Source organism: Streptomyces sp. NBC_01433, from assembly GCF_026340105.1.
Taxonomy (GTDB): Bacteria; Actinomycetota; Actinomycetes; order Streptomycetales; family Streptomycetaceae; genus Streptomyces.
The window spans coordinates 4,637,042-4,867,727 of sequence record NZ_JAPEPM010000001.1 but is presented as its reverse complement, the minus strand read 5'-3'; the positions used below and the strand labels follow the sequence as shown (position 1 = coordinate 4,867,727).

Annotated in this window: 192 protein-coding genes, 1 pseudogene and 2 riboswitches (2 of these 195 cut by a window edge); of the genes and pseudogenes, 88 read left to right on the top strand and 105 right to left on the bottom strand. The window is 70.6% G+C overall.

Translation table 11 applies throughout. The features are described from left to right. Nucleotides 1–1,395: the 5' portion of a Na+/H+ antiporter gene (locus tag OG413_RS21895; RefSeq protein WP_266807994.1), read on the bottom strand. 192 nt of this gene lie to the left of the window's left edge; only the first 1,395 of its 1,587 coding nucleotides appear in the window; it begins with the start codon at nt 1,393–1,395; its stop codon lies off the left edge, out of view. 240 nt (nt 1,396–1,635) lie between these two features. On the opposite strand from OG413_RS21895, the gene OG413_RS21890 reads away from it, so the two are divergent. Next, a complete protein-coding gene (locus tag OG413_RS21890; RefSeq protein ID WP_266807992.1) occupies nt 1,636–3,957 on the top strand; it encodes a glycoside hydrolase family 95-like protein in 2,322 nt (773 codons plus the stop codon). Nucleotides 3,958–3,972: 15 nt separating this feature from the next. On the opposite strand, the gene OG413_RS21885 is transcribed toward OG413_RS21890, so the two are convergent. From OG413_RS21885 to OG413_RS21870, 4 genes are read right to left on the bottom strand one after another with little or no spacing between them, the layout of a single operon-like run. Beyond that, on the bottom strand, nt 3,973–4,449 hold the full coding sequence (locus tag OG413_RS21885) for a GNAT family N-acetyltransferase (RefSeq protein ID WP_266807990.1): 477 nt from the start codon (nt 4,447–4,449) through the stop codon (nt 3,973–3,975). Then, nucleotides 4,446–5,387 (bottom strand): RluA family pseudouridine synthase, encoded by a 942-nt coding sequence (locus OG413_RS21880; protein ID WP_073725281.1) that lies wholly within the window; start codon nt 5,385–5,387, stop codon nt 4,446–4,448. The genes OG413_RS21885 and OG413_RS21880 overlap by 4 nt, the downstream gene beginning before the upstream one ends. A 23-nt stretch (nt 5,388–5,410) precedes the next feature. Beyond that, nucleotides 5,411–6,061, bottom strand: coding sequence for a signal peptidase II (gene lspA / locus OG413_RS21875; protein WP_266807988.1), 651 nt, complete (start codon nt 6,059–6,061; stop codon nt 5,411–5,413). Between the two features lie 58 nt (nt 6,062–6,119). Then, nucleotides 6,120–6,893, bottom strand: a complete 774-nt coding sequence (locus OG413_RS21870) for a TraR/DksA C4-type zinc finger protein (RefSeq protein ID WP_266807987.1) — start codon at nt 6,891–6,893, stop codon at nt 6,120–6,122. Nucleotides 6,894–7,430: 537 nt separating this feature from the next. On the opposite strand from OG413_RS21870, the gene ileS reads away from it, so the two are divergent. Beyond that, nucleotides 7,431–10,580 carry an isoleucine--tRNA ligase gene (gene ileS, locus OG413_RS21865; protein ID WP_266807985.1) on the top strand — a complete coding sequence of 1,050 codons (3,150 nt, stop codon included), beginning with the start codon at nt 7,431–7,433 and terminating at the stop codon, nt 10,578–10,580. A gap of 621 nt (nt 10,581–11,201) precedes the next feature. Here ileS and OG413_RS21860 read toward each other — a convergent pair. From OG413_RS21860 to rsmH, 17 genes are all read right to left on the bottom strand, one after another. Further along, on the bottom strand, nt 11,202–12,350 hold the full coding sequence (locus OG413_RS21860) for a DivIVA domain-containing protein (RefSeq protein ID WP_266807983.1): 1,149 nt from the start codon (nt 12,348–12,350) through the stop codon (nt 11,202–11,204). A gap of 49 nt (nt 12,351–12,399) precedes the next feature. Further along, a complete protein-coding gene (locus tag OG413_RS21855) occupies nt 12,400–12,684 on the bottom strand; it encodes a YggT family protein (RefSeq protein ID WP_073725276.1) in 285 nt (94 codons plus the stop codon). 89 nt (nt 12,685–12,773) lie between these two features. Then, nucleotides 12,774–13,397: a cell division protein SepF gene (locus OG413_RS21850; protein ID WP_266807981.1), complete on the bottom strand. Its 624-nt coding sequence runs from the start codon at nt 13,395–13,397 to the stop codon at nt 12,774–12,776. Between the two features lie 125 nt (nt 13,398–13,522). After that, complete coding sequence (locus OG413_RS21845; RefSeq protein WP_266807979.1) at nt 13,523–14,242, bottom strand: YggS family pyridoxal phosphate-dependent enzyme; 720 nt, start codon at nt 14,240–14,242, stop codon at nt 13,523–13,525. A gap of 6 nt (nt 14,243–14,248) precedes the next feature. Continuing rightward, on the bottom strand, nt 14,249–15,007 hold the full coding sequence (pgeF, locus tag OG413_RS21840; RefSeq protein WP_266807977.1) for a peptidoglycan editing factor PgeF: 759 nt from the start codon (nt 15,005–15,007) through the stop codon (nt 14,249–14,251). Further along, a complete protein-coding gene (gene ftsZ, locus OG413_RS21835; protein WP_266807975.1) occupies nt 15,004–16,218 on the bottom strand; it encodes a cell division protein FtsZ in 1,215 nt (404 codons plus the stop codon). Before ftsZ ends, pgeF begins: the two co-directional genes overlap by 4 nt. A 276-nt stretch (nt 16,219–16,494) precedes the next feature. Then, complete coding sequence (locus OG413_RS21830) at nt 16,495–17,289, bottom strand: cell division protein FtsQ/DivIB (RefSeq protein WP_266807973.1); 795 nt, start codon at nt 17,287–17,289, stop codon at nt 16,495–16,497. A gap of 49 nt (nt 17,290–17,338) precedes the next feature. Further along, nucleotides 17,339–18,433, bottom strand: coding sequence for an undecaprenyldiphospho-muramoylpentapeptide beta-N-acetylglucosaminyltransferase (murG, locus tag OG413_RS21825; RefSeq protein ID WP_073725270.1), 1,095 nt, complete (start codon nt 18,431–18,433; stop codon nt 17,339–17,341). Between the two features lie 6 nt (nt 18,434–18,439). Then, the gene (gene ftsW / locus OG413_RS21820; protein ID WP_266807970.1) at nt 18,440–19,897 is read right to left on the bottom strand and encodes a putative lipid II flippase FtsW; all 1,458 of its coding nucleotides are present in this window, start codon (nt 19,895–19,897) and stop codon (nt 18,440–18,442) included. Between the two features lie 116 nt (nt 19,898–20,013). Then, entirely contained in the window at nt 20,014–21,456 is a 1,443-nt protein-coding gene (gene murD, locus OG413_RS21815; protein ID WP_266807968.1) for a UDP-N-acetylmuramoyl-L-alanine--D-glutamate ligase, read from the bottom strand. After that, a complete protein-coding gene (gene mraY, locus OG413_RS21810; protein WP_073725268.1) occupies nt 21,438–22,508 on the bottom strand; it encodes a phospho-N-acetylmuramoyl-pentapeptide-transferase in 1,071 nt (356 codons plus the stop codon). Before mraY ends, murD begins: the two co-directional genes overlap by 19 nt. Then, the gene (gene murF / locus OG413_RS21805) at nt 22,505–23,926 is read right to left on the bottom strand and encodes a UDP-N-acetylmuramoyl-tripeptide--D-alanyl-D-alanine ligase (protein WP_266807966.1); all 1,422 of its coding nucleotides are present in this window, start codon (nt 23,924–23,926) and stop codon (nt 22,505–22,507) included. Before murF ends, mraY begins: the two co-directional genes overlap by 4 nt. Before the next feature lie 4 nt (nt 23,927–23,930). Then, entirely contained in the window at nt 23,931–25,523 is a 1,593-nt protein-coding gene (locus tag OG413_RS21800; protein WP_266810287.1) for a UDP-N-acetylmuramoyl-L-alanyl-D-glutamate--2,6-diaminopimelate ligase, read from the bottom strand. Nucleotides 25,524–25,707: 184 nt separating this feature from the next. Next, complete coding sequence (locus OG413_RS21795; RefSeq protein ID WP_266807964.1) at nt 25,708–27,714, bottom strand: penicillin-binding protein 2; 2,007 nt, start codon at nt 27,712–27,714, stop codon at nt 25,708–25,710. Between the two features lie 4 nt (nt 27,715–27,718). Then, nucleotides 27,719–28,369, bottom strand: coding sequence for a septum formation initiator family protein (locus tag OG413_RS21790; protein WP_266807962.1), 651 nt, complete (start codon nt 28,367–28,369; stop codon nt 27,719–27,721). Then, entirely contained in the window at nt 28,366–28,530 is a 165-nt protein-coding gene (locus tag OG413_RS21785) for a hypothetical protein (RefSeq protein ID WP_266807961.1), read from the bottom strand. Before OG413_RS21785 ends, OG413_RS21790 begins: the two co-directional genes overlap by 4 nt. Next, nucleotides 28,527–29,492, bottom strand: a complete 966-nt coding sequence (gene rsmH, locus OG413_RS21780; RefSeq protein ID WP_266807949.1) for a 16S rRNA (cytosine(1402)-N(4))-methyltransferase RsmH — start codon at nt 29,490–29,492, stop codon at nt 28,527–28,529. Before rsmH ends, OG413_RS21785 begins: the two co-directional genes overlap by 4 nt. Before the next feature lie 419 nt (nt 29,493–29,911). Here rsmH and OG413_RS21775 point away from each other — a divergent pair, with 419 nt between their 5' ends. The 4 genes from OG413_RS21775 to OG413_RS21760 all read left to right on the top strand — a co-directional run bounded on the left by OG413_RS21775 (nt 29,912) and on the right by OG413_RS21760 (nt 35,550). Continuing rightward, the gene (locus OG413_RS21775; RefSeq protein ID WP_266807947.1) at nt 29,912–30,475 is read left to right on the top strand and encodes a carbonic anhydrase; all 564 of its coding nucleotides are present in this window, start codon (nt 29,912–29,914) and stop codon (nt 30,473–30,475) included. A 232-nt stretch (nt 30,476–30,707) separates the two neighbouring features. Next, nucleotides 30,708–31,760 carry a MoxR family ATPase gene (locus tag OG413_RS21770; protein WP_266807946.1) on the top strand — a complete coding sequence of 351 codons (1,053 nt, stop codon included), beginning with the start codon at nt 30,708–30,710 and terminating at the stop codon, nt 31,758–31,760. Further along, the gene (locus OG413_RS21765) at nt 31,760–33,133 is read left to right on the top strand and encodes a DUF58 domain-containing protein (RefSeq protein WP_266807944.1); all 1,374 of its coding nucleotides are present in this window, start codon (nt 31,760–31,762) and stop codon (nt 33,131–33,133) included. Before OG413_RS21770 ends, OG413_RS21765 begins: the two co-directional genes overlap by 1 nt. Continuing rightward, nucleotides 33,130–35,550, top strand: a complete 2,421-nt coding sequence (locus OG413_RS21760) for a transglutaminaseTgpA domain-containing protein (protein WP_266807942.1) — start codon at nt 33,130–33,132, stop codon at nt 35,548–35,550. The genes OG413_RS21765 and OG413_RS21760 overlap by 4 nt, the downstream gene beginning before the upstream one ends. 243 nt (nt 35,551–35,793) lie before the next feature. Here the strand turns inward: OG413_RS21760 and OG413_RS21755 are convergent, their stop codons facing one another. The 3 genes from OG413_RS21755 to OG413_RS21745 all read right to left on the bottom strand — a co-directional run bounded on the left by OG413_RS21755 (nt 35,794) and on the right by OG413_RS21745 (nt 37,890). Beyond that, nucleotides 35,794–36,198: a DUF3040 domain-containing protein gene (locus tag OG413_RS21755; RefSeq protein ID WP_266807940.1), complete on the bottom strand. Its 405-nt coding sequence runs from the start codon at nt 36,196–36,198 to the stop codon at nt 35,794–35,796. 302 nt (nt 36,199–36,500) lie between these two features. After that, nucleotides 36,501–37,259 carry a methyltransferase gene (locus tag OG413_RS21750; protein ID WP_266807938.1) on the bottom strand — a complete coding sequence of 253 codons (759 nt, stop codon included), beginning with the start codon at nt 37,257–37,259 and terminating at the stop codon, nt 36,501–36,503. A gap of 103 nt (nt 37,260–37,362) precedes the next feature. Beyond that, nucleotides 37,363–37,890 (bottom strand): SAV_6107 family HEPN domain-containing protein, encoded by a 528-nt coding sequence (locus OG413_RS21745; protein WP_266807937.1) that lies wholly within the window; start codon nt 37,888–37,890, stop codon nt 37,363–37,365. A 329-nt stretch (nt 37,891–38,219) separates the two neighbouring features. On the opposite strand from OG413_RS21745, the gene OG413_RS21740 reads away from it, so the two are divergent. The 5 genes from OG413_RS21740 to OG413_RS21720 all read left to right on the top strand — a co-directional run bounded on the left by OG413_RS21740 (nt 38,220) and on the right by OG413_RS21720 (nt 44,271). After that, nucleotides 38,220–38,963 (top strand): ATP-binding cassette domain-containing protein, encoded by a 744-nt coding sequence (locus tag OG413_RS21740; protein ID WP_266807935.1) that lies wholly within the window; start codon nt 38,220–38,222, stop codon nt 38,961–38,963. Further along, a complete protein-coding gene (locus OG413_RS21735; RefSeq protein ID WP_266807933.1) occupies nt 38,935–41,025 on the top strand; it encodes a YhgE/Pip domain-containing protein in 2,091 nt (696 codons plus the stop codon). Before OG413_RS21740 ends, OG413_RS21735 begins: the two co-directional genes overlap by 29 nt. Before the next feature lie 29 nt (nt 41,026–41,054). Beyond that, the gene (locus OG413_RS21730) at nt 41,055–41,666 is read left to right on the top strand and encodes a TetR/AcrR family transcriptional regulator (RefSeq protein WP_266807932.1); all 612 of its coding nucleotides are present in this window, start codon (nt 41,055–41,057) and stop codon (nt 41,664–41,666) included. Between the two features lie 438 nt (nt 41,667–42,104). Further along, nucleotides 42,105–42,722: a DUF4126 domain-containing protein gene (locus OG413_RS21725; RefSeq protein ID WP_266807930.1), complete on the top strand. Its 618-nt coding sequence runs from the start codon at nt 42,105–42,107 to the stop codon at nt 42,720–42,722. A gap of 31 nt (nt 42,723–42,753) precedes the next feature. Further along, nucleotides 42,754–44,271 carry an NAD(P)/FAD-dependent oxidoreductase gene (locus OG413_RS21720; protein WP_266807928.1) on the top strand — a complete coding sequence of 506 codons (1,518 nt, stop codon included), beginning with the start codon at nt 42,754–42,756 and terminating at the stop codon, nt 44,269–44,271. 99 nt (nt 44,272–44,370) lie between these two features. Here OG413_RS21720 and OG413_RS21715 read toward each other — a convergent pair whose 3' ends face one another. The 6 genes from OG413_RS21715 to OG413_RS21690 all read right to left on the bottom strand — a co-directional run bounded on the left by OG413_RS21715 (nt 44,371) and on the right by OG413_RS21690 (nt 49,211). Next, nucleotides 44,371–45,303: a hypothetical protein gene (locus OG413_RS21715; protein WP_266807926.1), complete on the bottom strand. Its 933-nt coding sequence runs from the start codon at nt 45,301–45,303 to the stop codon at nt 44,371–44,373. Nucleotides 45,304–45,353: 50 nt separating this feature from the next. Beyond that, nucleotides 45,354–46,271 (bottom strand): methylenetetrahydrofolate reductase [NAD(P)H], encoded by a 918-nt coding sequence (gene metF, locus OG413_RS21710; RefSeq protein ID WP_266807924.1) that lies wholly within the window; start codon nt 46,269–46,271, stop codon nt 45,354–45,356. A 163-nt stretch (nt 46,272–46,434) separates the two neighbouring features. After that, nucleotides 46,435–47,085 (bottom strand): thiamine phosphate synthase, encoded by a 651-nt coding sequence (gene thiE, locus OG413_RS21705; RefSeq protein ID WP_266807922.1) that lies wholly within the window; start codon nt 47,083–47,085, stop codon nt 46,435–46,437. 76 nt (nt 47,086–47,161) lie between these two features. Then, complete coding sequence (locus OG413_RS21700; protein WP_266807920.1) at nt 47,162–47,527, bottom strand: Rv2175c family DNA-binding protein; 366 nt, start codon at nt 47,525–47,527, stop codon at nt 47,162–47,164. 69 nt (nt 47,528–47,596) lie between these two features. Continuing rightward, complete coding sequence (locus OG413_RS21695) at nt 47,597–48,841, bottom strand: NAD(P)/FAD-dependent oxidoreductase (RefSeq protein WP_266807918.1); 1,245 nt, start codon at nt 48,839–48,841, stop codon at nt 47,597–47,599. A gap of 28 nt (nt 48,842–48,869) precedes the next feature. Beyond that, on the bottom strand, nt 48,870–49,211 hold the full coding sequence (locus OG413_RS21690; RefSeq protein ID WP_266807916.1) for a hypothetical protein: 342 nt from the start codon (nt 49,209–49,211) through the stop codon (nt 48,870–48,872). A 51-nt stretch (nt 49,212–49,262) separates the two neighbouring features. After that, nucleotides 49,263–49,375: riboswitch (TPP riboswitch) on the top strand. On the opposite strand from OG413_RS21690, the gene thiO reads away from it, so the two are divergent. From thiO to OG413_RS21665, 5 genes are all read left to right on the top strand, one after another. After that, nucleotides 49,373–50,560, top strand: coding sequence for a glycine oxidase ThiO (gene thiO / locus OG413_RS21685; protein ID WP_266807914.1), 1,188 nt, complete (start codon nt 49,373–49,375; stop codon nt 50,558–50,560). (Overlaps the previous riboswitch by 3 nt.) A gap of 140 nt (nt 50,561–50,700) precedes the next feature. Next, complete coding sequence (gene thiS / locus OG413_RS21680) at nt 50,701–50,889, top strand: sulfur carrier protein ThiS (RefSeq protein WP_266810286.1); 189 nt, start codon at nt 50,701–50,703, stop codon at nt 50,887–50,889. Nucleotides 50,890–50,891: 2 nt separating this feature from the next. After that, the gene (locus tag OG413_RS21675; protein ID WP_266807912.1) at nt 50,892–51,695 is read left to right on the top strand and encodes a thiazole synthase; all 804 of its coding nucleotides are present in this window, start codon (nt 50,892–50,894) and stop codon (nt 51,693–51,695) included. 115 nt (nt 51,696–51,810) lie between these two features. Further along, nucleotides 51,811–53,733: a Stk1 family PASTA domain-containing Ser/Thr kinase gene (gene pknB, locus OG413_RS21670; RefSeq protein WP_266807910.1), complete on the top strand. Its 1,923-nt coding sequence runs from the start codon at nt 51,811–51,813 to the stop codon at nt 53,731–53,733. Between the two features lie 6 nt (nt 53,734–53,739). After that, nucleotides 53,740–54,603: a deoxyribonuclease IV gene (locus tag OG413_RS21665; protein WP_266807908.1), complete on the top strand. Its 864-nt coding sequence runs from the start codon at nt 53,740–53,742 to the stop codon at nt 54,601–54,603. An 85-nt stretch (nt 54,604–54,688) separates the two neighbouring features. Here OG413_RS21665 and OG413_RS21660 read toward each other — a convergent pair whose 3' ends face one another. Then, the gene (locus OG413_RS21660) at nt 54,689–55,321 is read right to left on the bottom strand and encodes a sulfite oxidase-like oxidoreductase (RefSeq protein ID WP_266807906.1); all 633 of its coding nucleotides are present in this window, start codon (nt 55,319–55,321) and stop codon (nt 54,689–54,691) included. Nucleotides 55,322–55,475: 154 nt separating this feature from the next. Here OG413_RS21660 and bfr point away from each other — a divergent pair, with 154 nt between their 5' ends. After that, the gene (bfr, locus tag OG413_RS21655) at nt 55,476–55,955 is read left to right on the top strand and encodes a bacterioferritin (RefSeq protein WP_007451289.1); all 480 of its coding nucleotides are present in this window, start codon (nt 55,476–55,478) and stop codon (nt 55,953–55,955) included. A gap of 68 nt (nt 55,956–56,023) precedes the next feature. Here the strand turns inward: bfr and OG413_RS21650 are convergent, their stop codons facing one another. Then, nucleotides 56,024–56,320, bottom strand: coding sequence for a bacterioferritin-associated ferredoxin (locus tag OG413_RS21650; RefSeq protein WP_266810285.1), 297 nt, complete (start codon nt 56,318–56,320; stop codon nt 56,024–56,026). A 164-nt stretch (nt 56,321–56,484) separates the two neighbouring features. After that, entirely contained in the window at nt 56,485–57,831 is a 1,347-nt protein-coding gene (locus OG413_RS21645; RefSeq protein ID WP_266810284.1) for a class II 3-deoxy-7-phosphoheptulonate synthase, read from the bottom strand. Nucleotides 57,832–57,934: 103 nt separating this feature from the next. Between OG413_RS21645 and OG413_RS47135 the strand changes: the two genes are divergently transcribed. Continuing rightward, nucleotides 57,935–58,003, top strand: a complete 69-nt coding sequence (locus tag OG413_RS47135; protein WP_351863589.1) for a trp operon leader peptide — start codon at nt 57,935–57,937, stop codon at nt 58,001–58,003. 96 nt (nt 58,004–58,099) lie between these two features. Then, the gene (locus OG413_RS21640; RefSeq protein ID WP_266807904.1) at nt 58,100–59,986 is read left to right on the top strand and encodes an anthranilate synthase family protein; all 1,887 of its coding nucleotides are present in this window, start codon (nt 58,100–58,102) and stop codon (nt 59,984–59,986) included. A gap of 75 nt (nt 59,987–60,061) precedes the next feature. On the opposite strand, the gene OG413_RS21635 is transcribed toward OG413_RS21640, so the two are convergent. From OG413_RS21635 to OG413_RS21620, 4 genes are all read right to left on the bottom strand, one after another. Next, nucleotides 60,062–61,066 (bottom strand): 2-hydroxyacid dehydrogenase, encoded by a 1,005-nt coding sequence (locus OG413_RS21635; RefSeq protein WP_266807902.1) that lies wholly within the window; start codon nt 61,064–61,066, stop codon nt 60,062–60,064. Between the two features lie 115 nt (nt 61,067–61,181). Then, nucleotides 61,182–61,874 carry a response regulator transcription factor gene (locus tag OG413_RS21630; RefSeq protein ID WP_266807900.1) on the bottom strand — a complete coding sequence of 231 codons (693 nt, stop codon included), beginning with the start codon at nt 61,872–61,874 and terminating at the stop codon, nt 61,182–61,184. Next, complete coding sequence (locus tag OG413_RS21625) at nt 61,871–63,097, bottom strand: MacS family sensor histidine kinase (protein WP_266807898.1); 1,227 nt, start codon at nt 63,095–63,097, stop codon at nt 61,871–61,873. The genes OG413_RS21630 and OG413_RS21625 overlap by 4 nt, the downstream gene beginning before the upstream one ends. A 31-nt stretch (nt 63,098–63,128) precedes the next feature. After that, the gene (locus tag OG413_RS21620; protein WP_266810283.1) at nt 63,129–63,884 is read right to left on the bottom strand and encodes a 1-acyl-sn-glycerol-3-phosphate acyltransferase; all 756 of its coding nucleotides are present in this window, start codon (nt 63,882–63,884) and stop codon (nt 63,129–63,131) included. A 222-nt stretch (nt 63,885–64,106) separates the two neighbouring features. Here OG413_RS21620 and OG413_RS21615 point away from each other — a divergent pair, with 222 nt between their 5' ends. Both OG413_RS21615 and OG413_RS21610 read left to right on the top strand, forming a co-directional pair. Continuing rightward, the gene (locus OG413_RS21615; protein WP_266807896.1) at nt 64,107–64,886 is read left to right on the top strand and encodes a carboxylesterase; all 780 of its coding nucleotides are present in this window, start codon (nt 64,107–64,109) and stop codon (nt 64,884–64,886) included. Continuing rightward, on the top strand, nt 64,879–65,568 hold the full coding sequence (locus OG413_RS21610; protein WP_266807894.1) for a hypothetical protein: 690 nt from the start codon (nt 64,879–64,881) through the stop codon (nt 65,566–65,568). Before OG413_RS21615 ends, OG413_RS21610 begins: the two co-directional genes overlap by 8 nt. A 19-nt stretch (nt 65,569–65,587) precedes the next feature. Here OG413_RS21610 and OG413_RS21605 read toward each other — a convergent pair whose 3' ends face one another. From OG413_RS21605 to OG413_RS21580, 6 genes are all read right to left on the bottom strand, one after another. Next, the gene (locus OG413_RS21605; RefSeq protein WP_266807892.1) at nt 65,588–66,364 is read right to left on the bottom strand and encodes an endonuclease/exonuclease/phosphatase family protein; all 777 of its coding nucleotides are present in this window, start codon (nt 66,362–66,364) and stop codon (nt 65,588–65,590) included. A gap of 102 nt (nt 66,365–66,466) precedes the next feature. Beyond that, entirely contained in the window at nt 66,467–67,408 is a 942-nt protein-coding gene (locus OG413_RS21600) for an ROK family glucokinase (RefSeq protein WP_266807890.1), read from the bottom strand. Nucleotides 67,409–67,534: 126 nt separating this feature from the next. Continuing rightward, complete coding sequence (locus tag OG413_RS21595) at nt 67,535–68,014, bottom strand: DUF5304 domain-containing protein (RefSeq protein ID WP_266807889.1); 480 nt, start codon at nt 68,012–68,014, stop codon at nt 67,535–67,537. An 83-nt stretch (nt 68,015–68,097) separates the two neighbouring features. Next, nucleotides 68,098–69,297, bottom strand: a complete 1,200-nt coding sequence (locus OG413_RS21590; RefSeq protein ID WP_266807887.1) for an ArsA family ATPase — start codon at nt 69,295–69,297, stop codon at nt 68,098–68,100. A gap of 4 nt (nt 69,298–69,301) precedes the next feature. Further along, nucleotides 69,302–69,751, bottom strand: coding sequence for an SRPBCC family protein (locus tag OG413_RS21585; RefSeq protein WP_266807885.1), 450 nt, complete (start codon nt 69,749–69,751; stop codon nt 69,302–69,304). Between the two features lie 128 nt (nt 69,752–69,879). Continuing rightward, the gene (locus tag OG413_RS21580; protein ID WP_266807884.1) at nt 69,880–70,689 is read right to left on the bottom strand and encodes a metallophosphoesterase; all 810 of its coding nucleotides are present in this window, start codon (nt 70,687–70,689) and stop codon (nt 69,880–69,882) included. 279 nt (nt 70,690–70,968) lie between these two features. Between OG413_RS21580 and OG413_RS21575 the strand changes: the two genes are divergently transcribed. Next, on the top strand, nt 70,969–72,765 hold the full coding sequence (locus tag OG413_RS21575; protein ID WP_266807883.1) for a long-chain fatty acid--CoA ligase: 1,797 nt from the start codon (nt 70,969–70,971) through the stop codon (nt 72,763–72,765). A 116-nt stretch (nt 72,766–72,881) separates the two neighbouring features. Here OG413_RS21575 and OG413_RS21570 read toward each other — a convergent pair whose 3' ends face one another. Further along, complete coding sequence (locus OG413_RS21570; RefSeq protein ID WP_266807881.1) at nt 72,882–74,024, bottom strand: glycosyltransferase family 4 protein; 1,143 nt, start codon at nt 74,022–74,024, stop codon at nt 72,882–72,884. A 149-nt stretch (nt 74,025–74,173) separates the two neighbouring features. Between OG413_RS21570 and OG413_RS21565 the strand changes: the two genes are divergently transcribed. Beyond that, nucleotides 74,174–75,460: a glycosyltransferase family 87 protein gene (locus OG413_RS21565; protein ID WP_266807879.1), complete on the top strand. Its 1,287-nt coding sequence runs from the start codon at nt 74,174–74,176 to the stop codon at nt 75,458–75,460. Here OG413_RS21565 and OG413_RS21560 read toward each other — a convergent pair. The 5 genes from OG413_RS21560 to OG413_RS21540 form a co-directional block, all read right to left on the bottom strand. Beyond that, nucleotides 75,436–76,617, bottom strand: a complete 1,182-nt coding sequence (locus OG413_RS21560; protein WP_266810282.1) for a hypothetical protein — start codon at nt 76,615–76,617, stop codon at nt 75,436–75,438. The two genes, OG413_RS21565 and OG413_RS21560, sit on opposite strands and share 25 nt — an antisense overlap. Nucleotides 76,618–76,711: 94 nt before the next feature. Further along, entirely contained in the window at nt 76,712–77,743 is a 1,032-nt protein-coding gene (locus OG413_RS21555) for a C40 family peptidase (RefSeq protein ID WP_266807877.1), read from the bottom strand. Nucleotides 77,744–77,978: 235 nt separating this feature from the next. Then, on the bottom strand, nt 77,979–79,007 hold the full coding sequence (locus tag OG413_RS21550; protein WP_266807875.1) for a C40 family peptidase: 1,029 nt from the start codon (nt 79,005–79,007) through the stop codon (nt 77,979–77,981). A gap of 341 nt (nt 79,008–79,348) precedes the next feature. Further along, complete coding sequence (locus OG413_RS21545) at nt 79,349–80,710, bottom strand: NYN domain-containing protein (protein WP_266807873.1); 1,362 nt, start codon at nt 80,708–80,710, stop codon at nt 79,349–79,351. 37 nt (nt 80,711–80,747) lie between these two features. Then, a complete protein-coding gene (locus OG413_RS21540) occupies nt 80,748–80,990 on the bottom strand; it encodes a hypothetical protein (RefSeq protein WP_018104398.1) in 243 nt (80 codons plus the stop codon). A gap of 198 nt (nt 80,991–81,188) precedes the next feature. Here OG413_RS21540 and OG413_RS21535 point away from each other — a divergent pair, with 198 nt between their 5' ends. Further along, complete coding sequence (locus tag OG413_RS21535) at nt 81,189–81,941, top strand: rhomboid family intramembrane serine protease (RefSeq protein ID WP_266807871.1); 753 nt, start codon at nt 81,189–81,191, stop codon at nt 81,939–81,941. Next, a complete protein-coding gene (locus OG413_RS21530; RefSeq protein ID WP_007451244.1) occupies nt 81,938–82,219 on the top strand; it encodes an Lrp/AsnC family transcriptional regulator in 282 nt (93 codons plus the stop codon). Before OG413_RS21535 ends, OG413_RS21530 begins: the two co-directional genes overlap by 4 nt. Nucleotides 82,220–82,282: 63 nt before the next feature. Here the strand turns inward: OG413_RS21530 and OG413_RS21525 are convergent, their stop codons facing one another. The 6 genes from OG413_RS21525 to OG413_RS21500 all read right to left on the bottom strand — a co-directional run bounded on the left by OG413_RS21525 (nt 82,283) and on the right by OG413_RS21500 (nt 89,391). Beyond that, nucleotides 82,283–83,659 (bottom strand): aminotransferase class V-fold PLP-dependent enzyme, encoded by a 1,377-nt coding sequence (locus tag OG413_RS21525; protein ID WP_266807869.1) that lies wholly within the window; start codon nt 83,657–83,659, stop codon nt 82,283–82,285. Between the two features lie 172 nt (nt 83,660–83,831). Beyond that, nucleotides 83,832–83,949: riboswitch (SAM riboswitch) on the bottom strand. Nucleotides 83,950–84,047: 98 nt separating this feature from the next. Next, complete coding sequence (gene trpD, locus OG413_RS21520) at nt 84,048–85,112, bottom strand: anthranilate phosphoribosyltransferase (RefSeq protein WP_266807868.1); 1,065 nt, start codon at nt 85,110–85,112, stop codon at nt 84,048–84,050. 122 nt (nt 85,113–85,234) lie between these two features. After that, a complete protein-coding gene (locus tag OG413_RS21515) occupies nt 85,235–86,860 on the bottom strand; it encodes a ubiquinol-cytochrome c reductase cytochrome b subunit (RefSeq protein ID WP_266807866.1) in 1,626 nt (541 codons plus the stop codon). Next, nucleotides 86,857–87,909, bottom strand: coding sequence for a ubiquinol-cytochrome c reductase iron-sulfur subunit (locus OG413_RS21510; RefSeq protein ID WP_266807864.1), 1,053 nt, complete (start codon nt 87,907–87,909; stop codon nt 86,857–86,859). The genes OG413_RS21515 and OG413_RS21510 overlap by 4 nt, the downstream gene beginning before the upstream one ends. Further along, nucleotides 87,906–88,715 carry a c-type cytochrome gene (locus OG413_RS21505; RefSeq protein ID WP_266807863.1) on the bottom strand — a complete coding sequence of 270 codons (810 nt, stop codon included), beginning with the start codon at nt 88,713–88,715 and terminating at the stop codon, nt 87,906–87,908. Before OG413_RS21505 ends, OG413_RS21510 begins: the two co-directional genes overlap by 4 nt. Nucleotides 88,716–88,770: 55 nt before the next feature. Then, on the bottom strand, nt 88,771–89,391 hold the full coding sequence (locus OG413_RS21500) for a heme-copper oxidase subunit III (protein ID WP_266807862.1): 621 nt from the start codon (nt 89,389–89,391) through the stop codon (nt 88,771–88,773). A gap of 187 nt (nt 89,392–89,578) precedes the next feature. Between OG413_RS21500 and OG413_RS21495 the strand changes: the two genes are divergently transcribed. Continuing rightward, nucleotides 89,579–89,980 (top strand): hypothetical protein, encoded by a 402-nt coding sequence (locus OG413_RS21495; protein WP_266807860.1) that lies wholly within the window; start codon nt 89,579–89,581, stop codon nt 89,978–89,980. 57 nt (nt 89,981–90,037) lie between these two features. Here the strand turns inward: OG413_RS21495 and OG413_RS21490 are convergent, their stop codons facing one another. The 4 genes from OG413_RS21490 to coxB all read right to left on the bottom strand — a co-directional run bounded on the left by OG413_RS21490 (nt 90,038) and on the right by coxB (nt 94,517). Continuing rightward, complete coding sequence (locus tag OG413_RS21490; RefSeq protein ID WP_266807858.1) at nt 90,038–91,291, bottom strand: Ig-like domain-containing protein; 1,254 nt, start codon at nt 91,289–91,291, stop codon at nt 90,038–90,040. Between the two features lie 129 nt (nt 91,292–91,420). Beyond that, the gene (locus OG413_RS21485) at nt 91,421–91,819 is read right to left on the bottom strand and encodes a cytochrome c oxidase subunit 4 (RefSeq protein WP_266807856.1); all 399 of its coding nucleotides are present in this window, start codon (nt 91,817–91,819) and stop codon (nt 91,421–91,423) included. Continuing rightward, complete coding sequence (ctaD, locus tag OG413_RS21480; protein ID WP_073725175.1) at nt 91,816–93,552, bottom strand: cytochrome c oxidase subunit I; 1,737 nt, start codon at nt 93,550–93,552, stop codon at nt 91,816–91,818. Before ctaD ends, OG413_RS21485 begins: the two co-directional genes overlap by 4 nt. After that, nucleotides 93,549–94,517: a cytochrome c oxidase subunit II gene (coxB, locus tag OG413_RS21475; protein WP_266807855.1), complete on the bottom strand. Its 969-nt coding sequence runs from the start codon at nt 94,515–94,517 to the stop codon at nt 93,549–93,551. The genes ctaD and coxB overlap by 4 nt, the downstream gene beginning before the upstream one ends. A gap of 271 nt (nt 94,518–94,788) precedes the next feature. Between coxB and OG413_RS21470 the strand changes: the two genes are divergently transcribed. Then, nucleotides 94,789–96,186, top strand: coding sequence for a cysteine desulfurase/sulfurtransferase TusA family protein (locus OG413_RS21470; RefSeq protein ID WP_266807854.1), 1,398 nt, complete (start codon nt 94,789–94,791; stop codon nt 96,184–96,186). Here the strand turns inward: OG413_RS21470 and OG413_RS21465 are convergent, their stop codons facing one another. Then, nucleotides 96,187–97,161, bottom strand: a complete 975-nt coding sequence (locus OG413_RS21465) for a carbohydrate kinase family protein (protein WP_266807853.1) — start codon at nt 97,159–97,161, stop codon at nt 96,187–96,189. It lies immediately after the preceding gene. A gap of 159 nt (nt 97,162–97,320) precedes the next feature. Here OG413_RS21465 and OG413_RS21460 point away from each other — a divergent pair, with 159 nt between their 5' ends. After that, the gene (locus OG413_RS21460; RefSeq protein ID WP_266807851.1) at nt 97,321–97,518 is read left to right on the top strand and encodes a hypothetical protein; all 198 of its coding nucleotides are present in this window, start codon (nt 97,321–97,323) and stop codon (nt 97,516–97,518) included. 196 nt (nt 97,519–97,714) lie between these two features. Beyond that, nucleotides 97,715–99,181: a hypothetical protein gene (locus OG413_RS21455; RefSeq protein WP_266807850.1), complete on the top strand. Its 1,467-nt coding sequence runs from the start codon at nt 97,715–97,717 to the stop codon at nt 99,179–99,181. 102 nt (nt 99,182–99,283) lie between these two features. Here OG413_RS21455 and OG413_RS21450 read toward each other — a convergent pair whose 3' ends face one another. Further along, a complete protein-coding gene (locus tag OG413_RS21450) occupies nt 99,284–99,640 on the bottom strand; it encodes an iron-sulfur cluster assembly accessory protein (protein ID WP_266807848.1) in 357 nt (118 codons plus the stop codon). A gap of 222 nt (nt 99,641–99,862) precedes the next feature. On the opposite strand from OG413_RS21450, the gene nadA reads away from it, so the two are divergent. Both nadA and OG413_RS21440 read left to right on the top strand, forming a co-directional pair. Beyond that, on the top strand, nt 99,863–101,050 hold the full coding sequence (gene nadA, locus OG413_RS21445; RefSeq protein WP_266807846.1) for a quinolinate synthase NadA: 1,188 nt from the start codon (nt 99,863–99,865) through the stop codon (nt 101,048–101,050). Between the two features lie 213 nt (nt 101,051–101,263). Further along, nucleotides 101,264–102,271: a hypothetical protein gene (locus OG413_RS21440; RefSeq protein WP_266807844.1), complete on the top strand. Its 1,008-nt coding sequence runs from the start codon at nt 101,264–101,266 to the stop codon at nt 102,269–102,271. 124 nt (nt 102,272–102,395) lie between these two features. Here OG413_RS21440 and OG413_RS21435 read toward each other — a convergent pair whose 3' ends face one another. From OG413_RS21435 to OG413_RS21415, 5 genes are all read right to left on the bottom strand, one after another. Beyond that, nucleotides 102,396–105,545: an efflux RND transporter permease subunit gene (locus tag OG413_RS21435; protein WP_266807842.1), complete on the bottom strand. Its 3,150-nt coding sequence runs from the start codon at nt 105,543–105,545 to the stop codon at nt 102,396–102,398. Nucleotides 105,546–105,788: 243 nt separating this feature from the next. Next, entirely contained in the window at nt 105,789–106,478 is a 690-nt protein-coding gene (locus tag OG413_RS21430) for a response regulator transcription factor (protein WP_266807840.1), read from the bottom strand. Then, nucleotides 106,475–107,755 carry a sensor histidine kinase gene (locus OG413_RS21425; RefSeq protein ID WP_266807838.1) on the bottom strand — a complete coding sequence of 427 codons (1,281 nt, stop codon included), beginning with the start codon at nt 107,753–107,755 and terminating at the stop codon, nt 106,475–106,477. The genes OG413_RS21430 and OG413_RS21425 overlap by 4 nt, the downstream gene beginning before the upstream one ends. 177 nt (nt 107,756–107,932) lie before the next feature. After that, nucleotides 107,933–108,211 carry a hypothetical protein gene (locus OG413_RS21420; RefSeq protein WP_266807836.1) on the bottom strand — a complete coding sequence of 93 codons (279 nt, stop codon included), beginning with the start codon at nt 108,209–108,211 and terminating at the stop codon, nt 107,933–107,935. Nucleotides 108,212–108,221: 10 nt separating this feature from the next. After that, entirely contained in the window at nt 108,222–109,004 is a 783-nt protein-coding gene (locus OG413_RS21415) for a PspA/IM30 family protein (protein ID WP_073725485.1), read from the bottom strand. 296 nt (nt 109,005–109,300) lie between these two features. Between OG413_RS21415 and OG413_RS21410 the strand changes: the two genes are divergently transcribed. The 3 genes from OG413_RS21410 (at nt 109,301) to OG413_RS21400 (ending at nt 111,906) form a co-directional block, all read left to right on the top strand. Then, nucleotides 109,301–109,885 (top strand): DUF3043 domain-containing protein, encoded by a 585-nt coding sequence (locus tag OG413_RS21410; protein WP_266807833.1) that lies wholly within the window; start codon nt 109,301–109,303, stop codon nt 109,883–109,885. Between the two features lie 59 nt (nt 109,886–109,944). After that, nucleotides 109,945–110,679 (top strand): bifunctional 2-polyprenyl-6-hydroxyphenol methylase/3-demethylubiquinol 3-O-methyltransferase UbiG, encoded by a 735-nt coding sequence (locus OG413_RS21405; protein ID WP_266810280.1) that lies wholly within the window; start codon nt 109,945–109,947, stop codon nt 110,677–110,679. 135 nt (nt 110,680–110,814) lie between these two features. After that, nucleotides 110,815–111,906: a S1C family serine protease gene (locus tag OG413_RS21400; RefSeq protein ID WP_266807831.1), complete on the top strand. Its 1,092-nt coding sequence runs from the start codon at nt 110,815–110,817 to the stop codon at nt 111,904–111,906. 258 nt (nt 111,907–112,164) lie between these two features. Here OG413_RS21400 and OG413_RS21395 read toward each other — a convergent pair. Next, nucleotides 112,165–112,365 (bottom strand): annotated as a pseudogene (locus tag OG413_RS21395) (hypothetical protein); the annotation flags it as partial. A 78-nt stretch (nt 112,366–112,443) separates the two neighbouring features. On the opposite strand from OG413_RS21395, the gene OG413_RS21390 reads away from it, so the two are divergent. From OG413_RS21390 to OG413_RS21375, 4 genes are all read left to right on the top strand, one after another. After that, nucleotides 112,444–113,646 (top strand): bifunctional adenosylcobinamide kinase/adenosylcobinamide-phosphate guanylyltransferase, encoded by a 1,203-nt coding sequence (locus OG413_RS21390; RefSeq protein ID WP_266807829.1) that lies wholly within the window; start codon nt 112,444–112,446, stop codon nt 113,644–113,646. A 108-nt stretch (nt 113,647–113,754) separates the two neighbouring features. Beyond that, nucleotides 113,755–114,918 carry a nicotinate-nucleotide--dimethylbenzimidazole phosphoribosyltransferase gene (cobT, locus tag OG413_RS21385; RefSeq protein ID WP_266807827.1) on the top strand — a complete coding sequence of 388 codons (1,164 nt, stop codon included), beginning with the start codon at nt 113,755–113,757 and terminating at the stop codon, nt 114,916–114,918. Between the two features lie 122 nt (nt 114,919–115,040). Next, on the top strand, nt 115,041–116,876 hold the full coding sequence (locus OG413_RS21380) for a phosphatidylglycerol lysyltransferase domain-containing protein (protein ID WP_266807825.1): 1,836 nt from the start codon (nt 115,041–115,043) through the stop codon (nt 116,874–116,876). After that, complete coding sequence (locus tag OG413_RS21375; protein ID WP_266807823.1) at nt 116,873–117,595, top strand: hypothetical protein; 723 nt, start codon at nt 116,873–116,875, stop codon at nt 117,593–117,595. The genes OG413_RS21380 and OG413_RS21375 overlap by 4 nt, the downstream gene beginning before the upstream one ends. On the opposite strand, the gene OG413_RS21370 is transcribed toward OG413_RS21375, so the two are convergent. Further along, a complete protein-coding gene (locus tag OG413_RS21370; protein WP_266807821.1) occupies nt 117,535–118,299 on the bottom strand; it encodes a hypothetical protein in 765 nt (254 codons plus the stop codon). The two genes, OG413_RS21375 and OG413_RS21370, sit on opposite strands and share 61 nt — an antisense overlap. An 88-nt stretch (nt 118,300–118,387) precedes the next feature. Here OG413_RS21370 and OG413_RS21365 point away from each other — a divergent pair, with 88 nt between their 5' ends. Then, nucleotides 118,388–119,170, top strand: coding sequence for an adenosylcobinamide-GDP ribazoletransferase (locus OG413_RS21365; RefSeq protein WP_266807819.1), 783 nt, complete (start codon nt 118,388–118,390; stop codon nt 119,168–119,170). A 73-nt stretch (nt 119,171–119,243) separates the two neighbouring features. Here OG413_RS21365 and OG413_RS21360 read toward each other — a convergent pair whose 3' ends face one another. After that, nucleotides 119,244–120,083, bottom strand: coding sequence for an endo alpha-1,4 polygalactosaminidase (locus OG413_RS21360; protein ID WP_266807818.1), 840 nt, complete (start codon nt 120,081–120,083; stop codon nt 119,244–119,246). 321 nt (nt 120,084–120,404) lie between these two features. Between OG413_RS21360 and OG413_RS21355 the strand changes: the two genes are divergently transcribed. From OG413_RS21355 to OG413_RS21325, 7 genes are all read left to right on the top strand, one after another. After that, nucleotides 120,405–121,946, top strand: a complete 1,542-nt coding sequence (locus OG413_RS21355) for a leucyl aminopeptidase (RefSeq protein ID WP_266807816.1) — start codon at nt 120,405–120,407, stop codon at nt 121,944–121,946. A 326-nt stretch (nt 121,947–122,272) separates the two neighbouring features. Next, entirely contained in the window at nt 122,273–123,661 is a 1,389-nt protein-coding gene (gene lpdA, locus OG413_RS21350) for a dihydrolipoyl dehydrogenase (protein ID WP_266807814.1), read from the top strand. 61 nt (nt 123,662–123,722) lie between these two features. Further along, nucleotides 123,723–125,528 (top strand): 2-oxoglutarate dehydrogenase, E2 component, dihydrolipoamide succinyltransferase, encoded by a 1,806-nt coding sequence (sucB, locus tag OG413_RS21345; RefSeq protein WP_266807813.1) that lies wholly within the window; start codon nt 123,723–123,725, stop codon nt 125,526–125,528. Nucleotides 125,529–125,673: 145 nt separating this feature from the next. After that, nucleotides 125,674–126,297 carry a GntR family transcriptional regulator gene (locus OG413_RS21340; protein WP_073725126.1) on the top strand — a complete coding sequence of 208 codons (624 nt, stop codon included), beginning with the start codon at nt 125,674–125,676 and terminating at the stop codon, nt 126,295–126,297. 257 nt (nt 126,298–126,554) lie between these two features. Next, on the top strand, nt 126,555–129,224 hold the full coding sequence (gene aceE, locus OG413_RS21335; RefSeq protein ID WP_266807811.1) for a pyruvate dehydrogenase (acetyl-transferring), homodimeric type: 2,670 nt from the start codon (nt 126,555–126,557) through the stop codon (nt 129,222–129,224). Nucleotides 129,225–129,341: 117 nt separating this feature from the next. After that, nucleotides 129,342–130,316 (top strand): YafY family protein, encoded by a 975-nt coding sequence (locus tag OG413_RS21330; RefSeq protein WP_266807809.1) that lies wholly within the window; start codon nt 129,342–129,344, stop codon nt 130,314–130,316. A 62-nt stretch (nt 130,317–130,378) separates the two neighbouring features. Further along, nucleotides 130,379–130,900, top strand: a complete 522-nt coding sequence (locus OG413_RS21325) for a DUF4240 domain-containing protein (protein ID WP_266810278.1) — start codon at nt 130,379–130,381, stop codon at nt 130,898–130,900. A 148-nt stretch (nt 130,901–131,048) separates the two neighbouring features. Here the strand turns inward: OG413_RS21325 and OG413_RS21320 are convergent, their stop codons facing one another. Beyond that, nucleotides 131,049–131,819 (bottom strand): SDR family NAD(P)-dependent oxidoreductase, encoded by a 771-nt coding sequence (locus OG413_RS21320; protein ID WP_266807807.1) that lies wholly within the window; start codon nt 131,817–131,819, stop codon nt 131,049–131,051. A 203-nt stretch (nt 131,820–132,022) separates the two neighbouring features. On the opposite strand from OG413_RS21320, the gene OG413_RS21315 reads away from it, so the two are divergent. Further along, nucleotides 132,023–132,652, top strand: a complete 630-nt coding sequence (locus OG413_RS21315) for a TetR family transcriptional regulator (protein ID WP_266807805.1) — start codon at nt 132,023–132,025, stop codon at nt 132,650–132,652. Here the strand turns inward: OG413_RS21315 and OG413_RS21310 are convergent. After that, a complete protein-coding gene (locus OG413_RS21310) occupies nt 132,642–133,235 on the bottom strand; it encodes a GNAT family N-acetyltransferase (RefSeq protein ID WP_266807803.1) in 594 nt (197 codons plus the stop codon). The genes OG413_RS21315 and OG413_RS21310 overlap by 11 nt on opposite strands. A gap of 54 nt (nt 133,236–133,289) precedes the next feature. On the opposite strand from OG413_RS21310, the gene OG413_RS21305 reads away from it, so the two are divergent. Together OG413_RS21305 and OG413_RS21300 are read left to right on the top strand one after the other, a co-directional pair. After that, nucleotides 133,290–134,189, top strand: coding sequence for a TIGR01777 family oxidoreductase (locus OG413_RS21305; RefSeq protein WP_266807801.1), 900 nt, complete (start codon nt 133,290–133,292; stop codon nt 134,187–134,189). A gap of 177 nt (nt 134,190–134,366) precedes the next feature. Next, entirely contained in the window at nt 134,367–135,722 is a 1,356-nt protein-coding gene (locus OG413_RS21300) for an NAD(P)/FAD-dependent oxidoreductase (protein WP_266807799.1), read from the top strand. A 107-nt stretch (nt 135,723–135,829) separates the two neighbouring features. On the opposite strand, the gene OG413_RS21295 is transcribed toward OG413_RS21300, so the two are convergent. Next, entirely contained in the window at nt 135,830–137,470 is a 1,641-nt protein-coding gene (locus OG413_RS21295; protein WP_266807797.1) for a regulator, read from the bottom strand. A 266-nt stretch (nt 137,471–137,736) separates the two neighbouring features. Here OG413_RS21295 and lipB point away from each other — a divergent pair, with 266 nt between their 5' ends. From lipB to OG413_RS21275, 4 genes are all read left to right on the top strand, one after another. Next, a complete protein-coding gene (lipB, locus tag OG413_RS21290) occupies nt 137,737–138,546 on the top strand; it encodes a lipoyl(octanoyl) transferase LipB (RefSeq protein WP_266807796.1) in 810 nt (269 codons plus the stop codon). Nucleotides 138,547–138,669: 123 nt separating this feature from the next. After that, nucleotides 138,670–139,647 (top strand): lipoyl synthase, encoded by a 978-nt coding sequence (gene lipA, locus OG413_RS21285; RefSeq protein ID WP_266807795.1) that lies wholly within the window; start codon nt 138,670–138,672, stop codon nt 139,645–139,647. Nucleotides 139,648–139,916: 269 nt separating this feature from the next. Further along, complete coding sequence (locus OG413_RS21280) at nt 139,917–140,117, top strand: hypothetical protein (RefSeq protein WP_266807794.1); 201 nt, start codon at nt 139,917–139,919, stop codon at nt 140,115–140,117. A gap of 19 nt (nt 140,118–140,136) precedes the next feature. After that, complete coding sequence (locus OG413_RS21275; protein WP_266807792.1) at nt 140,137–140,844, top strand: DUF4191 domain-containing protein; 708 nt, start codon at nt 140,137–140,139, stop codon at nt 140,842–140,844. A 134-nt stretch (nt 140,845–140,978) separates the two neighbouring features. On the opposite strand, the gene OG413_RS21270 is transcribed toward OG413_RS21275, so the two are convergent. After that, a complete protein-coding gene (locus tag OG413_RS21270; protein WP_266810277.1) occupies nt 140,979–141,386 on the bottom strand; it encodes an RDD family protein in 408 nt (135 codons plus the stop codon). A 281-nt stretch (nt 141,387–141,667) separates the two neighbouring features. On the opposite strand from OG413_RS21270, the gene glnA (OG413_RS21265) reads away from it, so the two are divergent. Next, nucleotides 141,668–143,077, top strand: a complete 1,410-nt coding sequence (gene glnA / locus OG413_RS21265) for a type I glutamate--ammonia ligase (RefSeq protein ID WP_266807789.1) — start codon at nt 141,668–141,670, stop codon at nt 143,075–143,077. Nucleotides 143,078–143,864: 787 nt separating this feature from the next. Next, on the top strand, nt 143,865–146,867 hold the full coding sequence (locus tag OG413_RS21260) for a hypothetical protein (RefSeq protein ID WP_266807787.1): 3,003 nt from the start codon (nt 143,865–143,867) through the stop codon (nt 146,865–146,867). A 36-nt stretch (nt 146,868–146,903) separates the two neighbouring features. On the opposite strand, the gene OG413_RS21255 is transcribed toward OG413_RS21260, so the two are convergent. The 4 genes from OG413_RS21255 to OG413_RS21240 are packed head-to-tail and all read right to left on the bottom strand — an operon-like array spanning nt 146,904 to nt 155,911. Further along, nucleotides 146,904–149,654 (bottom strand): DUF3962 domain-containing protein, encoded by a 2,751-nt coding sequence (locus OG413_RS21255; protein ID WP_266807785.1) that lies wholly within the window; start codon nt 149,652–149,654, stop codon nt 146,904–146,906. Then, nucleotides 149,642–153,184 carry a hypothetical protein gene (locus OG413_RS21250; protein WP_266807783.1) on the bottom strand — a complete coding sequence of 1,181 codons (3,543 nt, stop codon included), beginning with the start codon at nt 153,182–153,184 and terminating at the stop codon, nt 149,642–149,644. Before OG413_RS21250 ends, OG413_RS21255 begins: the two co-directional genes overlap by 13 nt. After that, nucleotides 153,177–154,313, bottom strand: coding sequence for a hypothetical protein (locus OG413_RS21245; protein WP_266807781.1), 1,137 nt, complete (start codon nt 154,311–154,313; stop codon nt 153,177–153,179). The genes OG413_RS21250 and OG413_RS21245 overlap by 8 nt, the downstream gene beginning before the upstream one ends. Next, nucleotides 154,310–155,911 (bottom strand): PD-(D/E)XK nuclease family protein, encoded by a 1,602-nt coding sequence (locus tag OG413_RS21240; protein ID WP_266807779.1) that lies wholly within the window; start codon nt 155,909–155,911, stop codon nt 154,310–154,312. Before OG413_RS21240 ends, OG413_RS21245 begins: the two co-directional genes overlap by 4 nt. 83 nt (nt 155,912–155,994) lie before the next feature. Here OG413_RS21240 and OG413_RS21235 point away from each other — a divergent pair, with 83 nt between their 5' ends. Further along, entirely contained in the window at nt 155,995–156,897 is a 903-nt protein-coding gene (locus OG413_RS21235; RefSeq protein WP_266810275.1) for a serine/threonine-protein kinase, read from the top strand. A 48-nt stretch (nt 156,898–156,945) separates the two neighbouring features. On the opposite strand, the gene OG413_RS21230 is transcribed toward OG413_RS21235, so the two are convergent. After that, nucleotides 156,946–159,762 carry a tetratricopeptide repeat protein gene (locus OG413_RS21230; RefSeq protein WP_266807777.1) on the bottom strand — a complete coding sequence of 939 codons (2,817 nt, stop codon included), beginning with the start codon at nt 159,760–159,762 and terminating at the stop codon, nt 156,946–156,948. 228 nt (nt 159,763–159,990) lie between these two features. Here OG413_RS21230 and OG413_RS21225 point away from each other — a divergent pair, with 228 nt between their 5' ends. The 3 genes from OG413_RS21225 to OG413_RS21215 all read left to right on the top strand — a co-directional run bounded on the left by OG413_RS21225 (nt 159,991) and on the right by OG413_RS21215 (nt 161,465). Further along, the gene (locus OG413_RS21225) at nt 159,991–160,143 is read left to right on the top strand and encodes a hypothetical protein (RefSeq protein ID WP_266807775.1); all 153 of its coding nucleotides are present in this window, start codon (nt 159,991–159,993) and stop codon (nt 160,141–160,143) included. Between the two features lie 282 nt (nt 160,144–160,425). After that, the gene (locus OG413_RS21220) at nt 160,426–161,187 is read left to right on the top strand and encodes a hypothetical protein (protein WP_266807773.1); all 762 of its coding nucleotides are present in this window, start codon (nt 160,426–160,428) and stop codon (nt 161,185–161,187) included. Beyond that, the gene (locus tag OG413_RS21215; RefSeq protein WP_266807771.1) at nt 161,184–161,465 is read left to right on the top strand and encodes a helix-turn-helix domain-containing protein; all 282 of its coding nucleotides are present in this window, start codon (nt 161,184–161,186) and stop codon (nt 161,463–161,465) included. The genes OG413_RS21220 and OG413_RS21215 overlap by 4 nt, the downstream gene beginning before the upstream one ends. An 89-nt stretch (nt 161,466–161,554) precedes the next feature. On the opposite strand, the gene OG413_RS21210 is transcribed toward OG413_RS21215, so the two are convergent. Together OG413_RS21210 and OG413_RS21205 are read right to left on the bottom strand one after the other, a co-directional pair. After that, a complete protein-coding gene (locus OG413_RS21210; RefSeq protein WP_266807769.1) occupies nt 161,555–162,040 on the bottom strand; it encodes a hypothetical protein in 486 nt (161 codons plus the stop codon). Nucleotides 162,041–162,162: 122 nt separating this feature from the next. After that, nucleotides 162,163–162,468: a hypothetical protein gene (locus OG413_RS21205; protein ID WP_266807767.1), complete on the bottom strand. Its 306-nt coding sequence runs from the start codon at nt 162,466–162,468 to the stop codon at nt 162,163–162,165. A 119-nt stretch (nt 162,469–162,587) separates the two neighbouring features. Between OG413_RS21205 and OG413_RS21200 the strand changes: the two genes are divergently transcribed. Next, on the top strand, nt 162,588–162,947 hold the full coding sequence (locus tag OG413_RS21200; RefSeq protein WP_266807765.1) for an arsenate reductase family protein: 360 nt from the start codon (nt 162,588–162,590) through the stop codon (nt 162,945–162,947). Next, nucleotides 162,944–163,177 (top strand): hypothetical protein, encoded by a 234-nt coding sequence (locus OG413_RS21195; protein ID WP_266807763.1) that lies wholly within the window; start codon nt 162,944–162,946, stop codon nt 163,175–163,177. The genes OG413_RS21200 and OG413_RS21195 overlap by 4 nt, the downstream gene beginning before the upstream one ends. 17 nt (nt 163,178–163,194) lie before the next feature. Here OG413_RS21195 and OG413_RS21190 read toward each other — a convergent pair whose 3' ends face one another. Then, complete coding sequence (locus OG413_RS21190; RefSeq protein ID WP_266807761.1) at nt 163,195–163,692, bottom strand: carboxymuconolactone decarboxylase family protein; 498 nt, start codon at nt 163,690–163,692, stop codon at nt 163,195–163,197. A gap of 47 nt (nt 163,693–163,739) precedes the next feature. On the opposite strand from OG413_RS21190, the gene OG413_RS21185 reads away from it, so the two are divergent. From OG413_RS21185 to OG413_RS21175, 3 genes are all read left to right on the top strand, one after another. Continuing rightward, on the top strand, nt 163,740–165,158 hold the full coding sequence (locus tag OG413_RS21185) for a PLP-dependent aminotransferase family protein (protein WP_266807759.1): 1,419 nt from the start codon (nt 163,740–163,742) through the stop codon (nt 165,156–165,158). A gap of 275 nt (nt 165,159–165,433) precedes the next feature. Next, nucleotides 165,434–166,546 carry an acyltransferase gene (locus OG413_RS21180; protein ID WP_323137884.1) on the top strand — a complete coding sequence of 371 codons (1,113 nt, stop codon included), beginning with the start codon at nt 165,434–165,436 and terminating at the stop codon, nt 166,544–166,546. A 59-nt stretch (nt 166,547–166,605) separates the two neighbouring features. Continuing rightward, nucleotides 166,606–167,823 (top strand): cytochrome P450, encoded by a 1,218-nt coding sequence (locus OG413_RS21175; RefSeq protein WP_266807756.1) that lies wholly within the window; start codon nt 166,606–166,608, stop codon nt 167,821–167,823. Between the two features lie 45 nt (nt 167,824–167,868). Here the strand turns inward: OG413_RS21175 and OG413_RS21170 are convergent, their stop codons facing one another. After that, nucleotides 167,869–168,789 (bottom strand): Gfo/Idh/MocA family protein, encoded by a 921-nt coding sequence (locus tag OG413_RS21170; RefSeq protein WP_266807755.1) that lies wholly within the window; start codon nt 168,787–168,789, stop codon nt 167,869–167,871. A 197-nt stretch (nt 168,790–168,986) separates the two neighbouring features. Between OG413_RS21170 and OG413_RS21165 the strand changes: the two genes are divergently transcribed. The 5 genes from OG413_RS21165 to OG413_RS21145 all read left to right on the top strand — a co-directional run bounded on the left by OG413_RS21165 (nt 168,987) and on the right by OG413_RS21145 (nt 174,952). Further along, nucleotides 168,987–170,567 (top strand): hypothetical protein, encoded by a 1,581-nt coding sequence (locus tag OG413_RS21165; protein ID WP_266807753.1) that lies wholly within the window; start codon nt 168,987–168,989, stop codon nt 170,565–170,567. Further along, a complete protein-coding gene (locus OG413_RS21160) occupies nt 170,564–171,682 on the top strand; it encodes a hypothetical protein (RefSeq protein WP_266807751.1) in 1,119 nt (372 codons plus the stop codon). The genes OG413_RS21165 and OG413_RS21160 overlap by 4 nt, the downstream gene beginning before the upstream one ends. Before the next feature lie 162 nt (nt 171,683–171,844). Continuing rightward, on the top strand, nt 171,845–172,879 hold the full coding sequence (gene glnII, locus OG413_RS21155; protein WP_266807749.1) for a glutamine synthetase: 1,035 nt from the start codon (nt 171,845–171,847) through the stop codon (nt 172,877–172,879). Nucleotides 172,880–172,991: 112 nt separating this feature from the next. Further along, on the top strand, nt 172,992–173,900 hold the full coding sequence (locus OG413_RS21150; RefSeq protein WP_266807747.1) for a hypothetical protein: 909 nt from the start codon (nt 172,992–172,994) through the stop codon (nt 173,898–173,900). A gap of 368 nt (nt 173,901–174,268) precedes the next feature. Continuing rightward, nucleotides 174,269–174,952 carry a winged helix-turn-helix domain-containing protein gene (locus tag OG413_RS21145; protein ID WP_266807746.1) on the top strand — a complete coding sequence of 228 codons (684 nt, stop codon included), beginning with the start codon at nt 174,269–174,271 and terminating at the stop codon, nt 174,950–174,952. A gap of 88 nt (nt 174,953–175,040) precedes the next feature. On the opposite strand, the gene OG413_RS21140 is transcribed toward OG413_RS21145, so the two are convergent. Then, nucleotides 175,041–177,185: an MMPL family transporter gene (locus tag OG413_RS21140; RefSeq protein ID WP_266807745.1), complete on the bottom strand. Its 2,145-nt coding sequence runs from the start codon at nt 177,183–177,185 to the stop codon at nt 175,041–175,043. A gap of 235 nt (nt 177,186–177,420) precedes the next feature. Here OG413_RS21140 and OG413_RS21135 point away from each other — a divergent pair, with 235 nt between their 5' ends. Beyond that, nucleotides 177,421–178,689, top strand: coding sequence for a sensor histidine kinase (locus OG413_RS21135; protein WP_266807743.1), 1,269 nt, complete (start codon nt 177,421–177,423; stop codon nt 178,687–178,689). Next, nucleotides 178,674–179,327 carry a response regulator transcription factor gene (locus OG413_RS21130; protein WP_073725064.1) on the top strand — a complete coding sequence of 218 codons (654 nt, stop codon included), beginning with the start codon at nt 178,674–178,676 and terminating at the stop codon, nt 179,325–179,327. The genes OG413_RS21135 and OG413_RS21130 overlap by 16 nt, the downstream gene beginning before the upstream one ends. Here OG413_RS21130 and OG413_RS21125 read toward each other — a convergent pair. Together OG413_RS21125 and OG413_RS21120 are read right to left on the bottom strand one after the other, a co-directional pair. Beyond that, a complete protein-coding gene (locus OG413_RS21125; protein ID WP_266807741.1) occupies nt 179,303–181,087 on the bottom strand; it encodes an alpha-L-fucosidase in 1,785 nt (594 codons plus the stop codon). The two genes, OG413_RS21130 and OG413_RS21125, sit on opposite strands and share 25 nt — an antisense overlap. Before the next feature lie 165 nt (nt 181,088–181,252). Further along, nucleotides 181,253–181,999, bottom strand: a complete 747-nt coding sequence (locus OG413_RS21120) for a class I SAM-dependent methyltransferase (RefSeq protein ID WP_266807739.1) — start codon at nt 181,997–181,999, stop codon at nt 181,253–181,255. Between the two features lie 124 nt (nt 182,000–182,123). Between OG413_RS21120 and OG413_RS21115 the strand changes: the two genes are divergently transcribed. From OG413_RS21115 to OG413_RS21105, 3 genes are all read left to right on the top strand, one after another. Then, nucleotides 182,124–183,029 carry a metal-dependent hydrolase gene (locus OG413_RS21115; RefSeq protein WP_266807738.1) on the top strand — a complete coding sequence of 302 codons (906 nt, stop codon included), beginning with the start codon at nt 182,124–182,126 and terminating at the stop codon, nt 183,027–183,029. A 3-nt stretch (nt 183,030–183,032) separates the two neighbouring features. Further along, entirely contained in the window at nt 183,033–184,109 is a 1,077-nt protein-coding gene (locus OG413_RS21110; protein ID WP_266807737.1) for a PDR/VanB family oxidoreductase, read from the top strand. 61 nt (nt 184,110–184,170) lie between these two features. Next, entirely contained in the window at nt 184,171–184,911 is a 741-nt protein-coding gene (locus OG413_RS21105) for a TetR/AcrR family transcriptional regulator (protein WP_266807736.1), read from the top strand. Nucleotides 184,912–184,924: 13 nt separating this feature from the next. Here OG413_RS21105 and OG413_RS21100 read toward each other — a convergent pair whose 3' ends face one another. The 9 genes from OG413_RS21100 to OG413_RS21060 all read right to left on the bottom strand — a co-directional run bounded on the left by OG413_RS21100 (nt 184,925) and on the right by OG413_RS21060 (nt 201,416). Then, the gene (locus OG413_RS21100; protein WP_266807734.1) at nt 184,925–185,275 is read right to left on the bottom strand and encodes a 5-carboxymethyl-2-hydroxymuconate Delta-isomerase; all 351 of its coding nucleotides are present in this window, start codon (nt 185,273–185,275) and stop codon (nt 184,925–184,927) included. A 196-nt stretch (nt 185,276–185,471) separates the two neighbouring features. Further along, nucleotides 185,472–187,505 carry a regulator gene (locus tag OG413_RS21095; RefSeq protein ID WP_266807732.1) on the bottom strand — a complete coding sequence of 678 codons (2,034 nt, stop codon included), beginning with the start codon at nt 187,503–187,505 and terminating at the stop codon, nt 185,472–185,474. Between the two features lie 217 nt (nt 187,506–187,722). Further along, complete coding sequence (gene pulA, locus OG413_RS21090) at nt 187,723–193,038, bottom strand: pullulanase-type alpha-1,6-glucosidase (protein WP_266807730.1); 5,316 nt, start codon at nt 193,036–193,038, stop codon at nt 187,723–187,725. A gap of 117 nt (nt 193,039–193,155) precedes the next feature. After that, complete coding sequence (locus OG413_RS21085; RefSeq protein ID WP_266807728.1) at nt 193,156–194,880, bottom strand: carbohydrate-binding module family 20 domain-containing protein; 1,725 nt, start codon at nt 194,878–194,880, stop codon at nt 193,156–193,158. 500 nt (nt 194,881–195,380) lie between these two features. After that, a complete protein-coding gene (locus OG413_RS21080) occupies nt 195,381–196,442 on the bottom strand; it encodes a LacI family DNA-binding transcriptional regulator (protein WP_266807726.1) in 1,062 nt (353 codons plus the stop codon). Further along, nucleotides 196,427–198,103: a glycoside hydrolase family 13 protein gene (locus OG413_RS21075; RefSeq protein ID WP_266807724.1), complete on the bottom strand. Its 1,677-nt coding sequence runs from the start codon at nt 198,101–198,103 to the stop codon at nt 196,427–196,429. Before OG413_RS21075 ends, OG413_RS21080 begins: the two co-directional genes overlap by 16 nt. A gap of 133 nt (nt 198,104–198,236) precedes the next feature. Continuing rightward, nucleotides 198,237–199,112: a sugar ABC transporter permease gene (locus tag OG413_RS21070; RefSeq protein ID WP_266807723.1), complete on the bottom strand. Its 876-nt coding sequence runs from the start codon at nt 199,110–199,112 to the stop codon at nt 198,237–198,239. Beyond that, nucleotides 199,109–200,125, bottom strand: coding sequence for a carbohydrate ABC transporter permease (locus tag OG413_RS21065; protein ID WP_266807721.1), 1,017 nt, complete (start codon nt 200,123–200,125; stop codon nt 199,109–199,111). Before OG413_RS21065 ends, OG413_RS21070 begins: the two co-directional genes overlap by 4 nt. Before the next feature lie 19 nt (nt 200,126–200,144). Further along, a complete protein-coding gene (locus tag OG413_RS21060) occupies nt 200,145–201,416 on the bottom strand; it encodes an extracellular solute-binding protein (RefSeq protein ID WP_266807720.1) in 1,272 nt (423 codons plus the stop codon). Between the two features lie 370 nt (nt 201,417–201,786). On the opposite strand from OG413_RS21060, the gene OG413_RS21055 reads away from it, so the two are divergent. Together OG413_RS21055 and OG413_RS21050 are read left to right on the top strand one after the other, a co-directional pair. Continuing rightward, nucleotides 201,787–202,830, top strand: a complete 1,044-nt coding sequence (locus tag OG413_RS21055) for a LacI family DNA-binding transcriptional regulator (RefSeq protein ID WP_266807718.1) — start codon at nt 201,787–201,789, stop codon at nt 202,828–202,830. Between the two features lie 98 nt (nt 202,831–202,928). Further along, nucleotides 202,929–203,858, top strand: coding sequence for a phosphatase PAP2 family protein (locus OG413_RS21050; protein WP_266807717.1), 930 nt, complete (start codon nt 202,929–202,931; stop codon nt 203,856–203,858). A gap of 128 nt (nt 203,859–203,986) precedes the next feature. Here OG413_RS21050 and OG413_RS21045 read toward each other — a convergent pair whose 3' ends face one another. Beyond that, entirely contained in the window at nt 203,987–206,980 is a 2,994-nt protein-coding gene (locus OG413_RS21045; RefSeq protein ID WP_266807716.1) for a bifunctional [glutamine synthetase] adenylyltransferase/[glutamine synthetase]-adenylyl-L-tyrosine phosphorylase, read from the bottom strand. A 122-nt stretch (nt 206,981–207,102) separates the two neighbouring features. Between OG413_RS21045 and OG413_RS21040 the strand changes: the two genes are divergently transcribed. After that, nucleotides 207,103–207,618 carry a pyridoxamine 5'-phosphate oxidase family protein gene (locus OG413_RS21040; RefSeq protein WP_266807715.1) on the top strand — a complete coding sequence of 172 codons (516 nt, stop codon included), beginning with the start codon at nt 207,103–207,105 and terminating at the stop codon, nt 207,616–207,618. 96 nt (nt 207,619–207,714) lie between these two features. On the opposite strand, the gene OG413_RS21035 is transcribed toward OG413_RS21040, so the two are convergent. The 3 genes from OG413_RS21035 to OG413_RS21025 form a co-directional block, all read right to left on the bottom strand. After that, nucleotides 207,715–208,503 carry a putative protein N(5)-glutamine methyltransferase gene (locus tag OG413_RS21035; RefSeq protein WP_266807714.1) on the bottom strand — a complete coding sequence of 263 codons (789 nt, stop codon included), beginning with the start codon at nt 208,501–208,503 and terminating at the stop codon, nt 207,715–207,717. 285 nt (nt 208,504–208,788) lie between these two features. After that, nucleotides 208,789–209,004 (bottom strand): hypothetical protein, encoded by a 216-nt coding sequence (locus tag OG413_RS21030; protein ID WP_266807712.1) that lies wholly within the window; start codon nt 209,002–209,004, stop codon nt 208,789–208,791. Between the two features lie 180 nt (nt 209,005–209,184). Then, nucleotides 209,185–210,684 (bottom strand): MDR family MFS transporter, encoded by a 1,500-nt coding sequence (locus OG413_RS21025; protein ID WP_266810273.1) that lies wholly within the window; start codon nt 210,682–210,684, stop codon nt 209,185–209,187. A 147-nt stretch (nt 210,685–210,831) separates the two neighbouring features. Here OG413_RS21025 and OG413_RS21020 point away from each other — a divergent pair, with 147 nt between their 5' ends. Next, the gene (locus tag OG413_RS21020; protein WP_266807710.1) at nt 210,832–211,422 is read left to right on the top strand and encodes a TetR family transcriptional regulator; all 591 of its coding nucleotides are present in this window, start codon (nt 210,832–210,834) and stop codon (nt 211,420–211,422) included. Nucleotides 211,423–211,475: 53 nt separating this feature from the next. On the opposite strand, the gene OG413_RS21015 is transcribed toward OG413_RS21020, so the two are convergent. Next, nucleotides 211,476–211,685 carry a hypothetical protein gene (locus OG413_RS21015; protein ID WP_266807708.1) on the bottom strand — a complete coding sequence of 70 codons (210 nt, stop codon included), beginning with the start codon at nt 211,683–211,685 and terminating at the stop codon, nt 211,476–211,478. Nucleotides 211,686–212,700: 1,015 nt separating this feature from the next. Between OG413_RS21015 and OG413_RS21010 the strand changes: the two genes are divergently transcribed. Together OG413_RS21010 and OG413_RS21005 are read left to right on the top strand one after the other, a co-directional pair. Beyond that, on the top strand, nt 212,701–214,800 hold the full coding sequence (locus OG413_RS21010; protein WP_266807706.1) for a hypothetical protein: 2,100 nt from the start codon (nt 212,701–212,703) through the stop codon (nt 214,798–214,800). A gap of 13 nt (nt 214,801–214,813) precedes the next feature. Further along, the gene (locus OG413_RS21005; RefSeq protein WP_266807704.1) at nt 214,814–215,335 is read left to right on the top strand and encodes a hypothetical protein; all 522 of its coding nucleotides are present in this window, start codon (nt 214,814–214,816) and stop codon (nt 215,333–215,335) included. A 130-nt stretch (nt 215,336–215,465) separates the two neighbouring features. On the opposite strand, the gene glnA (OG413_RS21000) is transcribed toward OG413_RS21005, so the two are convergent. Next, nucleotides 215,466–216,827, bottom strand: a complete 1,362-nt coding sequence (gene glnA / locus OG413_RS21000; RefSeq protein WP_073725027.1) for a type I glutamate--ammonia ligase — start codon at nt 216,825–216,827, stop codon at nt 215,466–215,468. A gap of 243 nt (nt 216,828–217,070) precedes the next feature. Between glnA (OG413_RS21000) and OG413_RS20995 the strand changes: the two genes are divergently transcribed. The 6 genes from OG413_RS20995 to OG413_RS20970 all read left to right on the top strand — a co-directional run bounded on the left by OG413_RS20995 (nt 217,071) and on the right by OG413_RS20970 (nt 223,219). After that, nucleotides 217,071–217,751 (top strand): DUF3105 domain-containing protein, encoded by a 681-nt coding sequence (locus OG413_RS20995; protein ID WP_266807702.1) that lies wholly within the window; start codon nt 217,071–217,073, stop codon nt 217,749–217,751. Next, nucleotides 217,748–218,464 carry a DUF305 domain-containing protein gene (locus tag OG413_RS20990; RefSeq protein WP_266807700.1) on the top strand — a complete coding sequence of 239 codons (717 nt, stop codon included), beginning with the start codon at nt 217,748–217,750 and terminating at the stop codon, nt 218,462–218,464. Before OG413_RS20995 ends, OG413_RS20990 begins: the two co-directional genes overlap by 4 nt. Before the next feature lie 140 nt (nt 218,465–218,604). Then, nucleotides 218,605–219,030, top strand: coding sequence for a CBS domain-containing protein (locus OG413_RS20985; protein WP_266807698.1), 426 nt, complete (start codon nt 218,605–218,607; stop codon nt 219,028–219,030). Between the two features lie 103 nt (nt 219,031–219,133). Further along, the gene (locus tag OG413_RS20980; RefSeq protein ID WP_266807696.1) at nt 219,134–219,712 is read left to right on the top strand and encodes a hypothetical protein; all 579 of its coding nucleotides are present in this window, start codon (nt 219,134–219,136) and stop codon (nt 219,710–219,712) included. A gap of 64 nt (nt 219,713–219,776) precedes the next feature. After that, nucleotides 219,777–221,384 carry a multicopper oxidase family protein gene (locus OG413_RS20975; RefSeq protein ID WP_266807694.1) on the top strand — a complete coding sequence of 536 codons (1,608 nt, stop codon included), beginning with the start codon at nt 219,777–219,779 and terminating at the stop codon, nt 221,382–221,384. Between the two features lie 80 nt (nt 221,385–221,464). Next, nucleotides 221,465–223,219 carry an NAD+ synthase gene (locus tag OG413_RS20970; protein WP_266807693.1) on the top strand — a complete coding sequence of 585 codons (1,755 nt, stop codon included), beginning with the start codon at nt 221,465–221,467 and terminating at the stop codon, nt 223,217–223,219. Nucleotides 223,220–223,311: 92 nt separating this feature from the next. On the opposite strand, the gene OG413_RS20965 is transcribed toward OG413_RS20970, so the two are convergent. From OG413_RS20965 to OG413_RS20950, 4 genes are all read right to left on the bottom strand, one after another. Then, nucleotides 223,312–224,550: an MFS transporter gene (locus OG413_RS20965; RefSeq protein WP_266807692.1), complete on the bottom strand. Its 1,239-nt coding sequence runs from the start codon at nt 224,548–224,550 to the stop codon at nt 223,312–223,314. A gap of 286 nt (nt 224,551–224,836) precedes the next feature. Further along, on the bottom strand, nt 224,837–225,859 hold the full coding sequence (locus OG413_RS20960; protein WP_266807691.1) for an endonuclease/exonuclease/phosphatase family protein: 1,023 nt from the start codon (nt 225,857–225,859) through the stop codon (nt 224,837–224,839). 191 nt (nt 225,860–226,050) lie between these two features. Then, nucleotides 226,051–226,773, bottom strand: coding sequence for a TetR/AcrR family transcriptional regulator C-terminal ligand-binding domain-containing protein (locus OG413_RS20955; RefSeq protein WP_266807690.1), 723 nt, complete (start codon nt 226,771–226,773; stop codon nt 226,051–226,053). A gap of 162 nt (nt 226,774–226,935) precedes the next feature. Beyond that, complete coding sequence (locus OG413_RS20950; protein WP_266807688.1) at nt 226,936–228,561, bottom strand: DHA2 family efflux MFS transporter permease subunit; 1,626 nt, start codon at nt 228,559–228,561, stop codon at nt 226,936–226,938. Nucleotides 228,562–228,732: 171 nt separating this feature from the next. Between OG413_RS20950 and panB the strand changes: the two genes are divergently transcribed. Both panB and OG413_RS20940 read left to right on the top strand, forming a co-directional pair. Further along, nucleotides 228,733–229,620 carry a 3-methyl-2-oxobutanoate hydroxymethyltransferase gene (gene panB, locus OG413_RS20945; RefSeq protein WP_266807686.1) on the top strand — a complete coding sequence of 296 codons (888 nt, stop codon included), beginning with the start codon at nt 228,733–228,735 and terminating at the stop codon, nt 229,618–229,620. A gap of 120 nt (nt 229,621–229,740) precedes the next feature. Then, nucleotides 229,741–230,686, top strand: partial view of an ATP-binding cassette domain-containing protein gene (locus OG413_RS20940; protein ID WP_266807684.1) — the 5' portion only. Its footprint extends 68 nt past the window's final position; the window shows 946 of its 1,014 coding nt (coding positions 1–946); its start codon is at nt 229,741–229,743; its stop codon lies off the right edge, out of view.

Below are 230,686 nucleotides of genomic sequence, written 5' to 3'. Positions count from 1 at the left end.
CGGGCTGATCCGCGCCCCGATGTCGTACGCCGCGCGCTGCAGCCGCTCGATGACGTCCTCCGGGAAGTCCTCGACCTCCTGGATCTCCTTGAGCCGGTGTTTGGCGGCTTTGGCGGCGCGGATCGCGAGGTCCCGTTCCAGGGCCTCCTCGGCGTCCGTGTCGGCGCGCACGCCTAGCTTGCGCACCAGCCAGGGCAGCGTGAGCCCCTGGAAGACGAGGGTCGCCATGATGACGGCGAACGCGATGAAGATGATCTCGTCACGGCCGGGGAACGGCTTCCCGTCGTCCGTCTCCAGCGGGATCGCCAGCGCCAGCGCGACCGAGGCCACCCCGCGCATCCCGGCCCACCACATGACGACGGTCTCCCGCCAGCTGGTGGGGATCTCCTCGCTGACGTCCCGCCGTTTGTGCAGCCGCTTGGCGAGCCAGGTCGCGGGCAGCAGCCACAGCAGCCGTACGCCGACGACCACCACGACGATCGCGAGGCCCCAGCCCACCATCTCCAGTTCGCGCCCGTCGGCCGTGCCGAAGACGCTGTGGAGTTCGAGGCCGATCAGCCCGAAGGCGACACCGGTGACGAGGGTGTCGACGATCTCCCAGAAGGTATGTCCGGTGAGGCGTCCGAGGACGTCGTCGGCGTCCGCGGTGTGCTCGGCGAGGAAGAGTGCCGTGGTCAGGACCGCGAGCACGCCCGACCCCATCAGCTCCTCCGCGAGGACGTAACTCACGAACGGCACGAGCAGGGAGAGGCCGACCTGAAGAGTGGCGTCCCCCAGGATGCCCATCAGTTTGATGGTGAGCCAGCCGAGCGCGAGCCCGACGACCACCGCGACGACGGCGGACAGGATGAGCAGTCCGATGGCCTCGGGCAGCGAGAAGGTCCCGCTCACCGCGGCGGCGATCGCCACGTGGTAGAGCACGATCGCGGTCACATCGTTGAACAGCCCCTCGCCCTCCAGGATCGAGACCAGCCTGCGCGGCAGTCCGACCGAGCCCGCGACGGCCGTCGCGGCGACCGGGTCGGGCGGGGCGACGAGCGCGCCGAGGGCGACCGCGGCGGCGATGGGCAGCCCGGGGACGATCGAGTTGGCGACCGCGGCGACCGCTGCCGTGGTGACGAAGACCAGCGCCACGGCCAGCAGAAAGATCGGTCGTCTGTTGGCGGCGAACTGCCGCCAGGAGGTGCGCTGCACGGCGGCGTAGAGCAGCGGCGGCAACAGCGCGGGAAGGATGATCTCCGGCGGGATGTCGACATTCGGTACGAAGCTGGTGAACGCCATCGCGATCCCGGCGAGCGTCATCAGCACCGGCGCCGGGAGGCCCAGCCGCTCCCCCAACGGCACCGTGACCACGGCTCCGAGCAGGAGCAGGAGCAGCAGTGCCATTTGGTCCACGATGTGCCTTCCGGGGCGTGCGAAGTCGAGCGGTGATCGGTCGATCGGGGCTTCCACCCTGCCATGCAATGCCTGCAAATCAGGCAACACCCCCCTCCGTCCGCCCTCTTGGCGCCGCATTCCTCCGATGTCTTTGCCGTCGCACCTCTTCCGCCGACCTGCCGAGGGGGGCAGTATGCGGCGGGCACGGTTCAGGCACGCGAACCACCGACACGTATATGACCGGCAGGAGAGGCCCACATGACCGAGTTCTCCCGAAGGCGTTTCGTCTCCACCACGGCCGCCGGAACCACCGCCCTCTGGCTCGCCGGCTCCCCTACGGCCTGGGCGTCCCCGCCCGCCGACGCGGCCGGCCCGGCCTCCTGGGACCCGTACGAGAACACCGTCCGTGCGGCGGCCATGACCTGGCGACGGCTCCCCACGGGCTGGCAGGAGGCCCCGTTCCTGGCCAACGGCTATCTGGGCGCCCAGTTGTACGCGGGCGCGACCCCGAACACCCTGAAGCTGATGCTGAGCCACAGTCAGGTACAGGACCAGCGCGGGCAGTGGCGCGGCGGCATCGGCTACTCCCGGCTCCCCGTCGGGTACTTCACGCTCACGCTCGCCGGAGAGATCACGGCCGTCGACTGGACGCTCGACCTGTACGACGCGGAGCTGCGCGGCACCGTCACCACCACCCGCGGCAGCCTCGCGTTCTGCGCCCTCATCCACAACGACACCGGTGCGCTGCTGCTCTCCACCCGGCCGACGGCGGGCGAGGAGGCCGCCGCCTGGACCTTCCAGTGGCTGCCCGCCGCCACCACACGTACCAGCGGCAGGCCCGCGGACTACACCCCCAACCCCGCCCCGCGGGTGGGCGACGGCTTCGTCGAGCAGCCGCTGCTCGCGGGCGGCGGCTGGAGCACCGCGTGGCGCGAGCGCCGCGAGGGCACCGGACGGCTGCTCGCCGCGCACCTCGTGTACCGCTTCCCCGGCAAGGCGGCCGAGGCGACCGCGGCCGCGCTACGGGCCGTGGACCGCACCCTCGCCACCGACCCGGACCGGCTGGTGGACCGCCACCGCGACTGGTGGCACGCCTACTACCGGCGCAGCTTCCTGTCCGTACCGGACAAGCGGCTGCAGAGTTTCTACGTCACCCAGCTCTACAAGCTCGCCTCGGCGACCCGCGCCCGGGGTCCGGTCATCTCCGAATGGGGCCCCTGGTTCCCGGAGGTCGGGAACAACTGGACCGCGGTCTGGTGGAACCTCAACGTCCAGATCGGCATGGCACCGGTCCACGGCTCCAACCACCCCGAACTCGACTCGGTGACCCACGCCCTGCGCCGCTTCGAGCACAACCTGCCCGCCTCCGTCCCGGCCGCGTACCGCGACGGGGAGAGCTACGCCCTCGGCCACCCCTCCGACTGGCGGCTGCGCGCGGGCGACACCTACGACGTCGGGATACCGGGCTCGGACCGGATCTCCGACAACTTCGGGAACCTCACCTGGGCCCTGCACCACGTCTGGCTGGCCTACCGGCACTCGATGGACCCGGCCGTCCTGCGCGACGTGGTGTATCCGATCCTCGCGAAGGCGATCACGTTCTACGCCCACTTCCTGCGCGAGGGCTCCGACGGCCGGCTGCATCTGCTCACCACCCGCTCCCCCGAGTACGCCGACGCCGCGGACTGCACGTACGACCTCTCGCTCATCCGCTGGGGCGTGCGCACGCTCATCGGATCGGCGGAGCTGCTGCGCCACGACGACCCCCGGCTGGGGCACTGGCGGGACATCGACCGGCGTCTCACCCCGTACGCCGAGGACCCGGCGGCCGGAGTCATGATCGGCAAGGACGTGCCGCTCGCCGCGTCGCACCGCCACCACTCCCATCTGCTCTGGCTCCACCCCCTGCGCGAGCGGAACTGGGACCGCGCGCCGGACCGCGCCGTCATGCGGCGCAGCATGGACCACTGGGTGTCCATGCGGGAGCTGTGGCACGGGTACAGCTACGCCACGGCGTCGTCCATGTACTCCGTGATGGACGAGCCGGAGAAGGCGCTCGACTTCCTGACCTTCTTCACCGACCTGAACGTGGCCGCCGACTGCGCGATGACGGTGAACACGATGTACCGGGAGGGGCGCAACCTCGCCCTGGAGAGCCCGCTGTCCGCCGCCCAGTCGATGCTCGACATGGTGGTGCAGGGACACGACGGGGTGGTGAAGGTCTTTCCGTCCCTCTCGCGGCGGTGGGCGGACGCGTCGATCGCCTCACTGCGCACCCAGGGCGCGTTCCTGGTGGACGCGGACCGCTCGGGCGGTCTCACCCGCTGGGTACGGGTGCGCAGCGAGGCGGGCGCGCCGCTGACGCTGGAGCACTCGGTGAAGGGCGAGATCGACGTACGGGACGGGCGCGGGCATCCCGTGCGCCGACGGGAGACCGGCCCCGGCCGGATCACGCTGGACGTGCCGCGCGGGGGCACCGTGCTGATCACCCCGCGCGGTGCGCGCCGTCCGGAGACCGGTCCGCGCGAGGTGCCGTCGAACGGCGCGTGGACACGCTGGGGGCTGCCGGACTCGGACTGAGGTACGGAGGTCCGCTCAGAGCGTGCGGCGCATCGCCCGGTGGGCGATGCCCGCGTCCGGGAACTCGGGGCCGTAGGCCACATACCCGAGCCGCTCGTAGAAACCGAGGGCATGGGTCTGGGCGTGCAGATCGACGGCGCCCAGGCCCAGCGTGCGCGCCTCGTCCTCGATGGCGCGCACCAGTGCGGCGCCGACGCCGAGCCCGCGCGCCGTCCGGGTCACGGCGAGCCTGCCCAGCGCGCCGACCGTGAGGTCACCGCCGGTCCGGTCCGCCGCGGCGGCGCCGTGCAGCAGCCGTCCCGTACCGAGCGCCGAGCCGTCCGCCGCGCGGGCGAGGACATGTACCGCACCTGCGTCGTGGGCGTCGTACTCGATCTCCTCGGGCACCTGCTGCTCACCGACGAAGACGTCCTTGCGGACCTGGAAGCAGGCCGCCAGATCGCCGTCGTCGAGAGCCCTGCGGGTGGTGTACGGGGCGGGCCCGGTGGTCACTCGCTCTCCGCCACGATCGTGTCGAGGGCCTGCTGGAGGTCGTCCGGGTAGCCGCTGGAGAACTCCACCCAGCTGCCGTCGGAGGGGTGCTCGAAACCGAGGCGCACGGCGTGCAGCCACTGCCGGGTCAGGCCGAGGCGCTTGGCCAGGGTCGGGTCGGCACCGTAGGTGAGGTCCCCGACGCAGGGGTGGCGGTGGGCCGACATGTGCACCCGGATCTGGTGCGTGCGGCCCGTCTCCAGCTTGATGTCGAGCAGGCTCGCGGACCGGTACGCCTCGATCAGGTCGTAGTGCGTGATGGACGGCTTGCCCTCGGCCGTGACCGCCCACTTGTAGTCGTGGTTGGGGTGGCGGCCGATGGGGGCGTCGATGGTGCCGCTCATCGGGTCCGGGTGGCCCTGCACGAGGGCGTGGTACTTCTTCTCGACGACCCGGTCGCGGAACTGGGCCTTGAGCAGGGTGTAGGCGCGCTCCGACTTGGCGACGACCATCAGCCCCGAGGTGCCGACGTCCAGGCGGTGCACGATGCCCTGGCGCTCGGCGGCACCGGAGGTCGAGATCCGGTATCCGGCCGCCGCGAGGCCGCCGATGACCGTGGTCCCGGTCCAGCCGGGGCTCGGGTGGGCGGCGACGCCGACCGGCTTCACGATCACGACGATGTCGTCGTCGTCGTGCACGATCTCCATGCCCTCGACGGGCTCGGCGACGATCTGGACCGGAGCGGGTGCCTGCGGCATCTCCACTTCCAGCCAGGCGCCACCGTGCACCCGCTCGGACTTCCCGGCCACCGCACCGTCCACCTGGACCTTCCCGGCGGCGGCCAGCTCTGCGGCCTTGGTGCGGGAGAAACCGAACATCCGGGAGATGGCGGCGTCGACACGCTCGCCTTCCAGGCCATCGGGTACGGGCAGGGTGCGGATCTCGGGATGCGTACTCACCTGTCGAGTATGCCTTGCGCCTGCTAGTCCTTGTGCACGGTGCCGTCGGGGTCAAGCCCCTTGAAGGAAAGGATCACGATCAGGATGCCGCCGCAGACGATCGCGGAGTCGGCGAGGTTGAAGACCGCGAAGTGCGCGGGGGCGATGAAGTCGACCACCGCGCCCTTGAACACGCCGGGCGCACGGAAGATGCGGTCGGTGAGATTGCCGAGCGCACCGCCGAGCAGCAGTCCCAGCGCGATGGCCCACGGCAGGCTGTAGAGCTTGCGGGCGAGCCGGGCGATGACGACGATCACACCGGCGGCGATCACGGTGAAGATCACCGTGAACGCCTCGCCGATCCCGAACGCGGCACCCGCGTTCCGGATCGCGTTGAACTTCAGCCAGTCGCCGAAGATCTCGATGGGCTCCTGGTGCTCCAGCTTCGCGACCACGATCATCTTGGTGGTCAGGTCCAGCAGATAGGCGACGACGGCCACGGCGAAGAGGACCAGGATCTTCCGCTTGCCCCTGTCCTGGGCCGTGCTGCCGCTCCCGCCGGAGCCGTCGCCCTCGACGGTGCTCTCGGCCGAGCCCACGACCGTGCCGTCGGCGGCCTTCGGGGGCTCGACCCCGTCGGCCCCCCCTGCATCAGGGATATCCGGCGTACCGATGATGCGCTCCGCCTCTGCCACGTGAGTCCCTCAACCTAGGTGCCTGACTGAGGACGAGGGTACGACACACCCCGGCGGATCAGCCGCGTCGCTCCTGCTTCTGTTTGTCCTCCACGCACAGGGTGGCCCGGGGAAATGCCTGCATCCGTGCCTTCCCGATCGGTTTGCCGCAGATCTCGCAGAGTCCGTACGTCCCCGCCTCCAGCCGGGCCAGGGCCCGCTCGGTCTGCTCCAGCATCTCCTGCGCGTTGGCGGCGAGCGACAGCTCGTGCTCGCGGGTGATGTTCTTCGTTCCGGTGTCCGCCTCGTCGTCGCCCGCGCCGTCGCCGGAGTCCCGCATCAGTCCGGCCAGCGCGGCCCCCGATGCCTCCAGCTCGCTCCGCAGCCGCATGACCTCGCTGGTCAGCTCCGTGCGCGCCTCGGTGACCTCCTCGGGCGTCCAGGGGTCCTCCCCGGGCCGTACCGCCAGCTCGCCGGGCGCGGTCGCAGCGGCCGCGCGGGCCTGCGGCACCGCCGCCGCCCCCTTTCCGGCAGCTGTGGTCCGACCCGCGCTCTTCTTGGCTACCACCGTGGTGGCTCCCGTCTGCTCGGCGGCCTGGGCCGCCCCCATGGCCGCCGCTGCGGCCTTCTTCGAAGCCTTCTTGACCGCGCTCTTCTTCGCCGGCGCCTTCCTGGCCGCCGTCTTCTTCCCCGCCGCCGCCCCGGCCGCGGTCTTCTTCGCCGCCGCCTTCTTCGCCGGGGCCTTCTTCGCGGCCGTCTTCTTCGCCGCCGCCTTCTTGGCCGGTGGCGTCCTGGCGGCCTCCTTCTCGGCCACGGTCTCCACGGTCTCTTTCGCCGTCTTCTTCGCCACCATGGCCGCGGCCCCTTCACATATTGTGATCTTGCACGCGAATCGTGCTGGGACGATAAATCGACCCCAGCTCCGCGGCAACGGGGCACGCCGCCGTTCGCCCCTCCCTGTGCCCGGGTCGTGGCGCGCTTGCCTCCGTTGTGCCCAGCTCCCCGCCCGGTAATCCGCCCCCGCCACGGGCCGGAAAGTCCGTCCGCCCCCCTCTGGCCATTCGGGTCATACCCGGGGCCGCGGTTGAACCGGTCGGCCGTCGCCCGTACGGGCCCGTACACTGGCCTCAGCGAGAGGCATGGATGGGACGAGTAGCGTCGTACGCAGCCAGCAGCGACCCGGGGACGGTGGAAGCCCGGGGGGCGAGCGCGTCGTGAAGATCACCCGGAGCCGTCGGAAGAACGCCGCAAGGCCAGTAGACCCGGCATCGCGACCCCAATGAGGGGGCCAAGGGCACACGCCCGGGGCCAAGGAGGGTGGTACCGCGGGAGCGACATGCTCTCGTCCCTCCGACGGAAGTGGAAAACGTCCGCCGGAGGAAGCCCGCACATGACATCGCCGCAGTACCGCCAGGTACCCGCCCAGATCGACCTGCCCGCGCTGGAGCACGCCGTGCTCGACTTCTGGCAGGACAGCAAGATCTTCGCCAAGAGCCTCGAACAGTCCGAGGGCCGCCCGGAGTGGGTCTTCTACGAGGGCCCGCCCACCGCCAACGGCATGCCCGGCGCGCACCACATCGAGGCCCGCGTCTTCAAGGACGTCTTCCCCCGCTTCCGCACCATGCAGGGCTACCACGTCGGCCGCAAGGCCGGCTGGGACTGCCACGGCCTGCCGGTCGAGCTCGCGGTCGAGAAGGAGCTGGGCTTCAACGGCAAGAACGACATCGAGGCGTACGGCATCGCCGAGTTCAACGCCAAGTGCCGCGAATCCGTGACCCGGCACACCGACGCCTTCGCCGAGCTGACGACCCGGATGGGGTACTGGGTCGACCTGGACGACGCGTACCGCACGATGGACCCCGAGTACATCGACTCCGTGTGGTGGTCGCTGAAGGAGATCTTCAACAAGGACCTGCTGGTCCAGGACCACCGGGTCGCCCCCTGGTGCCCGCGCTGCGGCACCGGGCTCTCCGACCACGAGCTGGCGCAGGGCTACGAGACGGTCGTCGACCCGTCGGTCTTCGTACGCTTCCCGCTGACGAGCGGCCCGCTGGCCGGCGATGCCGCGCTCCTGGTCTGGACGACCACGCCCTGGACCCTGGTCTCCAACACCGCCGTCGCCGTACACCCCGAGGTCACCTACGTCGTCGCGACGAACGGCGAGGAGAAGCTCGTCGTCGCGCGGCCCCTGCTGGAGAAGGCCCTCGGCGAGGGCTGGGAGACCACCGGCGAGTCGTTCACCGGCGCCGAGATGGAGCGCTGGACCTACGAGCGCCCGTTCACCCTGGTCGACTTCCCGGCCGAGGCCCACTACGTCGTCAACGCCGACTACGTGACGACCGAGGACGGTACGGGTCTGGTCCACCAGTCCCCCGCCTTCGGCGCCGACGACCTCGTCGTCTGCCGCTCCTACGGCCTCCCGGTCGTGAACCCGGTCCGCCCCGACGGAACCTTCGAGGAAGACCTGCCGCTGATCGGCGGCGTCTTCTTCAAGAAGGCCGACGAAGCGCTCACCGAGGACCTGGCCGCCCGCGGCAAGCTGTTCCGCCACGTCCCGTACGAGCACAGCTACCCGCACTGCTGGCGCTGCCACACCGCGCTGCTCTACTACGCGCAGCCGTCCTGGTACATCCGTACGACCGCGATCAAGGACCGGCTCCTCGAAGAGAACGAGAACACCAACTGGTTCCCCGAGTCGGTCAAGAACGGCCGCTTCGGCGACTGGCTGAACAACAACGTCGACTGGGCGCTGTCCCGCAACCGCTACTGGGGCACACCGCTGCCCATCTGGCGCTGCGAGGACAACCACCTCACCTGTGTCGGCTCGCGCGCCGAGCTCGGTGAGCTGACCGGCACCGACCGGACGGACCTGGACCCGCACCGTCCGTTCATCGACGAGATCACGTTCACCTGCTCGCACGAGAACTGCCAGCTGGAGGCGTACCGCGTCCCCGAGGTCATCGACGCCTGGTACGACGCGGGTTCGATGCCGTTCGCGCAGTGGGGCTACCCGTACAAGAACAAGGAGATCTTCGAGAACCGCTACCCGGCGCAGTTCATCTCGGAGGCCATCGACCAGACCCGCGGCTGGTTCTACACGCTCATGGCCGTGGGCACGCTGGTCTTCGACAAGTCGTCGTACGAGAACGTGGTGTGCCTCGGCCACATCCTCGCCGAGGACGGCCGCAAGATGTCCAAGCACCTGGGCAACATCCTCCAGCCCATCCCGCTGATGGACCAGCACGGCGCCGACGCGGTGCGCTGGTTCATGGCGGCGGGCGGCTCCCCGTGGGCGGCGCGGCGCGTGGGCCACGACACCATCCAGGAGGTCGTCCGCAAGACCCTCCTCACGTACTGGAACACGGTCGCCTTCCAGGCCCTGTACGCCCGTACGTCGAACTGGGCCCCCTCCGCGGCCGACCCGGCACCGGCGGACCGCACGGTCCTGGACCGCTGGCTGCTCAGCGAACTCCACGCGCTGGTGGACCAGGTCACCCAGGCGCTGGACGGTTACGACACCCAGCGCGCCGGCAAGCTGCTCTCCGCCTTCGTGGACGACCTGTCCAACTGGTACGTCCGCCGCTCGCGCCGCCGCTTCTGGCAGGGCGACAAGGCTGCGCTGCGCACGCTGCACGAGGTCATCGAGACGGTGACCCGGCTGATGGCCCCGCTGACCCCGTTCATCACCGAGCGGGTCTGGCAGGACCTGATCGCGCCGGTCAGCCCGGACGCCCCGGAATCGGTGCACCTCTCCACCTGGCCGAAGCCGGACCTGGCGGCGATCGACCCCGCGCTCTCCACACAGATGGCCCTGGTGCGCCGCCTGGTGGAGCTGGGCCGGGCCACGCGCGCCGAGTCGGGCGTCAAGACCCGCCAGCCGCTGTCCCGCGCGCTGGTCGGCGCCTCCGGCTTCGAGACGCTCTCCCCCGAGCTCCGCGCCCAGATCACCGAGGAACTGAACGTCACCTCGCTGGCCTCCCTCTCGGACGTCGGCGGCTCGCTCGTCGACACAACGGCGAAGGCCAACTTCCGCGCCCTGGGCAAGCGGTTCGGCAAGGGCGTCCAGGCGGTGGCCAAGGCCGTCGCCGACACGGACGCGGCCGCGCTCTCCCTGGCCCTGCGCGAGGGTACGGCATCGGTCGAGGTGGACGGCGAGACGGTCACCCTCTCCCCCGACGAGGTGATCATCACCGAGACACCGCGCGAGGGCTGGTCGGTGGCCTCCGACTCGGGCGCCACGGTCGCCCTGGACCTGGAGATCACCCCGGAACTGCGACGCGCGGGCCTCGCCCGTGACGCGATCCGCCTGATCCAGGAGGCCCGCAAGAACAGCGGCCTGGACGTGGCGGACCGGATCGCGGTGCGCTGGACGTCCACGTCCCCCGCCACGGTGGAGGCCCTGACCGAGCACGCGCCCCTGATCCAGGACGAGGTCCTGGCCCTGGACTACGCACAGGCCGAGGCGGACGACACGTACGGCACCCCGTTCGAGGACGAGGGCCTGTCCCTCACATTCCGCCTCCGCAAGACGGAGCAGTAACCCAAGCTCCCCCACCCACCCCAAGGGCCCGCCCGGACCACACCCGGCCGGGCCCTTCCCCATGCCCACCACCCCTTGAGAACACCCCGCAAGCCCACCCCACCCGACCTCCCGAGCCAGCCCGGCACCTCCCCAACCCGCCTGGCACCTGAGGCCACATCTCAAGCCCACTCGCCCCTCAACTCCCGGACCCACCCCGCACTTCCCCAGCCCGCCCGGCCTCCCGAGCCTGCCCGGCGATTGAGGGCACATTTCAGCCCGTCCGGCGATCGAGGCCGCATCTCAAGCTCACTCAACCCCTCACCCCCCGACCCACCCCGCCCTCCCGAGCCCGCCTCACACCTCCCCAACCCACCCCGCCCCAACCCACCCGGCCTCCCCAGCCCGCCCGGCGATTGAGGGCGCTTTTCTAGCCCGTCCGGCGATTGAGGACCGGGGCCGGGGGCAGCGCCCCAGTTTCGGGAAGGGGCGAGTAGGGGAACCAAGCCCGCCGCAGGCGCCCCACCCGCACCCCCAGCCCCGCACACCCACCCGCCCACGACAAAGGGCCGGGCCCCAGGGAAACCCCAGGACCCGACCCTTCGCCTGCCGACGGCTACGCGCTCAGCGAGCGCAAACCGCTCAGTTGTCGTCCTCGTCGATCAGGAACCCACGCATCGGCGAAGGCGCCTGCTGCATCGGCTGCGGCGCCTGCGGCCGCACCGGCGCCATCGGCTGCGTCATCGCGGGCGACATCTGCTGCTGGCCACCGTACGAAGGCGCACCGCCCATGGACGCGTTGGCGCCCATCTGCTGGCTGCTGTGCCCGACGTGGTTGCCGCCCCCCATGGGGTGACCCATGGCTCCCGCACCGGCCGGAGCCAGCGAAGGCGACGGCGGCAGCGAAGCGGTCGCCGGGGTCCGCGGCGGAGCCAGCGAGTCGTCGGCCTGGGTCTCCAACTGACGCAGCTGGCTCTCCAGGTAGGACTTCAGACGGGTCCGGTACTCGCGCTCGAAGCCCCGCAGGTCCTCGACCTTGCGCTCCAGCGTCGCGCGGGCCGACTCCAGCGAGCCCATCGCCACGCGGTGCTTCTCCTGCGCGTCCCGCTCCAGCGCGTCGGCCTTGGCACGCGCGTCGCGCTCCAGGCCCTCGGCACGGCTGCGCGCCTCGCCGACGATCTTGTTGGCCTCGGAACGGGCCTCCGCGATCGCCTGGTCGGCGGTCTGCTGTGCGAGCGAGAGGACACGGGCGGCACTGTCGCCACCGGGGCCCTGACCGGGCTGCTGCATCTGCGGCTGCTGCTGCTGTTGCATCTGCTGCATCTGCTGCTGCTGGGCATGACCGCCCATGGGGCCGCCCATCGGGCCACCCATGGGACCGCCCTGCATCGGTCCGGGGCCGTGCGGGCCCTGCGGACCGGGACCGTGGCCACCCTGGGGGCCATGGCCACTGGGACCGGCGGGCAGCTGCGGCGCGCCACCGGGCAGCTGGGGCGGACCCATCTGCGGGGGCTGCTGCTGCACCGGCGGACCGGATATGGCGGCGGGAACGGGCGCACCGGGCCGGTCCTGCGGCTCCGGCTTGCGCATGCCCTGCTGCTGCTGGTTCTGCGCGGCGGCACGCGTCGCGGCGGCCAGCTTGGCGCGCAGGTCCTCGTTCTCACGGAGCAGACGGGTCAGCTCCGATTCGACCTCGTCGAGGAAGGCATCGACCTCGTCCTCGTCATAGCCTTCTCGGAGGCGGACGGTCGTGAACTGCTTGTTCCGCACGTCCTCGGGGGTCAGCGGCATCTCTTCTTCACCTCTACGTAGTCGTCGGCAGTCGGCAAGACCGTATCGCTCACAACCTGACCACAACTCTGATCAGGATGTAGACGATGATCATCAGAACGAAGAAGGACAGGTCGAGTGCCACGCCCCCGAGACGCAGCGGCGGAATGAACCGCCGCAGGAGCTTGAGCGGTGGATCGGTGACAGTGTAAGTGGCCTCAAGAACGACCACCATCGCCTTGCCGGGTTGCCATGAACGTGCGAACTGGAAGACATAGTCCATGACCAGCCGGAAGATCAGCACGATGAGGAAACACATCAGCGCGATATAGACCACATCCCGTGCGACGCCCATTCCCGCGCTTCCCTCTCCCCTGGCTCTCGTAACTCCGGCCTCCCGGCCGGCACCGGCCTCTCGGCCGGGTTGTTCCCGGTGTCGTGTTCTCAGCTCTGGTTGAAGAATCCGCCCTCTGCGATACGGGCCTTGTCCTCCGCCGTGACATCGACGTTAGCAGGCGACAACAGGAACACCTTCTGCGTCACGCGCTCAATGCTGCCATGGAGACCGAAGACGAGTCCTGCGGCAAAGTCGACAAGTCGCTTCGCATCCGTGTCGTCCATCTCCGTGAGATTCATGATCACCGGAGTGCCCTCACGGAAGTGTTCCCCGATGGTACGGGCCTCGTTGTAGGTCCTGGGGTGAAGCGTGGTGATGCGGTAAGGCTCCCGCTCGGACACGACCTTGGGCATGATCACCGGTGCGTTCTTCTCCATGTTCGGGCGTTCAGGTGTGATGGACGCCACGGGGGCGATTCGGGCGGGTCGTCCGCTTTCTGCGGGGAGCTGAACCGGCTCGCGCTGCGCGGGTGGTTGCACCACTCGCACCGGTTCGTCCCGTTCGCGCTCGCGCTCCCGATCCACCTGATGCGCGGGCTGATGCCGCCGCCGGTCCCGCTCGGGCTCCGGCTCGGGTTCGAATTCATCGTCGGGGTCGAACCCCGGACCGTCGTACCCATCGTCCTCCACGAGGCCGAGGTAGACCGCCATCTTGCGCATCGCGCCGGCCATGCTCTGAGTCCTCCGCTCTGTGGTGGATCGGCATTCGTCACCAAGTGCCCGCGATCCACTGTGGCCTGCCCGTTCGGAGCGGGAATGACCATATTTTCTGCTGTGGTCCGACTTGCTTCGCGACGTTACCCGAGCCTGGGTCGGACTCCGAGTACCGCCGTACCGACGCGTACATGTGTCGCTCCGGCCGCTACGGCATCCTCAAGGTCCGCACTCATCCCCGCGGAGACCATGGTGGCAGCCGGACGGTCGGAGCGCAGGCGGGACGCGAATTCCATCAGCCGGTCGAATGCGGCCCGTTGCCGCCCCGCGTACGGGCCGGCGAGGGGTGCGACCGTCATCAGACCGCCGAGCCGGAGCCCCGGCGCGGCGTCCACCGCGGCGGCCAACTCCTCGATCGCGTCCGGCGCGACACCGCCGCGCTCACCCCGTTCGCCACTGTCCGCGTCCAGGGCGACCTGGATGAGGCAGTCGAGTTCACGCTCGCCGCGCACCACGGCAGCGGACAGCGCTGTGACCAACTTGGTACGGTCCACCGACTGCACGACATCGGCATAACTGGCCACAGAACGAACCTTGTTCGTCTGCAATTGTCCGACAAAGTGCCATGTCAGCGACAGATCCGCACAAGCAGCGGCTTTGGGCGCCGCGTCCTGGTCGCGATTCTCCGCGACATGACGCACACCGAGTTCATGCAAGATCCGCACATCGCTCGCGGGATAGGTCTTCGTGACCACAATGAGGGTCACTTCTTCCCTTTTACGACCGGCTGTTGCACAAGCGGAAGCAATACGTTCCTCCACCTGTGCCAGATTTTCGGCTAGTTGAGCCCTACGTTCCGTCATGCCCTATCAGTCCAACCAGACATATCCGGCGAGCCGCCCCGTGGTGCGGTCGCGGCGGTACGAGAAATGGTCGCCCGATTCCAGGGTGCAGAACGGCGAGCTGTGCCGGTCGCTCACGCCGAGGGCGTCGAGCTGGGCGTGCACTCCGGCGGTGACATCCACGGCCGGTGTTCCCCAACTGGTCTCGGACCAGGAGGCGGGAACGGTCTCCGCGACCTCCGCCCGCATCCCCTCGGGGACTTCGTAGCACCGCCCGCACACGGCCGGGCCGGTGTGCGCGGTGATACGGGAGGGTTCGGCGCCGAGGCCGATCATGGCCTCGATCGCGGCCGGTACGACTCCGGCGACCAGACCCGGCCGCCCCGCGTGCGCCGCCGCGACGACTCCGGCGACCGGGTCGGCGAGCAGAACGGGCGTGCAGTCGGCGGTGAGGACGGCGAGCGGGACTCCGCGACGGGCGGTCACCACCGCGTCCACGGCCGGGATTTCCGGGGTCTCGCCCCAGGGCCCGTCCACCACGGCCACGTCCCGCCCGTGCACCTGGTTCATCCAGACGACCTGCGCCGGGTCGAGACCGAGGTGACGGGCGGCGCGCTCGCGGTTCGCGCGTACGGCGGCGGGGTCGTCTCCGACCGCGCCGCCGAGGTTGAGCTCCTCGTACGGAGCGGCGCTCACTCCGCCCCACCTGTCGGTGAAGGCGAAGTGCGCGCGACCCGCGGAGGCCACCGCGTGAACCGCGGGTACTGCGTGACGCTGACCTATCACTTCAAGAAATCCGGTACATCCAGCTCTTCGGCCTGGGTGTCCTGGTAGGGACGGGCCGGCGGGACGTGCGGAGCCGAGACCGGCGGAAGCTGGCTCTCGCTCGACACCGGGGTGGACTCGGCCTGGGCCGGGGCCTCCTCGCGCAGCGGCAGGGATCCCAGACCGCCGGTCTGGCGCACGGGCTCGGCGGCCCGTACCGGCGTGGCCGGCTCCTCGCGCTTGCTGGAGTTGGCCCCCAGGACGTTCTCGCGACGGGCCGGCGGCTGTCCGCCGTCGAAGCCCGCGGCGATCACGGTGACCCGCACCTCGTCGCCCAACGCGTCGTCGATGACGGCGCCGAAGATGATGTTCGCCTCGGGGTGCGCCGCCTCGCTCACCAGCTGGGCGGCCTCGTTGATCTCGAAGAGACCGAGGTCGCTGCCGCCGGAGATGGAGAGCAGGACACCACGGGCGCCGTCGATGGACGCCTCCAGGAGCGGCGAGGAGATCGCCATCTCCGCGGCGGCCACCGCGCGGTCGTCCCCGCGGGCCGAGCCGATCCCCATGAGCGCCGATCCGGCCTCGGACATGACCGACTTGACGTCGGCGAAGTCGAGGTTGATCAGGCCCGGGGTGGTGATGAGGTCGGTGATGCCCTGGACACCCGAGAGCAGTACCTGGTCGGCCGACTTGAACGCGTCGAGCACACTGACCTGGCGGTCCGAGATGGACAGCAGTCGGTCATTGGGAATGACGATGAGGGTGTCGACCTCTTCGCGGAGTTCGGCGATGCCGTCCTCCGCCTGGTTCGCGCGTCGCCGGCCCTCGAATGTGAACGGGCGGGTGACCACGCCGATCGTCAGGGCGCCGAGCGAGCGCGCGATGTTGGCGACGACGGGTGCGCCGCCGGTGCCGGTGCCGCCGCCTTCTCCGGCGGTGACGAAGACCATGTCGGCCCCCTTGAGGACCTCCTCGATCTCCTCACGGTGGTCCTCTGCCGCCTTGCGACCGACGGCCGGGTTTGCCCCGGCGCCGAGGCCACGGGTGAGTTCACGGCCGACGTCGAGCTTGACGTCGGCGTCGCTCATCAACAGGGCTTGCGCATCAGTGTTGATCGCGATGAACTCGACGCCCTTGAGACCGACCTCGATCATTCGGTTGATGGCATTGACACCACCGCCGCCGACACCGATGACCTTGATGACTGCGAGGTAGTTCTGCGGTGCTGCCACGTCGAAGGCCTCTCGCCTCGAGTTACGTGTCGCCGCTTCACGGGATTCCCGTGGCGACGACGGATGCCGATGGGGACGGTCCGAACGCCGACCCAAACCCTAACGTTGAAGTTTAGGGTTACCAGTGTGTCTGCTTCTTGGACTCTTCCGAACAGGACACTAAGTCGACAAGTGGCGCACGTTCAACGAACACGCCGAACCTCCCGTTTTTCTTTTCACCCTATGTGATCACCCGTGTCGCTGACCAACCAGGGTGCTGGCCAGGCCAAATGTGCGTCAACTCGCCGAAACCGCAGGGGCGGTGGGCGCGCTCACGTCGAAGTGCCCCGCTTTGGGAGAGGCTTTCATGAGAGCGGCGAGGACTCTCGCCTTCACCGCGCCCTCTTCGCCACTGCCCCAGGCCACCACGCGCCCCCGGGTCAGCTCCAAGGAGATCGAGTCGTACGAGGTGACCCGTACGACCTTGGTGTCCCTGGAAACGTTCCCCGGAAGATCGCCCGCGACCCGGACCGCTTCCCGCAACAGTCGGTCACTGCCGAAGCGGCGCAGACTCGCTGACTGATCAGGTGTCAATTTCAGCAGAGGTACGCCCCGGGGCGCTTTGTCCACCGTCGCGAAGCGCACGCCTTTCGCGTCCACTTCAATGAACTTTGCGCCCTTTTCCACCAACAGGACCGGCTTTCGTTCGGTCACTTTAAGGCCGATGCCGTGCGGCCATGACCGTACGACATCCACTCTGTCGATACGAGACAACTTCTGGCGCAACCTGTTTTCCATGGCCCCCGTGTCCACGGAAATCAGCGGCGCCCCGATCGGCACCGCCGCCGCCCGCTCCACCTCGGCACGGGTCAGCACGCCGACGCCGGTGGTGCTCACGCGCTCCACCCGCAGCCAGGACGATCCGTAGAGCACCCAGACGACGCCCGCGGTGAGCAGCGCCACCGCGACGGCGATCAGGATCAGCAGTGTACGGCGGCTCGGCCGGCGCCTCTCGGTGCCGATGTGCGGCGGGCGGGCCGGGGTGTCCGCCCGCTTGCCCGCACCGCGCTGGGCGGTCGTCCCTCCGGCCACGCTCGCTCCTTCACCGGACCCGGGGCGCGCGCCCCGGGTCCGCACCGCCTCACGCCTGGCGGCGTGCGGCAATCGCTTCGTACACCATGCCGACGAGCAGGTCGTCGGCGTCACGCCGGCCGAACTCCGCCGCGGCGCGCGACATCTCGTACAGCCGGTGCGGATCGGACAGCACCGGAAGGACGTTGCCCTGCACCCACTCGGGGGTGAGCGCCGCGTCGTCCACCAGCAGGCCGCCGCCCGCGTTGACCACCGGCTGGGCGTTGAGCCGCTGTTCGCCGTTGCCGATCGGCAGCGGGACGTAGGCGGCGGGAAGCCCGACGGCGGAGAGTTCAGCGACGGTCATCGCGCCCGCGCGGCAGAGCATCATGTCGGCCGCGGCGTACGCGAGGTCCATCCGGCTCACATACGGTACCGGGATATAGGGCGGCATTCCGGGCATGTTGTCGATGCGCGGCAATTCGTTCTTCGGGCCGACCACGTGGAGGATCTGGATTCCGGAGCGCTGGAGCAGCGGCGCGACGCGCTGGACCACCTCGTTGAGGTGCCGGGCGCCCTGCGAGCCGCCGGAGACCAGCAGCGTCGGCAGGTTGGGGTCCAGGCCGAAGGCGGCGCGCGCCTCGGGGCGGACCCGGGCGCGGTCCAGGGTGGCGATGGTGCGGCGCAGCGGGATGCCGATGTAGCGGGCGCCGCGCAGCTTGCTGTCCGGGGTGGAGACGGCGACCCCGTGCGCGTACCGCGAACCGATCTTGTTGGCCAGGCCCGGACGCGCGTTGGCCTCGTGGACGACGATCGGCACTCCGGCGCGTTTGGCCGCGAGGTAGCCGGGCAGGGCGACGTAGCCGCCGAAGCCGACCACGCAGTCCGCCTTGGTGCGCTCCAGGATCTGCTCGGCGGCCTTGATCGTGCCGCGCAGCCGTCCCGGGACGGTGATCAGTTCGGGCGTGGGTTTGCGCGGCAGCGGTACGGCCGGGATCAGCGCCAGTTCGTACCCCCGCTCGGGTACGAGCCTGGTCTCAAGTCCGCGTTCCGTACCGAGGGCAGTGATTCCCACGGTCGGGTCCTGCCTGCGCAGGGCGTCTGCGAGGGCAAGCGCGGGCTCGATGTGGCCGGCGGTCCCCCCACCGGCGAGTACGACATGCACCGAAATTCACCGCTCTCCGGACGGACGCTTCTTGACGCGCCGTCTCATCGTCTTCCATCTCACCCCGGGCCTCCGCATGGCCAGGGCCGCCTTCGTGGCGGGATCATCTCGCGCGAAGGCAATCATCAGCCCGACAGCGAACATGGTCGGCAGCAGAGCCGACCCTCCGTAGGAGAACAGCGGGAGCGGGACCCCGGCGATCGGCAACAGGCCGAGCACCGCACCGATGTTGATCACGGCCTGCGCCGTGATCCAGGTGGTCACACCTCCCGCGGCGTACCTCACGAAGGGGTCCTCCGTGCGTCCGGCCACGCGGATACCCGCATAGCCTAGAGCCGCGAACAGGGCGAGCACCGACAGCGTCCCCGCCAACCCCAGTTCCTCACCGGTGATCGCGAAGATGAAGTCGGTGTGTGGTTCGGGCAGTTGACCCCATTTTTCCACACTCGCCCCCAGCCCGGAACCGAACCATCCGCCGGATGCCAGGGCGTAGATTCCGTGTACGGCCTGCCAGCAGGAGGCGTCCGGGCCGGGATCGCTGAACGCCGTGCATTCGAGCCGGGCCATCCGGTTCGGGCTGGTCTTGATCAGCAGGAATCCGATGACCCCGGCGAAGGCGAGTACCCCCGCGAACAGCCGGGTCGGCGCACCGGCCAGCCAGAGCAGGCCGAACAGGATCGCGGTGAGAATGATCGCAGTTCCCATGTCGCCGCCGAGCATGATCAGCCCGAGCAGCATGAAGGCGACCGGGACGACCGGGACGAGCATGTGCTTCCACTGTGTCAGCAGCCGCTTGTCCTGTTTGCGGGCCAGCAGGTCGGCGCCCCACAGGATGAGCGCGAGCTTGCCGAACTCACTGGGCTGGAGCTGGAAGGGGCCGCCGAGATAGATCCAGTTCTGGTTGCCGTTGACCGACATCCCTATCCCCGGCACCTGGACCAGCACCATCAGGAAGACCGTGCCCATGAGCAGCGGGTAGGCGAGCGCCCGGTGGAGCTTCACGGGCATCTTCGCGGCGATCAGCATCAGTCCGGCACCGATGACCGCGGCGAGGAACTGCTTGCGGAAGAAGTAGGTGGCGGGCCGGTCGATGTCCAGCGCCTTGATCATCGAGGCGGAGTAGACCATCACGAGCCCGAGCACGGTGATCAGGAGGCTGGAGCCGAGGATCAGGTAGTACGCGGTCAGGGGCCGGTCCCAGGCCCGGCGTGCCTGCTCGTACAGTCGGCGCGGACCGCCGCCGCGCGGTGTCCTGGTGCCTCCGGAGCCACGGCCGCCGCCGCGGGGCGCCGGGGGCCGCCGGGAGCCGGTGGCCAGCCGCCCGCGCAGGGCGAGGCCCAGGGGCGGCGGGGCGCCCGCAGGGGCGGGCGGAGCAAGGAGGCGCGGGGTGAGCGCCCGGCTGAGCGCCCCGCTCGCGCGGGCGCGGTCCGGTCCGCGCGCGGCGGAACTCTCGTCGGCCGGCATTGTCGCTGTCCCCTCCACTGCTCGTGCCCGGGGCTGGTGGCGGGCCCGGGAGCCTGCGGCGGTGCCGCGGGCGGCCCGGTGGCACCGGGACACCCGTGGCGCGGCGGCCGGGCCCGTCAGTCGCGCTCGTCGGCGAGTGCGCGGACCGCGTCCGCGAACGCCTCGCCCCGCTTGTTGTAGTTGGCGAACATGTCCATCGAGGCGCAGGCCGGTGCCAGCAGTACGGTGTCGCCCGGCCGGGCGAGCCGTGCCGCTTCCCGGACCGCCTCGGACATCGCCCCAGTGTCGGTCCGGTCGAGGTCGACCACCGGTACCTCGGGGGCGTGTCGCGTCAGGGCTTCGCGGATCAGCGCCCGGTCGGCGCCCATCAGCACGACCCCGCGCAGGTGCTTGGCGGCACCGGTCACCAGCTCGTCGAACGTGGCGCCCTTGGCGAGGCCCCCGGCGATCCAGACGACCGGGTCGTAGGCCGCGAGGGAGGCTTCGGCGGCGTGGGTGTTGGTGGCCTTGGAATCGTCGACGTACACGACGTCCCCGACATCCGCCACGTGCTCGATGCGGTGGGCGTCCGGGCGGAAGGCCCGCAAACCGTCGCGGACCGCCGCGGGCTCGACGCCGAAGGCGCGGGCCAGCGCGGCGGCGGCGAGGGCGTTGGCGATGTTGTGCGGGGCGGGCGGGTTGACGTCGCCGACCTCCGCGAGTTCCTGGGCCTGCTTCTGCCGGTTCGCCACGAAGGCGCGGTCGACGAGGATGCCGTCGACCACGCCGAGCTGCGAGGGACCGGGGGCGCCGAGGGTGAAGCCGATGGCACGGCAGCCCTCCTCGACGTCGGCCTCGCGCACCAGGTCCTCGGTGGCCGGGTCGGCGACGTTGTAGACGCAGGCGACGGTGTTGCCCTCGTAGATCCGGCCCTTGTCGGCGGTGTACGCCTCCATCGAGCCGTGCCAGTCGAGGTGGTCCGGGGCCAGGTTGAGCACGGCCGCGGAGTGGGCGCGTACCGAGGGCGCCCAGTGCAGCTGGTAGCTGGAGAGCTCGACGGCGAGTACGTCGTACGTCTCCTCGCCGAGCACCGCGTCCAGCAGCGAGACGCCGATGTTGCCGACGGCCGCGGTGCGCAGCCCGGCCGCTTCGAGGATCGAGGCGAGCATCCGTACGGTGGTGGTCTTGCCGTTGGTGCCGGTGACCGCGAGCCAGGGGGCCGGCTCCCCGCCGTTCAGTCCGCGCAGCCGCCAGGCGAGTTCGACGTCGCCCCAGATGGGGACGCCCGCCTCGGCGGCTGCCAGGAAGAGCGGCTTGTCCGGCTTCCAGCCGGGGGCGGTCACGACGAGCTCGGTGGACTCGGGCAGGGTCGCGCCGTCGCCGAGGCGCACGGTGATGCCGTGCGCCTCCAGTTCGGCCGCCTGGGTACGGCCGCGCTCGTCGTCGCCGTCGTTGACGACGGTGACGAGCGCTCCGAGGCGGTGCAGGGCACGGGCCGCGGGGATACCGCTGACGCCGAGTCCGGCGACCGTGACGCGCTTGCCCTGCCAGTCCACGTCGCTCACTTCTTGGCTGCCCATCCCGCGTAGAAGAGGCCGAGGCCGACGATCACGCACATGCCCTGGATGATCCAGAAGCGGACCACGACAAGGACTTCGGACCACCCCTTGAGTTCGAAGTGGTGCTGGAGCGGTGCCATCCGGAAGACCCGCTTGCCGGTCATCTTGAACGAACCGACCTGGATGACCACGGACATGGTGATCATCACGAAGAGGCCACCGAGGATGGCCATCAGGAACTCCGTACGGGAGCAGATCGCGAGCCCGGCCAGCGCGCCGCCGAGGGCGAGCGAACCGGTGTCACCCATGAAGATCTTGGCGGGCGAGGTGTTCCACCACAGGAAGCCGAAACAGGAGCCCATGAGGGCTGAGGCCACCACGGCGAGGTCGAGCGGGTCGCGTACCTGGAAGCAGGCGCTGGGGTTGGTCAGGGTGTCCGCGTTGGCGCAGGACTCCTGGAACTGCCAGAGGCCGATGAAGGTGTAGGCACCGAAGACCATCACCGAGGCACCGGTGGCCAGGCCGTCCAGACCGTCCGTCAGGTTCACGCCGTTGGACATCGCCAGGATCATGAACAGCGCCCAGACACAGAACATCACCGGGCCGATCGACCAGCCGAAGTCCTCGACGAACGAGAGCCGGGTGGAGGCGGGGGTGTTGCCGCTGGAGTCGGCGAACTGGAGCGAGAGCACCGCGAAGGCGACACCGACGATCAGCTGGCCCGCCAGCTTCGCCTTGGCCCGCAGACCCAGCGAACGCTGCTTGACGATCTTGATGTAGTCGTCGAGGAAGCCGACGAGCCCCATCCCGGCCATCAGGAACAGCACGAGGACGCCGGAGAAGCGCATGTCCTCGCCCGTGATCACCTTCGCCAGGACGTACGCGATGATCGTCGCCAGGATGAAGGCGATGCCGCCCATGGTGGGCGTGCCCTTCTTGCTGCCATGCGTGCGCGGGCCGTCGTCCCGGATGAACTGCCCGTATCCCTTGCGGGCCAGGAGCTTGATCAGCAGCGGGGTACCGACCAGGGTCAGAAAGAGCCCTATGGCCCCCGCGAAGAGGATCTGCCTCATCGGCCGGCGACCTCGCCCTCGGTCGAGTTCTCCAGCAGTGCCAGGGCGACCTTCTCCAGGCCGACCGACCGGGACGCCTTCACCAGCACGACGTCTCCCGGGCGCAGTTCACTGCGCAACAGGTCGACGGCCGCCTGTGCGTCGGACACGTGCACCGACTCCTCACCCCACGAACCCTCGTTATATGCGCCCAGTTGCAGCCAGGAGGCTTCTCTTCCTCCGACAGCGACGAGCTTGCTGACGTTGAGCCGAACGGCGAGCCGTCCGACCGCGTCGTGCTCGGCGAGCGACGCCTCGCCGAGCTCGGCCATCGGACCGAGCACCGCCCAGGTGCGCCCCCCTCCGGCCTGTCGGGCCTTGCCCATGGCAGCCAGCGCACGCAGTGCGGCTCTCATGGATTCGGGGTTCGCGTTGTAGGCGTCATTGACGACCGTCACACCGTCCGGACGCTCGGTGACCTCCATGCGCCAGCGGGAGAGGGTGCCCGCTTCGGAGAGCGCCTCGGCGATCTCAGTCACGGACATGCCCAACTCATGGGCGACGGCGGCCGCGGCGAGCGCGTTCGACACGTGGTGCTCACCGTACAGGCGCAAGGTCACGTCGCTGCACCCGGTGGGTGTGTGGAGCTCGAAAGCGGGACGGCCGTCCTCGGTCAGCCTGACCTTCTCGCCCCGTACGTCCGCATCCGGGGCCTCTCCGAAGAGGAGGACACGGGCTTTTGTACGGGAGGCCATGGCGCGCACGAGGGGGTCGTCCGCGTTGAGGACGGCGACGCCCTCCTCGGGGAGGACCTCGACCAGTTCGCCCTTGGCCTGCGCGATGGCCTCCCGGCTGCCGAACTCGCCGATGTGGGCGGTGCCGACGTTGAGGACCAGACCGATCCTCGGCGGGGTCAGGTCGGCGAGGTAGCGGATGTGGCCGACGCCTCGGGCACCCATTTCGAGGACCAGGTGCCGGGTCTCCGCGGTGGCGCGCAGCGCGGTGAGCGGCAGGCCGATCTCGTTGTTGAAGGAGCCCGGCGTCCAGACTGTGGGGGCCTTGCGCGCCAGGATCTGGGCGATCAGGTCCTTGGTGGAGGTCTTGCCCGCGGAGCCGGTGAGGGCGACGACGGCGGTGCCGAGGCGTTCCACGACGGCACGTGCGAGGGTGCCGAGCGCGGCTTCGACATCGTCCACGACGATCGCCGGAACACCGACGGGGCGGGCGGCGAGCACTGCTGCCGCGCCCGCCTCGACGGCGCGCTGCGCGTAGTCGTGGCCGTCGGCCTGCTCCCCGGCGAACGCGGCGAACAGACTGCCGTGCTCCACCTCTCGGGAGTCGATGACGACGGGGCCGACGACGACGACTGCCTGATCCGGTATGTCGTGCGGCTGCCCGCCGACGATTTCGGCGATCTCGGCGAGGGAAAGGGTGATCACTGGGTCATCCCTGACTGTTGTTCTCGTGGTGAGGGGCTCGGTCCGTGACGCTCGGGGGTGCGTCGTCGGCGCGTCCGCGCCCCAGGGACCGTTCGATGGCTGCGCGCAGGACCAGGCGGTCGTCGAAGGGGCGTACCACCCCGTGGATGTCCTGGCCCTGTTCATGTCCCTTGCCCGCGACGAGGACGGTGTCGCCGGGCTCGGCGCGGGCGACCGCGGCGGCGATGGCCGCGGCGCGGTCGGCGTCGACCAGGACGTCACCGCGCTCGTGGACGGGCACCTCGGCGGCGCCCGAGAGCATCGCGGCGAGGATCGCGAGGGGGTCCTCGGAACGGGGGTTGTCCGAGGTCAGTACGGCCGTGTCGGCGAGGCGGGCCGCCGCGGCGCCCATCGGGCCGCGCTTGGTCATGTCGCGGTCACCGCCGCAGCCGAGCACGATGTGCACCCTGCCCTCTGTGACCTTCTGCAGCGAGCGCAGGACCGATTCGACGGCGTCGGTCTTGTGGGCGTAGTCGACGACCGCGAGGTAGGGCTGTCCCGCGTCCACCCGCTCCAGCCGTCCCGGGACGCCGGGGACGGCCGCGATGCCGTCGGCGGCGGTCTGCGGGTCGACGCCCGCGACGGCCAGGGTGACGATCGCGGCGAGGGTGTTGGCGACGTTGAACGGGCCCGGCAGCGGGGCCTTGGCGGCGATCCGCTCGCCCTTGGGGCCGACCGCCGTGAAGGTGCTGTCCTGCGGGCCGACTTCGACGTCCTCGGCGTGCCAGTCGGCGTCCGGGTGACCCTCGGCGGAGAAGGTGACGACCGGTACGGTCGCCTCCGTGATCAGCCTGCGGCCGTACTCGTCGTCGAAGTTCACGACTCCCCGCCGGCTGCGCCGCGGGGTGAACAGCTGCGCCTTGGCCTGGAAGTAGTCCTCCATGCCGGTGTGGAACTCCATGTGTTCCGGGCTGAGGTTGTTGAAGACGGCGACGTCGAAGACACAGCCGTCGACCCGTCCGAGGACCAGGGCGTGGCTGGAGACCTCCATGGCGACCGCCTCGACGCCGCGTTCGCGCATGACGGCGAACAGGGCCTGGAGGTCGGTGGCTTCGGGCGTGGTGCGCTCGGACTTGATGCGCTCGTCGCCGATCCGCATCTCGACGGTGCCGATCAGCCCGGTGCTGCGTCCGGCGCCGCGCAGTCCGCCTTCGACCAGATACGCGGTGGTGGTCTTGCCGGACGTTCCGGTGATGCCGATCTGGAGCAGGCCGACGCCCGGCCGCCCGTAGATCTCGGCGGCGAGCTCGCCCATCCGGCCGCGCGGGTCCTCGGTGACCAGCACCGGGAGTCCGGTGGCGGCGGCGCGCTCGGCGCCCGCCGGGTCGGTGAGGACCGCGGTGGCACCGAGGCCGGCGGCCTGGGCGGCGAAGTCGGCGCCGTGGAAGCGGGCGCCGGGCAGGGCCGCGTACACATCGCCCGGCCGTACCGCCCGCGAGTCATGGGTGATGCCCGTGACCTCGCCGGTTCGCGGTGCTTCGACCTGGAGCCGGGCTGCCAGCTCGCCGAGGGAAGTGGGCCGGAGCCGGTCCGGTCGGGGCGCTCCCGGATAGGTCACAGGCGCGTCCTTCTGGATGGTTTGGGACTGATCAGCGTGGGGCACGGCGGTGAGCGTACCGGGCTGACCCGGCCTCTCGCGAAGCGAGGGACCCGGGTTGCGGTAGTTCTCGTTCCGGTTCCCGGGATCGGGGGTGATCGTTGTCACTGGGGCTTCCCTCGGGGCGTGCTCGCGCACCCCCTTGTCACTCGCCGGGCTTGAAGGACACCGGCAGCCGGGCGGGCTCGCTGCCGGACGGTGGGGTCTGGAGCGTCTTCAGCGCGAACTCCATGACCTGCTTGTAGATCGGTCCACAGATCTGGCCGCCGAAGTAGCTGCCACTGGTCGGGTTCTGGATCGCGCAGTAGACGGTGATCTGCGGATTGTCGGCGGGCGCGAATCCCGCGAAGGAGGCCGTGTAGCCCTTGTAGACGCCGCGTACCGGGTCGACGCGGTTGGCCGTACCGGTCTTGCCCGCGACCCGGTAGCCGGGGATCTTGGCCTTGGTCCCGGTACCTTCCTCGTCGCCGACGACGGACTCCAGCATGGACGCCAGCGTCTTGGCGGTCTTCGTGCTGACCACCCGGCTCTTCTCGGGGGCCGGGACCGCGGTGTAGCGGCCGTCGGAGCCCTTGGTGCCGCGTACGAGGCTGGGGGCGACCCGGACCCCGTCGTTGGCGATCGTGGAGTAGACCGACGCGGCCTGTACGGCGTTGAGCGAGAGCCCCTGCCCGAACGGGATCGTGTACTGCTGCGAGGTCGACCAGTCCTGCGGCTCGGCCAGGATGCCGGGCGACTCGCCGGGGTAGTCGAGCCCGGTCTTGCTGCCGAGCCCGAACTTGCGCAGGTACGAGTGCAGGACCTTGTTGGACTCGGGCTGGGTCTTGCCGAGCTGACCGGTGGCCAGGATGGTGCCGATGTTGCTGGACTTGGCCAGTACGCCGTTGAGTGTCAGGTACCAGGTGGGGTGGTCGATGTCGTCCTTGAAGAGCCGGTCGCCGCGGTGCAGCCGGTTGGGGACGGTGACGTGCGTGCCGGGCGTGGCGGCGCCCTCCTCCAGCACGGCGGCCATGGACATGACCTTGCTGGTGGAGCCGGGTTCGTACACGTCCTGAAGGGCCGCGTTGCCCAGGGCGGCCCCGTTGACCTGCGAGAGGTCGTTCGGGTCGTAGCCGGGGGCGTTGGCCATGGCCAGCAGTTCGCCGGTCCTCGTGTTCTGCACGATGACATAGCCGCGGTCGGCCTTGGACTTCTTGACCTGGTCGGCGATGGCCCGCTGGGCGGCCCACTGGATGTCCCGGTCGATGGTCAGCTCGATGTCGGAGCCGGACACGGCCGGGATCTCCCGGGCGCCCGCGGTGGGCACCCTGCGGCCGCCGGACTGGGCGTACCTAATCTTGCCGTCCTCGCCCGCGAGCTGTTTGTTCAGCTGCGATTCGAGTCCGCCGCCGCCCTTGCCGTCGGCGCTGACGAATCCCAGTATCCCGGCGGCGAGGTCGCCGTTGGGGTAGACCCGCTTGGTGGTCGGCTCCTGGAGGACACCGGCGAGCACGTTGGCCCCCGGGCCGCCGTTGGCCTTGTCCTTGGCTGCCTTCTCGGCGAAGACCGACTTGAGGTCCTTGATCTGCTTCCAGACCTGCGGGGTCTGCCGCCGGGCCAGGACGGTGTAGCGGCTCTTGGGCGTCGACAGCTTCTTGGTCAGCTCCTCGACGTCCTTGTCGAGGATGGGCGCGAGGAGGGCCGCCGCCTGCTGCGGTGCGTCGGCGGCCTTGCTGTCCTCGGGCGTGAACATCTTGGGGTCGGCGGTGATGTCGTGCGCGTCCACGCTGGTGGCCAGGGCGATGCCCCTGCGGTCGGTGATCTCGCCGCGCTCGGCGGCCACCGTGTACTCCAGGTAGCGATTCTCGTCGGCCTTGGCCGCGTACGCACTGGCGTCGACGGCCTGGACCTGGAGCAGCCGGGCCACGAAGACCAGCATGACGACCGTCAGGCCGAGGCCGACCAGGCGCAGCCGGGGGCGGGGACTGCCCAGACGCAGCGAGCGCCCGGCGCGGTTGCGAGCCGTCCTGTTGCCCGGCCGCCGGGGAGCGGGGCGCGGGCGTCCGGCCTCGGGGCGCGCGGTGGACCGGGAGCGGCCGGAGCCGCCCGCTCCGTTGCCGCGCGGGCGCGGGGGGCCGGGTACGCGGCGGCGCGGCGGTTCCTTGGGCGGCACTGCGTCACCTGCCGGGGCTCGTCGGGGGCGGGGTCGCCGCGGTGCGCGGCGGCGCGGTCTCTGCTGCGGGGCCGCCGGGCTCGGCGGGCGCCTCGCGGGTTGTTCCGGCGGCACCGCTCGCCGGGCCCGCGGGGGCTTCGGGGGCGGCGGGCGTGGGACCGGCGGCCTGCGCGGAGGCGTCGGCTGTGGGCGTGGCGCTCGGTGACGCGCCGTCGGAGGGGGCGGCCGGGACGGTGGGCTCGCTGGTCTCGGGCTCCGGCTCCGGCTCCGGGGTGGGGGACGGCTCGGCGGTGACCTCCGCGGGCACCCCGCGGACCGTGCCGTCCGGGTCGAGGAAGGCCGGGCTGCCGCCGGGCACCATGCCGAGTTCCCGGGCGCGGCGCTCCAGCGCGTCGGGCTGGGAGTAGCCGTCGACGTCACGCTGGAGGGCCTGCTGCTCGTCGGTGAGGTCGGTGGTCTGTTTCTTGAGCTCGCTCAGCCTGAACGATCCTTCGTTCAGCGCGGAGTTCAGCAGGAGAAGGCCGATGAGTCCGCCGCCCAGGAGCAGGACGACCAGCAGGACGAAGGGGGTGCGGGCCGCGTTGCTGGGCCCCGACGGCATCAGCCGGGCGAGCCGTCCGGCCCGCCCTTTCAACTGCGCGGCCGGCTTGCTCACCGCATCACCCCTGCCGCCTCGGCCGCCGGGCCGGTCACAGCACCGGTCGCCACCTCGGCCGCCATACCGTTCACCGCGCCGGTCACAGCACGGGCCGCCCAGTCGGTCACAGCACGGGGCACGGCACCGGTCACCGCCTCCGACGCTCCGGGAGCACTCATCGCTCCTCCTCGCGGATGCGCTGGGCGCCGCGCAGCCGGGCGGGGGCGGCGCGCCGGTTCTCGGCGACCTCTTCCTCGGTGGGCAGCTCCGCGCCTCGGGTGAGCAGCTTCAGCCGGGGCTGGTAGCGCTCGGGGACGACGGGCAGCCCGGGGGGTGCCGTGTTGGCGGCGCCCGCCGCGAAGACCTGCTTGACCAGCCGGTCCTCCAGCGAGTGGTAGGACAGGACGGCGATGCGGCCACCGACCGCGAGACTCCGCACGGCGGCCGGGATGGCCCGCTCCAGGACGGTGAGTTCGCCGTTGACCTCGATGCGCAGGGCCTGGAAGGTGCGCTTGGCCGGGTTTCCCCCGGTGCGCTTGGCGGCCTGCGGCAGGGAGTCGCGGATCAGCTCGACGAGCCTGGCGCTGTTGCTGAACGGCTCCTTCTCGCGCTCGCGCACAACGGCGGAGACGATCCGCTTGGCCTGCTTCTCCTCGCCGTACGCGCGCAGGATCCGGACGAGTTCGCCCGGCGGATAGGTGTTGAGCACCTCGGCGGCGCCGATGCCGGTCGTCTGGTCCATGCGCATGTCGAGCGGGGCGTCCTGGGCGTACGCGAATCCGCGGTCGGCCTCGTCCAGTTGCATCGAGGAGACACCGAGGTCGAACAGAACGCCCTGGACCTTGGGGATGCCCAGCCGGGCGAGCACCTCGGGAAGCTCGTCGTAGACGGCGTGCACCAAAGTGGCCCGGTCGCCGTACGGGGCGAGCCGTTCGCCCGAGAGCCGCAGCGCTTCCTTGTCCCGGTCCAGGGCGATCAGCCGGGCGGTGGGGAAGGCTGCGAGCAGGGCCTCGCTGTGGCCACCGAGGCCGAGGGTGCAGTCGACGACCACCGGCGCCCCGGTGCCCGGGGTTTCCAGAGCCGGGGCCAACAGGTCCAGGCACCGCTGGAGCATCACCGGGACATGTCGGGTCTGGCTCAAAGCGCCCTCTCAGGCTCAGTCCCGTGCGGCAGCGCGTGCGTCCTGGTCCCCGCCCGCCCTGAAGGGGAGGTCCGCCGACGCCGGGGAAGGGGCGTCGGCCGACCAAGAGCGGGAGAGGGCCGGGCCGCACGTAACACCGCACAGCACGGGGAAAAACGGAATGTGCGATATCTATGGAATGCGCGTTATGTGCGGGGTGTGTCGGTAACTTCGCGTCACTTTAGTCCACCCTGCCATTCGATCGATTCCCGATCAACGAACCGGGCAGCGCGTCGGCCCGACGCCCTCGCACCCCGGAGCTCACCCGACCGGGTGCATCTCTGTGAGGCTTGTGGGTTACCTCACAACAAGCCTCGTTGACGTTCTTTGTCCACTCTCACAGCAGGCTTCGTCCAGCTGGGAGGGCTAACGTCATCTTCATGTCGACTTCCGCGCACTCCCCCGCCGAACCCGTGACGACCGCCCCTGGCGCGGCCAGTTCCGGCAGCACCGTCACCGACCGCCTGGTCGAGGCGAATGCCCGGTACGCGGACGAGTTCAGCGACCCGGGCATGGACGCACGGCCGGTGCTGCACGTCGCCGTGGTCGCCTGCATGGACGCCCGCCTCGACCTGCACGACGCGCTCGGCCTCGAACTCGGCGACTGCCACACCATCCGCAACGCGGGCGGCGTGGTCACCGACGACGTGATCCGCTCGCTCACCATCAGCCAGCGGGCACTCGGCACCCGCAGCGTCATACTCATCCACCACACCAACTGCGGCCTGGAATCGCTCACCGAGGGCTTCCGGCAGGAGCTGGAGCACGAGGTCGGCCAGCGGCCGGTCTGGGCGGTGGAGGCCTACACGGACGCCGACCAGGACGTACGCCAGTCGATGCAGCGCGTACGCACGTCGCCGTTCCTCCTGCACACCGACGACATCCGCGGCTTCGTCTTCGACGTCACCACCGGCCTGCTGCGCGAGATCCTTCCCGCTTCCTGACCCGCCCCCGCCCCCGCCCCACCCCTCCTCCGGCGGCATCAGGACACCGAAACCCCAGCAACAGCCGACATATCGCACCCACTTATCCACAGGCGAGTGACACGAAGCGGTAACGGCAACAAGAATGCGGGGGTGGCATCTCCCCGGGTCCTCCGGCGCGGTGTCCGCATTTCGGGGTGGGCCGGGGCACCAATGCGCGCCGGCCCATGCACAAAGGGCCGAGGAGGGCCGGGTGACGACCTATGACGATCGAGCGAGCCTCACAGATCTGACCACCACAGCGGAGCGGGTGCGCAGGTCGGTGGAGGGTGTGATCGAGGGCAAGCCTGAGGTCGTACGGCTTTCGCTGACCGTGCTGCTCGCGGAAGGACATCTCCTCATCGAGGATGTCCCCGGGGTCGGCAAGACCATGCTGGCCAAGGCGCTGGCGCGGTCCATCGACTGCTCGGTGCGGCGCATTCAGTTCACACCGGATCTCCTGCCTTCGGACATCACCGGTGTGTCCATCTTCGATCAGCAGCGGCGGGACTTCGAGTTCAAACCGGGCGCCATCTTCGCCCAGATCGTGATCGGCGACGAGATCAACCGCGCCTCGCCGAAGACCCAGTCCGCGCTGCTGGAGTCGATGGAGGAGCGCCAGGTCACCATCGACGGACAGACGTACGAGCTGCCCAACCCGTTCATGGTGGTGGCCACCCAGAACCCGGTGGAGATGGAGGGCACCTACCCGCTGCCCGAAGCCCAGCGCGACCGCTTCATGGCCCGGGTCTCGATCGGTTACCCCAGCCCGGAGGCCGAGCTGCAGATGCTCGACGTGCACGGCGACGTCTCACCGCTGGACGACCTCCAGCCGGTGGCGCACGCCCACGACATCGTGAAGCTGATCGACGCGGTGCGCACGGTCCATGTCGCCGATTCCGTCCGCAGGTACGCGGTGGAGCTGGTCGGGGCCACCCGCAACCACCCGGATCTCAGACTCGGGGCCTCGCCGCGCGCGACCCTGCATCTGCTGCGCGCCTCGAAGGCCTCCGCCGCCCTCAGCGGGCGCGACTACGCGCTGCCGGACGATGTGCAGGCGCTCGCCACAGCGGTCCTCGCGCACCGCCTGCTGCCCACCGCGCAGGCCCAGCTGAACCGCCGCACGGCCGAACAGGTGGTGCTGGAGATCCTTCAGCGCACACCCGTGCCGACCTCGGCCGGTGGCACCGCGGCCGACGTGCGGTCCCAGCACCTGCCGGGCCGCCCGGCGTACGGCCAGCAGCAGCCCGGCGCACGGCGGCTGTGATGGCGGCCGGGGAGCCCGGTGCCGTGGAGGACGGCGACGACAAGGGCGGTCTGCGGGCGGCCCTGGGCGGGCTGACCACCCGGGGACGGTCCTTCCTCGCCGCCGGTGTGGCCGCCGCGGTCTGCGCCTATGTGCTGGGCCAGGGCGACCTGCTGCGGGTCGGGCTGCTGCTCGCCGTGCTGCCGCTGCTGTGTGTGACGGTCCTCTACCGCACCCGCTACCGGGTCGCGGGCAGCCGACGGCTGTCGCCGTCCCGGGTGCCCGCCGGTTCCGAGGCGCGGGTGCACCTGCGGATGGACAATGTGTCCCGGCTGCCCACCGGGCTCCTGATGCTCCAGGACCGGGTGCCGTACGTGCTGGGGCCGAGGCCCCGATTCGTACTGGACCGGGTGGAGGCGGGCGGCCGTCGCGAGGTGTCCTACAAGGTCAGGTCCGACCTGCGCGGGCGCTACCCGCTGGGCCCGCTGCAACTGCGGCTCAGCGACCCCTTCGGCATGTGCGAGCTGACCCGCTCGTTCAGTGCGTACGACACCCTGATCGTGATCCCGCGTACCGAGCCGCTGCCGACGCTGCGGCTCGCGGGCGAGGCTTCGGGGTACGGCGACGGGCGGCAGCGCTCGCTGGCCCTGGCCGGGGAGGACGATGTCATTCCGCGCGGCTACCGGCACGGCGACGATCTGCGCCGGGTCCACTGGCGTTCCACCGCGCGCTACGGCGAGCTGATGGTGCGGCGCGAGGAACAGCCGCGGCGGGCCCGGTGCACGGTGCTGCTGGACACCCGGCGGATCGGCTATCAGGGGGCGGGGCCCGACTCGGCCTTCGAGTGGGCGGTGTCGGGCGCGGCGTCCGCGCTGGTGCACATGCTGGAGCGGGGCTTCGCGGTACGGCTGCTGACGGACGACGGGAATGCGGTACCGGGTGAGAGTTCCGACGGGTTCGCCGGTTCGACCCAGGAGTCCGCGGACTCGGCCGGCCTGATGCTGGACACCCTCGCGGTCGTCGACCAGTCCGACGGCGGCGGGCTGTCGCGTGCGTACGACGTGCTGCGCGGCGGAAACGAAGGGCTGCTGATCGCCTTCTTCGGCGATCTCGACGAGGAACAGACGGCGGTGGCGGCCCGGATGCGGCAGCGCAGCGGCGCGGCCGTCGCCTTCGTCCTGGACAGCGGGGGCTGGGTGCACGGCGGGGACGGGCAGGGCGCGAGCGCCGCCGACGAGCGGCTGCGGCTGCTGCGCGAGGCGGGCTGGATCGCGGTGCCGGTGCCCGCCGGGGCGGAACTCGCCCGGCTGTGGCAGCAGGCGGGTCAGCTGCCCGACGGCACCCAGAGCGCCGGGAGCGGCGGTTCGACAGGTTTTTCGGGGGGATGGTCATGAGCGGGCGGACCCGGCTGGCGCTGTGCGCCTTTGCGGCGACGCTGATGGCGGCGGGCGCTCTGCTGCCACTGGTGGAGTCGGCGGGGTGGCTGTTGCAGGCGGTGGTCCTGCTCGCGATCCAGGGCGGGGCGGGCGCGCTCGCCCGCCGGGTGACGCCGGCCAGGTCGCTGACCGTGGCCGCTCAGGCGCTGGTCACGCTGTTGGTACTGACCGTGGTGTTCGCCAGGGACCACGCGCTCTTCGGTGTCCTGCCCGGACCGGAGGCGGTCGAGCGGCTCGGGGCACTGCTCACGGCGGGCGCCGACGATGTCGGTACGTACTCCATTCCGGCACCGACGACGGACGGCATCCGGCTGCTGCTGATCGGCGGTGTGCTGCTGATCGGGCTCGCGGTGGACGCTCTCGCGGTGACCTTCCGCAGCGCGGCCCCGGCCGGGCTGCCGCTGCTCGCGCTGTACTCGGTCGCCGCCGGGCTGGCCGACGGCGCGGCGGGCTGGCTGTGGTTCCTGCTCGCCGCCTGCGGCTATCTGCTGCTCCTGCTGGCCGAGGGCCGGGACCGGCTGTCCCAGTGGGGGCGGGTCTTCGGCGGCGTCGCCCGGTCCTCGGACGGTCTGGCCGGGCTCACCGCTTCCGGCAGCGGGGCGACGGCCCCGGTCCGCACCGGGCGGCGCATCGGCGCCGTGGCACTGGGGATCGCCCTGGTCGTCCCCGCGGCCCTGCCCGCTCTCGACGGCGGCCTGCTGGGCGGTACGGGCAACGGGAACGGCAAGGGCAGCGGCGGCGGCACCATCTCCGCGGTGAATCCGCTGGTCTCGCTGCAGAACAACCTCAACCAGCCGGAGAACCGGGAGGTGATGACGTATCGCACCAACTCCGGGAACCCCCAGGACCTGTATCTGCGGATCCTGGCCCTGGACCAGTTCAACGGAAGCGAGTGGCGGTCCTCGACCCGCCGGCTCAAGGATGTGCCCGAGCGCCTCCCCGATCCCACCGGGCTGAATCCGGACGTCGCCGTGACCGAGATCAGGACGAACATCGCGGCGTCGCGCTCGTACCGGCAGACCTATCTGCCGCTCCCCTACCCCGTGACCGAGGTCAAGGTCGGCGGGCGCTGGCGGTACGAGCCCGAGGGCCGCACCCTCGTCGGCGACGACGGCCAGACGACGCGTGGCGCGCGCTACGAGGTCGGCAGCCTGGTGGTCGAACCGACCGCGGCACAGCTCGCCACGGCGGGCCCGCCGCCGGAGGCGCTGGCACGGGAGTACACCCGGCTGCCCGGCTCGCTGCCGGACGTGGTGGCCGAGACGGCCCGGAAGGTCACGCAGGGCTCGGCCAACGACTACGAACGAGCCGTGAAGCTGCAGGACTGGTTCTCCTCCTCGGGCGGCTTCATCTACGACACGACGGTCACCTCGGGGACCGGATCGGCGGCGATCGGCCGGTTCCTCAAGGACAAGCAGGGCTTCTGCGTCCACTTCTCGTTCACGATGGCCGCGATGGCCCGGACGCTGGGCATCCCGGCCCGGGTCGCGGTGGGCTTCACGCCGGGCACCGTCCAGGCAGACGGGGCGTCCTCGGTCGGGCTGCGGGACGCGCACGCCTGGCCCGAGCTGTATTTCGAGGGTGTGGGCTGGACCCGGTTCGAGCCGACACCGACGCGGGGCACCACCCCGGCGTACACCCGGCCCGACGCCCCCTCTGGCGACGCGGCCAATCCGGTGCAGCCGTCCACGAGCGCCTCCGCCGTGCCGAGCACCGCGCCGTCCGCCTCGGAGAGCTGCCCGGCGCAGATGCGCCGCCAGGGTGAGTGCGGTTCCTCAGCGGCTCCGGGCGCGGTGGGCCCCACGGATCCGAGGACGCCCGCGGGCACGGTGACCCTGATCGTTCTCGGCGCGGTGCTGGTGCTGGTACTGCCTCTGCTGCCGCTGCTCTGGCGGGTCCGTGCCCGGACCCGGAGGCTGAGCTCGTCCGAGGGACGCACGCCCGCGGATGCCAGGGCCAGAATCCTGGCGGCCTGGCGGGAGATCAACGATTCGGCGTGGGACCACGGCATCGTGCCGGACGAGTCGCTGACCCCGCGCAAGGCCGCGGCGCGCATCGTGCGGCTGGGCCGGCTCGACTCCACCGCGGCTGCCGCGGTGCACCGGGTCGCGGGGGCCGTGGAGCAGGTGCTCTACGCGCCGCGGCCCCGGCCGGCCGCCGGTCTCACCGAGGACGCCCTCTTGGTACGGGCGGCTCTGCGGGCCTCCGTGGGCCGCGCCGCACGGCTCCGCGCGACGGTCGCGCCCCGCTCGGCCGTCCGGGTGGTGTGGGCGATCACGGAGCGCCGTGCGGCGTTCGCCCAGCGCTGGGCGAACCGTCCGGGGCGTGGCCGCTGGACCCGCCGACCGCGCAGGCCCTCGCGCCAGCCCGGCTGACCGGGAGCCTCCGGCAACGGGCCGGGCCCGCCCCTCGCGGACGGACCCGGCCCACCGCCACGCGCGCCTCGGCCGGGGCCCCGGCCCCGCTCGCCGCACCCCAGCGGGCGCTGATCGCCGAGCAGTGCCGGGAAGCGGGATGGGTGAGGGGCGGCCGCAGAAATGCGGCCGCCCCTCACCCATCAGTGTCCAGCGTTAAGTTCTCAGCCCGATTCCGGAACGACTTCCGGGAATCGGGAGTGTCTATTGGCCCTGTTCGTCGCGGCGGCGCTGCCACCGTTGCTCGATGCGGTTCATCATCGACCGGCGCTGCCGGGGCTGTCGGCGGGTGCCGCTGCCCCCGCTCCCTGCGGCCTCCGGCTGTTGTTCGCCGGGTTTGGGTGCTTTGCGCCACCCGGTGACCGCGAGCACGGCGCAGCCCAGCATGACGAGGAACCCCACCACGCTGACCCAGATCTGCTGTGCGACCATTCCGGCCATGAGGAGCGCGATACCCACCAGAAAGCCAGCGACCGCCTGGTAGACCCGTCGTCGGGTGTACGTACGCAGCCCGCTTCCCTCAAGCGCTGTAGCGAACTTGGGATCTTCGGCGTACAGCGCTCGCTCCATCTGCTCGAGCATTCGCTGCTCGTGCTCCGAGAGCGGCACGGAGTCCTCCTCGTCGTCGGCCGCGGGGGCGACCGGTATGCGGCCCTTCCAGGATAGGCAGGGATTCGCCCCCGTGAAACCCGCCCTCTAGCGTTTAGCCACTCCGGACCGCCATGTCGGCTCGGCTGCTGAGGCGTAGATTCCCCGACATCCGATCCGTCATGCCGGATGGTGTCACCCGATCATACGGGGCCGGAGCGCCGTACGGGGGTCCTGGGCAGTACTCCGTCTGCGGCTGCGTTGCTGATCAGCCACGCTCCGCTCGCTCCGCGGCCATGCGCAGGCAGCGACCGCGCCACCCCTCAGGCGCGCTTCTCGCCCAGAACGTGCAGCTGGGTCGCGACCGAGTGGAAGGCCGGCAGCTCGGCCACCGCGGCCTCCAGCTTGAGGAGCGCTTCCATGGCGCCCGGCTCGGTGTCCACCAGGACGCCCGGCACGAGGTCGGCGAAGACCCGTACGCCGTGCACGGCCCCGACCTCCAGGCCCGCGCCGGAGACCAGGCCGGAGAGCTGCTCGGCGGTGAACCGGCGGGGCACCGGGTCGCCCTCGCCCCAGCGGCCGGCCGGGTCGCCGAGCGCCTGCCGGGCCTCGGTGAAGTGCCCGGCGAGCGCCCTGGCCAGGACGGCCCCGCCGAGCCCGGCGGCCAGCAGGCTGAGCGCGCCGGACGGACGGAGCGCGTCGACCGCGTTCCGTACTCCCTCGGCGGGCTCGTCCACGTACTCCAGGACACCGTGGCAGAGCACCGCGTCGAAGCCTCCGCGCTCCACCACGTCGAACAGTCCGAGGATGTCGCCCTGGACTCCCCGGACGCGGTCGGCGACCCCGGCCTCGGCGGCGCGGCGCTCCAGCGCGAAGAGCGCGTTGGGGCTGGGGTCGACGACCGTGACCCGGTGGCCGAGCCGGGCGACGGGCACCGCGAAGTTCCCGGTGCCGCCGCCGGTGTCCAGGACGTCCAGGTCGTCCCTGCCGGTCGCCTTGACCTGGCGGTCGAGAGCGTCCTTGAGGACCTCCCAGACCACGGCGGTACGGAGGGAGGCGCGGGGGCGCAGCTGGTCCGACACGACAGATGACTCCTCGGCACGGTGCCGCCGCTGACGGCGGAGCGTGAACAGTGCAGGTGACTACAGGTGCTCTCCACCCTATTGCCTCGCACCGCCGTCCCGGTCACCTCTCGTCGGGCCGCTCCTTCCTGGGTTGCGGGAGCACCGGCTGGAGCACCAGCAGGCGTTCGACCAGGCGCAGGAACATCGCCGCGTCGCGCAGCAGATCATCGGCGTCACGGGTACCGGCCGCGCCCGGCATACCGGCCTCCGCCCGTGCCCGGCGGAGGGCTCCGGAGGCGAACAGCGCGCTCCACTCCGTGAGTTCGGGGGCTATCTCCGGGAGGACTTCCCACGCACTGCGGATGCGCTCCCGGCGGCGCTTGTTCGTTTCGGGGCGGCCTCGGGCGGCGAGCACGGCGGCAGCCGTACGCAGCGCGGCGAGGTGGGCGGTGGCATACCGCTCGTTCGGCACGTCGAGAACGGCGGCCTCGTCGAGGCCGGCACGGGCCTTGGCGAGCAGATCGAGAGCGGCCGGCGGCGCCGTGGTGCGGCGCGGTACAGGGTGGACATCGCTTGCCGGACCGGTCAGTGAGGGGGCAGGGCTGACTGCGCGGCGCCGCGGGGCGGCGGCTGCGGACGAGCTGGCCATGACGAACCTCCTGCTGTCGTCGTGTGACGGCTCCGTGGCCGTATGTATCCATCGTGACGGACCCCACTGACAATTCCGCCGAACCCACCTCCGACCTGGGCGTTCTCACCGAAGGCTCACCGAGGACTCACCGAGGACCTCCCCAGGATCTACCGAAGGCCCACCGAAGAAGGCAGTCGCCGGCCGGTGGGCTCGGGCGTCGGGCGGGCCCGCGCACAGCCCGCCGGGCAGCGCGCTTTTGCGTTCGAGCGCAGGTTCGGGCTAACTTTTTGCACTGACCGGTCAGTTCAAGAGAATCGTTCGAGCATCAGAGGATCAGGGGAGGGCCTGTGGACAGCCCGCACGGCGCAGCTGTCGGCGCCGAGGACTTCGGACTCAAGGGACCGCGCGGCTGGGCCTTCCGGGGGGTGGACCTCACCGCCGCCCCCGGAGCGCTCGTCGCGATCGAGGGACCGTCCGGCTCGGGCCGCACCTGCCTGCTGCTCGCGCTCACCGGCCGGATGCGCCCCTCCGAGGGCCACGCGGAGACCGGCGGCCTGAGCCTGCCCGCCAAGGCGGCCGCCGTACGCAGGATCAGCGCCCTGGGACCGGTCCCAGGAGTCAGCGAGCTCGACCCCGCCTTCACCGTCGCCGAACATCTGCGGGAACGGGCCCTGCTCCAGCGCCGCTACGGCGGTTCGCTGCGCGCCCTGCTCCGCCCGCGCGCCGAGCGGGCCGCCGCGGCGCGGGCCCGGATCGACGAGGCGCTGGACGCCGCCGGACTCGATCCCGCCGCCCTGCCCAAGGCCGAGCGGACCTCCGTACGGGATCTGGAGCGGCTCGAAGCACTGCGGCTGTCCGTCGCCCTGGCGCTGATCGGCCGACCCCGGCTGCTCGCCGTCGACGACACCGATCTCAAGCTGTCCGACGCCGAACGCGCCGAGGCATGGGACCTGCTGCGTTCGATCGCCGCTGGCGGAACGACGGTGCTCGCCGTGTGCAGCGAGGCCCCCGAGGACGCGCTCGTCGTGCGTACCGGCACCACCACCGAGGAGAGGACGGCCGATGCGTTCGCCGAAACTGGCCGCGCTTGAACTGAAGCGGTTCGGCAGGGGGAAGCTGCCGGCGGCCGCGCTGGTGGCCCTTCTGCTGCTGCCTCTGCTGTACGGAGCCCTGTACCTCTGCTCGTTCTGGGATCCTTACGGGCGCCTCGACAAGCTGCCCGTCGCCCTGGTCAACAACGACAAGGGGGCGAGTGCCGCGGGCAAGCGCATCGCGGCGGGTGACGAGATCACCGGCAAGCTGCGGGACTCCGAGATCTTCCAGTGGCACGAGGTCAGCTCCGCCGAGGCCCACAAGGGCGTCGAGGACGGGACGTACTACCTCTCGCTGACCATGCCGTCCGACTTCAGCAGCAGGATCGCTTCGAGCAGCGGGGACTCCCCCGAGACCGGCGCCCTCCAGGTACGGACGAACGACGCCAACAACTACATCGTCGGGCAGATCTCCCGGTCGGTGTTCTCCGAGGTGCGCACCGCCGCCTCCACGAACGCCTCGCGGGGCTTCCTGGACCGGATCTTCATCAACTTCTCCGACCTCCACGGTCAGACCGAGAAGGCCGCCAAGGGTGCCGACGACCTCAAGGGCGGCATCTCCCAGGCCAAGAAGGGCTCCAAGGACCTCGCGGACGGCCTCAAGGACTCCAAGGCGGGCAGCAAGCGGCTGTCCGACGGGATCGTCACGCTCAGCCAGGGCGCGAGCGACCTCGAAGCGGGCTCCCGGCAGGTCGCCGACGGCACCCAGGCGCTCGCCGACAAGGTCAACGGCATCGCCGGCGACGTCCGCCCGTTCCTGAAGGACAACGGGAAGGCGATCGGCGACACGGCCCGGCTGGTCGCCGACTCCTCGCAGACCGTACGGGACAACCTCGACCTGCTCGTGGAGGCAGCCCCCACCGCGGCCGGCGCCGCCCACACGGCCTCCGACGACCTCGCCGAGGTCTATCGCACCCGGTGCGAGGAGCAGCCTCTCCCCGACGACCCCACGGTCTGCCCGCCGCTGGAGCGGGCCAGGACCGCGGCGGCCGATGTCGCGAAGGTCGCCGACGACGTGAACGCACTGGTCACCCATCAGAACGGGGACCTCAAGAAGCTGCGCGGGCAGCTGGCCACCCTTCAGGAGCAGGCCGACGCGCTCGCGAAGCGCTCGCCGGCCCTGGACACGGACCTGAAGTCCGCCGTCGCGAAGATCAACGCGCTCAACACCGGTGCCCACAAGGTCGCCACGGGCGCCGACGCGCTGCACACCGGACTGGGCACGGCCAAGACCGGATCCGCCGATCTGGACACCGGTGTCGGCAAGCTCAAGACGGGCGCGGACAACCTGGACGGCGGGCTGTTCCGGCTCGGCGACGGGTCGGCGACGCTCGCCCAGGGGCTGAACGACGGCGTCGGCAAGATCCCGGACTACGACAAGAAGGACCGCGACGCGCGTACGGGCGTCATGGCCGACCCCGTGCAGCTGGCCTCCAAGTCGCTGCACGCGGCCCCGAACTACGGCACCGGTTTCGCCCCGTACTTCATCCCGCTCTCCCTCTGGGTCGGCGCGATGGTGGCGTACATGCTGATCCAGCCGCTCAACCGACGGGCGCTCGCCGCCGGAGCCTCCGCCTGGCGGATCGCCCTCGCCGGCTGGCTTCCGGTCGCCGCGATCGGCGTGCTCCAGGTCGCCGCGCTGATGTCCGTCCTGCACTGGGGCCTCGGCCTGCGGATGGCGCACGCGGCCGGGACGATCGGCTTCCTGGCCCTGGTGACCTGCTGCTTCGCCTCGATCGTGCAGTGGCTGAACGCCCGCTTCGGCGCGGCGGGGCGGATCCTCGTCCTGGCGGTGCTGATGCTCCAGCTCACCTCGGCGGGCGGGACGTACCCCGTCGAGACCAGCCCCGGCTTCTTCGGCGCGATCCACCCGTACCTGCCGATGAGTTACGTCGTCGACGCGCTGCGCAGGCTGATCACCGGCGGCGGTCTCGGCCCGGTGTGGCAGGGCTGCGCGGTCCTGCTGGCCTTCACCGCGGGCGCGCTGGCCCTGACCGCCCTCTCCGCGCGCCGCAAGCAGGTGTGGACCCTGGACCGGCTGCATCCGGAGCTGAGCCTGTGAGCACGCCGGGACCTGTGAGAATCGACCGTATGGAAAGCAGTAGCACCACGCGCCGCCAGGCCACCCGGCAGAAGCTCTACGAGGCGGCGGTCACCCTCATCGCGGAGAAGGGCTTCTCCGCGACCACCGTGGACGAGATCGCCGAGCGCGCCGGGGTCGCCAAGGGCACGGTCTACTACAACTTCAAGAGCAAGACCGAACTCTTCGAGGAGCTGCTGCGCCACGGCGTCGGGCTGCTCACGGCCTCGCTCCGGTCCGCCGCGGAGGAGACCGAGGAGCGCGGCGGCAGCAAGGTGGAGGCGCTGGACGCGATGATCAGGGCCGGTCTGGCCTTCATCGACCGCTACCCGGCCTTCACTCAGCTGTACGTCGCCGAGCTCTGGCGCACCAACCGTGCCTGGCAGGCCACTCTGCTGGTGGTGCGGCAGGAGGCCGTGGCCGTGGTCGAGGACGTGCTGCGCGACGCCGTGAAGAACGGTGAGCTGAGCGAGGAGATCGACATTCCACTGACGGCCGCCGCGCTCGTCGGGATGGTGCTGGTGGCGGCTCTCGACTGGCAGGCGTTCCAGCCGGAACGGTCCATTGACGAGGTGCACTCGGCGCTGTCCCTGCTGCTGCACGGGCGGGTCAGCGGGCGCTGACCGGCCGCGCTCGTCCGGGCGGGTCAGCGGGTCCGGCCAAGGCCGTGCGCGTCCGTGGCGGGCGCCGGGCTGAGCCGTGTGTTCCCGGCAGCCGCGGCACACACGAAGACGCCGGTCCGGCCGAGTTCGATCGTCTCGAACTCGGCCGGACCGGCGTTTTCCGTGCTGCCGGAGAACCTCTCCCCCGTGACCCCGATCTCCCCCGCGGTCCCCCGGGCTCTCCGTCGCGCACCCCCGCTGCGTCAGGGGTGCCGCGCCGTTCCGCCGCCCCGTGTCGGCGGTCCTGGCGCCGCGCCCCTTCCGTGGCCACCACTCTGCCGCCCGCGCGGGGTGGGGGCCTATCCGCGCAGCTACTCATCTCGCTCCCTAGGTACGGATACTCAGAGCTGCGCACCCGGGCCCACCCGGTCCGGGCCCGCTCTGGCTACGATCGCGTCCGTGTCCGTACTCCCCCTGGTGTTCACGAGTGGCTGGGCGAGCGGGATCAACGCCTACGCGGTGGTCCTGCTCCTCGGCATCTTCGGCGCGACCGGCGTGAGCGACGAGGTGCCCGCGTCGTTGCAGCGCACCGATGTCCTCGTCGTGGCCGCCGTCCTGTTCCTGTGCGAGGCGGTGGCCGACAAGATCCCGTACGTCGACTCGGTCTGGGACACGGCGCACACCGTGATCCGGCCGCTCTCCGGCGCGGTCGTCGCGGCGCTGCTGGCCGGTGGGAGCGGTTCGCTGCCTGAGCTCGCGGCCGGGGCGGTCGGCGGTTCCACGGCGCTGCTGAGCCACCTGGTGAAGGCGGGCACCAGGATGGCGGTCAACACCTCCCCCGAACCGTTCAGCAACATCGGGGTGAGCACGGCCGAGGACCTCGGTGTCGCCGGGATCATCACGTTCGCCATATTCCATCCGCTGGCGGCCGCCGTCATCGCCGCTGTCCTACTGCTGCTCGGGCTGCTGACACTGGTCTTCCTGGCCGCGCGGATCCGCCGGTTCCTGCGCCGCAGGGCCCAGCGCCGCGAGGAGAAACGCCTGGCCGGAGCGGGTGGGCACCGGCCTCCCGGGTGAGTTGTCGGTGGCGGTCGATAAAGTCGACGGCATGGCACGAATTGCGGTGATCGGCGCCGGGACGGGCGCGATGGCGGCGGCCGCCCGGCTCGCCGTGGCTGGCCACCGGGTGACGGTGTACGAGCGCTCGGCGACGTACGGCGGCTCGGTCGGCAGGTATACCCATGAGGGCTTCGCCTTCGACACCGGGCCGACGCTCCTTCATCTCCCCGCGGTCCAGCGCGACTTGTTCGTGAAGACCGGCAAGGAGTCCCTGGAGCAGAGCGTCACGCTGTCCCAGGTCGATCCGGCGAGCCGCCACCTCTTCGCGGACGGCACCGCGGTGTCCCTGCCCAACGCCTCGCGGTCCAAGGTGGCCGCCGCCCTGGACGGAGCGCTCGGGCCCGGCTCGGGAGCCCGTTGGAGCGGCTTCCTGGACCGGGCCCGCGATGCGTGGGACCGGTCGCGGCGGCCGTTGCTGGAGGAGCCGCTGCGCCCCGACTGGCAGGCGCTCGGCCGCGACCCCTACCCCTCGGTCCGGCAGCGCCGGCTGCTGCGCGGTGCCCGGCAGGCGGGCACGGTGGCGGAGGTCGGCGCCTGGGAGCTGGCGGACCCCCGGCTGGCCGCCCTGCTCGACGGGTACGCCCTGTCGTACGGCCTCGATCCGCGCCGCGCCCCGGCGGCGGCGGCCCTGCTGCCGTACATGGAGGAGACCTTCGGCAGCTGGTACATCACCGGAGGGATTCGGGAGCTGGCCCGCGCGGTGTACGAGCGGTGCCTGGCACGCCGGGTGGAGTTCGTCTTCGGCGCCGAGGTGGTCCGGGTGGTCGAGAAGGACGGCCGGGCGGCGGGCGTGGAGCTGGCGGGCGGCGAGGTGGCGGAGGCCGACCGGGTGGTGCTCGGCGCCCAGCCGCGCCCCGGTCTGGTGCCGGGTCAGGAGCTGTGGGGGGACGGGGACGTGGCGGCGTGGCCGCGCCCCGCGGGCGATGACGTGCCGGGCCGGTTCGTGGTGCTGCTGTCTCTGCGCGGCGCCCGGGAGGCCGATGCCGTGCACCGGACCGTGGTGCACGCGGCGGACGGGGCGGCGGAGCTCGACGCGGTGTTCCGGGGCCGGGTCGCCGAGCGGCCCACGGTCACGGTGCTGCGTCCCGACGATCCCTCGACCCGCCCGGACGAGGCGCACGAGGCGGTGACGCTGACGGCGACGGTGGCTCCGCAGGGCCCGGTCGACTGGACGGACGCGGCGCTGCGCGAGCGGTATGCCGACACGCTGATCTCGTCGGCCGTGGAGGCCGTTCCGGGTCTGCGGGAGCGGATCCTGCACAGGGAGGTGCGTACGCCGGTCGAGACCGCCGCCGAGACGGGAGCCGAGGGGGGTTCGGTGCCCGCGCCCGCACTGGCCGGGGCCGGGGGCGCGTATCTGCGTCCGGCGAACCGCACCCGGCTGCCGGGACTGTATCTGGCGGGCGGCTGGTCGCATCCGGGTGGCGGGCTGGCGCATGCCGGAATGTCGGGGACGCTCGTCGCCGGACTCATCGTGGAGGGCGACGACTTCCGCGGCTCCCGCTGAACGACTGAACGAAGCGAACGGAGCGAACGACGGCCGGGCGAACGGCACGGCGGCCGGAGGCGGCCGGGCGCGCCCCGGCCGCCGTGCCGACAGCCGTGCTCAGTAGCGGTACGGCTCGCTCTGGCCGGTGTCATTGCCGTTGCCATTGCCGTTGCCGTACGGAGCGGGCCGCACGGGCTGTTCCGGCGGCATCGGCGGGAACTGCCCGGCGTCGCGCTGCTGCGGGACCCAGACGCCCCCGGGCGGGGTCTCCGGGCTGTCGTACTGCTGCGGGTAGGGGTCGGCGTACTGCTGCTGCCCCCCGAAGCTGTCGTAGTTGTTGCCGTAGCTGTCGTACGAGGCGTAGGGCGCGGATCCGCCTGCGGGGCCGGTGCCGATGTACGGGTCGGAGTAGGCCGCGTAGCTCTGCTGCTGGCCCGTGCCGTAGTCGTACTGCCCGGCGTAGGTGTCCTGGGCGGCGGGCCGGTCGTAGTCGCCGTAGGGGGTGTACGCGCCGTACTGCGGCTGCGGTTCGGCCCCGTGCTGCTCGGGGTGGCCGGAGCCGGGGCCGTTGCCGTTGCCGTCGCCCTGCTGGCCGTTCCCGGCGTACGTGTTGTCGGTGTAGACGCCGTACTGCCCGGTGTCGTCGGGCAGCGGCTGCGGCTCGTAGACGGATGCGGCGGGCGCGGCCGCGGTCTCCGCGAGGGGCTGCTCGTACTCCAGGTCCGAGACCTGCAGCGTGGGCTCCTTGGTGGCCGCCCGCTCACCGCCGCCACGGCGACGGCGGCTCTCGCCGGGGCTGCCCCCGATGGCCCAGCCGGTCGAGAAGCCCCGCCGGAAGGAGAGGGTCACATAGGTCTGGCCGGTGGCGAAGGCGATCGCCCCGACCACGATGACCGGCACGGACGCGATCAGCACACCGATGACCACGGTGAGGAACCCGCCGAAGGCGAGGAGCCGCCAGCGCAGCCGTGCCTTGTACTGCAGCAGCACCTCGCCCAGCAGCCACAACGCCACAAAGCCGAATGCGATGTAGAGGACCGTCCAGCCCACGCCCGCCCCCTCCTACGGCCACCGCCCCGGTTGGTGGCGGGTACGGCCGGTCACGACTGCTTGTGCAGTCCGAGATTCTCGTAGATTTCGAGCGTTGCCGTCGAGTTGTTGAGCGTGATGAAGTGAAGTCCGGGCACGCCTTCGGACAGCAGCTTCGCGCAGAACTTCGTTGCGAACTCGATGCCAATGGAGCGTACAGCGGCTGGATCGTCCTTGACGGCGAGGATGCGTTCTTTCAACGACGCGGGGAGGGTCGCGTTGCTGAGCTGCGCAAACCTTTCCAACTGTTTCACGCTGGTGAGGGGCATGACCTCGGGAATGATCGGGGTGTCGCAACCCGCCGCGACCACGCGGTCACGCATCCGGAGATAGTCATCCGGATTGAAGAACATCTGAGTGATCGCATAATCGGCTCCGGCGCGGCACTTGTCCACGAAATGCCCGATGTCGGTCTCCCAGTCGGTCGACCGCGGGTGCATTTCGGGAAAGGCGGCGACGCCGACACAGAAGTCGCCGGATTCCTTGATGAGCCGGACGAGGTCGGCGGCGTACCGCACGCCCTGCCCGTGCTCGACCCACTCGCCCATCGGGTCGCCGGGCGGGTCGCCCCGCACCGCGAGGATGTTCCTGATTCCGGCGTCGGCGTACTGCCCGACCATGTTGCGCAGTTCCGCGACGGAGTGGTTGACCGCGGTGAGGTGGGCGACCGGGGTGAGCGTGGAGTCGGCGGCGATCTGCTGCGTCGCCCTGACCGTCCCCGAGCGGGTGGAGCCGCCGGCGCCGTACGTCACCGAGACGAAGCTCGGGCGCACCGCCTCGACCCGGCGCAGCGCGTTCCAGAGGTTCCGCTCACCCTTCTCGGTCTTGGGCGCCCAGAATTCGAAGGAATACGAGGTCGTGCCGGTCGCGAGCAGGTCACGCACGGTGCGTGCACGGTCTGTCCTGGTGGAAGGTGTGCCAAGGGCCATACTGCGAGGTTAACCAGGGCTCGGCGGTCGCCCAACCGGGCCTGCGTTTTTTGTCTCGATTGGCCTGATTGTTGTCCACCCCTCGGACATCACGCGGGCGTCACGCGGACATCGCCCGACATCGCACGGGCATCAGGCGGCATCACGCGGACATGCCCTCAGATCAGACGGAGCGTGCCCGCACCCGCCGCGCGAGTGCGGCGGTGGCCGCGGCCGGGTCGGCGGCCTCGGTGATCGCCCGGACGACGACGACCCTGCGGGCACCCGCGTCCAGCACCTCGTCCAGATTGCCCTCGTCGATCCCGCCGATGGCGAACCAGGGGCGCGGCTGGTCGAGCGAGGCAGCGTAGCGCACGAGTCCGAGCCCGGGGGCGTGCCGGCCGGGCTTGGTGGGGGTGGGCCAGCAGGGGCCGGTGCAGAAGTAGTCCACGCCCGCCTCGGCGACGGCCGCGTCGACCTCGGACTCGGCATGCGTGGAGCGGCCGGTCACCACGTCGGCGCCGATGATCGCGCGAGCGGCGGGCACCGGCAGGTCACCCTGGCCCAGGTGCAGCACGTCCGCACCGATGGCATGGGCGACGTCGGCGCGGTCGTTCACGGCGAGGAGCTTGCCGTGACGCTCGCAGGCGTCGGCGAACACCGCGAGGTGTTCCAGCTCCTCCGCCGCCTCCATGCCCTTGTCGCGCAGCTGGACGATGTCCACGCCCGCCGGGAGCACGGCATCGAGGAAAGCGGGAAGGTCACCCTGTCGCCTGCGGGCGTCCGTGCACAGGTAGAGCCGGGCGTCGGACAGCAGCTCGCGAGGCGTGGGCATGGCGAAAATCCCCCGTCGGTACGGCGGGCGTACGGGCCGTGCGGGACGGCCCGTACCCCGCAGGTGGTTGTCTCGGTCAGAGGGCGAGCGCCTGGGCGCGGCGCTTCACCTCCGTACCGCGATTCTCGCTCAGAGCCTGCGCGGGGGTGCCGGGCAGGCTCGGGTCGGGAGTGAAGAGCCAGTCCAGCATCTCCTGGTCGGAGAAGCCGTCGTCCCTCAGGAGCGTCAGGGTCCCGGCGAGGCCCTTGACGACCTTGTCGCCGTCGATGAAGGCGGCAGGCACCTGGAGCGTCCGGTTCTCACCGCGTCGTACGGCGATGAGCTGGCCTTCCTTGACCAGCTGCCGCACCCGCGTCACCTGGATGTCGAGCAGTTCCGCGATGTCGGGAAGGTGGAGCCAGGCAGGTACTAGAGCATCGATCTTTGCGTCAATCTCGGTCACGAGGACAAGCGTGCCATCTGGGACCGACAGCCGGAAGCCGGGCCCGACCGTACGGGGGTCGGGCCCGGCTCACAGAGCCGTCGACTTCAGCGGTACGGAGGGGTCCGCCACCCGCGCCGGGTCGAGTGCCGCCCCCGATTCGATGAGCTTGCGCCCCTGCGCCAGATCGCGGGGACGGCCGACGGCGAGGACCGCCACGAGCGCGCCGTCGCGCAGCCAGCACACCGACCAGGCGGGATCGGCCGGGTCGCCGCGCCACAGGAGGGCGTCGGCGTGGGCGTGGTGGCCCGCGTACTGCACGAAGCGGCCGAACTGCTCGGACCAGAAGTACGGCACGGGGTCGTACACGCCGGGACGGCCGTCGCCGTCGAGTGCCGCGATGTCCGCGGCGACGGTCCTGGGGCCCTGGAGGGCGTTGTCCCAGTGGTGGACCAGCAGGCGTGCGCCGTAGCGGGCGGACGGGAAGGAGGCGCAGTCGCCGACCGCGTACACATCGGGCAGCGAGGTGCGCAGCGCGCTGTCGGCGGTGACCGAGCCGTCCGGGCCGAGCGCGATGCCGGAGCCGGCCAGCCAGCCGGTGGCGGGCCGGGCGCCGATCCCGACGACCACCGCACCGGCCGGGAGCACCCGGCCGTCCGCCAGGGTGACGGTGCCCGGTTCGACGCGGGAGACCCGGGCGCCGGTGAGGAGTTCGGCGCCGCTCTCGGCGTACCAGCCGGCCATGGGGGCGGCGACCTCGGCGGGCAGGGCGCCCGCGAGGGGGCGTTCGGCGGCCTCGACGACGGTGACCGCGCAGCCCGCGGTGCGGGCCGCGGTGGCGAACTCGGCGCCGATCCATCCCGCCCCGACGACCACCACGTCGTGCTGCCGTTCCAGGACGGGCCGCAGCCGGGCGGCGTCGTCGAGGGTGCGCAGCAGGTGCACGCCCCGCACGCCCTCGGAGCCGGGCAGCCGCACGGGTTCGGCCCCGGTGGCGATGACCAGGACGTCGTACGGAACGGGGCCGTCCGGTGTGTCCAGCTCATGTGCGCCGGAGCGCAGGCCACTCACGTCCACGCCCAGGCGCAGGGTGATGTCCAGCGCCTCGAAGTCGATGTCGAAGGCGGAGTTCTCGGCCTCGCCGAGCAGGACGGCCTTGGACAGCGGTGGCCGGTCGTAGGGCTGGTGCGGTTCGGCGCCGACCAGGGTCACCGGTCCGGTGAAGCCCCGTTCGCGCAGGGCGACGGCGGTCTGCACGCCCGCCATGCCCGCTCCGACGATCACGACACGGCGCGCCGACTGCCGCGCTGACTGTTGTTCCGTCTGCTCGCTCACCCGTACACCATAAACACCTGACGGACCGTCAGGAAATGAGCTCCTCCACCACGCTCGTCCCGCTGCCCTCCTGGGACTCCCACTCCCACCGTTCGTCCAGCCGCACCCGGCCGTCCGGGCATGCGCCGACCGTGGACAGGCAGTGCCCGGAGGAGGTCGTTCCGTCCTGCTTCAGCTGGACGTACCGGAAATCGAGCGTGTCCGCGGACCGGGTGCCGACGAGATGGCCGCGCACCACGTCACCGCCCTCGTACTCGGCCCAGATCCGGCCGTCCCGCTCGTGGTACGTGAAGCGGGTGCGGGTGCCGACCTGGCCGGGGGCCTGGTCGGCGACCGGCGAGAGGACGAGGCCGTCGAGCGAACGGGCCATGGCGGTTGCTCCCTTACTGGGCGTGGGCGACTGGGTTTAGGGTGGCAGACGTAAAACACTCGCGGGAGCCCGGACGTACCGGGCTGAGAGGGAGGCTGGACGGCCTCCGACCGTACGAACCTGATCCGGGTCATGCCGGCGAAGGGAGGGGCTGGACGCCCATGCGTTCTTCCACGAACGGAAATGGATCCGACGTCCTCGTCATCGGGGGCGGGATCATCGGTCTGGTGACCGCCTGGCGGGCGGCGCAGCGCGGACTGCGGACGACGGTGGCCGACCCCGCACCGGGGGGCGGGGCCGCCCGGGTCGCGGCCGGAATGCTGGCCGCCGTCACCGAACTCCACTACGGCGAACAGCTGCTGCTCGGTCTCAACGTCGCCTCCGCCGCGCGCTATCCGGAGTTCGCCGCCGAGCTGTCCGCCGCGAGCGGACAGGACATCGGCTTCCGCGCCTGCGGCACGCTCGCCGTCGCGCTGGACTCCGACGACCGCGCCCATCTGCGCGAACTGCACGCCCTGCAACAGCGTTCGGGGCTGGAGTCCGAGTGGCTCAGCGGACGCGAGTGCCGTCGCCTGGAACCGATGCTGGCACCCGGGGTCCGCGGCGGGCTGCGCGTGGACGGCGATCACCAGGTGGACCCCCGGCGGCTCGCCTCGGCGCTCCTGACCGCCTGCGAGCGGGCCGGGGTGGTCCTGAGCCGGGGCTGGGCCGAGCGGCTGACGGTCACGGGCGGGCGGGCCGTCGGAGCCGTGCTGGCCGACGGTACGGAGCTCGCCGCCGACCAGGTCGTGCTCGCCGCGGGCAGTCTCAGCGGCCGGCTCGCGGGCGTGCCCGAAGAGGCCGTACCACCGGTCCGCCCGGTCAAGGGCCAGGTACTGCGGCTGACCGTGCCACCCGCGTACGCCCCCTTCCTCAGCCGGACCGTGCGCGCCGTGGTGCGCGGCAGCCATCTCTATCTCGTCCCGCGCGAGAACGGCGAACTGGTCGTCGGCGCCACCAGTGAGGAGATGGGCTGGGACACCACCGTCACGGCCGGCGGGGTGTACGAGCTGCTGCGCGACGCGCACGAACTGGTGCCCGGCATCACCGAACTGCCCCTCACCGAGACCCGGGCGGGCCTGCGCCCCGCCTCCCCCGACAACGCACCGCTGCTGGGCCCCACCGCGCTGCCCGGCCTCCTGCTCGCCACCGGCCACCACCGCAACGGGGTGCTGCTGACCCCCGTCACCGGCGACGCGATGGCGGACGTGCTGACCTCCGGCGAGCTGCCCGAGGTGGCCCGCCCCTTCGCGCCGAGCCGTTTCACGCCCACCGCCGCCGCCCCCGTACCTCAGGAGCAGCCCGCATGACCCAGCCCGATTCCGCCCCTGTGCCCTCTTCCGCGCCCGGTCCGGTCGCCGCACCCGCGCCGGTCACCGATTCGGCCTCCGGCCCGGCTTCCGGAACGGGCTCCGGACCGGCCGCCGTTCCGGCCTCCGTTTCGGTTTCCGTGAACGGGGAACGCCGCGTCCTCCCCGCCGGTACCGCGCTGGACGTCCTCGTCGCGAGCCTGACATCCGCGCACTCCGGGGTCGCCGCCGCCGTCAACGAGAGCGTCGTCCCGCGCGGCCAGTGGTCCCTCACCGCGCTCGGCGACGGCGACCGGGTCGAGGTCCTGACCGCCGTGCAGGGGGGCTGACCATGTCCGACGACCTCTTCGCCCTCGGCGGCGCCTCCTTCACCTCCCGGCTGATCATGGGCACCGGCGGCGCTCCGAGCCTCGATGTCCTGGAACGCTCCCTGGTCGCCTCCGGCACCGAGATGACCACCGTCGCGATGCGCCGGCTCGACCCGACCGTGCGGGGCTCGGTGCTCTCCGTCCTGGAGAAGCTCGCCATCCGGGTGCTGCCGAACACCGCGGGCTGCTTCACCGCGGGCGAGGCCGTCCTGACCGCCCGGCTGGCCCGGGAGGCACTGGGCACGGACTGGATCAAGCTGGAGGTGGTGGCCGACGAGCGGACGCTGCTGCCCGACCCGGTCGAGCTGCTGGACGCGGCCGAGATCCTGGTCGACGACGGGTTCACGGTCCTGCCGTACACCAACGACGACCCCGTACTGGCCCGGAAACTGGAGGACGTGGGGTGCGCGGCGATCATGCCGCTGGGCTCCCCCATCGGCTCCGGGCTCGGCATCCGCAATCCGCACAACTTCCAGCTGATCGTCGAGCGGGCCGGGGTGCCGGTGATCCTGGACGCCGGGGCGGGGACGGCGTCGGACGCGGCGCAGGCGATGGAGCTGGGGTGCGCCGCGGTAATGCTGGCCTCCGCGGTGACCCGGGCGCAGGAGCCGGAGCTGATGGCGGCCGCGATGCGGCACGCGGTGGACGGTGGACGGCTGGCGTACCGGGCGGGCCGGATCCCGCGCCGCCACTTCGCCGAGGCATCGTCCCCGGTGGCGGGCCGGGCGGTGCTGGACCTCCTGGACCCGGAGCACCCGGCGTTCTGACGTCCCGCACCGCACCCCGGCCATGAGCGTGTCCCTGTCACGGATCGGCTGCAGTACCGCTCCGGGACCGCCCCGGCCCGTCCGTCCTGTCCGTGGCGGCTCGTAGACTCATCGGGTGGATACGACCCTCCAGGACCCGCTCGTCGGGCAGCTGCTCGACGGCCGGTATCGCGTCGAGGCGCGCATCGCCGTCGGCGGCATGGCCACGGTCTACCGGGCCGTGGACACCCGCCTCGACCGGGTGCTCGCCCTCAAGGTGATGCACCCGGCGCTCGCGACCGACGCCTCGTTCGTCGAGCGCTTCATCCGCGAGGCCAAGTCGGTGGCCCGGCTCGCGCACCCCAATGTCGTCGCGGTCTTCGACCAGGGCGCCCAGGGCGCGTACGTCTATCTCGCGATGGAGTACGTCGCGGGGTGCACGCTGCGCGACGTACTGCGCGAGCGCGGAGCCCTGCAGCCACGGGCCGCGCTGGACATCCTGGAGCCGGTGCTGGCCGCGCTCGGCGCCGCGCACCGGGCGGGCTTCGTGCACCGCGACATGAAGCCGGAGAACGTCCTGATCGGGGACGACGGCCGGGTCAAGGTCGCCGACTTCGGTCTCGTACGGGCCGTGGGCACCGTCACCGACACCACCGGTTCGCTCCTGGGCACCGTGTCGTATCTCGCCCCGGAGCAGATCGAGCACGGCACGGCCGACACCCGTGCCGATGTGTACGCCTGCGGTGTCGTGCTGTACGAGATGCTCACCGGCGCCAAGCCGCACACCGGCGACACCGCGGCCCAGGTCATCTACCGGCATCTCAACGAGGACGTCCCGGCCCCGTCGGCCGTCGTCCCCGGGCTCCCCGTCGCGCTGGACGGCCTGGTGGCGAGCGCGACCGCCCGCAACGCCGAGGTCCGCCCGCACGACGCGGTCGTGCTGCTCGCCGAGGCCCGGGAGGCCCGCGCCGGGCTCACCGACGAGCAGCTGGACGCCGTACCGCCGCAGGCGCTGACAACGGCCCACGACGCCGGCGAGGACCGTACGAGCGTGATCCCGCGGACCCTGCCAGTGGACCAGGGCACCGCCCACCACACGAGCCGGCTGGAGATGCCGCCGCCCGCACCCCCTGGGCCGGACCGGCCGCGGCGGCGGGGACCGTTCGGCGGCCCGCACCGGTTGCTGTTCGCGGCGCTCACCGCGCTGGTGCTGGTCCTGGGGGTCGGCGCGGGCGTCTGGTACATCAACTCCGGGCAGTTCACCCGCGTCCCCTCCCTCCTGGGCCAGTCCCAGAAGACCGCCGAGCAGCGGCTCTCGGACGCCGGCCTGGATCTGAAGGGCGTCGAGAAGGCGTACAGCGACACGGTGAAGCGCGGCGCTGTGATCGACAGCGACCCCGCGTCGGGCGAGCGCATACGGGGCAACGGCTCGGTGAAGCTGGTCGTCTCGCGCGGCCCGGAGATCGTGAAGGTGCCCGACGCCGAGGGGCTCGGCCTCGGTGACGCCCGGCGCGCCCTGACGAAGGTGGGCCTGGTCCCCGGGATGGTGACCAGGGAGTTCAGCGAGGACGTCGCGCGGGGCGAGGTGATCCGTACGGACCCCGAGGCCGGTACCGAGCGCCACCCCGACTCGGCCGTCGCGCTGGTCGTCAGCAAGGGCAGCCCGGTGGACGTCCCCGATGTCAGGGGGCTCTCGGTCGAGGACGCCACCGCCGAGCTGGACGGGGAGGGGCTGAAGGCGGAGGTGCTGCCCGACCGGGTCAACTCCCCCGAGGTCGCGGGCGACATCGCCCACCAGACGCCGGGCGAGGGCGCGCAGGCCGCGGAGGGTGACACGGTCCAGCTCACGGTCTCCAAGGGCCCACGGATGCTGGACGTCCCCGACGTCACCGGCAAGGACGTCGAGAAGGCCAGGAGCACACTGGAAGAGGCGGGCTTCGAGGTCGAGGTCGACCGTCCGTTCCTCTCCTTCAGCGACACCGTCGACAGCCAGTCGGTCGACGGCGGCGAGAAGGCCGCCGAGGGCTCCACGATCACCATCAGGACCAAGGGACTCTAGATCCACATGCGCAACCCAGTAGGCGGTCACGTTCCGGTGGCCGGTGGCCTCGCCAAGGTCGGTCTCGACTACGCGCGCGAGCTGGCCGCGGAGACCGTTCAGGTCTTCGTCGCCAATCCGCGCGGATGGGCGACGCCCAGCGGCAATCCGGCGCAGGACGAGCTGTTCCGCTCCGAATGCGCGGCCGCGTCGATCCCGGCATACGTCCACGCCCCGTATCTGATCAACTTCGGCTCGCACACCGAGGCCACCGTCGAGAGGTCGGTGGAATCACTGCGCCACTCGCTGCGCCGGGCCAGGGAGATCGGCGCGCTCGGAGTCGTGGTGCACACCGGTTCGGCCACCGGCGGACGGCCCCGCGCCGAGGCCCTTGCCCAGGTGCGTACACATATGAGGCCGCTGCTGGACGAGCTGACCCATGACGACGATCCGGATCTGCTGCTGGAGTCGACCGCGGGCCAGGGCTCCTCGCTCTGCTCGCGGACCTGGGACTTCGGGCCGTACTTCGAGGCGCTGGACTCCCACCCCAAGCTGGGCGTCTGTCTCGACACCTGCCACATCTACGCGGCGGGACACGATCTGGCCGGTCCGGCGGGTATGCGGCAGACCCTCGATCTTCTGGTGGACACGGTCGGCGAGGGCCGGCTGAAGCTGATCCACGCCAATGACTCCAAGGACGTCGTGGGCGCCCACAAGGACCGTCACGAGAACATCGGCGCGGGTCATATCGGTGCCGAGCCCTTCCGGGAGCTGTTCTCGCACCCGGCGACCGACGGGGTCCCGCTGATCATCGAGACACCGGGCGGGACGGCGGGACACGTCGCGGACGTGGCACGGCTGAAGGAGCTGCGAGCCTCCGCCACCGCTTGAGGACCACCCCACGGACCGGGGGCCCCGTACCGGAATTACCGGGGCCACGGACCGGGACTGCCGGCCACGGACCGGGACTGCCGGGTCAGAGCTCGGGGCCGTCCCCGGGCTCCTCCTGGTAGGAGTAGCGCTGCTCGCTCCAGGGGTCACCGATGTTGTGGTAGCCGCGCTCCTCCCAGAATCCGCGCCGGTCGGCCGTCATGTACTCGACGCCCCGGACCCACTTCGGGCCCTTCCAGGCGTACAGATGCGGAACGACCAGGCGCAGCGGGAAGCCGTGCTCGGCGGTGAGAAGCTCGCCGTCCTTGTGAGTGGCGAAGAGCGTACGGTCCGAGGCGAAGTCGGAGAGCCGCATATTCGAGGAGAAGCCGTACTCCGCCCAGACCATCACATGGGTGACATCGGCCGCGGGCGGCGCGAGTTCGAGGACGTTCCTGGCGAGCACCCCGCCCCATTCGGCGCCGAGCATGCTGAATTTCGTCACGCAGTGCAGATCGGAGACCACCGAGGAGAACGGCAGGGCGGAGAAGTCCTGGTGGTTCCAGCAGTGCTTGTCACCGTCCGCCGTGGCCCCGAAGACCCGGAACTCCCAGCGGTCGGGCTTGAATTTCGGAACGGGCCCGTAGTGGGTAACCGGCCAACCGCGCTGCAGTCGCTGTCCCGGCGGAAGCTCGGACTGCTCTGATTCGCGGTATTCCCGGCTTTCCGGCTGACCCATGGCTCCATGGTGACAGACGGCCAAGGGTGGTCATGACCAGGGCGAAGGCGATTCGGGCAACTCGTACTAAGCATGTACTTACTGGACGGCCGGGAGGTGCGGTGCGAGGATGCGCGCAACTTGCCCCGTTCACCGGTTGGAAGGAGCCTCTGCCATGCAGGGCGACCCCGAGGTCCTCGAGTTCCTGAACGAACAGCTGACCGCCGAATTGACTGCCATCAATCAGTACTTCCTGCACGCAAAGATGCAGGACAACTTCGGCTGGACCAAGCTCGCCAAGTACACCCGGGCCGAGTCCTTCGACGAGATGAAGCATGCCGAGATCCTGACCGACCGGATCCTGTTCCTCGACGGACTGCCCAACTACCAGCGGCTCTTCCATGTCCGGGTGGGGCAGACGGTCACCGAGATGTTCCAGGCGGACCGCCAGGTCGAGGTGGAGGCGATCGACCGGCTCAAGCGGGGCATCGAGGTGATGCGCGGCAAGGGCGACATCACGTCCGCAAACATCTTTGAGTCCATCCTGGAGGACGAAGAGCATCACATCGACTATCTCGACACCCAGCTGGAGCTGGTCGAGAAGCTCGGCGAGCCGCTCTACATCGCCCAGCTCATCGAGCAGCCGGAGAGCTGACCTGCGGGAACGGTTCTCCCGTACGAACGGGAACGGTTCCCCCGTACGAAGCGGCCGGAACAACCAGGTCAGGCGGCGTCGGACAGCCGGATGTCCGGCAGCGCGGTCATGGCCACGGGCCCGGCGACGACCGAGCCGGCGGCCGGGCTGATGGCCGGGCTGATGGCCGGTTCCTGACGCTGGTCGAGCAGCTCACGGCGCGGGCAATCGCCACGCCCGAGAAGGGCCTGGATCCTGCGGACGCAGCCGCCGCAGTCCGTACCGGCCTTGCAGGCGGAGGCTATCTGGCGGGGCGTGCACGCTCCGGCGTCCGCATGCTGCTTGACCTGCTGTTCCGTAACGCCGAAACACGAGCAGACGTACATGCGGTTCACCTCCCGACGGGATCGGTCGCTGGCGCCGTCCCGATCTATTCGGTGAGGCTAACCTAACCTTACCCGTCCCTCAAGGCGGGTAAAAGCCCCGGAACGCACTGTGGGGCACGGATCACATCGATCCGTGCCCCACAGGTGCGACCGTGCGGTGGTCCCTACTGGTCGCGGTACATCTCGGCGACGAGGAACGCCAGGTCGAGGGACTGGCTGCGGTTCAGGCGCGGGTCGCAGGCCGTCTCGTACCGCTGGTGCAGGTCGTCCACGAAGATCTCGTGGCCGCCTCCGACGCACTCGGTGACATCGTCACCGGTCAGCTCGACGTGGATGCCGCCCGGGTGCGTGCCGAGGCCCTTGTGCACCTCGAAGAAGCCCTTGACCTCGTCCAGGACGTCATCGAAGCGGCGCGTCTTGTGGCCGGAGGCGGCCTCGAAGGTGTTGCCGTGCATCGGGTCGGTCACCCACACCACGGTGGCGCCGGAGGCGGTGACCTTCTCGACCAGCTCGGGGAGCTTGTCGCGGACCTTGTCGGCGCCCATGCGGACGATGAAGGTCAGCCGCCCGGGCTCGCGCTCGGGGTCCAGCCGCTCGATGTAGCCGAGCGCCTCGTCGACGGTGGTCGTCGGGCCGAGCTTGACGCCGATGGGGTTGCGGATCTTCGAGGCGAACTCGATGTGCGCGCCGTCCATCTGGCGGGTGCGCTCACCGATCCAGACCATGTGGCCGGAGGTGTCGTACAGCTCCCCGGTACGCGAGTCGGTGCGGGTCAGCGCCGACTCGTAGTCCAGCAGCAGGCCCTCGTGCGAGGAGTAGAACTCGACCGCCTTGAATTCGGCCGGGTCCGTGCCGCACGCCTTCATGAAGTTCAGCGCGTTGTCGATCTCACGGGCCAGGGCCTCGTAGCGCTGGCCGGAGGGCGAGGACTTCACGAAGTCCTGGTTCCAGGCGTGCACCTGGCGCAGGTCCGCGTAGCCGCCCGTGGTGAAGGCGCGGACCAGGTTCAGCGTGGAAGCGGATGCGTGGTACATCTGCTTCAGCCGGTCCGGGTTCGGGATCCGGGCTTCCTCGGTGAAGGCGAAGCCGTTGACGGAGTCGCCGCGGTAGGTCGGCAGCGTCACGCCGTCGCGGGTCTCGGTCGGCTTGGAGCGCGGCTTGGAGTACTGGCCGGCGATCCGGCCCACCTTCACCACGGGCACGGAGGCCGCGTACGTGAGGACGGCACTCATCTGGAGCAGCGTCTTCAGCTTGGCCCGGATGTGGTCGGCGGACACGGCGTCGAAGGCCTCGGCGCAGTCGCCGCCCTGCAGCAGGAACGCCTCGCCCTTGGCGACGGCTCCCAGTCGGGCGCGCAGCTGGTCGCACTCGCCCGCGAAGACGAGCGGCGGATACGACGCGAGGTCCGCGAGTGCATCGCGCAGGGCCTCGGAGTCGGGGTACTCGGGCTGCTGCGCCGCGGGAAGGTCTCGCCAGGTGTGGCCACCGGCGACGGAGGTATTGGCGTTCACGGTCACGCGGACAACATTACGGGGTCGCGGAGTGCGCCCATTCGCCCGCTCAATAGTTGAGACACGCGCTCCGGTGCCCCGGACGTCCGCTAGGGTTCGGAGCATGTTCGCGCAGCAGACCCGGATCTCGATTCAGAACTGGTGGTGGACCGCTCATCCGGCGGCCCGCTGACTCGACGCGCGTACAGACTTCGCGAAGGCCGCCCGAGGGCGGCCTTCTCCGTTTTCCGGGGCCGTTCCTCCCACCTCCATCCGGAAGGAACACCCCATGTCCGACCGTGTCACCGACCTCGTCCGACGACTGCTCCAGGACGACTGCCCGCCGTTCGCGCTGCTGCGCCGGCGCACCCCCGGCCATGACCACGATCTCGTCGAGCTGCTGATCGGCGAGGTGCGGGAGGCGGACCGGCTGGCCGACCTGCCGGTGGGTGCGTCACCCTCACTGGCCCTGGTGCCGTTCCGGCAGATCGCCGAGCGAGGCTTCGACGTCCGCGACGACGGGACCCCGCTGTCCGTGCTGGTCGCGGACGAGACGTACGAGCTGCCGCTGGACGAGGTCCTGGCGCGGCTGCCCGCCCATGAGGTGCGGGTCGACAACGGTGCCTTCGACGTCCCGGACGAGGAGTACGCGGGGATCGTCCGGCGGGTCATCGAGGACGAGATCGGGCAGGGCGAGGGCGCGAACTTCGTGATCCGGCGGACCTTCCGCGGCGAGATCCCCGGATTCGGGCGGGCGGACGCGCTGGCGCTGTTCCGGCGGCTGCTGGCCGGTGAGCGGGGCGCGTACTGGACGTTCGTCGTGCACACCGGGGACAGGACACTGGTCGGGGCCAGCCCCGAGGTGCATGTGCGGATGTCCGGCGGGACGGTCGTGATGAACCCGATCAGCGGCACCTACCGCTACCCGGCCGAAGGCCCCACCGCCGAGAGCCTGCTGGCCTTCCTCGCGGACCGCAAGGAGACCGAGGAGCTCTCCATGGTGGTCGACGAGGAACTGAAGATGATGTGCACCGTCGGCGACATGGGCGGGGTGGTGATCGGCCCCCGGCTCAAGGAGATGGCCCACCTCGCGCACACCGAGTACGAGCTGCGCGGCAAGTCCTCCCTCGATGTGCGCGAGGTGCTGCGGGAGACCATGTTCGCGGCGACCGTCACCGGTTCCCCCGTGCAGAACGCCTGCCGGGTCATCGAGCGGTACGAGCCCGGCGGCCGCGGCTACTACGCGGGCGCGCTGGCCCTGCTGCACCGGGATGCGAACGGGTCGCAGACCCTGGACTCGCCGATCCTGATCAGGACCGCCGACATCTCCGCCGACGGGCAGCTGAAGGTGCCGGTCGGCGCGACACTCGTGCGCCACTCGGATCCGGCGAGCGAGGTCGCCGAGACCCATGCGAAGGCGGCCGGGGTGCTGACGGCGCTGGGTGTGCGGCCGGGGCGGCCGGATGCGGAGGCGACCCGTCCGCAGCTGGCGTCCGATCCGCGGGTGCAGGCGGCGCTGGACGACCGGCGCGGTGGGCTCGCACCGTTCTGGCTGCGGATGCAGGAGCGTACGCGGGAGCTGACCGGCCATGCGCTGGTGGTGGACGGCGAGGACACGTTCACCGCGATGCTGGCCCATCTGCTGCGCGCCTCGGGGCTGGAGGTGTCGGTGCGCCGGTACGACGAGCCGGGGCTGCGGGAGGTCGTGCGGGCGCACCGCGGTCCCGTCGTGCTGGGTCCCGGCCCCGGGAATCCGGGCGAACTCACGGACCCGAAGATGCGGCTGCTGCGTGAGTTCGCGGCCGAGCTGGTGCGCGACCACCGGCACGGGCTGCTGGGGGTCTGTCTGGGACATGAGCTGATCGCGGCCGAGCTGGGGATGGAGGTCGTGCGCAAGACCGTGCCCTACCAGGGGGCGCAGACCCGGATCGAGCTGTTCGGCCGGCCGGAGACGGTCGGCTTCTACAACAGCTTCACCGCGCGCTGCGACGGGGCGAGCGCCGCCGAACTCGCCGCGCACGGCATCGAGGTGAGCCGGGACGAGGCCACCGGTGAGCTGCACGCGCTGCGCGGTGAGGGTTTCGCGTCGGTGCAGTTCCACCCGGAGTCGGTACTGACGATCCGGGGGGCCGCGATCGTGACCGAGCTGCTGGCGGGGCTGCCGGTCCTCAGCTGAGGCCGGAAGGCCCGCCCGGCCGCTTCGGCCCGCGCGGCAGGAAGACCCGCCCGGCGCCGGAGGGTCCCGGGGCCGTCAGCTCTTCGGGGGCGCCGGGACCAGGACGTTGTCGCTGGTGCGGCGGGCCAGGTAGTCGGCGACGTTCTGCACGGTGGCGTCGATGATCTGGCCCACGGCGTCCTCGGTGTAGTACGCCTGGTGCGAGGTCACGATGACGTTCGGGAAGGTGACCAGCCGGGCCAGGGTGTCGTCGTCGACGCCCTCCAGGGACTTGTCCAGGAAGAAGAGCCCGGCCTCCGCCTCGTACACGTCCAGACCGACGCCCAGGAAGCGGCCCGCGCGCAGCTCGCCGACCAGGGCGGTGGTGTCGATGAGGCCGCCCCGGCTGGAGTTGATCAGGATCGCGTCGTCCTTCATCGCGGTCAGGGCGGCCTGGTCGATGAGGTGATGGGTGGAAGGGAGCAGCGGTACGTGGAGGCTGATCAGGTCGGCCTCGGCGAACAGCTGCTCCTTCTCGACGTACCGCATGCCCAGTTCGGTGCAGGCCGGGTTCTCGGCGACGTCCCAGCCCAGCAGCTTCATGCCGAAGCCGTGGGCGATCCGGGTGAACGCCTCACCGATCTTGCCGGTGCCGACCACGCCGACGGTGCGCCCGCGCATGTCCCGGCCGAGGAGGCCGTCGAGGCGGAAGTCGAAGTCCCGGGTGCGGCTGGCGGCGCGGATGATGCGCCGGTTGACCGCCATGGCGAGGGTCCAGGCGAATTCGGCGACGGAGTACGGGGAGTAGTACGAGACCCGGGCGACGCGCAGGGCGAGGCGCTCGGCGACGTCCAGGTCGATGTTGTTGAAGCCGGTGGAGCGCTGGGCGATCATCTGGGTGCCGCCCGCGGCGAGGGTCTGGAGGACCTTGCTGCCGAGGTCGGCGTTGACGCTGGTGGAGATGACCTCGTAGCCCGCCGCGATGGGGGCGGTGTCCCGGTTCAGGAAGACGTCCAGGCAACGGACCTCGTACTGTCCGGCGAAGGCCTTCTCGATCAGGGGCTTCTCGTCGGACTGCACGCCGAATGCCAGGATTTCCACAGTCGCTCCCGCTCTGTACGCGTTCCAGGGTGATGGGCCGGATATCGCGAATATACGGCCCCTCACCCCGCCCTGCCGCTCGCCCCCGTGGGGGGGGCCGATGCGGCCCGCCGGGTCACACGTCGTCGAGGCCGCGCTCGATGGCGTACCGCACGAGCTCCACCCGGTTGTGCAGCTGGAGCTTGCCGAGGGTGTTCTGGACGTGGTTCTGCACGGTGCGGTGCGAGATGACCAGCCGCTCGGCGATCTGCTTGTACGAGAGTCCCTTGGCCACCAGCCGCAGCACCTCGGTCTCGCGCTCGGTGAGCTGCGGCGCCTTCGGTTCGTCGGACGCGGCGGGGGCCGGGTCGGACGCCAGTCTGCGGTACTCACCGAGGACGAGCCCGGCGAGACCGGGGGTGAAGACCGGGTCGCCGACGGCGGTGGAGCGGACGGCGTCGGTCAGCTCCTGGGTGCTGGCGGACTTCAGCAGATAGCCGGTGGCGCCGGACTTCACCGCCTCCAGGACATCGGCGTGCTCACCGCTCGCGGAGAGCACCAGGACGCGCAGCCCGGGGTGGGAGCCGACCAGCTCCTTGCAGACCTGGACACCGGGCATCCCCGGCAGGTTCAGGTCCAGGACGAGGACGTCGGGGTTCGCGGCCCTGGCGCGGCGCACGGCCTGCGGGCCGTCCCCGGCGGTCGCCACGACGTCGAATCCGGACTCGGCGAGGTCGCGGGCGACCGCGTCGCGCCACATCGGGTGGTCGTCGACCACCATCACCTTGATGGGCCGCTCGGCTCCACCCGGCTCGTTCTGTGTACTCATCCGGCTGATTCTGCCTTCCCCCGGGAAACCTTCGGAACCTTCAACTCGACCTCGGTGCCCTGCCCCGGCACCGAGATCAGCTCTGCCGTGCCGCCCAGATCGCGCAGCCGGCCGCGGATGGACAGGGCGACCCCGAGCCGCCCCTCGCCCTCCGCCTGGGCCAGGCGCCCCGCCGGGATACCGGGGCCGTCGTCCCGGACCGTGACGATCACCTCGTCCGGCTCGTCCTCGACCAGGATCCACGCCTGCGCGTCCTGACCCGCGTGCACCCGGACATTGTCCAGGGCGGCGCTGACAGCGGCGGCCAGCTCCCGCGCGGCCTCGGGCGGCAGCAGCACCGGAGCGCCCGGCTCCGCGAAACTGGTCCGGGAACCCGCGTGCGGGGCGAGCAGCGCGCGCAGGTCGCACACGCCCGCCGGGCCGGACCGCTCGTCGTCGACCTCGACGGTACGGACGACGGCGCCCTCTGCGGCGTCCTCGGAGACCCGGGACGTGGGCACCAGGCCGCTGGAGACGAGGGTGCGCAGGGCGATCTCCTGCTCCCCGGCCATCCGGCCGAGCTCGGCCGCCTCGCCGCCGATCGCCGAGCCCCGGCGCTGCACCATCGCGAGGACCTGGAGCACGCTGTCGTGGATGTCGCGGGCCAGCCGCTCCCGCTCACGGGTGGCGGCCTCGATCTCCAGGGCGCGGGCCAGGGTGCGTTCACTGGCGCGGGCGACCTCGACGACGTACCCGATGGCGATCGAGGCGACCCAGACCAGCAGGACGTTGTGGAAGGTGTCCCGGCTGGGCTCGCCGCGCTCGATGATGTTGGCGACGGCGACGAAGGTGGAGGCGAAGGCCGCCCAGCGCCAGCCGCCCTTGATCGCGAAGGCCAGCACGGAACCGGCGGTCCAGATCGACGGCAGGGTCGGGCCGTCGATGTGCTGGGCGTCGAAGTCGGCGAGCGGGGTGAGCAGGATCCCGGCGAGGGCGACGACGAGATCCGCGCCCAGGAAGCGCTTCGTACAGCTCGCCGCGCCCGCGACCTTGGGAAGCGTGACGAGTGTCCACAGGACCATGACCGCCAGGAAGGCGACGGCGACCCAGGGCCGTTCGTACTTGTCCCGGCCGAAGACCGCGAGCAGCACGGCGTAGATCATCGTCAGGACGCGGTACGCGGTCAGCGCCCGCCACAGCGGCTGCTCGACCGACATCCGTACGACCCGCTCGCGCTTGGCCATCAACCCACCCCCCGGACGGACAACGACGCGATTACGCGCCGGACCGTTCCGTTCCCTCGTCGTCCGCCCCGGGTCCCTGCTTCTGCGCGCGCTTCTCGGCCTCGGCCCGTCGTTTGGCCTCGTCGGCGATCTGGCGCTTGGCGGCGGTGGCGTAGATGTCCACGTACTCCTGGCCGGAGAGCTTCATGATCTCGTACATGACCTCGTCGGTCACCGAGCGCAGGATGAAGCGGTCTCCGTCCATGCCCTGGTAGCGGCTGAAGTCGAGCGGCTTGCCGATCCGGATGCCGGGGCGCATCAGCTTGGGCATCACCTGGCCGGGGGGCTGGATCTTCTCCGTGTCGATCATCGCGACCGGGATGACGGGCGCTCCGGTGGCCAGGGCCACCCGCGCGAGACCGCCGGGCTTGCCCCGGTAGAGCCGGCCGTCGGGCGACCGGGTGCCCTCCGGGTAGATGCCGAAGAGGCCGCCGCTCTCGATGACCTGGATGCCTGCCTTGATGGCCGCCTCACCGGCGCCCCTGGCACCGGAGCGGTCGACCGGGAGCTGCCCGACGCCCTTGAAGAAGGCGGCGGTGAGCTTGCCCTTCACGCCGGGCGCGGTGAAGTATTCGGCCTTCGCGATGAAGGTGACCTTGCGGTCCAGGACGGCCGGCAGGAAGAACGAGTCGGAGAACGACAGATGGTTGCTCGCGAGGATCGCCGGCCCCTGCTCGGGGATGTTCTCCAGGCCCTCCACCCACGGCCTGAAAGCGAGCTTCAGAGACCCGCCGATGGAGAACTTCATTGCGCCGTAGATCAACTCGGGTGCCTCCTGTATGCGGTCGGTCAGACCTTAGCCTGTGAGGTCACCCGCCCTCCCGCCCGGCACGGGGCGGTACTTCCGGCCGGTGGCGGTGGTGCGGGAGGTGACGACCCTGGTCGGTGTCAGCCCGGTCGCGTACGGTGAAGTAATCCTTCTCGCACTCCCCCTTGCACGCCCGCCCAGCCTCACGAACAGGAGACCTTGGTGCCGGTCCTCCCTGGAGCCGAGCCGTTCCGCCACGAGGGCGGAGAGGTCGGCGTCCTCCTCTGTCATGGATTCACCGGATCGCCGCAGTCACTGCGCCCCTGGGCCGACTATCTGGCCGAGCGCGGACTGACCGTCTCACTGCCGTTGCTGCCCGGCCACGGCACCCGCTGGGAGGACATGGCGGTCACCGGCTGGCAGGACTGGTACGCGGAGGTGGACCGGGAGCTGCGGGCCCTGCGTGAGCGGTGCGGCCAGGTCTTCGTCTTCGGCCTCTCCATGGGCGGCGCGCTGACGCTGCGGCTCGCGGCGAAGCACGGGGACGCGATCAGCGGTCTGGTGCTCGTCAATCCGGCGAACAAGGTGCACGGCCTGTCCGCGTACGCCCTGCCTGTCGCCCGTCATCTGGTGCGGACGACGAAGGGTCTGGCCAGCGACATCGCGCTGGAGGGCAGCGCGGAGGTCGGCTACGACCGGGTGCCGCTGCACGCGGCCCATTCGGTACGGAAGTTCTTCCGGCTGGTCGATGCCGAGCTGCCCCAGGTGACCCAGCCGATCGTGCTGCTGCACAGTCCGCAGGACCATGTGGTGCCGCCCGCCGACTCGGCCCGGATCCTCAGCCGGGTGTCCTCCACGGATGTCGAGGAGATCCTGCTGGAACAGAGCTACCACGTCGCGACGTTGGACCACGACGCGGAGCGGATCTTCGATGAGAGCTACCGGTTCATCGGCCGTCTCGCACCCAGCGTCGGGAAGAAGGGGAGCACGTCCGGTGGCTGAGCAGGACGCGGAACGCACAGGCAGCGAAGAGGAGCGTGAGCCGCGCCCCACGGAGAGCGCGGCCGTCCCCGGGGGCGCCGAGGCGCCCGAGGGGGCACGGAGCGGCGGGCCGGTCGACGAGGACGCGGCGTGGGAGGCGATCGTCGCGGGGTACGGCGAGGAGCCGCCGGACCCGCCGGGCGCCAAGCCGTTCAAGTCCATCGAGGACCTGGCCCTGTTGGAGGACGACCAGCTCAATGTCCTGGGGCCGGACGCGGGTCCCTCGGACGCGGCGGACAAGGGGTCGGGGAAGAGGCCCCCGAAGCCGCCGGAGAAGCAGGCGCTCGGCAGCTCGGTCGTCTTCGCCCCCGGCGTCGGCGGTCCCCGTGACTACGAGACGGCGGAGCCCAAGGACGGTGACATCGACGACCCGGACGACGGCGAGGAGGGCCACTTCGTGCCCCCGGAGCCGCCGCCGCTGCCGGAGGCCGACGTCACGGCGAAGTTCGCGTGGCTCGCGGTCGTCGGCGGCCCGGTCCTGATGCTCCTCGCGGTGCTGCTGCGGTGGGAGATGACGTGGTGGCTCACCACGCTCTGCATCGGCGGTTTCCTGGGCGGCTTCGCGACGCTGGTGGCCCGGATGCCCCATGACGACGACGATGCCGACGGGCACGGCGATCCGGGGCGCGGCGCGGTGGTGTGAGCCGGCGGGCGGTGCCGTGTCACGGCACCGCCCGGCCGTCGCGGCCGGACGCGGGCACCCGGAGCGCCGCGAGCAACGGCAGGTGGTCCGTGGCGGCCCGCAGGTCCGCCTCGCTGATGCCCGGCAGTCCCGCCGGGACGCCGCACCCCAGGACCTCGATGCCCCGCGTCGCGAGGACCGCGTCGATGCGGCGGCGCGGGTCGTTCGGGGTGAAGGTGAGCTCGCCGCCCCACGGCGCCGCCGCCCAGCAGTCCTGCAGCCGCGCGGCGAGGTGCGTGAACGCCTTCCCCGTCGGTACGTCGTTGAGGTCGCCCGCCGCCACGGCGTGCGGCACGTCCATCGCCTCCAGCCGCTGGAGCAGCAGCTCGCTCTGGGCCAGGCGCTCCTCGCGCTGAAGGCTCAGATGGCAGCTCAGCACGCCGAGCCTGGTCCCGGCGATCCGTACGACCGCCGTGGCGAAGCCCCTGCGGTGCAGGCCGGGGGTGCGCGGCAGCAGGATGTCCTCGGTGCGCTCCACCGTGACCCGCAGCGAGCACAGCAGCATCGGTCCGGCCGCGGGGGCGCCGCCGCCGAGGACCACGAGACCGCTGCGTTTGGCGAGCCGGGCGGCCGCCTTGCGCCAGCGGAAGAAGCGCGGGGCCTCCTGGACGAACACCAGGTCGGGTTCGCAGGCGCGGATGACCCGGGCCAGTGCCGCGGTGTCGTCGCGCATCGAGCGGATGTTGTAGCTGAGCACGCGGACGACGGCCGAACCGTCCGGCTCGGTGCGGGAGTCGGGCAACGGCGTCAGGACCATGCGGGCCACGATACGACGGACGCCCGCCGCTGCCCCGAAGGGCGCGACGGGCGTCCGGTCAGTCCTGCGGAGCCGGCGGACCGGTCCCGCGCGGTCGGCCGCTCAGCCCTGGCGGGCCAGGTCGGCCGCGCCCACCAGACCGGCCTTGCCGCCCAGTTGGGCCGCGAGGACCTGGGCGTGCGGGCGCCACTCGCCGCCGATCAGCCAGCGCCGGAACGACTTGCGGATCGGGTCCAGGACGAGTTCGCCCTCGTCCGAGACGCCGCCGCCGACGATGAACGCGGACGGGTCGAAGAGCGAGGCGAGATCGGCGAGTCCGGCGCCGGCCCAGCGGGCCAGCTCACGGAACGAGTCGACGGCCACCGGGTCGCCCTGCCGGGCGGCCTGGCTGATGTGCTTGCCCTCGATGCCCTCCACGGTGCCGTCGCCGAGCGCGAGCAGGATCGCGGCGTTCTCCGGGGTGGCGTTGGCGCGCTGCCTGGCGTACCGGACGAGCGCGCGGCCGGAGGCGTACTGCTCCCAGCAGCCCTGGCTGCCACAGCCGCAGAGCAGACCGTCCGGGACGACCCGGATGTGGCCGAACTCTGCGGCCACGCCGAAGCGGCCGCGGCGCAGCTTGTTGCCGATGATGATGCCGCCGCCGAGGCCGGTGCCGAGCGTGATGCAGATGACGTCGTCGTGGCCCTGCCCGGCGCCGAAGCGGTATTCGCCCCAGGCCGCGGCGTTGGCGTCGTTCTCGACGACGACCGGCAGGCCGACGCGCTGCTCGACCTTGTCCTTGAGCGGCTCGTGGCGCCAGTTGATGTTGGGCGCGAACAGCACGGTGGCACGCTTGTCGTCGACGTATCCGGCCGCGCCGATGCCGACCGCCTCGACCTCGTGTCCCTCGCTCGCGCCGGCCACGGCCGAGCAGATCGCGTCGACGATGCCTTCGGCCGTCGGCGGGGTCGCGACCTTGAACGTCGAGAGGATCCGGCCCTCTTCGTCGACCACTCCAGCCGCGATCTTCGTGCCGCCGATATCGACGCCGATGGTGAGTCCCATGAATCCCTCAGTTTCGGTCGAGCCCCGCTATGGCCAACCGTACCCGAGGCGGGGGCCGGTCCATCCGGCCGGTCCATCGGCCGGTACGCCCCGGTCACCGGGTCGGGCCGGTCCCTTCGGCCCGGGTCAGTCCAGGTCGATGTGTTCGCTCCCGGAGGGGCCCTCGTCCCTCGGGTCGGACGGGTCCTCGGCCGCCTTCTTCGACGTGCCGGTGGCTCTGTCGGCGCCCCCGGCGCCCTCCGTCGACCGGGTCCAGCGGCTCTCCTGGCCCTCGACGGCCGAGCGGTAGGCGGCCATGAGTTCGTTGCCCGCCGCCGCGAGGTGGTCGAAGAGGTCCGGGTTGCGCTCGATGACGGGCTCGACGGCCGTCTTCGCCTGCCGGATGACCTGCTGCACGGCGCCCTGGGCCGCCATGCCGAGCAGCGGCGACTGGAACGAGGCGACCTTGTCGGCCACGGCGTCGACCAGTTTGCGCAGTTCCTCGGCGGCGGAGCCGGGCGGCGGGCCGTACTCGGCCCGGCGGCGGGCCTTCTCGGCTGCCAGGTCCTCGGCGCAGGCATCGGCCCACGCGTCGCCGTCGGCGGGACGGTCGGTGGCTTCACTCATGGCGGACTCCTGCGACGCGGATTGTCGGCGACGGGCCGTACGGAACACGTACTACCGACGTTACCCGAACGGTGGTACGCCGTTCAGGAGGTGCGCGGCCAGAGGGCCGGGTCCGGGGTGAACCGGACACGCAGTACGCCGTCGCTGAGCGCCGCGCCCGCGACGGTGCAGCGCCGCAGTCCGGAGTCGAGGCGCAGGATCCGGTGGAACGGGCCGACGGTGAGCAGCAGTTCGTCGCCGCGGCGGACGAGCTTCAGATCGGTCTTGGCGGCTCCGGGCAGCGGCAGGCACCAGACGAGCGCCCGGTCGCCGTCGTTCCCGGCGGGGGCTTCCTCGATCCACCAGGGGTGCTCCGCCCGCCCCGGTGTTCGGTCGTCCGGCCCGGCGAGACCGAGAGCGGCGAGGTCGTCGAGGCCCCGCGGGTCGCGTCCGAGGTGGGGTGCCTCGCACACGGGGGTGCCGGGGGCCCAGTCGGCGCGCCAGTGGTCCAGGCACTTCTCCTGCTGGGCCGCGAGGTCGGCGAACCAGGGGTCGGACGAGTGCCGGGGCAGCACCCGGGCGGCCACCAGGGCGTCGGCGCGCAGTCCGTGCAGGGCGAGGCCGGTACGGGCGGCGCGCAGGGCGTCCTCGGCGGCGGGGCCCGGTTCGGCGACGAGGCGGACGGTCGTCGCGCGGTCCTCGATCAGCGCCTGGACCGCGGCCAGCTCGGCGTCCTTGCGGGCGGCCGCCTCGTACAGCCACTGGGCGGGCATCGGGACCCCGGCGAGCTGGGCGAGCATCGGGCGCAGCGCACGGGCGGCCTGCCGCTCCTGGGGAAGCAGGCGGCGCAGATAGCGGCGCAGCTGCTCGGGCAGGGCGAGGAGGGCGAGGGCCTCGCGCAGCGGTGGCAGGTCGACGACGAGGACGTCGTAGCCGCCTTCGGGTGATGCCCAGTCGCCCTCGGCCGCGCGGCGCAGGGTGTGCAGGAGGGCGAGCGGTGCGCTGCCGGGCAGCTCGGTGAGTTCCTCGCCGTCCAGCCGGTTGGCGCCGAGGAGGTCGAGGACGCCCGAGGCCCGGTCCTGGAGTTCGAGGAGTTCGCCGCGGAAGTGTGCGCCGGAGTCGACGCGGGCGCTGTGCAGGTGGTCGGTGACCTCGGTGGGTTCCGTACCGGAGGGGAAGGAGGGTATGGCGTCGGCGGAGATCAGGAGGGTGCGGCGGCCGCTGCGGGCGGCGGCCAGCGCGGTCGCCGCCGCGACGGTGGTACGGCCCGCGCCGCCGGGGCCGGTGACCAGGACCGTACGCACCGGGTCAGCCCTGCGGGACGGACTCGACGCGCTTCTTCAGACCGGCCAGGGCGCGGTCGATGATGACCTTCTCCGCCTTGCGCTTGATCATGCCGAGGAGCGGGATCTTGACGTCGACCGCGAGCCGGTAGGTGACTTCGGTGCGAACGCCGTCGCCGATGGGCGCCAGGGCGTACGTACCGTCCAGGGCACGCAGCATCTGGGACTTCACCAGGCTCCAGCTGACCTCGTTCTCACCGGTCCAGGTGTAGGCGAGGACATGGTCGTCCTTGATCGCTCCGGCGTCCAGGACCAGCCGGACCCGCTCGGCGCGGCCGCGGTCGTCGGTGGCCAGGACCTCGGCCTCCTTCACCTCGCCGGTCCATTCCGGGTAGCGGGCGAAGTCGGCGATCACACCCATGACGTCGGCCGGTGCCGCCTCGATCGTGATGCTCGAGCTGGTGTGTTCAGCCATCGCCGTGGCCCTCCAGTGCGGTGTACCGGTCGCGTTCGGCAGGAGCCTGCCGGTTGCAGGCTATCGCGTGCCCGCACCCGCCCGGTCCACGCCCCGGGCCGCCCGGTTCACGCCGCAGGCCGCCCGGCTCACCAGGTGAGGGCCCAGGGCTTTCCGGTCGAGGCGAAGTGCCCGACGTTGACGCACTCGGTGACACCGATCCGCATCCGGCGCACCAGGGGCTGGTGAACATGGCCGAAAAGAGCGTACCGGGGGCGGGTCCTGCGGATGGCGTCCAGGAGGGCCGGGCTGCCGCGTTCGAAGCGCCGCGCGACGGTGTCGTACGTCAGCTCCGGCACCTCGGGCGGGATGTGCGAGCAGAGCACGTCGACCGGGCCGAGTGCCTCGACCTTGGCGGCGTACTCCTCGTCGCTGATCTCGTACGGGGTGTTCATCGGGGTCTTCAGCCCGCCGCCGACGAAGCCGAAGACCCGGCCGCCGATCTCGACGCGCTCGCCGTCCAGGACGGTGGTGCCGGGGCCCGCGTACTCGGGCCAGAGGGCGGGTACGTCGACGTTGCCGTAGGTGGCGTACGTCGGCGTGGGGAAGGCCGCGAACAGGGCGGCGTACTGCTTGCGCACGGCTCCGAGGATCGCGGTGTTGCGGTCCCGTCCCGCCCAGAGCGCGCGGCCGAACTCGCGCGCCTCATCGAAGCGCCGCGCCGTGCGCAGCTCGACGATGCGGTCCGCGTTCTCCTTCCCGAAGAGGTCGGGGAAGATGCCTCGCGAATGATCGGCGTAGTCGAGGAAGAGGACCAGGTCACCCAGGCAGACCAAGGCGTCGGCACCGTCTCCGGCGCGGGCCAGCGCTTCGGTGTTGCCGTGCACATCACTCACCACGTGCACGCGCGTGGTGCGCCGCGCGTCCGTGCCCTGACCGTCCGGTTCGCTGCCTCGCATGCGAGCCACCCTAGGCCGCCCCCGGAGCCCTGGGTAGGGGCTGCCGGACCTGCGGTTACTTCCGAGTCGTGACACGGGTGGACTACTGTGCGCGAAAGGACCACCCATGTGTGTGACGCACAAGACATCTGGCCGGAACCCCCTATCGGGAACCACGTACCGATGGGTAACGTCCGGGCAGTCCAGTCGTGCTCACCCCACGGAGCACCGCCAGTCTTGGACCGCAGCCGGTGCGTCACACAGAGCCGTGGCACCGGAGCCCGATGAGGAGCAGCAGTCTTGCGCGAGTTCAGCCTTCCGGCCCTGTACGAGGTCCCTACGGACGGCAACCTGACGGATCTCATCCGCCGCAACGCCGCTCAGCATCCGGATGTCGCGGTGATGAGCCGCAAGGTGGCCGGCGCCTGGACGGATGTCACCGCCACCCGGTTCCTGGCCGAGGTGAGAGCCGCCGCCAAAGGACTGATCGCCTCGGGAGTGCAGCCTGGCGACCGGGTCGCCCTGATGTCGCGCACCCGCTACGAGTGGGTGCTGCTGGACTTCGCGATCTGGAGTGCGGGCGCGGTGACCGTGCCGGTGTACGAGACCAGCTCCGCCGAGCAGGTCCAGTGGATCCTCGGCGACTCCGGTGCGGTCGGGGTGCTCGTGGAGAGCGAAGCGCACGCCGGGGCCGTCGCGTCCGTACGGGACCGGCTGCCGGAGCTCTCGCACGTCTGGCAGATCGACAGGGGCGCGATCGACGAGCTGACCGCCCTCGGTGGCGGGGTCTCGGACGAGACCATGGATCTGCGCATGGTGAGCGCCAAGGCCGACGACCCGGCCACCATCGTCTACACCTCCGGCACCACGGGCCGCCCCAAGGGCTGTGTGCTGACGCACCGCAGCTTCTTCGCGGAGTGCGGCAATGTGGTGGAGCGGCTGAAGCCCCTCTTCCGTACCGGTGAGTGCTCGGTGCTGCTCTTCCTGCCCGCGGCCCATGTCTTCGGCCGGCTGGTCGAGGTGGCCTCGGTGATGGCCCCGATCAGGCTCGGCTGTGTGCCGGACATCAAGAACCTCACCGATGAGCTGGCCTCATTCCGGCCGACGCTGATCCTCGGTGTGCCCCGGGTCTTCGAGAAGGTCTACAACTCGGCGCGGGCCAAGGCGCAGGCCGACGGCAAGGGCCGGATCTTCGACCGGGCCGCCGACACCGCGATCGCCTACAGCCGTGCGCTGGGCACCCCGCAGGGCGCGTCGCTCGGGCTGCGGCTCAAGCACAAGGTCTTCGACAAGCTGGTCTACCGCAAGCTCCGCGCGGTGCTCGGGGGGCGCGGCGAGTTCGCGATCTCCGGCGGCGCTCCGCTGGGCGAGCGGCTCGGGCACTTCTACCGGGGCATCGGCTTCACGGTGCTGGAGGGCTACGGCCTCACGGAGAGCTGTGCGGCGACCGCGTTCAACCCGTGGGACCGACAGAAGATCGGTACGGTCGGCCAGCCGCTGCCCGGTTCGGTCGTCCGGATCGCCGACGACGGCGAGGTCCTGCTGCACGGCGAGCACCTGTTCACCGGGTACTGGAAGAACGACGCGGCGACGGCCGAGGCACTGGCCGACGGCTGGTTCCACACGGGCGACATCGGCACGCTCGACGAGGACGGCTATCTCGCGATCACCGGCCGCAAGAAGGAGATCATCGTCACCGCGGGCGGCAAGAACGTCGCCCCCGCCGTGATCGAGGACCGGATCCGCGCGCACGCCCTGGTCGCCGAGTGCATGGTGGTCGGCGACGGACGGCCGTTCGTCGGCGCGCTGATCACCATCGACGAGGAGTTCCTGGTGCGCTGGGCCGAGGAGCACGGCAAGCCCGTCGGCTCGACGGCCGTGACGCTGCGCGAGGACGCCGAGCTGCTGGCGGAGGTGCAGCGGGCGGTGGACGACGGCAACGCCGCGGTGTCCAAGGCGGAGTCCGTACGCAAGTTCCGCATCCTGCCGACGCAGTTCACCGAGGAGGCGGGCCACATCACGCCGTCGCTGAAGCTGAAGCGCAATGTGGTGGCGAAGGACTTCGCGGACGAGGTCGAGTCGATCTACCGCACCTGATGTACGTGCGCGAAAAGGGGCCCGCACGGTGTGTGCGGGCCCCTTTTCCGCGTAAGTACGGGCGGGACCGATCCGGTTTCTCGTCCGTACGGGTGAACCGATCGCCCGTACGCGGCTCAGAGCAGCGTCTTCAGCTTCTCGGCGAGCAGGTCCCAGCGCCACTTCTCCTCGACCCAGGCCCGGCCCCGCTCCCCCATGCGCCGCCGCAGCTCCGGGTCGCCGAGCAGCGTGACGATCCGGTCCGCCGACTCCTCGGCACTGCCGCCGCGCACCACCCACCCGGTCTCGCCGTCGAGCACCGCGTCCGGAGCGCCGCCCGAGTCGCCCGCCACCACCGGCAGCCCGGTCGCGGACGCCTCCAGGTAGACGATGCCGAGCCCCTCCACGTCCAGGCCGCCGCGCCGGGTGCGGCACGGCATGGCGAAGACGTCCCCCGCGCCGTAGTGCGCGGGCAGTTCCGCCCACGGCACCGGGCCGGTGAAGCGCACCGAGTCCAGCACACCCGTCTCGGCGGCCAGCCGCTTCAGCTCCTTGGCGTACGGGCCGCCGCCGACGATCAGGAGCACGGCGTCCGGCACCCGCGCCAGGATCGCGGGCATGGCGAGGATCAGCGTGTCCTGGCCCTTGCGCGGCACGAGCCGCGACACACAGACGACGACGGGCCGGTCGGAGAGGCCCAGGCGGGCCCTGACCCTGTCCCCGCCGGAGGCCGGGTGGAAGGTCTTCTCGTCGACGCCCGGCGGCAGCTGGACCATGCGCCCGGCCGCCTCGGGGGTGAGGGCGGCGGCGATCCGGGAGCGGGTGTACTCGCCGAGGTAGGTGAGGGTGTCCGTGCCCTCGCCGATCCGGCGCAGCAGTTGCCGGGACGCGGGCAGCTGGGCCCAGCCGGCCTCGTGGCCGTGGGTGGTGGCGACGATGCGGCGGGCACCGGCCCGGCGCAGGGCCGGTGCCATCAGGCCGAGCGGGGCGGCGGCCCCGAACCAGACGGAGGCGCAGCCGTGTTCGCGCAGCAGCCGCACCGCCTGCCGCGTGACCCGCGGGGTCGGCAGCAGCATCGTCGTACGGTCGCGCACGACGGTGAAGGGCTGCTCCGCGTCGAAGGCGGCGGTGGCCGCGACACCCTCGGCGCTCCGCTTCCAGGTGGAGGCGTAGACGACGAGCTGTCCGGGGTCCAAGCGCAGCGCCATGTTGTGCAGAAACGCCTGGATACCGCCGGGGCGGGGCGGAAAGTCGTTCGTCACGATCAAGGTCTTGTCCATCGCCGCCGACAGTACCGAACGGCCGCGCTTCATCGCTCCCGCACCGTCCCGCCCGGCATCATGGCTCCCCACGGACCACGAGCGGGACGCACCCGGGCAGGACGCACCCCCGGGCGGGACAGCCACCAGCGGGACGGGCGGGGCAACGGATGAGCGCAGCCACGACGGGGGCCATCGGCGCACGGCTGCTGCCGCTCGCGGTGTGGGCGCTGACCAGGGCGACACTGCTGCTGTGCGTGTTCAAGGTGTTCACCGTGCCGGGCCCGGACGTCACGGTGGACGTCTCGGTGATCTACCAGGGCTGGTACGACGTCCTGCGGACCGGCTCGTACCCGCTGGACGACGTCACCTGGCAGTACCCGCCCGCCGCCGCGCTGGCCGTGCTGTCCCCGGCGCTGCTGCCGTTCCTGGCGTACGCGACGGCGTTCTTCGTGCTGGTGCTGCTGTGCGACGCGCTGGTCCTCGGGCTGCTGCTGTACGCGGGGCGGCGGCCCGGTATGCGGGACGCGGGGGCGTGGCTGTGGGTGGCGGGGGTGCCGCTGCTCGGTCCCACCGCGTACGCCCGGTACGACCTGATGGTGACGGCGGTCGCGGTGGCGGCGCTGCTGGCCGGGGTGCGCCACCCCCGGGTGCTGGGGGCGCTGGCCGGATTCGGGGCGCTGCTGAAGGTGTGGCCTGTGCTGCTGCTGGTGGGGACCGGGCGCGGGCGGACGACACGCCGTGCCTGGGTCTCGGCGGCGGTGACGGGTGCGGTGGTGGCCGGGGCGTGCGCCGTGGCAGCGCCGGGCGCGTTCGCGTTCCTGGCCTTCCAGCGGGAGCGGGGCACCGAGATCGAGTCACTGGGGGCGCTGGTCTTCCATGTGGCGCGGCAGTTCGGCTGGGAGGGCCGGGTGGAGCTGCGCTACGGCTCGCTGGAGTTCCTCGGTCCGCAGGTGCCGGTGGTGTCCACGCTGGCCCTGGGGCTGAGCGTCGTGGCGTTCGGCTGGCTGCTGCTGTGGCGGGTGCGGGCCCGTGAGTTCTCGGTGCACACCCCGGCGGACGCGGCGTTCACGGCGGTGCTGCTGTTCACCACGACCAGCCGGGTGATCAGTCCGCAGTACCTCGTCTGGCTGGTCGGGCTGGCGGCGGTCTGCCTGGTGTTCCGGGCCGGCCGGATGGTGCTGCCCGCCGGTCTGGTGCTGGTGGCGACCGGGTTCACCCTGCTGGAGTTCCCGCTCGGGTTCGGGCATGTGGTGGCCAGTGACGCGACGGGCGTGAGCCTGCTGCTGGTGCGCAACGGTCTGCTGGTGGCCGCCTCGGTCGTCGCCGGGCGGCGGCTGTGGCGGGAGACGGTGCCGTCCGGCGGGACGGCGCACCGCGAGGAGGACCGTCCGGTGCGGAACGCGGCGGGCACCGCGCCCGGCACGGCCGCTCAGCCGAGCCGGGCGCTCAGGTAGTCCCGCCAGTACGCCGTGAAGTCCGGGGGCGTGGTGTCCAGGACCTCACCCATCGCCTGTTCCACCGCCCCGTCCCGTCCGGGATGGTCCCCCACGGCCTCGTAGAACGCGATCAGCTTCTCCTCGCCCCAGCGGTCGGCGATCAGCGCGCAGGCCAGCCAGCCACCCTCGTACGCCCGCGCGAGCTTCCCCGGGTCCCCGCCGAAGGCGAAGTCGTCGTCCACCGGCAGTTCGGCGGGCAGCTCGCCGCCCCGCACGGCCTCGGCGAGCTCGGGCGCGATCTCCGGGGCCGGGCGGCCCTCCTCGCGGTACGCCGTCCAGTCGGCGAAGCCTTCGGAGAGCCACATCGGGGTGGCCGCCGAGGTCCGGGGCCGGGTCGCGACATGGGTGGTCTCGTGGGTCAGGACGACCCGCTGCCCGAAGGTGCCGAGCATCGCGTACGCCTGCGGATTGATGATCACCCGGTCGGCCAGGGCCGGGCGCCTGCCGCTGCCGCCGACCTCGCCGGTGGTGACGGCCGCTATCCCCCGGTAGCTCGCCCCCGGTGAGCCCAGCAGCTTCGCCATGTCCTCGACGGAGTCCGGTACGAGCACCACGACCCGCCCCGCCCAGGGCTGCGGCCAGGCGGCGGAGACGGCCGGTACGGCGAGGTCCTCGGTGTCCGCGACCCGGCGCAGCTCCCCCGGGTCCCGGCCGACGCCCAGGACCAGGCTGTGCGCGCCGCGCACGACCTGGACGTCGCCCTGCTGCCAGAGCTGTTCCGCGGCGCCCTTGCCGGGCCGGTCGGAGACGATGTACCAGCGGTCACCGGCTCCGGACCGGGTCAGCTCCAGGGTGCGGCGGGTGGCGATCGGCGCGGTGTCGTAGCCGGCGATCCGGTAGCGCAGTTCGACGTCGGCGGTGGCCCTGTCGGCGCCGTGCTCCGTGACGGCCTTCACCTGGTACGTCCAGGACTTCAGGGGCACGTCCGCGAGGTTGGCCAGTTCGGTGCGCTGGGTGGCCCGCAGCTTCGTGGCACCGGGGGCGAGCGCGGCCAGGTAGGCGTCCGGGTCGTGGTCCAGGACGGCGTCGGCGCGGCGGTCCAGGACGGCGCCGACCTCCCGGGCCGTGGGGCCCGTGGCGGGGGCGTCGGGGGCCGCGCAGGCGGACGTCAGCAGCAGCCCGGCGAGCACGGCACCCGCCGTACGCCGCCCACGGGCTCTGCCCCGCCGCGTGTCACCCGTGAGAACCGCCACCCTGCCGATCGTACGGTCAGATACGGGTGACCGAGGAGACGGGCATCATGCCGACGGGGTCGTAGCGCACCCGGGCACCGGGGTAGGGGGCGTGGATGACCTGGCCGTTTCCCACGTACATCCCGATGTGGCCGGCGTCCGCCCGGTAGACGACCAGGTCTCCGGGCCGTGCCTGGGAGAGCGGCACCATCCGGCCCGCGTACCGCTGTGCCTGCGAGGTCCGCGGCAGGCCGACCCCGGCCTGTGCGTAGGCCCACCGCATCAGCCCGGAGCAGTCGAATCCGGAGGGCCCCTCGGCGCCCCACACGTACGGGCGGCCGAGTGCCTGCCGGGCCGCCGCCACGGCGGCCATCGCCCTCGCCGAACCCGGGACGACACCGGCGAGATCCGGTGCCACGTCGTCGCGGCCGGAACGGGAGGCCCGGTCGAAGGACGCGCGCTCCCCGGCGGGCAGCGCGTCCAGCAGCCGCTGGGCGCGGGCGAGCTTGGCCTCGACGGTGCGTTTGTGGCGGGTGACGGCGCTCCGGCTCGCTTCCAGTCCGGCCAGCGACCTGGCCGCCTCCGCGCGGGTCTGGGCGACGTCGCGCTGGGCCCGGCGGAGTTGGTCCAGGGCCAGCGACTGACGGATGTTCATCCGTTCCAGGGTGGCGGCCCGGTCGAGGTAGGTGTCGGGGTCCGAGGAGAGCAGCAGGGCGAGCGAGGGGTCGACGGAGCCGGAGCGGTACTGCGCCTGGGCGAGCGAACCGAGCGCCGTACGCATCCGGTTGATGCCCTCCTGGCCGCGCGCCGCCCTGTCCTGGGCCCGGTCCACCTCGCCGCGCAGCCCCTCGACCCGCTCCCCGGCCTCGTTGAACTGTTCGGTGGCCTTCTCCGCCTCGCGGTACAGCCGGTCGACCTCGGCCCGGCTCGCCTCGGGGCTGTGCTGCGGGTCGGCGCTCGCCGGGGCCCCCGTGAGTGTCGCGGCCGCGGTGGCCGCCGCGGCCGTGAGGACGGTGGCCCGGACGCTCCGGTTGAGGCCGGACTGTGTGGGACGGCGATGGGACACCACAGAAAGCCGCACTCCCTTCCGCTGACGCAGACGGTGGGCAGCCCCTGCCGCCCGGGGCGGGCGGACCGACGACCGGGAGCTGCCACAGCAGGCAGACAGTAATCGGATGGCTACGCGGCGGCCAAAGACCGCGCCGGAGGCGGGCGGGTGTCAAACACCTCCGCCCCGCCGGTGACCTTGGTCTCCGGCGGGGCGGGGCGTCAGCACCACGTGGCGTAATTCGCCCGTTCGGGTGTCAGGCGACGCGGACGCCGAACTGGAAGGTGCCCATGTAGTCCATCGACTCGTAGCGGACGTTGGCGCCCGGCTTCGGGGCGTGCAGGATCTGGTTGTTGCCCGCGTACAGGCCCACGTGCGAGGTGTTGTTGAAGAAGACCAGGTCGCCCGGCTTCAGCGCGCTGCGCCCGATCCGCTGGCCGTCGTTGACCTGCGTGTACGTGACGCGGGAGATCTGGACGTTGGCCTGGGCGTAGGCCCACTGCGTCAGCCCGGAGCAGTCGTAGGAGCTGGGGCCCGTGCCACCGCGGTAGTACGGCTTGCCGATCTGGGTCGCGGCGGCGCTGAGGGCGGCGGCACCACGTTCGGAGGCGGGGGCCTCGTTGCCCAGCTTGACCCGGTCGCCCGCGTCGCGGCTGGCGCGCTGCTCGTCGTCGGCCATCTTGGCGCGCTCGGCGGCGGTCAGGGTGTTGAGCAGCCGCTGGGCGTCGGCCAGCTTGGCCGAGGACTTCTTCTTGTTCTCGCCGAGCGTCTTGCGGACCTCGGCGAGGTCGCCCAGCTTCGCCTGTGCTTCCTTGCGCTGCTGCGCGAGGGTGCGCTGCTTGGACTGGATCTTCTGGAGCGACTCGGTCTGCTTGGCCGTCAGCTGGTCCAGCGCGGAGGCCTGGTCGAGGAAGTCGTCCGGGTCCGAGGCGAGGAAGAGCTGGACGGACGGGTCGATACCGCCGGAGCGGTACTGCGCGGTGGCGATCGAACCCAGCTCGCCGCGCAGGGTGTTGAGCTCCTCCTGGCCGCGGGCGACCTTGTCCTGGAGCGCGTTGGCCTGCTTCTTGAGCTTGTCCTGCTGCTCCTTGGCCCCGTTGAACTTCTCGGTGGCCGCTTCCGCCTCGTGGTAGAGCTTGTCGACCTTCGCCTTGACTTCGCTCTTGCTCGGCTTGGGATCGGCGTGAGCGGCCTGGGAAGTCAGGGCCACGGCCGCAGCGGCGGCCGCGGTGACCACGTTCACACGGGTGCGGCTCGGCTGCTTGGGACGACGGTGGGACGCCACGAAGGCGAGCTCCTTCTTCCTCGAGCCGCCTACCGGGCTGTGGGGGACATGAATCCCCGGCTCCGTGCATGTCACGGATTCGGCGGTGCCTTCGCCGTCACCCCGAATGAGTGATCAACCGTGCGAAGGTTCGAGGCTGACCTTAGTGACCATCTTGTGATCAGTTCAAATCCTCACAAGAAAAATCTCACCACTTCAGGCACTTCTTTGCCCACATCACACCGCGTGTAGCGGCGACTTGACGGTACGTTCCCGAAATTCCGGCATGTCACACATGTCGCGCATGTCGAACTAGCCGGTCATGTCCGGCCATGCGCCCTCAGACGCGGGAAACATGTGTCTCAGACGCGGGAAAGACGCTTCAGCAGCAGGGCGGACGCGACCGGCCGGGCCCCCGCCTTGGCGACCCCGTCCGCCACTTCGCGGTCGGTGGAAACCACCACGACGGGCCTGCCGGGCGGTTCCGCGCGGGCCAGTTGACGGATCAGCTCATCGGCCGTCACCCCTGCCTTGCTGAACAGGACCCGGACCCCGCGCGGCGGAGCGAGCAGCACCGGCGCGGCCAGTTCGGCCCCGTCGAACACACAGGTCATCTCGGCGCCGGTCTGCGCCGCGAGCACCGAGAGACCGCCCAGCAGCCGCAACCGCTGCTTCTCCAAAGGCATCTGCGGATAGCCGGTCTTGGTGACGTTGTAGCCGTCCACGATGAGATGCGCCTGCGGCAGCGCGAGCAACTGGTCCAGGAGCGCCGGGTCCGTCTCCGAAAGAGCCCTGGCGGCAATGTCCTTGGGCGACATCCGGCCCGGTTCCACCGCTTCGACACTGTCGGCGGGACGGATCGTCGAGGGCGGCAGCGCCAGTTCACGCCGCAGCCCGCGGGCCGCGTCCAGCACCGTGTCCAGCAGCAGCCGCAGCCGCATGTCCTCGACGGAGCGCCCTTCCCTGGCCGCCCGGCGACTCGCCTCGACGGACGCCTCCGCCTCGCCGAGCCGCGCCTTGAGCCGCCGCGACTCGCTCTCGGCGGCGGAGACCTGGGCGGCCGCCTCGGCCCGTACGGCATCGGTCTCGGCCGCGCTCCGGCGCACCGCGGCCTCGCCGCGCTTCACCTCGCTCAGGGCACTGCGCAGCTTGCGGTGAAGGGCTTCGGATTCCTTGCGGGCTGCGTCCAGTTCGGTACGCAGCCGCTCCGTCTCGCTCTTCGTCTGCCCCCGCGCCTGGGACAGCTCCTCGCGCAGCCGTTCCAGCTCGCGCCGGGCCTCCTCGTCGGCGCGTTCGGCGTCGGCGCGCTGGACTTCCTCGCCCGCGGCCTCGACCAGCTTGACCCAGCCGGCCGGGCGCAGCACATAGGCGGCCGCGGCCACATCGACGGGGTCGGCGGCGGCGGGCGGCGAGCCCGCCTCCAGCGCGCCGGCCAGCTCGGGCTGGGCCTGGCCGATCCGCTCACCGATACGCCGGCGGAAGAGCGGGTCGCTCTCCAGGGCGGCCGCCATCGCGTTCCCGGCGAACTTGGCGCGCCGGGTCGGGGTGAAACGGGCATACTGCCGCAGCTGGGCGGGCAGTTCGCCGACCGTCAGGCCGCCGAAGGCGTCCGAGACCAGCGCGACGACCCGCCGCCGTACGCCCTCGGGCAGCGGGCGGTCGAGCACCTCGTCGGAGCCGTCGGCCGTATCGGCCGGTTCGGCGCCGTTAGTCGGCTGCTCCACCATCCGTCACCCCAAATTGTCTGTCCGGGCGGCCCCCTCAGGAGTCGGCACCAGGCCTGTCCACCAGTTCGATCTGGTCCACCGCGTTGCACCAACGACAACGGACCGACTCGATGGTCTCACTGACCACCTCCCGCTCCTCGACACTCGACTCCCCGGCCAGGTCGAGATGGACGTACTCGACGACCTTGGAGGACCGCGTCACATCGAAGCGCGTGAGATTGCCGCAGAGCGTGCAGCGCCAGCGCGTCGTGTCGGTCGGCTGGGGAACCGTCGTCATCGTTGCGTCCTCTTTCGTCGTTCGTCGTCCACCGGGACCGCACCGGATTCCGGTGAGTCCCGTGCTGTCCTACGTCAAGGATCTCGCGGTGCGCCGTCGAACTGCGGAAGTCCTGGCGTAACCCTACGGCCTCGCGTATACCCATCGGCACGGCGAGGCGCTCTGTCCGCTTCTCCACCGGTGCGTCATGCTCTGTGCATGATCGATTGGCGGGAAGTCGATTGGCGGGGCAGGGCCGGGAGGTTCCGGGCCGCGGCCGCGGCGGGCGGGGCGCCGGTCACGTACGGGCTGATCGCGCTGTGCTGCGCCGTCTTCCTGATCAGCCCGCTGTCCGGCTTCAACCCGGCCTACGGCACCGCCGACACCCTGCTCGCCGCGCAGGCCGCGTACTTCGAACGGTGGGGGGTGATCCCCGCCGAGCTGTGGGACGGCTCCGCGCACGCGATGCTCACCCCGCTCACCGCCCTGTTCCTGCACGGCAGCTGGCTGCACCTGCTGGGCAACATGCTCTTTCTGTACGTGTTCGGCGCCATGACCGAGGAACGGATGGGCCACACCGAGTTCACCTTCTTCTATCTCGGCTGCGGATATCTGGCCCTGCTCTGCTACGCCGCGGCGCACGCCGATTCCGAGCAGACCCTGGTGGGCGCGTCGGGAGCGATCTCCGCGGTGCTCGGCGCGTTCCTCTACCTCTTCCCCAGGGCCCGGGTCACCAGCCTCTTCCCGTTCCTCTTCTTCCTGCCGCTGCGCTTCCCCGCCTGGATCGTGCTGATCTTCTGGTTCGTCCTGCAATGGCTGGCCGCCCACAGTGCGGGCAGCGGCCCCGGAGTGGCGTATCTGGCGCATGTCACGGGGTTCGCCGCCGGGTTCCTCTACGCCTGGGGGCGCTACCGGCGTGACGCTAGAGTGAGGACTCCAGCCACGGCCACCGAGGGAGACAGCCAGCCGTGATCACCGCGATCGTGCTCATCAAGACCAGCGTGGACCGGATTCCGGAGATCGCCGAGGCCATCGCCGCGCTGGACAGCGTCAGCGAGGTCTTCTCGGTCACCGGTACGTACGACCTGATCGCCATGGTCCGGGTGGCCAAGCACGACGATCTCGCCGATGTCATCCCCGGCCGGATCAGCAAGATCCCGGGCGTCGAGGGCACCGACACGCACGTGGCGTTCCGTACGTACTCCCAGCACGACCTGGAAGCGGCCTTCGCCATCGGCCTCGACGCGTAGCCAGGTACGGCTTCGGCCGGGTACGGGCGGCTGCCCGTACCCGGCCGAAGCCGTATCCGGTCCTCAGACCTGCGCCGCGCCGCGGTCCGGGACGCAGCGGCCGCCCTCGGTGCGGTACTTCCACTGGGCGCCCTCACGGACCAGCTCCTTGACCGCCCGTACGAAACGCTCGACGTGCTCGTCCGGCGTACCGGCACCGAAGCTGACCCGGATCGCGTTGAGCGAGCGCTCGCCCGGCTCCGCCTCCGGCGCGCCGCACTCCCCCGGGTCCTGCGGGTCGCTGCCCAGCAGGGTGCGGATCAGCGGGTGCGCGCAGAAGAGGCCGTCGCGGACCCCGATGCCGTACTCCGCGGAGAGCGCGGCCGCGAAGTGCGAGCTGTTCCAGCCCTCCACCACGAAGGAGATCACGCCGACCCTCGGGGCGTCGTCGCCGAACAGCGAGAGCACCCTGACCTCGGGGACCTCGGCGAGACCCGCGCGGACCTCGGCGACGAGCCGCTGCTCACGGGCGACCAGGTTGTCGAAGCCCGCCTCGGTCAGCGCCTTGCAGGCGGAGGCGATGGAGTAGACGCCGATGACGTTGGGCGAACCGGCCTCGTGGCGGGCGGCGGTGGTGTGCCAGTCCACGTCCACGCCGCCGTCGGCGCGCCGGGCGACCTTGCGGGAGGCGCCGCCGCCGGCCAGGTACGGCTCCGCTTCCTGGAGCCAGTCCGCGCGGCCCGCGAGGACGCCCGAGCCGAACGGCGCGTAGAGCTTGTGCCCGGAGAAGGCGACCCAGTCGACGTCCAGCTCGGCGATGTCGACGGGGTGGTGCGGGGCGAGCTGGGCGGCGTCCAGGACGATCCGGGCGCCGTGCGCGTGGGCGGCGGCGGCCAGTTCCCTCACCGGCCACAGTTCACCGGTGACGTTGGAGGCGCCGGTGACACAGACCAGGGCCGGGCCGTAGGGGTCACGGTCGGCGAGCGCCCGCTCCAGGGTCTCGACGGCCTGGGCCGGGGTGCGCGGCGCGTTGAGGTAGGTGACCCGGGCGTCGCGCCAGGGCAGCAGGGAGGCGTGGTGCTCGGTCTCGTACACGAACACCTGGCAGTCGGCGGGGAGCACGGCGGCCAGCAGGTTGAGCGAGTCCGTGGTCGAGCGGGTGAAGATCACCTGGTCCTCGGCACGGCAGCCGAGGAACTCCGCGACGACCGCGCGGCTGTTCTCGAACAGGTCGGTGGAGAGCTGCGAAAGGTATCCGGCGCCCCGGTGGACACTGCCGTAGTACGGGGCGTACGCGGCGACGTCGTCCCACACCCGCTGGAGCGCCGGGGCGCTCGCCGCGTAGTCGAGGGCGACATAGGTGACTTCTCCGCCCGTAACCAGCGGAACAGTGACGTCCTTACCCAGAACCGGCAGCGGTGCACAAATGGACTGGTCGGTGGCAGCGGTGGAGACAGACATGGCGAACTCCCGTAACAAGGCAGGCGAATTCCCCGCGCCGGCGGACACGCGGCAGCGCGGGAAAAGAAAGAGGGTGCGCGGAGGAGGGCCGGAGGCCCTACCGCATTCGCTTGCTCACAAGAGGCTCCCTAGGGACCAGGACCCCGGGGGTTGGCATTCAACGATGCCGAGGGGCCCGCGCTTGCCGCAGACCTCGCTGCCTACGGCCTGGTCTTCACCCGGGGCACCCCGCCACGGACGGAGGGTTGCCGGACAGCGGGCCGGGGCCGTAGTCGCTGTCACTCATGACCTGCGCAGCATCTTGCCATACGTACACACATGCGCAAGGGCGCAGTCCGTCATTCGGACTGCGCCCTTGCTCACAGCGAATGCCCCCTCGGGACAGCCCTCAGGCGTTGCTGGCCGCGACCCAGCGCTCCAGGGCCCGCTTGGCCGCCCCCGAGTCGATGGACTCGGCGGCCTCGGTGATCTTCGCCGCGATCCGTTCGTTCAGCGTGCCCGCGCCCGGGTCCAGCGCCACCAGGGCGGCGGCCGAGTTGAGCAGCACGGCGTCGCGCACGGGCCCCCGCTCGCCGTCCAGCAGCCGGCGGGCGACATCGGCGTTGTACGAGGCGTCGGCGCCGCGCAGCGCCTCGACGGGCACCAGCTCCAGGCCGACGTGACGCGGGTCGAACGCCTCCTCGCGCACCTGCCCGTCGCGGACCACCCAGACGCGGGAGGTGGCGGTGGTGGTCAGCTCGTCGAGACCGTCGTCACCGCGGAAGACCAGCGCGGAATTGCCCCGGTCGGCGAGCACGCCCGCGACGATGGGTGCCATGCGGGCATCGGCGACCCCGACGGCCTGGGCGCGTACCCGGGCCGGGTTGGTGAGCGGGCCCAGGATGTTGAAGGTGGTCTGCGCACCCAGTTCCTTGCGGGCCTTGGCCGCGTACCGCAGGGCGGGGTGGAACTTCACGGCGAAGCAGAAGGTGATGCCCGCCTCCTCGGCCACCTCGACGACCCGCTGCGGGGTGAGGTCGAGGTTGACGCCCAGCTTCTCCAGTACGTCGGAGGAGCCGCTCGCCGACGAGGCGGCGCGGTTGCCGTGCTTGACGACCTTGGCGCCGGTGCCCGCGATGACGATCGCCGACATGGTGGAGATGTTGACCGTCTTGGCGAGGTCGCCGCCGGTGCCGACGATGTCGACCGTGCGGCCCGGTACGTGAATGGTGTTGGCGTGCTCGTACATCGCCCGGACGAGCCCGGTGACCTCGTCCACGGTCTCGCCCTTGGCACGCAGCGCGACCGCGAAGCCGGCGATCTGCGCGTCGGTCGCCTCACCGCTCATGATGCGGTCCATGGCCCACGCGGTGTCGTCCGAGGTGAGGTCCTCACCACGCAGCAGGGGGTTCAGCACGCCGGGCCAGGAACGGTCCGCCACGCTGCCGCCGCCGCTCGGGGTCGCCACGTTCATGGTCCGCTCCTGGGGTCCACAGCCGGTAAGGGAATGGCTCCACCCTATCCAGCGCCGGAGACCGCGAAGAGCCCCGTCCATCGAATGGACGGGGCTCCTGCTGTGGCGATCAGTTCAGGCGATCAGTGGTGACCGTGGCCGCTGGTGATCTCCTTGTACTCCTCGGCGGTGGGCTTGGCGATCTGGCTTTCCTCGCCGTAGAAGCCCTTGCTGAGCTTGACGCGCAGTTTCTCCAGGGGAGAGACCTTGCGCTTGACACCGTTCTCGTCGACCAGCGGGCCGATCTCGGCCGGCTTGTACTGCTCGTGCGCGGTGAGCGTGTGCAGCTGGCCCTGGCTGAGCGGCTCGTGGATCTCGACGAACTCACCGTGCGGCAGGCGCTTGATGATGCCGGACTCGCGCCCGTGCAGCACCTTCTCCCTGTCCCGGCGCTGGAGGCCGAGGCAGATCCGCTTGGTGACGATGAACGCGATGACCGGTCCGGCGAAGAGGAAGATCCGGACGAACCACGAGATGGCGTTCAGCGACAGGTGGAAGTGCGTGGCCCACAGGTCGTTTCCACCGCCGACCAGACCGATGAAGTACGTCGTGATCCAGGCGACACCGAAGGCGGTACGGGTCGGGGCGTTGCGCGGGCGGTCCAGGATGTGGTGCTCGCGCTTGTCGCCGGTGATCCAGGACTCGATGAACGGCCAGACCGCGATGGCGGTGAGGACGACACCCAGGGCCACCAGGGGGATGAACACGCCCAGGACCAGCGTGTGACCCCAGAGGTTGACCTCCCAGCCCGGCATCACTCGGACCAGACCCTCGGCCATGCCCATGTACCAGTCGGGCTGGGCGCCGGTGGAGACCTGATCGATCCGGTACGGGCCGATGGCCCAGATCGGGTTGATCGAGGCGATGCCCGCGATGAGGGCGATGATGCCGAAGACCAGGAAGAAGAACCCTCCGGCCTTCGCCATGTACACCGGCAGCAGGGGCATGCCGACGACGTTCTTGTTGGTCCGGCCGGGACCCGCGAACTGCGTGTGCTTGTGGTAGAAGACCAGGATCAGGTGGCCGACCAGCAGACCGAGCATGATGCCCGGCAGCAGCAGGATGTGGATCGAGTAGAACCGGGCGACGAAGTCGCCGCCGGGGAACTCTCCGCCGAACAGGAACATCGAGATGTACGTGCCCACGATCGGCACGGACAGGATCGCGCCCTGGGTGAAGCGGACACCCGTACCGGAGAGCAGGTCGTCCGGGAGGGAGTAGCCGGTGAAGCCGGTGAACATGCCCAGCACGAACAGCAGGAAGCCGAACAGCCAGTTGATCTCACGCGGCTTGCGGAACGCACCCGTGAAGAACACGCGCATCATGTGCACGAACATGGCGGCGAGGAAGATCAGCGCGGCCCAGTGGTGGATCTGCCGCATGAGCAGACCACCGCGGACGTCGAAGCTGATGTCCAGTGTCGAGGCGTACGCCTCGGACATCCGGATGCCCTGCATCGGCTCGTACGAGCCGTGGTACACGACCTCGTTCATGCTCGGGTGGAAGAACAGCGTCAGATACACACCCGTGAGGATGATGATGATGAAGCTGTAGAGCGCGACCTCACCCAGCATGAAGGACCAGTGGTCCGGGAAGATCTTGCGCATGTTGGCCTTGGCCAGGCCGTAGATGCCCAGCCGGCCGTCCGCCCAGTCGGCCACCCGCTCGCCGGCGGGCGCCTTGCGCCGTGTGTCTGTCGAAGTACTCATCCGCGCTCCCAGAAGGCAGCACCGACGGGCTCTTCGAAGTCGCCGCGCGCCTCGAGGTTGCCCTCACTGTTCACACCGATCCGCAGCTGCGGAAGGGGGTGACCGGCCGGACCGAAGATGACGCGAGCGCCGTCGGAGAGGTCGAAAGTGGACTGGTGGCACGGGCAGAGCACGTGGTGCGTCTGCTGCTCGTACAGGCTGATCGGGCAGCCGACGTGGGTACAGATCTTCGAGAAGGCCACGATGCCCTCGTGGGCCCAGTCGCGCTCGCGCTTGTCCTTGATGTCGTCCGGCTCGATGCGGATGATCATCAGGGCCGCCTTGCCCATCTGCGTCTGGAAGTCGTGCGCGTCCTCCTTCAGGCCCTCGGGCATGGCGAAGGTCAACGAACCGACGATGATGTCCTCGGGACGCAGCGGCTGCATCGTGTTCATGTTGATGAGCTGCTTGCCCTTGGACCACAGGGTGTGGCGGAGCTTCTTCTCCGGCAGCGGACCGAGGTCACGCAGCAGCACCACACCGGAGAGCGGCACCAGGGCCAGCGCGCCGAACATGGTGTTACGGATCAGCTTGCGCCGCCCGAAGGCGGACTCCTCCGCACCGGCCCTGAAGTCGGCGAGAACCTTCGCCTTGACCTCGGGGGTCGCCTCGATGGCGTGCCGCTCGTCGGCGACCTCCACGTCGGACATCAGGGTGCGCGCCCAGTGGACGGCGCCCGCGCCGATGAAGAAGAGCGCCACGCCCAGGGTCACACCCAGGGAGAAGTTGAGCGCGCTCACCTTGCCGAAGGGCCAGATGTAGACGATCTGGTCCACCGGGAAGATGACGTAGGAGGCGATGAACGCCACCGTCGCCAGCATCGACAGCGTGAACATGAACGCGACGGCTCGCTCGGAGCGCTTCGCGGCACGTTCGTCGATGTCCTGGATGCGCGGCCTGTGGGCCGGCAGCCCCGGGTCGGCGAACGGGTCGTCCGTACCCTCTACCGCGCCGTGCGCGGTCTCCTGCTCTGCGGGCAGGGTCTCTTCTGGAATCTCTTGGCTACTCATGACTTCTTGGCCTTAGCGGTGTGGGCCGCGACCCAAACGGCAACTGCGATCAGTGCGCCCAGCCCGAAGATCCACGCGAACAGACCTTCGCTGACCGGTCCCAGACCACCGAGGGAAAGCCCTCCGGGGTTCTCGGCCTTGTCACCGTTCACGGTCTTGATGTACGCGATGATGTCCTTCTTCTGCTGCTCCGGCATCGTCGTGTCGGGGAAGGAGGGCATGCTCTGCGGGCCGGTCTGCATGGCCTCGTAGATGTGCTTCGGGCTCACGCCGTCAAGGGTCGGGGCGTACTTGCCGTGTGTCAGCGCGCCGCCCTCACCCGTGAAGTTGTGGCACTGGGCGCAGTTGGTACGGAACAGGTCGCCGCCCTTGGCGACGTCCGCGCCGGCCGGGTTGACCTGATTCTCGGTCGGCGTGATCGGACCGGCGCCGAGCGACGCGACGTACGCCGCCAGCTGGTCGATCTCGGCCTGGTTGTAAATGACCTTCTTCTTCGGTACCTGGGCGCCCGGCTGCTGTGCCGGCATACGGCCCGTACCGACCTGGAAGTCAACGGCGGCGGAGCCCACGCCGACAAGCTGCGGCCCGTCGGTGGTGCCCTGACCGCCGGCTCCGTGGCAGCTGGCGCAGCCGACGGAGTAGAGCTTCTTGCCCTCCTCGATGGCGAGGGACTGGGCGGTTTCGTCGGCCTGCGCCTTGCCCGCAGGCGCAAACGCGGCGTACAGCCCCCCGGTAGCCGCCAGCGCGAGGAGTAGTACGACGATCGCCGCCAGTGGATGGCGTCGTCGTGCGGAGAGCTTTTTCACGGATTACCCCGGTGTCAGGATCTTCTGCGTCGATGGTGGGTGGGTGCGAGCCCGGTTACTTGATCATGTAGATCGTGGCGAAGAGGCCGATCCACACGACATCGACGAAGTGCCAGTAGTAGGACACGACGATGGCGGCGGTTGCCTGTTCGTGGGTGAACCTCTTGGCCGCGTATGTTCTGCCGAGAACCAGCAGGAAGGCGATGAGACCGCCTGTCACATGCAGACCGTGGAAGCCGGTGGTCAGGTAGAACACCGAGCCGTACGGGTCGGACGACAGGGAGAGCCCCGCGTCCTTGACCAGCTCGGTGTACTCCAGGACCTGGCCGCCGATGAAGATCGCACCCATCACGAAGGTGATGATGAACCAGGTGCGGAGCTTCTTCACATCGCCCCGCTCCGCGGCGAAAACGCCGAGCTGGCAGGTGAGAGAGGAAAGCACCAGGATCGTGGTGTTCGTCGCGGAGAACGGGAAGTTCAGATGATGAGCCATCTCCTTCCAGTGATCCGGTCCCATCACCGATCGCAGGGTGAAGTACATCGCGAAGAGGGCCGCGAAGAACATCAGCTCGGAACTCAACCAGATGATGGTTCCGACGCTGGTGAGGTTCGGTCGATTGACCGACGGGTGCGCGTGCCCGGTTTCTACTGTCGTTGCTGTCGCCACGACCGACATTATGTCGGTCGCTTATCCCGCCCTCACTCCGGGGGGTGCCGTTCGGTGTGTCAGCGGCGTGTGTCCTCCCCGAACGGCCCATCGAATCGGTGTCATTACCGGTGCTGACAGGCTGTCGGTCGGAGTACGATCCGCGCATCGGTTCATGCCCCGAGAGCCCCGAAGACACAGATGTCACGGAGGAACAATGCAGCCGACCGCCACGGTCCTGGTCTACAGCGACGACGCCAACATCCGCGAGCAGGTGAGGCTGGCAGCCGGTCGCAGGCCTGCGGCGGACGTGCCACCGGTGGAGTTCCTGGAGTGCGCCACCCTGCCCGCCGTCCTCGCGGCGCTGGACCACGGTGGCATCGACGTCTGCGTGCTGGACGGCGAGACGGCCCCCGCGGGCGGCATGGGCGTCTGCCGGCAGATCAAGGACGAGATCTTCCGGTGCCCGCCGGTGCTGGTGCTGATCGGCCGCCCGCAGGACGCCTGGCTGGCCACCTGGAGCCGCGCGGACGCCGCGGTGACCCTGCCGGTCGATCCGGTCGAGTTCGCGGACGCGCTGGCCGCCCTGCTGCGCAGCAGGCTCTCCGTGGGGGCCTGAGGGCCCCCACAGGGCCTCTGACGGTCCTGCCGAGGGGCAGCGCACTCCCTGGCCGGGTCAGACCTGGGGACGCAGGCGCGCGGCCTGGACGGTGTTCCCGCTGTCCGGCGTGCCGTTCTGCAGCGCGCTGCCCTTCTGCCATTTCTCCCAGGACAGGTTCCAGTCGCCGAACCCGTTGTCGAACGGCGTCATCGTCTCGCCCACGCTGCCGACGACCTCGACGATGTCGCCCTCGCGCACGGTGTCGAAGAACCACTCGGCGTTGCCCGTGCTCATGCCCGTACAGCCGTGGCTGACGTTCGCGCTGCCCTGCGAGCCGGTCGACCAGGGGGCCGCGTGGACGTACTCGCCGCTCCAGGTGACCCGCGTCGCGTAGTAGACCGGCAGGTCGTACGAATCGGAGGAGCCGGACGAGATGCCGATGCTCTCCCCGCGCATGCGTACGTAGTACTCCTTGCCGAGCACCACTTTGACGCCGTTGCGGGTGGAGAAGCCGGGCTTGCCGGTGGTGACCGGAATGGTGTTGATCACTTCTCCGTTGCGCAGCACCGTCATCGAGTGGTCCGAGGCGTCGGTGACGGCCTCGACGCGGTCCCCGGTGGTGAGCTTCAGCGGCTTGGCGGGGGCCCCGTAGAGGGCGTTGGTCACCTTGATGCCCGTGAGGTTGCTGCGTACCTCGATGGTGGCCTTGGCGGGCCAGTAGTCCTTCGGACGGTAGTGCAGGATCTTGTCGTCCACCCAGTACCAGGAGCCGGTCACCGCGGGCGTGGAGCGGACCTTCAGGGCGCGCTCCACGGTGGCCCTGGAGGCCTTGTCGGTGACCGGAGCACTCAGTTCCGCCGTGATGGGCTGTCCGACGCCGTAGGTGCCCGCCTCCGGGCCGAAGGAGACCTTCAGCAGCTTCTTGGGCGAGGTGGTCCCGAAGGTGAGCGTACGGCTCCCCGGAGCGCCGTCACCGTCCTCGGTGGAGACCCTGACGGTGTATCCGGTGCCGGCCGCGAGCGGGGCGGTGGAGTGCCACCGCTTGCCGTCGGCGGCGAGCTCGCCCGCGAGATGGCGGCCGCCGGTGTCCACCGCCGACACGTCCGTGATGCGGACGTCTTCTTCCTTGACGGTGACTTCGAGGGGCTTGTCGGGGTCGGTCTTCTCACCTTCGGCGGGACCGTTGAAGGTGACCTGTTTCCCCGCGTCGTACGGCTTCGCGGACAGCGGATGGCCATCGGGCTCGCCACAGGCTGCCGCACCTGCGACGAAGGTCACGACCAGCAGAGTGCAGCTCACTACGGTGCGGATGCGCGGCGTGTGGTTCATGAACCCACGCTAAGAAGATTCATTCGTTCCAGCGCGTTCAATGACTGCAAACGAGCGAAGGGCCCGGACTGCTCGCGCTGAGCGGTCCGGGCCCTTCGTGGGTACTGCGGTGTTACGGGCGGTGCGGTGTCACTGGGTGCGGTTCTCACCGCGGTAGTACTCGAAGACCCAGCCGAAGAGTCCGATCAGCAGCATCGGGGCCGAGAAGTACAGCAGCCACCAGCCGAAGATGACGCCCATGAAGGCGAAGGCGCCGCCGATCGCCAGGGAGAGCGGCTGCCAGCTGTGCGGGGAGAAGAACCCCACCTCGCCGGCCTCGTCCGCGACATCGGCTTCCTTGTTGTCCTGGGCCATCTGGTCGACCCGGTTGGCCGTGAAGGCCAGGTAGAAGCCGATCATGATGCTCAGGCCGAAGGCCAGGACGAGCGCGGTGGTGCCGACCGGCTCCTTCGACCACACGCCGTACGTGACGGCCATGGCGAGGATGAAGACGCTCAGCCAGATGAACATCTTGCCTTGGATCTTCACTTGCCTGCCTCCTTGCCACCGGCGAGGGCCTTGTCGGCCTCGGAGTGGTGCTCCAGCTGTTCGAGCGCCGCGATCTCCGGGTGGTGCAGGTCGAACGCCGGGGATTCGGAACGGATCCGCGGCAGCGTGAGGAAGTTGTGCCGCGGCGGCGGGCAGGACGTGGCCCACTCCAGCGAACGGCCGTAACCCCACGGGTCGTCGACCTCGACCTTCTTGCCGTACTTGGCCGTCTTCCAGACGTTGTAGAAGAACGGCAGCATCGACAGGCCGAGCAGGAACGAGGAGATCGTCGAGATCGTGTTCAGCGCGGTGAAGCCGTCAGCGGCGAGGTAGTCCGCGTATCGACGCGGCATTCCCTCGGCACCGAGCCAGTGCTGCACCAGGAACGTGCCGTGGAAGCCCACGAACAGCGTCCAGAACGTGATCTTGCCGAGCCGCTCGTCCAGCATCTTGCCGGTGAACTTCGGCCACCAGAAGTGGAATCCGGAGAACATCGCGAAGACCACGGTGCCGAAGATGACGTAGTGGAAGTGCGCGACGACGAAGTACGAGTCGGAGACGTGGAAGTCCATCGGGGGCGAGGCCAGGATGACGCCGGTCAGACCACCGAAGGTGAAGGTGATCAGGAAGCCGACGGCCCAGAGCATCGGTGTCTCGAAGGACAACGACCCCTTCCACATCGTGCCGATCCAGTTGAAGAACTTCACACCGGTCGGTACCGCGATCAGGAAGGTCATGAACGAGAAGAACGGCAACAGCACACCGCCGGTGACGTACATGTGGTGGGCCCACACGGTCACCGAGAGACCCGCGATGGCGATCGTCGCGGAGATCAGACCGATGTAACCGAACATCGGCTTGCGGCTGAACACCGGGATCACTTCGGAAATGATTCCGAAGAATGGCAGGGCGATGATGTACACCTCTGGATGGCCGAAGAACCAGAAGAGGTGTTGCCAGAGCAATGCGCCGCCATTGGCCGCGTCGAAGATATGCGCACCGAATTTTCGGTCCGCCTCCAGCGCGAAGAGCGCGGCGGCGAGGACCGGGAAGGCCAGCAGGACCAGGACACCGGTCAGCAGGACGTTCCAGACGAAGATCGGCATGCGGAACATCGTCATGCCGGGTGCGCGCATGCAGATGATCGTGGTGATGAAGTTGACCGAACCGAGGATCGTGCCGAATCCGGAGAACGCCAGACCCATGATCCACATATCGGCGCCGATGCCCGGCGAGCGGACCGCGTCCGACAGCGGGGAGTAGGCGAACCAGCCGAAGTCGGCCGCACCCTGCGGGGTGAGGAAGCCGGCCACCGCGATGATCGAGCCGAAGAGGTACAGCCAGTACGCGAACATGTTCAGCCGCGGGAACGCCACATCGGGCGCGCCGATCTGGAGCGGCATGATCCAGTTCGCGAATCCGGCGAACAGCGGCGTCGCGAACATCAGCAGCATGATCGTGCCGTGCATCGTGAACGCCTGGTTGAACTGCTCGTTCGACATGATCTGCGTGCCGGGACGGGCCAGCTCGGCGCGCATGAAGAGCGCCATCAGTCCGCCGATGCAGAAGAACACGAACGACGTGACCAGGTAGAGCGTGCCGATCGTCTTGTGGTCAGTGGTGGTCAGCCACTTGATGACGACGTTTCCCGGCTGCTTGCGCCGTACCGGCAGCTCGTCCTCATACGAGTCGTCTGCTGCCGCGGCACCCTGAGGTTCGTTGAGGATGCTCACAGTTTGTTCGTCTCCGCATTCCTGGCCGGGTCCGTCTGCTCGATGCCTGCCGGCACGTAGCCCGTCTGACCCTTCTGCGCCAGCTCCTTGAGGTGCTGCTGGTAACGCTCCGGGGAGACGACCTTGACGTTGAAGAGCATCCGGGAGTGGTCGGCGCCGCAGAGCTCGGCGCACTTGCCCATGAAGGTGCCCTCCCGGTTGGGAGTGACCTCGAACGCGTTGGTGTGGCCCGGGATGACGTCCTGCTTCATGAGGAACGGCACCACCCAGAAGGAGTGGATGACGTCACGCGAAGTGAGGACGAAGCGGACCTTCTCACCCTTCGGCAGCCACAGGGTCGGACCCGGGTTGCCGTTCTGCGGGTTGCGGGTGCCGGGGATGCCCACGTCGTAGACGCCGCCGGCGTCCTTGGGGAAGTCCTTGCGGTACCGGTCGGGGATGGCGTTGAGCTCCTTGGGGAACTCGCTGCCGGCGGAGGGCTGGCCTTCCACCTTCTCGATGTAGTTGAAGCCCCAGCTCCACTGGTAGCCGACCACATTGATCGTGTGGGCCGGCTTGTCGGAGAGCTCCAGGAGCTTCGATTCATCACGCGCGGTGAAGTAGAAGAGCACCGAGACGATGATGAGGGGAACCACTGTGTACAACGCCTCAATGGGCATGTTGTACCTGGTCTGCGGGGGTACCTCCACCTTGGTCCGGCTACGCCGGTGGAAGATGACGCTCCAGATGATCAGCCCCCAGACAAGGACACCCGTGACGAGCGCTGCCGCCCACGAGCCTTGCCAGAGGGAGAGGATCCGAGGGGCCTCTTCCGTTACCGGGGTGGGCATACCAAGGCGGGGGAAATCCTCCCAGTTGTATGAACAACCGGAGGCCGTCGCCAGGACCAGGCCCGCAGTCAGCACCTGCGGCAGCTTCCGCCGCATCGGGCGCCGCGACGAGCGGTCGGAGCCGTTGGGACTCACGTAGCGCCTTCCCGAGAGTCTCGCCCGCACGGTCGGCGCGCCCGTCTCGCTGGTCGGTCGCCGGCCCTGACGCGGGCAGGGGTTTGGATGTTTATGCGGACCAAACCCTACTGGACGCTATTTGGGGTCGCGCGGGGAGGGTGCCCAACGCGCCGCCCGACTCCCCGAAGGGGTGGAATCCGGGCCTCCGGGCGCCATCTGACGCCCCCTCTCCCGGTCTCGGCGGGCAGCCGCCACCGGAGTGGAGCCGGGTGCGGGCTAGCGTGACGGCGTGCCCTACTTCGACGCCGCCTCCGCCGCCCCCCTGCATCCCGTCGCCCGCCAGGCGCTGCTTGCCTCGCTCGACGAGGGCTGGGCCGATCCCGCCAGGCTCTACCGGGAGGGGCGGCGCGCCCGGCTGCTGCTGGACGCGTCCCGGGAGGCCGCGGCGGAGTCCGTCGGCTGCCGGCCGGACGAGCTGGTGTTCACCTCTTCGGGGACGACGGCGGTGCACTCGGGAATTGCCGGGGCCCTTTCCGGGCGTCGGCGTGTCGGGCGTCATCTGGTCCACTCCGCGGTCGAACATTCGTCGGTACTTCATTCGGCGGCCGCTCACGAGGCGGGCGGCGGCTCGTTCACCGAGGTGCCGGTCGACCGGTCGGGGGCGGTGAGCCCGGCGGCGTACGCCGGGGTCCTGCGGGCGGACACCGCGCTGGCCTGCCTGCAGTCGGCCAACCATGAGGTGGGCACCGAGCAGCCGGTGGCCGAGGTGGCCGGAATCTGCGCCGCCGCCGGAGTGCCGCTGCTGGTGGACGCGGCCCAGTCGCTGGGGTGGGGTCCGGTGCCCGGTGGCTGGTCACTGCTGACCGCGAGCGCCCACAAGTGGGGCGGGCCCGCGGGGGTCGGGCTGCTGGCCGTACGCAAAGGGGTCCGCTTCTCCCCCCAAGGACCGTCCGGGGAAAGGGAGTCGGGGCGGGCGGCCGGGTTCGAGAACATCCCGGCGATCGTGGCCGCCGCGGCTTCGCTGCGGGCGGTACGTGCCGAGGCGGCGGCCGAATCGGTACGGCTGCGCGCCCTGGTCGACCTGATCCGGACGACGGTGGCCGGGCGGGTGCCCGATGTGGAGGTGGTGGGCGATCCGGAGCGGCGGCTGCCGCATCTGGTCACCTTCTCCTGTCTCTATGTCGACGGAGAGACGCTGCTGCACGCACTGGACCGGGCTGAATTCTCCGTATCGTCCGGTTCGTCCTGCACCAGCAGCACACTGACGCCGAGCCATGTGCTCAAGGCGATGGGGGTGCTGTCCGAGGGAAACGTCCGGTTGTCGCTCCCGACGGGCACCACCCGGGCCGATGTCGACCGCTTCCTTGAGGTGCTGCCGGGAGTGGTGGCCGGGGTGCGCGAGAAGCTGGGCGCCCCGGTATCGGCGCCTCCCTCCCCCACAGCCCCCTCCCCCTCTCCCGCCACGTCCCTCGTCGTCGACGCGCTGGGCAGGCGCTGCCCGATTCCGGTGATCGAGCTCGCGAAGGTGATCGGGGAGGTGCCCGTGGGCGGCACGGTGACGGTCCTGTCGGACGACGAGGCGGCGCGCCTGGACATCCCGGCGTGGTGCGAGATGCGCGGGCAGGAGTACGTGGGTGAGGAGCCGGCGGAGCAGGGCTCGGCCTATCTGGTCCGCCGGCTCGGCTGACTACGCCAGGTGGAGGCGCACCTCGGCGGCGGCCTCGTCGCCGTACGCCTTGGTGAAGCGGTCCATGAAGTCGGTGCGGCGCAGGGTGTACTCCTGGGTGCCGACCGTCTCGATGACCAGGGTGGCGAGCATGCAGCCGATCTGGGCGGCACGCTCCAGGCCGACACCCCAGGCCAGACCGGAGAGGAATCCGGCCCGGAAGGCGTCGCCGACGCCGGTCGGGTCGGCCTTGGTCTCCTCGTCCGGGCAGCCGACCTCGATCGTCGCCTCGCCGACGCGCTCGATGCGCACGCCCCGGGCGCCGAGTGTGGTGACCCGGTGGCCGACCTTGGACAGGATCTCCGCGTCGTTCCAGCCGGTCTTCGACTCGATGAGCCCCTTCTCGTACTCATTGGAGAAGAGGTACGTGGCACCGTCCAGCAGGATGCGGATCTCGTCGCCGTCCATGCGGGCGATCTGCTGCGAGAAGTCCGCGGCGAACGGGATGTTCCGGGAGCGGCACTCCTCGGTGTGCCGGAGCATCGCCTCCGGGTCGTCGGCTCCGATGGAAACCAGGTCGAGGCCGCCGACCCGGTCGGCGACCTTCTTCAGTTCGATCAGCCGGGCCTCGCTCATCGCGCCCGTGTAGAAGGAGCCGATCTGATTGTGGTCGGCGTCCGTCGTGCAGACGAAGCGGGCGGTGTGCAGTACCTCGGAGATCCGTACCGAACCGGTTTCGACACCGTGCCGGTCGAGCCAGGCGCGGTACTCGTCGAAGTCGGCACCTGCCGCGCCGACCAGGATCGGGCGGGTGCCGAGCAACCCCATGCCGAAGCAGATGTTGGCGGCGACACCGCCCCGGCGCACATCGAGGTTGTCGACCAGGAAGGAGAGGGAGACCGTATGCAGCTGATCCGCGACCAGCTGGTCGGCGAAACGGCCGGGGAAGGTCATGAGGTGATCGGTGGCGATGGAGCCGGTGACTGCAATACGCACGGGGAGGATTCTCCTCGACAGGCGAAGGGAACGCGGGAGCGCGCCCTCCGGGACGGCGTGACAGTTCACGCTACCGGGTCACCGCGACCGGCCCGAAAGGGGAAAACTACCCGATAGTAGGGCTTTCTACCTGAGTACGACCGTGCGTACGGTGCGGATATGTCGAAGCACACCGCACCTCGTGAGTCCGAAATGAGCCTGGCCGAGCTGCGCGGGGACTGCGCGCGCATGGCGCCACACTGGGTGGTGCCCGCGAAGACTGCCACGCCACCGGTGGCACCGTCCCTGATTCACGGGGTCTCGGTGCCGCCCGCGTCCGCCCGGCTGATCGACGCGACGGCCGAATACGGCGACTGAGTCCGGCCGCCGGTTGCGGCAGCGGCTCTTTCCGGCCTTTTCCCGCCGGTTCGGGGCCGGGCCGTGTGCGACGAGCGCGGTTTCCCGGCGTCCGCCGGTGGAACCGCGCGCTCCTCCGCTCCGTCCCACCGTTGTCTCCCGTCCGGGAGGCTCACGGTAGGTCACGTGACGGCGATGCAGTCGAAGGAGCGATCCGGTGAGCACCGAGCGACCCGACAACGACGTGACCGGCCCCCGGCGGCGGCGGCGTCCGCCGCTCGCGGTGGCCTCGGTGGCGGCAGCGGTGCTGCTGGCCGGGGGCGGCGGCGCGTACTGGGCCTCGACCGCTTCGGGCGGCGACGGCGGTACGGACAGCGGCTCCGCGGCCCGCGGCGACGGCGCCGCCCCCCTGCTGGCCCTGGACGAGTCCGGCGCCGGCCCCGCCGAGTCCGGGGACAGCCCCACGGCACCGCCCGAGGGCATCGCGCCGGGCGAACCGGATCCCAGCGGCGCGGGCATCACCTACCGCGCCTCCGGCGAGCTGCCCGACGGCCCGGACTCCGCGGCCGTCCACCGGGCGACGGGTACGGTCACGGCGGCCGAGGTGACCCGGCTGGCGAAGGCGCTCGGCGTGCCGGGCACCCCGCGCACCGAGGGCACCGCCTGGAAGATGGGCAGCGGCAAGGGCGGCTCCGGCCCGGTCCTGAGCGTCAGCAAGCAGGCTCCCGGCAGCTGGACGTTCGCCCGGTCCGGCTCAGGCGGCACCATCCCCTGCGAGTCCGCCACGGTGTGCGCGAACGGGAACGCGGTGCCGGGCCGGACGGACCCGGTGAGCGACAAGGCGGCGAAGGCGGCCGCCGCTCCCGTGCTCAAGGCGATCGGCCAGGACGACGCGACACTCGACGCGGGCCAGCTGATGGGCCCCGTACGGGTGGTGAACGCCGACCCGATGGTGGACGGGCTGCCCACGTACGGCTGGCAGACCGGGATCCAGGTGGGCCCCGGGGGTGACGTGATCGGCGGGAGTGGACACCTCAAGGCCCTGGAGAAGGGCGACACGTACCCGACGATCGGCGCGGACGAGGCGCTGAAGCGGCTGAACGCGTCGAACCGGAAGAGCGGCAGGCCGGACGTCGGCGGCTGCGCCACTCCCGTACCGCTGAAGGGCGAGCCGAAGCCCTCGCAGCCGCACTCCGCGCAGCCGCGGTGCGTGCCGTCGAACGGCAAGGAGGCACCGGTGACGATGACGGTCGGCAAGGCGGTGTTCGGGCTGGCCCTGAACTACGTGGACGGGCGGCAGACCCTCGTACCGTCCTGGCTCTTCTCGGTGCGGTCGGCGCCGGGCGGCCCGCGGAGCACCGTCACCCAGGTGGCCGTGGCCCCCGACTTCCTCGCGAAGTCGGACCCGCCGCAGGAGGCGGGCGACCGGAAGGTCAGCTCGTACAGCGCGGACGGCCGGACGCTGGAGGTGGCGTTCTGGGGCGGCGCGTGCAGCACGTACACGGCGAGCGCCGAGGAGAGCGCGGGCCAGGTGCGGGTGTCGGTGGCCGAGACCGAGCAGGAGAGCGGCAAGGTCTGCATCATGGTCGCCAAGGAACTGAAGCGGACGGTGACGCTGGACGCGCCGCTGGGCGACCGGAAGGTGATCGACGCGGTGTCCGGCAGCGGGGTGCCGCGCGGCTGAACACGCCGCGGAACACACGGCCGGGGCGGTGACGGCCGACGGCGGCGGCCCCCGGGGATCACTCCCCGGGGGCCGCCGCCGTCAGTCGTTGCCTCGGGACGCCTAGTTGAAGGAGTCACCGCAGGCGCAGGAACCCGTGGCGTTCGGGTTGTCGATCGTGAAGCCCTGCTTCTCGATGGTGTCGACGAAGTCGACGGAGGCGCCGCCCAGGTACGGGGCGCTCATCCGGTCGGTGACGACCTTGACGCCGTCGAAGTCCTTCACGACGTCGCCGTCGAGCGAACGCTCGTCGAAGAAGAGCTGGTAGCGCAGGCCCGAGCAGCCGCCGGGCTGAACGGCGACACGCAGCGCGAGGTCCTCACGGCCCTCCTGCTCCAGCAGGCCCTTGACCTTGGCTGCGGCGGCGTCCGAAAGGAGGATGCCGTCGTTCACGGTGGTGGTCTCGTCCGATACGGACATCTGCTTCTCTCCCGGGTTGTACGGACTGCTTGCCGACGTTTCAACCGTCAGGGCCGCGGATTCATTCCGGGCCAGGCGCGTGTCTGTTCCTTTTCATGCTCGCACACCGCACCGGTGGCGGGATGCGTCACATCGACGCTATCGGCATCGTCAAAGTGACACGAAGCGGTTATGATAGATAATGTCAAATAGACGAAAAGGCGAGTTCGCAGAGAAGAAAGGGTGCGTGACGTGACCACGGCCCAGCCCCTGGATGTACAGCCGACACCCCTCGCGCTGCTGCTGCTCGGCCGCGAGGCCGACCCGAAGAGCGAGCGCGGCGTCGAGTGTCCCGGCGACCTCCCCTCCCCTTCCGACCCGGACCTGGTGGAGCGTGCGCGTGCCGCGAAGGAGAAGCTCGGGAACAAGGTCTTCGTTCTCGGCCACCACTACCAGCGGGACGAGGTCATCCAGTTCGCGGACGTCACCGGCGACTCGTTCAAGCTCGCCCGGGACGCGGCCGCGCGTCCGGAGGCCGAGTACATCGTCTTCTGCGGCGTGCACTTCATGGCCGAGTCCGCGGACATCCTGACCGCGGACGACCAGAAGGTCGTCCTGCCCGACCTGGCGGCGGGCTGCTCGATGGCCGACATGGCCACCGCCGAGCAGGTCGCCGAGTGCTGGGACGTCCTGACCGACGCGGGCGTCGCCGAGCAGGTGGTGCCCGTCTCGTACATGAACTCCTCCGCCGACATCAAGGCGTTCACCGGCAGGCACGGCGGCACGATCTGCACCTCCTCCAACGCGAAGACGGCCCTGGAGTGGGCCTTCGAGCAGGGCGAGAAGGTGCTCTTCCTCCCCGACCAGCACCTCGGCCGGAACACCGCCGTACGGGACATGGGGATGACGCTGGAGGACTGCGTCCTCTACAACCCGCACAAGCCGGGCGGCGGCCTGACCACCGACGAACTGCGGAACGCCAAGATGATCCTGTGGCGCGGGCACTGCTCGGTGCACGGACGTTTCTCGGTCGATTCCGTCAACGACGTGCGCGCCCGCATACCCGGCGTCAACGTACTGGTGCACCCGGAGTGCAAGCACGAGGTCGTGACGGCTGCGGACTACGTCGGCTCGACCGAGTACATCATCAAGGCCCTGGAAGCGGCCCCGGCCGGCTCGAAGTGGGCGATCGGCACGGAGCTGAACCTGGTCCGCCGCCTCGCCGAGCGCTTCGCGCCCGAGGACAAGGAGATCGTCTTCCTCGACAAGACGGTCTGCTTCTGCTCGACGATGAACCGGATCGACCTCCCGCACCTCGTATGGACGCTGGAGTCGCTGGCCGAGGGCAACCTGGTCAACCGGATCGAGGTCGACCCGGAGACGGAGAAGTACGCGAAGCTCGCGCTGGAGCGGATGCTGGCGCTGGCGTAGCCGCGACAGACCCGGTCCCGGCCCCGCGGCCACGGCACCGACGTCGTCGTACGCCCTCGTATCCGCCGCATCCCGTCGTATCCGCTGTATCCGTCGTATCCACATGTGACCGGACAGGCTGAATTTTCTCCTGTCCGGCACATGGGCGCCCGTGCCGTGACTACGCTGCGGCGGGACCTCGCACCGGCCTCCGATACGACAGTGGAAGTTCTGATGACGATCGATCCAGCCACCAGCAGCGCCCTCGAACGCGACATCCTTCTGCTCGAACAGCCGGGCCGGCAGGCCGAATCCGCGCTGGTGAACCTGGTGAGACAGGCGGACCGTACGGCCGACCCGGACGCCCCGGACGCCCCGCCCGCCGAAGGGCCGGACAGCACACGCTTCCGCGCCAGACAGGCTCTTCGCACCTACGGGCATGCCGCCCCGGCCAACCGCGAGGCGCTGGACACGGTGTGGCAGGAGCAGTCCGGCGGACCGGTGCCCGATTGGCTGCCGCTCCCCGAAGCGACGCTCAAGACCGTCGCCGCCTGGCTCCTCAGCGCCACGTGGGCCGATTCGTACGCGTACTGGACGGATCACGCCGACACGCTGAGCTCACCGGACGCCCCGGTCGCGCTCGCCGAATACGCGCTCGTCTCCCCGGACTCCGCGCGGCAGCACCAGGCGCTCAGGGAACGCGTCCTGGCCGAGGGAGCGGACGTCGTCTTTCCCCGTCTGATGCTGGACGACCAGCTCGCGGAATGGCTCCGTTGCAACGGCTGGAAGGAGTCCCAGCAGTATCTGCGGGACCACCCCGACCTGCTGCGCACCACCGCTCCGCCCTCCGCGCCCCTCACCCACGACGCCCTCCTCCATGTCTCCCGCTCCGACGGGATCGCCGCCGCCTACCGGCTGATCCGTGACCGCGAGGCGCTCCAGAGCTATCTGCAGCGCGCCCTCGACGCCGGAGACGCCAACTCGCTGCTCCATGCCGCGGGCATCGAGGGCGAGGTCTTCGGCGACCGGCTCTCCTCCTTCGCGCATGCCCAGGTCGGCATGATCCTGGCGGGCGCCACCGACGGCATCACTCCGGAAGAGCTCGTGGATCTCGCCGCCGCGGCACCGGAAGAGGTCCGTGGCCGCCTGATCCGCGAGATCTCGGCGCTGAGCGTCCGCCACGCGGACCGGAGCCCCGACCTCTGGCTCCGGCTCGTCCGAGCCCTCGTGGAAGCCGGCTGACGCTCGCCCTCCCCTCGGGGGACGGCGGACAGCGCAAGGGGGCCTGCCCCACGCGGAGTGCGTGGGACAGGCCCCCTTCGTCATGAGCCGTCAGCCGTTCGGGACGGATGGGCGGATGGGCGGATCACACGCTCGAAGGCTCGCTCTCGCGGGCCTCGTCGGTGACCGTTTGAGCCGGGACGCCGGCCTTCTCCGCCCGCTTGGCCGCCTTCTTGCCGGCCCTGCGGTCCTTGCGCAGCTCGACCATCGCGTACAGCGTCGGGACGAGCAGCAGGGTCAGCAGCGTGGAGGTGATCAGACCACCGATCACCACGACCGCCAGCGGCTGCGAGATGAAGCCGCCCTCGCCGGTGACGCCGAGCGCCATCGGGAGCAGGGCGAAGATCGTCGCCAGAGCGGTCATCAGGATCGGGCGGAGCCGGTGACGGCCGCCCTCGACGACTGCTTCGACGACGCCCATGCCCTGCGACCTGTACTGGTTGATCAGGTCGATCAGCACGATCGCGTTGGTCACCACGATGCCGATCAGCATCAGCATGCCGATCATCGCCGGGACGCCCATCGGGGTGCCGGTGATGATGAGCAGGCCCAGGGCGCCGGTCGCCGCGAACGGGATGGAGACCAGCAGGATCAGCGGCTGGATCAGGGACCGGAAGGTCGCCACCAGCAGCATGAAGACGATCGCGATGGCCGCCAGCATGGCCAGGCCCAGCTTCATGAAGGCGTCGTTCTGGTCCTCGGAGACACCGCCGATCGTGGCGGTGGCACCCTCCGGCAGGTCCAGGGAGTCGATCTTCGACTGGAGCGAGGTGCTGACCGCACCGGTGTTGTCACCGGTGGGCTTGGCGGTGATCGTCGCGGAGCGCTGTCCGTCGATCCGGGTCATCGAGACCGGGCCGGGGACCAGCTTGACATCGGCGATCGCACCGAGCTTGACCGGGCCGAGGGGCAGGTCCTTCAGCTCGGCCATGGTGGTGGCCGGGTGGGACGACCTGACGATGATGTCCCGCTCGGTGTCGTCCAGGATCGCCTTGCCGGACGGGGTACCGCGCACCGCACCGGCGACGGCCGCGCCGAGCGTGGCCTCGTCGAATCCGGCGGCGGCCGCCTTGTCGTTGGCCTTGACCGAGATACGCGGGACGCTCTGCGAGAGGTCGCTCTGGACGTCGGTGACGTCCTTGAGCTTGCCGACCTCGGTGCGTACCGCTTCGGACGCCTTCTTCAGGGTGTCCCCGTCGGCGGCCTTGACCACCACGCTGAGGTCCTGGCTGCCGAAGCCGTCGCCCGCGGCGATGGTGGTGTCGCCGATGCCGTCGAGCTTGCCGAGGGCCTCGTCGATACGGTCCTGGGCGGCCTCGAAGTCGCCCGAGTCCTTCAGGGTGATCTGGTAGGACGCCTGGTTGGCGCCCGAACCGCCGCCGAAGGCCGCCATGAAGCCCGACGAGCCGACGGTGACCTGGTAGTCCTTGATGCCCTTGTCGTCGTTGAGGACCTTCTCGACCTTCTGGGCCGCCTCGTCGGCGGCCGCCAGGCTGGTGCCGGGGGTCAGCTCCTGCTTGATGGAGAGGACTTCCTGCTCACCCTGGTCGAAGAAGTTCGTCTTGAGCAGCGGCACCATGCCGAAGGTGCCGAAGAGCACCGCGACGGCGATGACGAGGCTGGTGATACGGCGCCGGGTGGCGAAGCGCAGCACCGGTACGTAGAGCCGCTGCAGCTTGCTGGCGGCTTCCTTCTCCTCGGCCTTGCGGCGTGCCTCGGCCGGGTTCTCGGCGGTGCCCTTGGGGGCGCGCAGGAACCAGAACGAGAGGACCGGGACCACGGTCAGCGAGACCACCAGGGAGGCCAGCAGGGCCGCGGTGACGGTGAGGGAGAACGAGCCGAAGAGCTGACCGACCATGCCGCCGACCAGACCGATCGGCAGGAAGACGGCGACCGTGGTGAGCGTCGACGCGGTGACCGCTCCGGCCACTTCCTTGACGGCCGCGATGATCGCCGGCTGGCGCTCCTCGCCGTAGCCGAGGTGGCGCTTGATGTTCTCCAGGACCACGATCGAGTCGTCGACGACGCGGCCGATCGCGATGGTCAGGGCGCCGAGCGTGAGCATGTTCAGCGAGAGGTCGCGGGTCCAGAGCACGATCAGCGCGAGGACCACGGAGAGCGGGATGGAGACCGCGGTGACCAGGGTCGAGCGCAGTGAGGCGAGGAAGACCAGGATCACGATGACCGCGAAGACGAGGCCGAGCGCGCCCTCCGTGGTCAGACCGGAGATCGCCTTGGAGACGGCGGGGCCCTGGTCGGAGACGACGGTCAGCTCGGCACCGGCGCCGAGGTCCTTGCGCAGGTCCGGGAGCTTGTCCTTGACGGCGTCCGAGATGGCGACGGCACTGCCGTCCTTGTCCATGGTCGCCATGACGGCGAGGCTCGGCTTGCCGTTCGTACGGGTGATGGAGACCGCGGTGGACGGCTCCTGCTTCACCGCGGCGACGTCACCGACGCGGACCGGCTCTCCGGGCCGGCCGGTCGCCGGGTCCTTGGCGGTGACCTGGAGGTTCTCGATCTGCTTCAGCGAGGTGAAGCCGCCGCCGACCTGGATGGTGCGGCTCTTGCCGGCCTCGGAGAACGAACCGGCCGGGACGGTGGCGCCGCCCGCCTGGAGCGCCTGGGCCAGCGATCCGGCGTTCAGACCGGCCTCGGCGAGCTTCTTGTCGTCGGGGACGACGGAGATCTGGAGCTCCTGGACACCGTCGACGGCGACCTGTCCGACACCCTCGATGTCCTCAAGGGCGGGGACGACCGTGCGGTCCAGCTGGTCGGCGAGCGCCTGCTGGTCCTTGTCGGAGGTGACGGCGAGGACCACGGTCGGGATGTCGTCGGTGGAACCGGCGATGACCTGCGGGTCGACGTCGTCGGGGAGCTGGATGCGGGCCCGGTTGACGGCCTGCTGGATGTCGGCGACGAGTTGCTTGGTGCCTTCGTCACCGAAGTCGAACGTCGCCATGATGACGGCGTTGCCCTCGCTGGCGGTCGAGGTGACGCCCTCGATGCCGTCGACGGCCTTGATCGAGTTCTCGAGCGGTTCGACGACCTGCTTCTCGACCACATCGGGGGACGCACCCGGGTAGGGGGCCAGCACCGACACCATCGGAAGTTCGATGGTGGGCAGCAGCTGCTGCTTGAGCTGCGGGATCGCGATAGCGCCGAAAACGAGCGCGACGATCGAGATCAGCCCTATCAGGGCCCGTTGCGCGAGGCTGAATCTGGACAGCCAGGACATGGGTGGGTCTCTCTTCTGTGGCTTACGCGGCAGATGGGCGGGAGAAACAGGGGACATCCCGCCATCTCTACGATCGCCGATCCCGGTTGCGGGAACGTCGGCCCCCGGGTTGCTTTCTTATGTCGCGCATACCGCAGGTGGAGTACGCCGGATCTCCACCCGTAGCCGCACTTGTCGCCCCTCCCGACGCTCCACCCGCCGCCTGCCCGGGACCGCACCCGCCGCTCGGCCACCGCTCGGCCGTCATTCCAGCCGCGCGCGCACCAGGCCCGATTCGTAGGCGATGACCACCAATTGGGCGCGGTCCCGGGCGCCGAGCTTCGCCATCGCCCTGTTCACGTGCGTCTTGACGGTGAGCGGGCTGACGGCGAGCCGTTCGGCGATCTCGTCATTGGAGTGTCCGCCCGCGACCAGCACCAGGACCTCGCGTTCGCGGACGGTGAGCGCGGCGAGCCGCTCGGAGTACGCGGCGGCGTCCGGGCCCTCCCCCGAACTCCCGCCCTGTGCGAGGAACGTGGCGATGAGTCCCTTGGTCGCCGCCGGGGAGAGCAGCGCCTCACCGCCCGCGGCGATACGGATGGCGTTGAGGAGTTCGTCCGGCTCCGCACCCTTTCCGAGGAAGCCCGAGGCTCCGGCGCGCAGCGACTGCACGACGTACTCGTCCACCTCGAACGTGGTGAGCATGACGACCCGCACCTCCGCCAGATCCGGATCGGCGCTGATCATGCGGGTGGCGGCGAGCCCGTCCGTACCCGGCATCCGGATGTCCATCAGCACCACGTCGGCGCGCGTCGAGCGGGCCAGTTCCACGGCCTGCGCACCGTCCGCCGCCTCGCCCACGACCTCCATGTCGGGCTCCGAGTCCACCAGCACACGGAACGCGCTGCGCAGGAGCGCCTGGTCATCGACGAGCAGCACCTTGATCGGTGTCACGCGCGTCCCCCCGTCCTGCCCGCCGTGCCCGGCCGTTCCGGTTCACCCGCGCGGGCCTTGACCGGCAGGATCGCATGCACCCGGAATCCGCCTCCGTACCGAGGGCCCGCGGTGAGGGTGCCGCCGAGGGCGGTGACGCGTTCGCGCATGCCGATGAGGCCGTGGCCGCCACCGTCGCGGTCCTCGCCCTGCGCGGCCGGGTACGCGTCACCGCCCCGGCCGTTGTCGAGCACCGTGACCTCGGCCGTGGCCCCGACCCGTATGACGCTCACTTCCGCCCTGGTGCCGGATCCCGCGTGTTTGCGGACGTTGGTCAGCGCCTCCTGGATGACCCGGTACGCGGCCAGGTCGACGGCCGCGGGCAGCGGGGGCTCGTGGTCGACGCAGGCCACCTCGACGGGGAGCCCGGCGTTGCGGAACGTCTCCACCAGCCCGCCGAGTACGGCCAGCCCGGGGGCCGGCTCGGTGGGCGCCTCGGGGTCGCCCGACTGCCGCAGCAGTCCGACCGTGGCCCGGAGTTCGTTGAGCGCGGAGCGGCTGGCGTCCCGGACATGGGCGAGCGCCTCCTTGGCCTGGTCCGGGCGCTTGTCCATGACGTGTGCGGCCACCCCGGCCTGCACGTTGACCAGGGCTATGTGATGGGCGACGACGTCGTGCAGGTCCCGGGCGATCCGCAGCCGCTCCTCGGCGACCCGGCGGCGGGCCTCCTCCTCACGGGTCCGCTCGGCCCGTTCGGCGCGCTCCCTGATCGCGTCGATGAACGCGCGCCTGCTGCGGACGGCGTCCCCGGCGGCACCGGCCAGCCCCAGCCAGGCGAAGACGCCGAGGTTCTCCTGGCTGTACCAGGGGGCCGAGCCGAAGGACATCGCGGTCACCGTCAGCACGGCCACGCTCAGCAGCCCGACCCGCCAGGTGGTGGGCCGGTCGGTGCGGGACGCGACGGTGTAGAGCGCGATGACCGCTCCCATCACCACCGGGGCCGGCGGGTCCATCGCCACGAACTCCACGACCGACAGGGACACGGTGAAGGCGAGCACCGCCACGGGGCGCCGCCGGCGCAGCACGAGCGCACACGCGCTGAGCACCATCACGAGCACGCTGAAGGCTTCGGGGGTACGGGTGCCGAAGCTCGGTCTCCCGTTCGCCGAGTTCGGGTCGGCGAACGACCCGCAGATCATGCTCAGGAGCACGAGGAGCGCGAGGGCCCCGTCGAACGCGAGGGCGTGGTCCCGCAGCCAGCGGCGGGCACGCACGAGCCCGGACGAGAGGGTGGTCACGTCGAGCAACGGTACGGCGTGTCGTACGCGGATCCGTCCGCGCGGTGTGCGAATACGGCCACAGCGCGGACGGGCCGCGGGCGGACAGCACGGTGCCCCGCGGCCGGCGGACCGGGCGGGGCACAGACGTGCGGGTACTGCGGGAGCGTGGGACCGGCCCGCGTACGGCGGCGGGAGTCAGCCGGGGATCAGCCCGTCGTCGCTGAGCATGGCGCGCACCTCTTCGAGGGTCGCGTCCGGCGACGGCAGGATCAGCCCGGACGGCTCCAGGGAGTCGTCCGGCACGGGCGTACCGAGCTCGCGCACCTTGTCCAGGAGCGCGTGGAGCGTCACGCGGAAGCCGGGGCCGTCGCCGCTCTCCACCTCCGCGAGCAGTACGTCGTCGAGCTCGTTGAGCTCGGTGACATGACTGTCGGCCAGCTTGACCTGGCCCTCCCCCATGATCCGTACGATCATGACGTTGCCCTTACTGCTTGTCGAACTTGTGCGGGGACTGCTGCGACTGCGGTGCGGCGTCCTGGGCACCGCCCTCGATGGCCTGCTGCGACGAGGAGGAGCCGCCGGCCAGTTCGGCCTTCATGCGCTGCAGCTCCAGCTCCACATCCGTACCACCGGAGAGCCGGTCCAGCTCGGCGGCGATGTCGTCCTTCGCCGTCCCGGTCGGGTCGTCCAGGGCGCCGGAGGCGAGCAGCTCGTCGATGGCGCCGGCCCGCGCCTGGAGCTGCTGCGTCTTGTCCTCGGCCCGCTGGATCGCCAGGCCGACGTCGCCCATCTCCTCGGAGATCCCGGAGAACGCCTCGCCGATCCGGGTCTGCGCCTGGGCCGCCGTGTAGGTCGCCTTGATCGTTTCCTTCTTCGTACGGAAGGCGTCGACCTTGGCCTGCAGCCGCTGGGCCGCCAGAGTGAGTTTCTCCTCCTCACCCTGCAGCGTGGTGTGCTGCGTCTCCAGGTCCGTGACCTGCTGCTGGAGGGCGGCACGCCGGGACAGCGCCTCGCGGGCCAGGTCCTCGCGACCGAGCGCGAGCGCCTTGCGTCCCTGGTCCTCCAGCTTGGACGACTGTCCCTGCAGCTGATTCAGCTGCAGCTCCAGCCGCTTGCGCGAGGTCGCCACATCGGCGACGCCGCGGCGTACCTTCTGAAGCAGCTCCAGCTGCTTCTGGTACGAGTAATCGAGGGTCTCGCGCGGATCCTCGGCCCGGTCAAGGGCCTTGTTTGCCTTCGCGCGGAAGATCATCCCCATACGCTTCATGACACCGCTCATGGGCTTCGCGCGCCCCCTTCTGACGGACTGAGCTCCAGCACTCCAACAGAACCCACAGTACGGGCCCTGTCTCTATTACCGCACTGTCAGGGAGCTGATGTGCTCCTCCCAAAGGACGACTGCCCCCGGTGACCGCTCCCGCCCAGGGAGTAGGTGACCTCAGGGAAACCGGTGGCATACGTCCGTTCTGCCCCTGTCAGGGCGCTTCTCGGGACGCAGGCCGTTGCCGGATCGTTCCCGCCCGGTCCGGACTCTCCATGGACGACCCCGTACCCTTGGGTTTTGTGTTCCGTAGCCGTGCCAAGGAAGAGAAGGTCCCCACGACGGACCTCTCCAAGACGTCCCGCGACCCGCAGGCTCCCAAGGGTCGCCCCACCCCCAAGCGCAGCGAGGCCCAGACGCAGCGCCGGCGTGCTTCCAGCACGCCGACCGATCGCAAGGAGGCCATGAAGCGCCAGCGCGAAGCGCGCCGCGTGGACCTGGCCAAGCAGCGTGAGGCGCTCGCCACCGGTGACGAGCGCTACCTCCCGGCGCGCGACAAGGGGCCGGTCCGGCGCTTTGTCCGTGACTTCGTGGACTCGCGCTTCTGCATCGCCGAGTACTTCCTGCCGCTCGCCGTGATCATCCTGATTCTCAGCGTGATCCAGATCCAGAACATCCAGAACATCTCGCTGCTGCTCTGGCTCGGCGTGATCGTGCTGATCGTGGTCGACTCCGTCGGCCTCGCGTTCCGGCTCAAGAAGCAGCTGCGGGAACGTTTCCCGGACACCCCGAAGCGCGGCGCCCTCGCGTACGGCCTGATGCGCACGCTCCAGATGCGTCGCCTGCGGCTCCCGAAGCCCCAGGTCAAGCGGGGAGAGCGGCCCTGAGTACGGAGACCACCGGTTTCACCGGGGTCTCTTCGGCGTGGCTGAAGGGTCTCGGCGGACTGCGCAACACGGTCCGCCAGGAACTCGTCGCCCGACAGCTGGACGAGCAGATAGCCGCGCGCTTCCCGGTGGGGCAGCGGCTGCGGGTGCTCGATGTGGGCATGGGCCAGGGCACCCAGGCGCTGCGGCTGGCCAGGGCGGGTCATTCGGTGACCGGTCTGGAGGCCGACGCGGACATGCTGCGGGCCGCCCGCGAGGCGCTGTCGGTGGAGCCCGAGGGCATCCGGGAACGGGTCAGGCTGATCGAGGGTGACGGCCGGGACACCGGCGTGCACTTCCTGCCCGGCAGCTTCGACCTGGTGCTCTGCCACGGTGTGCTGATGTATGTCCAGGAGCCGGACCCGATACTGGCGGGGCTGGCCCGGATGCTGGCGCCCGGCGGGCTGCTCTCCCTGCTCGTACGGAACGCGGACGCCCTCGCGATGCGCCCCGGGCACGCCGGGGACTTCGACGGCGCGCTGTCGGCGTTCGACACGGCCACGTACACCAACCGGCTCGGCGCCACCGTGCGGGCCGACCGGCTCGACGCCCTGACGGCCACGCTCGCCGGGATCGCGGCGCCGTTGCATGCCTGGTACGGGGTCCGGGTCTTCACGGACAACGTGGGCAACGACGTGGAGCTGCCCGCCGCCACGGAGCTGGAGCAGGTGCTGGCGGCGGAGGACCGGGCCGGGCGCACGGACCCGTACCGCCGGGTGGCGGCACTGCTGCACCTGTGCGGCGTCCGCGGCTGAGGGTCGGCCCCGGCGGGGCACGGGGACCGTTCCGGAGCGCCCGGCGCTCCGGCATCCGGGCCGGAGCGGCCCGTACGGCCCCGTTCGGCCCATCAGCGCAGGCCGCGGGCGGGGGTCAGACGTGAGACTCCGGACATGGATGCATCTCACTCCCGCAGCCGAGTGCGCCGGCTGTTGCTGCCGTTGACCGCAGGTGTCTGCGCGATCGCCCTGGTGGGCGGCTGCTCCGACGCCGACTCCACTTCCCGCTCCGCGGGCGAGTCCAGCCCGTCGGGCACGGTGCAGGGCTCGGCCTCCCGCGTCACCAATGACCTGCAGGACGACTACGAGGCCGTCATCAAGGATGTGCTGCCGTCGGTCGTACAGATCGATGCCTCCAACAGTCTGGGCTCGGGCATCGTGTATGACGACAAGGGCCATATCGTCACGAACGCCCATGTGGTCGGCTCGGAGAAGACCTTCAAGGTCAGCGTCGCCACCGGTGAGAAGGTGTTCAGCGCCTCGCTCGTCTCCTCGTATCCGGAACAGGACCTGGCCGTCATCAAGCTCGACAAGGTCCCCGACGGGCTGAAGGCCGCGAAGTTCGGTGACTCGACGAAGGTCGAGGTGGGGCAGATCGTGATGGCGATGGGCTCGCCGCTCGGTCTGTCCAGCAGCGTCACCCAGGGCATCGTCTCGGGCCTGGGCAGGACCGTGAGCGAGGGCCGTACGGGCGGGGGCACGGGGGCGACGATCGCCGACATGGTGCAGACGTCCGCGGCGATCAACCCGGGCAACAGCGGCGGCGCGCTGGTGAACCTCAACAGTGAGGTGATCGGCATTCCGACGCTCGCGGCGACGGACCCGCAGATGGGTGGCAGCGCGGCCCCCGGGATCGGGTTCGCGATCCCGGTGTCGATGGTGAAGACGGTCGCCGACCAGATCATCAAGAGCGGCAAGGTCACCGACTCGGGACGGGCCGCGCTGAACATCACCGGGCGCACGGTCGTCGACAGCAGCTACCAGCCCGCCGGTGTGGCGCTGGTCAGCGTGACGAAGGGCGGCGCCGCGGAGAAGGCGGGGCTGCGGGCCGGCGACATCATCACCAAGGTCGGCGGCAGCGCGGTCACGACGATCACGTCGCTCTCCGAGGTCCTGGCGGGCGACAAGCCCGGCCAGAAGGTCACGGTCACGTACACGCGCAGCGACGCGGAGAAGACGGCCGAGGTCACGCTGGGCGAGATCTGAGGGGTCCCGGGTCCGGGTCCTGGGCGGGTCCAGGTCCGGTCCGGGGTCCGGGGTCCGGGGGCCACGATCAGGACCGGCCGGCACGGTACGCGGAAGGGGCGGGCGGCAGCAGGGTTTCCCTGTGCCGTCCGCCCCTTTCCGTCGTACGGGAGCCGCGGGGTCGTACCCCGGTCAGGCCGTGTCGGCCGCCCCGGCCCGGTCGGCCTCGGGCTGGTCGGCCCGGTCGGACGCTTCGGGCTGTTCGGACTGTTCGGGCTGATCCGCGCGGAGACTCATCGGGCCGTAGATCTTGGTCGCGTCCTCGAAGAGCGTCACCTGCTCCGCTCCGCCCTCCACGAGCTCCTTCCAGAACTCACCGATCCAGGACTCCGCATCGCCCTGGGTCGTGAACTCGTCCGGCTGAAGAGCCGGCTCCGTCTCCGTACCGTCGGACTTCTCGAACCGCCACGTCCACGCCATGTCCGCCTCCTGGGTCACGTTGCTGCCCGAAGCCTAGCCGGGCGCGCACCCGGCGCGGGGACGCGGGAGGATCAGGACGTGGAACTGACTCTGCTCGGCACCGGAGCCCCCGACGGGCTGCCGCGGCCCGACTGCCCCTGCGCCGCCTGCGCGAGTGCCCGCGGCCCGCGGGCGCGGGCCGCGACCTCCCTGTTGATCGACGACGCGCTGCTGCTCGACCTCACCCCCGGGGCCGTGCTCGCGGCCGCCCGTGCGGGGCATTCGCTGAGCGCGGTGCGCCAGGTGCTGCTGACCCATCCCCATGACGGGCCCGCCGTCGAGCTGCCGGCCGTGCTGCCACCGGCCGGGCGGGTGCCGGACGGCCAGGTGCTGACGCTGATCAGCGGGCACCGGGTGCGGGCGGTGCCGATGGACGCGCCGGGGACCGGGTACGAGGTGACGGCGCCGGAGGGCGAGCGGCTGCTGTACCTGCCGCCCGGTGCCGCGCCCGCGGGACTCACCGGGCGGGTGGCGGCGCCGTACGACATGGTGGTCGGCGATGTGATCGCACGGCCCGACGCGGTGGCCCGGCTGCGGGCCGTCCACGCGGTCGGCCCGACCACCGAGGTCATCGCCGTCCATCTGGGCCATGACGCGCCGCCCGGCGCCGCGCTGGACCGGCAGCTCGCGGCCGCCGGAGCGCGCGCCGTTCCGGACGGGACGACGCTGGTGGTGGGCGAGTACCACGCGGTACCGGACGTGCCCCGGCGCACGCTGGTGACCGGCGGCGCACGGTCCGGGAAGTCGCTGGAGGCCGAGCAGCGCCTGGAGACCTTCCCCGAGGTGGTGTACGTGGCGACCGGCGGCCGCCGTGACGGCGACGCCGAGTGGGCGGAGCGGGTGGGTCTGCACCGGGAGCGCAGGCCCTCCGCGTGGCGCACCGAGGAGACCTGTGAGCTGGCGGGGCTGCTGACCCGGGACGGGCCACCGCTGCTGATCGACTGCCTCTCGCTGTGGCTGACGGACGCCATGGACCGGGTGGTGGCCTGGGACGACGCACGGTGGGCGGACGGTGGCGCGGAGGCGTTGCGGGAGCGGGTCGCGGAGCTGGTCCACGCGGTGCGCGGGACGCCGCGGAAGGTGGTGGCGGTGACCAACGAGGTGGGCTCGGGGGTCGTACCGTCGACGGCGGCCGGGCGGCGGTTCCGGGACGAGCTGGGGCGGTTGAACGCGGCGGTCGCGGCGGAGTGCGAGGAGGTTCTGCTGGTGGTGGCGGGGCAGGTACTGGTGCTGCGGGGGTGAGCCCGCCTCCGGCGGCACTTCCCGGGAGGGGGCACCGGTACTGTTCCCGGCAGGAGCCCGCCGCCGGGTTCCCGGCCCCCGACGTTACGACCCGCGAGGCAGACCTCCGTGAATCTGGACGACTTCTCCGATCTGATCGAACGCCCCGACGGCGGCGTACGGCGCGATGCCGAGGAACGCCGGGAGCGCCTGACCGTTCCGCCGGGCGCCCTCGGCCGCCTCGACGAACTGGGCGAGTGGCTCTCCGCCGCCCAGCAGTCCGTGCCGGTCAAGCCGGTCGAGCAGCCGCGCGTGGTGCTCTTCGCCGGTGACCACGGAGTGGCGGAGCTGGGCGTCTCCGGCCGCGCGGCCGGGAGTACGTACGACCTCGTCCGGGCCGCGCTGGACGGCGCGAGTCCCGTATCGGTGCTGGCCCGCCGCTTCTCCGTACCGCTGCGGATCGTCGACGCCGGTGTGGACTGCGACCCGGAGCTGCTCCCCGAGTCCGTCGTACGGCACCGGGTGCGGCGCGGCAGCGGGCGGATCGACATCGAGGACGCGCTGACGGCGGAGGAGGCCGAGCGGGCGGTACGTCTCGGTATGGCGATCGCCGACGAGGAGGCCGACTCCGGGACCGATCTGGTGGTGCTCGGCGATCTCAGTGTCGGCGGCACCACGGCCGCGGCCACGCTGATCGCCGCCCTGTGCGGTACGGACGCCTCGGTGGTGACGGGGCGCGGCGGTGCGGGCATCGACGATCTGGCGTGGATGCGCAAGTGTGCGGCGATCCGGGACGCGCTGCGCCGGGCGCGGCCGGTCCTCGGCGACCAGCTGGAACTGCTGGCCACGGTCGGGGGCGCGGATCTGGCGGCGACGACGGGTTTCCTGCTCCAGAGCGCGGTGCGCCGGATGCCGGTGATCCTGGACGGCGTCGTCTCGGCGGCCTGTGCGCTGGTGGCCCAGCGCGCGGCGTTCCGGGCACCGGACTGGTGGCTGGCGGGGCAGGTCAGCGGTGAGCCCGCGCAGACGAAGGCGCTGGACCGGATGGCGCTGACCCCGCTGCTCGACCACGGGATCACCGTGGGCGAGGGAAGCGGAGCGCTGCTCTCCCTGCCGCTCGTCCAGGCCGCGGCGGCGTTGGCCGCCGAACTGCCCGAGCGCGCGCCGGACGCGGAAACGGACACGGACGACGAAGCGGAGGGGGCGGCGGACACCGGCTCCGACGCCGAGACCGACGCCGAGCCCAAGTCCGAAGGCGAAGCCGGAGCCGACGACGCGAAGAACGGCGTCTGACCGGACCGGCTCCCCCAGGAGCTGCCCTCAGCAGCGCCCGGCCCTCCCGGGCCGCGGTCGACCGGACACCGGCCGCGGCCCCGCACCACCATGAACCGCGACGCCCCATATGATCGCTTTTCATGGGAGAGGTCCGATTGGCCAGTGAGGAAGCCGGGCGCAGCACCGCCCGGTCCCGGCGCAGCGCGGCGTTCGCCATCTGGTATCTGCGCATCGTCTCGTTCATCAACTTCCTGAGCGCCGTCTGGGTCAGCTTCGGCCAGGATCTGCGGCGCCACAACACCGAGAACTTCTTCACCCCCTATCTGCTCACCGCGGGCTTCTCGTCGGGGGTGGTCGCGCTGTTCCTGGCCGTCACGATGCGGCGGCGCAAGCGGGCCGCCTGGATCGTCAACATGGTGGCGGGCGGGCTCCTGCTGCTGCTCCTGGCCCTCGCGTTCTTCTTCCCGGAGATCCGGCAGCACGCTCAGAACTGGGTCTCGCTGGCCCTCACCGCGGCGTTCGTCCTGGCCCTGCTGCTGGGCCGGCGGGAGTTCTACGCGAAGGGCGACCGCGCCAACCCCCGGCTGGCTGCCGTGGTCGCGGTCGGCGGGCTGCTGATCGCCTCGCTGCTCGCCGCGGGCCTGGTCACCATCACCAACACCGCGCACGACGAGTACCGCTCGACGTTCCTGGACCGCTGGCGCTACGGGGCGCTGCGGCTGATCTCGGTCGCCGCCGACGACTCGCGCTTTCCCGGCATCACGTCGCCGGGCTGGGTCAACGTCGTCATCAACATCCTTTCCACCCTGCTGCTCATCGCCGTCGTGTACGCGGCGTTCCGCGCCCGCCGGGCCGTCGACGCGCTGACTCCCGAGGACGAGGCGAAGCTCCGCGCCCTCCTGGACGTGTACGGGGACCGCGACTCGCTCGGCTACTTCGCGCTGCGCCGCGAGAAGAGTGTCGTCTGGTCGCCGACCGGGAAGGCGGCCGTGGTCTACCGCGTGGTCGGCGGGGTGTCACTCGCCTCCGGTGACCCGATCGGCGACCTGGAGGCCTGGCCGGGTGCGATCGTGCCGTGGCTCACCGAGGCGCGGGAGCACGGCTGGCTCCCGGCGGTGATGGGCGCGAGCGAGGAGGCGGGCACCGTCTACGCCCGGCATGGCCTCGACGCGCTGGAACTGGGCGACGAGGCGATCGTGGAGACCTCCGAATTCACCCTCGACGGGCGGGCGATGCGCACCGTGCGCCAGGCGTACAACCGCGTCAAACGGGCCGGGTACGAGGTGACCGTCCGGCGGCACGAGGACATCCCCGAGGACGAGATGGCCCAGTTGCTGCGGCGCGCGGACGACTGGCGCGACGGGGCCACCGAGCGCGGCTTCTCGATGGCGCTGGGGCGCCTGGGCGACCCGGCGGACGGACAGTGCGTGATGCTGGAGTGCCGGGACGCCGCCCCGGAAAGCCAGGACGGTCAGGAAGGCCGGGACGGTCAGGAGGGCCGGGACGGTCAGGACAGGCGGCCGGGCGAGCTGCGCGCCGTGCTGAGCTTCGTACCCTGGGGCCCGCACGGTCTCTCGCTGGATCTGATGCGCCGCGACCGGGACGCGGAGAACGGCCTGATGGAGTTCATGGTCATCGAGCTGCTCCAGCGCTCCGAGGAGATCGGGATCACGCAGGTCTCGCTCAACTTCGCCATGTTCCGGTCCGTCTTCGAGAGGGGATCGCGCCTGGGTGCCGGACCGGTGCTGAGGCTGTGGCGCTCCCTGCTGAGCTTCTTCTCGCGCTGGTGGCAGATCGAGTCGCTCTACCGCGCCAACGCCAAGTACCGACCGATCTGGGAGCCCCGTTTCATGCTCTTCGAGAAGAGCGCCGATCTGCTGCGCATCGGCATCGCGGCGGGCCGCGCCGAAGGGTTCCTGGAGGCCCCCGGGCTGCCCAAGTGGCTGCACCGCTCGCATCTGGCCACCCGCAGATGACCCGCGTGGGCGCCCTGCGCGCGGCGGCCCGCCGGGAGTGGGGGCCGGCACTGGGAACCGTACGGCGGGCACTGACCGATCGTGGTGTGCGGGCCGTCCCGATGACGCTGACGGCGGTGTTCCTGACGGCGCTGATACAGGTGGTGCAGAACCAGTCCTGGGGCTTTCGGACCGTGCAGGACCTCGGCGCGGTGCAGGCGGAGGACCCGGTATGGCTCGCCCTGCTGCGTACCCCGCTCTCGCTGTTCGTCCCCGCTCTCGATCTGCCGGTGTGGGGCGCGCTGGCGCAGTTGCTGGTGATGTTCGGCATCGCCGAGATCTGTCTGGGGCGTTGGCGCACGCTCGGCATCGCGTATCTGGCGACGCTGGCCGGGACGCTGTACGCACGGGTCGGCATCGCGGTCGGCCCGGCGGGTTTCCTCGGGCTGCCGGCCTCCGACGCGCAGGTCGTGGACACGGGTCCGTCGGCGGCGGTGGTGGGGCTCGCGGTGTACGTCTGCCATGCCTACCGGGCGTGGTTCACCGGAGCGCTGGTGATCGTGACGATGGTGGTGGAGATCGTCTTCAAGGACAACCTGGCGGGCAAGGAGCATCTGGCCGCGATCGTCGTCGTGCTGGTGCTGTGCGCGGTGGTGGAGGTACGCGCGCGGCGGCGCGGTCAGGGCTCGCGGCCGGGCGGCAGCGGCACCCGGTCCGGCGCCCCTCCGATGAGGTCCTGAAATCTGCGGCGCGGCCCCGCCCAGCGCACATCGTGGTGGTACGCGCGCAGCACCGACCGGGCACGGGCGCGGTGCCTGCCCCGGTAGAACCGCTTCGCCCACGGCGAGGCCGGCCGGGCCAGCCGGATCGCGCCGGTCAGCGCGACGAACGGGACGAGGGTGCCGACCACCGCCATCCGCGCCTTGCCCTTGAACAGGGCGATCAGTACGAAGCAGAAGTTGACCGCGAAGGACACAACGAGGCTCAGCCTGCTCTGCTGTTCCGCACCGCTCACGTCGTTCACCCCCAGCGGCGAGAAGCCAGCCAGGACCAGCAGGACGAGCGAGGCGGTGAGGACGACGACCTCCACGCTCTGGCGCCCCTGCTCGGTCCAGTACACGTCGTTCAGGTGGAGGATCAGCGCGAACTCGTCCAGCACGAGCCCCGCCCCGATCCCGAAGATCACCGCGCAGGTCCCCGCGGTGGCCCCGTGCCGCCCGCTCGCGACCGCGCCGAATCCGCCGACCACGGTCAGCACGACGCCGGGCACCACGTGGTGGACATGCACCCCGCCCGGGGTGATGTTGCGGAACGGGCCCTTCCCGGCCCGGATCAGCCGGGTGATGGTGCGGGTGACGGCGAAGGTCAGCACAAAGGCGCTCAGCGCCAGGAGCAGCGGGAGCTTGCCCGGCTCGGTGATGTTGGTGTGCCACCAGTGACCCATGCCACCCACTCCCGATAAGTCACGTTGCATCGATTTTGATGCGTTTTGCCTAATCTATCGGCGAGATGAACCGGCTAGCCTGCCCGCGGTGACCTCCCTGAACAGCCACGGCATACGTTTCGCTTTCGGCACCCTGACCGCTCTCCCCGTCCGCGTCACCCGCTGGGACCGCGAGAGCGCGCGCGCCGGAATGCTCTGTGCCCCGCTCGCCGGCCTCGTCGTGGGTCTGCTCGCCGCCGCGCTCGGGTCCCTGTCGCTGCTGTTCGGGTCGGGGCCGCTGCTCGCGGCGGTCGCCTCCGTCGCGGTGCCCGCCGCCCTCACCCGGGGCCTGCATCTGGACGGCCTGGCGGACACCGCCGACGGCCTCGGCAGCGCGAAACCGGCGGAAGCGGCGCTGCGGATCATGAAGCAGTCGGACATTGGTCCGTTCGGTGTCATCGCGCTGCTCCTGGTCCTGCTGGCCCAGGTCGCGGTCCTCTTCGAGCTGTACGGGCAGGGCTGGGCGCACGGTGCGCTGGGAGCGGCCGTCGCCGCCGTCGCCGCCCGGCTCGCGCTCACGCTGGCGTCCCGTCAGGGGGTCCCGGCGGCCCGCCCGGAGGGCCTGGGCGCGGTGGTCGCCTCCACCGTTCCGGCCGGGGGCGCGCTGGCGGCCGGGGCTGTCACGGTGGCGGGCTGCGCGGCGGCGGGGGCACTCTTCGGCCCGTACGGGGCCCTGCACCACGCGCTCGCCGTGCTGGGCGCCCTCGTGGCCGCCGAGTTGCTGCTGCGGCACTGCGTGCGGCGCTTCGGCGGGGTGACCGGGGACGTGTTCGGCGCGCTGACGGAGACGGCGGCGACGGCGGCGCTGGTGATCCTGGCGCTGGGGTCCTGAGCCGGGGGGCTTGGCGGGGGGGCGGGAGGGGAGCCGGGGGGCTTGAGCCGGGGCCCCTAGTCCCGCTCTCGCGTCAGCACGCCTTCCGCCAGACTCCCAGTTCGTACTTCTTGAGCAGCGAGCTCAGCCCCAGCCGCCGGGAGTCGGGGCAGAAGCGTGCCACCGGCAGCTCGTACTCGACATGGAAGACGGCCTTGTCCGCCTCGATGAACGGGCTCAGTTCGGCGCATTCGCCGTACTGGGCGCACTGCTCGTTGACCGCGAAGTCGAAGTCCGCCACCAGCCGCGGGATCTGGTCCAGGTCGTTCTTCAGGCCCACGGCGAGCCCGTGGCGGTGGGCGATGCGGGCGATCAGCCGGTTGTAGCGCAGCTGGTCGTCGGCGGTGAGCGGGAAGCCGGTGCGGTTGCGGTAGCCGTCCATGTTGTCCGGCTCCACGGCGTCGAAGCCCTTCTTCGCGCACATGGCGATCCGGGCCTCCATCAGCGGCTCCAGGACGTCGACGGCGCGGATGTCGAGCCAGCGCTCGCCGTCCCAGCCGTTGCCCCGGCCGAGCACGGCGGCGGGGAACTTCCCGGCGTCCGGACGGAAGTCCTCCCAGGCACCGGTGGAGAGGTAGCAGATGACCTTGCGGCCCCTGTCGTGCAGATCGGCCACCGCCTCGGCGTCGTGGTCGAAGCCGTCGATGTCGTACACCGGGACGTCGACCGTGGGGTCGAGCCGGCCGGAGAGCTGCCACTGCCAGTCCAGGCCCGGCTCGGGACGCCAGTGGGAACCGGCGCGCGGCCCGGAGGGACCGGCGTGCGGCTGTCCGGGGTCGGATTCCGGCCGCCCCGGGGCGCAGCCGGACAACAGGACCAACAGAATCAGTACGGTGACGGGGACCGGCGACCACCGTCCCGTACCGACCGTCACACCGCTTCCTCGCACCGCTCCCCCGCTCTCTGTCCGTCCGGCGTTCCACCGGGAGCAACGACCCTACTGCCGGGCCGGATTCCCTGAAGACCCCGGCCGCCCGGAGGGCCACCGCACGGCCGGGCGGCGCCGGGAACGAACCGCCTCGGGACCGGGAACAGGACCGCCCCGGCACCGGGAACGGCCCGCCGCCGTGATCCAACAGGAAAGGCGCGCGTAGGCTCATTCCCGGCACATTGCGGCGGCGTCTACGATGCGCCGGGCACGGTCGGCCCACCCCTCGACCGACTCAGAACTCAACGGAAGCGAGATTTCACCACCGTGACTGCTCTCACTCTCAGCACTGCCGGCGCGGCGACGCTGCGCGCCGACGCACTCGTCGTCGGCGTCGCGAAGGGCGCCAAGGGCCCGGTCCTCGCACCGGGCGCCGAGGCCGTGGACAAGGCGTTCGACGGAAAGCTCGCCACCGTCCTGGAGACCCTGGGTGCCGCAGGTGCCGAGGGCGAAGTGACCAAGCTCCCCGCGCCGTCCGGCCTCAAGGCCCCGGTCATCATCGCGGTCGGGCTCGGTCCGGTCCCGGACAAGAACGACGCGTACGACACCGAGGCGCTGCGCCGGGCCGCGGGCAACGCCGCCCGCGCGCTGGCCGGTTCGAAGAAGGCCGGCTTCGCCCTGCCGGTCGAGTCCGTCGAGGACGCCGAGGCCGTCGCCGAAGGCGCGCTGCTCGGTGCGTACGCCTTCACCGCCTACCAGGGCGGCGAGGACAAGGTCGCCCCCAAGGGCAAGAAGGGCAACGGCCCGAAGCAGCCGCTCGCCGAGGTCGCCCTGCTCGGCGCCAAGCCGCGCGACAAGGCGTTCAAGGCCGCCGCCGAGCGCGCCGTCGCCGTCGCCGAGGAGATCAACCGCGCCCGCGACCTGATCAACACCCCGCCGAACGACCTGTACCCCGAGTCCTTCGCCGCCGTGGCCACCGCCGCCGGCAAGGAGCACGGCATCAAGGTGCAGGTCCTCGACGAGAAGGCGCTCGTCAAGGGCGGCTTCGGCGGCCTGCTGGGTGTCGGCCAGGGCTCGACCCACGGCCCGCGCCTGGTGAAGCTCGCCTACACGCACCCGAAGGCGGAGAAGACCCTGGCCCTCGTGGGCAAGGGCATCACCTACGACTCGGGCGGCATCTCGCTGAAGCCGGCCGGTCACAACGAGACGATGAAGTGCGACATGAGCGGCGCCGCCGCCGTGTTCGCCGCCGTCGTCGCGGCCTCCCGCCTCGGCCTCCAGGTCAATGTCACCGGCTGGCTGGCGCTCGCCGAGAACATGCCGTCCGGCAACGCCACCCGCCCGGGTGACGTGCTGCGCATGTACAGCGGCAAGACCGTCGAGGTCCTCAACACCGACGCCGAGGGCCGTCTCGTCCTCGCCGACGCGCTGACCCGCGCCTCGGAGGAGCAGCCGGACGCGATCGTCGACGTGGCGACCCTGACCGGCGCGATGGTGCTGGCGCTCGGCAACCGCACGTTCGGCATCATGGCGAACGACGACGCCTTCCGTACCTCCATCCACGAGATCGCCGAGGAGGTCGGCGAGGCTTCCTGGCCGATGCCGCTCCCCGCCGACCTGCGCAAGGGCATGGACTCCCCGACCGCCGACATCGCCAACATGGGCGAGCGGATGGGCGGCGGCCTGGTGGCCGGTCTGTTCCTCCAGGAGTTCGTGGGCGAGGGCATCGCCTGGGCGCACCTGGACATCGCGGGCCCGGCCTTCCACGAGGGCGCGCCGTACGGCTACACGCCCAAGGGCGGCACCGGCTCCTCGGTCCGCACCCTGGTGAAGCTGGCGGAGCGCACCGCCGCCGGAGACCTCGGCTGAGATCGCTGACGTTGTACGGCCCCGGGCATATGTCCGGGGCCGTATGTGTTCCTTTGTCGACATCGCCGCGCGGTTGCGGCGGGTTTCGCTCTCAACGAAATCCGTACGTCTCTACGCAGCGGTAACCGTCCGGGACGGGCGACCATCCGTCTCAGACCCGGGCCCCGCGTCCCGCCCACCGTCAACAAGTGCGAAGATGGGTTCTCGGCAGGACAGGGCCCCCACCACAGGGCCGAATAACAAAAGCGGCCGAACACCAGCCGACCGGCCGGTCACACCCCAGCGACGGGGCCCGGCGTACGGCGCACATGCATGGAGGACGTGACGTGGCGAACGACGCCAGCACCGTTTTCGACCTAGTGATCCTCGGCGGTGGCAGCGGCGGTTATGCCGCGGCCCTGCGTGGAGCTCAGCTGGGCCTGGACGTCGCCCTGATCGAGAAGGGCAAGGTCGGCGGTACCTGCCTGCACAACGGCTGCATTCCCACGAAGGCGCTGCTGCACGCCGGCGAGATCGCCGACCAGGCTCGCGAGGCCGGCCAGTTCGGCGTCAAGGCGACCTTCGAGGGCATCGACATCGAGGCCGTCCACAAGTACAAGGACGAAGTGATCACGGGCCTGTACAAGGGTCTGCAGGGTCTCATCGCCTCGCGCAAGGTCCACTACATCGAGGGTGAGGGCCGGCTCTCGTCCGCCACCTCGGTCGACGTGAACGGCCAGCGCGTCGAGGGCCGCCACGTGCTGCTCGCGACCGGCTCCGTGCCGAAGTCGCTGCCGGGCCTGGAGATCGACGGCAACCGGATCATCTCCTCGGACCACGCGCTGAAGCTGGACCGCGTACCGAAGTCCGCGATCGTGCTGGGCGGCGGCGTGATCGGCGTCGAGTTCGCCTCGGCGTGGAAGTCCTTCGGCACCGACATCACCATCGTCGAGGGCCTCAAGCACCTGGTCCCGGTCGAGGACGAGAACAGCTCGAAGCTTCTTGAGCGCGCGTTCCGCAAGCGCGGCATCAAGTTCAACCTCGGTACGTTCTTCGACAAGGCCGAGTACACGCAGGACGGCGTCCGCGTGACGCTCGCCGACGGCAAGACCTTCGAGGCGGAGCTGCTCCTGGTCGCCATCGGCCGCGGCCCGGTCTCGCAGGGCCTGGGCTACGAGGAGGCGGGTGTCGCGATGGACCGCGGCTACGTCCTCGTCGACGAGTACATGCAGACCAACGTCCCGACCATCTCGGCCGTCGGCGACCTGGCCCCGACCCTCCAGCTCGCCCACGTCGGCTTCGCCGAGGGCATCCTGGTGGCGGAGCGGCTGGCCGGTCTCAAGACCGTCCCGATCGACTACGACGGCGTGCCGAAGGTGACGTACTGCCACCCCGAGGTCGCCTCCGTCGGGATCACCGAGGCCAAGGCCAAGGAGATCTACGGCGCGGACAAGGTCGTCGCCCTCAAGTACAACCTCGCGGGCAACGGCAAGAGCAAGATCCTGAAGACCGCGGGCGAGATCAAGCTCGTCCAGGTCAAGGACGGTGCCGTGGTCGGCGTCCACATGGTCGGTGACCGTATGGGCGAGCAGGTCGGCGAAGCTCAGCTGATCTACAACTGGGAGGCGCTGCCCTCCGAGGTCGCGCAGCTCATCCACGCCCACCCGACCCAGAACGAGGCCATGGGCGAGGCCCACCTGGCTCTGGCCGGCAAGCCTCTCCACTCCCACGACTGATCTTCAGTCCCGGGCGCGACGACCGACCACTTCCGCATTTTCGTAAGGAGCAACTGAAACCATGTCGGTTTCCGTAACCCTTCCGGCGCTCGGCGAGAGCGTCACCGAGGGCACTGTCACCCGCTGGCTGAAGGCCGAGGGCGAGCGCGTCGAGGCCGACGAGCCGCTGCTGGAGGTCTCGACCGACAAGGTCGACACCGAGATCCCGGCCCCCGCGTCCGGCATCCTGGCGTCCATCAAGGTCGCCGAGGACGAGACCGTCGAGGTCGGCGCCGAGCTGGCCGTCATCGACGACGGCACCGGCGCCCCGGCCCCGGCCGCCGCTCCGGCCGCCGAGGCACCCGCGGCCCCCGCACCCGCACCCGCCGCCGAGGCTCCGGCCCCGGTCGCCGAGGCACCCGCCGCTCCGGCCCCCGTGGCCGAGGCTCCGGCCGCCGCCCCGGCCGGTGCCGCCACCGGTACCGATGTCACCCTCCCCGCGCTCGGCGAGAGCGTCACCGAGGGCACCGTCACCCGCTGGCTGAAGGAGGTCGGCGAGGAGGTCACGGAGGACGAGCCCCTCCTTGAGGTCTCCACGGACAAGGTCGACACCGAGATCCCCGCCCCGGTTTCCGGTGTGCTGCTGGAGATCGTGGTCGCCGAGGACGAGACCGCCGAGGTCGGCGCCAAGCTCGCCGTCATCGGTGCCGCCGGTTCCGCTCCGGCTCCGGCCGCCCCGGCGCCCGCCGCCGCCCCGGCTCCGGCTCCGGTCGCCGCTCCGGCAGCCGTCACCCCGGCTCCGGCTGCTCCGGCTCCGGCTCCGGTCGCCGCCCCGGCACCCGCTGCCCCGGCCCCGGTGGCTCCCGCCGCCCCGGTGGCCGCTCCGGCTCCGGTCGCCGCTCCGGCAGCCGTCACCCCGGCTCCGGCCGCTCCGGCCGCGCCCTCCGGTGACGACGGCGCGTACGTCACGCCGCTGGTCCGCAAGCTCGCCGCCGAGAACGGCGTCGACCTCGGAGCCGTCAAGGGCACCGGCGTCGGTGGCCGCATCCGCAAGCAGGACGTCGTCGCCGCCGCGGAGGCCGCCAAGGCCGCCGCTGCCGCTCCGGCTCCGGCCGCCGCTCCGGCTCCGGCCGCGGCGAAGGCGCCCAAGCTTGAGGTGTCCCCGCTGCGCGGTCAGACGGTCAAGATGACCCGCATGCGCAAGGTCATCGGCGACAACATGATGAAGGCGCTGCACTCGCAGGCCCAGCTGACCTCGGTCGTCGAGGTCGACATCACCAAGCTGATGAAGCTGCGCAACCAGGCGAAGGCCTCCTTCGCCGCCCGTGAGGGCGTCAAGCTGTCCCCGATGCCGTTCTTCGTGAAGGCGGCGGCCCAGGCGCTGAAGGCCCACCCGGTCGTCAACGCCCGGATCAACGAGGCCGACGGCACCATCACGTACTTCGACTCGGAGAACATCGGCATCGCCGTGGACGCCGAGAAGGGTCTGATGACCCCGGTCATCAAGGGTGCGGGCGACCTGAACATCGCCGGTATCTCGAAGAAGACCGCCGAGCTGGCCGGCAAGGCCCGCGGTGGCGGCCTGACCCCGGACGACATGTCCGGTGCCACCTTCACGGTCAGCAACACCGGTTCGCGCGGTGCCCTGTTCGACACCGTCATCGTGCCCCCGAACCAGGCAGCCATCCTGGGCATCGGTGCCACGGTCCGCCGTCCGGTGGTCATCGACCACCCGGACCTCGGCGAGACGATCGCGGTACGCGACATGACGTACCTGGCCCTCTCCTACGACCACCGTCTGGTGGACGGCGCGGACGCCGCCCGTTACCTGACCACGGTCAAGGCGATCCTGGAAGCCGGTGAGTTCGAGGTCGAGCTCGGCCTCTGAACCACGCGCTTGTAACCAGCCTCACCAGCGGCGCCCCCGTCCGGGACACTTCCGGACGGGGGCGCCGCCGTATTGTCTAGACACCACCGGTCACCCTGCCGCCGTGATGGTGGAGGCAGCACCGGTTTGCCAGAAGGAGCACCTCATGACCCCGCCCGTCGTCCACTCGCTGCGCGAGCAGATCCGCGAGCACATCGTGGACGGGATCGTCAGCGGGCGCTGGAAGCCGGGCGAGCGGATCGTGGAGCGGCGCATCGCCACCGAGCTGGAGGTCAGCCAGACGCCCGTACGCGAGGCGCTGCGCGAGCTGGAGACGCTGCGGCTGATCGAGTCGGCGCCCAACAAGGGCGTCCGGGTCCGCAATCTCACCGCGGCCGACCTGGAGGAGAGCTATCCCGTACGGGCCGGTCTGGAGCAGATCGCGGCGGAGCTGGCGGCCGGGGTGCTGGCCGAGGACTGCTCGGCGCTGACGCCGCATGTGGCGGCCCTGTACGAGGCGGACCGGCTGGCCGACGGAGAGGCCCAGGTGCGGCACACGGTGGCGTTCCACCGGGAGATGGTGCGGGCCGCCGGGAACGCCGTTCTGCTGCACACCTGGGAGGGGCTGGGCATCGAGGTGTTCACGGCCCTGTCGATCCGCTGGCTGGGCACGGTGCAGAAGTCGTACGCGGAGGAGCACGAGGCGCTCATCGACGCGTTCCTCCGGCAGGACCCGCAGATCGGAGTGCTGGTCAAGGCACATGTCCTGGGCTGCGCGCCGCGCGCATGACCCCTTCGATCATCTGCGGTGACGAGCGCTCGACTGTGCGGCCGGCCGCCCCTTATGCGCACTTTGCCCCGTCACTCCGTGCCCCGATTCGCGGCACCCCATGCCACTTTTCTTCAGATCGAGAAGTTTTGCCTTCAATCCTTTGATCGATCATCGATCAGCGACTTACAGTTCACTCCGCGGGCCCACCGGCCCCATCGCCCTGTCCTGCCAGCCAGGGCCTTCTCCACCCCCCTCCTCTCCGGAAGGCGGCGATCATGACCGACCCCGTAGGAAAGCTTCCGAGCGAGCTCGACCAGCTCCCGGACCGCGACCCCGAGGAGACCGCCGAATGGGCGGCCTCCCTGGACGCCGTCACCAAGGCCGCGGGCCCGCACCGCGCCGCGTACCTGATGCGGCGTTCGCTGCAGCACGCCGAGGGCGCCGGTCTCGCGCTGCCCAAGCTGCTGGAGACCGATTACGTCAACTCCATCCCGACCGCCGCCGAGCCCGCGTTCGACGGTGACCTGGAGCTGGAGTCCAGGATCACCGCCTGGAACCGCTGGAACGCGGCCGCGATGGTCACCCGCGGCTCCCGGCTCGGCGTCGGCGGCCACATCGCCACCTTCGCCTCGGCCGCCTGGCTGTACGAGACGGGCTTCAACCACTTCTTCCGCGGCAAGGAGGGGGACGGCTCCGGCGACCAGCTCTACATCCAGGGCCACGCCTCCCCCGGCATCTACGCCCGCGCCTTCCTCGACGGCCGGCTCAGCGAGCAGCAGCTGGACAACTTCCGCCAGGAGGCGGGCGGCGAGGGTCTGCCGTCCTACCCGCACCCGCGGCGGCTGCCCTGGCTGTGGGAGTTCCCCACCGTGTCGATGGGACTCGGCCCGCTCTCGGCCATCTACCAGGCGCGCTTCAACCGCTATCTGACCAACCGCAGCATCAAGGACACGTCGAACTCGCACGTCTGGGCCTTCCTCGGCGACGGCGAGATGGACGAGCCCGAGTCGACCGCCGCCCTCGCCCTCGCGGCCCGTGAGCAGCTCGACAACCTGACCTTCGTCATCAACTGCAACCTGCAGCGCCTCGACGGCCCCGTCCGCGCCAACTTCCGCGTGGTCCAGGAGCTGGAGGGCGCCTTCCGCGGGGCCGGCTGGAACGTCATCAAGACGCTCTGGGGCAGTGCCTGGGACGAGCTGTTCCAGCTGGACACCACCGGTGCGCTGGTCCGCCGGCTCCGGGCGGTCCCGGACGCGCAGTTCCAGACGTACGCCACCCGCGACATCGCGTACATCCGTGAGCACTTCTTCGGCGCCGAGCCCGCGCTCGTCGAGCTGGCGAGGCTGCTCCCCGACGCGAAGATCGCCGAGTGTTTCTACACCTCCCGCGGTGGCCACGAGGCCCGCAAGGTGTACGCGGCGTACCGCGCGGCCGTCGAGCACAAGGGCGCGCCGACCGTGATCCTCGCCCAGACGGTGAAGGGCCACACGCTCGGCAAGGGCTTCGAGTCCAAGAACGCCAACCACCAGATGAAGAAGCTGTCGATCGACGAGTTCAAGAGCATGCGCGAGCTGCTCGGACTCCCGATCCCGGACAGCGCCTTCGAGGACGGGCTGGTGCCGTACGGCCACCCGGGCGCCGACTCCCCCGAGGTGCGTTACCTCCAGGAGCGCCGTGCCGCCCTCGGTGGCCCCGCCCCGGCCCGCCGGGTGCACGCCGCGGCCCTGCCGCAGCCGGAGGAGCGCGCGTTCAAGGCGCTGTACAAGGGTTCCGGCAAGCAGGAGATGGCCACCACCATGGCGTTCGTGCGCCTGGTCAAGGACCTGATGCGGGACAAGGAGACCGGCAGGCGCTGGGTGCCGATCGTCCCGGACGAGGCCCGTACCTTCGGTATGGAGTCGCTGTTCCCGTCGGCCGGTATCTACTCCCCGCTGGGCCAGACGTACGACCCGGTCGACCGCGACCAGCTGATGTATTACAAGGAAGCCAAGGACGGCCAGATCCTCAACGAGGGGATCACCGAGGCCGGGGCCATGGCCGACTTCATCGCCGCCTCCACGTCGTACGCGACGCACGGCGAGACGATGATCCCCTTCTACATCTTCTACTCGATGTTCGGCTGGCAGCGGACCGGCGACCAGATGTGGCAGCTCGCCGACCAACTCGGCAAGGGCTTCATCGTCGGCGCCACGGCGGGCCGTACGACGCTCACGGGTGAGGGTCTCCAGCACGCGGACGGCCACTCGCACCTGATCGCGGCCACGAACCCGGCCTCGCTCAACTACGACCCGGCGTTCGCGTACGAGATCGCGGTGATCGTCAAGGACGGTCTGCGCCGGATGTACGGCCCCGAGGCCGAGAACGTCTTCTACTACCTGACGGTCTACAACGAGCCGAAGCCCCAGCCCGCGATGCCGGAAGGCGTCGAGGAGGGCATCATCAAGGGCCTGTACCGCTTCAAGGAGGGCACGCCCGCGAAGGCGGACGCGCCGCGCCTCCAGCTGCTGGCCTCCGGTACGGCGATCCACTGGGCCCTGAGGGCCCAGGAGCTGCTGGCCGCCGACTGGGGTGTCACGGCCGATGTCTGGTCCGCCACCTCGTGGGGCGAGCTGCGCCGCGACGCGCTGGATGCCGACGAGGCGCTGCTCCGCGGCGAGCAGCGGGTGCCGTACGTGACCCAGGCGCTCTCCGGTGCGCCGGGCCCGGTGCTCGCGGTCAGCGACTGGATGCGTCAGGTCCCGGACCAGATCAGCCAGTGGGTGGACCAGGACTGGTCCTCGCTCGGCACGGACGGCTTCGGTCTCTCCGACACCCGTGACGCGGCCCGCCGCCACTTCGGCGTCGACGCCGAGTCGATCACGGTCGCGGCCCTGGCCCAGCTGGCCCGGCGCGGCGAGGTCCCCGCGTCCGTGGTCAAGGAGGCCCGGGAGCGGTACGGGCTCTGATCCCTCGATGGCCCCCGGATCGCCGGCGGGTGTGCTGGTCACGCCCGCCCGGCGATCCGGGGGCTTCGTCGTACGCGCCCGCGCCCGCGCCGTGGCCGTGCGGCGACAATGGGGCCCATGCGTGCTGCCCGCCTGATCAAAATGGTGCTGCTCCTCCAGTCCCGCCCCACCATGACCGCCGCCGAACTGGCCAGGGAGCTGGAGGTCTCGGAGCGGACCGTCACCCGCGACGCGCAGGCGCTCTCGGAGGCGGGTGTCCCGGTGTACGCGGACCGGGGCCGGGCCGGCGGCTACCGGCTCATCGGCGGTTACCGCACCCGTCTCACCGGCCTCGCCCGTAACGAGGCCGAGGCCCTCTTCCTGTCCGGGCTCCCCTCCGCGCTGCGCGAGATGGGCCTGGACGACGCCGCGTCCGCCGCCCGGCTGAAGGTGTCGGCGGCCCTGCTGCCCTCGTTGCGGGACGCCTCCGACTCCGCCACCCAGCGCTTCCATCTGGACGCCCCGGGCTGGTACCAGGAACCGGCCACCCCCGAGCTGCTGCCCGCCGTGGCCGAGGCCGTCTGGGACGACCGCCCCGTCCGGGCCCGCTACCGCAGGGGCGGCCGGGACGGGACGGAGGTGGAGCGGGAACTGGCTCCGTACGGTCTCGTCCTCAAGGCAGGGGTCTGGTACCTGTGCGCCCGGGTGGCGGACGACTTCCGGGTGTATCGGATCGACCGTTTCACCGGGGTGGACCTGGCGGACGGGCACTTCGAGCGGGACGAGGGGTTCGACCTCCCCGGCTTCTGGGCCGAGCGGGCGGCCCAGTTCGCCCGGTCCCTGCTGCATACCGAGGTGACCGTACGGGTGTCGCGGGCCGGTGCCCGGCAACTGGCGTACGCGGGCGACCGGGCCGCCGCCCAGGAAGCGCTGGCCGCCGCCGGGCCCCCTGACACGGACGGGTGGCGCACGGTCACCCTGCCGGTCGAGTCGCTCGACGTGGCGTACGACCAGCTGCTGGCGCTGGGACCCGAGTTGGAGATCCTGGAGCCGCCCGGCCTGCGCGACCGCTTCACGGAGGCCGCCGAACGCCTGCGCGACCTCTATCGCTGAAAGGCTGCATTTCGGTGTCTCCGCGTGCATCGCCCGCCGCCAAGCACGATGCTGTACCCGTGATGGACGAGACGGAATTCTGGGAGATCATCGACAGCACCCGCGAGGCCGCCGAGGGCGACCCCGAGGACCACGCCGACCTGCTCGTCGAACGGCTGGTGCAGCTCGATCCCGATTCCGTGCTGGACTTCGCCAGGCACTTCGAGGCCCGCTACAACCGCGCGTACCGCTGGGATCTGTGGGGCGCCGCCTCGCTGCTCCTCGGCGGGGCGAGCGACGACGCGTTCGACTACTTCCGGTGCTGGCTGATCGGCCAGGGCCGGGAGGTCTTCGAGGGAGCCGTGCACGATCCGGACAGCCTCGCCGAACTTCTCGACGACTTCGACGAGGAGCTCGACGGGGACGCCGAGGACCTGGGCTACGCCGCGGACGAGGCGTACGAACAGCTCACCGGAGTGGTCGCCCCGGACCTGGGACTTCCGCCCCAGGCCACGGATCCCGAGGGCACCCCGGTGGACTTCGAGGACGAAGCGGCCCTGGCGGCACGTTTCCCCATGCTGTGGGACCGCTTCGGCGCCGCCTGAGCCGCGGGCCGCTTCCGGCCTGGGCCGCCGGCCTCCGGCCCGAGCCGCTGGCCGTCGGCCGTCGGCCGTCGGCCGTCGGCCGTCGGCCGTCGGCCGTCGGCCGTCGGCCGTCGGCCGTCGGCCGTCGGCCGTTGAAGAGACTTCCTCCTCAGAAGTGGGTTCCGCCGTCGATACGGATCTCCGTACCGGTGATGAACGCCCCGTCCTCGGAACCGAGCATCGCGACGACGCCCGCCACGGTGTCCGGGCTCGCGAAACCCTCTCCGAGGGCCGGGGAGAGCTTCATGAAGAGCGACATGTCGGCATCGGCGGGCAGGCCGGGACCGTTGCCGCTCGTCATGTCGGAGGAGATCGAGCCCGGAGCGACGGCGACGAACCGCACCCCCTGCTTGCTGTACTCGCTCGCCAGGGCGTGGGTCATCGACTGGATGCCGCCCTTGCTCGCGGCGTAGGCCGCCATGTACGGGTGCGCGAAGCTCGCCGAGGTGGACGAGAAGTTCACGACGACCGGGCCCTCGCCCGCCAGCAGGGCCGGTATCGCCTCACGGACCATCAGGAACGTGCCGGTGAGGTTGACCGCGATGATCTTGTTGAAGAACTCCAGCGTGGTCTTGTGCGTGTGTTCGGAGCGCAGGATCCCGGCCGCGTTCACCAGGACGTCGAGGCCGCCGAGCGTGTCGACCGCCGAGGCGACACCGGCGCGTACCGCCGCCTCGTCGGAGATGTCCAGGGTCATGGTGGTGAGGCGGTCCGCGGTGCCGTTGGCCACGGCCGTGTCGTACGTGCCCTTGAGTCCCGCCTCGCTGACGTCTGCGGCGACGACGCGCCCGCCCTCGGCCAGGACGCGGTGGACGGTGGCCCGGCCGATGCCCGAGCCGCCGCCGGTGATGAGGGCGCGGCGGCCTTCGTAGCGGTTCATGTGGTGTCTCCCGATTCCGGACCGATCCGACGGTGGGTCCCCGCCGGATGCTCCGATGAACGTCCCGATGAATGTCACGGTGGATATCCGGATGGATATCCCGATGCGTGTCCACCGTACGTCTAGATGGCACGTTTTGCCACAACGGCATTTCGCGCATCACTGTTCCGTCCGCACCGCTGCCGCCGGGTAATCTGCAGGGAATGAGCACTCAGCAGCCGTCCCTCACCGAACGCCGCAAGGCCGCGACCCAGCTGGACATCGCACGGGCGGCCGCGGCCCTCTTCACCGAGCGCGGGCCCGACGGCACCACGGCCGAGGACATCGCCCACCGCGCGGGCGTGGCGCTGCGCACCTTCTACCGGTACTTCCGCTCCAAGCAGGACGCGGTGGGCCCGCTGCTGTCCGGCGGCGCCGAGCGCTGGCGGGCCCTGCTCGAAGCAGCGGAGCCGGGCTCCCCGTTCGCCGAGGTCCTGGAGCGCGCCGTCACCGAGGCGCTGGCCGCGCCGGACGCGTCAGCCGCCGAGCAGCTCGTCTGGACGCGCGGCCTGCTCCGGGCGGCCGACGGCGATCCGGCGCTGCGCGCCGTCTGGTACCGGGTCAATCAGGATTCCGAGGAGCGGCTGCTTCCGGTACTGGCCCGGCTGGCGGGCCGGGGCGCGGACCCCCTGGAGGTACGGCTCGCCGCCGCGGCCGCCACGGCCGCGGTGCGGGTGGCTCTTGAGGCATGGGCCCGGACCGACGCACCGGCGACCGGCCTCGGCTCGCCCGCCGCGCTCGCGGTGCGCTGCCTGCATGAACTCATGGGCGGAACACGGCTGTTCAAGGGGTGAGCGAGCGCCCCATCAGGACGTCGTCGACGTAGCGCCCGTTCAGGAAGAACTCCCCGCTCAGCACGCCCTCCACGACGAAGCCCTCCGACGCGTACAGGGCGCGGGCGGGGGCGTTGTGCCCGAGCACGCGCAGCGTGATCCGGTTGGCACCCTGGCGCCGCGCCTCGGCGAACGCGGCCCGCAGCAGGGTCCGCGCGACGCCGTTGCCGCGCGCCCAGTCGGCGACGGCGAGGCCCTGTATCTGCCGTACGTGCGCGTTGCAGGCCAGCGGGGTCGGCGGCACGAGCCGGATGTACCCGGCGATGCGAAGCCCCTCGGAATCGCTCGCCGCCGCCTCCACCTCCGCCTTCGTCCCTGCCTCTGCCTCTGCCCCTGCCTCTGCCTCCACCTTCGCCTTCGCCTCCGCCTCCGCCACGAGAAAGTCCTCGGGCCGGTGCCGCTCGTCGTAGAAGGCGTCGTACGGCGGCTGCGCCTGCGGCTGTACGGCGTGCAGCGTCGACCAGGTGGCCCGGTCGAGCTCCCCCAGCTCCTCGTTGTCGGCGAGCAGGGCGTGACGGACGGGGAGAAGGGAGAACGAGGCCATGGCATCACTGTGCCACGCGGCATTTTCGTGTGACCCATGGGGCAGGATGGGACCATGCCGCGCTCCCGTATCGCCGTCAGCGGATCGACCGGACTCATCGGAGCGGCGCTGGTGCGCTCGCTGCGGGCCGACGGGCACGAGGTCGCCCGCCTGGTGCGGCGGCCTGCCGCCGCCGACGACGAGGTGGAGTGGGATCCCCACCGGGGCTACGTCGATGTGGCGGGCCTGGTCGGCTGCGGCGCCGTCGTCCACCTCGCCGGCGCCGGGGTCGGCGACCACCGCTGGACCGAGGCGTACAAACGCGAGATCCGCGACAGCCGGGTGCTGGGAACGGCCGCGATCGCCGAGGCCGTGGCCTCGCTCGACACTCCGCCCGAACTCCTGCTGTCCGGGTCCGCCATCGGCTTCTACGGCGATACCGGGGACCGCGCGGTGGACGAGAGCGCGCCGCCCGGCGACGGTTTCCTGCCGTCCGTGTGCGAGGAGTGGGAGGCGGCCACCGCCGCCGCCGAGGAGGCGGGCGTACGGACGGTGCACGCGCGCACCGGGCTGGTGGTCGCCCGTCAGGGCGGGGCCTGGGGAAAGCTCTTCCCGCTGTTCAAGGCCGGGCTGGGCGGGCGGATGGGCGACGGCCGCCAGTACTGGAGCTTCATCGCGCTGCACGACCATGTCGCGGCCCTGCGCCACATCCTCGACACCCGCACGCTGTCCGGACCGCTGAACCTGACCGGGCCCGACCCCGTCACCAACGCCGAGGTGACCGCCGCGATGGGCCGGGTGCTGCGCCGCCCGACCCTCTTCACCGCCCCCGCGCCCGCGCTGCGCCTGGCCCTCGGGGACTTCGCGGAGGACGTGCTGGGCAGCCAGCGCGTGCTGCCGGGCCGGCTCCTCGACTCGGGATTCACCTTCGCCTTCCCCGGAATCGACGCCGCCATCCGCGCGGCTCTGCGCTGACGGTCTCCCGGCGGCGGGAGGCGGCGCGGGCGTGTGCGACCCCGTGCACCCGTTGCCGGCCGCGCGTGACTGTACCCGTATCGGCCATCCTCCTACCCTCGACCCGAACTCCGGCATTCCGGGGGCCTGTTGGGGGCAAGAGCCTCCCACCAGTCGCGCCGACTCGGGGAGGGTCCTGTGCTCAGCACGGCACATCACGCGGACGTGGTCATCATCGGGGCCGGGATAGCCGGCCTGTCAGCGGCTCATCAGCTGACCAGCGCGGGGGTCAGCGTCAGTGTCCTGGAGGCCGCCCCCGATGTCGGCGGCCGGATGGTCACCCACGAAGTGGACGGATTCCGGCTCGACCACATCGGTCCCCTGCTCAGCACCGCGTATCCGGAGCTGCGCCTCACCCCCGGACTCGACGCACTGGTGCTGCGGGAGTTCTCGCCCGGAGTGCTCGTCCACAGCGAGGGCCACCGCTACCGCACCGGCGACATAAGAAGCGCGAGGGGCGCACTCCGGGCGGTGCGCATCCGGTCGAGCGCCTCCCGTACGCCGCAGGGGGCGCACCGGGGTGACTCGCGGGGCGGCGCGATGGCGGGGGCGATGGCAGGGGCGATCGACCGGGCCAGGCTCGGCGGGGCGCTGTCCCGGCTGGCCACCGTCCCGGCCGGCCGGCTCCTGACCCGGCCGGAACGGACCGCGCTGGCCGCCCTGCCGACGCACGGCCTCCCCACCCGTACGGTCGACGGCTTTCTGCGCCCCCTGCTCTCGGCGCTGCTCAGCGATCCGGCGCTCACCACGTCGAGCCGCTGCGCCGACCTCGCCCTGCGCAGCTACGCGCAGGGCGGGCTCTGCGTACCCGAGGGCGGCTCGGCGGCGCTCCCCGAACTGCTGGCGGCCGCCCTGCCGCCGGGCACCGTACGGACGGGAGTCCAGGTCACCGCCGCCGACATCACCTCGGTGCGCACCGAGGAACACGGTGAACTGGGCTGCCGCTCCCTGCTGCTGGCCACCGGGGCGGGTGCCGCCGCCGAGCTGCTGCCGGGGCTGCGGACGCCGTCCTTCCATCCGGTGACGGTCCTTCACCACACGGCGCCCGCTCCCCCGCCGACGGGCCGCTCGCTGCTGCTGGACGCCGATCGTTCGGGTCCGGTCGCGTACACCGCCGTGATGAGCGAGGTCGACCCCTCGCGCGCACCCCGGGGCCGGACGCTGATCAGCTCGACGGTGCTCGGCACCCCGCCGCCGGACCTCGATCGCTCGGTCCGTACCCATCTCGCGGCGCTGTACGGCAGCCCGACGGACGACTGGGAGCTGCTGGCCGTCCATCACGACCCGGAGGCGGTCCCGGCGATGGCGCCCCCGCACGACATGCGCCGCCCGGTACGGCTGCTCGCCGGGCTGTACGTGTGCGGCGACCACCGCGACACGAGCACGGTCCAGGGCGCGCTGCAGTCGGGGCGCCGCGCGGCTTCGGCGATCCTCACCGACCTGGGCATACGGAGGGAGTACGGCGCCGGGGCCACGCTGCCCGAGGCGGCGTAAGCCCTGCCACGCGCACCGGGGCGGGCGCGGGTCCGGCCCGCCTCACCGGCTCCGTGCGAACGCGACCGCGACTGCCACCGCACCCGCGACCGCCGCTCACGGCCGGGTCAGCCGAGGGTGGCGACCCGGTCGCGGTATCCCCGTACGGCGGCGGCGTCCCGGTACGGCTCCAGGCGGCGCTCGAATTCCCGGACGTACTCCGTCGCGCGGGCCGAGCGCATCTCGGACGCCTGCTGGGCCGCCTCGGCGCCCAGCAGGCAGGCCTGGTCCAGTTCGCCGAGCCCGAGCCGCGCGGTGGCGAGCACCACGCGGCAGAACAGCCTGCTGCGGGCGTACGCGGGGGCGCGCAGCTGGAGCGAGCGCTCCGCGTGCTGCGCGGCGGCCCGGTACTGCTGGAGATCCCGGTGGCAGTGCCCGAACTCGTCGGCGAGCTGGGCCTCGTCGAAGAACCGGGCCCAGTGCGGCAACTCGTCACCGGGGCGCGAGGATTCCAGGGCGCGCTCGGCGCGGGCCAGCGCGGCGACGCACGCCCGCGCCTCACCGAGCACCCCGTGGCCGCGCGCCTCCACCGAGTGCAGCAGCGCCTGGGCGACGGGCGGCGCGGAGGAGCCGATGCCCTGCTGGGCGACGCGCGCGAGCTGGACGGCTTCCCGCCCGTGCCCGAGGTAGACCGCCTGCCGGCTCATGGTGATCAGCACGTAGGCGCCGTAGCCCCGGTCTCCGGCGGCCTGCGCGAGCCGCAGGGCCTGGACGAAGTAGCGCTGGGCGAGGCCGTGCGCGGTGATGTCGTACGAGGTCCAGCCCGCCAGCCGGGTCAGGTCGGCGGCCGCCGAGAACAGCCGGCGGCCCGTGGTCTCGCCGTAGCTCCCCCGGAGCATCGGCTCGGCCTCGTGTTCCAGATACCGCACCAGCGCCTGCCGGGCGTGTCCGCCGCCGTAGGCGTTGTCGAGGGTGCGGAAGAGCTCACCGACCGAGCGGAGGGCGGCGACGTCCCCGTTGCCGACCCGTTGGCCCGGTTCGCGGTCGATGGAGCGCTGCCGGGGCACGACGGGCGGCGGCGGGGGTGCGGGAGGGCGCACGTATCCGGGCCCCGTCGTACCGCCGCCGCGTGCGCGCTGCCCACCCACGAAAGTGGAGCGGTGGAGCCCGGCGCCCGGCGCGGCCGCGCCCATCGGGCCGGAGAGTCCGCCAACTCCCCCGGCCCCGGTCCCGGCCGTCCTGCGGGGTACTCCCGGCGGCGCCATGACCGGTGCCGCCGCACCGGGCACGGGCGCGCCCTGATCCGGCGCTTCGTCGTTCCCCACCCACTCGTCGGCCCGCCCGATCAGCCAGTCCCGGCTGGGCACGACCAGGCCGGCCGGGGTGAAGGCGATCTTGCGCAGCTCCGCGTGGCTGCCCGAGTCCTTGCGCCAGAGACCGCTGACGATGTCGACCGCCTCGGCCGGGGTGGCCGCGAACTCCAGTCCCGCGTAGACGGGCGCGCACGCGTCGAGGCCCAGATCCTGCGTGGAGAGCCGACGCCCCAGCCGCCGGGTGAACACCTCGGCGATCAGCGCGGGCGTGGTTCCCCGCGGCTGCTGGCCCCGCAGCCAACGGGTCACCGAGGTCTTGTCGTACCGCAGGTCGAGGCCGTGTTCGAGGCCGAGTTGATCGACCCGGCGGGCCAGGCCGGCGTGGGAGAACCCGGCTTCCGCGATGAGCGAGGCGAGTCGGCGGTTGGGGGTGCGCTGCGGGGGTCGTTCCGACATCAGCTGTACGGTCTCCTGCCTTCGGGGCCCGGCGGGCAGCCCTTATGGAACGGCGCGAATTTAGCGGCCCCCCGGGCAATGACAGCCGCATTTGCTCCACATTCATCCGATCGTGTGAGGATTGCGGGCAGAGCTGACGGGAACGACCTGCCGGATCGCTCGTTCCGGAGCGGCCGTACAGTGGCTCGGGGCGCGATCAGTGCAGGGTGAACGTGACTCCGGGGACACCCCCTGGCTCCCGGCACCACGACTAGGAAGGCATCCCCGTGAGTGAGCTGCGGTTCGTCCGTCTGGGATTCGGCGAGGAAGCGGTCGAGTACCAGGCGGCCTGGCAGAAGCAGCGCGAGGTGCACGCGGCCCGGTTCGAGGACACGGTCCCCGACACCTGCCTGCTCCTTGAGCACCCGCCCGTCTACACGGCGGGGCGGCGCACCGCCGATTGCGAGCGCCCGCTGGACGGCACTCCGGTGATCGACGTGGACCGCGGCGGCAAGATCACCTGGCACGGCCCGGGGCAGCTCGTGGGCTACCCCATCCAGAAACTGCCGCGCCCGGTCGACGTCGTCGCGCATGTCCGCCGCCTGGAGGACGCGCTGATCCGTACGGCCGCCGATTTCGGCCTGGAGACCTCCCGGATCGAGGGCCGCAGCGGCGTCTGGGTGCTGGGCGACCCGGTCGAGGAGCGCCGGTCCGCCGGTGGGCTCTCGCTCGATTTCGACCCGAGGCTCCAGGACGAGGAGTTCGACCCCCGGCTGAACGGCCCCGAGTACGCCCCGTCCAACGCGGGCCAGCGCCGCGAGGACCGCAAGCTCGCCGCGATCGGGATCCGGGTCGCCAAGGGCGTGACCATGCACGGTTTCGCCCTCAACGTGAACCCGGACAACACCTGGTTCGACCGGATCGTGCCCTGCGGCATCCGGGACGCGGGGGTCACCTCGCTCAGTGACGAACTGGGCCGCGAGATCACCATCGCCCAGGTGCTCCCGGTCGCCGAGAAGCACCTCAGGGACGTCCTGGAGAACGCTGACCTCGCCCCCCGGCTGATCGAGCCTCCGAGGGCCGTAGCCCCGGCGTAGGCCGTTCGGGGGAATAGGCCCCGCCGGCCACAGGTTGGCCAGGCGTAAGACCGTTTGAACTACGGGCGTACCCTGGTGTTCGCCGAAGAATCGAATGCAGCGAGAGCAAAGGGGAGTGCCGGAGTGTCCGCTGTCGCACCCGACGGGCGCAAGATGCTGCGCCTGGAGGTCCGGAACAGCCAGACCCCCATCGAGCGCAAGCCCGAGTGGATCAAAACCCGGGCGAAGATGGGCCCCGAGTACAACCAGTTGCAGAAGCTCGTGAAGAGCGAGGGGCTGCACACGGTCTGCCAGGAGGCGGGCTGTCCCAACATCTTCGAATGCTGGGAGGACCGCGAAGCCACCTTCCTCATCGGTGGCGACCAGTGCACCCGGCGCTGTGACTTCTGCCAGATCGACACGGGCAAGCCGCAGGCGCTGGACCGCGACGAGCCCCGCCGCGTCGGCGAGTCGGTCGTCACGATGGACCTGAACTACGCCACCATCACCGGCGTCGCCCGCGACGACCTGGAGGACGGCGGCGCCTGGCTGTACGCCGAGACCGTGCGCCAGATCCACGCGCTGACGGCGGAGCGGGAGGCGGGCGCGACCAAGGTCGAGCTGCTGATCCCCGACTTCAACGCGGAGCCCGAGCAGCTCGCCGAGGTCTTCTCCTCGCGCCCCGAGGTGCTCGCGCACAACGTGGAGACGGTGCCGCGGATCTTCAAGCGGATCCGCCCCGGATTCCGTTACGAGCGTTCCCTGGAAGTCATCACGCGGGCCCGTGAGGCCGGTCTGGTGACCAAGTCCAACCTGATCCTCGGCATGGGCGAGACCCGTGAGGAAGTCAGCGAGGCGCTCCAGGACCTGTACGACGCGGGTTGCGAGCTCATCACGATCACGCAGTACCTGCGGCCGTCCGTACGGCACCACCCGGTCGAGCGCTGGGTGAAGCCGCACGAGTTCGTGGAGCTGAAGGACGAGGCCGACGCGATCGGCTACTCCGGTGTGATGTCGGGGCCGCTGGTGCGTTCCTCGTACCGCGCCGGGCGTCTTTTCCAGCAGGCGATGGAGGCGCGCGGCGCCGCCAACGGGGCCCCCGCGGCCGCACCCGCCGTGTGAATCCGCGCACAAGAGGCTACTGATCGGTAATAGATCGTTCGGCGCGGTCCGTACGCTCCCCGCAGGTCGGGGACGCGTATGGGCCGCGCCAACGTGCGTAGCCCCGGAATCAAGGTTTCATTGGTGTTTGACCGACCGGTCACGCACTGGTAACACCGAGCAGTGACCCTAGGCAGAAGCGGCAGCAGCTCTCGCGGCGGCCGCCGTCACTGTTCGCCGCACGTCGCTCCGCCCACATTCCGCGCATCCGCTCCGAGGGGAACACCACGATGCAGGCCGCGCCGGTCCGTGCCCACGCCATCCCGTCCGTCACCGATGCCCTTCGCGCCGTCGAGTCGCTGCTGCTGAGCAGCGGCCAGCGCACGGCCCGCCGCAACGCCTGGACCGCGGTCCTGGAGGACCGCCGCCGGGCCAAGGACCGGGTCGAGGCCCTGCACGTACTGGAGGCCGTGGCCGACCAGCGTTCCTAGGCCACGTAAACTTCTGCGCATGGCGAGGAAGGCAAACACTGAAGGCGCGGACAGCGCCGAGAACGCGGGGCGGCTCAAGCAGATCGCCCTGACCTACAAGATGACCAGGCGGACCGACTCCAAGATCGGTCTCGTCGTCGCTGGTGTGGGAATCGTCACCTTCGGTGTCCTCCTCGCCATCGGCTTCGTGGTCGGGCATCCGATCTATCTGGGCATCCTGGGCTTCGTAATGGCCCTCCTCGCGATGGCGATCGTCTTCGGGCGGCGTGCCGAGCGGGCGGCCTTCGGGCAGATGGAGGGGCAGCCCGGTGCGGCGGCGGCCGTACTGGACCGGGTGGGCCGTGGCTGGACCACGACGCCCGCGGTCGCGATGAACCGCAGCCAGGACGTCGTGCACCGTGCCGTCGGCAAGGCCGGCATCGTGCTGGTGGCCGAGGGCAACCCGAACCGGGTGAAGGCACTCCTGGCGGCCGAGAAGAAGAAGATGGCCCGCATCGTGATCGACGTACCGGTGCACGACATCATCGTCGGTGACGGCGAGGGCCAGGTGCCGCTGAAGAAGGTGCGCGCCAAGATGCTGAAGCTGCCCCGCGTCCTGTCCGGCCCGCAGGTGACCGCGGCCAACGACCGGCTGCGCGCGATGGGCGACCTGATGAGCAACATGCCGCTGCCGAAGGGGCCGATGCCGAAGGGCATGCGGATGCCGCGCGGCGGAAAGATGCGCTGACCGCACCACACACGCGAGAAGGCGGCCCCGGTATCCGATCGAGTCGATCGGATACCGGGGCCGCCTTCTCGTCCCCGTACGGCTGGCGTTCGCGTGCCGACCCGGCTACGAAACCGACCCGCGTGCGTCCTGGCTCAGCTGCGGACCTGAACGGCGCGGGCCAGCCGGTCGTGCAGTCCGCGCCCGTCGCGGTCCCAGACCAGGGCGGGAATCACCAGGAGGAGCAGGACGCTCCGCAGGATCACGCGCCCGAAGCCGATCCGGCCACCGCCCTCGGCGACGACCCGCAGCCCGAGGATGCGCTTGCCGGGCGTGGAACCGATGGTTCCGACGGTCAGCACGCTCAGCACGAGGAAGACGCCGAGCGCCCAGTTGCCCGCCGCCTGCTGGTCACCGCGAGCGAGCAGCCCGTATGCGATCAGCATGCAGAGCGACCAGTCGATGAAGAGAGCGCCGAAGCGGCGGCCGAGCGGGGCCACGGCCCCCGGTCCCTCCTCGGGCAGACCGAGCCTCTTGCCCCGGTAGCCGAAGTCGGCACCCATCTCCTCGGCGGCCGCACGCGGCCCGGAGAGCCACGATCCGATTGCTTGCCTGTTGTCCACCCGTCCACGGTACTGCGCCCCCTTCCGCCCCCGGCCGGGCGGGGCACCGATACACGTCGCCGAGGTGCTGCCCACACCCGCCCCGGTTAACTTGGGCGAAACAAATGGGTCATGCTTGAGAAATCCCGCCTGCCTATGGTCGGGTCCAGCGTGTGCCACCGCACTGGCCGCACAACAAGCTGCAACCCCGTCCCGCCCGGGCCGGGAGTAGGAGGAGTTGGATGTTCCAGAACGCCGACGAAGTGCAGAAGTACGTCGCGGACAACGACGTCAAGTTCATCGACGTCCGCTTCTGCGACCTGCCCGGGGTGATGCAGCACTTCACGATCCCGGCAGCGTCCTTCGACCCGGCCGAGGAACTCGCCTTCGACGGTTCGTCGATCCGCGGCTTCCAGGCCATCCACGAGTCCGACATGGCCCTCCGCGCGGACCTGTCGACGGCTCGGGTGGACCCGTTCCGCCGCGACAAGACGGTCAACGTCAACTTCTTCATCCACGACCCGATCACCGGCGAGCAGTACAGCCGTGACCCGCGCAACGTGGCCAAGAAGGCCGAGGCGTACCTCACCTCCACCGGCATCGCCGACACCGCGTACTTCGGCCCCGAGGCCGAGTTCTACGTCTTCGACAACGTCCGCTTCCAGACGTCGGCGAACGAGAGCTTCTACCACATCGATTCCGAGGCAGGCGCCTGGAACACCGGTGCGACGGAGAACAACCGCGGTTACAAGGTCCGTTACAAGGGCGGCTACTTCCCGACCCCGCCGGTCGACCACTTCGCCGACCTGCGTGCCGAGATCTCCCTGGAGCTGGACAAGAACGGCCTCCAGGTCGAGCGCCAGCACCACGAGGTCGGCACCGCCGGCCAGGCCGAGATCAACTACAAGTTCAACACTCTGCTGGCCGCGGCCGACGACCTGATGCTCTTCAAGTACATCGTGAAGAACGTCGCCTGGCGCAACGGCAAGACCGCGACCTTCATGCCGAAGCCGATCTTCGGCGACAACGGCTCGGGCATGCACGTCCACCAGTCCCTGTGGGCGGGCGGCGACCCGCTGTTCTACGACGAGCAGGGTTACGCGGGCCTGTCGGACATGGCGCGCTACTACATCGGCGGCATCCTCAAGCACGCCCCGTCGCTGCTGGCCTTCACCAACCCGACGGTGAACTCGTACCACCGCCTGGTCCCCGGCTTCGAGGCCCCGGTCAACATGGTCTACTCGCAGCGCAACCGCTCCGCCGCGATGCGCATCCCGATCACGGGCTCGAACCCGAAGGCGAAGCGCGTCGAGTTCCGCGCCCCGGACCCGTCCTCGAACCCGTACCTCGCCTTCTCGGCGCTGCTGATGGCGGGCCTCGACGGCGTGAAGAACAAGATCGAGCCGGCCGAGCCGATCGACAAGGACCTCTACGAGCTGGCTCCCGAGGAGCACGCCAACGTCCAGCAGGTCCCGACGTCGCTCCCGGCCGTCCTTGAGGCGCTGGAGGCGGACAACGAGTACCTCCAGGCCGGCGGCGTCTTCACGCCCGACCTGATCGAGACGTGGATCGACTACAAGCGCACGCACGAGATCGCCCCGATCCAGCTGCGCCCGCACCCGCACGAGTTCGAGCTGTACTTCGACCTCTAGGCGACAGGGTCGGGCGACCCATCCCTGTGCGCCGAGTGTGCACCGCCCGGCCGATTCACTGACGTGATGCCAAAAACGTCGGCCGAGGGCCGCTACCCCATAACCGGGGTGGCGGCCCTCGCTGCTCTGCCGCGGCTCCGTGTGCGACGGGCAGCCTTCTGATGACCGGGGAGATCTCGCCATGCCAAGCGAAGAAGTCGCCGACCCTGCCGCAATTGCGTGGAGGGTTCGGTTCGGCGACTGCGGCAGGTAGCGGTGAGATCGAGTTCGTCCCAGGTCAAGGGACGCGCCCAGCAGTGAACGTTGGACCGCTCAGGATCACCGGGAAACTGCACACCGCCACGCGTCAGTGATCACGTGTTGCCACGCCCCCTGGAATTCGCCCTGCGCGGCGGCCCACAGCCGTTGCGGCCCGCCCCGAGCGCTCGGTGCCGAAACCGGTGATCCAGACGTTTTGGTGACAGCCGACGGCAAAGGGTGGAAAGCTCGCAGGGTGGTCACCTCATCATCCGGCCGGGACGGTTCATCACGAGGCTCCGAGGGGGCGGGCGGCGGCAGGAACAAGGGCGCCGCACCATGGAGAGACTGGTTCGACGATCCGAACCTGCGGGCCGCACCCGGAGCGGGCTCTCCGGGAAACACCGCTGCCGGCGATGACCTCGACCTGCATCTTGGATGGGACCGCTTCGAACGGTTCATGCTGGCGATCTCCCGCGACGTCCTGGGACTTCGCGGCGTCAGATTCCGACGGTACGGGGTTCTCGGGCAGTCGCAGCACGGTATCGACTTGGCCGGCCGCGAACCCGACAGCCGTTACACCGTCGTCCAGTGCAAGGACTACAAGGTCTTCAGCGTGGCTGCTCTGCGCGCGGCAGTCGGGAAATTCACCCGGGGCAAGCGGCCGTTCCAGGCCTACCGACTCATCGTGGCCACCTCCGCGTCCACCGAGGCGACCGGCTTCGCCGAAGAGCTGGCGCGGCTCCAGGACGCCCATCCCGACGTGGAGCTGGATCTCTGGGGCAGCGAACAGATCAACGAACAGCTCCGCTTCCGCGGAGACATCGTCGCCCGGTTCTGGACAAGGGAGACCGCGAATGTGTTCTGTACAGGAGCCCCCTTGCCGGGGGTACCCGCACCGCCTCCCGACCTGCGCACCCTCGCGGAGCGAACCCTCATCGGCCCGCTGGCCACCGACGACGTCGTGCACATCCTGCGGGAGGCCGACGCCAAGCGCGGTGAGGCACCTGAGGAGGCGGCCCGGCTGTACGAGGGCCTCGCCGTTCGGTTGGACGAGGCAGGGTTCCGCGGCCATGCCATCGCTTTGAGGAACAGGCAACTCGATGCGCTCCAGGAGGCCGGACTCTTCGACGACGCGGCCGACCTGGCGGCACGCCTCGCCGCCGTAGCACTCATGTACGGCGACAGGCTGGAACCGCGAAAGCTCACCCGGCTCCTGGACAAGGTCGCGAAGGCCGCAGAGGCGGAGGGAACGGAACGGTCCGCGACAACCCGGCGCCATGCGAGGCTCATCAACACCGCTGTCACCGCCGTCCTCCACCCGCTCGGCTCTCCGGATGCGCTCCTGACCGCCTTGAGCGACACGGCGACCGAGGATCTGGAGTACTGGCCTTTGCTGGTTCTTCTGCTGGCCGAGGATCTGCTCGCCACGCAACCCCACCGGCTGGAAGAGCTGGACGCTCTGATCGAGGCAGCCGTCGGCCGAGCGGCCAGGACCCGCGTCGAGGGTGGCGGGGAAGACATCGTCATCCGACTGCGACTCACGCGTGCCGAGTCGCACGCTTCCGAGCGCGCAACTCTCCTGCGGATGGCGCGGGGGCATCGGGTGCCGGCGCGGCACGCCGCGCTGATCAGTGCTCGTGAGGCGCGGCGCTGCTGTCTCGAAGGCCGTGCGGAGGAAGCGACCGAAGCCTGGCGGGACGCTGTTCACGAAGCGATCCATGCCAGGCTGCCAGAGGACGCGGCGGACTGGCTCTATGCGATCCGCGCCGCGAACGTCCTGTTCGGACCGTGGACCACGGCCATCGACGAGGAGCACCGGCTCGCCCAGACGGTGCGGGCGACCGGCACGGGCCAACTGCTGAGTCGTATCCGCTCTCCTCGTGCACAGGCCATGGCGGCCCTGGTCGGCAAAAAGCCGGTCGAAGCGGTGCTGTCGGCCCGGCGCTGGCTGATCGACAGTGTTCTGACGGGGAGTTGGGCCGAGGAGACGGAGGCACTGACCTTTCTCGCAGATCTGTACCGCGACAACGGTGAACCCGGGTTGGCGGCAACTCTCTATCAGCGTGCGGGCGAACGGAAGAAGCTCAGTGAACTGACTGCCGCGTCGGGCGATCGTCTGCTGCCGACGGGTTCGTTCGACGACGCCCCGTGGTGGGTGCTGCGCGCACGGGCGACCTGTGTCGCCGAGCAGGAGGATCTCCTGGAGGACAGCACCGCCGTCGTACTCCTCGACGACTTGATCAGTCTGGCCACCCGCGGCCGAGCCGGCGAGCTGATCGACTCGCCGACGTACGCCCTGTCGCTCGGTGCCACGAAAGCAGCCTGCTCACTCGCGGCCAGGGGCACCCCGGCGCAGGCAGTCGCCCTTCTGGATCTCCTCGCCTCCGATGTTCCGCGCTCATCAGGTCAGTACCTGCATACCGACGACGAGCACGCCTCCGCAACCGTCGCCATCGCTCGCGCCCACCCGGATCTGGCCATGCCCGCGCTCACCAGACTGTTCGATCTGGCTGATCAGAACGTCGACGCGGCTCTGCGACTCCTGGTGGACCACCAGCTATGGGAACTGCTCGCGTCCCGGCCCGGGGCCGCGGTCGAAGGGGACGGGGGCAGCGGACGGAACCCACTGACCGAGCCGGAACGCCTCACTCTGCGGCACCGGTTGTCCGGATTGGCCGATGCCGGGAGCCGCCTGGCCGATGCCGCTCTTCTGGAGCTGGAGCCGGACCGTCCGAGTACCCGGTTCCGGGCGGAAGCCGCCCGGAACCGGGTACTCGGACGGCCTGAGCCCGTGCCTGGACGTATCAGCATCGGCAGCACGCTCGTCACCGACTCCTGCCTCATCAGCAGCCTCGGCCCCGAGGATCTACAAGCCTGTGCCTCGAAGCTGCTGGCCCTCGCCGATGACCCCCGGGAAGCCGCGTCGACCAGGCAGGATGCGCTGATCGGCGTGCGCAACATCGTCCTGGGCAGTCCGCGGACAGCCACGCACGAAGTGTTCACCGCCGCCCAGGCCTTCGTCCTCGGCACGTACGACAGCGGTCGCTATGACGAGCTCATGGGATCGAGTCATCCGCTCAGCGCATTCAAGATCAACTTGGGATCCAGCTCACTTCGCGCAGCAGGCCTGCGACTGGCCGGGTCCTCGGCGATCACCACCGAGGACCATGCCTGGTCGCGGGACCGAGCGGTCGGGATGCTGCGCAGCGACGAACCCTCCGAGGTCAACGCGGCAGCACTGACCCTCAACGAGTTGCCCCAGGAGATCACGGACACGATCGACGCCGATCTCCTCGCAGCCCATGAGCACCGCTCCGTCCGTCAGCTCAGCGCCGTACTGAGCATGCGAAGCCCCGGTCGCTACCGCGAAACAGCGCTGCGCCTCTGTCTGGACAGCGATTTCCGGGTCCGTCACACACTGGCGGAAGCCGCGGCAGGTGTTGCGTCCGAGGCATCCGACGTGGTCGAGGAAGTCCTCCGGTTACTCGCCCGGGATCCCCGGCACAGTGTCCGTGCGGCCACCACGGCCCGAGCCCGCACCCCGGGCTGAGGTCACCCGGCCCGGGGTGCGGCCGCGCGCGGCCCGTCAGTCCGCGGACGGCGCGTCCGGCCCTTCCTCCTGCTCGCTGTCCATCACCGGAGCCTGTTGCGAGAAGGCGGTAGCGAGCGGCAGGACGTACTCACACGCCATCCGTGCCAGGTGCAGGGGCAGCGGGCGTGCCAGGGGCGGGTAGTCGTCGTGGAAGCGAAGCTGGTGCACGAGGGTGGCCCACTCGGCGGGCCGGTCGGCCGGGCGGTCCGTCCTTCCGGCGTCGGCCAGGGCCTTCTCCGACAGACAGCCGAGCACCGTCAGTTCCAGGTGGACAGGGTTCCATGCGCTCTTGCCCGGAGCGGTACGGCCTGCGGCGGTGGGGACCAGCTTCATGAGCCCCTTGGGCAGCGTCGCCGTGTGCGGTACGTCCGCCGTACTGGCGAAGACGCGGTTCTCCGGGTCGGGCGTGCCCCACACCCCCTTCGCGAAGCCCGCCTTGCCCTCGCCGTCGTGCGCGTACCACTCGGGGACCTCGTCACGGCCGTTGGCGTCCCGGGCGAGGACGACTCGCAGGTCGGGGCCGTACACCGCGAGCCGTTGAGCTTCGGACGCACCGAAACCCAGCATGTCCCGCGCCAGCGCTCCGTTACGGAGTCGGGGCCAGCACTGACGCAGGTTTCCGCTGCTTGCCATGAGCAGCGTGGGGCGGTCGCGCAGCTGGAAGAGCAGCGCCCGGATCTGTCGTTCGGCCTCCTGCTGCCCGTCCTCGGTGACCGTTCCGCTCCGGGCGGGGACGGGACCGGTGACCGCCGCGTTCCCGGACAGGGAGAGAAGAAGGTCCGGGTAGGGCACCCACGCCGCGCGTTCGGAGTCCCAGCCGTGGATGACGCCGTGGCCTTCGTCGGGGCGGACGCGTACCGCGACCAGTCGGCGCGCGGGACACCGTGTGGGCCCCTTCTTCGTGTAGCGCACCAGCCAGAGGGCGGCGTACTGCACGTCCTGCGGGATGCCCGCCCCTACCCGGTGCGCGGGAGGTGTGGTTGCCCCGAGCTGGCGGAAGGCGTCGAGCCACGCCGAGCGCGCCCGGTGCGGGAGTGTGTCTTCGGCGTCCCCGGGAAGACCGATGAACTGGCTGAGCCGTCCCCGGCTCGCGAAGCCGAGACGCAGCGCGTGCTTCGGATCGGAGTCGAGGGCCCGGAAGTGGTCCTTTCCCCCGAGCTCGATGATCGCCATCCCCCGTACGTCCCTCGGCCGTTCGACACGGTCGGCGATGATTGCACCCCGGTCGGCGATGGCCTCCGCGAGGCGGACGGCACGATGCCGTTTGCGGTCGCCCGGGAGTTCCAGCGGTGTGGCCAGTGCTCCGGCATGGCTGGTCCGGACCCGGATGTCGAGACCGTCGGCCTGCCAGTGCCAGGTCGCCTCCGTCCGGCCGCTGTCCTGTCGGCCGGGCGGCAGTCCGATCAGGTCCGGGAGGGCGGCGAGCAGTTCCGCCCGTGTCTCGGGCGACTGCCAGAGGATGTCGATCTCCAGCGGGCTGCCGTCCAGGGCATTCGCCAGCGCCTTGCGGCGGGCGGTCGCCTGGCGTGCCTCACGTGATTCGGCATCGCCTACGGGACCGGACCTGGGCAGGAGCGCGGGAGTGTTGTGCCGGGTGACCCTGGTCAGGTCCGGAACGCGCCGGAGCATGGGCCGCAGTCCTTCCTCGGCCCAGGCGTCCAGCTCCGCGCGCTCCTTGGGCATCAGTCCGGGACCCACGCTGTGGGAGCCGAGGGCCGGCCGGTAGACGATTCCTGCGGCGATGTCCTGGCGCCCGTTGATCCACTTCTCCGGGTCGGTGAGCAGATCTCCCGGTTCCGGGTAGCTGTGCACGATGTCCAGGTCCGGCAGGATCAGAGCAGGGCTGTGGTTGCGCCACGCCAGGCGTCCGCGGCTGCGGTCGTAGGCGAACGCGTTCTCGATCAGCCGCTCCCTCAGATCGGGAATGTCCGGCCAGGGAAGCGGCGCGTCCAGCAGCACGGTGGCCCCTCGCAGGTCCTGGGACCGGGCCTCCAGGCGGGTGGCCCACCGGCGGATACTGGTCGAGACATGGATCCGGAAGCGGTCGGCGAACGGCACGGTGTGGACGGTGACACCGACCAGGGCCGAGTAGTACCAGGTCCGTTTGCGGTGCTCGTACCGCTGGGGCGGCCAGGAGACCAGTTCCGCACCGTTCTCGCGGCTCACGACGCGGAAGCGGAGTTCGGCCCCTCCGGTACGGAACGGGTGGGCTGCCAGGCGAAAGGCGATCCACTCCGGGAGCAGGCTGTACAACCGCTGGGCCGGCTCGGCCGTGCCGCCCGCCGAGACGATCGTCTCAGTGAGGTCGATCGGTGCGGACTGCCATCGGGGCAGGTCTTCCAGGGCCGCGTCGAGGCCCCGGAACAGTTCGTCCTCCCTGCTCGCGAGATCGATTGTCTCGTCCTCGTCCTCCCGTACCCGTGCCTGTGACAGGTCGGCCGCCCAGGTGCTGATCAGTGGTGCGATCACCTCTCGTGGCACGGGCTCACGCCCGTACAGCCACGGGAGCCGGGAATCCGCACCCGCGTTGCGGGCGGTGGCCACCACCCCGGGGGCCAGGGCGCGCAGGAGGGAGTTGAGCCCGCGTACCGGCAGCGGGCCGTCACCGGAACGGCGCGTGCGGGCGTACAGGGAGGTGAGCTCCGCGTGCAGTTCCTCGCCGAACGGCATCACGTACGGGGATTCGAGCCACGGCCCGTACGCCGGGTCGGGCTCGTAGGCCGCTGTCCTGATCACGTGGTACATGGGGTGCCCCCTGACTCGTCGGCCGTGCGGCCGCGTTCTTCGGGTTCATCGGTACGCGGGGCCGGGTGCAGACAGCGGTTCAGCATCAGCCACAGCGGTCCGTAGAGTGCCTCGGTGATGAACCTGTCGTGCCCCGACTTCTCGCCGGTGTCGGTGAAATAGGGCCGTAGGACGTCCAGCACGCTGTGCAGAAGGCTGGATTCCGGCGTGTCCGGCCGTGAAGGTGTGGTGGACCCGTACGGCGCGAAGGCAGCGTCCACGAAGACCACGCGGGCAGGCACGCCACCTCGCACGAGGCGTCCGATCACCTGCCACATCAGGACGAGCATGTCCCAGGTGACTTGTTCGCGGTCGTCCCCGAGCCGGCTCCAGGCCATGCTGCGCTGAAGTACCCGGTACCAGCGCGAGCGCGCTTGTCGCCGGACCTCATCGGCGCCTTCCTCCACAGTCGCGCCGCTGCGGACCCAGGTGGCGAACTTGCCGTCGCCCATCGCCCGGACGATCCAGTCGTTGATGGCGTGGACGGCGAGCGCGAGGTCGTCGGGGTGCGGATTCGGGCGGGCGAGGAAGTAGACCGTACCGATGGCTGCCACGGATTCGTCGTTGAGGATGTTGTGCCCTCGCTCGACCGCGAGGAGAGGGGCTACGAGAATGTCCGCCCCGCAGTCCTTCAGATGCTCCACATCGCCTCGGCGCAGCACCCGGGCGTGGTGGTCACTGTCCCCCTCGCTGCCGTCCTCGATGTCCTCGTCGTCCGAGACCAGTCGCAGGACCCTGTTCTTCCAGCGGGAGTTGAGGGTGTGCAGGGCGTCCGCCGCTACCCGTGCCTCTTCGTAGCTTCCCACCAGGAGCAGGATCTGATCGCGTCCGGCAGGGAGCGACAGCAGTTCCACTTCCAGGGGGCCGCCGTCCTCCTTGTCCTCGTCGACGCTCGCTCCGAGCCGGGTCACGATGCGGCGCAGCATCTCCGGCCGGTCCTCCGGTGCGGTTCCCGAGATCCGCAGGGCCACACCGTCCTCGGTGATGAACTCGATCCGCATCTCGCTCTCTATGGCGATGCGGCGGGTCACTTCCGGCCGTGGCTCGATGACCACTCCCACGTCCACCGGAATGTGATATCGGCTGGACCGGCCGGCCCAACTGCTGCCGGACATGAGAAGGACATGGGCGCCCGGCCTGCCGTCCACGGCCGCCAGATCGGGCATCGCCCGAAGCAGTTCGCGCCCGACGCCGCTGCACCGGAAGAAGGAAAGCTCGCCAGTGCGGACTCCGCCCTCGTCCGGTCCTTTGACGTGAAACTGGAAGCCCAGGACATTTCCCATCGGTGCTTCGGGCACCATCGGCCCGTAGTCGGCCGGGCGGCGGTACATGGAGTTGTAGCCCAGCCTGAGGGCAGCCTCGACCCGCGGCCACATCGTGTTGATCAGCGCGAGTCTCGGTTCGAGCGCACACAGCAGAAGAGTGAATTCGAATTTCCTGGCAAACTCCGACTTCCAGATTTCCGGGCTCTGCGGCGGCCGGGGCTTCTTCCTCTTGCGCGGGCCGTCCTCCCACTTCTTCAGCTTTCCCTTCCAGATGGCCAGCTCATCCTCGTACCGAGCCTTCCGTGCGGCCATGAAGGGTTCGTCCAGGCGGAAGACTTCCTCCATCACGGTCACGAGGCGCCGCCTCGTATGCTCGGGACTACTGGTGTGCAGAACCTCGTTCAACAGACCGGTGAGTTCGGCGAAGTCCTCCTTGGTCAAGCGGAAGCGGTCACCGAACGGGTTGTCCCTGAAGGCGTCCAGTCTGGTGCCCAGTGCCTCCCGGACGGCGGTGTCCGGACCGGCCTGCCCGCTCCGGTCGTCGTCGTCATCGGGTAGCGGATAGCGCTCGTCGAGCAGTCCGAGCTGAAGCGTCCAGGCGCTGAAGTAGCCGGTCCTGACCCACGTACGCAGTTCGTGACTGCCGACCAGCATGGCGTACAGGCGGTCGGTCGCCGCCGCCGCCGTGTTCAGCGCCGCCGAGAAGTTCTCCACGTCCCGATCGGAGAGCTGGGTCCTGCCGCCGACGGAGAACTCACGTGTCTTGTGCCCGCTCAGCTTGTCGATGAAGCCGTCCTTGTCACCGCCCGCGAGCAACACGGCCGGGGCGAATGCCTGGTCCCACTGCATCTGGACACGGTCCGCCTCGTCCACGATCACGAGGTCGCTGCGTCGGCAGGCCAGCTCCAGATACCGGATACGTTCGCCGTTCTGCGGACGCGGCGGGCGGGCATCGATGAGACCGGCCTGCGTGGTCACCCAGATGTCGGCGTCCACGAGTTCGCGGGCCGCGTGATGGCGGGGGCAGGCCGACCAGTACGGGCAGCTGACCGTCTGCTTCTGCCAGCGCACCGCCCCCTGTCCGTCCGTGGGTTCGGGGCGGCGGGAATTGGGCTGAAGGCGATTGCAGGGCGCCTCTCCGAAGCCGAGCGGCCCCTCGCCCGGCGTGCCACGGCGCAGGACGTTCAACGCACAGGAGGTGCCGAGATAGTCGAAGGAGGAGTCGTCGTGGGCGAGCAGTCGGTGTTCGCCCCGCCCGGCCAGTCGTCGGTGCAGACGCTGGGCATGCCGCTCCCTGCCCGCCGCCCCGAGAATGGGAGCGGCCGCGCTCCGGGTATGGACGTTGTAGAGCTTGACGAGCTTGAGCACTTCGGTGACATCGCCGACCACAACAGTGACGCGTTTGGGAACGGGCAAGGTGGCGAGGTGAACGGCGATGATGTCGCGCAGGGTGCTCTTGCCCGCCCCGACGATGCCGAGAAGGTGCTGGATCCGGCTGACGGTGAACGTGGTGGACGGCCCGAAGCCGTCGCCCTGTCTGGTCGAGAGGTTGAAGGCTCGCAACCTGCCGACCCAGTCCTGCCCGCACTGCCGGGCATCCATCCGGGCCGCGGTCCGTTCCAGTTCGGCAAGGCTGAAGTTCAGCGGCTCGCCCCCGCCGGGTGGCAGCATGTCCACGTCGTGTGCGACCAGAGGCGTGCTGGGTACGGACGGCAGGTCGACCACCGCCATGTTGCGGCCGACCGGAAACGCGTGCGGTCCGGGCCCCGCCGACCTGAGCCGTTTACCCGTCAGCGGCGGCGCGAGCCGCAGTAGTTCGTCGTACACCTGACCGCGCCCGTGTGCGACGGACGTCTCGCACGCTTCGGCCGGCAGGCCGGGGTCGGGCACGTCGAAGACGCGCAGCGGACGTGCGAACCGCTGGTACCGCTCCAGCGCCTCGCGCCAGGCCCGTCCCCGGCGCAAGGTCCACAGGGAATACCGTCCGACGTGGAGCATGGTCTCGGCGTCCGCCGGCATCGGGGCACCCCACGTGGTGGCGAAGGGGTACCCGCTGAACAGCACCCACGCGTGCGCTGCGGGGCTGTCGGGCATCAGCCTCCTCTGCAGGTGCAGACCTAGCTCGACCTGGCACAGGGCCTCAAGTGCCGGCCTGCGCACGGTCGGACCGGCGAACGCCGAGAGCTCGACGAACACCTCCCTGAGCGGCTCGTTCAGGCTACGCATGGTCCGCCTCCGTTCCTTTCGTAGCGGTGGGCCTTGCCCGTACGTCGTGGACCAGGTCCTCGGGGGTCGTGAGCACCGGCCGTCCGCGAGGGCCGGTGTCCACCGCCCTCGCGAAGGCCGTCCGGTAGGCGGGGTCGCCCGCCTGCCTCCGCGGGACCACGACGAGCGTCACCGCAGAGGGACCGGCGGCGGATTCGTTGATCCTGGAGGCGAGCAGAACGGGCTGTTGCCGGTCGTACACCCGCATCAGCTGGTCCGGGGTACCGGCTCGGCGGATCCGGTAGGAGCCGAGGCCGGCCGAGCTGAACTCGTGTCCAACCTTCGCGCGGGTCAGTTCGGCCAGTGCCGCCCGCTCGGTCGGGCCCGCCAGGACGAGGAAAATCCGCAGGCTCCGCCGCAACAGGAGGGTGTGGCCGGGATCGCGGACGAGCCGAAGGGGAACCCCCGGCGGACAGTCCTCCTTCTCGCACCAGGTACCCGACCGGCCGGCCCGCTCATCGTCCTTCCGGGCGGGAAGTCCGCAGGTCCCGCACAGAACGAGCAGCCGCCCGCGCCGCAGATACTCCGGTACGGGTCCGTACAAGCCCTTGACCCGGTCCCAGACCGCCTTGTTCCAGCGTCCGCGCCCGTGCATCCGGTCCGCCTGGCTGATCAGGGGCCGGCCCATCAGGAAACTCCGGCAGCGGCGATACTCCACGGGGGAGCCACATCGCGCCGCCAGCCCCGCCATGAGGCTGAGCGCCTCCTGCTCGATCTCCCCCCGGGGACCGGCGGAAGCCAGCTCAAGACATGTTCTGGTGGGCATCGCCCCATCGGGGTGGATCAGTGTGGCGTCCGGGGACACCTGATCCGGTGGCACCTGGAACAACGGGTCGCCCGCGGTGGTCCGCCGGCACCAGGACAGCAGCTCCGGAACACTCCTGGGCGGTGTACGTCCCCGGCCGAGGCAGTACAGCACCATGCGGTCGAGCGCGAGCTGGGCGTCGCGCGGATAGGGCAACGAGAATGACCGCAGCCGCTCCTGGGAAGCGGCCGCGGCCACGACGCGTGACAACTCGGCGAAGAGCTCCGCCCCCTCGTGGCTCCCTGTCGGCGAGCCCGCCCGCGGCGCCGGTACCCCGGGCCTCATGCCGCCACGCCTTCCTCGGTGCCCGACGGGCACCAGCGCGCCACCTCGCACCGGGCGCAGTGGGAACCGGGCTTGGCGGTATAGGTGTCGTCCCGGTGCCAGTTGGCCGCCAGGCTGCTCAGCACCTCCTCGGCAGCCCCCCGGACGGCTCGGTCGAAGGGGTCGATGATCTCCAGATCCGCTCCGCCGGGGCGGAGTACCTCGATCTCGATCCGCGCGCGCGACGGTGAGCCACCCATGGTGCCGTCGGCGATGAGCGGAACCGCGAGCGCCAACTGGGGATAGCTGTCGAGAAGCCGGCCGGGTTTCCGGCGCTCACCGGCCGACGTCTTGGTCTCGCGCCACACCCAGGAGTCACCGTCCCGGTAGAGCAGATCCGGTGCGGCGATCACGACGGCGTTCCCCGTGGCGTCGTACCGCACCACCCGCGGCTCCGCACGTAGGTCGCTTCTGTCCCGCACGCACAACAGCGGGCAGACCGCCGCGTGCCGACGGAGCAGGAGCACACCCAGTTCGCGTTCCTCCTCCGGCAGCGCGAAACCTTCGGGAACCCACCGGTCGGGCACATTCACCGTGCACGGCCGGAGGGAGCCGTGGCCGTGGCGCTCCGCGAGGTAGGCGTGCACAGCACGGCCGCGCTCGGCGGCAGGGCCCCGCTCCACGGCGTCCAAGGTGGGCAGGTTCAGCCTGCGCAGATGATCGCGGGCCGGACACTCCCGGTAGTTGCGTCCGTTGGTGACCGACCAGGTGCGGCGTGGCCTCCCTGGCGTGTCGACCCCCAGAAGACCCGGCGCTTTGCGCAGGGCCGGGCAGACGGCGAGGTACGCGCAGCCTCCGCATGCGGAGCCGGGCCGGTACTCGTGGTTGTCCAGCAGACGGGCCAGAGCAGCTGCACCGTGGGTCCGGTACCGCTCGACGGCTTCCGCCCGGGTGCCGTCGAACAGCGTGCGCACCGCGCCGTCGAGGAGGGCGAACTCTACGACGCGAACGCGTGCGGGCGGCGGGCCCGGGGTGCCCTCGGCCAGCACCAACGCGGCTGCGGCGGCATGTGCCTCGTCCGGCGCCCTGTTGCTCAACCGGTTGACCGGCAGCCGAAGTTCGCGCCGGGTCCCGTCGGCCGACTGCAGGCAGCGACCCCAGGCGGTGATGCGGTACTGGCGTGCGCCCCGGCCGTCCGGGACGGACAGCTGGTGCCGGTAGGCCCAGGGCTCCGGAGCTTCTGCAAGGAGATCATCCGGATCCGGCGGGAACGCGGCTCGGTACATGGACACGGCGTGCGCGGTCCACTGCCGCAGGCCGTCATGAACCGCAGGCGTCGGGCGTCCGGCACCGGAGTCATCCGCACTGTCCGAAGCCGCCCCTCCTACTGCTCCGTCATCCGCCGCACCGCGGTCGAGCGCGGCCATCATGGGGCCGAAGGGGAACTGTTCCAGCACTTCCTGGCCCCGCGGGGAGAAGCGCTGAGGGCGATAGCCTCGTGCCTTCAGCGCGTCGGCGGCCGGGCAACGGTAAGCGTGGCTCTTGAACATGCCCAAGGACACGTTGATGACATCGGACTTCCGGTACAACCCGTCGGGGGGTGTCCAGGATTCCGTCATGATGACTCCCTTTCTCAGTCGATTCCGGCCGTACGCAGGGTGCGGCAGAATTCGGAGGTAGCTCGGTGACGCCGGTGAAGAAGATGGTTCTGGGGCGCTATGAGTTGATGGAAATGGTGGGCAGCGGGGGCCAGGGAGAACTCTTCGCGGGCTGGGACGTCGCGACCGATCAGAAAGTCGCCATCAAGCTCCAGAAGCCACGCCAGTTCGAATCGACGGGGCATTACGGGGAGATCGCCGACGAGCTCGCCGACGAGGGCGGTCGCACGAAGTACCTCGCGGGAATCGAAGGAATCCCCAGGTTCATCGAATGCGGCCAGTATCAGAACCGGTACTGCATCGTCCTGGAATTTGTGGAGGGAGCAGTTCTGTACGACAGGATGATCTCCGCCAGGCCGGTGAAAGAGATGTCCACTGCGGCTGCGATCATCGGCCAGCTGTGCGAAATCCTGCATCAGGTGCACACGCGTCGGGTCGTCCATCGTGATGTGAAACCGGAGAACATCATCCTGGAGCCGGACGGACGGGTGCGGCTGATCGACATGGGTCTGGCCATCGAGATCGGCGAACACACCGAACGAGGCTGCGGAACGGTCGGTTACGCGCCCCCCGAGCAGTACGACGAGAATCCCGACGGCGTGACCCCACGGGCGGATGTCTTCGCCCTCGGCTGCATGCTGCTGGAGATGACGGTCATGCGGCTGCCCTATGCCGGTACGGAGAAAAGGCCCGAGCCCGAATGCCCGGTCCTGCCGCCCGATCGTCTGCGACTGGTGCCGGAACAGATCCGGTCCCTCGCGCTGCGGATGGTGGACCGCGAGCCCGCGAACCGCCCGACGGACGTGCTGGAGGTTTTCGACCTCCTTCGCCCGCTCCTCCACTGCCCCGGCTCGAAGCCTCCGAGCAAGCCGCTGGACCCCGATCCGACCGAGTTCTACCGGACCGGGCGTTCGGCCCTGTGGTCCCTCGGCGACATGGTCCGGTGACGGCCAACTCGGTCGCCCCGATCACCGCCATCGCCCCGGTCGCCCCGGTCACCCGAGATTCCCCAGCAGGTTCTGCACTTCGCGCAGCCCTTCGCCGCCCATCGACTCCAGCAGCTCGACGACGCGCTCCAGAGCCTCCACGGCGTCGGGCACCCGCCCCGCGGCCGTCAGCACATCGGCGTAACGGCGCAGCGTGCGGGCCTCGTTGGGCCAGTAGCCCAGGTCGCGGTAGATACCGATGGCCCGCTGGTACACGAGCAGCGCCTCGTCCCGCTCGGACCGGGACAGGTGGATCTTTCCGAGCGTGACCAGCACATTGGCCATCCCGTTCAGGTCCGTTGTCGTCTCGAAGATCCGCAGAGCGTCACCGCAGTCGCGCAGGGCGGCGTCGTACTCGCTGTGGTCGTGGCGGAGGGTGCCGAGCCCGTTCAGCGCCGCTGCCTCACCCACGGGGTCGCGCAGGTCCCGGAACATGTCCAGCGCCCTTCGGTAGTCCTCCTCCGCAGCGGCCAGGTCGTCCTGACGGCGCAGGGCGATGGCCCGCATGTGCAGGGACCTGGCGAGGCTCAGACGTCCGGCGTCGCCTGCTTCCCGCTCACTCAGACGGATGGCCTGGCCCAAGCGCCACACGACCTGCCGGTCCGATCCCATCCTCATCTCGCTGCCGGCCAGCATCCGGTGGACCATGGCCTGGTCACCGGGTGAGGCGTCTTCCCGGCATGCATCCGCCGCGGGCATGAGGTTGTGGTACGCGGCGGCATGGTGGTTGCGCCGCCACTGGTAGGTGACCAGAGCCATGGGCAGGAGCCAGATGTAGTGATTCAGCCCCTTCTGAACGGCCAGCTCGGTGCACCGCATGGCCGCCTCGTACTCCTCTGTCAGACGCAACATCGCGACTTTTTTGTCACGAGAACCGGCCATCCTCCTTATGGCCTCGGACAGATTGATGGGTAGCGTCCTGCCCGGATCAATCACCTGGTCATGGGCCCACACGTACTGGAGTTGGTAATCGAGTACCCGGCGCACCGTCGCTTCCTCCAGTTGCCTACGCGGCCCACCTGCCGACGGGTCCAGCTCGTGCCGGGCATAGGCCCGCACCAGGTCGTGCAGGCGGTAGCGGTCGGACGACCGTTGCACGAGGTTGGCTCGCACCAGTTCCTCGATGGCCCGGCCCACATCGCCGCCCGCGCCCACGCTCCCCAGGTCGACCGCGGCGGACCAGCTGATGCCCGGCCCCGGATGGACGGCGAGCTGCCAGAGAAGGCATCGCGCCTCCGGGGAGAGAACGCGCGCCGAGCAGTCCAGCGCCAGCCTGACGGAGAGGTCGTGCCCGGACAGGTGGAGTGCGTCCAGCTTCCGTCGCTCTTCACGAAGTTGCGTGACGAGCGCACGGATCCCGTCCGAAGTGCGCCCTTCGATGCGCTTCGAGACAACCGTGAGTGCCAGGGGCAGACTCCCACAAAGTTCCGCGAGTTCACTGATCAGATGCCCGACCCTGCGGAGGACTCCCGAATCGACCGCCTCGTTCAGAATGCCTTCCGCGGTCTCGCTGTCCAACGGCTCGATCGGCCTCATGTTCACCTCCTTTCGGGCCCGCAGATCCGCCAGGCTGTCCCTGCTGGTGACGATCACGGCACAGGCACCGCCGCCCGGAAGGAGGGGGAGGACCTGTTCGGCGTCGGCCGCGTCGTCCAGGACGATGAGCACGGAGCGAGTGGTCAGCGCCGTGCGGAACGCCGCACTCTTCCGTTCGAGCCCGGTCGCGTTCGTACACACGCTCAGATCTGCCAGGAACCGGTCCAGAACCTGTTCCGGGTCCGCCGCGGCCATCGTGCCATCGGCGACGCCGTGCAGGTCGGCCCAGAGAACGCCATCGGGGTAGTCCCGTTGGACGAGTTCACCCAAGCGGAGCGCCAGGGCGCTTTTCCCCACCCCCGGCATGCCCGTCAGCGCGATCAGCGCGCTGCTGACCTGTTCCCGTCGCTCGTCGAGGAATTCACGCAGCGAGGTCAGATGGCCGTCCCGGCCGAGCACCGGTCGGCCGGACGCGGGCAGCTGCTGGGGGATGGAGCGCAGGGGTCCGGCCCGACGCGATCGCCTACCGAGTGCGCCCCCGCACAGATCCGCGATCGTCTCGATCAGCTCCGGATTTCTCGGAGCGCCGTACTGCTCATTGCGCTGCTTGACCAGCCCCCGCAGAGCTCCGCGCCCGAGCCTCGAACTCTGCCCGATCAGGTGGTACCGGAAAATCCGCTCGTCCCGCGGAAAACGCCGGCCCAGGTCGGCGGCCTCCTCTCGAAGCCACTCGTCCAAGTCGGCCTGGTATGCGGCGTCCAGGCGCATGATGGCCGCCCGTAGCCATTCCATCCGCAGTTCGGAACGCCTCGCCTCGAACGCGCCCGGAATCCCTTGAAGGGCCTCCCCATGCGGCCACCCAGTCATTACCAGGTCCAGCGTGTCGAAGCGCTGCTGCCCACACAGCGTAGCCGCGTACAGGACGCCGTCACGGAACTGGAAGAGATCCAGGCCGCCCCGGGGCAAGTTAATCGAACATTCGCGCAACCTCATGCGTGGCACACCGGGAACCACGTCCCGGACAAGCTTCAACCACTGGCTGACGGCGTTGTCGCTGACAGCCTTGTCCGACCGAAGGACATGCTTGATCTCTTCGACCGTGGCCCGGCATTCGTCCGCGGTGGCCAGGAGAGCGAACAGGGCAGACATCTTGTCGGCGCCTTTCACAACGCGGTCACCAGCGACAAAGACCTCGACCGCCCCGAGCACACGTGCGCGCACCACCTTCCCCTCGTGCACCTCGGCCGCACCGTCCGCCGCCCCCAGCAGCATGTTCCGCCCCCTCAGCACCCTGACTCCTCACGCACCCGTCCTCATCGCCCCTTTCGCATCGCCCTCAGATTCGCCTCAGAACACGCAGCCCTTCCGTCCGTGGAACTCGGGCACGATGCCGTCATCACTCGAAGCGCCGCAGAACCGAGTAACCCGAACCGAATCGCTATCCGCCAACTGCCTTACGCCGAAGCCACTTTGGACCGAGTGATCACGACGCAACTCCACTACGCCGAGGAGAGACCGATGACCAACCGCCGCCGTCCCCGCCGCGGAACCCGCGCCCTGCGTTCCTCGTCGATCCCGTCGACCAGGCGGCTGATCGACAAGGCCAAGCCGCAGAGCCCGGAGGCTCCGCCGGCGGCCACCCCCACCACCCCGGAGTCCGAGCAGGCGTAGCCGCACCCTCCCTCCAGCGGCCGACGCATCAGGGTGCCCGCCGGCGGGCGGGCACCCGCACCTTCCACGCCAATCTGCCCACAGGGTCGGCAGGTTCTCCTGCGGCCCTACCACTCGCCTGCACACCTCGACGCGCCGCTTCAGCACTCACGCGTACAAATCTGTGACGTGTGGGGCTGGTGACCGATTTATCCAGTCGCCATCCGCGGCTGAGCTGTCCCAGAGAGCACGCCCTCAAGGATCCGGATTCCCGGCACCCATGGTGCCGAGGGAGGACATGTCATGACATTGCTCCACCCGGGCGGAGTGTTCGCCGCCGTCAAGTCCCACTTCGCCGATCCTCAGAACGTCGAAGATATTCGTCTGGCCGTCGGCTCGGAGCAGGAGCCGCTGCTGCTCTCGCCCTCGGAGGCGCACGGGGCATTGCACGGGTCCGACGCGGACCCGGTGCTGAGTGCGGCAATCTGGCGGGAAGTGATCCGCGCCGCGCAGAGCGAGGCGGATCCACGTGGTAAGTGGCAACTACTGCTGGTCTGGTTGCTCCTGCCCCGTCTCGGCGGCACGGTGTACCGGGTCTCCACACGACTGCGGACGAACCGGGCCGACCTGGAGTCGGAAATGGTGCTCGCGCTGCTGGAGGCGCTGGAGGGGCAGGACCCCGAATTTCCGGGCGTGGCGGACGCCTTGATCGCTTCGGCCCGGGGCAGCGCGTGGCGTTATGCACGCTCCGCACGCCGTGCCGTCCCGGTCGGCCACATCGAGAGCATCACGCGGGATGACCGGCACCCGGGAGCCGCCGACGAGGACGAGTCGGAGGACTCCGTCCCGTTCGACTGGGAACTGGAGGTCTCGCCCCCGGACAGGCCCGACGGATTCAGTGCCCCCTTGCGAATCACCCTCACGGCTGCGCAGGTGGAGGAAGCGCGTCTCGGGGCTCTGGCCCACCGCTTCGGTCTCCCCGATGCCGTCCTCCGGACGCAGGGAACAAGGCGCAGGCGCCGTATCGGCCGTGTTTCCCTGCGGCCCGACGGGCGGCGGCGATGAGCATGCCACCACGCACGCCGCTGTCCTTCACCGAAGTGTTCGAGCTTCCGGTGGCGGTGGACATGCGCACGGCGGCCAGGGCCCTGGGAATCTGCACCGGGACCGCCTATCAACTGGTCCGACGGGGCGCCTTCCCCTGCCCGGTCCTGCGGATCGGCGGTATCTACCGAGTTCCCACCACACCTCTGATGCGCATGCTCGGCATCGAGGAGAGGCCGTTGTACGCGGTCGACCTGGAGGCCGACCAGGAATCCGATGACGGCACCGACACGTTTTGAACCGTACGGCCGCTGACACGGGATCGAGGGCCGTCACCCCGTTGGTTTCGGGGTGGCGGCCCTCGGGCGTTGGTGGTCGGGCGGGGTGGTCAGTGGCGCAGGGCCGTGGCTACCTCTGCCTTCACGTCTCCGTCGAGCTTGCGGTTGCTGCGGGCCGTGGCGTCCTTGGGTTTGGCGGGCTGGGCGTCGTCGACCGTGACGACCGTGGTGTCGAGCAGGTTGCCGCCCTTGTCGCGGAAGTTGATCTGCACGACGTAGGACTTGGCCGAGTCGGTGCCGTTGGTCACGGTGAACTTCGCCGTGGAGCGGCCGTCGCTGTCCTTGCCCACCGTGCCGAGCTTGACCTCGCCCTTGGCGTCGACGCCGTCCTTGAATTCGTTCAGCTTGTCCTGTGCGGCGGCCGTGGCGGAGGCGACCACGTCGGAGCCCCTGGATGCCACCGAGGCGGCTGCCGACGCGGCCTTGGAGACCGCGCCGGAGGGGCTGTTCCCTTCGTCCGAACAGCCGGCGGCGGCCGATGCCACGGACGCGGCCAGCAGCACGGCCCGTACGCCTCGTACGCCTGGCCCGGTCATATGCGCCTCCCAGCAATCGCGATGGTCCCAGTCAAGGCCGCCGGGACCGGGGCCGCATGCCGGGTACGCCGACCGGGGCATGGCTGTGCCCCCGGTCTCCCGGGGGCACAGGTCCGGGTGGGTCAGCGGCCGTAGCGGATCAGGGTGCGGACCATGCGGCACGTGGTGTCGGACGGCGGGTGGATGCCGAGGTGTTCGGCGGTGGTACGTATCTTGTGGTTGCTGGCGCTCGCCGGCTGGTACACGCCCGTGTCGAGCAGGGCGATCGCCAGGCGCATCGCCTTGAGCCGGCGGTTGTGGGAGACGTACCACTCGCGGGGGCGGCCCGCGGGGAGCCTCTTCTTCTGCAGAGGCTTCGGCAGCGGCGGGTGGAAGGGCATGGCGAGCTGAGTGTCGAGCGGCTTGGTCGTGACTGCGGCAACGGCCATCGGCAACCTCCTGGCACGGTCGTGGATCCCTCACGAACTACCCCCATTTTACTGCCCCCCACTGACAATCGCCCCTGGCCAGAGGGCATTTCGGTAACCCCTCCCGTAACCTGGGCCCCATGGAGATCTGGATCAATCCCGCCTGTTCCAAGTGCCGCAGTGCGGTGGACCTGCTCGACGCGGAAGGGGCCGATTACACCGTCCGGCGCTACCTGGAGGACGTGCCCTCGCCCGAGGAGATCCGGGCCGTGCTGGACCGGCTGGGGCTGGAGCCGTGGGACATCACGCGCACCCAGGAGGCGGCCGCCAAGGAGCTGGGGATCAAGGAGTGGCCGCGGGAGGACGGTTCGCGGGAGCGGTGGATCGCGGCGCTCGCCGGGCACCCGAAGCTGATCCAGCGGCCGATCATCACCGCCGACGACGGCAGCGCCGTCGTGGCGCGTACGGACGAGGCGGTCCGGGAAGCGCTCCGGCGTTGAGATCCGGCCGGCTCGACGGTACGGAGGGGTCCCGCACGAGCGCGCCCGACGCGGCGGACCGGCCGGCAGCACATACCCGACGGCTCGTCAGTTCCGGCGTCTCCGGAGGTTCCGACGGGGAACGGGGCCGGTGGACCGCGCCGGCCCGTGAGCATCTGCCCGCGGTCCGGGACGCGAAGCTGCGGGCCGAGTTGGAGAGCTGGCTGGAGCTGCGGGCCCGGCTGATGTGACCGGCGGCCGGAGCCGTTCAGCGTTCGTCCGTGCCCGCCCGCTTGGCGGTGGCCAGTGCGATCCGGTTCCAGGTGTTGATGGTGAGGATCAGCGCGAGCAGCTGGGCCAGTTCCGGCTCGTCGAAGTGCGTCGCGGCCCGCTCGTACACCTCGTCGGGCACCCCGCCGTCCGCGACCCGGGTGACCGCGTCGGTGAGGGCGAGGGCCGCCTGCTCCTTCTCCGTGAAGAAGTGGGCCGCCTCCTGCCACACGGCGACCATGTGCAGCCGCTCCTCGCTCTCGCCCGCCTTACGGGCGCCGGTGGTGTGCATGTGGAGGCAGTACGCGCAGTGGTTGAGGTGCGAGGAACGGATCTGCACCAGCTCCACCAGGGTGGGGTCCAGACCCTCGCGGGCCGCCGCGTCGAGGCCGATCACGGCCCGGAAGACCTTCGGGGCGGCCTTGGCGAAATTGAGCCGGACGGTGGTGGCGGCGGTGGCGATGCGGTCGTTCGTCTTGATCTCTGTCGTCGTCATGGGTACGAATCTATGAGCACGGGCGACCGGATATGAGGTGCATTTACATGGCAGATTCATGGGTCAATTCCGCTGAGGTCCTCGGCAGCGATCTGCCGCTGGAGCTGTCCGGCACGGGCAACCGGCGGGCCGTCCTGATGCGGGCGCTGCGCGAGGCGATCCGCTCCGGCCGGCTCGCCCCCGGCGCCCGGCTGCCGCCGTACCGTTCGCTCGCCGCCGATCTGGGGCTGGCCCGCAACACGGTCGCCGACGCGTACGCGGAGCTCGTCGCCGAGGGGTGGCTCGCCGCCCGGCAGGGCTCGGGCACCCGGGTCGCCGAGCGTGCCGCGCCCCGCGCCCCGGTACGCCGGCCGCGCACCCCGGAGCGGTCCGCCCGGCCGGTCCACGATCTGGTCCAGGGCAAACCGGACCCGTCGGTCTTCCCCCGCACCGCGTGGCTGGCTTCGGCGCGCCGCGCGCTCACCCGGGCACCGCACGACGCCTTCGGGCCCGGAGATCCGCACGGGCGGCCCGAGCTGCGGCGGGCCCTGGCCGGCTATCTCGCCCGGGTGCGCGGGGTACGGGCCTCCCCCGAGCAGATCGTGCTCTGTTCAGGAGCCGCCCATGGGCTGCGCCTGCTGGCGGAGGTGCTGGGCGGGCCGTGGGCGGCGGAGGAGTACGGGCTGCCGTTCCATCGCGAACTGCTCGCCGGGCACGGGGTCGGCACCCGGCCGCTGACCGTCGACGAACACGGCGCCCGGGTGGCCGAGCTGGGGCGGACGGACCGGGCCGTGCTGCTCACCCCGGCGCACCAGTTCCCCACCGGCGGGCCGCTGCGTCCCGAGCGGCGGGCCGCCGTGGTCGACTGGGCGCGGGCCTCGGGAGCGCTGGTCGTGGAGGACGACTACGACGGCGAGTTCCGCTACGACAGGCAACCGGTGGGCGCGGTTCAAGGGCTCGATCCCGAGCATGTGGTGCTGCTGGGGTCGGTGAGCAAGAGCCTCTCGACCACCCTGCGGATCGGCTGGCTGGTGCTGCCCGAGCGGCTGGTGGAGGCGGTGGTCGCGGCCAAGGGTGAGCGCGAGCAGTGGTCGAGTGCCACGGAACAGCTGACCCTCGCGGACTTCGTCGAGTCGGGGGCGTACGACCGTCAGGTCCGCCGGATGCGCCAGCGTCACCGGCGCCGCCGTGACCAGCTCGTGGCGGCGCTGGAGCGGCGGGCGCCGCACGTCCGGGTCACCGGGATCTCGGCGGGCCTGCACGCGGTGCTGGAACTGCCGCCCGGCACGGAGCACTCGGTGGTCCGGGCGGCCGCCTGGCAGGGGCTGGCCGTCGAGGGCCTCGCCGACTATCTGCACCCGAGTGCCCCGGCTGCTCGCGGCGGCGGCCGGGACGGGCTGGTCGTGGGGTACGCGACACCGTCCGAGCACGCGTATCCGGAGGCGCTGGAGGCCCTGTGCCGCGCCCTGCCTCCCGTTCTCGGCTAAGGGCTGTGCCACACAGACACGGAACGGGCCCGCTGGAACGAAGTCGGCCGGGAATCACGTGCGTTGTCGTACGGGTGTTTCGCTTCGACCCTTCTATTGGATCGCGTCATGCGATCCCGTAGATCGAAATAATCAGCTTGACTCGTGTCAATCCAATTGTTGATAGTTTCCCCCAACGGCTGTCCGGTGCTATCGACCGGGTGAAGCTGAGGGGGAATGATATGCGGACGCCGGAACCATCCGTTCGCCGGAGCCGCCTGCCGTCATTGACGGGAATGCGATTCATCGCGGCCTTCGCCGTGGTGATCTCTCACCTCTCCGGGCAGATCGTCGGCACGGAACTCCCCGGTCTGCTGGATCTGATCACTACTCTCGGGCCGGTCGGGGTGGCTTTCTTCTTCGTGCTCAGCGGTTTTACTCTCGCCTGGGTCGCCGACCCGGGCGACACCGCGAGACTGTTCTGGCGTCGCCGTGCGGCCAAGATCTATCCGAACCATCTGACGACCTTCGCGGCCACCCTGGTGCTGATGGTCATCGCCGGTGTGCCGGTCATGCTGATCAACACGATTCCCCCGCTGCTGCTGATCGAGCCGTGGATTCCCAACTTCGATGCCCTCGGCGGGCTGACCGGGATCAATGTGCCGAGCTGGACCCTCGGCTGCGAGATGGTCTTCTACCTCGCATTCCCTTGGCTGATCATTTTCATCGGGCGTATCCGGCCGCCCCGGTTGTGGCCGTGGGCGGCGATTGTCGCCGCGGCGATCATCGCCGTACCGTTTGCCGCACTGCTGCTGCCGGAGCAGCCGGCCACCTCGTGGGACCCGGCGGTTCCGCAGTGGCAGTCCTGGTTCGCCTACAGCTTTCCCTTCACCAGGATGCTCGAATTCGTTCTCGGCATTCTTATGGCACGCATCGTGATCTCGGGGAAATGGATTCGGCTGGGCATGGCACCGGCGTTTCTTCTCACCGTCATCTGTGTGGTGGTCCAGTCCGGCCTGCCCGGCATCTTCCGCCTCTGCGCCGGTCCGACCGCGTTCGCGCTCGCCCTGGTGATCGCGGCGGGCGCCAGTGCCGACGTACGCGCCGTGCGTACGCCGTTCAGCGGCCGGATCATGGTGTGGCTCGGGGAGATCTCGTTCGCCCTGTATCTCGTGCACTACCTCGTCATCCAGTACGGACCGATCGGCGGGGTGCACGCGACGGGCGGGGCGGTGACCGCCTCCCTGCCGACGAGACTGGTCCAGATTCTGCTGACCGTCGTGATCAGCGTCGCGCTCGCGGCGGCCCTCTACACCGTGGTCGAACGTCCCGCCGTCCGGCGCTTCAGCCGCCCGGCCGCCAAGCGCGGGAAGCCGGTCGCGGTCCCCGAGGCGGTGGACAGACCGTAGCCGCCGTCCCCGGCACGGTGCGCTGTGTGTCCTTCCCGTCAGGCTGGAGGCCCGCCCCCATGACGAACACCCCTCCCACTTCCGGTACCCACGCTCCCGGCTTTCCCGCCACCAGGCCGGATTCCTGCCCCTTCGACCCCGACGAGAGCTACACCCGGCTGCGCGCCGAGGCGCCCGTGGCACCGGTGCGCTGCCCTGCCGGGATGGACGCGTGGCTGGTCAGCCGGTACGAGGACATCCGGGGCGTGCTCACGGACCCGCGGCTGAGCTCACGCGGCGCGGGGTCGATGCACATGCTGCCGGCCTACGACGGGCGCGACCCGTTGCCCGGCTCGATGATCCAGCTGGACGGCGAGGAGCACGCGCGGCTCCGGCGGCTGCTGATCGGCGAGTTCACCGGGCGGCGCATGGAGGCCATGCGGCCGTACATCCAGCGGATCGCGGACGAGCACATCGACGCGATGCTCGCCGGGTCGAGCGCCGACCTGGTGCGCGACTTCTCCCTGCCGATCCCGTCACTGGTGATCTTCGAGATGCTCGGTGTGCCATACGAGGACCATGAGGCGTTCCAGCGCGAAAGCGAGGTGCTGATGGGCTTCGACGCGGACGAAACCGCTCGTGACGCGGCCAGTGGGAAGCTGGAGGGCTACCTCGCCGAGCTGGTCGGGCAACGGCTCACCGAGCCCCGGGACGACCTGCTCAGCCGGCTGATCTCCCGCGGCAACCGGACCGAACGCCCGCTTGCCGTCGGCGAGTTGGCCACACTCGCCGTGCTGCTGCTGGTCGCCGGACATGAGACGACCGCCAGCATGATCGCGCTGAGCACGCTGGTGCTGCTGGAGGATCCGGAGCGGATGGCCGCGTTCCTTGCCGCACCGGACGCGGTCGGCACCGCCGTGGATGAGCTGCTGCGCTACCTGTCGGTGATCCAGTTCGGGCTGCTGCGCTACGCCACCGAGGACGTCACCGTCGGCGGCACCGCCGTGAAGGCGGGCGAGTGGCTGGTCGCCGGGGTCCCGTCCGGCAACCGGGACGAGAGCGTGTTCCCGGCCCCGGACACCGTGGATCTCGGCCGACAGGCCCGTACACACTTGTCGTTCGGCTTCGGCGCGCACCAGTGCATCGGCCGCCAGTTGGCCCGGATCGAGCTGGAGGTCGCGCTGACCACCCTGCTGCGCCGCGTCCCCGGGCTCAGACCGGCGACGCCACTGCCACGGAGCGAATTCAAGCTCAACGACATCGTCTTCGGCCTGCGGAGCATGCCGGTCGTCTGGTGAGGGGCTCCCCCCGATCCGCGATATCCCGCCGCACGGGTGTGCCCGCTACGCCCCGTCGTGAGCTCCCAGCCCCGCCTCGGCCCGCGCGAGCAGTTCGGTGAGCCGCAGCCCGAACCGTACGTCGCAGGGGTGCGGCACTCCGGTACGTACCGCTTCGGCCAGTGCGTCCACCGCCGCCCGGAACGGATCCACCGCGCCGTCCCACCCCGGCAGGGTGACCGTCCCGTGTTCGCCCCTCAGCTCGATCTCGGTGCCCGCCGCGCCCAGGGGTGCGCTCAGCCCGAGCGTCACGGTGCTGGAGGCGCCGGAGGTGTGGCGGAGCACCATGTGCACGGTGTCGGCCGGGCCACGGGCCGAGGTCACCTCCGTCACATCGCCGAGGACCGGGATCAGGACCGAGAGCACATGCGGGCCGACGTCCCAGAGTCCGCCCTTGTCGCGGCGCCACGGGGAGGCGGCGTACTCGCTCGTGGAGTCCGGCCCGTAGAGCGCGCCGAGCCACTGGGCGCGGGCGGTGAACCAGCCGTCCACCGCGGCCTGTTCGGCGATCCAGTCGGACGTCGCGGTGGCGAAGCGCAGGGTGCAGAAGACGACGGAGGCGACTCCCGCCTTCGCCGCTGCGTCCGCCACCTCGCGCGCCCCCGCCACGGTGGTCGCGACCGGCTTGTCCATCAGGAGGTGGCATCCGGCGGCCGCCGCCCGCGCGGCCAGCGGGGCCTGGACGTCCGGCGGCAGGGCGAAGGCGACGGCGTCGCTCGCGGCGAGCAGCGCGTCGATGCCCGCGTCGTCCGTGTACGCCCGCGTCCCGTGGGCGGCGGCGAGTTCTTCGGCCGCTTCGGGGCGGCGGCCCCAGATCCCGCTCAGTTCGACGTCCGGGTGGGCGGCGAGGGCGGGGGCCTGGGTGTTGCGGGCCCAGGGGCCCGTGCCGAGGAGGCCGATGCGCAGGGGGGCGGTGGGTGTCGTCATACGGGCCAGTGTGCCCGGTCCGCTAATGAGGTGGCGGCGCGCGGAGGTGGGCGGATACGTTTCTCCGGCCGGCCGCGGGACTTCGGCTGCGACTTCCGGGACTTGCCTATGAAGCAGTGATTTCGCTGTTCGCGCCTCCATTCCCCGGCCGGCTCCTCGGTATCCGTACGGGCCGGTGAAGCAGCACGGGGGAATCCATGACCGCAGCAGACGCCGTTCCCGGGACCGCGGACGCCACTTCCGGGACCGTTGACGCCGTTCCCGGGGCCGCGGAAGCCGTTCCCGAGACCTTGGCCGACCTCGTCGCCGCCGAGGACGTCCTGCTCTTCGTCAATGCGGCGATCACCGCGACCGGGCAGCGCGAGTTCCACTCGCAGGCGTATGAGCAGCAGCTGTCGCTGGACTTCCTGCACGAGTACGTTCGGGTCAACTACCGCCGGGTGTACGCCTCTTCGCTCGCCCTCGACATCAACGACCACAATGCCGCGCTCATCGTGCGGGGCCTGCTGGAGACCGCCGCCGACGCGAGTGCCGAGGAGCGGCGCACCGAGGGGCGGCTGATCGCGGCGCGGCTGGCGGTGCTGCCGCCGCAGCGCGTCTACCGGCTGTTCGGTGCGCTGCGCCGGGCCAAGGTCAACAACCGGCGGACGCGCGCGATCATGCGCGACTGGCTGGCCGCCCGGCCGGACGTGGCCCACGACGCGGTGAAGTACCGCAGCGGGCTGAAGACGGCCGCCCGCCACATCCATCTGCGCTGCCCGGAGGGTGACGGGCCGCTGGGCGAGGTGGGTGCGTTCCTGTTCCGGCCGGGGAAGCAGCCGCGCTACCGGCACGGGCTGCTGGACGCCTGGCGCCGGGCCCACTACGAGCAGGGTGCCGTCCATGAACTGCCGTTCACCGTCGCCGAGGGGTTCGCCGCCCGGCACGGGATGAAGCGTGAGGTGTTCCTGGAGCGGGCGGCGCCCGGGATGACGCGGCTGGAGCGGCTGCGCACCCAGGGCCAGCGGTCCACCGGCAAGGAGCCGCGGCGGCCCTCGGACGTCGATCTGACCGTGATGCCGCTGACCCGGCTCGCCCTGTACGTGCTGTCGCTCGGCTTCGATGTGCGCGCGGCCGAGCGTGCGGAGCTGACCGGCGCGCTGCGTGCCGCGGCCCGCCGGGCGGCGGGTCCGTACGCCGGGAGCTGGGGGCGGGTGGCCGCCGTGCTCGACGACAGTTTCTCCTCGTCCGGGTCGGGCCAGAAGCGGCGCCGTCCGCTCGCGGTGGCGCTGGCCTGCCATTTCCTGCTGGAGGCGCTGGCCGCGCCCGGCGCGTACCGCCCGCTGTGGACTTCGGGCTCCACCGATCCGCTGCTCGTACGCCCCTGGGGGCCGACCCCGCTGGGGATGCGTGTCCTGGACGCGCTGGAGCCCGGTTCCGGGGGCGCGCCCGACCGGCTGATCATCGTGTCGGACGGCTGGGACAACGCGCCGCCCGGACTCGCGGGCGAGGTGCTGCGGGTGTGGCGGACGCGGCTGGATCCCGGGCGGCGGACGGCGGCCGTGCACCTGAACCCCGTATACGACGCGGACGGTTTCGATGTCCGCAGGCTGGCACCGAGTGTGCCGACGGCCGGGGTCCGGGACGCGGAGGATCTGCCGTCGCTGGTGGAGATCGCGCAGTTCGCGGAGGGGCGTACGGGGCTCGCGGAGCTGCACGCGTACCTGGACCGGCAGGTGGCGCGCTTCCTGGACGGCGGCGCGGGCAACGAGGAGCGGACGGAGGGGACGGCGCGGTGAACAGGCTGGATCTGGGCGGCCTTTCGGTCCGGCCCGCGCAGGTGTGGGGCGGCGTCCGGCTGGTCCCGCTGGTGCGCGAGGAGCCGGTCGAGGGCCTTCGGCTGCACCGGGAGGTCTACGAGGGTTTCGGCGCGGGCCTGGTGGAGGCCGGCCCGCGCACGCACTACACCTCGTACATCCCGCACGGTCTCGTCGCCGACTGGTCGGGCGAGGGGGCGCAGTCGGCGGCCTACGGTACGCAGCTCGACGACGGCACCCCGGCGCGCACGGTCCGGCTGCCGAAGTACCGCCATCACCGGATGGCCAAGCGGCGGCCCGGCGACCGGCTGCGCTTCCTGCCGCTGCACCTGGCCCTGGAGGGCTATCTCGCCCTGCACTTCGGCGGCCCCTCGGTCGCCTGGGAGGAGTGGTCGCGCCAGGCGCTGCGCGACGGTCTTTCGCCGCGCGCGGAGGACGCCTACCTCGGCTGGTCGGTGCGCGGGCTCGGCGACGCGCTGCGGATCTTCGAGATCCATCCCGGCCAGTGCGGCGTCATGGTGTACGTCTCCGACGCGCTCGCCGCCGCGTTCGTGCTGCCGCACCCGGAGGACTACCGGCTGCTGCACGCCACGCTGGTGGAGGACCTGTTCGGGGAGCTGGTGCACCAGTACGCGATGTACGGGGCGCCGGTGGCGGAGTTCGGGGCGCGGATCCGGGACGGCGCCGGCCTGCGGACGCTGGCTGATCTGCGGGCGGCCGCGCGGGCGCAGGAGCGGGCGTGGACGGAGGCGCACGACACCCTGTTCGCGCGGGAGCTGCTGGATTCGTCGTACGGGTTCGACCGGGTGTACCGGATGGGTTCGTTCACCCTGTGGCGGTTCCTGCCGCCGTTCGTGCGGGACGGGAGCGGTCAGCACATCGGGGAGACGATCACCGACCACCGCGGGCAGGTCGCCTATCTGAAGACGTTCCGGCTCTCCGATGCCCAGGTCAGGCGGGGGTATCTGCTGCGCACGCTGTTCGACGCGGACTGGTCGCTGTCCCGGGCCGCCGTGACGCTGGGGACGAGCGAGGAGGAACTGGCGCGGCGGCTCCGGGCCGCCGGGTTCTCCTCGCTGCTCAAGGGCCATGTGTAGGGCCGTCCGGCACATGGGAGGGTGGTCGGGTCCGACGCTCGGGGACCGGGCGTCACGGGGGACGCCTCGGTAACACGGGGTTCACCTGCGGGCAACGGACGGGAAATCGCGTCTTGCGAAGCTGCGCGGTAGAGACCGCAGCACCCGCAAAGGATGGCGTCCGTGACGTTCAAGGCTGAGTACATCTGGATCGACGGCACCGAGCCGACCGCCAAGCTTCGTTCGAAGACGAAGATCATGGCCGGGTCCCCCGCGCGGGACGTGGCGGAGCTGCCCATCTGGGGCTTCGACGGTTCGAGCACCAACCAGGCGGAGGGCCACGCCTCCGACCGGGTGCTGAAGCCGGTCTTCACCTGTCCGGACCCGATCCGCGGCGGCGACGACATCCTCGTCCTGTGCGAGGTCTTCGACATCGACATGACGCCGCACGAGTCCAACACCCGTGCCGCGCTGCGTCCGTTCGCCGAGCGGTTCGCGGGCCAGGAGCCGATCTTCGGCATCGAGCAGGAGTACACCTTCTTCGACGGCCACCGGCCGCTCGGCTTCCCCGAGGGCGGTTTCCCGGCCGCGCAGGGCGGCTACTACTGCGGTGTCGGCGCCGACGAGATCTTCGGCCGTGACATCGTGGAGAAGCACCTGGACAACTGCCTGCGGGCGGGGCTGGGCATCTCCGGCATCAACGCCGAGGTCATGCCGGGCCAGTGGGAGTTCCAGGTGGGCCCGCTGTCCCCGCTGGAGGTCTCCGACCAGCTGTGGATCGCCCGCTGGCTGCTGTACCGCACCGCCGAGGACTTCAACGTCTCCGCGACCCTGGACCCGAAGCCGGTCAAGGGCGACTGGAACGGCGCGGGCGCGCACACCAACTTCTCGACCAAGGCGATGCGCGAGGGCTACGACGCGATCATCACCGCGTGCGAGTCGCTGGGCGAGGGCTCCAAGCCGCTGGACCACGTCAAGAACTACGGCGCGGGCATCGACGACCGGCTGACCGGTCTGCACGAGACCGCCCCGTGGAACGAGTACAGCTACGGCGTCTCCGACCGCGGCGCCTCGGTCCGCATCCCGTGGCAGGTCGAGCAGGACCGCAAGGGCTACATCGAGGACCGCCGTCCGAACGCCAACGTCGACCCGTACGTCGTCACGCGGCTGATCGTCGACACCTGCTGCACCGCGCTGGAGAAGGCCGACCAGGTCTGATCCCGCGCTGTCGCGCGTACGCGAAGGGGCCGCCCACCGCCTGTCCGGTGGGCGGCCCCTCGCCGTGGTCGGGCGCCGGCCCGTTGTCAGTGGCGCGTGCCAGGCTGGAGCCATGCTTGAGATCAAGGTGGAAACCGAGAACCACGAGACGCACACGCGCATTTCCTCCGACGCGCTGAGCGCTCTGGTGCACCGCGTCGGGGGTCGCAAGGACCGCTTCCTGGTGGTGCAGCGCGTTCCGGACCGCCCCGGATTCTTTGTGCAGGTCTGGCACGAGGAGGGCGCGGACTACCAGCTGGAGTACCGCGCGGGCGGCCCCCGGGACCACTTCCGCGCGCAGATCGGCTCCCCGGACCGGGTGGCCGACGCGATGGTGCGGTGGGCGCGCCAGGATTCCGCGTGGGACGCGGGCATCGACTGGGCGGACGCCGAGATGCCCGCCGCCGATCCGGTGCCCGAGCTCGCCCCGGAGATCCGGGAGCAGTTGGAGGACCGGATACGGCTGTCGCTGCGCGGCGGTTACGGCACGGTGGACTCGCTCACCGAAACGGCCGAGGACCATCTCGTCAAGGACGGGGTCCACCCGGTCACCAGGGCGCAGGCCCGCCGGCTCGTGGAACGGCTGTGGCTGGAGCGGGTCGACGAGCAGACCCGGTGGACGGATGTCACCGACGCGGACCGGCTGGAGCGGGCGTTCGCCGCGCTGGAGGGGCGCGGGATAACGGCCCGCGAGCACTTCACCTGCTGCCGCTCCTGCGGGCTGAGCGAGATCCACGCGGAGAACGAGCAGGCGCGCGGCTTCGTCTTCTTCCACACGCAGAACACCGACGGCGTCGCCTCGGGGCACGGCCTCTCGCTGTACTACGGCGGGTTCGACGGGTCCGAGGGGACCACCACGGACGTGGGGCAGGAGGTCGCGGCGGCCCTGCGTGAGGAGGGGCTGACGGTGAGGTGGGACGGTTCGCCGGACAACGCGATCGATGTGGACGCTCTCGACTGGCGCAAGCGGCTGATCGGTTGAGCGGGTGAGCGGCTGAGCGGCACCGAAAGTACGGCCCCGTGAGCACGGAGCGTACGCGGCGGTGAGCAGGGGGCGTACGGGAGCGGTGAGGCAGGTAACACCAAGGGTCCGTATCGACGGGTGAGAGGACCCTCCTGCCCTGCCGCAATCTCTGCTTCAATGGGGACATGGCCAGCTTCCAGCACATCGCGTCGGGTCCCAGCGACCTAGAGCCGTTCTGGCCTTCCCGTCAGCATCATGACTTCGACCGGGTGTGTTGCCGCGCGTGGAACGCGCAGGCCCTCTAAAGCCGCTCACCCGGCCTTCGGTCCGCGCGCACGACGCAAGTCCGTCCTTGACGACTCCTCGCGCGAAAGAGCTGACCCTCCATGGCGAACACCCGTACCTTCTCCGCCGCTTCCGCCGCCACCGCGGCATCCGCGGCGCCCGCCGCGGCCACCACCGCCCGGCCCCCCTCCCCCAACCGGCACCGGCTGCGCGCCGTCGACCGTGACGAGGTCGTCCGGATCTCCGACGTGGCCGACTTCCTGCCGCCGGGTGCCACCTGGCTGCCCGCACCTCAGCACACCCTCCCCGCACTGCCCGGCCACCCGCCGATGATCGGCTACCTGGTGCTCGTACCGGCCGATCAGCAGCCGGCCATCGCCGGTGCGGTCGCCGCGTCGCAGCACCGGCAGGCCGACCGGCCGGGGGAGCGGCAGTTCGACCGGGCGGGCCAGTTGCCGGCCGCCCAGCACTTCGTACCGGAGGCGGTCGACTCGGCCCATCCGGCCGGGCCCGTCCGGATCGACGCCACCCGGCGTACCGCCGCGGTGGACGACAGGACGCTGGATCTGACGTACCTGGAGTTCGAGCTGCTGGCCCATCTGGTGGCGCATCCGCACCGGGTGCACACCCGCGATCAGCTGGTGACCACGGTCTGGGGCTACGGGCACGTGGGCGACGGGCGCACCGTCGACGTCCATGTGGCCCGGCTGCGCCGCAAGCTGGGCGCCGAGTACCGCCGCTCCATCCAGACGGTCCGGCGGGTGGGCTACAAGTACGCCCCCTGACGGGCCCGGTCCGGCCGATGTGGCCCCGGCCTCCGGTCCCCGGTCCGTACCGGGGACCGGGGCCGGGGCCACATCGCCGCGTGCGGGGTCAGCCGCGCGTTCCGGCTCCCACCGTGACGCCGGTCCCGTCCGGTCCCCCGCCCGGTGCCGGGTCGTCGTGCTCCAGGCTCGGCAGCCGGGACAGGCCGCGCGGGGTGCGCCAGTTCCGCTCGCCGAGCAGCAGCATGACGGAGGGCAGCAGGACCATCCGTACGACCGTGGCGTCCAGCAGCACCGCCACCGCGAGGCCGACGCCCATCTGCTGCATGTCCTGCATGGACAGGGTCCCGAAGACCGCGAACACCGCCACCATGATCGCCGCGGCACCGGTCACCGCACCGGCCGTGTGCCGGATGCCCGTGTCGATCGCGGTCCGGTTGTCCGCGCCGCCGAGACGGGCCTCACGGATCCGGGAGACCACGAACACGTGGTAGTCCATGGACAGTCCGAAGAGGACCACCAGGACGAACAGCGGCATCCAGGACTCGATGGCGCCGACGCCTTCGGAGCCGATCAGCGAAGCACCCCAGCCGTGCTGGAAGACGGCGACCATCACCCCGTAGGCGGCGCCCACGGAGAGCAGGTTGAGCAGGATCGAGGTCACCGCGATGACGTACGAGCGGAAGCAGAACAGCATCAGCAGGAAGGTCACCACCGTGATGAACGCGAAGACCGGGACCATGCCGCGCTTCAGCTGATCGTTGAAGTCGACGGAGTTCGCGAGTTCCCCGGTCACATACGCCTCGGCTCCCGTGCCGTCGAAGGCGGCCGGTACCCGTTCCTCGCGCAGTTCGGCCAGATCCGCCTTGCCGCCCGGCAGCGGTACCTCGATCTCCGCGACGTTCTGTGCGGCGTGGACGGTCACCTTGTCGAAGGAGCCGAGCGCCTCACGGAGTTCCGGCGTGCCGATGTCGTGCGCCGAGACCACGACGAGGGCCGGGGCGGGGCCGCCGGGGAAGCTGTCGGTGATGCGCTGGTGGGCGACCGCGAGCGCGGAGTCCGAGCCGAACTGCTTCTCCAGTCCGAGCGCCTCGGTCTTCATGCCGACGGCGGGTGCCGCCAGGGCGAGCAGGACGAGGACGGCGCTGACGGCGAAGACCTTGGGCCGGGCCAGGACCGGCCCCAGCACGGTGCCGGCGATGCCTCCGGCGGGCCGCACGCCCCGCTTGCCACGCCGGTTCAGCAGCGGAACGCGTCCCGCGTCGATCCGGTCGCCGAGCCAGGACAGCAGGGCAGGCAGCACCGTCACGGAGCCCAGCATCGCGATGAACACGACGATGATCGTGGCGAGCGCGAACCCCTTGAACAGCAGCAGTCCCGACAGGAACATGCCGCCCATGGCCACCATCACGGTCACGCCGGAGACGAGCACGGCCCGGCCGCTGGTCGCCGCCGCGATCCGCAGGGCCGTCTCGGCGTCCCGGCCCGCGGCCCGCTCGTCACGTTCGCGGCGCAGATAGAACAGGCAGTAGTCGACGCCGACGGCGAAGCCCATCAGGAACATCACGGAGTACGTGGTCTGGAACAGGTGCAGCTGGTGGCTGGCGAGCGAGAGCAGACCGAAGGCGGCCATGCACGCGGTCAGCGCGAGCCCCACCGGGAGCAGGGCGGCCACCACGGCGCCGAAGGCCACGAGCAGGATGCCCAGCGCCAGCGGTACGGCGGTGAACTCGGCCTTCTTGAAGTCCTCGGCGAGCAGGTCGCCGAGCCACTTGCCCGCGCTGGCCTCGCCGAACTGGTGGATCTCGACGCCCCCGTGCTCCTTCCCGACCGCGGCGACCGCGTCCAGCACCGGCTGCACCCGGTCGGCGGCGGTCGCCGCGTCGCCCTTCATCTCGAAGGTGATCAGGGCGTCCTTGCCGTTCTCGGAGGGGACGGGCTCCGCGAGGTTGCGTACCTCGCCGGTCTTCCGCACGGCGGCGGAGACGTCCCGGGCGGCCGCCTTCCACTCCCCGGCAGCGGACGCGGACACCATGACCAGCTCGCCCGCGGGCTTGTCGAGCCCGGCGTCGGAGAGGATCCGCTCCGCGCGGACCGAGTCGCCCGCGCCGTTCTCCGCGTCGGTCATCTCGACCATGCCGGACGCTCCGCCGATGCCCGTGGCGAGCACGACGAAGAGCAACCAGCCGAGAATGGCCGTTTTACGGTGGTGCGCGCTCCACACACCGATGCGTGCCGCGAGGTTGCGCCTCATGCGGTTTTCGCCCCCAGAAAGTAAACGTCGGACAAGACGCTGACGAATCTAGGGACGGCGGGCCGCCCTCCCCAGCCGTCGAAGCACCCACTGCCCGAGCCGTAGGGCGAGGTCAGGGGGTGGTGCCAGGTACACCCCCGCGCGGGTGGCGAACCGGCTCACGCCCGCGGCGCCCCCCGGGTGAGACTGTCCTCGGACCGGGACCTGCTCGGGTCCCGTGAGGGGAGATACCACCATGAACGCGATGTTGGAGCGGATACGGCCGCCGATGCGGGCGGCGGGACGCGGTTTCGCGCTCTCGTTCGTCGGTCTGGTGGGGTCGATCACCCTGTTCGTGCTGTCGGTGCTCTCCATCTCCTTCATCGTGCTGGGCATCGGGCTCGTCACCACTCCCCCGGTGCTCGAAGCGGTGCGAAAGCACGCCAATCAGCGCCGGCTGTGGGCGGTCACCTGGTCGGACGTCCGTATTCCGGTGCCGTACCGGCCCTTTCCGCCGGATGTGCGCCCGGGTTTCACCGGCCAGGTGGAGCGCACGATGCTGATGCTGAAGGACCCGGCGACCTGGCGCGACCTCCAATGGCTGCTGGTCGACATGACGGCCGGATACGTCGTGTCGGTCCTGTCCGCCGTGCTGATGATCTACCCGCTGGAGTCGCTCGTCCTGGCGGCGGGGCTGTGGCGGGTGTTCCGGGACGACGCGTACTGGTACGGATTCGTGCCGGTGGACAGCCAGGCGTCCGCGCTGGCCGCCGTCGCCCTGGGCATCGCGCTGTTCGCCATCGGGCTGAGGGTGAGCGAACCGCTGCTGCGTCTGCACTTCGTGCTCGCCCGCTCGGTCCTCGCTCCCACCCATGAACAGGAGCTGGCGCAGCGCATCGACCGGCTCACCGAGACCCGTCACGAGGCGGTGGACACGGCGGCGTCCGAACTGCGGCGCATCGAGCGGGATCTGCACGACGGCGCCCAGGCCCGGTTGGTCGCCATGGGCATGAACCTGGGCACCATCGAGGCGCTCGTCGAGAAGGACCCGGCCCAGGCGAAGAAGCTGCTGGCGATGGCCCGCGCGTCCTCCGCCGAGGCCCTCACCGAGCTGCGCGATCTGGTCCGGGGCATCCATCCGCCGGTACTGGCCGAGCGGGGGCTCGGCGACGCGGTGAAGGCGCTGGCCCTGCGGCTGCCGACCGAGTCCGAGGTGCATGTCGAGCTGACCGGGCGGGCCGGGGCACCGGTGGAGTCGGCGGCGTACTTCGCGGTCAGCGAGATCCTGACGAACGCGGTGAAGCACTCGGGCGCCGACCGGCTCTGGGTGGACCTGCATCACGCCGACGGGATGCTGCGCGTCTCCGTGACGGACAACGGCAGGGGCGGTGCGGCGATCGGTTCCGGCTCGGGGCTGAGCGGAGTCGAACGCCGACTCGGTACATTCGACGGCGTACTGGCCGTCAGCAGCCCAGCGGGCGGTCCCACCATGGTGACCATGGAGATCCCTTGCGAGTTGTCCTAGCCGAAGATCTCTTCCTGTTGCGCGACGGTCTGGTGCGCATGCTGGAAGCCTACGATTTCGAGATCGCCGCGGCTGTGGAGACCGGTCCCGAACTGACCCGGGCCCTGGCCGAGTTGAAGCCGGACGTCGCCGTTGTCGACGTCCGGCTTCCGCCGTCCCACACGGACGAGGGCCTCCAGTGCGCGCTGGCCGCCCGGCGGGCGCGGCCCGGACTTCCGGTGCTGGTGCTGTCGCAGCACGTGGAGCAGTTGTACGCGCGTGAGCTGCTGGCGGACGGCAACGGCGGCATCGGCTATCTGCTCAAGGACCGGGTCTTCGACGCGGACCAGTTCATCGACGGGGTCCGCCGGGTCGCGGCGGGCGGTACGGCGATGGATCCGCAGGTCATCTCGCAGCTGCTGTCACGCCGCTCGCAGGACAAGCCGATGGGCGGTCTCACCCCGCGCGAGCGCGAGGTGATGGAGCAGATGGCCCAGGGCCGTTCGAACGCGGCGATCGCCTCGCACATGGTGATCACGGAGCGGGCGGTGGCCAAGCACACCTCGAACATCTTCGGGAAGCTCGGGCTGCCGCCGTCGGACGACGACAATCGCCGCGTTCTCGCGGTGCTCGCCTACCTCGACCGGGGCGGCTCCTGAGGGGCCGTGGCGCCGAGAGTGCCGGCCGTCGCACCGGGACCGCGGGCGGTCGCGCCGAGACCGGGGGCTGTCGCGCCCAGGTGGAGGGTGGTCGCGCCGAGGTGCGGTGCGGCCCGGGACGCGAGGACCCTCACCCGTACCGCCGTCGCGGTGACCGGTGCGGGCAGGGGCAGGATGCGCCGGTGGCCGATCGTGGTGCCCTCGGCGATCCGCTGCCAGGACCCGTCGATCCGGGCCTCCACGGCGAACCGTTCCACCCGCTGTCCGCGCCGGATGTCCTCGCGGACGGCGACGCGGTCGAAGGTGTACGGCCCCGGCCCCCGCTTGCGTACGTCGGTGCCGTACGTGGTGCGCACCGCCTTGCCGAAGGCCGTGAGCGAGGCGACGTCCGCGTCGGCTATCCGGCCGTCCGGGGCGGGCGGCACGTTCAGCAGGAGCGAGGCGTTGCGGCCGACGCTCTTCTCGTACAGGTTCATCAACTGCGCCGGGGTCTTGGGCTGTTGCTCGGGGTGGTAGAACCAGCCGGGGCGGTTGGACACGTCGGCCTCGGCCGGGTACCACTGGAGGTACTTGGTGGTGGGGGCCAGGATCCGGTCGCGGGAGCCGATGTCCGGGTCGGTGGAGTCGTTGGGCAGGCTGCCGAGTCCGGTCCAGGGGTCGGTGGTGTGCGGGGTGACGCTCCACTCGGTCTCACGGGCGACGCCGTTCTCGTTGCCGACCCAGCGCACGCCCTGCGGGCCCTGGAAGACGACGGTGTTCGGCGAGAGGGCCTTGATGGTGTCGAACCACTGCTTGACGTCGTACTTCTGGGTGATGCCGGAGCCGGACCAGGGGTTGGCGCCGTCCAGCCACAGTTCCTCGATCGGCCCGTACTCGGTGAAGAGCTCATAGACCTGGTTGAGGTAGTACGCGTCGTAGTCGTCGGCCCGCACCGTGAAGGTGGGCAGCTTGCCGCGCCTGACGGCGTCGGCGCGGTCGTCGCCCGGGACCAGGGTGGGGATGGTGCGCTCGGTGACGGCGCTGCCGTTGCCGAAGCGGCCCTCGCCTGCCGGGGCGCGGTCGCCGTCCTCCAGGGCGACGCGTTCGGGCAGGCTCAGCGGCTTGCCCTCGGCCTGCTTCTCGCGGATCGTCTCGACCCACTGGGCGTGCCAGGCGTGCGGGAGTTCGGCGCCGTCGGAGGGCGAGAGGTACAGGCCGACCTTGAGCCCCGCCCGGCGGGCGGCCTTGACGTAGGCGCCGACGACGTCGGGGCTGCCGGGGCTGAGCGCCACCGAGTGGTCGGTGTAGCGGCTGGGGTAGAGGACGAAGCCGTCGTGGTGCTTGGCGGTGAGCATGACCTGCTCGGCACCGGCCGCCTTGTAGGCGCGCATCCACTGGTCGACATCGATGTCGCCGGGGGCGAAGAGCTTCTCGTCCTCGGTGCCGGAGCCCCACTCTCGCCCGGTGAAGGTGTTCATCCCGAAGTGGGTGAAGGCGGTGATCTCCCGCTGCTGCCAGGCGAGCTGACCGCGGGTGGGGACGATGTTCGCGGCCTTCTCGATGATCCGTTCCGGGCTGTCGCACGCCTCGACGGCGAGCTGCGAGGCGGGTTTCACGGGCGCGGTGCAGGGTCCGGCCGGCGGTGCGGAGCGCTGCGCCTGCGCCGGTCCGGCCGGCCGCCCGGCCGCCTGTGCGCTTGCCTGTGCGGTTGCCTGTACGGGGATGAGCGCGGTCGCCGCCGCCAGTGCGAGCGCGCTGAGCACACGGGTGCGTCGTGCCATGGTTCCCTCCCATTCCCGACCAGGATTGGTCGGATCTCTCGGGTACCGACATGCGCATGCTGCCGCATGGAGGGGCACACGGGAAGGGTGCCCACCACAGAGATCCCACCTATCGGCTCCGCAGCCCCCGGTCGGCCCGGTGACGCCCGGGAGTCCCCCGGCGGCTCAGTGCCGCGCCACGGCCAGACTGACCACGTACGTCTCCTCCACGGTGCCGTCCGGGAAGACGCCCGCCAGCAGCTCGCGCTCCCGGGCGAGGAAGCCCCGTACCTCCTCCTGGTCGGCGACCAGGAAGTCGGAGTAGCTGCCGAGGTTGGCAAGGTGCACTTCGAGCGGTACCCGACGGGTCCAGGGCAGCCGACGGGTGCCGAACCCGATCCCGTCCGGCAGGCCGCGGAACCGGGCCCGCTCGTCGTACCGGGTCTCGGCCGCCCCGAAGAACTCCCGCAGCCGGGCGTCCTGTTCGCCGATCCACGGCACGGTCGGGTCGGAGTCGTTCCACCACAGGGCGAGCGCCCCGCCGGGCCGCAGGACCCGGCGGACCTCCGGGACCGAACGGTCCGGATCGGTCCAGTGCCAGGACTGGGCATAGGTGAGCAGGTCGACGGAGCCCGACCGCAGCGGCAGGTGGTTGCCGTCGCCCCGGACGACCGGCACCTCGGGGAGCCTGCGGCGGAACTCCTCGGCCATCCCGTCACCGGGCTCCACGGCCACCGCCCGGCTCCCGCGCGCGTGCAGGAGCGCGGTGCCCAGCCCGGTGCCCGCGCCGATGTCCGCGACCCGCGCACCGGCCAGCGCGAACCCGGCCAACTCCTCTACGGCGTCCAGGAGTACGGGTGGGTACGAGGGCCTGCTCGCGGCGTAGGCGGCGGCCGCCGCGTCGAAGGAACGCGCACGCGAAGTATTCGTCATACGGTCATCATCACCCAGCGGCCCCGTCCGGCGGAGGCCCAGGTACGGACCGCCCGGGACCCCGTACACGAAAATTCCCCGCACGCCCCTGTTCCCCCCGCATACCCGTCAGTACATTGACAGTATGTCTAACACGCAGCCAGCGGCGGTCGCGTCGGAACGGACGCCGCTCAAGGCCCGCCCGGTCTCGTTCACCTGGGACCGGACTCCCCTCCACTGGGTGCCGGGCGACCCGTTCACCACGCACACCATCAATGTGCTCCATCTGCTGCTCCCTGCCGGGGAGCGCTGGTTCATCCGGGTGTACCGGCAGATCCTCCCGTACATCCAGGACGAGCAACTGCGCCAGGACGTCATCGGGTTCATCGGCCAGGAGGCCGTGCACTCGCAGGCCCACGACGATGTGCTGCCCCATCTGAAGCGGCTGGGCCTGGACCCCACCCCGTACACCGCCCAGGTCGACTGGTTCTTCGAGAAGCTGCTCGGCGACCGGACGCTGCCGCCCGGCCGGGCCTCGAAGTGGTGGCTGATGGAGCGGGTGGCGACGATCGCCGCGATCGAGCACTACACCGCGTTCCTCGGCGACTGGATCCTCAACGCCGAGGCCCTGGACCGGCGGGGCGCCGACCCGACGATGCTGGACCTGCTGCGCTGGCACGGTGCCGAGGAGGTCGAGCACCGGTCCGTGGCCTTCGACGTGTTCATGCATGTCGACGGCGGCTACCGGCGGCGGCTGCGGACCTGGGCGACGGCGTTCTCCGCACTGATCTTCCTGTGGCAGCGCGGCGTCCGCTTCTTCATGGAGAACGACCCGAGTCTGCTCGACGGCAAAGCCTCCTTCAAGGCGTACCACGCCAGCGGCAAGCAGGGCACGCTGCCCGGCACGGGGGCCATACTGCGGTCCGTCCCCAGCTATCTGAGCCGCTCCTACCACCCCTCGCAGGAGGGCAGCACGGCCCAGGCCGTCGACTATCTCGCCCAATCGCCCGCGGCGCTGGCCGCCGAGGCCCGTACGACGGGAACCCCCTGACCCATGGCCCTGCCCCGCCTGCGCACCGTCGTCCTGGCCACCGGCGCCGCCCTGCTCGCCCGGCGGGCCCTGCGGCACCGCATCGCGAAGTCCCCGCTCTGGCCCATGCCCGCCCTGGCGGAACCGGTATCGGGCCGCTCAGGGCGCCGTTCCACCGTCACCCGGCGGCTGCTGGTCACCGAGCGGACCATGGCCGCCGACGGCGTCGTCCAGCTCCGGCTGGAGGGCCCCGACCTGCCGCGCTGGGAGCCCGGCGCGCATCTGGACCTGGTGCTGCCGTCCGGCCTGGTGCGGCAGTACTCCCTCTGCGGCGACCCGGCCGACCCCGGTACGTACACGGTCGCGACCCGGCTGGTCGAAGGCGGCCGGGGCGGCTCGCAGGAGGTGCACGCCCAGCTCCACGAGGGCGAGGAGGTCGAGATCCGCGGCCCCCGAAACCGCTTCCCGCTGGCCGACGCGCCCGCGTACGTGTTCGTCGCGGGCGGCATCGGAATCACCCCCGTCCTGCCGATGCTGCGCGCCGTCGCCGCCTCCGGTGCCCCGTGGCGGCTGCTGTACGGCGGCCGGTCCCGCGCCTCGATGCCGTTCCTGGACGAGATCGAGAAGCTCGGCGCGGACGGCGACCGGGTGAGCGTCGTCGCGCGGGACGAGGCGGGCCACCCGGACGCCGCCGCGTTCCTGGCGGGGACGGCACCCGGCACCGCGGTCCACTGCTGCGGACCCGAGCCCCTGATGGACGCGGTCACCGCCGCGCTCCCGGACGGCTGCACCCTGCACCTGGAGCGCTTCGCCCCGGCGGCGTCCGGCGCGGCGGGCAGCGGCTCCTTCGAGGTGGAACTGCACCGCTCGGGCCGCACCGTGCGGGTCGCCGCCGGTCAGTCGGTGCTCGCCGCCGTGCGCGAGGAACTGCCGTCCGTCTCGTACTCCTGCGAACAGGGCTTCTGCGGAACGTGCCAACAGCGCGTTCTGGAGGGCGAGGTCGAGCATCGCGACGAGCTTCTGACGGACGCCGAGCGCGACGACTCGATGCTGATCTGCGTCTCCCGCTGCCGCGGCGAGCGTCTGGTACTGGACCTGTAGGGCCCCGGTCCATGGACAGGCCCCGGCGATCTCCGCGGCCCGCCCCGGATAGGCTGGTGACATGACGACCGGGGTGCGGCGCCGGATGGGCGTCGATGAGCGCAGGCAGCAGTTGATCGGCGTCGCGCTGGAGTTGTTCAGCCACCGCTCCCCCGACGACGTGTCGATCGACGAGATCGCCGCCGCCGCGGGCATCTCGCGGCCACTGGTGTACCACTACTTCCCCGGGAAGCAGAGCCTGTACGAGGCGGCGCTGCGGCGGGCCGCCGACGAGCTGGCGGCCCGCTTCCTGGAGCCACTGGAAGGCCCCCTGGGCGCACGGCTGTTGCGGGTGATGGGCCGGTTCTTCGACTTCGTGGACGAGCACGGGCCGGGATTCTGGGCGCTGATGCGCGGCGGGCCCGCGGTCGGCTCCTCGACGGCGAACGCCATGATCGACGGGGTGCGGCAGGCCGCCTACGAGCAGATCATCGCCCATCTGGGCGTCGAAGTGCCGCCCGCACGACTGGAGTTGGTCGTACGGTCCTGGGTGTCACTGGCCGAGGCGACGGCATTGATCTGGCTCGACGGCCGCCGGGTTCCGCGGGCCGAGCTGGAGATGCAGCTGGTGCACGACTTCGCGGCGCTGGCCGCCGTCAGTGCCGCGTACGACCAGGAGATGGCGGGCATCGTGCTGCGGGTCCTCGCCCAGGAGCCGGCGGACGGCCCGTTCGGCGAGCTGCTGGTTCGGCTCTCCGCCCTGGCGCCCGCCGCGCCCGCCGTACTCGCCGCGCCCGCCGTGCCCCCGCAGCGACTGCCGTAGCGCGACACGCGGGTCAGCTCTTGCGGTAGGACGGGTCGAGGTCGCGGGTCTCGGCGGAGGTGTGCAGGGCGAGCCCTTCGGTGGGCTTCACATAGCCGCTCAGCAGATCGAGCACGGACGCGGTCAGCCGGCTCTTGATCTCCGGGGTGCGGCCCGCCAGCATGCCGATGGAGACATGGACGATGACGTCACCGGTCGGGGCGTCGCCCACCACGGAGTCCTCGACCCGGCGGAATCTGGTCTTGCAGTTGGGGATCTTCGTGGTGACCGTCTCGGCGACCAGCGGGTGCAGGGCGAGTGCGAAGCCGCGGCGGTCGAAGGCGTCGTCGAGCTCGGCGGAGTAGTCGACGGTGATCTGCGGCATCAAGCGCTCCTGAGGTGCGGGGGGCAGTGGGTGGCGGGGCCGGTCCTGCCGGTTGTCGGAATCCACCTTTACGTTGATCGTCGGGCCCGCACAAGGGGCGGCCCACCCGTCGGATCAACGGCGCGTTCGCGTCAGGTCAGCGGCCCGCTCCCACCGTGTCAGCGGCGCGCTCCCGTCAGGTCAGCCCCGCCCCCCCTCAGGTCAGCAGCTCGCTCTGGAGGGCGGAGGCCAGTCCGACCTCCGCGTTGTCCGTCTCCCCCCGCTCGAACGCGCGCTGGTAGGCGGCGTCACCCACAGCCTCACGCGCCTGCCGCTCGCAGGTCTCGCGGACCGGACCGAGCTCCGGTGTGCCGCGCTGCGGGTGGCCGACCATCCGCCAGTACGCCTGCCCGGTGCCGTAGATCCTGGCCGCCTGGGCACCCGCGCCCTGGGCCGCGACGGCGGCGGCGAGGATGTCCAGACCGAGGGCGACGCCGAAGCTGTCGCCGAGCCGGTGCTTGCCCGCGAGCATCGACCGGGCGTGCTTGGCGGATTCCCCGGGGCGGCCCTGGAACAGGGCGATCAGGGCGAGTTGGTAGTCGACGTAGGACCGGATCCAGTACTCGTCCTGCGCCTGGCAGAGGGTCCGCAGGCGTGCGGCGCCTTCCGCGGCCTCGGCGAGCCTGCCCAGGGCCGTCAGGGCGAAGACGGTGATGAGGCGGCAGCGCAGCCGGTAGGCGGATTCGGCGGGGGCCGCCCCGGTGTGCCGGAGCACCCGCCCGACCTCGTCCAGGGCCGCCCTGGGCTGTCCGATCATGAGGTGGTTCAGGCCGGACAGATAGGTGGCGCTGAGCAGGCCCTCGTCGTCCCGGTCGCGCGTGGCCTCGGCCACGCAGTGCCTGCCCAGCCGCTCGGCGGTCGCGAAGTCGCCCTGGAGCAGGGCCGCGACCCCGTGCACCCATTGCAGCCTCGTCCGGTCGGGACCAACGGCCGGGCCCGCCGCCAGGGCCCTCTCGGCGTAGGCGCGGGCCTCGGACAGGTGCCCGCAGCAGCTCCAGAAGAAGCCGACCCGGCCGGTCATCTCCTGGGCCGCACGGATGTCGTGGGCGAGCAGATGGTCGAGTGCGGCGCACAGGTCGAGGTGCGTGTCGGCGATCCGGTGGTACCAGGAGACCTGCTCGGGACCGGTCCAGCCGGCGTGGGCGCGGCGGGCGAGGCCGAGGAAGCAGGCGGCGTGCCGGTCGGCGGCGGCCCGCTCCTCACCGAGTTCGGCGAGCCACATCCGCCCGTACTCGCGCAGGGTGTCCAGCATCTGGTGGCGCTCCCCGTCCTGCTTCACGACGGACTTGGCGACCAGACCCCGCAGTGCCTCGCCGACGCCGTCCGGGGTGAGCGGTCCCGCCGCGCAGACCTCGCGGGCGACCTCCTCGTCGAAGGCCGTGCGCAGCGGGGTCAGACGCGCCCACAGGAGGCGTTCCAGCGGGGTGCAGAGTTCGTGGCTCCAGCCGATGGTGGTGCGCAGGGCGCGGTGGCGGCGCGGCCGCGGCGAGTCGTCGCTGAGGGTGTCCAGGCGGGAGCCGATACGGGCGGCGATCTGCTCGACGCTCTGCGCGGCGGTGCCCGCCGCGGCCAGTTCGATGGCGAGCGGGATGCCTTCGAGGCGGCGGCAGATCTCGGCGACGGCCGCGGCCTCGCCCGGTGCGTCGAAGGTGGCCCCGGGGTCGACGGCCCGCACCCGGTCCTCGAAGAGACGCAGGGCGTCGGGGGCTCCGTCGACCGGCAGCGGGGGTACGTCCAGCAGGAATTCGCCCCGGGTGCCCAGCGGCTGCCTGCTGGTGATCAGGACGGTCAGGCCGGGCGAGGTGGTGAGGACCTCGCCCAGCAGATGGCCGCACGCGGCGCGCAGGTGTTCGCAGGAGTCGAGGACGAGCAGCAGCCGCTTGTCGACGAGCCATTCGCACAGTGCGTCGACGGGCATCCTCAGCGTGTGGTCGGCGATCCCGACCGCGTCCGAGACGGTGGGGATCAGCAGCCTGTCGTCGTAGAGCGGGGAGAGGTCGGCCCACCAGGCGCCGTCGGGGTAGCGGTCCGCCGCGAGCCGGGCACCCCGGACGGCGAGCCGGGTCTTGCCGACGCCGCCGGGGCCGGTGAGGGTGGTCAGCCGGTGGGTGGCCAGGGCCCGTTCCAGCCGGGCGAGTTCGGCCTTCCGCCCGACGAAGCTGCTCGTCTCCTCGGGAAGGTTTCCCGCCATGGTCCTCATCACCCTCCGGCGCGCTGGGGCAGGGTCCGCCGGTGAGGCAGCGGATGCCCGGCAGCGCCCTCGCTGCCCGCTCCGGCCGGTCCCGGCCCCGTTCCCCGAGCGGGGGCGGAACCGGGACCGGCCGGAGCGGCAGGGCCGGATGCGCACGGTGTCCAGCTGTTTCGCGGCTCCTTCGCCGACGTATGCCGTCACCGTAGACCTGTCGGGGTCAGCGCGTCGAAAAGACGGCGACCGTCCTTCCTGGGACGGTGAAGCTGCCCGATTTCTCTTCGTACGTGGCCTTCTTGACGGTAGAGTCCGCGCCCGTCGCCTGGACGGGGTGCAGGGCGTAGGCGGTGCCGGCGAGGGCGGGGAGGTGCTGGCTCGCGGCGGCGGGGGTGGCGTTGAGGACGACCACGAGTGTGCCTAGGCGCATCGTGATCACGCCGGGTGTCTCGTCCTTGCCGGAGAGCGGGAAGGACAGTGCCGCCTGGACCCGCTCGGTGCTGGTGAGACCGAACTCCTTCTCGGTGGCCCGGATGGTGACCAGGTCCCGGTACGCGGCGGAGGCGCCGTCGATCTGCGCGCAGCCCGGGGTGAGGGCGGCGGAGGTCAGCAGGGGCTTCGCGTACGACCACTTGTCCTTGTTGTCGGCGGCGGGTGGCAGGCCCCGTCCGAAGCCGTTGCCGTCCCGGCAGTCCCAGTGGAGGGCGTTGAACCAGTCGCCGCTGTCGTAGGAGTTGCGGTCCAGGGACTTGGAGCGCAGCAGGTCGGTGCCCGCCTGGGAGAGGGAGGGCCCCTGCGAGAGGGTGGACGCCGCCATCGCCAGGACCTGCATCCTGGCGCGGTCCGCCGCCGAGGTGCCGGCCGGGAGCTTGAAGGCGAGCGTGTCGTAGAGCGTCTCGTTGTCGTGGGCGTCGGAGTAGGCGAGGGCGTCGCCGGGTTCGGCGGCGTATCCGGCGGGCGCCCCGTTGTAGTCGACGGCCGAGCCCTTGACCGTACGGCCGGTGCTGTCGGTGAAGGTGTAGTCGGCGAGGCTGCCGGTGAGGCCGACCTTGATCAGGTCCTGGTAGTGCAGCAGCCGGGCCTTCTGCTCGGCGGTGGTGCCGTTGGCCGGGGAGGTGTTGGGGTCGGTGTAGAGACCGCTGGCGAAGCCCTGGACGCCGGGGTCCTCGTCGAAGGGGCTGCCGCCGCGGACGGCGTCGCGGGCCCGGTCGGAGAAGGTGGCGATGCCGGTCGTGGCCATGTTCTTCTGGGTGGCCTGGACGAAGCGGGCGTCGTCCGCGATCTCGCCGAAGTTCCAGCCCTCGCCGTACAGGATGATCTTCTTGCCGTCGACGCCGTCCCTGGCAGGGGTCAGCTTGTCCAGCGCCTTGCGCACGGCCAGGATGTTGGCCTTGGGGTGGTGTCCCATCAGGTCGAAGCGGAAGCCGTCGACCTTGTACTCCTTGGCCCAGGTGACGACCGAGTCGACGACGAGCTTGCCCATCATGGTGTTCTCGGGCGCGGTGTTGGCGCAGCAGGTCGAGGTGGCGACGGTGCCGTCCTCCAGGAGCCGCTGGTAGTAGCCGGGCACGATGCGGTCGAGGACGGATTTGTCGTCCTGGCCGGAGGCGACGGTGTGGTTGTAGACCACGTCCATGACGGTGCGCAGTCCGGAGCCGTTGAGGCCCTGCACCATCCGGCGGAATTCGACGGTGCGCTTCGTGCCGTCGGGGTCGGAGGCGTACGAGCCCTCGGGGACGGTGTAGTGCAGCGGGTCGTAGCCCCAGTTGAAGGCGTCCTTACCGGCGCTCTTCGCGACGCACTCCTGCTGTTCCTCGGAGTCGGGGGCGTACACGGACAGGTCGCAGGCGGGTGCCCGCTGGTCCGACTTCTTCTCCGGGATCGTCCCGATGTCGAAGGCGGGCAGCAGGTGCACATAACTGGTGCCCGCGTCGGCGAGCCGCCGCAGGTGCTTCATGCCGTTCGACCGGGTGTCGGTGAAGGCGAGGTACTCGCCGGGGTGCTTGGAGGTGCGGTCCGCGATCGAGAAGTCGCGGATGTGCAGCTCCTGGATCTGGGCGTCGCGCAGCGGTACGGCGGCGGGCTTCTTCAGGCCGGACCAGCCGCGCGGGGCCAGCTTCGGGTCGGCGAGGTCGACGACGAGGCTGCGGGCGGAGTCGGTGGTCAGGGCGGTGGAGTAGGGGTCGGTGACCTTGTTGGTGACGGTCTTGCGCACCGTGGGCGCCCAGACCCGCACGGCGTACCGGTAGGGCTTGCCGTTCCAGCTCTTCTTGCCGGTGACCGACCAGACGCCGGTGCGGTCGTCGCGCCGCATCGGGACGGTGCGGCCGTCGAGTTCGAGGGAGACGGTACGGGCGGTGGGTGCCCACAGCGACAGGGTGGGCGTGCCGTGCCGGAAGACCGGCCCGAGGGCGGCGCCGCTCGCGTTCTTCCCGTACAGGTCGTCCAGGACACCGGCGGTCTGCACTCCGGTGGCGGCGAGCAGGGCGCCGTTCGCGGCCCGCTGGGTGGCGATGAGCTGGCCGCGCAGGGATGCGCGGACCCGGTCCCGGTCGCGGGCGTCGACGGTGAACGCCGGGTAGTCCTTGAGGTGCGGGTACTTCGCCTTCTGGGCGTCGGTGAGGGTGGCGGTACGCAGGCGCAGCCACCGGCCCTCGTCGGAGAGGGCGCCGTCGACGACGGAGATCGGGGCGTCCGCGGCGTACACGAGCTGCTGGCTGGTGGCGCCGGTGGCCTTCACCTTCCAGACGACGGTGCCGGAGTCGATCCACTGAGCTTCGGCCTTGGTGAGGTCGGGGGTGGGGACGCCGCCGGCCTGCGGCAGCAGATAGCCGGGCTGCCCGCCGAGCATCCAGACCTCACGCCCGTGGGTGGCGATGTCCAGTGACTGGTCGCTGGGGAGGTCCTTCTCGTCACCCTTGTGCAGGATGTAGCTGAGCGAGGTGGCGCCGTCGGTGAGCGGGACCTCGAAGGTGACGCCGTAGGCGTTCTTCTTCACCGGCTGGAGCGGCTTGGACCAGTCGGTGGGGTTCTTGGCCCCGGTCCAGGTGTGCAGCCCCCAGCCGTCGTAGTCGCCGTCGGCCCGGTGGTAGTTGAGGACGGCCTTGGTGGTGTCCTGACCGGGTGCTTCGGGTGCCTCGGTGCTCTGGCCGTCCTTGCCCTGCTCGATCCAGACCTGTCCGGTCCTCGCGAGGTCGACGGTGCGCGGCGGGCCGTCCGCGGTTCCGGCCTTCTCGACGGTGTACGGGAGGGAGGAGGTGCCCTCGGCGAGCTTGATCCAGGCGAACGCGCCGTAGGCGTCGCGTCCGACGAAGTCGGCGGAGGTGTCGCCGGACTTCAGCTGCCAGCCCTCGTAGTCGCCGTCCGCGCGCTTGTAGTGGACGACGGCGTAGTCGCGTTCGACGGCGACGGGTTTCTCGGCGGGCGGTGCCTGGCCCGCGGTGGTCGAGGCGAGCGCACTGGCCGTGCGCCCGGCGCGGTCCACGACGACGGCCTTGTACCGCAGCGTCGTCCCGGCCTTCACGGAGGCGTCCAGGTGCTGGGTGACCTTGTACGGGGCGTGGTCGGCGGAGCCGAGGGTGCGCCACTTGCCGTCGCCGGTCTGGGCGGCGAAGACGACCCGGTCGAGCTGTCCGCCGCCGGTGCCCGCGGTCAGTTCGACGGTGCCGGTGGCTCCGGCTGCGGGCGCCTTCAGGGTGATCGTGGGCCGGGCGTCCGGGGAGCCGAGGGGCTTGTCGGCGCGCAGCACGACGCTGGAGAGCGCGGGCACGGTGACGGTGATCCTCTTGTCGCCGCCGCTGCGGACCGTGCCGGAACCGCCGTACAGCGTACGGAAGTTCATGTGCGCGGACTCGGTGGCCAGCTCGACGGTCCGCGGTCCGGTGCCGTTGTTGGTGGCGACGACGTACTCGTTGGGCCGCTCGGTGTCGGTGCGCGAGAAGGCGTGGACGGAGCCTTCCGCGTAGCGCTCGGTCTGTACGCCGTCGCGCAGCGCCGGGTGTTCCTCGGTGAGCCGGGAGAGCTGGGCGATGGAGCGGTAGATCGGGTGGCCGGTGTCGTACGCGTCCGTGGCGTGCGTGCGGTCGGTGCCGATCTGATCGTCGTCGAGGTAGTCGGCGGCCTTCGAGGCGAAGAGGGGCTGGCGGGAGTCCTTGTCGCCGCCCGCGCCGGTGAAGCCCTGTTCGTCGCCGGAGTAGATGACGGGGTTGCCGCGCGCGAGGAACATCACCTCGTTGGCGAGTCGGGCCCGCTTGAGCAGTTCGGCGTCGTCGGCCTTCGGGTTGTCCTGCTTGAGGAAGGTGCCGATGCGGCCCATGTCGTGGTTGCCGAGGAAGGTCACCTGCTCGTAGGCGTTGGCCTTGTCGGTGGTGTAGCGGTAGTCGTCGCGGTACACGGCGGCGAGCTTCGAGGCCGGGGCGCCCTGGGAGGCGTACTGCCTGGCGGCCTCCTGGAACGGGAAGTCGAGCGTCGCGTCGAGCCGCCCCCGGGTGACGTAGGGCGAGGTGATCGCGGTGTCGGAGGAGTACACCTCGCCGAACATGAAGAAGTCGTCCCGGCCCCGCTCGGCCGCGTAGGTGTCCAGCGCGGTGGCCCACTGGGTCCAGAAGTCCAGGTCGACGTGTTTGACGGTGTCGATGCGGAAGCCGTCGATGTCGAAGTCGCGGACCCACTTCTCGTAGATCTCCGCCATGCCGGTGACGACCTCGGGCCGCTCGGTCCACAGGTCGTCGAGCCCGGAGAAGTCGCCGTACTCGGCCGACTCACCGGCGAAGGTCGAGTCGCCCCGGTTGTGGTACATCGTGGGGTCGTTGAGCCAGGACGGCTTCTTGGTACCGGCGTTCGCCGTGGTCTTCGGGGTGTACGGGAACGCGTCCTGGTCGACCTTCGCCATCTTCCGGCTGTCGTCGAACGGGCGGCCGTTCCTGTCGAGGTAGGGGTAGGCGCCCTTGGGCTTGTAGCCGTACTCCTTCTCGGCGTAGTCGACGGTGTCGGCCGTGTGGTTGGTGATGACGTCGAAGAAGACCTTCATGCCCTTGGCATGGGCCTTGTCGATCAGCTTCTCCAGTTCGGCGTTGGTCCCGAAGTGCGGGTCGACCTGGGTGAAGTCGGTGATCCAGTAGCCGTGGTAGCCGGCCGACGCGTCCTTGCCGGTGCCCTGGACGGGCCGGTTCTTGAAGATCGGGGCGAGCCAGATGGCGGTGGTGCCGAGGCCCTTGATGTAGTCGAGCTTCCCGGTGAGGCCCTTGAGGTCGCCGCCCTGGTAGAACCCCTTGTCGGTGGGGTCGTAGCCGGTGTCCAGGCGTGAACCGGTGAGCCCGCCGCGGTCGTTGGAGGAGTCGCCGTTGGCGAAGCGGTCGGGCAGCACGAAGTAGAACTGCTCGCGGGTCAGGTCGTGCCGGGCGGGCTCCCTGGCCAGCGCGGCGTCCGAGGGCGGGGCCGGTGGCCGGGGCGACGCGGCCGCGGAGGCCGCCGGGACGACGGGCAGCAGCGCCGCGCAGAGTGCGGCGACGGCCCCCCGCCGGAGGGTTGTTCGGGACACGGGGCGGGTACTCCTCGAATTCGCACGGGGTGGGAACGGGGTGGGCGGGTACCGAGGGGCGGGGCGGGGGTGCACCGCGGTGCGCCCCCGGCCCGCCCCGACACGGCCGAGGTGTGGTCAGCCGCGCCAGACGTCGCCGGTCAGCGCGGACCTGCCGGAGGCCGGGACGGTGGCGGTGCGGTTGGCGCCGCTCTCCCAGGTGACGTTGCCGCCCGCGTCCTTGCGGAGGTACTTGTACGCGAAGGAGGTACCGGCGGGCAGGCTCACATCGAGCTTCCAGACGGGGTACGTGGCCGGGTCGAGCTTCAGCGCCTTGGCGGGGTCCCAGGAGCCGAGGGCCTGCTGGTCGCCCGCGACGTAGATGTTCTGTCCGGGCTGGGTGGTGGCGTTGACGCCGAACGAGGCGCCGGACTGGCCCGTACCGGGGTCGGTCGGACCGGTGCCGCCAGTGCAGGTGCGGGCGCCCGCGTGCAGCGCGACGGCGGTGTTGGCGCCGAGTGTGGCGGTGAACTGGCCCGACCCGTTGACGGTGACGCCGTTGCCGGACTGGATGTCGCAGTAGTCACCGGCGGGCAGCGACGTCTGGAACGTACGGGTCAGGGCGGAGCTTTCGTGGTTGATGGCGACGTACGCCTTCGAGCCGCGTCCGAAAGCGATCCGGTCCGCGCCGTTGTCCCACCAGTCGGTGACCGACTGGCCGCGGGCGGCGTTGCGGAAGCCGACCATGGAGGAGATCTCGCGCCAGGCGTGCTGGCACTTCCAGCCGTCGCTGTAACAGGCGTTGACCTGGCCGCCGTTGGGAGGCCCGGCGTCCTTGTCGGACCACTCGTATCCGGAGTGGACGTCCGGGGAGCCGTAGGGCCAGGCGAGCATGAAGACATTGGCGAGGGTGTAGTCGGCGCCGTTCTTGTAGGTCAGCGTCTCGCCGTTGCGCTCGGTGTCGTGGTTGTCGACGAAGACCGCCGACTTGCCCGACTCCATGAAGCCCCAGCCCTCGCCGTAGTTCTTCAGGTTGGCGAGGTTCTCGTTGAGGAAGGTCTGCTTGAGGCCGCGGGCGTAGCGGAATTCCTGGACGTCGCCGGTGCCGAGGTACTCGGAGGGCGAGACGGCCTCGCCGGCGCCGTAGATGGCCTCCTGCTTCCAGTAGACACCGGGGTTGCTCAGCCGGGACTTGATGGCGGCGAGGTCACCGGCGGGCATGTGCTTGGCCGCGTCGATCCGGAAGCCGTCGACGCCGAGGGAGAGCAGGTCGTTGAGGTACCCGGCGATCCGGCCGCGTACGTAGTCCTCGCCGGTGTCCAGGTCGGCCAGGCCGACGAGTTCGCAGTTCTGTACGTTGCCGCGGTCGCCGTAGTTGGTGATCGGCGACTGGCAGTCGTTCATGTCGTTGACCGAGTAGATGCCCGGGTAGTCGTACTTGCCGTAGGCGGAGCCGCCGGTGCCGGTGCCCGAGCCGGCCGACATGTGGTTGATGACGGCGTCGGCGACGACCTTGACGCCCGCCCCGTGACACGTGTTCACCATGGCGGCGAAGGCGTTCCGGTCGCCGAGCCGGCCGGCTATCCGGTAACTGACGGGCTGGTAGGAGGTCCACCACTGGCCGCCCTGGATGTGCTCCTGGGGCGGCGAGACCTGGACGAAGCCGTAGCCCGCCGGACCGAGGGTGTCCTTGCACGCCTTGGCTATGGAGTCGAACTTCCACTCGAACATCACGGCGGTGACGTCCTTGTCGCCCGGCGCGGCGGCCTGTGCGGTGTCCGCCGCGCCGAGTTGGGCGGGGACGGCGAGGACAGCGACGCCTGCCACGAGTGCGAGCGCGGCAGAGAGGGATCTGCGTGCCATGTCTTTCCTCCTGCGGTGGGGGAAACGCGGGTGACGGTGCAGCCTCACGTGGCAACGCGCCGTGCCCTCAAGGCTCCTGAAGGTTCTTGCTGCAAGAATGCAAACCTTGCTGCGGAGCAGACCGTACGAGCCCACTCCGCCCTGGTCAACCCTTTGGACATCTCCCGCTCACATCCGCGAAATCAGGCAGTTTCCTACCTGCAAAGTCTTTCGCAAGTTATTGCGGGAAGGTAAAGTTCATCCGGACTCCGGCCCGGTCGGCCGGGGGTCCCGGCCGCTTCGGCGCCGGGCCCCACGCGCCCGGCCGGCCGGGCCGGTCACGGACAAGAGAGGCACCCGGAGTCGCGCAACTCCCCCGCCGGCCCATCCTGGGCCGACTCCCGGTGCCTCTCCTGTACGCCCGGTGCCTTTCCGGTACGTCCGATGCCCCACCTGTACGTGAGGTGGCTCTCCGGATACGTCGGGTGCCTCTCCCGTACGTCGGGCGGTCCCGCCCTCGGTCAGACGGCGCGCACTACCGCCGCCGTCGACCCCCGTACCACCAGCTCCGGCTGGAACACGTACTCCGTGCGCTGCACCGGGCTGCCGCCGATCTCCTCCAGCAGGGCGCCCACCGCCGCCGCCGCCATCGCCTGCACGGGCTGGCGCACCGTGGTCAGCGGCGGGTCGGTGAACGCGATCAGCTGCGAGTCGTCGAAGCCGACGACCGAGACATCACGGGGAACGTCGAGCCCCCGGCCCCTGGCCGCCCGCACCACACCGAGCGCCATCAGGTCGCTCCCGCAGACGATGCCGGTACAGCCCAGGTCGAGCAGCGCGCCCGCCGCGACCTGGCCGCCCTCCACGCTGAACAGCGTTGAGCACACCAGGAGTTCGGCCTCGGCCCGGGACAGGCCGAGCACCGAGACCGACGCGTCGAGAAAGCCGTCGCGCTTGCGGCGGGAGGGAACGTAGCGCTGCGGCCCGATCGCCAGACCGATCCTGCGGTGGCCCAGGTCCGCCAGATGCCCCACGGCCATCCGCACGGCGGCGGTGTCGTCGGGCGAGACGAACGGCGCGCTGATCCGTTCGTTGTAGCCGTTGATCAGGACGAACGGCACGCCGCGCTCGGTGAGCGCGGCATACCGTGCCGGGTCGGCCGACAGGTCGGCGTGCAGCCCGGACAGGAACACGATGCCGCCGACGCCCCGTTCGACGAGCTGCTCGACGAGCTCGTCCTCGGTGGCGCCGCCCGGCAGCTGGGTGCAGAGCACCGGGGTGTAGCCGTGCCCGGCCAGGACCTGTTCGACGGACTGCGCGAAGGCCGGGAAGATCGGGTTGGTGAGTTCGGGTGTCACCAGCCCGATCAGTCCGGCGCTGCGCTGCCGCAGCCGCACGGGCCGTTCGTAGCCGAGGATGTCGAGCGCCGCGAGCACCCGCTGACGCGTGGTGTCCGCGACGCCCGGCTTCCCGTTGAGCACCCGGCTGACGGTCGCCTCGCTGACCTCGGCCTGTCCGGCGATGTCGGAGAGCCGGGGGGCCGCACCGGTCCTGGGTGCGGGCAGCGTCACACCGTCCACCACACGGTGCTGTCCGCGGGCAGCACGGCCTCGGCGCCGTCGACGGTCACCGGGGCGCTGGCCAGCAGCACGTTGCCGCGGGTGGGCATCCGCACCGGGGCGCCGGTCGTGTTGACGGTGCAGACGAAGCCGGGCCGGCCGAAGACCAGGACGCCCTCGGGGGCGTCCAGCCACTCGACCGCGGTGCCCGCGCCGAGCCCCGGGTGCTCGCGCCGGGCGGCGATGGCGGCCCGGTACAGCTCCAGCGTGGAGCCCTCGGTCCCGGTCTGCGCCTCGATGGAGAGGTCGCCCCAGCCGGCCGGCTGCGGGAGCCAGCTGCCGCCGCTGCCGAAGCCGTACGAGCTGCCCTCACGGGTCCACGGGATCGGCACCCGGCACCCGTCGCGGAAGCCGTCCTGGCCCTCGGCGCGGAAGAACGACGGGTCCTGGCGGGCCTCGTCGGGCAGGTCGGTGACGTCGGGCAGGCCGAGCTCCTCGCCCTGGTAGACGTAGGCGGAGCCGGGCAGGGCCAGCATCAGCAGCGTCGCCGCGCGGGCCCGGCGCAGGCCGAGTTCGCGGTCTCCCGCGGTACGGATCTGGGTGCCGAGACCGGGCGGGTTGGCGAAGCGGGTGGAGTGCCGGGTGACGTCGTGGTTGGAGAGCACCCAGGTGGTGGGGGCGCCGACCGGCCGCATCGCGTCGAGGGAGGTGTCGATGACCTCGCGCAGCGCGGCGGCGTCCCAGGCGGTGGACAGGTACTGGAAGTTGAACGCCTGGTGCATCTCGTCGGGGCGCACATAGTTCGCGGTGCGCTCGACGGTGGGGGTCCAGGCCTCGGCGACGGCGATCCGCTCGCCCGGGTACTCGTCGAGGATGGTGCGCCAGCTGCGGTAGATCTCGTGCACGCCGTCCTGGTCGAAGAACGGCATGACGTCGTTGCCGAGCAGCTTGAGCTGGTCGTGGCCGCCGAGGTCGGGCAGGCCCTCGGCCTTGACGAGACCGTGGGCGACATCCACCCGGAAGCCGTCGACGCCCATGTCGAGCCAGAAGCGCAGGATCGAGCGGAACTCGTCGGCGACGGCCGGGTGCTCCCAGTTGAAGTCGGGCTGCTCCGGGGCGAACAGGTGGAGGTACCAGTCGCCGGGGGTGCCGTCGGGACCGGTGGTCCGGGTCCAGGCCGGGCCGCCGAAGATGGACTCCCAGTCGTTGGGCGGGAGTTCGCCGTCCGCGCCCTTGCCGGGGCGGAAGTGGTAGCGGTCGCGCAGGGCGGAGCCGGGGCCCTCGGCCAGGGCGCGCTTGAACCACTCGTGCTGGTCGGAGGAGTGGTTGGGCACCAGGTCCACGATGATGCGCAGGCCCAGGTCGTGGGCGTCGCGGATCAGGGCGTCGGCGTCCAGGAGGCTGCCGAACATCGGGTCGATGGCCCGGTAGTCGGCGACGTCGTAGCCCGCGTCGGCCTGCGGCGAGGAGTAGAAGGGGCTGAGCCAGACGGCGTCGACGCCGAGGTCCCTGAGGTACGGGAGCCGGGCGGTGACGCCTGCCAGATCGCCCATGCCGTCGCCGTTGCCGTCGGCGAAGCTGCGCGGATAGACCTGGTAGATCACCGCGTCCTGCCACCAGCCGGTGCGGTGGCCCGGGGCGTCGTCGGACGTGCCGGTGGAGGGGGCAGCGAGGTGCTGGGTCATGTCGTCCCTGGGGTGTCTGGGTGGGGAGCGGCGCCGGGACCGGGTCGGGGATCCGGCGCCGCCGTGACGGATGCGGTGGTGCGGGTCGTGCGGGTGGCGGGAAGGGGGCCGAAGACCATCGGTCCCCTTCCGGTCAGCCCTTGACGGCTCCGGCGGACATACCGGTGACCAGGTGCTTCTGCGCGAGGAGGAAGACCAGGGCCGCCGGGATCGCGATGAGCACGGAGGCCGCGGTCATCGGGCCCCACTGGGCCCCGTACTGGTTGACGAACTTCTGCAGTCCGCCGGCGAGCGTGAGGTTCTCGTCACCGACCATGAAGGCGGAGGCGTACGCCACTTCGCCCCAGGCGGTGATGAAGGAGTAGAACGCGGTGACCGCGAGGCCGGGCTTGGCCAGCGGCATGACGAGCCGCCAGAACGTGCCGAACGGGGTGAGTCCGTCGACCTGACCGGATTCGTCGATCTCCCGCGGGATGGTGTCGAAGAACCCCTTCATCATCCAGGCGCAGAACGGCACCGAGATGGTGAGGTAGGTGATGACGAGACCGGCGGGCTGATTGAGCAGGCCGATGTTCGACATGATGTTGTAGATCGGCACGATGAGGACCGCGACCGGGAACATCTGCGTGATCAGCAGCGTCCACATCAGCCCGCGCTTGCCGGGGAAGCGGAAGCGGCTGACGGCGTAGCCGGTGGTGGCGGAGACGAACACACCGATGACGGTGGAGAGCCCCGCGATGATCACGGAGTTGCCGAACCAGCTCAGGAACTCGGTGTCCCTGATCAGGTTCGTGTAGTTGACGAACGTGGTCTCGCGGAAGAAGTCCGTCGTCGTGGCGTACTTGGCGGGCTTCAGCGAGGTCAGCAGGACCCACAGCACCGGGAAGACCGCGACGACGGACGCGATGATCAGGGTGAGGTGCAGGGCCACGGAGGCGACCGGCGAACGGTCGCCGCGCAGGCGCGGCTTGCGGACGGCGTTGCCGGGGTGCTCGGTAACGGTGGTCACCAGTTGTCTCCCTGGGTGCGCAGGACTCGCCGGTAGATCACGGCGAAGAGCATCAGGAGTACGAGGATCAGCACGCCCCACGTGGAGGACTGCGCGAAGTCGCGCGGGCTGATCTCGAAGGAGAACTTGTACGCCTGGGTGACGAGGATCTGGGTGGCCTCGCCGGGTCCGCCGCGGGTCAGCAGGAAGATCACCGGGAACATGTTGAAGGTCCAGATGGTGGAGAGCAGGACCACGGTGGTGGAGACCGGGCGCAGTCCGGGGAGCGTGATGTGCCGGAAGCGCTGCCAGGCGGTGGCGCCGTCCATCTCGGCCGCCTCGTACTGCTCCGAGGGTATGGACTGCAGTCCGCCGAGCAGGGCGACCATCATGAACGGGATGCCGAGCCAGACGTTGACCGCGATGACGGAGAACTTGGCCCAGGTGGGGTCGTTCAGCCACGGCACCCCGTCGATGCCCGCACCGCCGAGGATCTTGTTGAGCAGCCCGCGGTCCTCGTTGTAGAGGAAGCGCCAGGCGAAGACCGAGACGAAGCCGGGGATGGCCCAGGGCAGGATGAGGGCCATCCGGTAGGCGGAGCGTCCGGCGATACGGCGGTTGAGGATGTTGGCCAGCGCCATGCCGAGGCAGAACGTGATGCCCACGCAGGAGACCGTCCACACCAGCGTCCAGCCGAGCGTGCCGAGGAACTGGGTACCCGTCAGGGCGTCGACGTAGTTGTCCGCACCCACGAACTTGTAGGTGGCGGGCAGTTCGTTGACCCCGATGGACCGCGCGACGTTGCGCTCGTTGGCGTCGGTCAGCGACAGGTAGATGCCGCGGACCAGCGGGTAGCCGATGATCACGCCGATCACGAGGACGACCGGGGCGACCATGACCCAGGCGTACCAGTGGGTCGACATGGCCCGCCGGAGCGGGCCCGGCGGCGGGGGGTTACCAGTACCGCGGCTGGGGCCGCGGACGACGTCGTCGTCCGCGGCCTTCGCCACCGACTGGCTGGTGTGGACAGCCATCAGTCGGCCAACCTTCCTGTTACTTCCAGCCCTTGAGGAGCTTGCGGTACGAGTCGCCGGTCGCGGAGGCCGCCTTCTCCGGGGTGGTCTGGCCGGTGAGGACCTTGGTGTACTCGGTGACGAGCGGGGCGAAGAGGCTGCCGGTCTCCGGGATCCAGGGGCGCTCGACGGCGGTCTCGACGACCGGCTTGAAGAAGCCGACGATCTCGCTGTCCACCGCCTCCTGCTTGGCGTACGCGGAGGTACGGGTCGGCAGCAGGTTCAGCTCACCGGCCGTCGTGGCCTGGCTCTGCACCGACGTCATGTACTCGACGAAGGCGTAGGAGGCGTCGAGGTTCTTGGAGCCCGCGTACACGGCGAGGTTGTGGCCGCCCTGCGGGGCGCCCTGAGCGGCGGCACCGGCCGGGACCGGGGCGATGCCCAGGTTGTCCTTGTCCTTGAACTCATTGCCCGCGAGGGTGTCGGCGACGGCCCACGGGCCGTTGATCATCATCGCGACCTTGCCGTCCTTGAACGACGACTGCATGTTCTCCCAGCCGTCCGTGGCGTCGGTCTTGGCCGCACCGGACTCGACGAGGTCCTCGACGACCTTGAACGCCTTGACGCCCTCGGGCTGGTCGACGGTGACGGACTTGCTGCCCGCGTCGACCAGGTCGCCGCCCTCGCCGTACAGGAAGGACAGGAACCAGTACGCGTCGTCGCCGCGGAGGTAGAGGCCGGTCTTGCCGGTCTTGTCCTTGATCTTCTTGGAGACGGTCTTCAGGTCGTCGATGGTCGTGGGGACATCGACACCGGCCTCCTTGAAGATCTTCTTGTTGTAGAAGATGCCCATGGAGTCGATGACCTGCGGGACGGCGTACGTCTTGTCCTTGTACTTGGTGGACGCGGCGGCCTGCTTGAGGAAGTCGTCCTGGTCCTTCAGGGCGGAGGTGCCGTCCAGCGGGGCCAGGTAGCCGAGGTCCGCGAACTCGGGGGTCCAGGCGACCTCGGAGCGGATCACGTCGGGGGCGCCGGCGCCGGCCTGCGCGGCGTTCTTGAACTTGTTCTGCGCCTCGCCGAAGGGGACGTTGACGTACTTGACGTCGACCTTCGGGTGCTCCTTCTCGAAGCCCTCGGCGAGCTTCTTGAAGACCTTGTCCTCGCTGCCGACGGTCGAGGTGTCCCACCAGGTCACCGTGCCGGAGAGCTCGCCCGAGCCCTTGCTCCCGCCGGACTCGTCGTCGCTGCCGCAGGCGGTCGCCGCGAGCGCCAGGGCCGCGACCAGGGCGGTGGCCGTTATGCCACGTCGCATCTGAACTCCTTCAACTGCCGTACCGCTCCGTCGCGGCGCCGGGTCGACGTGAACGTAACAAGGATGAAAGACGACCGAAAGACCTTGCGGAAGATTTCTGCAAGGTCCGGCGATCGTTACATTCGCGTGTCCTCAAGGTTGCCGTCAACCCTCTTGACGGGAGCCCCTACCCCCTGCCACCGCAGGCCACACCCGGTGTACCCGTAGTGCGACGATCCGATCGCAGCCCGCATCGGCCGCCCGCAAGAGCTTGCAAGATGTTGCTACGGACGTCCGTGCGAGCACTGTCGTCACCGGGCAGGAAGGGGCCTCGCGCCCGAATCCCGCGCACAGTGGGCAATCCGACACGGGCCCGGTACAGTCGCCTTCCATGACCGCACGGCTTGCCGATATCGCAACTCAGGCGGGGGTCAGCGAAGCCACGGTCAGCCGAGTCCTGAACGGCAAGCCCGGTGTAGCGGCGGCCACCCGTGAATCCGTCCTCGCGGCGCTCGACGTCCTCGGCTACGAACGTCCCGTACGGCTGCGCAGGCGCAGCGCGGGGCTGGTCGGCCTGATCACGCCCGAGCTGGAGAACCCCATCTTCCCGGCGCTGGCCCAGGTCATCGGCCAGGCACTGACCCGGCAGGGCTACACACCGGTGCTGGCGACCCAGAGTCCGGGCGGATCCACCGAGGACGAGCTGACGGAGATGCTCGTCGACCGCGGCGTCGCCGGCATCATCTTCGTCTCCGGACTGCACGCGGACACCTCCGCCGATATGCAGCGCTATGAGCAACTGCGGGCCAAGGGCGTCCCCTTCGTCCTGGTCAACGGCTTCTCGACCAAGGTGCGGGCGCCGTTCATCTCCCCCGACGACCGGGCGGCGATGCGGCTCGCGGTGACGCACCTGGTCGCGCTCGGACACCAGCGGATCGGGCTCGCGGTCGGACCGAAGCGCTTCGTCCCGGTGCTCCGCAAGATCGAGGGGTTCCACGCCACGATGCGGGAGCAGCTCGGCCTCGCCCCGGACGAGGTGGAGGAGCTGATCGAGCACTCTCTGTACACGCTGGAGGGCGGTCAGGCCGCCGCGTCGGCGCTGTTGGAGCGCGGGTGCACGGCGGTGGTGTGCGCGAGCGACATGATGGCTCTGGGCGCGATCCGGGCGGCCCGCCGGCTGTCGCGTCAGGTGCCGCGCGATCTATCGGTGGTGGGGTACGACGATTCGCCGCTCATAGCGTTCACCGATCCGCCGCTGACCACCATCCGGCAGCCGGTGACGGCGATGGGCCAGGCGGCCGTGCGCACCCTCCTGGAGGAGATCGGTGGAACCCCGGCTCCGCACAGCGAGTTCGTCTTCATGCCTGAGCTGGTGGTTCGCGGTTCAACCGCGTCGGGACCCGGAGCCCTCTCAGGGTCCCACGCTCGTCCTTGAGGCGCAGGACACTCGTGCTTGAGGTGCAGGATGTGCGACCGGAACCCGACCGGAGGATGATCGGGCGGAGGGGGACGTATCTGGCAGACTCTGTGCCTATGGGTGAATCGCGAGTGAAAATACAGGAAGGCCGGTCGGCGGACACCCCGTCACCCATCGTGGACGAGGCGTCCCCCGAGGCCGAGCGTAAGGGCATGCTGGCGAAGTTCCGCGCACTGCGGTCTCCGCGCCGTCCACGTCTTTGGTTCGAAATCCTGCTGATCGCGGTCAGTTACTGGCTGTATTCGCTGGTGCGCAACGCCGTGCCCGAGCAGAAGGCCGCGGCACTGAGCAACGCGGACTGGATCTGGTCGGTGGAGAAGTCGTTGGGCATCGCCTTCGAGCAGACCGTCAACCACGCGGTCAATTCGGTGACATGGCTGATCGTGTCGATGAACTACTACTACGCGACGCTGCACTTCATCGTCACCATCAGTGTGCTCATCTGGCTGTTCCGCCGTCATCCCGGCCGCTACGCGGCGGCCCGGCTGGCGCTCTTCGCGACCACGGCCGTCGCCCTGCTCGGTTACTACCTGTACCCGCTTGCGCCGCCCCGTCTGATGAACGGCGGGAACTTCATCGACACGGTGATGCTGCACGAGACCTGGGGCTCGATGGCCTCGGGCAACTTCAAGAACATGTCGAACCAGTACGCGGCGATGCCGTCCATGCACATCGGCTGGTCGCTCTGGTGCGGTCTGACGATCTTCGCGCTGGCCTCCGCGCCCTGGGCGCGCATCCTGGGCCTGCTCTACCCGGCGGCCACCCTGGTCGTGATCGTGGCGACCGCCAACCACTTCTGGCTGGACGCGGTGGGCGGCATGGTCTGCCTGGCCTTCGGCTTCACGGTCTCGTACGTCTGGTACGGATCGCTGCCGCACCGGCTGCCGAAGCTGGTGCCGTCCGGCGGGGGGCACCTGACGGGATTGACGTCGATTGCGGCCGCACGGGACCGGCGACCGGTGCCGGAGCCCTCGGGCCGCCGCTGAGGGCATCCCGCCGCACGCGCCCTCGGCCCGGCGTACGCCGGGGCCGGGGACTACCGCTCGGCGTACGCCGGGCTGCTGGCTCACCCGTCACACCCCGCAGCCCCCGTCACGCGGCCCCCTAGAACCCGTCACGCGGCCCCGTAGAACCGCTCCTCCACCACCGCCCGCGCCCGGCGCGTGATCCGCCGGTAGTCGTCCAGCATGTCGCCGACGTGTCCGGGCTCGTACCCCAGGTAGCGCCCCACCGCCGTCATCTCCCGCCCGTCGGACGGAAACGTGTCGCCGGGCCGCCCCCGTACCAGCATCACCGCGTTGCGCACCCGGGTCGCCAGCACCCACGCGTCGTCCAGGGTCCGGGCCTCCTCGGCCGGGATCAGCTCCGCCGCGCACGCCGCGGCCAGCGCCTCACGGGTACGGGTCGTGCGCAGTCCGGGCACCGCCCGGCCGTGCTGCATCTGAAGCAGCTGTACCGTCCACTCGACATCGCTCAGCCCGCCGCGCCCCAGTTTGGTGTGGAGCGTCGGGTCGGCGCCGCGCGGCATGCGCTCGGACTCCATCCGGGCCTTGAGACGGCGGATCTCCCGGACCGCGTCCTCCCCCAGGCCCTCCATCGGATACCGCAGCGGATCGATCAGTTCGACGAAGCTGCGCCCCAGCTCCTCGTCGCCCGCCATCGGCTCGGCCCGCAGCAGGGCCTGGCTCTCCCAGACCAGCCCCCAGCGCCGGTAGTACGCCTCGTACGACTTCAGGGTGCGCACCAGCGGACCGCTCTTGCCCTCGGGCCGCAGATCCGCGTCGATCAGGAGCGGCGGGTCCGCCGTGGGCAGCTGGAGCAGTCTGCGCATCTCGGTGATCACCGTGTTGGCCGCCCGGCTCGCCTCCTCGTCGCCGACGCCCTCGCGCGGCGCGTGGACGAACAGGACGTCCGCGTCGGAGCCGTAGCTCAGCTCGTGACCGCCGAAGCGGCCCATCCCGATGACCGCGAACCGGGTCGGCAGGGTGTCGCCCCACCGTTCGCGTACGGCGGCGCGGAGCGCGCCGGAGAGCGTGGCGGCGTTCAGATCCGTGACCGCGGAGCCGACCCGGTCGACGAGGGCCCCGTGGTCCGGCTCTGCGGGGCTCTCCTCCGTGCCGTAGGAGCCGATGATGTCCGCCGCCGTCGTACGGAACAGCTCCCGCCGCCGTACGCCGCGGACCACGGCCACCGCCGACTCGGCGCCCCCGGCCCGCCCGACCGCGGCCAGCACCTCCTGCTCCAGGTTGTTGCGGGTGCGCGGCTTCAGCCCGTGCGGGTCGCCGAGGATCGAGACGGCTTCCGGGGCCCGCAGCAGCAGGTCGGGCGCGAGGCGGCCGGCCGACAGGACCCGGGCGAGATTCTCCGCCGCCGCCCCCTCGTCGCGCAGGAGCCGCAGATACCAGGGGGTCTTGCCGAGCGCGTCGGACACCTTGCGGAAGCCGAGGAGTCCGGCGTCCGGGTCGGCGGAGTCCGCGAACCAGGCGAGCAGCACCGGCAGCAGCGTGCGCTGGATGGCCGCCTTGCGCGACACCCCGGACGACAGCGCTTCCAGGTGCCGCAGCGCGGCGGCCGGGTCCGCGTACCCGAGGGCTTCGAGGCGGGTTCCGGCCGCCTTCGCGCTGAGCCGGGACTCGCCGGGCGCCAGCTGGGCGACGGCGTCCAGCAGCGGCCGGTAGAACAGCTTCTCGTGCAGCCGCCGTACGACGGAGGCGTGCCGCTTCCACGCCTTGTTCAGCTCGGCCACCGGGTCCGTGCGCATCCCCAGGGAGCGGCCGAGCCGCCGCAGGTCCGCCGGGTCCTCGGGGACCAGGTGGGTACGGCGCAGCCGGTAGAGCTGGATGCGGTGTTCCATGGAGCGCAGGAAGCGGTACGCCTCGTCGAGCTGCGCGGCGTCCGCGCGGCCCACGTACCCGCCCTCGGCGAGCGCCCGCAGCGCCTCCAGCGTCGTACCGCTGTGCAGGCCGGCGTCGTTGCGTCCGTGCACCAGCTGGAGCAGCTGCACGGCGAACTCCACGTCCCGCAGTCCGCCGGGACCGAGCTTGAGCTCCCGCTCCACCCGGTCGGCGGGGATGTTGTCCACGACGCGGCGGCGCATCTTCTGTACGTCGGGGACGAAGTTCTCCCGGTCCGCGGCCTGCCACACGAGCGGGGAGACGGCCTCGACGTACTCCGCGCCGAGCTCCGGGTCACCGGCGACGGGCCGGGCCTTCAGCAGCGCCTGGAACTCCCAGGTCTTGGCCCAGCGCTGGTAGTACGCGAGGTGCGAGGACACGGTCCGCACCAGCGGCCCGTTGCGGCCCTCGGGGCGGAGGTTGGCGTCGACGGGCCAGATGGTGCCCTCGACGGTGGTGTCGGAGCAGATCCGCATCAGGTGGGCGGCGAGCCGGACGGCGGCCTGCACGGCCCCGTTCTCCTCGGCCCCGTCGACCGGCTCCGCCACGAAGATCACGTCGACGTCGGAGACGTAGTTCAGTTCGTGTCCGCCGCATTTGCCCATCGCGATGACGGCGAGCCGGCACTGCGCGGCGTCGGCGGGCGCGGACGTACGCGCGATGGCGAGCGCCGCCCGCAGTGTCGCGGTCGCCAGGTCGGCCAGCTCGGCGGCGGTCTCGGCCAGGTCCGTCGTCCCGCACACGTCGCGGGCCGCTATCCCCAGCAGGCACCTGCGGTAGGCGACGCGCAGCGAGTCCGGGTCGACGGCGTCGGCGAGCCCCTGCTCGAACTCGGCGACCCCGGGGTGCAGATCCACGGCCTCGTAGGTGACGAGTGCCTGCCAGTCCCGCGGATGCCGCGCCAGATGGTCCCCGAGCGCCTCGGAGGCGCCGAGAACGCCGAGCAGCCGGTCCCGCAGGGGTTTGGCGGTGACCAGGGTGTCGAGCAGGACCTGCCGTTCGTCGGCCTCCTCCGCCTCGGCCAGCCGGACGAGGCCGCGCAGCGCGAGATCGGGGTCGGCGGTCGCGCCGAGCGCTTCCAGCAGGACCGGATCGGACCGTACGGCGGAGAGGGCATCCAGGTCCAGCAGCTGTTCGGCGGCGGACGGGTCGGTGAATCCGTGCCGCAGCAGTCGGGTGAACGTACTGCTTCTGCGCCCCGGCACCGTTGACATCCGCGCTCTCCTGCCCGCCGACCCTGAGAATCACACCGGTTCGAGCCTAAGGGTTGTCCCGCACCGATGAATCCGGAGCCGGGGCGGAGTCCGCATACCGAGGAAGAAATATGGGAGGAACCATGCCGTCGAACACCCCGGTGACCGAGCTGGACGCCCGGTTCAGCAGTGAGGGAGCCACGGCCCGTCCCTGGCGGGAGGGCGTGGCCGTGCTGGACGCGGCGCGGCTGTACTGGCTGTCCACGGTCCGCCCGGACGGCCGCCCGCACGTCACACCGCTGATCGGGGTCTGGTGGGACGGTGCGCTGCACTTCTGTACGGGTCCCACCGAGCGCAAGGCGCGCAATCTGCTCGCCAATCCGGAGGTCGTGCTGACGACCGGCGCCAACACGCTGGACACCGGCTTCGACGTGGTCGTCGAGGGCCGGGCGGGGCGGGTGACGGACGAGACCAGGCTGGCCCGGCTGGCCGAGGCGTGGGAGGCGAAGTACGGCGGTGACTGGCACTTCGAGGTGAGCGACGGCGCGTTCGTCAACGGGGCGTCCGGCCGCGCGGACGTGTTCGCGGTGACCCCGCGCACGGCCTTCGGCTTCGGCAAGGGCGATCCGTTCAGCCAGACGCGGTGGCAGTTCGCCTGACACCCGCGCACTCCGCTGCCCTGCTCCGCTCTGCCCGGGTGGGGGCCCTCCCCTGCCCGGGTGCGGGCCTGGCCCTCCCCCGGGCAGGGTCCCGGTTCACCCGGGCAGGGTCCCGATGACGACGGTGGCGTACAGCTCCTCGGAGGTCACCAGGCGCGGGATCAGTCCGCTGCCGCCCACGGTCTCCGCCGCCCGCGCCGCCTGTCGCTCGCTCGTCTCGACCAGCAGACTGCCGCCGGGGGCCAGCCAGCGCGGCGCCTCGGCCGCCACCCGGCGCATGACGTCGAGTCCGTCCCCGCCACCGTCGAGCGCGACGCGCGGCTCGTGGATGCGCGCCTCGGCGGGCAGCAGTTCGACGTCGTCCGTCGGTACGTAGGGGACGTTGGCGACCAGGATGTCGACGCGGCCCCGCAGCGAGCCGGGCAGCGGGGCGAAGAGGTCACCCTCGTAGACCTGGCCGAGGCCGCCCACATTGCGCCGGGCGCAGCGTACTGCCGCGGGTTCGACATCGGCGGCGTGCAGTTCGACCCGGTCCAGCGTCGCGGCCAGCGCGGTGCCGAGCGCGCCCGATCCGCAGCAGAGGTCGACGACGACCGCCTGTGCGGGGGCGAGGCCCGCGGCCTGCCGGACCAGGAATTCGGTACGGCGGCGGGGCACGAAGACACCCAGGTCCACGGCGATGCGCTGACCGCAGAACTCGGCCCAGCCCAGGACGTGTTCGAGAGGAAGTCCGCCGACGCGGCGTTCGACCATCGCGGCGAGGGCGGCCGGTGATTCGGCGGTGGAGACGAGGAGTTCGGCCTCGTCCTCGGCGAAGACACAGCCGGCGGCACGGAGCGTGGTGGCGATCGAGGAGAGTGAGGACGGCGAAGAGAAGACCGACATGAAGCGGAGCCTTTCGGGAAAGCCGATGGGCGCTCCGCGATCGCCTATGCCGGTGGGACGACGCGATCGTGAGAGGTGAGCACCCAGCCTGATCCAGCGGTAATGGGTCTCACCTCCTTGGTCGGCCCCCTTGTCGGGGCGGTCCCCGTGCGGGGATGGGTCACACTACCTCAGTCGAGCAGGTGTTCTCGCGGCTCGCCGGAGCCATGCGCGAGGTCTCCGGCGCAGGTCACCGGCCCTTGTCAGGGGCATCTGCCATCGGCCCCTGTCACCGCCGTGTCTCTGTCACCGGTGTGTCTCGCGGCCACCGTCGAAGAACCGGTTGTGGACCGACGCCGAGTGATTGGCCGCCTTGATGTGCCGGATTCCCTCCCGGTGCTGACGCTCGATCTCCAGGCCGTCGAGATTTTCCGTACGGCGCCGGGACCTGACGAGCAGCTTCACGATCAGCACGACGACCAATGTCATCAACCCGCCGAAAAGCACCAGCAGTTCAGTCATGAATGATCCCCCCCCCGTTCCCCACACCCCACGTGGCGACATTGTCGCCCGCGCCCCGGCGCCCGGCAAGGTCATGAAGTCGCCGGCGGCCGGTCCCGCCGGCCGCGGTCATGGCTGTGCCCCGCGCCTCGACGGCACAGGGCACAGCCACAAAGACCCCGCGTCACGGGGATTTCGGGGCTACAGATCCACGCTGTCGCGCAGCTTCGTGGAGGTCAGGAACAGGGACGCCACCACGCCGATCACCGCGATGGCCGCCGAGATCAGGAAGATGTGGCCGGTCGCGTCACCGTACGCGGCGCGTACGACCTCCTGGACCTGCGGCGGCATGGCCGCCACGTTCAGGGTCGAGCCGCCCGACCCGGAGGCCGCCGGGTCGATGCCCAGCTCCTTCAGGCCGTGGGTGATCTTCGTGGCGACCTGGTTGGCGAGCACCGCGCCCAGCACCGAGACGCCCATGGTGCCGCCGAGCGAGCGGAAGAAGGTGATCGCACCGCTGGCCGCGCCGAGTTCGCTGAGCGGGACCGTGTTCTGGAGGACCAGGACCAGGTTCTGCATCGACATGCCGACACCGATGCCGACGGCAAGCATCCCGAACGACACGAGGACCAGGTTGGTTTCGTGGTCGATCGTGGACAGCCCCAGGAAGCCGAGGGTGAGCACGACGACACCGGTGATGATGTAGGGCTTGACCTTGCCGGTCTTGGAGACCATGCGTCCGGCGACGGTCGAGGAGACGAGCACTCCGGCCATCAGCGGGATGGTGAGCAGTCCGGCCTCGGTCGGCGAGTAGCCGCGGCCGATCTGGAAGTACTGGCCGAGGAAGACCGCGCCGCCGAACATCGCCATACCGACCGCGAGGCTCGCGACGATGGCGAGGGCGGGGTCCCGGCGGCGTACGACATGGAGCGGCACGACCGGCTCCTTGACCCGGGCCTCGACGAGGACGGCCGCGCCCAGGATCACGACGCTCGCGCCGACCATGACGGCGGTCTGCCAGGAGAGCCAGTCGAAGTCGTTGCCGACGAAGGTGACCCAGAGCAGCAGGAGGCTGACCCCGGCGGCGATGAGGGTGGCGCCGAGGTAGTCGACCTTGGTCTCGGGGCGGCGCACCTCGGCGAGGTGCAGGGTGCGGCCGAGCATCACGGACGCGAGGAGCGTGAACGGCACCGCGACGAAGAAGCACCAGCGCCAGCCCAGCCAGGACGCGTCGGTGATGAAGCCGCCCAGCAGCGGCCCGCCGACGGTGGCGACGGCCATGACGCCGCCGAGGTAGCCGTTGTAACGGCCGCGCTCCTTGGGGCTGATCATCGCGGCGATGATCACCTGGACGAGCACCTGCAGGGCGCCCATGCCGAGGCCCTGGAGGGCGCGGAAGGCGATCAGCTGCTCGGTGGACTGAGCGAAACCGCAGGCGATCGACGAGACGACGAAGATGCCGATGGATATCTGGAGCAGCATTTTCTTGCTGAACAGATCGGCGAGCTTGCCCCAGATCGGGGTGGAGGCCGTCGAGGCGAGCAGGGTCGCGGTGACGACCCAGGTGTACTGCGACTGCGTGCCGTTGAGCGAGCCGATGATCTGCGGGAGCGCGACCGAGACCACCGTGCTGCTGATCATCGCCACGAACAGCACGATGAGCAGACCGCTCAGGGCCCGCAGTACGTGGCGGTGATCCATCGGCGCGACGTCGGTCGGCGCGGCCGTTTGTGCGCTCACGCGCAACCTCCGGAGGGTCTGGGCAGGAAAGGGAAGGCTTCACCATACATGCACAGTGGGCAATTTTGCTCACTGCGCAAAAATGCCCAGCAGGTAGATACTGGCCGCATGGAGAGTTCTGTGGGACTGCGGGAACGCAAGAAGGAAGCCACCCGGCAGGCCGTGCACGAGGCGACACTGCGCCTGACCGTCGAGCACGGCTTCGACCACGTGACGGTGGAGGCGGTCGCCGACGCGGCCGGGATCTCCCGCAGAACGTTCTCCAACTACTTCACGAACAAGGAGGACGCCCTCCTGTACCGGGAGGAGCAGCAGATAAAAGGACTGGTCCAGGCCGTGCGCGAGCGCCCCGCCGATGAGCCCGCCTGGACCGCGTTGCGGGCGGCGATGGCCCGGTTCACGGAGGGGGTGGCCCCGCCGGAGCGCGAGTGGGCGGTACGCACCCGACTGGCCATGCGCCACCCGTCCCTCCTCGCCCGCCAGTTGGCCAACCACGCCGCGATGGAACGGGACCTGGCCGACGCGGTGGCCGCCCGCCCGGGCCCCCCGGACGGACCGGTGCGGCCGATGGTCCTCGCCGCGGCCTTTCTGTCCTCGATGCGGATCGCGATGCGCATGTGGATCGAGGAGGACCGGGCCCGCCAGCCGGCCGAGGTGATCGAGGAGATCCTGGACGAGATGGCCCGCGGGTTCGCGTGAGGGCGGGTTTCCAGGGGCGAGCGCTCGGGGCCCTTGACCTCTTCCCCAAGGACTCAGTGGCTCGCCGATGCGTCGCGCAGTCCGCTTCCCGGACACCCGGGGAGCGCCTGGCACAACGACTCGACCCGTGAGCGGACCGAACCGTCGCGGTACGCCACAGGTAATTGGGCCCCTGCGTTGACGGCGAGGTCGGCCGCCCCGGCCGGATCGCCATCCGTCCGGACACAGGCCGCACCGTCGACGGCGATCAACACGCGGATCATGATGGATGGCTGACGGCCGCGGCCAGGGCAGCGGCAGCGCTCGGGGACCGGTCGGCCTCGTTCGGGGTACGACCGGCCATCGCTGTGGCGGCGTTCGGAGCACCGTAAGTGAGCGGCACCATCGCGTGTCGGCTCAGCACCCGGGCAAGCCTGTGCCGGTCACCGGATTCGCGCGCCGCCTGTTCGGCCGTGGCGAACCAGCGTCAGACCGACCGCTTCCCGGATTCCTCTCAGCAGTACGCCAGATGCCTTCCGGTGCCATCGTGCCCGCACTCCAAGCTTCTGAAAGTTCCGTTCGGATTCCGGCCCCCGAAGCGGTTTGTCGACGCGCACCACCATGTCGGTGGCGATCAGCCGCCGAAGGCTGCGCGACCTCATCAGCACGTGGCATGTGCCGCAGAACGACGACAGCGAAATGGCCATGACCGCCGCAGACACCGGACGGGGCCGACTGTTGATCGAAGTCCACGACTCACGAACCGCACAGGGGCACCCTGGAAACCGCCCGCACGACATCAGCCGCTTCGCGACACAGCGCAGTGATCAACGTCGTGCCCTTCACGCCCAGGGCGGGGGCTGCGCTTGCGCCTTCCTTTAGCCCGGCAGGGTAAAGAGTAAGTAAATTCTCGACACACCCACCCCCACGCTCCGCCCACCTCAGCCCCTCCCGCCATGGAAATCCTCAAGGAAACCTCAGCCGCGCCCCGGCAGCACCTATACCAAAAGGTGCATAAGTGTACACCAAAACAATACAAATGGAATTACACATTCCGCTTGATTCAAAAACGCCCCCGCCCGATCTGATGACACGGGTAAATTTGTGCTTAGATTTACCGGAATCGAGCTATCCATGAGCGAAACGGAATGAGAGATTATGCCTGCTTCTCAAGTGAGAAGATTTCGAGGGCCTTTTGCCCAATCAGCGTGTGCCGTCGTCGTAATGGCTGGCTGTTTGACAGTGGTTCCAGTAGCTGTTGCCCCCGCGGACGCTTCAGCCGAGGAATGCAAGTCGAGCGTGGCAACTTACGTGGTGGGCCCCGTCGGCTCCGGGGGGATGCTGAAACGGTCGATCCGGAAGTATGTGGATTGGGATCCGCAGGGTGGTGGTACCGCAGCCCCGCTCACTGAATCTCCGAATGCAGTCGGGGAAATACCCATGTTCAGTAAAGTATTCACCGCCGGTAACGGCTTGATATACGAGACGACCAATGACGGCAAGTTGAACGTCTACAAGGATCAGACAGATTCTGGCGGACCTCTGCTCAAGCTCGTAAAAACTCACGCAGTTCCATGGAAACGGCCCAAGCAGATCTGGTCCAATGGCCCGTTGATCCATGTGCTGAACAACCAAGGAGGGATCGACCGATATTCACAGAGCGATCCAGTAAATGGCACGGGCACAATCACAAAAATCCACATAACAATTCCCCCCACTGCGGAAACAATAAATGAAATCTCCTCGGCCGACGATGTCTGGTCGGTCGGGAATTCAATCTATGCACTGAAAAATGGAACCGTACGCCAATGGCGTAGCTACAGCGCCGGGTTGATGGCGGTGAAAGTCGTCGCAACCGGCCTGACGGGAGCTCTTCAGGGCTGGAGTCCCGGTCCCGGAACCTTCTACACAATGAGTAACGACGAAGAGAGTGAGGGAGTAGTCAAGAGTTATACCGAGTCTCCTTTCATACAGGTCAACGATGAAGTCAGAACCGGAATTTCTGGGCACGTAATGGCAGATGTGGCCTCCTGTCTCGCACCTGCCGACCCCAGCGCCAAGCCGTTCTCCAGCATTCCCGAAGATCCCGATGTGCCGGCGGCACCCGCGGAAAGCGCTGAGCCCCTGCCCTCGACCGGCCCATCCGTCTTCTCCGGCAAGTTCACCTTGGGCAACGGCGCTCCCGCAAGCGGCCTTCCCGTTCTGCTGGAAGCCACCGATGTAGTGCCGGAGAACGGATCGGCGATCACGCTTCCCACCCTCGGCCAAACAGTGACCGCCGCGGATGGAACCTGGTCGATACCGCTCCCGTCCGCGCTGCCCGGCAATGTCGAGCAAGCAGCCGCAGAAAACGGCGGGGTGGTCAACGCGGTCGCCACAGTGGCCGGGCAGACCAGCAGCGGTATCCAGATGACTGGAGTCTCGCATCTCTCCGCCGCCCCCGTTGCCGCCGCACCCGAGGTGAAGGCCCAGGTCGCTGACGCCGAGGTGGTACCTGCGGCGTTGCAGCCGACATCGAGCAGCAGCGGTTCCGACGAGCCGACGTCCCTGGCCGACAGCACGGCCAACCCACGCGACGCCCAGTACGCCCAGAGCTGGGGATCGAAGCTGGACGCCAGTCTGGCTGACAGGAACGGTGACTCGCCACTGCCGAAGTGGCAGAGCGCCACGGGGGACATACCCACTGAAGATCCCTACGTCATCAATGGTGTGAATACCGCCTCGATGCCCATCGAGGCGAAGGACGGCGGCTGCGACAGGACAAAGTCGGAAGTTATCGATAAAAAGATCTACTACACCACGGTCGGCGAAGCCCACGCATTTTGGGATGCAAAAGCATCTTTCGACTACGACAACAAAGTTTCATCCACGGTGGAAACAGCTGCAAAGGTCGGTTCGAAATGGACCGTCACAGGATCAGTGACCCTCGGGTCCGCCATCGGAAGCTCCACCGGCTACACGAACAAGGGTTCCTACTACGCGAAGCAGTGGAAGATCCCTCTCCTGTACACGAAGATCAAGGAAACATGGCGATGCGGGGGCGGTGGCCCAATGTTGCGCTACGTGATCAAGCCGGGGAAATACACTGTTCCCGCAGGCGGGGCAACCGGAAAGTACGGCAAGGACGTCAGGCATCTCGACGGGAGTAAGTTCTTCGATTCCCCGAAAAAGCACCGGGCCTACGTTCCTGCTGGATCCTACTTCCAGATCAGCAGGAACAAGAGCGTCAAGTGGTCTGGTGCCGTCAGCGCCTTCGGCGTCTCCCTCGGAGGCTCCACCAGCTATGACAAGGACCATCGTCAGCGGATTACCGCAGGCAACGCCAAGAACGCGAAGCACTATATTTGGGGGGCGAAGGACAATGTCTCGGGCAAGCCTGGTGTCTTCTACTCGTATTAGGAATACACTTCTCTTGGCTGTGGTCATTTCTCTTTCGGCATGCATGCCGCAGAGTGTCCCCCAGAGCAAGGATCGAGTCAGCCCGGGGAGCGCTCTCGAAGAATCTGGCAATCAGTCGAGCGGTACGGTCGGAAACGAAAACGCGAAAGTTGGGCAGGTCTGGTGGTTCGCCCTCCCCATTCCTCTGAACACCAGTGACCGGGACATCGAAATAACCGATGTCTCCGTGGTCAAACCTGCCGAAGGGGTGAAAATCCTCGAATACGGGGCCTATAATCTGGAGGATACCGAAGGCCTCCCGCTCATGGCTCTCGAAGGAGCCGAGGACGCTCCTGAATTCAAAAAACTGAAAAACTATGCGACCGAGCCGGTCGTGGTAAAGGCCAACGAAGAGAGCGAGATATTTTTCGTGGCCCGGATGAAGATAAATTCTTCTCCGAAGGGGACGAGTCGGTACTGCCGGTTCGACTACAAGCAAGAACAGCTCTCGTACAGTCAGACCCTGGACTGCGAACTCGACCTCCAGACAAACTGACAGCCGAGACTCATTTGCGCGCCGCAGGCACCCCACCGGTCGTCGCGAGTGCGGCCCGGCGCGCGAAAACGGCTCCGGGCCGACGGTACGAAACAAACCGTCGGCCCGGAGCCGATCGCGCGAGGCGGGGTCACAGCACCGGCAGCAGGTTCTTCAGCTCGAAGGCCGTGACCTCGCTGCGGTACTCCTCCCACTCCTGCTTCTTGTTGCGCAGGAAGAAGTCGAAGACGTGCTCGCCCAGGGTCTCGGCGACCAGTTCGCTCTTCTCCATCAGCGAGATCGCCTCGCCGAGGTTCTGCGGGAGCGGCTCGATGCCCATCGCGCGGCGCTCCGCGTCGGACAGCGCCCACACGTCGTCGTCGGCGCCCGCCGGGAGTTCGTAGCCCTCCTCGATGCCCTTGAGGCCCGCGGCGAGGAGCACCGCGTACGTCAGGTAGGGGTTGGCGCCGGAGTCGATGGAGCGGACCTCGACGCGGGCCGAGCCGGTCTTGCCGGGCTTGTACATCGGGACCCGGATCAGGGCGGAGCGGTTGTTGTGGCCCCAGCAGATGTATGAGGGGGCCTCGCCGCCCGCGCCCGCGCTGCGGGCCGAGCCGCCCCAGATGCGCTTGTAGGAGTTGACCCACTGGTTCGTCACGGCGGAGATCTCCGCGGCGTGCTTGAGCAGGCCCGCGATGAAGGAGCGACCGACCTTGGAGAGCTGGTACTCGGCGCCCGACTCGTAGAACGCGTTGCGGTCGCCCTCGAAGAGGGAGAGGTGGGTGTGCATGCCCGAGCCCGGGTACTCCGAGAACGGCTTCGGCATGAAGGTGGCCTGCACGCCCTGCTCCAGCGCGACCTGCTTCATGACGAGGCGGAAGGTCATGATGTTGTCGGCGGTGGAGAGCGCGTCCGCGTACCGCAGGTCGATCTCCTGCTGGCCGGGGGCGCCCTCGTGGTGGCTGAACTCGACCGAGATGCCCATGGATTCGAGCATGGTGATCGCCTGGCGGCGGAAGTCCATGCCGACGTTCTGCGGGGTGTGGTCGAAGTAGCCGGAGCTGTCGGCCGGGGTCGGGCGGGTGCCGTTGACCGGCTTGTCCTTCAGCAGGAAGAACTCGATCTCCGGGTGGGTGTAGAAGGTGAAGCCCAGGTCGGAGGTCTTGGCGAGGATGCGCTTGAGCACGTAGCGCGGGTCCGCGAAGGACGGCGAACCGTCGGGCATCAGGATGTCGCAGAACATCCGGGCCGTGCCCGGGGCCTCCGCGCGCCACGGCAGGATCTGGAACGTACCGGGGTCCGGCTTGGCGATCATGTCCGACTCGTACACCCGGGCGAAACCTTCGATGGCCGAGCCGTCGAAGCCGATGCCTTCGTCGAACGCCTGCTCCAGCTCGGCGGGCGCCACGGCAACGGACTTCAGGAACCCGAGGACGTCGGTGAACCACAGCCGCACGAAGCGGATGTCGCGCTCCTCAAGGGTCCTGAGGACGAATTCCTGCTGCTTGTCCATAGCCACATCCTTGCAGTTCAGACGGTCTGTGCACCACCGCCCGGGGTAGGGGAGGAACTCCAGTATCACGACCCGGGATTTCACCCAGATTACGCACACGGTGTGAGAGGGAGCACTTGGCCACCCACTACGATCGGCGCCCATGGTGTGCGCGGGTCGCGGCGGCCTCGCGGCCGGCCCGTACGCACCGGTCCTCGGACCGCTTCCCTCTCTTCCAGCCCCTTCGCAGAAGGACTAGACGACATGAGCTTCGACCGCAGGCCCCTCATGGAGCAGACGAGCAACGACGACCGCGCGAGCGACGGCCGTACCCGGACCGTCGCGATAGTCCTGAGTGCCGTCGTCGTGGCCGGTCTGGTGGGTTTCGGCTCCTACATGCTGCTGGAGAAGTCCGAGGCGAAGGAGAAGAAGGAGGACGGCCTGGCGCAGGACGCCAAGCAGACCGAGAAGGACGACAAGGCGCCGGCGGCCGAGCCGGTCAAGGACGAGAAGACCTGGGACGCCAAGAAGCTGACCCGTAACCATGTGGCCGGTGCGGTGGACTACCCCATGAAGCCTCCGGTGGGCGGCGACCACAACCAGGCGTGGATGAACTGCGACGGCGACGTATACGAAAAGGCCCTCCGCGACGTGAACGCCGTGCACTCCCTGGAGCACGGCTCGGTCTGGGTGACGTACAACGACAAGGCGTCCGACGCGGATGTGAAGAAGCTCGCCGGGCGGGTCGCCTCCACTCCGTACTCGCTGATGAGCCCGTACGAGGGCCAGGCCGGGGCGATCATGCTCAGCGCCTGGGGCAAGCAGGTCACCGTGGACAGCGCGGAGGACCGGCGGGTGGGGCAGTTCTTCGCGAAATACGTCCAGGGTCCGCAAACGCCGGAGCCGGGCGCGCCCTGCACCGGCGGGCTGGCGGCGCCCCAGTGACCCCGGAGCCCGGCGACGGCGGCGGCGGCGAACGGCGTACGCGGCGTACGCAGTGGGTTGCGGGCTCCGCCGTGGTGCTCGCGCTGCTCTTCGCGGGGGCGGCGACGGTCGCCTCCGCACGCGGCGACGGGCCGGACCGGACGGGGGCCGAGCGGATCACCGTGCCGTCGGCCGAGTCCGCCGACGCGGGCTTCGCACGGGACATGGCCGTCCACCACCAGCAGGCCGTGGAGATGTCCTTCATCGTGCGCGACCGCACGAAGGACGAGGACGTGCGCCGGCTCGCCTACGACATCGCCCAGACGCAGGCCAACCAGCGCGGCATGCTGCTCGGCTGGCTGGACCTGTGGGAGCTGCCGAAGGTGGCCCCGGAAGGGCAGCGCCCCATGGGGTGGATGTCCTCGGACGGCGGCGGGCACACGGGCCACGACATGGCGGGGATGCCCGGGGGCGGGGCTCTCATGCCCGGCATGGCAACCAAGGCCGAGCTGGAGCGGCTGAACACGCTCGACGGACGGCGGGCGGAGGTCTTCTTCCTCCAGCTGATGACCGACCACCACAAGGGCGGCGTCGCCATGGCCGAGGGGTGCGCCGAGCTGTGCGCCGTACCGGCGGAGCGGCGGCTCGCGCGGGGCATGGTCGAGGCCCAGCGGTCCGAGCTGGACCTGATGGCCGACATGCTGGCCGCGCGGGGGGCGAAGCCGCGCCCCTGAGAAGCCGCGCCCTGAGGCGCCGCGGCACTCCCCGTACGCACCCGAACGGGTGATAGCGGTCGCGCGCTCCGGGCGGGCCCATGACGATGGGTTCGCTCGGGGCCGTACGGCAGTGCCCATCGGCACGCAGGAGGAACCCCATGACGACCGCCAAAGACATCATGCACGCCGGGGCCCGGTGGATCCCGGCCCACGAGACGCTGGACCGTGCCGCGCAGCTGATGCGCGAGCACAACGTGGGCGCGCTGCCCATCTCCGCCAACGGCGAGCAGGACCGGATGGTCGGCATCCTCACGGACCGGGACATCGTGGTCGGCTGTGTGGCGAAGGGCCACGATCCGTCGAAGGTGACCGCGGGCGACCTCGCCCAGGGCACGCCGCGCTGGATCGACGCGGGCGCGGGTGTGGACGCGGTGCTTGAGGAGATGCAGGACCATCGGATCCGCCGGCTCCCGGTGGTCGAGAACAAGATGCTGATCGGCATGATCAGCGAGGCCGACCTGGCGCAGCATCTCTCCGACGAGCAGATCGCGAGCTGGGCGGCGAAGGTCTACTCGCGCGGCTGAGCCGCTGTCCCCGGAGCGTGCGGTGGCCCGGTCCCCCCTTCGGGTGAAGGGCAGACCGGGGCCTCCGCTTGCCCGTATACCCGGTAGGGGTAGGGTGCGAGGCATGGCCGGTCAGGGGAAGAGGCATGCGACGTACGGGCAGCTGATGCTGTTCGCCGCGCTGCTCTTCGGGATCGTGACCATGCACACGATCGGGCATCCCGCCGAGCACGGCGCCCCGTCCGGGCCGTCGGCGGCACATGGACCGCACGCGGTGCCCGCGGATGTCCCGGCGCGTGCGGATGCCCTGGTGCCCGCGGATGCCCCGGTGCGTGCCAATGCCCTGGTGCCTGCCGATGTCCCGGCGCGTGCGGATGTCCCGGCGCGTGCGGATGCGGTGGTGCACCCGCCCACCGACGCCGCCCCGGACGACGCGTCTCGTGCCGACGCCGCCCCCGGCGGTCCCGCTCTCGAAGTGCGCTCCCCCGGCGGTGCGCCGATGAGCGGCATGGATCCGCTGTCGGTCTGTCTCGCCGTGCTCGGCGCCTGGGGCCTGGCCCTGCTCGGCTCCTGGCTGCTCGGGGTGCGGTCCGCGGACCTCCCGCTCGGCGTGGCGGCCGGTGCGCGGCCGTTGCGGGCCCTGTGGCCGAACCCCCCGCCCCGCAAGGCCGTGCTCGCCCGGTTGTCGGTGCTGCGTATTTAGGAGTGGGCGTTCATCTCCGCCCTTCTCCCCCAGCACACGACTTCATCCCGAGGTGCACTCAGTCATGTCCACGCAGCCCACCCGACGCGCCGTGCTCGGCGCCACCCTCGCCGTCGCCGCCGGCGGTGCCCTGGCCGCCTGTGCCGGCGACGCGTCGACCGGTACGTCCTCCGGCGCGAACGCCGGTGACCTCTACGTCTCGCCCGACGGCAAGGAGGTCGCGGCGGCCGAGGCCGAGCGGGGCTCCGGCCCCGTACGGAAGGTCTCGCTCACCGCCACCACGGCCCGCCTCGACCTGGGCGGCGGACGCACCGTCAGCTCATGGGCGTACGGGGACCGGCTGCCCGGCCGCGAGGTCCGGGTCACCGCGGGCGACACGCTCGCTCTCACCCTCGCCAACCATCTGCCGCAGCCGACCTCGCTGCACTGGCACGGTCTGGCCCTGCGCAACGACATGGACGGGGTCCCCGGACTCACCCAGCGGGACATCGCGCCGGGTGCGAAATTCACCTATCGGTTCGCGGTGCCGCACCCGGGGACGTACTGGTTCCACCCGCATTCGGGCGTCCAGCAGGACCGCGGGCTGTACGCGCCGCTGATCGTGGAGGACCCGAAGGAGCCGCTCGCGTACGACAAGGAATGGGTGCTCGTCCTCGACGACTGGGTCGACGGGGTGGACGGCTCCACCCCCGACGCGGTCCTCGCCGAGCTGCGCAAGGGCATGAGCGGCCACGACACCGGCGACGGCGGCGGTGACAGCGGCGCGGGCCACGGCGGTATGGATCACGGCGGCGGGCAGGACATGTCCTCCACGCCGCCCGGCGGCAAGGGCGGCGGGCCCTCGCGGACGATGATGGGCGCCACCAGCACGCTGCTCGGCGGCGACGCGGGCGATGTCGCCTACCCGCACTATCTGATCAACGGGCGCACCGCGCAGGACCCGTCGTCCTTCACCGCCCGGCCCGGCGACCGGATCCGGCTGCGGATCATCAACGCGGGCGGCGACACCGCGTTCCGCGTCGCGCTCGGCGGACACCGGATGACCGTGACGCACACCGACGGTTTCCCGGTCCGGCACACCACCGGCGACGTGCTGCTGCTCGGGATGGGCGAGCGCTACGACGTGCTGGTCACCGCCGGGGACGGGGTGTTCCCGCTGACCGCGCTCGCCGAGGGCAAGAAGGCGTCGGCGCTGGCGTTGCTGCGGACCGGCACGGGCGCCGCGCCCGCCGCCTCCGTACGGCCCCGGGAACTGGACGGGAAGCCGGTGGAGGCGGGCCGGCTGGTGCCGGACGAGTCCGTGGCCCTGCCCGCCCGCGCACCCGACCGGACCCTCAAGTACCGGCTCACCGGCGGCATGGCCGCGTACGACTGGGCCTTCGACGGGAAGCCGTACAGCGCCGGTCAGCGGCGTCCGGTCGAGGCCGGGGAACGGGTCCGGCTGGTGTTCGACAACGCGACGGCGATGTGGCACCCGCTGCATCTGCACGGCCACACCTTCGCGATGGGCGGCAACGCGGCCGGGGCCCGCAAGGACACCGCGATCATCCTGCCGCACCGCTCGCTGACCGTGGACTTCGACGCGGACAACCCTGGCCTGTGGATGCTGCACTGCCACAACGTCTACCACGCGGAGGCGGGCATGATGACGGTCCTCGGCTACCGCCGCTGAGCGACGTTCCCGGCGGGCCCCGACGATTCTTCGCGGGCCCGCCAGGACATCGCGTCAGAAAGACGATTACACTGGGCCGCGTGCCTCAACTACGCCTCGCACTGAATCAGATCGACTCGACCGTCGGGGACCTCGCCGGCAACGCCGAGGCGATCGTCCACTGGACCCGGCACGCCGCCGAGCAGGGCGCCCACCTGGTGGCGTTCCCCGAGATGGTGCTGACCGGATACCCCGTCGAGGACCTGGCCCTGCGGTCGTCCTTCGTCGAGGCGTCCCGGGACGCGCTGCGCGCGCTCGCCGCCCGCCTCGACGCGGAGGGCTTCGGCGAGCTGCCGGTCGTCGTCGGTTACCTCGACCGGTCGGAGTCGGCCGCGCCGCGCTTCGGCCAGCCCTCCGGTTCCCCGCGCAACGCCGCCGCGGTGCTGCACCGCGGGGGGATCGCGCTGAACTTCGCCAAGCACCACCTGCCCAACTACGGCGTCTTCGACGAGTTCCGGTACTTCGTACGGGGCGACTCGATGCCCGTCGTACGGGTCCACGGCGTCGATGTGGCCCTCGCGATCTGCGAGGACCTCTGGCAGGACGGCGGCCGCGTCCCGGCAGCCCGGTCCGCCGGGGCCGGGCTGCTGCTGTCGATCAACGCCTCGCCGTACGAGCGGGACAAGGACGACACCCGCCTCGACCTGGTCCGCAAGCGGGCCCAGGAGGCCGGCTGCACCACCGCCTATCTGGCGATGATCGGCGGACAGGACGAGCTGGTCTTCGACGGTGACTCGATCGTCGTCGACAAGCAGGGCGAAGTGATCGCCCGCGCACCGCAGTTCGCCGAGGGCAGCGTGATCCTCGATCTGGATCTGCCGGCCGCGGCGGCCGAGGCGCCGTCCGGGGTCGTGGACGACGGGCTGCGAATCGACCATGTCGTGCTCTCCGAGGAGCCCCTCGCACCGTACGAGCCGGAGCTGGCCGGCGGGTATGCCGAGCGGCTCGACGCCGACGAGGAGATCTACTCGGCGCTGGTCGTGGGGCTGCGCGCGTACGCCGCGAAGAACGGGTTCAGCAGTGTGCTGATCGGGCTCTCCGGCGGGATCGACTCGGCGCTGGTCGCGGCCATCGCCTGCGACGCGCTGGGCGCGCCGAACGTGTACGGCGTCTCGATGCCGTCGAAGTACTCCTCGGACCACTCCAAGGGCGACGCGGCCGAGCTGGCCCGCCGTACCGGGCTGAACTTCCGCACCGTACCGATCGAGCCGATGTTCGACGCGTACATGGCGTCGCTGGAGCTGACCGGCCTGGCCGAGGAGAACCTCCAGGCACGGCTGCGCGGCACGATGCTGATGGCGCTCTCCAACCAGGAGGGCCAGATCGTGCTCGCGCCGGGCAACAAGTCCGAGCTGGCGGTGGGGTACTCGACGCTGTACGGCGACGCCGTGGGCGCGTACGGGCCGATCAAGGACGTGTACAAGTCGTCCGTCTTCCGGCTCGCGAAGTGGCGCAACCGGGCCGCCGAGGAGCGCGGGCAGACCCCGCCGATCCCGGAGGCGTCGATCACCAAGCCGCCCAGTGCCGAGCTGCGGCCGGGCCAGGTCGACTCGGACTCACTGCCCGACTACGACGTACTGGACCGGATCCTGGAGCTGTACGTCGACCGGGACCAGGGTCTGGACGCGATCGTGGCGGCCGGGTTCGATCCGGAGCTGGTGGCGAAGACGCTGCGGATGGTGGACACCGCGGAGTACAAGCGGCGGCAGTACCCGCCGGGCACGAAGATCTCCCCCAAGGGCTTCGGCAAGGACCGGCGGCTGCCGATCACCAACCGGTGGCGCGAGACGCGGTGAGGCGGGACTGACGGACGCGGCGACCGCCGTCCGGGGCTGACGGACGGGGCGACCGCCGTCCGGGCCGGGCCCGGACGGCGGTCGCCCCCTTCTCAGTCGCCGGACGGGCTCGCGACGCGCGCCCCGGGCTCCGCGTCGCGCCGGGAGCGCGGGTCCGCGCCCGCCACGATCCGGGAGGCCCCCGCCGTACGGTCGCGGTCCAGCACGCCCGCCGTGACCGCCACCGCCAGCCCGATCACTGCCAGGACCGCGCCGACCAGGGCGGGGGACGTCCAGCCCCAGCCCGCCGCGATGGCCACACCGCCGAGCCACGCGCCACCCGCGTTGGCGAGGTTGAAGGCGGAGTGGTTGGAGGCGGAGGCGAGGGTCGGGGCGTCCTTGGCCTTGTTCATCACCAGCATCTGGAGCGGAGTGGTCGTCATGAACCCGACCCCGCCCAGCAGCACCACCAGCACCAGCGCCGCCCACCGCACATGGACGACGAAGGGGAAGACGGCCAGGACCACGGCGAGCGCGCCCAGCGATCCGTAGAGCGTGGGGCGCAGCGCCCGGTCCGTCAGCGGTCCGGCCGCCAACGCGCCCAGGGTCATGCCGATGCCGAAGAGGGCGAGCACCAGGGTGACCGAGGACTCGCCGAAGCCCATCGCCTTCGTCGTCATGGCCGAGAGGTAGGAGTAGACGGCGAAGACTCCCGCGAAGCCGAAGACCGCGGTGAGCAGCCCGAGGAGCACCTGGCGGTTTCCGAGGGCGCGCAGTTCGTGGCGGACGTTCTGGTGCGCCTCGACCGGGATGTGCGGGACGAGCCGGGCCAGCGCGGCCATCGCGCACAGTCCGATCACCGCGACGACCAGGAAGGTCGCCCGCCAGCCGAGGTGCTGGCCGAGCAGGGTGGCGGCGGGGACGCCGACGATGTTGGCGACGGTGAGGCCGAGGAACATCGTCGCGACGGCCCGCGCCTGACGCCCTTCGGAGACCAGCCGGGCGGCGACGACCGCGCCGACGCCGAAGAACGCGCCGTGCGGCAGCCCGGCGAGGAACCGTCCGGCGAGCAGCCAGCCGAAGTCCGGGGCCAGCGCCGAGGCCAGGTTGCCGACGGTGAACAGGGCCATCAGGAGCAGGAGCATCCGCTTGCGCGGGATCCGGGAGCCGAGGCCGGTGAGCAGCGGGGCGCCCAGGACGACGCCGATCGCGTACGCCGATACGAGGTAACCGGCGGTGGGCACGGACGTTCCCAGGTCGTCGGCCACATTGGGCAGGAGGCCCATCATGACGAACTCGGTCGTGCCTATGCCGAAGGCGCTCACGGCCAGGGCGAGCAGGGCCACGGGCATGGGGGAGGAACCTTTCACAGCGGTACGGGGGCGGAGTTCACCGCGGTACGGGGGGCGGAGTGCACTGCGGTACGGGGCCGCGAGCAGGGAGCCGTTGCCCCGGGCACACACGGTGCCGGGCAACGGCTCGGGCTTCGCCGACGGTCTCACCGGCGGCGTTGCGGGCGAGAACTTGGGGACCGGGGCCGTCCCGTCATCCCTGGCGGAGCAGCCCTCGGACCTTATGTAAGTATCCGGAACAAATTCTCGCAGACGTTTTATGCCGCGAGGTGAACGGACCGTTGCGTCAGAGTTCGACGCGGGCGGCGATCGGGAGATGGTCGCTGTCGGTTGCCGAGAGCGTCCACGAGGACAGTGGCTCGACGCCCTTCACCATGATCTGGTCGATCCGCGCCATCGGGAACGAGGCGGGCCAGCTGAACCCGAAGCCGTTGCCCGCGGCGCCCTGGGTGGAGCGCATCTGCGCGGTGACGGCGTTCAGTGAGCGGTCGTTCATCGTGCCGTTGAGGTCGCCGAGCAGCACCACCCGGTCGAGCGGCTCGTCGGCGATCGCCTCGCCGAGGGCGTCGGCGCTGTCGTCGCGCTGGTTGGCGGTGAATCCGGCGTGCAGCTTCACGCGCACGGACGGCAGGTGGGCCACGTACACCGCGACCTTGCCGCTCGGCGCGGTGACGGTGGAGCGCATCGCGCGGGTCCAGCCCATCTTGATGTCGACGGGGCGGGTGTCGCTCAGCGGGTACTTGCTCCACAGCCCGACGGTGCCCTGCACCGAGTGGTACGGATAGCGGTCGGCGAGCGACTTCTCGTACGTCGCCACCTGCCCGCCCGGCAGCTCCTGGAGGGCCACGACGTCCGCCCCGGAACCCGCGACCTGCTGCGCGGTGCCCGCGGGGTCGGGGTTGTCCGCGTTGACGTTGTGGGTGGCGACCGTGAGATCGCCGCCGGTGCCCGCCTTGTCGGTGAGCAGGCCGCCGAACAGGTTGAGCCACACCACGACTGGCAGGAGCAGGGCGATCAGCGCGGTCGCCGAGCGTCGCACCACGCCCAGGACCAGCAGGACCGGGACGAAGAGCGCGATCCAGGGCAGGAAGGTCTCGATGAGACTGCCGAGGTTGCCGACGGCGTTCGGCATCTGCGCGTGGAAGATCATCAGCAGGGTAATGAGGACCGAGCAGACCGCCAGCACGATCCCGCGCCGCCACATCCCGCGATCCGCCGACCAACGCTCACGCAGATCCCGGAAGCGGGACCCGGTGCGCCGTGGTTCCGCGCTGTCGTTACCGGTGTCCGTTCCGTACGCCTGCACCATCGCGCTGTCCTCACTGCATTGCCGTGCCCATTGCCGCGCTCTTGACCCTAGGCGATGTGCGGCGTCTTTCCCGCCGCCGACGGCGGCCGTACGGAGGTCAGGACGAACGGAGCGGGACCGCAGGTTCCGGTATGGGCCCGGCCGTGCGGGCTTGTGACAGAACACTCACACTCGCACCGGCCCTCGGCGCGTCATCCGTGACCTGCGGCTTCGGGGGCCAGGCCCTGGAGCAGCACCCGGATGACGCTGTCCGCGAGGTCCTCGGGCAGCGCCGCGTCGGGGCGGTGGACGGTGCGTACGAGCATGGGGCCGACGAAAAGGTCGTCGATCAGTTCCACGTCGATGTCGTCCCGGAGCTCGCCCGCGTCCACCGCCCGCCGCACCGCCGCCAGCATCGCGACCCGGCGCGGCGCGATCACCGTGCACTGGTACTCGGACCACAGCTTGGGGTGGCTCTTCATCTGCGCGAAGACGTTGTGCAGGAGGACGGAGGAGCGCTGCGCGAGGCCGCGGGTGCGCAACGACTCCAGGAGCAGCCGCAGATCGGCGAGTCCCGCGGTGCCGGAGACGGCGGGGTCGGCGGGCTCCATGTCGCGCAGGACGTCGACGAAGAGCTCCTCCTTGCCGCTCCAGCGCCGGTAGATGGTGGCCTTGCCGACACCCGCGGTGCGGGCGATGCGCTCGATGGACAGGCCGGCCAGGGGCTCCCCGGCCTCCAGGAGTCCGATGACGGCGTCCAGGATGGCCCGTTCGGCCGCGGCGCTGCGGGGGCGGCCGCGCCGGGGCTCCGGCTCCGGCTCCGGCGAGGAGTCCGGCTCCGGCGCGGGGTCCGGGCCGTCCGCGTCGTCACGCTGCCGCGCCCGACCCGCGTCGTCACGGAGCCGCGCGTCGTCCGCGTGATCCTGTTCCCGCACCTGCATCCGCCTCTCGCCGCGCCGTCCGGCCGTGCTGCTTTGCTGCCGTGCTGCCGTGCTGCCGTGCTGCCGTCGCCACGATTCTCGCCGACCCGGAGCGTGCCGGACGACGTTCGGCCGGGGGCCACCCCGTCGGGGGACCCCCGGCCGGGGGTGACGGGACTACCGGCCGGCGGCCTTTCCTTCCAGTACGGGCTCGTCGCCCGCGCCGCCGCGGGCCGTCGCCCCGTCCACGTGGACCGGGAGCCGTCCCGGGAGGAACAGGCCGACGACCACGGCGCCGATCAGGGCGACGGCCGCCGAGCTGAGGGCGGTGACGTGCATGGCGCCGATGAACGCGTCGTTCGCCGCCGCGACCAGCGGCTTGCCCGCCGGGCCCAGCTTGGCGGCGACCCCCAGGGTGGCCTCGATCGACTCCCCCGCGACGTCCCTGGCCCCGGCCGGGACCCCGGACAGGTGTCCCTCGATGTCGCCCCGGTAGACGGTGGACAGCACCGAGCCGAGCACGGCGACGCCGAGCGCTCCGCCGACCTGGCGGAAGGTGTTGTTGATGGCCGAGCCGGAGCCCGCCTTCTCCCGGGGCAGCGCCTGCATCACGGCGACGGTGACCGGCGGCATGATGTGCGCCATACCGGTGCCCTGGACGAAGAAGACCAGGCACATCACCCAGACCGGCGTACCGGCGTCGAACAGGCCGAACGCCGCGAGCCCGCCCGCGACCAGCAGCATGCCCACGGTGCACACGGCGCGGGCGCCGAACCGGTCGACGACCAGCCGGGCGCGCGGCGCGAAGATCATCTGGGCGGCGGCCAGCGGCACGATCAGCAGCCCGGACTCCAGCGCGCTGTAGCCGCGCACGCTCTGCAGATAGAAGGCGGAGAAGAAGGTCACGCCCATCAGCGCGAAGAAGACCAGGGCGATGGCGGCCACGGCGGCGGAGAAGGCGGGCTTCTTGAAGTACGAGATGTCGATGGCCGGGTGGCTGCTGCGCTTCTCGTGCCAGACGAACCCGGCGAGCACGACGAGGCCGCCGATGGTCGAGACGAGCACGGTGGTGTCGGTGAAGTCGGCGAGCTCGCCGCCGCGGATGATGCCGTACACGAGCAGGACGAGGCCGACGATGGAGAGCACGACACCCAGCGGGTCGACCTTGCCGGGCTTCGGGTCCCGGGAGTCCGGTACCAGGATTGCCATCGCGACCAGTGCGACGATCACCACGGGAACGTTGACCAGGAAGATCGAGCCCCACCAGAAGTGCTCCAGGAGCAGCCCGCCGGTGATGGGTCCGATGGCGATGCCGAGGCCGACGCTGCCCGCCCAGATGCCGATGGCCTTGGGCTGCTCGTCACGCTCGAAGACGTTCATCAGGACGGCGAGGGTGGCGGGCATCACGAACGCCGCGCCGAAGCCCATCAGCGCGCGCCAGGTGATGAGTTCGCCCGGCGAGGAGGAGAGCGCGGCCAGGGCGGAGCCGATGCCGAAGACCAGGATGCCGAAGAGGAGGACCTTCTTGCGGCCGATACGGTCGCCGAGCAGGCCCGCGGTGAAGAGCAGCCCCGCGAAGACGAGCGTGTAGGAGTTGATCGCCCACTCCAGCTCGCTCTGGGTGGCGCCGATGCCGGTCGGGGCGGGGCTGGCGATCGTCTTGACCGCGACGTTGAGGATCGAGTTGTCCAGCACCACGATGAGCAGGCTGAACATGAGAACGGTGAGGATCGCCCAGCGGCGGCGGTGGATCGCTTCCGGGACACGGGGCACGGCGACGGGAGCGCCGGACGGTATGGACATGGGCCCGACCCTAACCCACTTACGATACGGGACCGTCTCGTATTAATAAGTCTTTACCCTCCTCGATGACTCGTGCGGGCCCACTTCCCGGTGGCCGCGCGGGGATGCCACCATGGAGGGGATCCGGGGACGCCGTCAGGGCGCCTCGAGATGACGAAGGAGCCGTTGGCCATGTCGCTTCAGGCTGCGCAGAATCAATCAGCCCCATCCCCCGCCGGTCCCACCACCGACAGCAGCAAGGCGCTGTACGGAGGCAAGGGCACCCGCCGCATCACCGTCCACGACATCGCCGCCGCCACCGAGCGCGGCGAGAAGTGGCCCATGCTCACCGCCTACGACGCGATGACCGCGTCCGTCTTCGACGAGGCCGGTATCCCGGTCATGCTCGTCGGGGACTCCATGGGCAACTGTCACCTCGGCTACGAGACCACCGTGCCCGTCACGATGGACGAGATCGCCATGCTGTCCGCCGCCGTCGTCCGGGGCACCACGCGCGCCCTCATCGTCGCCGACCTCCCCTTCGGGTCGTACCAGGAGGGCCCCGTCCAGGCCCTGCGCAACGCCACCCGGCTGGTCAAAGGATCCGGGGTCGGCGCGGTGAAGCTGGAGGGCGGCGAACGCTCCCACGAGCAGATCCGGCTGCTGGTCGAGGCGGGCATCCCGGTCATGGCCCACATCGGCCTGACCCCGCAGTCCGTCAACGCGATGGGCTACCGGGTGCAGGGCCGCGGCGAGGAGGCCGCCCAGCAACTGCTGCGCGACGCGAAGGCGGTGCAGGACGCGGGCGCGTTCGCCGTCGTCCTGGAGCTCGTACCGGCCGAACTGGCCGCCGAGGCCACCCGCACCCTGCACATCCCGACCGTCGGCATCGGCGCCGGACCCGACACCGACGCCCAGGTGCTGGTCTACACCGACATGGTCGGCCTGACCGGCGGCAAGGTGCCGCGCTTCACCAAGCAGTACGCCAACCTGCGCCAGGTACTCGGCGACGCGGCGAAGGAGTTCGCCGACGAGGTCGTGGGCGGCTCGTTCCCGGCTCCCGAGCACACGTTCCACTGACCCACCGCGGACCATTTCCCGCATCACCGACAGCCCGCCGACATCCCCCATCGGCGGGCTGTCGCCCGCCTGTCGGGGGAATGTCGGCGGGCTGTCGGTGGCGGTTGGTCCCATGAGGACATGACACGAACCGACAAGAACCCCAGGCGCGGCGCGAACGCCGTCGAGGTACGGGGGCTGGTCAAGCACTACGGCTCGACCAAAGCGCTGGACGGCGTGGACCTCGATGTGAGCCAGGGCACCGTGCTCGGTGTGCTCGGCCCCAACGGCGCGGGCAAGACCACGCTCGTACGCTGCCTGTCCACCCTGATCCTCCCCGACGCGGGACACGCCGTCGTCGCGGGCTACGACGTGGTGAAGCAGCCCCGGCAACTGCGCCGGACCATCGGCCTGACCGGCCAGTACGCCTCGGTCGACGAGAAGCTCTCCGGCTGGGAGAACCTCTACATGGTCGGGCGCCTGCTCGACCTGTCCCGCAAGCGGGCCCGGTCCCGCGCCGACGAACTCCTGGAGCGGTTCTCGCTCACCGCCGCCGCCCGGCGCCCGGCGATGGACTACTCCGGCGGCATGCGGCGCCGGCTCGACCTGGCCGCCTCCATGATCGGCAGCCCGGCCGTCCTGTATCTGGACGAGCCGACGACGGGGCTCGACCCCCGTACCCGTAACGAGGTCTGGGACGAGGTGCAGCGGATGGTCGAGGAGGGGGCGACCGTGCTGCTCACCACCCAGTACATGGAGGAGGCCGAGCAGCTCGCCGACGAGCTGACGGTCATCGACCAGGGGAAGATCATCGCGAGCGGCGGGGTGGACGAGCTCAAGGCGAAGGTCGGCGGCCGCACCCTCCAGATCCGGCCCTCGGACCCGGCGCAGCTGGCCGCGATGGCCCAGGCGCTCAGGGAGGCCGGACTCGACGGGATCGCGGGCGCGCAGGCCGTACCGGACGAGGGGCTGCTGCTCGTGCCGATCCTCAGCGACGAGCAACTCACCGCCGTCATAGGGCTGCTGGGCACCCGGGGTTTCTCCCTCGCCCATGTGGCCACCGCACTGCCCAGCCTGGACGAGGTGT

Coding starts and splice junctions, on each gene's coding strand:
- OG413_RS21890 (WP_266807992.1), top strand. CDS start 1,636: ATGACCGAGTTCTCCCGAAGGCGTTTCGTCTCCACCACGGCCGCCGGA.
- OG413_RS21870 (WP_266807987.1), bottom strand. CDS start 6,893: ATGGTGGCGAAGAAGACGGCGAAAGAGACCGTGGAGACCGTGGCCGAG.
- ileS (WP_266807985.1), top strand. CDS start 7,431: ATGACATCGCCGCAGTACCGCCAGGTACCCGCCCAGATCGACCTGCCC.
- OG413_RS21860 (WP_266807983.1), bottom strand. CDS start 12,350: ATGCCGCTGACCCCCGAGGACGTGCGGAACAAGCAGTTCACGACCGTC.
- OG413_RS21855 (WP_073725276.1), bottom strand. CDS start 12,684: ATGGGCGTCGCACGGGATGTGGTCTATATCGCGCTGATGTGTTTCCTC.
- OG413_RS21850 (WP_266807981.1), bottom strand. CDS start 13,397: ATGGCCGGCGCGATGCGCAAGATGGCGGTCTACCTCGGCCTCGTGGAG.
- OG413_RS21845 (WP_266807979.1), bottom strand. CDS start 14,242: ATGACGGAACGTAGGGCTCAACTAGCCGAAAATCTGGCACAGGTGGAG.
- ftsW (WP_266807970.1), bottom strand. CDS start 19,897: ATGCCGGCCGACGAGAGTTCCGCCGCGCGCGGACCGGACCGCGCCCGC.
- murD (WP_266807968.1), bottom strand. CDS start 21,456: ATGGGCAGCCAAGAAGTGAGCGACGTGGACTGGCAGGGCAAGCGCGTC.
- mraY (WP_073725268.1), bottom strand. CDS start 22,508: ATGAGGCAGATCCTCTTCGCGGGGGCCATAGGGCTCTTTCTGACCCTG.
- OG413_RS21785 (WP_266807961.1), bottom strand. CDS start 28,530: ATGAGTGCTCCCGGAGCGTCGGAGGCGGTGACCGGTGCCGTGCCCCGT.
- OG413_RS21775 (WP_266807947.1), top strand. CDS start 29,912: ATGTCGACTTCCGCGCACTCCCCCGCCGAACCCGTGACGACCGCCCCT.
- OG413_RS21765 (WP_266807944.1), top strand. CDS start 31,760: ATGGCGGCCGGGGAGCCCGGTGCCGTGGAGGACGGCGACGACAAGGGC.
- OG413_RS21760 (WP_266807942.1), top strand. CDS start 33,130: ATGAGCGGGCGGACCCGGCTGGCGCTGTGCGCCTTTGCGGCGACGCTG.
- OG413_RS21745 (WP_266807937.1), bottom strand. CDS start 37,890: ATGGCCAGCTCGTCCGCAGCCGCCGCCCCGCGGCGCCGCGCAGTCAGC.
- OG413_RS21735 (WP_266807933.1), top strand. CDS start 38,935: ATGCGTTCGCCGAAACTGGCCGCGCTTGAACTGAAGCGGTTCGGCAGG.
- OG413_RS21730 (WP_266807932.1), top strand. CDS start 41,055: ATGGAAAGCAGTAGCACCACGCGCCGCCAGGCCACCCGGCAGAAGCTC.
- OG413_RS21720 (WP_266807928.1), top strand. CDS start 42,754: ATGGCACGAATTGCGGTGATCGGCGCCGGGACGGGCGCGATGGCGGCG.
- metF (WP_266807924.1), bottom strand. CDS start 46,271: ATGGCCCTTGGCACACCTTCCACCAGGACAGACCGTGCACGCACCGTG.
- thiE (WP_266807922.1), bottom strand. CDS start 47,085: ATGCCCACGCCTCGCGAGCTGCTGTCCGACGCCCGGCTCTACCTGTGC.
- OG413_RS21690 (WP_266807916.1), bottom strand. CDS start 49,211: ATGGCCCGTTCGCTCGACGGCCTCGTCCTCTCGCCGGTCGCCGACCAG.
- thiO (WP_266807914.1), top strand. CDS start 49,373: ATGCGTTCTTCCACGAACGGAAATGGATCCGACGTCCTCGTCATCGGG.
- OG413_RS21675 (WP_266807912.1), top strand. CDS start 50,892: ATGTCCGACGACCTCTTCGCCCTCGGCGGCGCCTCCTTCACCTCCCGG.
- OG413_RS21665 (WP_266807908.1), top strand. CDS start 53,740: ATGCGCAACCCAGTAGGCGGTCACGTTCCGGTGGCCGGTGGCCTCGCC.
- OG413_RS21660 (WP_266807906.1), bottom strand. CDS start 55,321: ATGGGTCAGCCGGAAAGCCGGGAATACCGCGAATCAGAGCAGTCCGAG.
- bfr (WP_007451289.1), top strand. CDS start 55,476: ATGCAGGGCGACCCCGAGGTCCTCGAGTTCCTGAACGAACAGCTGACC.
- OG413_RS21650 (WP_266810285.1), bottom strand. CDS start 56,320: ATGTACGTCTGCTCGTGTTTCGGCGTTACGGAACAGCAGGTCAAGCAG.
- OG413_RS21640 (WP_266807904.1), top strand. CDS start 58,100: ATGTCCGACCGTGTCACCGACCTCGTCCGACGACTGCTCCAGGACGAC.
- OG413_RS21630 (WP_266807900.1), bottom strand. CDS start 61,874: ATGAGTACACAGAACGAGCCGGGTGGAGCCGAGCGGCCCATCAAGGTG.
- OG413_RS21625 (WP_266807898.1), bottom strand. CDS start 63,097: ATGGCCAAGCGCGAGCGGGTCGTACGGATGTCGGTCGAGCAGCCGCTG.
- OG413_RS21620 (WP_266810283.1), bottom strand. CDS start 63,884: ATGAAGTTCTCCATCGGCGGGTCTCTGAAGCTCGCTTTCAGGCCGTGG.
- OG413_RS21605 (WP_266807892.1), bottom strand. CDS start 66,364: ATGGTCCTGACGCCGTTGCCCGACTCCCGCACCGAGCCGGACGGTTCG.
- OG413_RS21600 (WP_266807890.1), bottom strand. CDS start 67,408: ATGGGACTCACCATCGGCGTCGATATCGGCGGCACGAAGATCGCGGCT.
- OG413_RS21595 (WP_266807889.1), bottom strand. CDS start 68,014: ATGAGTGAAGCCACCGACCGTCCCGCCGACGGCGACGCGTGGGCCGAT.
- OG413_RS21585 (WP_266807885.1), bottom strand. CDS start 69,751: ATGGCTGAACACACCAGCTCGAGCATCACGATCGAGGCGGCACCGGCC.
- OG413_RS21580 (WP_266807884.1), bottom strand. CDS start 70,689: ATGCGAGGCAGCGAACCGGACGGTCAGGGCACGGACGCGCGGCGCACC.
- OG413_RS21570 (WP_266807881.1), bottom strand. CDS start 74,024: ATGGACAAGACCTTGATCGTGACGAACGACTTTCCGCCCCGCCCCGGC.
- OG413_RS21565 (WP_266807879.1), top strand. CDS start 74,174: ATGAGCGCAGCCACGACGGGGGCCATCGGCGCACGGCTGCTGCCGCTC.
- OG413_RS21540 (WP_018104398.1), bottom strand. CDS start 80,990: ATGACGACGGTTCCCCAGCCGACCGACACGACGCGCTGGCGCTGCACG.
- OG413_RS21535 (WP_266807871.1), top strand. CDS start 81,189: ATGATCGATTGGCGGGAAGTCGATTGGCGGGGCAGGGCCGGGAGGTTC.
- OG413_RS21525 (WP_266807869.1), bottom strand. CDS start 83,659: ATGTCTGTCTCCACCGCTGCCACCGACCAGTCCATTTGTGCACCGCTG.
- trpD (WP_266807868.1), bottom strand. CDS start 85,112: ATGAACGTGGCGACCCCGAGCGGCGGCGGCAGCGTGGCGGACCGTTCC.
- OG413_RS21515 (WP_266807866.1), bottom strand. CDS start 86,860: ATGAGTACTTCGACAGACACACGGCGCAAGGCGCCCGCCGGCGAGCGG.
- OG413_RS21510 (WP_266807864.1), bottom strand. CDS start 87,909: ATGAGTAGCCAAGAGATTCCAGAAGAGACCCTGCCCGCAGAGCAGGAG.
- OG413_RS21500 (WP_266807862.1), bottom strand. CDS start 89,391: ATGTCGGTCGTGGCGACAGCAACGACAGTAGAAACCGGGCACGCGCAC.
- OG413_RS21495 (WP_266807860.1), top strand. CDS start 89,579: ATGCAGCCGACCGCCACGGTCCTGGTCTACAGCGACGACGCCAACATC.
- OG413_RS21490 (WP_266807858.1), bottom strand. CDS start 91,291: ATGAACCACACGCCGCGCATCCGCACCGTAGTGAGCTGCACTCTGCTG.
- OG413_RS21460 (WP_266807851.1), top strand. CDS start 97,321: ATGTCGAAGCACACCGCACCTCGTGAGTCCGAAATGAGCCTGGCCGAG.
- OG413_RS21450 (WP_266807848.1), bottom strand. CDS start 99,640: ATGTCCGTATCGGACGAGACCACCACCGTGAACGACGGCATCCTCCTT.
- OG413_RS21440 (WP_266807844.1), top strand. CDS start 101,264: ATGACGATCGATCCAGCCACCAGCAGCGCCCTCGAACGCGACATCCTT.
- OG413_RS21435 (WP_266807842.1), bottom strand. CDS start 105,545: ATGTCCTGGCTGTCCAGATTCAGCCTCGCGCAACGGGCCCTGATAGGG.
- OG413_RS21420 (WP_266807836.1), bottom strand. CDS start 108,211: ATGATCGTACGGATCATGGGGGAGGGCCAGGTCAAGCTGGCCGACAGT.
- OG413_RS21415 (WP_073725485.1), bottom strand. CDS start 109,004: ATGAAGCGTATGGGGATGATCTTCCGCGCGAAGGCAAACAAGGCCCTT.
- OG413_RS21400 (WP_266807831.1), top strand. CDS start 110,815: ATGGATGCATCTCACTCCCGCAGCCGAGTGCGCCGGCTGTTGCTGCCG.
- OG413_RS21380 (WP_266807825.1), top strand. CDS start 115,041: ATGGGAGAGGTCCGATTGGCCAGTGAGGAAGCCGGGCGCAGCACCGCC.
- OG413_RS21375 (WP_266807823.1), top strand. CDS start 116,873: ATGACCCGCGTGGGCGCCCTGCGCGCGGCGGCCCGCCGGGAGTGGGGG.
- OG413_RS21370 (WP_266807821.1), bottom strand. CDS start 118,299: ATGGGTCACTGGTGGCACACCAACATCACCGAGCCGGGCAAGCTCCCG.
- sucB (WP_266807813.1), top strand. CDS start 123,723: ATGTCGGTTTCCGTAACCCTTCCGGCGCTCGGCGAGAGCGTCACCGAG.
- OG413_RS21340 (WP_073725126.1), top strand. CDS start 125,674: ATGACCCCGCCCGTCGTCCACTCGCTGCGCGAGCAGATCCGCGAGCAC.
- aceE (WP_266807811.1), top strand. CDS start 126,555: ATGACCGACCCCGTAGGAAAGCTTCCGAGCGAGCTCGACCAGCTCCCG.
- OG413_RS21330 (WP_266807809.1), top strand. CDS start 129,342: ATGCGTGCTGCCCGCCTGATCAAAATGGTGCTGCTCCTCCAGTCCCGC.
- OG413_RS21325 (WP_266810278.1), top strand. CDS start 130,379: ATGGACGAGACGGAATTCTGGGAGATCATCGACAGCACCCGCGAGGCC.
- OG413_RS21320 (WP_266807807.1), bottom strand. CDS start 131,819: ATGAACCGCTACGAAGGCCGCCGCGCCCTCATCACCGGCGGCGGCTCG.
- OG413_RS21315 (WP_266807805.1), top strand. CDS start 132,023: ATGAGCACTCAGCAGCCGTCCCTCACCGAACGCCGCAAGGCCGCGACC.
- OG413_RS21310 (WP_266807803.1), bottom strand. CDS start 133,235: ATGGCCTCGTTCTCCCTTCTCCCCGTCCGTCACGCCCTGCTCGCCGAC.
- OG413_RS21305 (WP_266807801.1), top strand. CDS start 133,290: ATGCCGCGCTCCCGTATCGCCGTCAGCGGATCGACCGGACTCATCGGA.
- OG413_RS21295 (WP_266807797.1), bottom strand. CDS start 137,470: ATGTCGGAACGACCCCCGCAGCGCACCCCCAACCGCCGACTCGCCTCG.
- OG413_RS21280 (WP_266807794.1), top strand. CDS start 139,917: ATGCAGGCCGCGCCGGTCCGTGCCCACGCCATCCCGTCCGTCACCGAT.
- OG413_RS21275 (WP_266807792.1), top strand. CDS start 140,137: ATGGCGAGGAAGGCAAACACTGAAGGCGCGGACAGCGCCGAGAACGCG.
- OG413_RS21270 (WP_266810277.1), bottom strand. CDS start 141,386: ATGGGTGCCGACTTCGGCTACCGGGGCAAGAGGCTCGGTCTGCCCGAG.
- glnA (WP_266807789.1), top strand. CDS start 141,668: ATGTTCCAGAACGCCGACGAAGTGCAGAAGTACGTCGCGGACAACGAC.
- OG413_RS21255 (WP_266807785.1), bottom strand. CDS start 149,654: ATGTACCACGTGATCAGGACAGCGGCCTACGAGCCCGACCCGGCGTAC.
- OG413_RS21250 (WP_266807783.1), bottom strand. CDS start 153,184: ATGCGTAGCCTGAACGAGCCGCTCAGGGAGGTGTTCGTCGAGCTCTCG.
- OG413_RS21245 (WP_266807781.1), bottom strand. CDS start 154,313: ATGAGGCCCGGGGTACCGGCGCCGCGGGCGGGCTCGCCGACAGGGAGC.
- OG413_RS21240 (WP_266807779.1), bottom strand. CDS start 155,911: ATGACGGAATCCTGGACACCCCCCGACGGGTTGTACCGGAAGTCCGAT.
- OG413_RS21235 (WP_266810275.1), top strand. CDS start 155,995: ATGGTTCTGGGGCGCTATGAGTTGATGGAAATGGTGGGCAGCGGGGGC.
- OG413_RS21225 (WP_266807775.1), top strand. CDS start 159,991: ATGACCAACCGCCGCCGTCCCCGCCGCGGAACCCGCGCCCTGCGTTCC.
- OG413_RS21220 (WP_266807773.1), top strand. CDS start 160,426: ATGACATTGCTCCACCCGGGCGGAGTGTTCGCCGCCGTCAAGTCCCAC.
- OG413_RS21215 (WP_266807771.1), top strand. CDS start 161,184: ATGAGCATGCCACCACGCACGCCGCTGTCCTTCACCGAAGTGTTCGAG.
- OG413_RS21210 (WP_266807769.1), bottom strand. CDS start 162,040: ATGACCGGGCCAGGCGTACGAGGCGTACGGGCCGTGCTGCTGGCCGCG.
- OG413_RS21205 (WP_266807767.1), bottom strand. CDS start 162,468: ATGGCCGTTGCCGCAGTCACGACCAAGCCGCTCGACACTCAGCTCGCC.
- OG413_RS21200 (WP_266807765.1), top strand. CDS start 162,588: ATGGAGATCTGGATCAATCCCGCCTGTTCCAAGTGCCGCAGTGCGGTG.
- OG413_RS21190 (WP_266807761.1), bottom strand. CDS start 163,692: ATGACGACGACAGAGATCAAGACGAACGACCGCATCGCCACCGCCGCC.
- OG413_RS21185 (WP_266807759.1), top strand. CDS start 163,740: ATGGCAGATTCATGGGTCAATTCCGCTGAGGTCCTCGGCAGCGATCTG.
- OG413_RS21180 (WP_323137884.1), top strand. CDS start 165,434: ATGCGATTCATCGCGGCCTTCGCCGTGGTGATCTCTCACCTCTCCGGG.
- OG413_RS21175 (WP_266807756.1), top strand. CDS start 166,606: ATGACGAACACCCCTCCCACTTCCGGTACCCACGCTCCCGGCTTTCCC.
- OG413_RS21170 (WP_266807755.1), bottom strand. CDS start 168,789: ATGACGACACCCACCGCCCCCCTGCGCATCGGCCTCCTCGGCACGGGC.
- OG413_RS21165 (WP_266807753.1), top strand. CDS start 168,987: ATGACCGCAGCAGACGCCGTTCCCGGGACCGCGGACGCCACTTCCGGG.
- OG413_RS21150 (WP_266807747.1), top strand. CDS start 172,992: ATGCTTGAGATCAAGGTGGAAACCGAGAACCACGAGACGCACACGCGC.
- OG413_RS21145 (WP_266807746.1), top strand. CDS start 174,269: ATGGCGAACACCCGTACCTTCTCCGCCGCTTCCGCCGCCACCGCGGCA.
- OG413_RS21140 (WP_266807745.1), bottom strand. CDS start 177,185: ATGAGGCGCAACCTCGCGGCACGCATCGGTGTGTGGAGCGCGCACCAC.
- OG413_RS21135 (WP_266807743.1), top strand. CDS start 177,421: ATGAACGCGATGTTGGAGCGGATACGGCCGCCGATGCGGGCGGCGGGA.
- OG413_RS21125 (WP_266807741.1), bottom strand. CDS start 181,087: ATGGCACGACGCACCCGTGTGCTCAGCGCGCTCGCACTGGCGGCGGCG.
- OG413_RS21120 (WP_266807739.1), bottom strand. CDS start 181,999: ATGACGAATACTTCGCGTGCGCGTTCCTTCGACGCGGCGGCCGCCGCC.
- OG413_RS21115 (WP_266807738.1), top strand. CDS start 182,124: ATGTCTAACACGCAGCCAGCGGCGGTCGCGTCGGAACGGACGCCGCTC.
- OG413_RS21110 (WP_266807737.1), top strand. CDS start 183,033: ATGGCCCTGCCCCGCCTGCGCACCGTCGTCCTGGCCACCGGCGCCGCC.
- OG413_RS21105 (WP_266807736.1), top strand. CDS start 184,171: ATGACGACCGGGGTGCGGCGCCGGATGGGCGTCGATGAGCGCAGGCAG.
- OG413_RS21100 (WP_266807734.1), bottom strand. CDS start 185,275: ATGCCGCAGATCACCGTCGACTACTCCGCCGAGCTCGACGACGCCTTC.
- OG413_RS21095 (WP_266807732.1), bottom strand. CDS start 187,505: ATGGCGGGAAACCTTCCCGAGGAGACGAGCAGCTTCGTCGGGCGGAAG.
- OG413_RS21085 (WP_266807728.1), bottom strand. CDS start 194,880: ATGGCACGCAGATCCCTCTCTGCCGCGCTCGCACTCGTGGCAGGCGTC.
- OG413_RS21075 (WP_266807724.1), bottom strand. CDS start 198,103: ATGACCCAGCACCTCGCTGCCCCCTCCACCGGCACGTCCGACGACGCC.
- OG413_RS21065 (WP_266807721.1), bottom strand. CDS start 200,125: ATGGCTGTCCACACCAGCCAGTCGGTGGCGAAGGCCGCGGACGACGAC.
- OG413_RS21060 (WP_266807720.1), bottom strand. CDS start 201,416: ATGCGACGTGGCATAACGGCCACCGCCCTGGTCGCGGCCCTGGCGCTC.
- OG413_RS21055 (WP_266807718.1), top strand. CDS start 201,787: ATGACCGCACGGCTTGCCGATATCGCAACTCAGGCGGGGGTCAGCGAA.
- OG413_RS21050 (WP_266807717.1), top strand. CDS start 202,929: ATGGGTGAATCGCGAGTGAAAATACAGGAAGGCCGGTCGGCGGACACC.
- OG413_RS21045 (WP_266807716.1), bottom strand. CDS start 206,980: ATGTCAACGGTGCCGGGGCGCAGAAGCAGTACGTTCACCCGACTGCTG.
- OG413_RS21040 (WP_266807715.1), top strand. CDS start 207,103: ATGCCGTCGAACACCCCGGTGACCGAGCTGGACGCCCGGTTCAGCAGT.
- OG413_RS21035 (WP_266807714.1), bottom strand. CDS start 208,503: ATGTCGGTCTTCTCTTCGCCGTCCTCACTCTCCTCGATCGCCACCACG.
- OG413_RS21030 (WP_266807712.1), bottom strand. CDS start 209,004: ATGACTGAACTGCTGGTGCTTTTCGGCGGGTTGATGACATTGGTCGTC.
- OG413_RS21025 (WP_266810273.1), bottom strand. CDS start 210,684: ATGGATCACCGCCACGTACTGCGGGCCCTGAGCGGTCTGCTCATCGTG.
- OG413_RS21020 (WP_266807710.1), top strand. CDS start 210,832: ATGGAGAGTTCTGTGGGACTGCGGGAACGCAAGAAGGAAGCCACCCGG.
- OG413_RS21015 (WP_266807708.1), bottom strand. CDS start 211,685: ATGATCCGCGTGTTGATCGCCGTCGACGGTGCGGCCTGTGTCCGGACG.
- glnA (WP_073725027.1), bottom strand. CDS start 216,827: ATGGACAAGCAGCAGGAATTCGTCCTCAGGACCCTTGAGGAGCGCGAC.
- OG413_RS20995 (WP_266807702.1), top strand. CDS start 217,071: ATGAGCTTCGACCGCAGGCCCCTCATGGAGCAGACGAGCAACGACGAC.
- OG413_RS20985 (WP_266807698.1), top strand. CDS start 218,605: ATGACGACCGCCAAAGACATCATGCACGCCGGGGCCCGGTGGATCCCG.
- OG413_RS20980 (WP_266807696.1), top strand. CDS start 219,134: ATGGCCGGTCAGGGGAAGAGGCATGCGACGTACGGGCAGCTGATGCTG.
- OG413_RS20975 (WP_266807694.1), top strand. CDS start 219,777: ATGTCCACGCAGCCCACCCGACGCGCCGTGCTCGGCGCCACCCTCGCC.
- OG413_RS20965 (WP_266807692.1), bottom strand. CDS start 224,550: ATGCCCGTGGCCCTGCTCGCCCTGGCCGTGAGCGCCTTCGGCATAGGC.
- OG413_RS20960 (WP_266807691.1), bottom strand. CDS start 225,859: ATGGTGCAGGCGTACGGAACGGACACCGGTAACGACAGCGCGGAACCA.
- OG413_RS20950 (WP_266807688.1), bottom strand. CDS start 228,561: ATGTCCATACCGTCCGGCGCTCCCGTCGCCGTGCCCCGTGTCCCGGAA.
- panB (WP_266807686.1), top strand. CDS start 228,733: ATGTCGCTTCAGGCTGCGCAGAATCAATCAGCCCCATCCCCCGCCGGT.